211 protein-coding genes, 4 tRNA genes and 3 pseudogenes (2 of these 218 cut by a window edge) are annotated in these 230,686 nt (G+C 66.7%); 70 read left to right on the top strand and 148 right to left on the bottom strand.

From position 1 onward, the window contains the following. The 3 genes in view from idsB to OG874_RS19240 are tightly spaced (at most 16 nt apart) and all read right to left on the bottom strand, a layout consistent with a single transcriptional unit that may run on beyond the window. Positions 1 to 1,014: the 5' portion of a geranylgeranyl diphosphate synthase IdsB gene (idsB, locus tag OG874_RS19230; protein WP_442943412.1), read on the bottom strand. It extends 21 nt beyond the left edge of the window; 1,014 of the gene's 1,035 nt are visible here — the first part of the coding sequence; the start codon lies at positions 1,012 to 1,014; its stop codon lies beyond the left edge, outside the window. 14 nt (positions 1,015 to 1,028) lie between these two features. Continuing rightward, positions 1,029 to 2,396: a cytochrome P450 gene (locus OG874_RS19235; RefSeq protein WP_330256505.1), complete on the bottom strand. Its 1,368-nt coding sequence runs from the start codon at positions 2,394 to 2,396 to the stop codon at positions 1,029 to 1,031. Between the two features lie 16 nt (positions 2,397 to 2,412). Continuing rightward, positions 2,413 to 3,414 carry a terpene synthase family protein gene (locus tag OG874_RS19240; protein WP_330256506.1) on the bottom strand — a complete coding sequence of 334 codons (1,002 nt, stop codon included), beginning with the start codon at positions 3,412 to 3,414 and terminating at the stop codon, positions 2,413 to 2,415. A 927-nt stretch (positions 3,415 to 4,341) separates the two neighbouring features. Here OG874_RS19240 and OG874_RS19245 point away from each other — a divergent pair. Next, positions 4,342 to 5,133, top strand: coding sequence for an META domain-containing protein (locus tag OG874_RS19245; protein WP_330256507.1), 792 nt, complete (start codon positions 4,342 to 4,344; stop codon positions 5,131 to 5,133). Beyond that, complete coding sequence (locus OG874_RS19250) at positions 5,130 to 6,077, top strand: hypothetical protein (protein ID WP_330256508.1); 948 nt, start codon at positions 5,130 to 5,132, stop codon at positions 6,075 to 6,077. The genes OG874_RS19245 and OG874_RS19250 overlap by 4 nt, the downstream gene beginning before the upstream one ends. Before the next feature lie 5 nt (positions 6,078 to 6,082). On the opposite strand, the gene OG874_RS19255 is transcribed toward OG874_RS19250, so the two are convergent. The 9 genes from OG874_RS19255 to OG874_RS19295 all read right to left on the bottom strand — a co-directional run bounded on the left by OG874_RS19255 (position 6,083) and on the right by OG874_RS19295 (position 16,290). After that, positions 6,083 to 6,634 carry a DUF1579 family protein gene (locus OG874_RS19255; protein ID WP_330256509.1) on the bottom strand — a complete coding sequence of 184 codons (552 nt, stop codon included), beginning with the start codon at positions 6,632 to 6,634 and terminating at the stop codon, positions 6,083 to 6,085. A 190-nt stretch (positions 6,635 to 6,824) separates the two neighbouring features. After that, positions 6,825 to 7,610 carry a triose-phosphate isomerase gene (gene tpiA / locus OG874_RS19260; RefSeq protein ID WP_330256510.1) on the bottom strand — a complete coding sequence of 262 codons (786 nt, stop codon included), beginning with the start codon at positions 7,608 to 7,610 and terminating at the stop codon, positions 6,825 to 6,827. A 3-nt stretch (positions 7,611 to 7,613) separates the two neighbouring features. After that, positions 7,614 to 8,828, bottom strand: coding sequence for a phosphoglycerate kinase (locus tag OG874_RS19265; RefSeq protein ID WP_330256511.1), 1,215 nt, complete (start codon positions 8,826 to 8,828; stop codon positions 7,614 to 7,616). Between the two features lie 5 nt (positions 8,829 to 8,833). Continuing rightward, positions 8,834 to 9,853 (bottom strand): type I glyceraldehyde-3-phosphate dehydrogenase, encoded by a 1,020-nt coding sequence (gene gap / locus OG874_RS19270; protein WP_330256512.1) that lies wholly within the window; start codon positions 9,851 to 9,853, stop codon positions 8,834 to 8,836. Positions 9,854 to 10,175: 322 nt separating this feature from the next. Next, positions 10,176 to 11,159: a DNA-binding protein WhiA gene (gene whiA / locus OG874_RS19275; RefSeq protein WP_330256513.1), complete on the bottom strand. Its 984-nt coding sequence runs from the start codon at positions 11,157 to 11,159 to the stop codon at positions 10,176 to 10,178. Then, positions 11,150 to 12,196, bottom strand: coding sequence for a gluconeogenesis factor YvcK family protein (locus OG874_RS19280; protein WP_330256514.1), 1,047 nt, complete (start codon positions 12,194 to 12,196; stop codon positions 11,150 to 11,152). The genes whiA and OG874_RS19280 overlap by 10 nt, the downstream gene beginning before the upstream one ends. Further along, positions 12,193 to 13,215 carry an RNase adapter RapZ gene (rapZ, locus tag OG874_RS19285; protein WP_330256515.1) on the bottom strand — a complete coding sequence of 341 codons (1,023 nt, stop codon included), beginning with the start codon at positions 13,213 to 13,215 and terminating at the stop codon, positions 12,193 to 12,195. The genes OG874_RS19280 and rapZ overlap by 4 nt, the downstream gene beginning before the upstream one ends. Before the next feature lie 84 nt (positions 13,216 to 13,299). Next, positions 13,300 to 15,381: an excinuclease ABC subunit UvrC gene (uvrC, locus tag OG874_RS19290; RefSeq protein WP_330256516.1), complete on the bottom strand. Its 2,082-nt coding sequence runs from the start codon at positions 15,379 to 15,381 to the stop codon at positions 13,300 to 13,302. Positions 15,382 to 15,444: 63 nt separating this feature from the next. Further along, positions 15,445 to 16,290: a LysR family transcriptional regulator gene (locus tag OG874_RS19295; protein WP_330256517.1), complete on the bottom strand. Its 846-nt coding sequence runs from the start codon at positions 16,288 to 16,290 to the stop codon at positions 15,445 to 15,447. A gap of 83 nt (positions 16,291 to 16,373) precedes the next feature. On the opposite strand from OG874_RS19295, the gene OG874_RS19300 reads away from it, so the two are divergent. Beyond that, a complete protein-coding gene (locus OG874_RS19300) occupies positions 16,374 to 17,390 on the top strand; it encodes a bile acid:sodium symporter family protein (RefSeq protein ID WP_330256518.1) in 1,017 nt (338 codons plus the stop codon). 2 nt (positions 17,391 to 17,392) lie between these two features. On the opposite strand, the gene OG874_RS19305 is transcribed toward OG874_RS19300, so the two are convergent. Both OG874_RS19305 and OG874_RS19310 read right to left on the bottom strand, forming a co-directional pair. Further along, complete coding sequence (locus tag OG874_RS19305; protein ID WP_330256519.1) at positions 17,393 to 17,872, bottom strand: hypothetical protein; 480 nt, start codon at positions 17,870 to 17,872, stop codon at positions 17,393 to 17,395. A gap of 84 nt (positions 17,873 to 17,956) precedes the next feature. Beyond that, the gene (locus OG874_RS19310; RefSeq protein ID WP_330256520.1) at positions 17,957 to 18,640 is read right to left on the bottom strand and encodes an HAD family hydrolase; all 684 of its coding nucleotides are present in this window, start codon (positions 18,638 to 18,640) and stop codon (positions 17,957 to 17,959) included. 222 nt (positions 18,641 to 18,862) lie between these two features. Between OG874_RS19310 and OG874_RS19315 the strand changes: the two genes are divergently transcribed. Then, positions 18,863 to 20,809: a gamma-glutamyltransferase family protein gene (locus tag OG874_RS19315; protein WP_330256521.1), complete on the top strand. Its 1,947-nt coding sequence runs from the start codon at positions 18,863 to 18,865 to the stop codon at positions 20,807 to 20,809. 59 nt (positions 20,810 to 20,868) lie between these two features. Here the strand turns inward: OG874_RS19315 and OG874_RS19320 are convergent, their stop codons facing one another. The 4 genes from OG874_RS19320 to OG874_RS19335 form a co-directional block, all read right to left on the bottom strand. Next, positions 20,869 to 21,369 carry a PH domain-containing protein gene (locus tag OG874_RS19320; RefSeq protein ID WP_330256522.1) on the bottom strand — a complete coding sequence of 167 codons (501 nt, stop codon included), beginning with the start codon at positions 21,367 to 21,369 and terminating at the stop codon, positions 20,869 to 20,871. A gap of 3 nt (positions 21,370 to 21,372) precedes the next feature. Then, a complete protein-coding gene (gene ribH / locus OG874_RS19325) occupies positions 21,373 to 21,846 on the bottom strand; it encodes a 6,7-dimethyl-8-ribityllumazine synthase (RefSeq protein WP_330256523.1) in 474 nt (157 codons plus the stop codon). Positions 21,847 to 22,054: 208 nt separating this feature from the next. Further along, complete coding sequence (locus tag OG874_RS19330; RefSeq protein ID WP_330256524.1) at positions 22,055 to 23,299, bottom strand: bifunctional 3,4-dihydroxy-2-butanone-4-phosphate synthase/GTP cyclohydrolase II; 1,245 nt, start codon at positions 23,297 to 23,299, stop codon at positions 22,055 to 22,057. A gap of 77 nt (positions 23,300 to 23,376) precedes the next feature. Continuing rightward, complete coding sequence (locus OG874_RS19335; protein ID WP_330256525.1) at positions 23,377 to 24,000, bottom strand: riboflavin synthase; 624 nt, start codon at positions 23,998 to 24,000, stop codon at positions 23,377 to 23,379. A gap of 583 nt (positions 24,001 to 24,583) precedes the next feature. Here OG874_RS19335 and OG874_RS19340 point away from each other — a divergent pair. After that, the gene (locus OG874_RS19340) at positions 24,584 to 25,054 is read left to right on the top strand and encodes a hypothetical protein (RefSeq protein WP_330256526.1); all 471 of its coding nucleotides are present in this window, start codon (positions 24,584 to 24,586) and stop codon (positions 25,052 to 25,054) included. A gap of 15 nt (positions 25,055 to 25,069) precedes the next feature. Here OG874_RS19340 and rpe read toward each other — a convergent pair whose 3' ends face one another. Beyond that, positions 25,070 to 25,726, bottom strand: coding sequence for a ribulose-phosphate 3-epimerase (gene rpe / locus OG874_RS19345; protein ID WP_330257337.1), 657 nt, complete (start codon positions 25,724 to 25,726; stop codon positions 25,070 to 25,072). A 95-nt stretch (positions 25,727 to 25,821) separates the two neighbouring features. Here rpe and OG874_RS19350 point away from each other — a divergent pair, with 95 nt between their 5' ends. Both OG874_RS19350 and OG874_RS19355 read left to right on the top strand, forming a co-directional pair. Next, the gene (locus OG874_RS19350; RefSeq protein WP_330256527.1) at positions 25,822 to 26,244 is read left to right on the top strand and encodes an ATP-binding protein; all 423 of its coding nucleotides are present in this window, start codon (positions 25,822 to 25,824) and stop codon (positions 26,242 to 26,244) included. Then, positions 26,244 to 27,101: an RNA polymerase sigma factor SigF gene (locus OG874_RS19355; protein WP_442943361.1), complete on the top strand. Its 858-nt coding sequence runs from the start codon at positions 26,244 to 26,246 to the stop codon at positions 27,099 to 27,101. Before OG874_RS19350 ends, OG874_RS19355 begins: the two co-directional genes overlap by 1 nt. Positions 27,102 to 27,140: 39 nt before the next feature. Here the strand turns inward: OG874_RS19355 and OG874_RS19360 are convergent, their stop codons facing one another. The 7 genes and pseudogenes from OG874_RS19360 to OG874_RS19390 all read right to left on the bottom strand — a co-directional run bounded on the left by OG874_RS19360 (position 27,141) and on the right by OG874_RS19390 (position 34,595). After that, positions 27,141 to 28,463 carry an RsmB/NOP family class I SAM-dependent RNA methyltransferase gene (locus tag OG874_RS19360; protein WP_330256528.1) on the bottom strand — a complete coding sequence of 441 codons (1,323 nt, stop codon included), beginning with the start codon at positions 28,461 to 28,463 and terminating at the stop codon, positions 27,141 to 27,143. A gap of 782 nt (positions 28,464 to 29,245) precedes the next feature. Then, positions 29,246 to 30,169, bottom strand: coding sequence for a methionyl-tRNA formyltransferase (gene fmt / locus OG874_RS19365; RefSeq protein WP_330256529.1), 924 nt, complete (start codon positions 30,167 to 30,169; stop codon positions 29,246 to 29,248). After that, on the bottom strand, positions 30,169 to 30,732 hold the full coding sequence (def, locus tag OG874_RS19370; protein WP_330256530.1) for a peptide deformylase: 564 nt from the start codon (positions 30,730 to 30,732) through the stop codon (positions 30,169 to 30,171). The genes fmt and def overlap by 1 nt, the downstream gene beginning before the upstream one ends. A 158-nt stretch (positions 30,733 to 30,890) precedes the next feature. Continuing rightward, the gene (locus OG874_RS19375) at positions 30,891 to 31,940 is read right to left on the bottom strand and encodes an esterase/lipase family protein (RefSeq protein ID WP_330256531.1); all 1,050 of its coding nucleotides are present in this window, start codon (positions 31,938 to 31,940) and stop codon (positions 30,891 to 30,893) included. A 62-nt stretch (positions 31,941 to 32,002) separates the two neighbouring features. Next, entirely contained in the window at positions 32,003 to 32,659 is a 657-nt protein-coding gene (locus OG874_RS19380; protein ID WP_330256532.1) for a PadR family transcriptional regulator, read from the bottom strand. A 214-nt stretch (positions 32,660 to 32,873) separates the two neighbouring features. After that, positions 32,874 to 33,881, bottom strand: a pseudogene (locus OG874_RS19385) (carotenoid oxygenase family protein); the annotation flags it as partial. 126 nt (positions 33,882 to 34,007) lie between these two features. Then, a complete protein-coding gene (locus OG874_RS19390; protein WP_330256533.1) occupies positions 34,008 to 34,595 on the bottom strand; it encodes a TetR/AcrR family transcriptional regulator in 588 nt (195 codons plus the stop codon). 73 nt (positions 34,596 to 34,668) lie between these two features. On the opposite strand from OG874_RS19390, the gene OG874_RS19395 reads away from it, so the two are divergent. Further along, complete coding sequence (locus OG874_RS19395; protein WP_330256534.1) at positions 34,669 to 35,514, top strand: NAD(P)H-binding protein; 846 nt, start codon at positions 34,669 to 34,671, stop codon at positions 35,512 to 35,514. A gap of 90 nt (positions 35,515 to 35,604) precedes the next feature. Here OG874_RS19395 and OG874_RS44790 read toward each other — a convergent pair whose 3' ends face one another. From OG874_RS44790 to pyrR, 17 genes and pseudogenes are all read right to left on the bottom strand, one after another. Beyond that, complete coding sequence (locus OG874_RS44790; protein WP_442943362.1) at positions 35,605 to 35,844, bottom strand: CysS/YqeB C-terminal domain-containing protein; 240 nt, start codon at positions 35,842 to 35,844, stop codon at positions 35,605 to 35,607. Positions 35,845 to 35,986: 142 nt separating this feature from the next. Further along, entirely contained in the window at positions 35,987 to 36,397 is a 411-nt protein-coding gene (locus OG874_RS19400; RefSeq protein ID WP_330256535.1) for a subtilase-type protease inhibitor, read from the bottom strand. 256 nt (positions 36,398 to 36,653) lie between these two features. After that, positions 36,654 to 38,336, bottom strand: a complete 1,683-nt coding sequence (locus OG874_RS19405) for a primosomal protein N' (RefSeq protein ID WP_330257339.1) — start codon at positions 38,334 to 38,336, stop codon at positions 36,654 to 36,656. Continuing rightward, a complete protein-coding gene (locus OG874_RS19410) occupies positions 38,333 to 38,662 on the bottom strand; it encodes a hypothetical protein (RefSeq protein ID WP_330257716.1) in 330 nt (109 codons plus the stop codon). Before OG874_RS19410 ends, OG874_RS19405 begins: the two co-directional genes overlap by 4 nt. Positions 38,663 to 39,971: 1,309 nt before the next feature. Next, positions 39,972 to 40,334: pseudogene (locus OG874_RS19415) on the bottom strand (primosome assembly protein PriA); the annotation flags it as partial. 145 nt (positions 40,335 to 40,479) lie between these two features. Beyond that, complete coding sequence (gene metK, locus OG874_RS19420; protein ID WP_330256536.1) at positions 40,480 to 41,691, bottom strand: methionine adenosyltransferase; 1,212 nt, start codon at positions 41,689 to 41,691, stop codon at positions 40,480 to 40,482. A gap of 299 nt (positions 41,692 to 41,990) precedes the next feature. Next, positions 41,991 to 43,244: a bifunctional phosphopantothenoylcysteine decarboxylase/phosphopantothenate--cysteine ligase CoaBC gene (coaBC, locus tag OG874_RS19425; RefSeq protein ID WP_442943413.1), complete on the bottom strand. Its 1,254-nt coding sequence runs from the start codon at positions 43,242 to 43,244 to the stop codon at positions 41,991 to 41,993. A 100-nt stretch (positions 43,245 to 43,344) separates the two neighbouring features. Continuing rightward, a complete protein-coding gene (gene rpoZ, locus OG874_RS19430; RefSeq protein ID WP_442943363.1) occupies positions 43,345 to 43,626 on the bottom strand; it encodes a DNA-directed RNA polymerase subunit omega in 282 nt (93 codons plus the stop codon). A gap of 61 nt (positions 43,627 to 43,687) precedes the next feature. After that, positions 43,688 to 44,272 (bottom strand): guanylate kinase, encoded by a 585-nt coding sequence (gene gmk / locus OG874_RS19435; protein WP_330256538.1) that lies wholly within the window; start codon positions 44,270 to 44,272, stop codon positions 43,688 to 43,690. A gap of 8 nt (positions 44,273 to 44,280) precedes the next feature. Beyond that, positions 44,281 to 44,598 carry an integration host factor, actinobacterial type gene (gene mihF, locus OG874_RS19440; protein WP_040692163.1) on the bottom strand — a complete coding sequence of 106 codons (318 nt, stop codon included), beginning with the start codon at positions 44,596 to 44,598 and terminating at the stop codon, positions 44,281 to 44,283. A gap of 604 nt (positions 44,599 to 45,202) precedes the next feature. Beyond that, on the bottom strand, positions 45,203 to 46,048 hold the full coding sequence (pyrF, locus tag OG874_RS19445) for an orotidine-5'-phosphate decarboxylase (RefSeq protein WP_330256539.1): 846 nt from the start codon (positions 46,046 to 46,048) through the stop codon (positions 45,203 to 45,205). Positions 46,049 to 46,076: 28 nt separating this feature from the next. After that, positions 46,077 to 49,385 (bottom strand): carbamoyl-phosphate synthase large subunit, encoded by a 3,309-nt coding sequence (gene carB / locus OG874_RS19450; protein WP_330256540.1) that lies wholly within the window; start codon positions 49,383 to 49,385, stop codon positions 46,077 to 46,079. Next, the gene (gene carA, locus OG874_RS19455; protein WP_330257341.1) at positions 49,385 to 50,524 is read right to left on the bottom strand and encodes a glutamine-hydrolyzing carbamoyl-phosphate synthase small subunit; all 1,140 of its coding nucleotides are present in this window, start codon (positions 50,522 to 50,524) and stop codon (positions 49,385 to 49,387) included. Before carA ends, carB begins: the two co-directional genes overlap by 1 nt. A gap of 23 nt (positions 50,525 to 50,547) precedes the next feature. Then, a complete protein-coding gene (locus OG874_RS19460; RefSeq protein ID WP_330256541.1) occupies positions 50,548 to 51,042 on the bottom strand; it encodes a PH-like domain-containing protein in 495 nt (164 codons plus the stop codon). Next, a complete protein-coding gene (locus OG874_RS19465) occupies positions 51,043 to 52,344 on the bottom strand; it encodes a dihydroorotase (protein ID WP_330256542.1) in 1,302 nt (433 codons plus the stop codon). Continuing rightward, on the bottom strand, positions 52,341 to 53,297 hold the full coding sequence (locus tag OG874_RS19470) for an aspartate carbamoyltransferase catalytic subunit (protein WP_330256543.1): 957 nt from the start codon (positions 53,295 to 53,297) through the stop codon (positions 52,341 to 52,343). Before OG874_RS19470 ends, OG874_RS19465 begins: the two co-directional genes overlap by 4 nt. Before the next feature lie 150 nt (positions 53,298 to 53,447). Next, positions 53,448 to 54,083 (bottom strand): bifunctional pyr operon transcriptional regulator/uracil phosphoribosyltransferase PyrR, encoded by a 636-nt coding sequence (gene pyrR, locus OG874_RS19475; protein ID WP_330256544.1) that lies wholly within the window; start codon positions 54,081 to 54,083, stop codon positions 53,448 to 53,450. A 294-nt stretch (positions 54,084 to 54,377) separates the two neighbouring features. On the opposite strand from pyrR, the gene OG874_RS19480 reads away from it, so the two are divergent. Next, entirely contained in the window at positions 54,378 to 55,004 is a 627-nt protein-coding gene (locus OG874_RS19480) for an alpha-ketoglutarate-dependent dioxygenase AlkB (RefSeq protein ID WP_330256545.1), read from the top strand. Between the two features lie 78 nt (positions 55,005 to 55,082). Next, entirely contained in the window at positions 55,083 to 55,226 is a 144-nt protein-coding gene (locus OG874_RS19485) for a hypothetical protein (RefSeq protein ID WP_330256546.1), read from the top strand. A gap of 16 nt (positions 55,227 to 55,242) precedes the next feature. Here the strand turns inward: OG874_RS19485 and OG874_RS19490 are convergent, their stop codons facing one another. Further along, positions 55,243 to 56,091: a hypothetical protein gene (locus OG874_RS19490; protein ID WP_330256547.1), complete on the bottom strand. Its 849-nt coding sequence runs from the start codon at positions 56,089 to 56,091 to the stop codon at positions 55,243 to 55,245. 132 nt (positions 56,092 to 56,223) lie between these two features. Between OG874_RS19490 and OG874_RS19495 the strand changes: the two genes are divergently transcribed. Continuing rightward, the gene (locus tag OG874_RS19495) at positions 56,224 to 56,937 is read left to right on the top strand and encodes an HD domain-containing protein (RefSeq protein ID WP_330256548.1); all 714 of its coding nucleotides are present in this window, start codon (positions 56,224 to 56,226) and stop codon (positions 56,935 to 56,937) included. A gap of 7 nt (positions 56,938 to 56,944) precedes the next feature. Here OG874_RS19495 and OG874_RS19500 read toward each other — a convergent pair whose 3' ends face one another. Then, complete coding sequence (locus tag OG874_RS19500) at positions 56,945 to 57,532, bottom strand: TetR/AcrR family transcriptional regulator (protein WP_330256549.1); 588 nt, start codon at positions 57,530 to 57,532, stop codon at positions 56,945 to 56,947. 90 nt (positions 57,533 to 57,622) lie between these two features. Here OG874_RS19500 and OG874_RS19505 point away from each other — a divergent pair, with 90 nt between their 5' ends. Further along, positions 57,623 to 58,591 (top strand): quinone oxidoreductase family protein, encoded by a 969-nt coding sequence (locus OG874_RS19505; protein ID WP_330256550.1) that lies wholly within the window; start codon positions 57,623 to 57,625, stop codon positions 58,589 to 58,591. Between the two features lie 429 nt (positions 58,592 to 59,020). On the opposite strand, the gene OG874_RS19510 is transcribed toward OG874_RS19505, so the two are convergent. Together OG874_RS19510 and OG874_RS19515 are read right to left on the bottom strand one after the other, a co-directional pair. Next, positions 59,021 to 60,250, bottom strand: a complete 1,230-nt coding sequence (locus OG874_RS19510; RefSeq protein WP_330256551.1) for an FAD-dependent oxidoreductase — start codon at positions 60,248 to 60,250, stop codon at positions 59,021 to 59,023. 145 nt (positions 60,251 to 60,395) lie between these two features. Beyond that, positions 60,396 to 66,137: a TIR domain-containing protein gene (locus OG874_RS19515; protein ID WP_330256552.1), complete on the bottom strand. Its 5,742-nt coding sequence runs from the start codon at positions 66,135 to 66,137 to the stop codon at positions 60,396 to 60,398. A 100-nt stretch (positions 66,138 to 66,237) separates the two neighbouring features. Here OG874_RS19515 and OG874_RS19520 point away from each other — a divergent pair, with 100 nt between their 5' ends. Further along, on the top strand, positions 66,238 to 67,506 hold the full coding sequence (locus OG874_RS19520; RefSeq protein ID WP_330257342.1) for an SLC13 family permease: 1,269 nt from the start codon (positions 66,238 to 66,240) through the stop codon (positions 67,504 to 67,506). Between the two features lie 9 nt (positions 67,507 to 67,515). Here OG874_RS19520 and OG874_RS19525 read toward each other — a convergent pair whose 3' ends face one another. From OG874_RS19525 to OG874_RS19555, 7 genes are all read right to left on the bottom strand, one after another. Next, positions 67,516 to 68,454 carry an inositol monophosphatase family protein gene (locus OG874_RS19525; RefSeq protein ID WP_330256553.1) on the bottom strand — a complete coding sequence of 313 codons (939 nt, stop codon included), beginning with the start codon at positions 68,452 to 68,454 and terminating at the stop codon, positions 67,516 to 67,518. After that, complete coding sequence (locus tag OG874_RS19530) at positions 68,436 to 69,122, bottom strand: hypothetical protein (protein WP_330256554.1); 687 nt, start codon at positions 69,120 to 69,122, stop codon at positions 68,436 to 68,438. The genes OG874_RS19525 and OG874_RS19530 overlap by 19 nt, the downstream gene beginning before the upstream one ends. Continuing rightward, a complete protein-coding gene (locus OG874_RS19535; RefSeq protein WP_330256555.1) occupies positions 69,123 to 70,019 on the bottom strand; it encodes a hypothetical protein in 897 nt (298 codons plus the stop codon). It abuts the gene before it with no gap. A gap of 306 nt (positions 70,020 to 70,325) precedes the next feature. Then, complete coding sequence (locus OG874_RS19540; protein ID WP_330256556.1) at positions 70,326 to 70,592, bottom strand: YciI family protein; 267 nt, start codon at positions 70,590 to 70,592, stop codon at positions 70,326 to 70,328. Next, complete coding sequence (gene nusB / locus OG874_RS19545; protein ID WP_330256557.1) at positions 70,589 to 71,098, bottom strand: transcription antitermination factor NusB; 510 nt, start codon at positions 71,096 to 71,098, stop codon at positions 70,589 to 70,591. The genes OG874_RS19540 and nusB overlap by 4 nt, the downstream gene beginning before the upstream one ends. A gap of 32 nt (positions 71,099 to 71,130) precedes the next feature. Continuing rightward, the gene (gene efp / locus OG874_RS19550) at positions 71,131 to 71,694 is read right to left on the bottom strand and encodes an elongation factor P (RefSeq protein WP_330256558.1); all 564 of its coding nucleotides are present in this window, start codon (positions 71,692 to 71,694) and stop codon (positions 71,131 to 71,133) included. A gap of 43 nt (positions 71,695 to 71,737) precedes the next feature. After that, positions 71,738 to 72,865 (bottom strand): M24 family metallopeptidase, encoded by a 1,128-nt coding sequence (locus OG874_RS19555; protein ID WP_330256559.1) that lies wholly within the window; start codon positions 72,863 to 72,865, stop codon positions 71,738 to 71,740. A 190-nt stretch (positions 72,866 to 73,055) separates the two neighbouring features. Here OG874_RS19555 and OG874_RS19560 point away from each other — a divergent pair, with 190 nt between their 5' ends. The 4 genes and pseudogenes from OG874_RS19560 (at position 73,056) to aroB (ending at position 76,870) form a co-directional block, all read left to right on the top strand. Next, positions 73,056 to 73,511, top strand: coding sequence for an A24 family peptidase (locus tag OG874_RS19560; protein ID WP_330256560.1), 456 nt, complete (start codon positions 73,056 to 73,058; stop codon positions 73,509 to 73,511). A gap of 89 nt (positions 73,512 to 73,600) precedes the next feature. Beyond that, a complete protein-coding gene (gene aroC / locus OG874_RS19565; protein WP_330257343.1) occupies positions 73,601 to 74,794 on the top strand; it encodes a chorismate synthase in 1,194 nt (397 codons plus the stop codon). Further along, positions 74,791 to 75,309, top strand: a pseudogene (locus OG874_RS19570) (shikimate kinase); the annotation flags it as partial. The gene aroC and the pseudogene OG874_RS19570, both read left to right, overlap by 4 nt. A gap of 418 nt (positions 75,310 to 75,727) precedes the next feature. Next, on the top strand, positions 75,728 to 76,870 hold the full coding sequence (gene aroB / locus OG874_RS19575; protein ID WP_330256561.1) for a 3-dehydroquinate synthase: 1,143 nt from the start codon (positions 75,728 to 75,730) through the stop codon (positions 76,868 to 76,870). Positions 76,871 to 77,029: 159 nt separating this feature from the next. Here the strand turns inward: aroB and OG874_RS19580 are convergent, their stop codons facing one another. The 6 genes from OG874_RS19580 to OG874_RS19605 form a co-directional block, all read right to left on the bottom strand. Further along, the gene (locus OG874_RS19580) at positions 77,030 to 77,512 is read right to left on the bottom strand and encodes a B-4DMT family transporter (protein ID WP_330256562.1); all 483 of its coding nucleotides are present in this window, start codon (positions 77,510 to 77,512) and stop codon (positions 77,030 to 77,032) included. 46 nt (positions 77,513 to 77,558) lie between these two features. Continuing rightward, positions 77,559 to 78,380, bottom strand: coding sequence for a shikimate dehydrogenase (locus OG874_RS19585; RefSeq protein WP_442943414.1), 822 nt, complete (start codon positions 78,378 to 78,380; stop codon positions 77,559 to 77,561). After that, positions 78,367 to 79,989 (bottom strand): endolytic transglycosylase MltG, encoded by a 1,623-nt coding sequence (locus tag OG874_RS19590; RefSeq protein WP_330256564.1) that lies wholly within the window; start codon positions 79,987 to 79,989, stop codon positions 78,367 to 78,369. Before OG874_RS19590 ends, OG874_RS19585 begins: the two co-directional genes overlap by 14 nt. Continuing rightward, positions 79,986 to 80,549 (bottom strand): Holliday junction resolvase RuvX, encoded by a 564-nt coding sequence (gene ruvX / locus OG874_RS19595; RefSeq protein ID WP_330256565.1) that lies wholly within the window; start codon positions 80,547 to 80,549, stop codon positions 79,986 to 79,988. Before ruvX ends, OG874_RS19590 begins: the two co-directional genes overlap by 4 nt. Beyond that, positions 80,549 to 83,212 (bottom strand): alanine--tRNA ligase, encoded by a 2,664-nt coding sequence (gene alaS, locus OG874_RS19600; protein ID WP_330256566.1) that lies wholly within the window; start codon positions 83,210 to 83,212, stop codon positions 80,549 to 80,551. The genes ruvX and alaS overlap by 1 nt, the downstream gene beginning before the upstream one ends. A 94-nt stretch (positions 83,213 to 83,306) precedes the next feature. Then, a complete protein-coding gene (locus OG874_RS19605) occupies positions 83,307 to 83,483 on the bottom strand; it encodes a hypothetical protein (RefSeq protein ID WP_330256567.1) in 177 nt (58 codons plus the stop codon). A gap of 22 nt (positions 83,484 to 83,505) precedes the next feature. Here OG874_RS19605 and OG874_RS19610 point away from each other — a divergent pair, with 22 nt between their 5' ends. Continuing rightward, a complete protein-coding gene (locus OG874_RS19610) occupies positions 83,506 to 83,919 on the top strand; it encodes a barstar family protein (protein WP_330256568.1) in 414 nt (137 codons plus the stop codon). An 18-nt stretch (positions 83,920 to 83,937) separates the two neighbouring features. On the opposite strand, the gene OG874_RS19615 is transcribed toward OG874_RS19610, so the two are convergent. Further along, positions 83,938 to 85,290 (bottom strand): replication-associated recombination protein A, encoded by a 1,353-nt coding sequence (locus tag OG874_RS19615; protein WP_330256569.1) that lies wholly within the window; start codon positions 85,288 to 85,290, stop codon positions 83,938 to 83,940. 148 nt (positions 85,291 to 85,438) lie between these two features. Here OG874_RS19615 and OG874_RS19620 point away from each other — a divergent pair, with 148 nt between their 5' ends. The 3 genes from OG874_RS19620 to OG874_RS19630 all read left to right on the top strand — a co-directional run bounded on the left by OG874_RS19620 (position 85,439) and on the right by OG874_RS19630 (position 88,701). Further along, positions 85,439 to 86,797, top strand: coding sequence for an alkaline phosphatase D family protein (locus tag OG874_RS19620; RefSeq protein ID WP_330256570.1), 1,359 nt, complete (start codon positions 85,439 to 85,441; stop codon positions 86,795 to 86,797). A 277-nt stretch (positions 86,798 to 87,074) separates the two neighbouring features. Next, positions 87,075 to 87,422: a YciI family protein gene (locus tag OG874_RS19625; RefSeq protein WP_330256571.1), complete on the top strand. Its 348-nt coding sequence runs from the start codon at positions 87,075 to 87,077 to the stop codon at positions 87,420 to 87,422. A 4-nt stretch (positions 87,423 to 87,426) separates the two neighbouring features. Beyond that, on the top strand, positions 87,427 to 88,701 hold the full coding sequence (locus OG874_RS19630; protein ID WP_330256572.1) for an RNA polymerase sigma factor: 1,275 nt from the start codon (positions 87,427 to 87,429) through the stop codon (positions 88,699 to 88,701). Positions 88,702 to 88,903: 202 nt separating this feature from the next. On the opposite strand, the gene OG874_RS19635 is transcribed toward OG874_RS19630, so the two are convergent. Beyond that, positions 88,904 to 90,073 (bottom strand): phosphotransferase family protein, encoded by a 1,170-nt coding sequence (locus OG874_RS19635; RefSeq protein WP_330256573.1) that lies wholly within the window; start codon positions 90,071 to 90,073, stop codon positions 88,904 to 88,906. 193 nt (positions 90,074 to 90,266) lie between these two features. On the opposite strand from OG874_RS19635, the gene OG874_RS19640 reads away from it, so the two are divergent. Continuing rightward, positions 90,267 to 91,499, top strand: a complete 1,233-nt coding sequence (locus OG874_RS19640) for a hypothetical protein (RefSeq protein ID WP_330256574.1) — start codon at positions 90,267 to 90,269, stop codon at positions 91,497 to 91,499. Positions 91,500 to 91,538: 39 nt separating this feature from the next. Here OG874_RS19640 and OG874_RS19645 read toward each other — a convergent pair whose 3' ends face one another. Continuing rightward, entirely contained in the window at positions 91,539 to 92,507 is a 969-nt protein-coding gene (locus OG874_RS19645; protein ID WP_330256575.1) for a DUF389 domain-containing protein, read from the bottom strand. Between the two features lie 103 nt (positions 92,508 to 92,610). Then, on the bottom strand, positions 92,611 to 94,401 hold the full coding sequence (gene aspS / locus OG874_RS19650; protein WP_330256576.1) for an aspartate--tRNA ligase: 1,791 nt from the start codon (positions 94,399 to 94,401) through the stop codon (positions 92,611 to 92,613). Positions 94,402 to 94,562: 161 nt separating this feature from the next. On the opposite strand from aspS, the gene ypfJ reads away from it, so the two are divergent. Next, the gene (ypfJ, locus tag OG874_RS19655; protein ID WP_330256577.1) at positions 94,563 to 95,486 is read left to right on the top strand and encodes a KPN_02809 family neutral zinc metallopeptidase; all 924 of its coding nucleotides are present in this window, start codon (positions 94,563 to 94,565) and stop codon (positions 95,484 to 95,486) included. A 128-nt stretch (positions 95,487 to 95,614) separates the two neighbouring features. Next, positions 95,615 to 96,145 carry a hypothetical protein gene (locus OG874_RS19660; protein ID WP_330256578.1) on the top strand — a complete coding sequence of 177 codons (531 nt, stop codon included), beginning with the start codon at positions 95,615 to 95,617 and terminating at the stop codon, positions 96,143 to 96,145. 115 nt (positions 96,146 to 96,260) lie between these two features. Here OG874_RS19660 and OG874_RS19665 read toward each other — a convergent pair whose 3' ends face one another. Both OG874_RS19665 and OG874_RS19670 read right to left on the bottom strand, forming a co-directional pair. Further along, positions 96,261 to 97,856, bottom strand: coding sequence for a hypothetical protein (locus OG874_RS19665; protein WP_330256579.1), 1,596 nt, complete (start codon positions 97,854 to 97,856; stop codon positions 96,261 to 96,263). After that, the gene (locus tag OG874_RS19670; RefSeq protein ID WP_330256580.1) at positions 97,853 to 98,182 is read right to left on the bottom strand and encodes a type VII secretion target; all 330 of its coding nucleotides are present in this window, start codon (positions 98,180 to 98,182) and stop codon (positions 97,853 to 97,855) included. The genes OG874_RS19665 and OG874_RS19670 overlap by 4 nt, the downstream gene beginning before the upstream one ends. Before the next feature lie 280 nt (positions 98,183 to 98,462). On the opposite strand from OG874_RS19670, the gene OG874_RS19675 reads away from it, so the two are divergent. From OG874_RS19675 to OG874_RS19690, 4 genes are all read left to right on the top strand, one after another. After that, positions 98,463 to 99,467: an NAD-dependent epimerase/dehydratase family protein gene (locus OG874_RS19675; RefSeq protein ID WP_330256581.1), complete on the top strand. Its 1,005-nt coding sequence runs from the start codon at positions 98,463 to 98,465 to the stop codon at positions 99,465 to 99,467. A gap of 31 nt (positions 99,468 to 99,498) precedes the next feature. After that, complete coding sequence (locus OG874_RS19680) at positions 99,499 to 100,515, top strand: Rv2578c family radical SAM protein (protein ID WP_330256582.1); 1,017 nt, start codon at positions 99,499 to 99,501, stop codon at positions 100,513 to 100,515. A gap of 83 nt (positions 100,516 to 100,598) precedes the next feature. Continuing rightward, on the top strand, positions 100,599 to 102,542 hold the full coding sequence (locus OG874_RS19685; RefSeq protein ID WP_330256583.1) for a 2-oxoacid:acceptor oxidoreductase subunit alpha: 1,944 nt from the start codon (positions 100,599 to 100,601) through the stop codon (positions 102,540 to 102,542). Then, positions 102,542 to 103,621, top strand: a complete 1,080-nt coding sequence (locus OG874_RS19690) for a 2-oxoacid:ferredoxin oxidoreductase subunit beta (RefSeq protein ID WP_330256584.1) — start codon at positions 102,542 to 102,544, stop codon at positions 103,619 to 103,621. Before OG874_RS19685 ends, OG874_RS19690 begins: the two co-directional genes overlap by 1 nt. 6 nt (positions 103,622 to 103,627) lie before the next feature. Here the strand turns inward: OG874_RS19690 and OG874_RS19695 are convergent, their stop codons facing one another. After that, on the bottom strand, positions 103,628 to 104,074 hold the full coding sequence (locus OG874_RS19695) for a MarR family winged helix-turn-helix transcriptional regulator (RefSeq protein ID WP_330256585.1): 447 nt from the start codon (positions 104,072 to 104,074) through the stop codon (positions 103,628 to 103,630). A gap of 58 nt (positions 104,075 to 104,132) precedes the next feature. On the opposite strand from OG874_RS19695, the gene OG874_RS19700 reads away from it, so the two are divergent. After that, positions 104,133 to 104,528, top strand: coding sequence for a hypothetical protein (locus OG874_RS19700; RefSeq protein ID WP_330256586.1), 396 nt, complete (start codon positions 104,133 to 104,135; stop codon positions 104,526 to 104,528). A 196-nt stretch (positions 104,529 to 104,724) separates the two neighbouring features. Here the strand turns inward: OG874_RS19700 and OG874_RS19705 are convergent, their stop codons facing one another. The 3 genes from OG874_RS19705 to hisS all read right to left on the bottom strand — a co-directional run bounded on the left by OG874_RS19705 (position 104,725) and on the right by hisS (position 107,937). Beyond that, positions 104,725 to 105,732: a malate dehydrogenase gene (locus OG874_RS19705; protein ID WP_330256587.1), complete on the bottom strand. Its 1,008-nt coding sequence runs from the start codon at positions 105,730 to 105,732 to the stop codon at positions 104,725 to 104,727. A 228-nt stretch (positions 105,733 to 105,960) separates the two neighbouring features. Beyond that, a complete protein-coding gene (locus tag OG874_RS19710; RefSeq protein ID WP_330256588.1) occupies positions 105,961 to 106,617 on the bottom strand; it encodes a hypothetical protein in 657 nt (218 codons plus the stop codon). Between the two features lie 42 nt (positions 106,618 to 106,659). Then, the gene (gene hisS / locus OG874_RS19715; RefSeq protein ID WP_330256589.1) at positions 106,660 to 107,937 is read right to left on the bottom strand and encodes a histidine--tRNA ligase; all 1,278 of its coding nucleotides are present in this window, start codon (positions 107,935 to 107,937) and stop codon (positions 106,660 to 106,662) included. A 194-nt stretch (positions 107,938 to 108,131) separates the two neighbouring features. Here hisS and OG874_RS19720 point away from each other — a divergent pair, with 194 nt between their 5' ends. Next, complete coding sequence (locus tag OG874_RS19720) at positions 108,132 to 108,929, top strand: peptidylprolyl isomerase (protein WP_330256590.1); 798 nt, start codon at positions 108,132 to 108,134, stop codon at positions 108,927 to 108,929. A gap of 458 nt (positions 108,930 to 109,387) precedes the next feature. After that, positions 109,388 to 109,942 (top strand): hypothetical protein, encoded by a 555-nt coding sequence (locus tag OG874_RS19725; protein ID WP_330256591.1) that lies wholly within the window; start codon positions 109,388 to 109,390, stop codon positions 109,940 to 109,942. Positions 109,943 to 110,007: 65 nt separating this feature from the next. On the opposite strand, the gene OG874_RS19730 is transcribed toward OG874_RS19725, so the two are convergent. From OG874_RS19730 to OG874_RS19835, 22 genes are all read right to left on the bottom strand, one after another. Then, positions 110,008 to 110,394, bottom strand: coding sequence for a DUF4913 domain-containing protein (locus OG874_RS19730; RefSeq protein ID WP_330256592.1), 387 nt, complete (start codon positions 110,392 to 110,394; stop codon positions 110,008 to 110,010). Further along, the gene (locus OG874_RS19735; RefSeq protein ID WP_330256593.1) at positions 110,391 to 112,214 is read right to left on the bottom strand and encodes a type IV secretory system conjugative DNA transfer family protein; all 1,824 of its coding nucleotides are present in this window, start codon (positions 112,212 to 112,214) and stop codon (positions 110,391 to 110,393) included. Before OG874_RS19735 ends, OG874_RS19730 begins: the two co-directional genes overlap by 4 nt. Before the next feature lie 48 nt (positions 112,215 to 112,262). After that, the gene (locus OG874_RS19740; RefSeq protein ID WP_330256594.1) at positions 112,263 to 112,820 is read right to left on the bottom strand and encodes a hypothetical protein; all 558 of its coding nucleotides are present in this window, start codon (positions 112,818 to 112,820) and stop codon (positions 112,263 to 112,265) included. A gap of 83 nt (positions 112,821 to 112,903) precedes the next feature. Further along, positions 112,904 to 114,586, bottom strand: coding sequence for a peptidoglycan DD-metalloendopeptidase family protein (locus OG874_RS19745; protein ID WP_330256595.1), 1,683 nt, complete (start codon positions 114,584 to 114,586; stop codon positions 112,904 to 112,906). A 40-nt stretch (positions 114,587 to 114,626) separates the two neighbouring features. Beyond that, complete coding sequence (locus tag OG874_RS19750; RefSeq protein WP_330256596.1) at positions 114,627 to 114,935, bottom strand: transposase; 309 nt, start codon at positions 114,933 to 114,935, stop codon at positions 114,627 to 114,629. A 52-nt stretch (positions 114,936 to 114,987) separates the two neighbouring features. Next, entirely contained in the window at positions 114,988 to 117,312 is a 2,325-nt protein-coding gene (locus OG874_RS19755; protein WP_330256597.1) for a hypothetical protein, read from the bottom strand. 7 nt (positions 117,313 to 117,319) lie between these two features. Further along, positions 117,320 to 118,816 carry an SCO6880 family protein gene (locus OG874_RS19760; RefSeq protein WP_442943364.1) on the bottom strand — a complete coding sequence of 499 codons (1,497 nt, stop codon included), beginning with the start codon at positions 118,814 to 118,816 and terminating at the stop codon, positions 117,320 to 117,322. Further along, a complete protein-coding gene (locus OG874_RS19765) occupies positions 118,813 to 120,297 on the bottom strand; it encodes a hypothetical protein (protein WP_330256598.1) in 1,485 nt (494 codons plus the stop codon). Before OG874_RS19765 ends, OG874_RS19760 begins: the two co-directional genes overlap by 4 nt. After that, complete coding sequence (locus OG874_RS19770; RefSeq protein WP_330256599.1) at positions 120,291 to 121,142, bottom strand: hypothetical protein; 852 nt, start codon at positions 121,140 to 121,142, stop codon at positions 120,291 to 120,293. Before OG874_RS19770 ends, OG874_RS19765 begins: the two co-directional genes overlap by 7 nt. Further along, positions 121,136 to 121,951 carry a hypothetical protein gene (locus OG874_RS19775; RefSeq protein WP_330256600.1) on the bottom strand — a complete coding sequence of 272 codons (816 nt, stop codon included), beginning with the start codon at positions 121,949 to 121,951 and terminating at the stop codon, positions 121,136 to 121,138. Before OG874_RS19775 ends, OG874_RS19770 begins: the two co-directional genes overlap by 7 nt. Positions 121,952 to 122,024: 73 nt before the next feature. Then, the gene (locus OG874_RS19780) at positions 122,025 to 122,645 is read right to left on the bottom strand and encodes a hypothetical protein (RefSeq protein WP_330256601.1); all 621 of its coding nucleotides are present in this window, start codon (positions 122,643 to 122,645) and stop codon (positions 122,025 to 122,027) included. A gap of 23 nt (positions 122,646 to 122,668) precedes the next feature. Further along, on the bottom strand, positions 122,669 to 122,944 hold the full coding sequence (locus OG874_RS19785; RefSeq protein ID WP_330256602.1) for a hypothetical protein: 276 nt from the start codon (positions 122,942 to 122,944) through the stop codon (positions 122,669 to 122,671). Between the two features lie 8 nt (positions 122,945 to 122,952). Further along, on the bottom strand, positions 122,953 to 123,249 hold the full coding sequence (locus OG874_RS19790; protein ID WP_040692318.1) for a hypothetical protein: 297 nt from the start codon (positions 123,247 to 123,249) through the stop codon (positions 122,953 to 122,955). Positions 123,250 to 123,309: 60 nt separating this feature from the next. Next, positions 123,310 to 123,948: a DUF6668 family protein gene (locus tag OG874_RS19795; protein WP_330256603.1), complete on the bottom strand. Its 639-nt coding sequence runs from the start codon at positions 123,946 to 123,948 to the stop codon at positions 123,310 to 123,312. Further along, complete coding sequence (locus tag OG874_RS19800) at positions 123,945 to 124,823, bottom strand: MinD/ParA family ATP-binding protein (RefSeq protein WP_330256604.1); 879 nt, start codon at positions 124,821 to 124,823, stop codon at positions 123,945 to 123,947. The genes OG874_RS19795 and OG874_RS19800 overlap by 4 nt, the downstream gene beginning before the upstream one ends. Before the next feature lie 19 nt (positions 124,824 to 124,842). Beyond that, positions 124,843 to 125,781: a hypothetical protein gene (locus tag OG874_RS19805; protein ID WP_330256605.1), complete on the bottom strand. Its 939-nt coding sequence runs from the start codon at positions 125,779 to 125,781 to the stop codon at positions 124,843 to 124,845. A 57-nt stretch (positions 125,782 to 125,838) separates the two neighbouring features. Next, complete coding sequence (locus OG874_RS19810) at positions 125,839 to 127,488, bottom strand: cutinase family protein (protein ID WP_330256606.1); 1,650 nt, start codon at positions 127,486 to 127,488, stop codon at positions 125,839 to 125,841. Between the two features lie 346 nt (positions 127,489 to 127,834). Next, the gene (locus OG874_RS19815; RefSeq protein WP_330256607.1) at positions 127,835 to 130,243 is read right to left on the bottom strand and encodes a RelA/SpoT family protein; all 2,409 of its coding nucleotides are present in this window, start codon (positions 130,241 to 130,243) and stop codon (positions 127,835 to 127,837) included. A 155-nt stretch (positions 130,244 to 130,398) separates the two neighbouring features. Beyond that, positions 130,399 to 131,352 carry an alkaline phosphatase family protein gene (locus OG874_RS19820; RefSeq protein ID WP_330256608.1) on the bottom strand — a complete coding sequence of 318 codons (954 nt, stop codon included), beginning with the start codon at positions 131,350 to 131,352 and terminating at the stop codon, positions 130,399 to 130,401. Between the two features lie 511 nt (positions 131,353 to 131,863). Next, positions 131,864 to 132,490, bottom strand: a complete 627-nt coding sequence (locus tag OG874_RS19825) for an NUDIX hydrolase (protein ID WP_330256609.1) — start codon at positions 132,488 to 132,490, stop codon at positions 131,864 to 131,866. A 436-nt stretch (positions 132,491 to 132,926) separates the two neighbouring features. Next, positions 132,927 to 134,183, bottom strand: a complete 1,257-nt coding sequence (locus OG874_RS19830) for an adenylosuccinate synthetase (RefSeq protein WP_330256610.1) — start codon at positions 134,181 to 134,183, stop codon at positions 132,927 to 132,929. 146 nt (positions 134,184 to 134,329) lie between these two features. Further along, a complete protein-coding gene (locus OG874_RS19835; protein WP_330256611.1) occupies positions 134,330 to 135,280 on the bottom strand; it encodes a hypothetical protein in 951 nt (316 codons plus the stop codon). 100 nt (positions 135,281 to 135,380) lie between these two features. Here OG874_RS19835 and OG874_RS19840 point away from each other — a divergent pair, with 100 nt between their 5' ends. Beyond that, positions 135,381 to 135,767, top strand: a complete 387-nt coding sequence (locus OG874_RS19840) for a RidA family protein (protein WP_330256612.1) — start codon at positions 135,381 to 135,383, stop codon at positions 135,765 to 135,767. Between the two features lie 14 nt (positions 135,768 to 135,781). On the opposite strand, the gene OG874_RS19845 is transcribed toward OG874_RS19840, so the two are convergent. From OG874_RS19845 to OG874_RS19855, 3 genes are all read right to left on the bottom strand, one after another. Then, positions 135,782 to 136,741, bottom strand: a complete 960-nt coding sequence (locus OG874_RS19845; RefSeq protein WP_330256613.1) for an acyl-ACP desaturase — start codon at positions 136,739 to 136,741, stop codon at positions 135,782 to 135,784. A gap of 289 nt (positions 136,742 to 137,030) precedes the next feature. Next, positions 137,031 to 137,396, bottom strand: coding sequence for a DUF4345 family protein (locus OG874_RS19850; protein WP_330256614.1), 366 nt, complete (start codon positions 137,394 to 137,396; stop codon positions 137,031 to 137,033). Between the two features lie 79 nt (positions 137,397 to 137,475). Further along, positions 137,476 to 138,747, bottom strand: a complete 1,272-nt coding sequence (locus tag OG874_RS19855) for a hypothetical protein (protein ID WP_330256615.1) — start codon at positions 138,745 to 138,747, stop codon at positions 137,476 to 137,478. Between the two features lie 64 nt (positions 138,748 to 138,811). On the opposite strand from OG874_RS19855, the gene OG874_RS19860 reads away from it, so the two are divergent. Next, on the top strand, positions 138,812 to 139,165 hold the full coding sequence (locus tag OG874_RS19860; RefSeq protein ID WP_330256616.1) for an MmcQ/YjbR family DNA-binding protein: 354 nt from the start codon (positions 138,812 to 138,814) through the stop codon (positions 139,163 to 139,165). Here the strand turns inward: OG874_RS19860 and OG874_RS19865 are convergent. Both OG874_RS19865 and OG874_RS19870 read right to left on the bottom strand, forming a co-directional pair. Beyond that, on the bottom strand, positions 139,162 to 140,463 hold the full coding sequence (locus tag OG874_RS19865) for a hypothetical protein (RefSeq protein ID WP_330256617.1): 1,302 nt from the start codon (positions 140,461 to 140,463) through the stop codon (positions 139,162 to 139,164). The two genes, OG874_RS19860 and OG874_RS19865, sit on opposite strands and share 4 nt — an antisense overlap. Positions 140,464 to 140,474: 11 nt before the next feature. Next, complete coding sequence (locus OG874_RS19870) at positions 140,475 to 140,975, bottom strand: winged helix-turn-helix transcriptional regulator (RefSeq protein ID WP_330256618.1); 501 nt, start codon at positions 140,973 to 140,975, stop codon at positions 140,475 to 140,477. An 83-nt stretch (positions 140,976 to 141,058) separates the two neighbouring features. Between OG874_RS19870 and OG874_RS19875 the strand changes: the two genes are divergently transcribed. Continuing rightward, positions 141,059 to 141,469 (top strand): nuclear transport factor 2 family protein, encoded by a 411-nt coding sequence (locus OG874_RS19875; RefSeq protein ID WP_330256619.1) that lies wholly within the window; start codon positions 141,059 to 141,061, stop codon positions 141,467 to 141,469. Between the two features lie 18 nt (positions 141,470 to 141,487). Here the strand turns inward: OG874_RS19875 and OG874_RS19880 are convergent, their stop codons facing one another. The 7 genes from OG874_RS19880 to OG874_RS19910 form a co-directional block, all read right to left on the bottom strand. Continuing rightward, complete coding sequence (locus tag OG874_RS19880; protein WP_330256620.1) at positions 141,488 to 143,077, bottom strand: ABC-F family ATP-binding cassette domain-containing protein; 1,590 nt, start codon at positions 143,075 to 143,077, stop codon at positions 141,488 to 141,490. 363 nt (positions 143,078 to 143,440) lie between these two features. Continuing rightward, positions 143,441 to 144,013 (bottom strand): adenine phosphoribosyltransferase, encoded by a 573-nt coding sequence (locus OG874_RS19885; RefSeq protein WP_330256621.1) that lies wholly within the window; start codon positions 144,011 to 144,013, stop codon positions 143,441 to 143,443. 37 nt (positions 144,014 to 144,050) lie between these two features. Continuing rightward, on the bottom strand, positions 144,051 to 145,754 hold the full coding sequence (locus OG874_RS19890; protein WP_330256622.1) for an ABC transporter substrate-binding protein: 1,704 nt from the start codon (positions 145,752 to 145,754) through the stop codon (positions 144,051 to 144,053). A 25-nt stretch (positions 145,755 to 145,779) separates the two neighbouring features. Then, positions 145,780 to 146,973: a protein translocase subunit SecF gene (secF, locus tag OG874_RS19895; RefSeq protein ID WP_330256623.1), complete on the bottom strand. Its 1,194-nt coding sequence runs from the start codon at positions 146,971 to 146,973 to the stop codon at positions 145,780 to 145,782. Continuing rightward, complete coding sequence (secD, locus tag OG874_RS19900) at positions 146,970 to 148,718, bottom strand: protein translocase subunit SecD (protein WP_330256624.1); 1,749 nt, start codon at positions 148,716 to 148,718, stop codon at positions 146,970 to 146,972. Before secD ends, secF begins: the two co-directional genes overlap by 4 nt. A gap of 178 nt (positions 148,719 to 148,896) precedes the next feature. Further along, positions 148,897 to 149,253 carry a preprotein translocase subunit YajC gene (gene yajC, locus OG874_RS19905; RefSeq protein ID WP_330256625.1) on the bottom strand — a complete coding sequence of 119 codons (357 nt, stop codon included), beginning with the start codon at positions 149,251 to 149,253 and terminating at the stop codon, positions 148,897 to 148,899. A 205-nt stretch (positions 149,254 to 149,458) separates the two neighbouring features. Then, the gene (locus tag OG874_RS19910; RefSeq protein ID WP_330256626.1) at positions 149,459 to 150,952 is read right to left on the bottom strand and encodes a flavin-containing monooxygenase; all 1,494 of its coding nucleotides are present in this window, start codon (positions 150,950 to 150,952) and stop codon (positions 149,459 to 149,461) included. Positions 150,953 to 151,006: 54 nt separating this feature from the next. On the opposite strand from OG874_RS19910, the gene OG874_RS19915 reads away from it, so the two are divergent. Next, positions 151,007 to 151,672 (top strand): TetR/AcrR family transcriptional regulator, encoded by a 666-nt coding sequence (locus OG874_RS19915; protein WP_442943365.1) that lies wholly within the window; start codon positions 151,007 to 151,009, stop codon positions 151,670 to 151,672. A gap of 166 nt (positions 151,673 to 151,838) precedes the next feature. Beyond that, entirely contained in the window at positions 151,839 to 152,420 is a 582-nt protein-coding gene (locus OG874_RS19920; RefSeq protein ID WP_330256628.1) for a DivIVA domain-containing protein, read from the top strand. A gap of 24 nt (positions 152,421 to 152,444) precedes the next feature. Here OG874_RS19920 and ruvB read toward each other — a convergent pair whose 3' ends face one another. The 4 genes from ruvB to OG874_RS19940 all read right to left on the bottom strand — a co-directional run bounded on the left by ruvB (position 152,445) and on the right by OG874_RS19940 (position 155,279). Beyond that, positions 152,445 to 153,530 (bottom strand): Holliday junction branch migration DNA helicase RuvB, encoded by a 1,086-nt coding sequence (gene ruvB / locus OG874_RS19925; protein ID WP_330256629.1) that lies wholly within the window; start codon positions 153,528 to 153,530, stop codon positions 152,445 to 152,447. Between the two features lie 6 nt (positions 153,531 to 153,536). After that, a complete protein-coding gene (ruvA, locus tag OG874_RS19930; RefSeq protein ID WP_330256630.1) occupies positions 153,537 to 154,142 on the bottom strand; it encodes a Holliday junction branch migration protein RuvA in 606 nt (201 codons plus the stop codon). Continuing rightward, positions 154,139 to 154,708 carry a crossover junction endodeoxyribonuclease RuvC gene (gene ruvC, locus OG874_RS19935; RefSeq protein ID WP_330257345.1) on the bottom strand — a complete coding sequence of 190 codons (570 nt, stop codon included), beginning with the start codon at positions 154,706 to 154,708 and terminating at the stop codon, positions 154,139 to 154,141. Before ruvC ends, ruvA begins: the two co-directional genes overlap by 4 nt. A gap of 88 nt (positions 154,709 to 154,796) precedes the next feature. Further along, the gene (locus OG874_RS19940) at positions 154,797 to 155,279 is read right to left on the bottom strand and encodes an MmpS family transport accessory protein (RefSeq protein WP_330256631.1); all 483 of its coding nucleotides are present in this window, start codon (positions 155,277 to 155,279) and stop codon (positions 154,797 to 154,799) included. Positions 155,280 to 155,393: 114 nt separating this feature from the next. On the opposite strand from OG874_RS19940, the gene OG874_RS19945 reads away from it, so the two are divergent. Next, complete coding sequence (locus OG874_RS19945; RefSeq protein ID WP_442943366.1) at positions 155,394 to 156,860, top strand: alpha/beta hydrolase; 1,467 nt, start codon at positions 155,394 to 155,396, stop codon at positions 156,858 to 156,860. 41 nt (positions 156,861 to 156,901) lie between these two features. After that, entirely contained in the window at positions 156,902 to 157,039 is a 138-nt protein-coding gene (locus OG874_RS19950; RefSeq protein ID WP_330256632.1) for a hypothetical protein, read from the top strand. Positions 157,040 to 157,227: 188 nt separating this feature from the next. Here the strand turns inward: OG874_RS19950 and OG874_RS19955 are convergent, their stop codons facing one another. Then, entirely contained in the window at positions 157,228 to 158,211 is a 984-nt protein-coding gene (locus tag OG874_RS19955; protein ID WP_330256633.1) for a GlxA family transcriptional regulator, read from the bottom strand. A 19-nt stretch (positions 158,212 to 158,230) separates the two neighbouring features. Here OG874_RS19955 and OG874_RS19960 point away from each other — a divergent pair, with 19 nt between their 5' ends. After that, on the top strand, positions 158,231 to 158,947 hold the full coding sequence (locus OG874_RS19960) for an NADP-dependent oxidoreductase (protein ID WP_330256634.1): 717 nt from the start codon (positions 158,231 to 158,233) through the stop codon (positions 158,945 to 158,947). A 44-nt stretch (positions 158,948 to 158,991) separates the two neighbouring features. Here OG874_RS19960 and OG874_RS19965 read toward each other — a convergent pair whose 3' ends face one another. Then, positions 158,992 to 159,243 carry a hypothetical protein gene (locus OG874_RS19965; RefSeq protein WP_330256635.1) on the bottom strand — a complete coding sequence of 84 codons (252 nt, stop codon included), beginning with the start codon at positions 159,241 to 159,243 and terminating at the stop codon, positions 158,992 to 158,994. A gap of 356 nt (positions 159,244 to 159,599) precedes the next feature. Between OG874_RS19965 and OG874_RS19970 the strand changes: the two genes are divergently transcribed. Next, a complete protein-coding gene (locus OG874_RS19970; RefSeq protein ID WP_330256636.1) occupies positions 159,600 to 159,806 on the top strand; it encodes a DUF5988 family protein in 207 nt (68 codons plus the stop codon). Positions 159,807 to 159,863: 57 nt separating this feature from the next. Here OG874_RS19970 and OG874_RS19975 read toward each other — a convergent pair whose 3' ends face one another. Both OG874_RS19975 and pdxT read right to left on the bottom strand, forming a co-directional pair. Next, positions 159,864 to 160,616, bottom strand: a complete 753-nt coding sequence (locus OG874_RS19975) for a YebC/PmpR family DNA-binding transcriptional regulator (protein WP_330256637.1) — start codon at positions 160,614 to 160,616, stop codon at positions 159,864 to 159,866. A gap of 162 nt (positions 160,617 to 160,778) precedes the next feature. Then, positions 160,779 to 161,429, bottom strand: a complete 651-nt coding sequence (gene pdxT / locus OG874_RS19980) for a pyridoxal 5'-phosphate synthase glutaminase subunit PdxT (RefSeq protein WP_330256638.1) — start codon at positions 161,427 to 161,429, stop codon at positions 160,779 to 160,781. Positions 161,430 to 161,648: 219 nt separating this feature from the next. Here pdxT and OG874_RS19985 point away from each other — a divergent pair, with 219 nt between their 5' ends. After that, positions 161,649 to 163,340 (top strand): APC family permease, encoded by a 1,692-nt coding sequence (locus OG874_RS19985; RefSeq protein WP_330257347.1) that lies wholly within the window; start codon positions 161,649 to 161,651, stop codon positions 163,338 to 163,340. 21 nt (positions 163,341 to 163,361) lie between these two features. Here OG874_RS19985 and OG874_RS19990 read toward each other — a convergent pair whose 3' ends face one another. Both OG874_RS19990 and OG874_RS19995 read right to left on the bottom strand, forming a co-directional pair. Further along, positions 163,362 to 163,598 carry a hypothetical protein gene (locus OG874_RS19990; RefSeq protein WP_330256639.1) on the bottom strand — a complete coding sequence of 79 codons (237 nt, stop codon included), beginning with the start codon at positions 163,596 to 163,598 and terminating at the stop codon, positions 163,362 to 163,364. 136 nt (positions 163,599 to 163,734) lie between these two features. Beyond that, entirely contained in the window at positions 163,735 to 164,556 is an 822-nt protein-coding gene (locus OG874_RS19995; RefSeq protein ID WP_330256640.1) for an acyl-CoA thioesterase, read from the bottom strand. 132 nt (positions 164,557 to 164,688) lie between these two features. Between OG874_RS19995 and OG874_RS20000 the strand changes: the two genes are divergently transcribed. After that, on the top strand, positions 164,689 to 165,315 hold the full coding sequence (locus OG874_RS20000) for a hypothetical protein (protein ID WP_330256641.1): 627 nt from the start codon (positions 164,689 to 164,691) through the stop codon (positions 165,313 to 165,315). A gap of 271 nt (positions 165,316 to 165,586) precedes the next feature. Here the strand turns inward: OG874_RS20000 and OG874_RS20005 are convergent, their stop codons facing one another. From OG874_RS20005 to OG874_RS20075, 15 genes are all read right to left on the bottom strand, one after another. After that, the gene (locus OG874_RS20005) at positions 165,587 to 166,078 is read right to left on the bottom strand and encodes a hypothetical protein (protein ID WP_330256642.1); all 492 of its coding nucleotides are present in this window, start codon (positions 166,076 to 166,078) and stop codon (positions 165,587 to 165,589) included. A gap of 234 nt (positions 166,079 to 166,312) precedes the next feature. Beyond that, the gene (gene pdxS / locus OG874_RS20010) at positions 166,313 to 167,215 is read right to left on the bottom strand and encodes a pyridoxal 5'-phosphate synthase lyase subunit PdxS (protein WP_330256643.1); all 903 of its coding nucleotides are present in this window, start codon (positions 167,213 to 167,215) and stop codon (positions 166,313 to 166,315) included. Positions 167,216 to 167,472: 257 nt separating this feature from the next. After that, entirely contained in the window at positions 167,473 to 167,601 is a 129-nt protein-coding gene (locus OG874_RS20015) for a hypothetical protein (protein WP_330256644.1), read from the bottom strand. A 164-nt stretch (positions 167,602 to 167,765) separates the two neighbouring features. Then, positions 167,766 to 168,803, bottom strand: coding sequence for an NUDIX hydrolase (locus OG874_RS20020; protein WP_330257348.1), 1,038 nt, complete (start codon positions 168,801 to 168,803; stop codon positions 167,766 to 167,768). Between the two features lie 19 nt (positions 168,804 to 168,822). Continuing rightward, positions 168,823 to 169,947 (bottom strand): glycosyltransferase family 4 protein, encoded by a 1,125-nt coding sequence (locus OG874_RS20025; RefSeq protein ID WP_330256645.1) that lies wholly within the window; start codon positions 169,945 to 169,947, stop codon positions 168,823 to 168,825. Continuing rightward, a complete protein-coding gene (locus OG874_RS20030) occupies positions 169,944 to 170,942 on the bottom strand; it encodes a phosphatidylinositol mannoside acyltransferase (RefSeq protein WP_330256646.1) in 999 nt (332 codons plus the stop codon). Before OG874_RS20030 ends, OG874_RS20025 begins: the two co-directional genes overlap by 4 nt. Beyond that, positions 170,939 to 171,622 (bottom strand): phosphatidylinositol phosphate synthase, encoded by a 684-nt coding sequence (gene pgsA, locus OG874_RS20035; RefSeq protein WP_330256647.1) that lies wholly within the window; start codon positions 171,620 to 171,622, stop codon positions 170,939 to 170,941. The genes OG874_RS20030 and pgsA overlap by 4 nt, the downstream gene beginning before the upstream one ends. Position 171,623: 1 nt before the next feature. Then, positions 171,624 to 172,223 (bottom strand): HIT family protein, encoded by a 600-nt coding sequence (locus OG874_RS20040; RefSeq protein ID WP_330256648.1) that lies wholly within the window; start codon positions 172,221 to 172,223, stop codon positions 171,624 to 171,626. A gap of 71 nt (positions 172,224 to 172,294) precedes the next feature. Next, complete coding sequence (gene thrS / locus OG874_RS20045; RefSeq protein ID WP_330256649.1) at positions 172,295 to 174,346, bottom strand: threonine--tRNA ligase; 2,052 nt, start codon at positions 174,344 to 174,346, stop codon at positions 172,295 to 172,297. Between the two features lie 344 nt (positions 174,347 to 174,690). Further along, entirely contained in the window at positions 174,691 to 175,503 is an 813-nt protein-coding gene (locus OG874_RS20050) for a (2Fe-2S)-binding protein (protein ID WP_330256650.1), read from the bottom strand. A 4-nt stretch (positions 175,504 to 175,507) separates the two neighbouring features. After that, positions 175,508 to 175,930: a TIGR02611 family protein gene (locus OG874_RS20055; RefSeq protein WP_330256651.1), complete on the bottom strand. Its 423-nt coding sequence runs from the start codon at positions 175,928 to 175,930 to the stop codon at positions 175,508 to 175,510. A 119-nt stretch (positions 175,931 to 176,049) separates the two neighbouring features. After that, complete coding sequence (locus tag OG874_RS20060; protein WP_330256652.1) at positions 176,050 to 178,302, bottom strand: bifunctional SulP family inorganic anion transporter/carbonic anhydrase; 2,253 nt, start codon at positions 178,300 to 178,302, stop codon at positions 176,050 to 176,052. A 265-nt stretch (positions 178,303 to 178,567) separates the two neighbouring features. Continuing rightward, entirely contained in the window at positions 178,568 to 180,844 is a 2,277-nt protein-coding gene (locus OG874_RS20065; RefSeq protein ID WP_330256653.1) for a bifunctional SulP family inorganic anion transporter/carbonic anhydrase, read from the bottom strand. A gap of 502 nt (positions 180,845 to 181,346) precedes the next feature. Further along, positions 181,347 to 182,849: a sugar porter family MFS transporter gene (locus OG874_RS20070; protein WP_330256654.1), complete on the bottom strand. Its 1,503-nt coding sequence runs from the start codon at positions 182,847 to 182,849 to the stop codon at positions 181,347 to 181,349. A gap of 197 nt (positions 182,850 to 183,046) precedes the next feature. Then, positions 183,047 to 183,781, bottom strand: coding sequence for a GntR family transcriptional regulator (locus OG874_RS20075; RefSeq protein WP_330256655.1), 735 nt, complete (start codon positions 183,779 to 183,781; stop codon positions 183,047 to 183,049). Positions 183,782 to 183,970: 189 nt separating this feature from the next. Between OG874_RS20075 and iolC the strand changes: the two genes are divergently transcribed. Genes iolC through OG874_RS20120 form a run of 9 tightly spaced genes read left to right on the top strand, consistent with a single transcriptional unit; the run spans position 183,971 to position 194,514 of the window. Continuing rightward, positions 183,971 to 184,930, top strand: coding sequence for a 5-dehydro-2-deoxygluconokinase (iolC, locus tag OG874_RS20080; protein WP_330256656.1), 960 nt, complete (start codon positions 183,971 to 183,973; stop codon positions 184,928 to 184,930). 2 nt (positions 184,931 to 184,932) lie between these two features. After that, positions 184,933 to 185,856 (top strand): Cgl0159 family (beta/alpha)8-fold protein, encoded by a 924-nt coding sequence (locus OG874_RS20085; protein ID WP_330256657.1) that lies wholly within the window; start codon positions 184,933 to 184,935, stop codon positions 185,854 to 185,856. 5 nt (positions 185,857 to 185,861) lie between these two features. Continuing rightward, a complete protein-coding gene (gene iolB, locus OG874_RS20090) occupies positions 185,862 to 186,755 on the top strand; it encodes a 5-deoxy-glucuronate isomerase (protein WP_330257349.1) in 894 nt (297 codons plus the stop codon). After that, positions 186,752 to 188,737 carry a 3D-(3,5/4)-trihydroxycyclohexane-1,2-dione acylhydrolase (decyclizing) gene (gene iolD / locus OG874_RS20095; RefSeq protein WP_330256658.1) on the top strand — a complete coding sequence of 662 codons (1,986 nt, stop codon included), beginning with the start codon at positions 186,752 to 186,754 and terminating at the stop codon, positions 188,735 to 188,737. Before iolB ends, iolD begins: the two co-directional genes overlap by 4 nt. Then, complete coding sequence (locus OG874_RS20100) at positions 188,734 to 189,693, top strand: sugar phosphate isomerase/epimerase family protein (protein ID WP_330256659.1); 960 nt, start codon at positions 188,734 to 188,736, stop codon at positions 189,691 to 189,693. Before iolD ends, OG874_RS20100 begins: the two co-directional genes overlap by 4 nt. Before the next feature lie 18 nt (positions 189,694 to 189,711). Next, positions 189,712 to 190,782, top strand: coding sequence for a Gfo/Idh/MocA family protein (locus OG874_RS20105; RefSeq protein WP_330256660.1), 1,071 nt, complete (start codon positions 189,712 to 189,714; stop codon positions 190,780 to 190,782). Further along, the gene (locus tag OG874_RS20110; protein WP_330256661.1) at positions 190,779 to 191,651 is read left to right on the top strand and encodes a sugar phosphate isomerase/epimerase family protein; all 873 of its coding nucleotides are present in this window, start codon (positions 190,779 to 190,781) and stop codon (positions 191,649 to 191,651) included. Before OG874_RS20105 ends, OG874_RS20110 begins: the two co-directional genes overlap by 4 nt. Before the next feature lie 18 nt (positions 191,652 to 191,669). Further along, positions 191,670 to 193,184, top strand: a complete 1,515-nt coding sequence (locus OG874_RS20115; RefSeq protein ID WP_330256662.1) for a CoA-acylating methylmalonate-semialdehyde dehydrogenase — start codon at positions 191,670 to 191,672, stop codon at positions 193,182 to 193,184. Positions 193,185 to 193,227: 43 nt separating this feature from the next. Then, positions 193,228 to 194,514 (top strand): MFS transporter, encoded by a 1,287-nt coding sequence (locus OG874_RS20120; RefSeq protein WP_330257350.1) that lies wholly within the window; start codon positions 193,228 to 193,230, stop codon positions 194,512 to 194,514. Between the two features lie 271 nt (positions 194,515 to 194,785). Here OG874_RS20120 and OG874_RS20125 read toward each other — a convergent pair whose 3' ends face one another. Both OG874_RS20125 and OG874_RS20130 read right to left on the bottom strand, forming a co-directional pair. After that, on the bottom strand, positions 194,786 to 195,091 hold the full coding sequence (locus OG874_RS20125) for a Clp protease N-terminal domain-containing protein (RefSeq protein ID WP_330256663.1): 306 nt from the start codon (positions 195,089 to 195,091) through the stop codon (positions 194,786 to 194,788). 179 nt (positions 195,092 to 195,270) lie between these two features. Beyond that, a tRNA-Val gene (locus OG874_RS20130) sits at positions 195,271 to 195,342 on the bottom strand. A gap of 482 nt (positions 195,343 to 195,824) precedes the next feature. Between OG874_RS20130 and OG874_RS20135 the strand changes: the two genes are divergently transcribed. The 3 genes from OG874_RS20135 (at position 195,825) to OG874_RS20145 (ending at position 196,089) form a co-directional block, all read left to right on the top strand. Continuing rightward, positions 195,825 to 195,897, top strand: a tRNA-Gly gene (locus tag OG874_RS20135). Positions 195,898 to 195,942: 45 nt separating this feature from the next. Then, a tRNA-Cys gene (locus tag OG874_RS20140) sits at positions 195,943 to 196,013 on the top strand. Between the two features lies 1 nt (position 196,014). Continuing rightward, positions 196,015 to 196,089, top strand: a tRNA-Val gene (locus tag OG874_RS20145). Positions 196,090 to 196,217: 128 nt separating this feature from the next. On the opposite strand, the gene OG874_RS20150 is transcribed toward OG874_RS20145, so the two are convergent. Continuing rightward, positions 196,218 to 196,709 (bottom strand): site-specific integrase, encoded by a 492-nt coding sequence (locus OG874_RS20150; RefSeq protein WP_330256664.1) that lies wholly within the window; start codon positions 196,707 to 196,709, stop codon positions 196,218 to 196,220. Positions 196,710 to 196,911: 202 nt separating this feature from the next. Between OG874_RS20150 and OG874_RS20155 the strand changes: the two genes are divergently transcribed. Beyond that, on the top strand, positions 196,912 to 197,091 hold the full coding sequence (locus tag OG874_RS20155; RefSeq protein ID WP_330256665.1) for a helix-turn-helix transcriptional regulator: 180 nt from the start codon (positions 196,912 to 196,914) through the stop codon (positions 197,089 to 197,091). Positions 197,092 to 197,285: 194 nt separating this feature from the next. Here the strand turns inward: OG874_RS20155 and OG874_RS20160 are convergent, their stop codons facing one another. Beyond that, positions 197,286 to 197,579 (bottom strand): hypothetical protein, encoded by a 294-nt coding sequence (locus OG874_RS20160; protein ID WP_330256666.1) that lies wholly within the window; start codon positions 197,577 to 197,579, stop codon positions 197,286 to 197,288. Positions 197,580 to 197,734: 155 nt separating this feature from the next. On the opposite strand from OG874_RS20160, the gene OG874_RS20165 reads away from it, so the two are divergent. Beyond that, entirely contained in the window at positions 197,735 to 198,673 is a 939-nt protein-coding gene (locus OG874_RS20165; RefSeq protein WP_330256667.1) for a helix-turn-helix domain-containing protein, read from the top strand. Positions 198,674 to 198,773: 100 nt separating this feature from the next. Here the strand turns inward: OG874_RS20165 and OG874_RS20170 are convergent, their stop codons facing one another. Together OG874_RS20170 and OG874_RS20175 are read right to left on the bottom strand one after the other, a co-directional pair. Then, entirely contained in the window at positions 198,774 to 199,694 is a 921-nt protein-coding gene (locus OG874_RS20170; protein ID WP_330256668.1) for an alpha/beta hydrolase, read from the bottom strand. A gap of 6 nt (positions 199,695 to 199,700) precedes the next feature. Then, on the bottom strand, positions 199,701 to 200,540 hold the full coding sequence (locus OG874_RS20175; protein WP_330256669.1) for an SDR family oxidoreductase: 840 nt from the start codon (positions 200,538 to 200,540) through the stop codon (positions 199,701 to 199,703). A 136-nt stretch (positions 200,541 to 200,676) separates the two neighbouring features. On the opposite strand from OG874_RS20175, the gene OG874_RS20180 reads away from it, so the two are divergent. Then, a complete protein-coding gene (locus tag OG874_RS20180; protein ID WP_330256670.1) occupies positions 200,677 to 201,297 on the top strand; it encodes a TetR/AcrR family transcriptional regulator in 621 nt (206 codons plus the stop codon). Positions 201,298 to 201,431: 134 nt separating this feature from the next. On the opposite strand, the gene OG874_RS20185 is transcribed toward OG874_RS20180, so the two are convergent. Both OG874_RS20185 and OG874_RS20190 read right to left on the bottom strand, forming a co-directional pair. Beyond that, complete coding sequence (locus tag OG874_RS20185) at positions 201,432 to 202,304, bottom strand: 3-keto-5-aminohexanoate cleavage protein (protein WP_330256671.1); 873 nt, start codon at positions 202,302 to 202,304, stop codon at positions 201,432 to 201,434. A gap of 164 nt (positions 202,305 to 202,468) precedes the next feature. Next, positions 202,469 to 204,211: an N-acyl-D-amino-acid deacylase family protein gene (locus tag OG874_RS20190; protein WP_330256672.1), complete on the bottom strand. Its 1,743-nt coding sequence runs from the start codon at positions 204,209 to 204,211 to the stop codon at positions 202,469 to 202,471. A 125-nt stretch (positions 204,212 to 204,336) separates the two neighbouring features. Between OG874_RS20190 and OG874_RS20195 the strand changes: the two genes are divergently transcribed. After that, entirely contained in the window at positions 204,337 to 204,987 is a 651-nt protein-coding gene (locus OG874_RS20195) for a TetR/AcrR family transcriptional regulator (protein ID WP_330256673.1), read from the top strand. Positions 204,988 to 205,182: 195 nt separating this feature from the next. Here OG874_RS20195 and OG874_RS20200 read toward each other — a convergent pair whose 3' ends face one another. Then, complete coding sequence (locus OG874_RS20200) at positions 205,183 to 205,575, bottom strand: hypothetical protein (RefSeq protein WP_330256674.1); 393 nt, start codon at positions 205,573 to 205,575, stop codon at positions 205,183 to 205,185. A 385-nt stretch (positions 205,576 to 205,960) separates the two neighbouring features. Between OG874_RS20200 and OG874_RS20205 the strand changes: the two genes are divergently transcribed. Then, the gene (locus tag OG874_RS20205; RefSeq protein WP_330256675.1) at positions 205,961 to 207,172 is read left to right on the top strand and encodes a sigma factor-like helix-turn-helix DNA-binding protein; all 1,212 of its coding nucleotides are present in this window, start codon (positions 205,961 to 205,963) and stop codon (positions 207,170 to 207,172) included. Between the two features lie 315 nt (positions 207,173 to 207,487). Continuing rightward, positions 207,488 to 207,910: a PPOX class F420-dependent oxidoreductase gene (locus tag OG874_RS20210; protein WP_330256676.1), complete on the top strand. Its 423-nt coding sequence runs from the start codon at positions 207,488 to 207,490 to the stop codon at positions 207,908 to 207,910. A gap of 169 nt (positions 207,911 to 208,079) precedes the next feature. Here OG874_RS20210 and OG874_RS20215 read toward each other — a convergent pair whose 3' ends face one another. Continuing rightward, positions 208,080 to 209,066 carry a hypothetical protein gene (locus OG874_RS20215; RefSeq protein ID WP_330256677.1) on the bottom strand — a complete coding sequence of 329 codons (987 nt, stop codon included), beginning with the start codon at positions 209,064 to 209,066 and terminating at the stop codon, positions 208,080 to 208,082. A gap of 425 nt (positions 209,067 to 209,491) precedes the next feature. Here OG874_RS20215 and OG874_RS20220 point away from each other — a divergent pair, with 425 nt between their 5' ends. Beyond that, positions 209,492 to 210,658 (top strand): hypothetical protein, encoded by a 1,167-nt coding sequence (locus OG874_RS20220; protein WP_330256678.1) that lies wholly within the window; start codon positions 209,492 to 209,494, stop codon positions 210,656 to 210,658. A 365-nt stretch (positions 210,659 to 211,023) separates the two neighbouring features. Here OG874_RS20220 and OG874_RS20225 read toward each other — a convergent pair whose 3' ends face one another. The 4 genes from OG874_RS20225 to OG874_RS20240 all read right to left on the bottom strand — a co-directional run bounded on the left by OG874_RS20225 (position 211,024) and on the right by OG874_RS20240 (position 217,047). After that, on the bottom strand, positions 211,024 to 211,911 hold the full coding sequence (locus OG874_RS20225) for a LysR family transcriptional regulator (protein ID WP_330256679.1): 888 nt from the start codon (positions 211,909 to 211,911) through the stop codon (positions 211,024 to 211,026). A gap of 889 nt (positions 211,912 to 212,800) precedes the next feature. After that, positions 212,801 to 214,333, bottom strand: coding sequence for a flavin-containing monooxygenase (locus OG874_RS20230; protein WP_330256680.1), 1,533 nt, complete (start codon positions 214,331 to 214,333; stop codon positions 212,801 to 212,803). 51 nt (positions 214,334 to 214,384) lie between these two features. Next, positions 214,385 to 215,701: a cytochrome P450 gene (locus OG874_RS20235; protein ID WP_330256681.1), complete on the bottom strand. Its 1,317-nt coding sequence runs from the start codon at positions 215,699 to 215,701 to the stop codon at positions 214,385 to 214,387. Positions 215,702 to 215,817: 116 nt separating this feature from the next. Then, on the bottom strand, positions 215,818 to 217,047 hold the full coding sequence (locus tag OG874_RS20240; protein WP_330256682.1) for a cytochrome P450 family protein: 1,230 nt from the start codon (positions 217,045 to 217,047) through the stop codon (positions 215,818 to 215,820). A gap of 210 nt (positions 217,048 to 217,257) precedes the next feature. Here OG874_RS20240 and OG874_RS20245 point away from each other — a divergent pair, with 210 nt between their 5' ends. Together OG874_RS20245 and OG874_RS20250 are read left to right on the top strand one after the other, a co-directional pair. Further along, entirely contained in the window at positions 217,258 to 218,481 is a 1,224-nt protein-coding gene (locus OG874_RS20245; RefSeq protein ID WP_330256683.1) for an MFS transporter, read from the top strand. Between the two features lie 22 nt (positions 218,482 to 218,503). Beyond that, on the top strand, positions 218,504 to 219,043 hold the full coding sequence (locus tag OG874_RS20250) for a GNAT family N-acetyltransferase (RefSeq protein ID WP_442943367.1): 540 nt from the start codon (positions 218,504 to 218,506) through the stop codon (positions 219,041 to 219,043). A 70-nt stretch (positions 219,044 to 219,113) separates the two neighbouring features. On the opposite strand, the gene OG874_RS20255 is transcribed toward OG874_RS20250, so the two are convergent. After that, entirely contained in the window at positions 219,114 to 219,866 is a 753-nt protein-coding gene (locus OG874_RS20255; RefSeq protein WP_330256684.1) for an alpha/beta fold hydrolase, read from the bottom strand. 104 nt (positions 219,867 to 219,970) lie between these two features. On the opposite strand from OG874_RS20255, the gene OG874_RS20260 reads away from it, so the two are divergent. The 3 genes from OG874_RS20260 (at position 219,971) to OG874_RS20270 (ending at position 222,228) form a co-directional block, all read left to right on the top strand. Continuing rightward, entirely contained in the window at positions 219,971 to 220,858 is an 888-nt protein-coding gene (locus tag OG874_RS20260; RefSeq protein ID WP_330256685.1) for an ABC transporter ATP-binding protein, read from the top strand. A gap of 39 nt (positions 220,859 to 220,897) precedes the next feature. After that, positions 220,898 to 221,662 (top strand): ABC transporter permease subunit, encoded by a 765-nt coding sequence (locus OG874_RS20265; RefSeq protein WP_330256686.1) that lies wholly within the window; start codon positions 220,898 to 220,900, stop codon positions 221,660 to 221,662. A gap of 74 nt (positions 221,663 to 221,736) precedes the next feature. After that, positions 221,737 to 222,228 (top strand): GbsR/MarR family transcriptional regulator, encoded by a 492-nt coding sequence (locus OG874_RS20270; protein WP_330256687.1) that lies wholly within the window; start codon positions 221,737 to 221,739, stop codon positions 222,226 to 222,228. A 39-nt stretch (positions 222,229 to 222,267) separates the two neighbouring features. On the opposite strand, the gene OG874_RS20275 is transcribed toward OG874_RS20270, so the two are convergent. Together OG874_RS20275 and zapE are read right to left on the bottom strand one after the other, a co-directional pair. Continuing rightward, entirely contained in the window at positions 222,268 to 223,062 is a 795-nt protein-coding gene (locus tag OG874_RS20275; protein ID WP_330256688.1) for a tyrosine-protein phosphatase, read from the bottom strand. A gap of 152 nt (positions 223,063 to 223,214) precedes the next feature. Next, positions 223,215 to 224,231 (bottom strand): cell division protein ZapE, encoded by a 1,017-nt coding sequence (gene zapE / locus OG874_RS20280; RefSeq protein WP_330256689.1) that lies wholly within the window; start codon positions 224,229 to 224,231, stop codon positions 223,215 to 223,217. A gap of 35 nt (positions 224,232 to 224,266) precedes the next feature. On the opposite strand from zapE, the gene OG874_RS20285 reads away from it, so the two are divergent. The 4 genes from OG874_RS20285 to msrB all read left to right on the top strand — a co-directional run bounded on the left by OG874_RS20285 (position 224,267) and on the right by msrB (position 228,915). Then, positions 224,267 to 225,028, top strand: coding sequence for a pyrimidine reductase family protein (locus tag OG874_RS20285; protein ID WP_330256690.1), 762 nt, complete (start codon positions 224,267 to 224,269; stop codon positions 225,026 to 225,028). Positions 225,029 to 225,173: 145 nt separating this feature from the next. Then, complete coding sequence (locus OG874_RS20290; RefSeq protein WP_330256691.1) at positions 225,174 to 226,730, top strand: alpha/beta hydrolase; 1,557 nt, start codon at positions 225,174 to 225,176, stop codon at positions 226,728 to 226,730. A 168-nt stretch (positions 226,731 to 226,898) separates the two neighbouring features. After that, on the top strand, positions 226,899 to 228,254 hold the full coding sequence (locus OG874_RS20295; protein WP_330256692.1) for a glycosyltransferase family 87 protein: 1,356 nt from the start codon (positions 226,899 to 226,901) through the stop codon (positions 228,252 to 228,254). Between the two features lie 217 nt (positions 228,255 to 228,471). Further along, the gene (msrB, locus tag OG874_RS20300) at positions 228,472 to 228,915 is read left to right on the top strand and encodes a peptide-methionine (R)-S-oxide reductase MsrB (protein WP_330256693.1); all 444 of its coding nucleotides are present in this window, start codon (positions 228,472 to 228,474) and stop codon (positions 228,913 to 228,915) included. Positions 228,916 to 229,371: 456 nt separating this feature from the next. Here the strand turns inward: msrB and hemQ are convergent, their stop codons facing one another. Next, positions 229,372 to 230,067 carry a hydrogen peroxide-dependent heme synthase gene (gene hemQ / locus OG874_RS20305; RefSeq protein ID WP_330256694.1) on the bottom strand — a complete coding sequence of 232 codons (696 nt, stop codon included), beginning with the start codon at positions 230,065 to 230,067 and terminating at the stop codon, positions 229,372 to 229,374. A gap of 531 nt (positions 230,068 to 230,598) precedes the next feature. Then, positions 230,599 to 230,686: the final stretch of a protoporphyrinogen oxidase gene (locus tag OG874_RS20310; protein WP_330256695.1), read on the bottom strand. The gene runs 1,274 nt beyond the window's last position; the window shows 88 of its 1,362 coding nt (coding positions 1,275-1,362); its start codon lies off the right edge, out of view; the stop codon is at positions 230,599 to 230,601.

The following is a 230,686-nucleotide window of genomic DNA, read 5'->3' on the forward strand; positions in this document are numbered from 1 at the left end:
AGTACCGGCCAACGCGACCAAGTCCTCGACGTCCGATCGTCCATGTAGCGTCTCGATCGCGACCAACGTCCTGCGCTCGGCCTGTTGTTGCGCATATCGTCTGCCCCCGGCGGCCTCGACCAAGTTTGTGGCCCGAATGACATCGGCTGTGGTCATTGGTGTTTCGGATGCGTAGAGTGCCGCCAACTCGACAGCCGCATCGCATTCCGATGCCAGCGCGGACACCACGGGCAGGGAATGCTTGCGCCGGGCCAGATCATTGCCGACGGGTTTGCCCGTGACGGCGGGGTCGCCCCAGATTCCGATCAGGTCGTCCGCGAATTGGAAAGCCAATCCGAGTTCACGGCCGAATGTGTCCATCGCCGATACGGTCTGCGCGTCCGCGCCGGCGCAGAGGGCACCCAGCGCACAGGCAACGCCCATCAGTGCCGCGGTCTTACCGGTGGCCATCCGCGCATAGTCTTCGACGCTTACCTGTTTGCGGGTTTCGAATGCAGTGTCCTCGTGTTGGCCCGCACACATTTCGACCACGGCGCCGGCCAACCGAGTGACCGCCGCACCCGCCATCACCTTCGGCAGCGTTGATATCAGCACCGGCATCGCCAGGGCGTGCAGGGTCTCACCGAGCAGGATCGCGTCGGCAGTTCCCCAGACCTTCCACACGGTCGGTCGTCCCCGCCTGGTGGGGTCGGCATCCATGACATCGTCGTGGATCAAGGAAAAGTTGTGCACCAACTCGACTGCGGCAGCCACATGCACAGCACCGCCGAGGCGAAGGCCGTACGCCTCGGCCGCGCCGATCACCAAGGCTGCCCGGAACGACTTACCGGAGTCAGCGCAGGCTGCGATTCCGTCGGCATCCCACCATCCGAAGTGGTAGCCGGCCATCCGGCGCAAGGGCTCAGGCAGCGTCCCTACTGTCTCTCGCAGCACCGGCTCGCAGGCATCCCGAGCCCGAGCCAGGACCGTGCCGGCCCGACTGTGATCGGTCGCCGAGGAAATTGTCACCGACAGTGCACCGTATGTATTCAATGGCGGACGATGAGCCGCATGCGGAGATCCCGGGCGCGCAGCACTGTGCCTATCACCGGACGCGGGTCTATGCCGGGGATAGGACGCAGTCGCCAACGAGCAGCGATTGTCGCCAGCGCGAGAGTGGCTTCGGTGAGGCCGAAGGTGTCGCCGATGCATTTGCGGGCGCCTGAGCCGAAGGGGATATATGCCTCTCGTCGCACCGGCGTCTGATCGTCGCTCCATCGGTCGGGGTCGAAACGTTCCGGGTTTTGGTATTGGTCACTGCGATGGTGGATGAGGTATGGGCTGTAGATGACGGTGGTTCCGCGCGAAAGCGAATATCCGCCGAGCTCGGTGTCGGCGGTGACGGTACGGGTGAGCATCCATACCGGCGGATACAAGCGGAGAACCTCGGCGATGATCTGCCCAGTGAACGTCAGCTCAGGCAGCCGGTCCAGAGACGCGGTGCCACCATCTGGCAGGACACGGTCGACCTCGGCGTGCAGGCGTTCTTCGATGTCGGGATGGTCGGCCAGAAAGTGCAGAGCCCACGCCACGGCGTTTGCTGTCGTCTCGGAGCCAGCGATGAAGAAAATCACGACCTGGTCGCTGATTTCGGCGTCGCTCAATCCCCGGCCGTCGGTGTCCCGGGTGGTCACCAGGGTGGACAGCAGGTCACCGTGTTCGACGCCCTCTTCCGCACGGCGCTTCGCGACGTAGGTATCGAGCATCGCGCGCAGGCCGGTGCCCGCTTTGCGGTAGCGCCGGTTGCCGGGCGTCGGCACCCGGTCCAATACGGCTGGCCTGACCGTTCGCGCCAGAATTCCGTCGGCGATGATCGGGACGGCGTGCAGAGCCAGCTGCATGTCGGTCGGCCCGAGTTCTCCGGAGAACAGCGTCTTCATGACGACTCGCGTGGTGATCTCCGACATCTCCACCGGAACGTCGAGAATTTGTCCGTCGGTCCACCTGCCGACCACGGTCTCGACCTGATCGGACATGGCCTGTGCGTAGCTCGGCAGCCGATGGCGGTGAAAAGTTGGCTGCACCAAGCGCCGCTGCCGGCGATGCTGGCCGTGCGGACAGGTGACCAGATTATTGCCGATTACCCGTCGACCGCTGATGAACAGCGGTCCGCCTTTGTCGAAGGTGCGATCGTCACGCAGAACCTGATTGCTGAGGTCCGGATCGCAGACGACGACCACTGCCAGGGGGCCGAGGCGGACCTGCACCAATCCGTTGTCCAAGGCTGCCAGCGAATTCAGAAACGTGAATGGATCACGCAATACCGGCAGTGCGTGACCGAAGAGTGGCAGTCCCGCGGGCGCGCACGGAATCATGCGCTGATCAGTAGTTGTCTGTTGGCCCGCACGTAGCGTCATGATGCCAATTCCTCTATCAGTTGAGTGTGAAATTTTCCCACGCGTGCCAGTATCTGGGTGTCACGCGGTGCCATTCATAGCTTCCAGCCATCCATCTATCCACCCCGCGGATCAGCGCCTGGCAGGCAGGGCTGAGCTCCGGAATTGTTTCCTCCGCGAGCAGCCAGAAATCATCGTAGGCTCGTTGGGCGCGTTTGCCGGTTTCGGTGACCGCCGCTGACATGCTCATGCCTCGAGCTTGCAGCATCAAGGGATAATTCCAGAATACCAGTTGCTCTTCGAGTTCCATCGGCAGACTGAAGATGTCGTTGACCCACGATATAATATCGTTTGCCAGTTCGAGGAGGCGTTGGACGTCAGCCCGATACCATTCCTCATCCGATACGTATCTGCTCGAGCTGCACTCTACGAATATCAGCGCCATCGGCACTCCGGATATTCCGCGGCGCAGAACCTCGTACTGCTCGGTTTCCGGAACAGATCCGCTCGCACGCATCGCACTCTGCGCCGGCAACGCTTCCAGAAATCTTATGGTCGCCTGCTCGAATCGACCACCGGATCGTCTTCCGTGCTCCGCTTCCAGCCGTCGTACCAGGTCGATGCATGCCAGTTCCGGGCCGCTGGTAGGAGTCCTCGCACAGCGTGCCACGGCTACGAAGTGTTCTACGATCGGGGTGACGATCTCGGGTCCGTCTTCGGCCTTGTCGATGATGATGTCATCGATGAGCCATAACCAATGGAAAAAATCGGATATGAGCTGCATGGTTACCGAAGGGGTTTGCGGACCATGCGTCAACCCGCCGAATGCCCCGAATTGTGCGGCGACGACTTTCCGGCGAACGACTTCATCTGTGATCAGTTGAAACCCTTCGGCCCACAGCACCGAATTCGAAGTGAGATCGTCGGCCCCCGGATGCGGCTCGGCGGCGGTTCGATAGATATAGGTGATAGCGCCATACAGCGAGATACCTACAGCCAGGTAGGCCAACAGGGAACCAGGGCTCACAAATTCAGTCATCTTTCACATTCCTGACAGGCGTGTGTCTACTATGGAATGCCCCGGAGTTAATGGTTCAATCCGTAAGCGTCCATAGCGAAGGCAGGTCCGAATCGGCGGTGATAACCGGATCTCGCCTTTGCGCGAAACTTCAAATTGGAGCGATGTAGCAGTCGGCGCAAGACATGCCGTTATCGTGACATGACGACCTCGGCACCCACAATTCGGCGGGCACTACTTGACCATTACTTGACTTTGGGGCGCCGAGCGCTTGACGAGTGGGCGGTCGACCCACTGTCGAACCGCACGGCTCCACCGATCGTCATTCCGCTATTTATCGCGCCATTGTATGGCGGTACATCACAGCGGTTCATGTACCCGATCGTTGCCGTGCTGAGCACCGACAGGGCGGCTGCTACTGCCGCGTCAAGCAACCTTCGGTTGGTAATCGGGTTGCCGGATCTTGGCGTTGACGCGAACTCGCGTTTGGGCTGGGCGTGCTGGTTGTGCCAGCAGATGTAGGTGCCGATGGCGGCGTCCTGTTCGCCGTGGCTGCGGTGGTCGGTGACTCGACCGGCGCGCAATCAAACTCGGTCAAGGCTGGGTCGCGCCGGTGGAGTTGCCAGCGCAGCTAGCCGAGCACACGGCCGACGCCGAATTGTCTGCCGCCGACATCGAGCACTTCCGGTATCGCCCCGCCGACGATAGGTGCGAGTAGGTGTCTCTCGACGGGGTCCACCGTCGCATCGGCGGCATTACTCCTGGGCGCGTGGGGGTTTGGCGTAGACGCGCAGCATGTCTTCGATCGGCGGCGGCATGGTGGTGCCGAGGTCCGAGCGGGCCGGGGCCGCGCTCCTCCCGGGTCGGCGTGCTGGCGTCGCTCGGCATGCTGGTCTGATACGTCCGAGTTGAGTGGTTTCCGCCGGTGGCGGCCGTACGATCGGCTACATGTCGGCAACAACGGTGCGCGTCGGAATCTTCCTGGCCATGGTGGCCGGCCTGATCGCCGGTTGTTCGAGCGGCGATAAGGACGACAAGCCGGCGGCCACACCGATGGGACGCACCTTCGTCTCGACCGCGGTCGACGGCCCGCAGATTCCCGGCGGCGGTCCGCTGACGCTGACCTTCGCCGACGGCAGGATTTCGGCCAGTTCCGGTTGCAATACCGCCGATGGCACCGTCGACTTCACCGACGACACGCTGCATGTCGGCACCCTCGCGAGCACCCTGATGGCCTGCCCTGGCGACCGCGGCGAGGCCGACAGCTGGCAGGACAAGCTGCTCACCGCACTGCCGAAGTGGCAGCTCGACGATGGCACGCTGACGCTGACCGGTAAGGATGTGACAGTCACCTTGCTCGACAAGAAGCTCGCCCAGCCGGACAAACCGCTGATCGGCACCACCTGGATCATCAGCACCCTGATGACGCCCGACGCCCAGATCCGGTCACAGACCCTGGACTACGTCAAGCCGACACTTGCCATCGCGCCCGATGGCGCGGTGTCCGGCAGCGCCGGATGCAACCGCATGACCGGACACGCCACAGCCGAACCCACCGCCAACGGACCCGATGTCACCTTCCAGATCGGCACCACCAAGATGCTGTGCGCTCCCGAGATCATGGAGGTCGAGCAGTCGGTGCTGAAGGTCCTCGACGGCAAGACCACCGCCACCATCGACGCGGACACCCTTATCCTGCGCAATACCAACGGCTTCGGTCTTACGCTGCGTGCGCAATGACCGAGCGCACGCTGCCCGTGGACCGAAACGACTTCCCCGCACCGGATTTCAGCGCTCCGGCGCTCGAGTTACGCACCGTGATCGATGACGAGCTGGTGGGTGAACTGCACGCCGCGGCCGGTACCGATGACGACCTCGAGCAACTCCGCGAGCAGCTGAGCGGCCCGCATTTTCGCGGCGTGGTGATGGCCCGCCACCGAGATCGGGTCATCGGCTGGGTCACCCTCGTCGACCCCGGCGGTCCGGACAACTACCTGATCGCGATGCCGGTGGTCGAGCCCGGATACGTCGACCTGTACCGGACACTGCTCACCGCAGCGCTCGAGGCCGCCGACGCGGCGAGTCATGCTGGCATCCAATGGATCGCCCAACACCGTGACGGCGAACAAGTCGCCGCCGAACTGCGTGCGACCCGGCACCAAGATCTCGATCGCGCCTGGCACATCGAGATCGGCCCGTGGCCCGAACTCCCCTCCGCACACGTCGAGAAATTACCGGTACCGCCGTCACCGGTAACCCTGGTCCGATACGCCGAGCTCTACACCGCCGCCGGACTCACCCGCTGTGACGGCACTGACTGCACCGACCACTGGGATGCCTCCTCCGTCACGGCCCTGCTCGCCGACCGCGACGAATTCCTGCGCACCACTTTCTCTTTGGGTTACATCGACCCGGACGGCGCACTGCTCGCGGAGTGCTCGGTCGGCATCTCCGATGCGACGGCCAGGTTGTCCATCGTGCACGCCACCGAGCAACCCGCCGAGCTCGCCGCCCTACTCCGCGGCACTCTGTACCGATTACACGCGCACTACCCGGATGTGCGGACCGCCGAAGTCGCCATGAACCCGCACGACGAACCACTCGAACTGGCACTCACCGCCACCGGCTTCACCGTCTGCAAGCACACGGTCGAATACCGAATCCCGGTGCCCGACAAGCTATAAGCGCGTCACTTTCGCCGAGTCAAGACCACCCGGTCGGCGATCCGCTCCGGTTCACCGGGCGGCGCGAAGTAGATCTCCATGGTCGCCTGATCCGCCGATGCCAGCTTGATCACCGTCCGCATCGGAATCGTCTTGCCCACGAACTGCGGACCGAGCACACCGGGATCGGTGAACTCCCCGGCCGTCACGATATCGGCGTCGCCGCCACTACCTTTGGCGCCCTTGTACGACATCGTCATCGGCGTCACGCTGTCCACGGTCGACCATTCGTACCGATCGTCGGCGGGCGAATATCCGAGAATGCCGAGCCGGTAGTAGTGCTTGCCACCGAAGGTGCCCTCGGCCTCTTCCTGCATGAAATTGGCGCCGGTCTTGGTGATCCACTGCCAATGCGACACGATGTCGCTCTTGATCGGGTCATCGGCGGTGCCACCCGCGATGAAGGTGGACTTCTCGCCGTTCCACTCCCCCACGAGCTGATTCAGCTTACGATGCCCGCCATCCTGCGTCCCCGGATCGACCGCTGCCGCCCGTGGCACTCGAGGATGACCGCACATCGGATCCGGACGAATCGTCGGAGCACCCGACGCCGAACACCGCGGCGACGACGAGCACGATCGGCAACAGCGACTTACTTGTTCTCACGGGAAAGTCCTTGTCCAGCTGACTGATCGGAAGCCGGACCAGCATCGCATACGAAAAGCCGGACACCGTATCAACGATGTCCGGCTCTTCGTGGCACAGAAATCAGGGCAGCGGACCGCCCGCGGCGATCGCCGACAGGGTGGCGAATTCGTCGCCCTTCAGCGACGCCCCACCGACCAGGGCGCCGTCGATATCGGTCTGTGAGACCAACTCGCCGACGTTCTTGGCGTTCACCGAGCCACCGTAGAGCACCCGCACGCCCGCCGCGACCTCCGGGGAGGCCAGTTCGATGAGCTCCTTGCGAATCGCGCCGCAGACTTCCTGCGCGTCGGCGGGCGTGGCGACCTTACCGGTGCCGATGGCCCAGACCGGCTCGTAGGCGATGACGATCTTCGAAATCTCTTCGGCCGTCAGACCTTTGAGCGAACCGCGCAGCTGCTCGATGTTGTACTCGACGTGCGTCTTCGCCTCGCGGACGTTGAGCCCCTCGCCGATGCAGACGATCGGGGTGATCCCGTACTTCAGCGCCTGCTTGGCCTTGGCCAGTACCGTGGCGTCGTCCTCGGAGTGGTACTGCCGCCGCTCCGAATGCCCGACGACCGCGAAGGTACAGCCGAGCTTGGCCAGCATGGCGCCGTTGATCTCGCCGGTGTAGGCGCCCGCGTCATGTGTCGAAACATCCTGCGCACCATAGGTGAGCAGCAGCTTGTCGCCCTCGACGAGAGTCTGCACGCTGCGGATGTCGGTGAACGGCGGGATGACCGCCACATCGACCTTGGCGAAGTACTTCTCCGGTAGTGCGAACGCGATCTTCTGCACCAGGGCGATGGCCTCGAGGTGATTGAGGTTCATCTTCCAGTTGCCCGCGATGAGCGGTTTACGTGCCATGGTTCAGTCCTCCAGCACCGCGATGCCCGGAAGTTCCTTGCCTTCCAGGTATTCCAGCGACGCGCCGCCGCCGGTGGAGATGTGCGAGAAACCGTCATCCGGCAGTCCGAGCGCGCGCACGGCCGCAGCCGAATCGCCGCCGCCGACGACAGTGAAGGCACCCTTGCCCGTTGCGGTGACGATCGCCTCGGCCACACCGCGGGTACCGGCGGCGAAGTTATCGAATTCGAACACACCCATCGGGCCGTTCCAGAACACCGTCTTCGCCTCGGTCAGCAGCACCGCGAACCGGTCCACCGACTCCGGGCCGATGTCCAGGCCCAGCCAGCCGTCCGGAATCTCGTTGGCGGGCACCACCTTCGAGTCCGCGTCGGCCGCGAACTTATCCGCGACGACGATATCGCGCGGCAGGTGGATGACGTCCGCGTAGCGCTCGAGCAATCCCTTGCAGGTATCGATCATCTCCTCCTGCAGCAGCGAGCTGCCCACCGAAAGACCCTGTGCGGCAAGGAAGGTGAAGCACATGCCGCCGCCGATCACCAGGGTGTCGACCTTCGGCGCCAGCACCTCGATGACGGCCAGTTTGTCGGAGACCTTGGAGCCGCCGAGCACGACCGCGTACGGCCGCTCGGAATCCTCGGTCAGCTTGGCCAGCACCTCGACCTCGGCGGCGACCAGCGTGCCCGCGTAGTGCGGCAGCAGCTGGGCCACGTCGTACACCGAGGCCTGCTTGCGGTGCACCACACCGAAGCCGTCGGAGACGAACGCGCCGTCATCGCCGACCAGCTCGACCAGCGCCGCGGCCAGCTTGGCCCGCTCCGCCTCGTCCTTGCTGGTCTCGCGCGGATCGAAGCGCACATTCTCCAGCAGCAGCACGTCACCGTCGGTGAGGCCCTCCGAGCGCGAGAGCGCGTCGTAGCCGACGACGTCACCGGCCAGCTGGACATTGCGGCCGAGCAGCTCGGCCAACTTCACCGCGACCGGAGCCAGCGAGAACTTCGGATCCGGCTCGCCCTTCGGACGGCCCAGATGGGCCGTGACGACCACCTTCGCGCCGGCCTCGACCAGCGCCCGCAACGTGGGCACCGAGGCGATGATGCGGCCCGGGTCGGTGATCTGTCCGTTCTCGTCGAGGGGGACGTTCAGGTCGGAGCGCACGAGCACGCCCCGACCCTCGACACCCTCGTTCAGCAGATCCTGGAGTGTCTTGACTGCCATGCGCGTCAGAGCGACTTGCCGACGAGACCGATGAGGTCGGCCAGGCGGTTGGAGTAACCCCACTCGTTGTCGTACCAGGAGTACACCTTGACCTGGTCATCGATGACCTTGGTCAGCGGCGCGTCGAAGATCGACGAGTGCGGGTCGGTGACGATATCGCTGGACACGATCGGGTCGACGCTGTACTTCAGGATGCCCTTCAGCGGGCCCTCGGCGGCCGCCTTGAACGCGGCGTTGATCTCCTCGACCGTTGCCTTCTTGGCCAGATCCGCGGTCAGGTCGGTGATCGAGCCGGTGGGGATCGGGACGCGCAGCGAGTAGCCGTCCAGCTTGCCGTTGAGTTCGGGCAGCACCAGGCCGATGGCCTTGGCCGCACCGGTGCTGGTCGGCACGATGTTCAGCGCGGCGGCGCGGGCGCGGCGCAGATCCTTGTGCGGGCCGTCCTGCAGGTTCTGGTCCTGGGTGTACGCGTGGATGGTGGTCATCAGGCCCTTGACGATGCCGAATTCGTCGTTGAGGACCTTCGCCAGCGGACCGAGGCAGTTGGTGGTGCAGGACGCGTTGGAGATGATGTTCTGGCTGCCGTCGTACTTGTCGTCGTTGACGCCCATGACGATGGTCAGGTCCTCGCCCTTGGCGGGCGCGGAGATGATGACCTTCTTGGCGCCCGCGGCGATGTGGCCCTTGGCCTTGGTCGCGTCGGTGAAGATGCCGGTGGACTCGACGACCACGTCGACGCCCAGGTCACCCCACGGCAGCGCCGCCGGGCCCTCCTTGATGGCCAGCGCCTTGATCCGCTGCTCGCCGACCACGATGGTGTCGTCGCCGTCCAGCGAGACGTCCTGCGGCAAGCGGCCCAGGATCGAGTCGTACTTGAGCAGAGTGGCCAGCGTCGCGTTGTCGGTGAGGTCGTTGACCGCGACGATCTCGATGTCGGTGGTGCCGAGCGCCTTCTGCGCCTCCACCGCCCGGAAGAAGTTACGTCCGATACGACCGAAGCCGTTGATGCCTACCCGGACAGTCACGTTATCGCTCCTCAGCTTTCAAGCGGATTCATTCCGATGCACCGTCCACACTAATGCCCGGGCTGTGTTGAATTTGCAGCGCCTCCGGCGCTGCGTGTTCGCGGCCCCCCGATGTCTCGCGTCCGAGCCGTCGAGACTCGCGACTGCGTCGCATGCGCTTCGACGGCTCGGACGCGAGACGGGCCGCGAACGGTCGCTCGTAAGACTCGCTCCGTGGTGGTGACCGAGATCGGAATTCACGGAGCCATTCGACGCAAGACGCATTGAATGTGGCGTCCGGTCGAAACCAATCGCCGCCCCGATCTCGGGACGGCGATTCGGCTCACGCCTCGTCGAGCAATTCGGCGGTGACCGCCGATTCGGTGTCGGGAATGCCCAATTCCTTGGCCCGCCGGTCGGCCATCGACAGCAGCCGCCGAATCCGGCCCGCCACCGCGTCTTTCGTCATCGGCGGATCGGCCAGCTGGCCCAGTTCCTCCAGCGAGGCCTGGCGGTGCTGCACGCGCAATTTGCCCGCGGCGGCCAGATGGTCGGGCACATCCTCGCCGAGGATCTCCAGGGCGCGCTCCACCCGCGCGGCAGCGGCCACGGCCGCACGGGCCGAACGGCGCAGATTCGCGTCGTCGAAGTTGGCCAGGCGGTTGGCCGTTGCCCGCACCTCACGGCGCAGCCTGCGCTCCTCCCAGACGATCCTGGTGTCCTGCGCGCCCATCCGGGTCAGCAGTGCGCCGATCGCCTCGCCGTCGCGCACCACGACCCGATCGGTGCCGCGCACCTCGCGCGCCTTCGCGGTGATGCCGAGTCGCCGCGCCGCACCGACGAGGGCGAGCGCCGCCTCCGGACCGGGGCAGCTGACCTCGAGCGCCGACGAGCGACCGGGTTCGGTGAGCGAGCCGTGCGCGAGAAACGCGCCACGCCAAGCGGCTTCGGCATCGCCGATGCTGCCGCCGACCACCTGCGCGGGCAGACCGCGCACCGGACGACCGCGCACATCGAGCAGACCGGTCTGTCTGGCCAGCGCCTCGCCCTCTTTGGACACCCGCACCACATAGCGCGAGGTCTTACGCAGGCCGCCCGCGCCCAGCACGTGCACATCGGAGCCGTAGCCGTACAGCTCGAAAATCTCGCGCCGCAGTCGACGCGCGATGGAGCCCATATCGACCTCGGCCTCGACGATCACTCGCCCGCCGACGATGTGTAGGCCGCCCGCAAACCGCAGCAGCGCAGACAATTCCGCCTTGCGAGAACTCACTTGCGAGACCGTGAGCCTGCTCAGTTCGTCCTTCACTTCGGCTGTCATCGCCACGAGACGCGCTCCTTTCCACCCAACCCGGAACGCACATCCTGACCCATGTGCCGTCCCTCGACTCGAAGCCCTGCCATGTGTGGCCGAGGTTGCCGGATCAGCTGATCCAGTGCGGCGGCAAGCTTTCCGGGGTGATGCCGGTCGGTTCCCGCTTCGGCGACATCGGAGAAGGTTACTCGTGCCCGCAATTGTTCGGCAGCCCTGGCCACATGTTCTCTTTCGCGACCTTCCGGCACCGACCCGGAATCGACCAGTACCTCATCGACTACGAATTCCGGTGCGTGCTGGGACAATACATGCAGATGGCGCTCCGCGGAGAAACCCGCCGTTTCTCCGGGCTCCGCGGCCAGGTTCAGCACCAGAACCTTGCGCGCTCTGGTATATACGAGCGCGTCACGCAATTCGGGCACCAGCACATGCGGAATCACGCTGGTGAACCAGGAACCCGGGCCGAGCACGACGACATCGGCGTGTTCGATGGCCGAGGTGGCCTCCGGGCTGGCGGGCGGATCCGACGGAATCAGCCGCACCCGCCGCACCTTACCCGGTGTGGTCGCGATGGCGACCTGACCTCGAATACAGCGGCTCACACGCGGATCCGCTTCCAGCCCGGACACATCCGCTTCGATATCGAGCGCGATGGGCGACATCGGCAGCACCCGGCCGGTGATGCGCAACATCTTCGCGACCTCGTCCAGGGCCGCGACCGGATCGCCGAGCACCTCGGTCAGGCCGGCGAGGATCAGGTTGCCGACGGAATGTCCGGCCAGCGCACCGGTGCCGCCGAAGCGATGCTGCACGGTGCGGGTCCACACGTCGTCGCCATCCGCGGCCAGCGCGGCCAGGGCCATGCGCAGATCACCGGGCGGCGGCACGCCGAGTTCGGACCGTAGTCTGCCCGAGGAACCGCCGTCGTCCGCGACCGTCACCACCGCGCAGATCTTCCTGGTCAGCCGCCGCACCGCGGTGAGCGTCGCATACAGGCCGTGCCCGCCACCCAGCGCAACGATGGCGGGATCGGATTCCCACCCCGTCATTCGCGCCCCAGATCCCGATGCACGACCCGGACGACATCGGCGGGACCGGATTCTGCCCCCTGTAGTGAATTCAGCACAGCCGATCCGATCAGTTCGCCGAGCGCTTCGGCTATCGCCACGCTGCGGTGTTTGCCGCCGGTGCAGCCCACTGCCACCGTCATGTATCGCTTCCCCTCTTGGCGGTAACCATTCGTCGTCAGGTCGACCAGGTGGTGGCAGGTGCTCAGGTAATCGGCCGCGCCGGGGCGCGACAACACATACTCGCTGACCACGGTCTCCTGTCCCGAATGTTCCCGGAGTTCCGGTATCCAATGCGGATTGGGTAGAAAACGCACATCCAACACCATGTCCGCATCGAGGGGAACCCCATACTTGAAACCGAAACTCTGCACCGTCAACTGCAGCGCGGTCGGCGCGCCACCGCCGTAGGCCTCCTCCAACTTGCGGTGCAGTTGATGGATCGACAGCTCGGTGGTGTCGATGACCAGGTCGGCGGCGGTTTTCACGGATGAGAGGCGAATCCGCTCGGCGGCGATGCCCGCCGAGAGCGTCCCGTCGGCGCTCTCGCTCTGCAGCGGATGCCGCCGCCGCGCGAAGCCGAAGCGCCGGATCAGCACATCGTCGGAGGCCTCCAGGAACAGCAGTCTGGTGCGCACACCCGAGGACCGCAGCTGTTCGGTGACCACCGAGAGATCGCCGGTGAAGAACCGGCTGCGCACATCCATGACCAGCGCGAGCCGGCGGATCGGCGGATCGGCGGACGCGCCGAGTTCGACCATCCGCCCGATCAGCTCCGGCGGCAGGTTGTCGGTGACATACCAGCCCAGATCCTCGAGCACGCGGGCCGCCGTACCGCGCCCCGCGCCGGATAGGCCCGTCACGATGACCACTTCGACCCGCGGCGGGGGTGGACTGCCGTCGCCGCGTTCGACAGGTGCGCCGACGGTGCCCGCGGGGCCGGTCCGCCCAGCGGTCGACCGCGGGCTGCCCGCACTGTTGTTCGATTCGACGCGTGTCATGTCCTACCGGATCTGTGTCTAGGGTGCCTGTTGATCATCCCGCACCGGTTCCGGTATCGGGCGCAGACACACAACGTAGCTGTCTTATTCCTCCCGCAATGCGGCCAGCACCGCCTTCGCGGTAGCCACACCGATACCGGGCACCTCGGTGATCTGCTCGACGGTGGCCTCCTTCAGTTTGGCCACCGACCCGAAATGGGTGACCAGGGCGGTCCGGCGGGACTCACCGAGGCCGCGCACCGAATCCAGTGCGGACGCGGTCATCCGGCGGGAGCGTTTGCTGCGATGGAAGGTGATGGCGAAGCGGTGCGCCTCGTCGCGCACCCGTTGCAGCAGATAGAGCGACTCGCTGTTGCGCGGCATGATCACCGGATCGCTCTCCCCCGGCACCCATACCTCTTCGAGCCGCTTGGCCAAGCCGATCACCGCGACATCGGTGATACCGAGTTCGTCGAGGACCTCCGCGGCAGCCGCAACCTGGGGCGCGCCACCGTCAACGACATAGAGATTGGGCGGATAGGCGAATTTCCGCGGGCGGCCGGTGCGCGGGTCGATACCGGCGCGGGAGGTGAGTTCGAGGTCGTCGTCGATGGTCGCGATATCGGTACCGGGCGCGCTGGACTCGGGAACGGCATCTCCCAACGACGCCGCCTCGTGGCCGTTCTCCCGGCCGGACGCCATATCCTGTGCCGTCAACTCGTCCCGTTCACGGCGCAGACGATAGAACCGACGCCTGGTCACCTCGGCGATGCTGCCGACATCGTCGGAGCGGCCGTCGCCCGCGGCCTCCTTGATGGTGTAGTGGCGATACTCGGACTTGCGCGGCAGGCCGTCCTCGAACACCACCAGTGAGGCCACCACATCGGTGCCCTGCACGTGGCTGATATCCACACACTCGATTCGTAGCGGCGCGCTGTCCAGATCGAGCGCGTCTTGAATGTCTTGCAGCGCAGCCGATCTCGAGGTGAGATCGCCCGCGCGCTTGAGCTTGTGCTGGGCCAGCGCCTCCATCGCATTGCGCTGCACGGTTTCGGCGAGAGCCTTCTTGTCGCCGCGCTGCGGCACCCGCAAGCGCACCGCCGAGCCGCGCAGCTTGCTCAGCCACTCCTGGACCTGTTCGGCGTCGGCGGGCAGTTCCGGCACCAGCACCTCGCGCGGCACAACCGTGGCAGGCTGTTCCTCTTCACCCTGTTCGGCCAGCGCCGCCTGCTCGCCGTAGAACTGGGTGAGGAACTGCTCGACCAGGGCGGCCACCTCACTACCGGCCTCCGGCCCGTCGATGGCATCGCCGGATTTATCGACCACCCAGCCGCGCTGGCCGCGCACCCGGCCGTCGCGGACGTGGAAGATCTGCACCGCCACCTCCAGTTCGTCGACGGCGAAGGCGACCACATCGGCGTCGGTGCCGGTACCGAGCACCACGGCCTGCTTCTCCAATGCGCGCCGCAGCGCCTGGACGTCGTCGCGCAGCCGGGCGGCGGACTCGAAGTCCAGTTCCTCGGCGGCATCGTGCATGCGGCGCTCCAGATCGCGCACCATGCGATCGGTGCGCCCGGCCAGGAAGTCGCAGAAATCCTCGACGATCCGCCGGTGCTCCTCGGCGCTGACCCGGCCGATGCACGGCGCCGAGCATTTGTCGATGTAGCCGAGCAGACACGGCCGCCCGATCTGGTTGTGCCGCTTGAAGACTCCATTGGAGCAGGTGCGCGCGGGGAATACCCGCAGCAGCAGATCGAGGGTCTCCCGAATGGCCCAGGCGTGCGCGTACGGCCCGAAGTACCGCACGCCCTTCTTGCGCGCGCCCCGGTAGACGAACAGCCGCGGATACTCCTCGTTCAATGTGACGGCCAGTACCGGGTAAGACTTGTCGTCCCGATACCGCACGTTGAAACGCGGATCGAACTCCTTGATCCAGTTGTATTCCAGCTGAAGGGCTTCCACTTCGGTGGAGACCACGGTCCACTCGACACTCGCCGCCGTCGTGACCATCTGCCTGGTACGCGGATGCAGCGACACCACATCGGCGAAGTACGAATTCAACCTGCTGCGCAGGCTCTTCGCCTTGCCGACATAGATCACACGCCCGTGTGCGTCCCGGAATTTATAGACGCCGGGTTCAACGGGAATCGTGCCCGGCTTCGGCCGGTAGGTCGCGGGATCTGCCACGAATCCAAGCCTATCGACCGGCTCCGACACATCCGCACGGGCGCGGCTCTCGCCCGGTCGGGCTTAGGCGAAGCGCCGAGCGCTGGCGATGATGGCATCGCAGAGGGCCTGCTCCGGCGGCGATAGGCGGGTGCGACGGCGCATCAGGACGAACTCCAGCTTGCCGAGGTCCGGGAGGCGGGGATCGGACAGGACGACGAGGCCGTCCGGCAGCAGAGTTTCGGCGTGCACGATCACGCCGAGTCCGGCGAGAACGGCGGCGCGCAGGCCGAGTTGACTATCGCTGGTACAGGTTATGCGCCAGGTGCGGGCGTCACGTTCGAGGGCCTCGAGCGCGATGCGGCGGGTCAGGCTGGGTGTCGGGTAGGTGACGAGCGGGATCGGGTCGCCGAATTCGGTTGTGGCGCAACGGCCCGCCCAGACGAGCCGGTCGCGCCAGAGCAGTTCGCCGTGCCGTTCCCCGGGGAGGCGCTTGCCGACGACGAGGTCGAGTTCGCCTGTCGCCATGCGGGTTTTGAGGTTTTCGCTGAGGCCGACGGTGAGTTCCAGGTCGATACCGGGATGGGTGCGCTGGAATTCGAGGAGTACGTCGGGGAGTTCTCGGGCCATCACGTCATCGGATGCGCCCAGACGGATCAGGCCGGTGAGTGTTGAGCCGGAGAAGTAGCGCTCGGCCTGGCCTTGTACATCAAGGATGGTGCGGGCGAAACCGACCATCGCCGCACCGTCGGCGGTCAGCGCGAGGTTACGGGTGTCACGGCGGAACAGTTCACGGCCCGCTGCCTTCTCCAGGCGGGCGATGTGGCCGCTGATGGTGGACTGGCGCAGGCCGAGGATCCGACCGGCGGCGGTGAAGCCGCCCGCGCGTTCGACGGCCAGGAAGGTGCGCAGCAGTTCGGGTTCGAACACGCTTCAATTTATCACCGATCGCGTTTACAGATATCAATCCCAACGCCTACCGCGATCAGTAGTCCGAGCCATATTGTCGACGGGTGAAGTTCCTCGCCAAGCTCCGTATCGACGCGTTCATGCTCGGCATGCTGGCCAGCGTCGCGGTGGCCGCGCTGCTACCCGCGCGCGGCGGTGCGGCGGATGCGCTCGACTGGATCACCAAGATCGCGATCGGCGTACTCTTCCTGCTCTACGGCGCTCGACTCGAACCCCGCGAGGCGCTGGCCGGATTACGCCATTGGCGGCTGCACTCGTCGGTACTGGCCGTGACCTACCTGCTGTTCCCGCTGATCGGTCTGGCACTGCACGTGCTGGTGCCGTCGGTACTGACCGACGACCTCTACACCGGCGTGCTGTTCCTCTGCCTCGTGCCCTCGACCGTGCAGTCCTCGATCGCCTTCACCTCGATCGCCCGCGGCAATGTGGCGGGCGCGGTGGTCAGCGCGTCGCTCTCGAATCTGATCGGCGTCTTCGCGACCCCGCTGCTGGTGATGCTGCTGATGGACACCACCGGCAGCGCGACGGTCTCCCCCACCGCGATCCTCGCGATCGTGATCCAGTTGCTGCTGCCGTTCCTGGTGGGTCAGTTGCTGCGGCCCAGGATGACGTGGCTGCTCCGGCATACCGCGGTAACCAGGGCCGTCGATCGTGGCTCGGTCTATCTCATCGTCTACGCCGCCTTCAGCGCGGGCATGGTCGAGCACATCTGGAGCGGTATCGCACCGCGGGCGCTGCTGGCGACCGTCGCGGTGTGCGCAGGTATTCTCGCTGCCGTACTGACGATCACCACATTCGGCAGCCGACTACTCGGTTTCTCCCGCCCCGACCAGATCGTCGCCATCTTCTGCGGGTCGAAGAAGAGCCTGGCCACGGGGCTCCCGATGGCCTCGGTCCTGTTCGCCGGACACCCGGTGGGCCTGATCGTGCTGCCGCTCATGGTCTTCCATCAGATCCAGCTGATCACCTGCACGGTGCTCGCCCAGCGCTATGCGCGAGCCGCGACGCGCGAGGACCGGACCGATCTCGCTACCGCCGGGCAGTCCGCGCAACCGGCCTGATCTCACGCGGCGGCGGCGACTCGAATATCGAACCAGGCCTTGGCTTCCGGCCGCCGCAGGTGACAGACGATCGTTGCCGACGCACCCAGTGTGAACAGGACGACGATCAGTCCGACCACGCCGGGAACCGCCTGGACGTGAACCCGCAGCACCGCGACAACCTGCAGAATCGCCAAGCCGATCACTGCCCGCCGGATAAGCGGACCACGGCCGAGAGCGAATACGGCGACGCCCAATATCCAGCTGCAGCCGAATTGCAGGGCGGCCGACCTGGCCACCTCGTCACCCGCGATCAGCCCGATGAGCACCGGATAGGCGAGGCCGAAACCCGCCAGACCCGCTGCGGCCCCTCTGGCCTCGCGCACCGATTCGGGAAGGCTGATCGGGCGCGCACTGTGCACGGCCGGTGAATCGAAATATGCCTCGGGATCCATGGCCACTCCCCGGTCGAGCTCGAACGCCCGCGATGTGGTGGGCGTCACAGCAAGCTAATCCACTTCCGGGATCTCGACCCGCAGGACCGAGATAGTGTGTCGCAGGTCACATTTCGACTCGCGTGCGAGCGGCTATGCCAGTTCGTGCCGCCGAAGGATGTCGAGCAGCCCTTCGGCGCGATCCGCCGTCGGCAACGGATCGACCAGGGCGAACCCGCAGCCCGCGGCCACCGCGCCGCCATCGGCCTCGGCGCTGTCGCCGACCATGAGCGCCGATTCCGCGCCCACCCCGAGCCGATCCAGCGCGGTCAGGAAGATCCGCGGATCCGGCTTGACCGCGCCGACCTCGAACGACAGGATGTGGGCGGCGATGAGCCGATCCCAGCCATTGGCCGCGAATGCCGGGCGGATATCGAAGGCGATATTACTCACCACGGCAACCGGAATATCTTGTGCCGCCAGCGTTTTCAGCACGGCACCGGTATCGGGATACGGCGTCCATGCCAGCGGGTCGAGCATCCAGGCGTAGAGCCGCTCGATGAGCGCCCGCGTCGGCACCCCGGCCTGCCGCAGCACCTCCAGGTAAGCCGTGCGATGCATCGCCGGATCCAGATCCCGCTGCTGCCATGCGATCCGGCCCGCCGCGTCGAACTGCGCGCCGTGCCCGACCGGGGTCGTCATCCGATCCAGAATCGCGGCCTGTTGGACTCGGTCCAGTGGCTCGCCATCGGCACCGACCATGTCCGCCCAGGTCTCGTCGGGCTCCAGCCGGAACAACGTGCCGGAGAAATCGAATAACACCGCCTCGATAGCCACTCGGTCAGCCTACCGACCGTGCTGATCGGAGGGTCTTGTCCGCAGCGCTCGTTCCTGCGCCGATTCTGCGGAATTCGGTCGAGAGTGAGTGGTCTGTGCGATGACGCAGAGTGCTTGCCCGCGAGGCGTTTTCAGCGCACCCGAACCCGGTTCACCAGCACTGGGAACGTACAGTGCCGGAATTCACGCAAGGCGTCGGCGATCGGGGTTACAGTGCCGTCCATGAGTCGCACGCGTGGAACCTGGGTGAGTGCCGCGGCGGCGCTCACGCTCATCGTCGGACTTGCCAGCGGATGTTCATCCGACGACACCCCCGCGAACGAGGCGTGTGCGGCGGCGCCTAACGGGACACCCGTGGTCGCGACTTCGGCGGGCGCGACACCGGGAACCACGAAAGATCTCAGCACCAATCCCGAGATCGCGACCGGCTACCGGTCGGACATGACGGCGGTGCGCACCAAGACCTACGCGGTCTCCACGGCGAATCCGGTCTCCACCAAAGCCGCCTGCGAGGTGCTGAGCAACGGCGGCACCGCTGCCGACGCGCTGATCGCGGCGCAGATGGTGCTCGGGTTGGTGGAACCGCAGGCCTCCGGCATCGGCGGCGGATCGTTCATGCTCTATTACGACGCCGCGAGTAAGAGTGTGGAGGCCTACGACGGCCGCGAGACCGCCCCTGCGGCAGCGACCGAGAACTACCTGCGCTGGGTCAGCGATACCGATCGGACCGAGCCGAAGCCGAGTGCGCGAGCGAGCGGTCGCTCGATCGGCGTGCCCGGCGTCTTACGGATGCTGGAAATGGCACATCACGACCACGGCAAGACGGCGTGGCGGGAATTGTTCGGCCCGGCCATCGGACTCGCCGACAGCGGCTTTCCGATCAGTCCGCGCCTGGCGGGTCAGATCGCCGAGTCGGCGAAGGATCTCGCCGTGGACGAGAACGCCAAGGCGTACTTCCTCAATCCGGACGGCACGCCCAAGAAGGCCGACACCGTGCTGACCAACCCGGCGATGTCCAAGACCCTGAACGCCATCGCCGCCGACGGCGCGAACGCCTTCTACACCGGCGCCGTCGCCCATGACATCGTCGACGCGGCCGGCTCCGCCGCCGGCGGGCGCACCCCCAGCCTGATCACCACCGACGACCTCGCCGGATACCAGGCCAAAAAGCGCATCGCGCTCTGCACCACCTACCGCACGCACGAGATCTGCGGTATGCCAAGCCCGTCCTCGGGCGGCATCACTGTCGCCGCCACCCTCGGCATCCTGGAGAACTACGATCTGGCCGCGTTGCGCCCGGACAATGTCGACCGCAACGGCGGCAAGCCGAAAGCCGATGCGGTGCACCTCATCTCCGAGGCCGAGCGCCTGGCCTACGCGGACCGGAACAAGTACGTCGCGGATACGGATTTCATTCCGCTGCCCGGTAATTCGCCGCAGACCCTGCTGAACAAGGACTACCTGAAGCAGCGCGCGGGCCTCATCGACCCCGGCCACAGCATGGGCACCGCCCAGCCCGGCGATTTCGGCCCGGTCCCGCTCGGCGTCGGCCCGCAGCCGCCCGAGCACGGCACCAGCCACATCTCGATCGTCGACAAGTACGGTAATGCCGCCTCGATGACCACCACGGTCGAATCGGCCTTCGGCTCATTCCATCTCGTCGACGGATTCGTGCTGAACAACCAGCTCACCGACTTTTCCGCCGATCCGCTCGGCACCGACGGCGCCCCCGTCGCCAACCGGGTGCAGCCGGGCAAGCGCCCGCGCAGCTCGATGAGTCCGACCCTGGTCTTCGACCGCGCCGCCGACGGCCGCGGTAACCTGACCGACGTCATCGGCTCCCCCGGCGGTGCCGTGATCATCCAGTTCGTCGTGAAAACCCTGATCGGCGTGCTGGATTGGGGCCTGGACCCGCAGCAAGCGGTATCCGGGGTCGCCTTCGGCGCGGGCAACAGTCCGGCCACCGGTGTCGGCGGTGAGCATCCCGCGATCAACACCACCGACAACGGTGACCACGATCCACTGGTGCTGCGCCTACGTGCACTGGGCCATCAGGTCGCGGTCGCCCCGCAATCCAGCGGATTGAGCGCCCTGCAGCGCGACGGCGACGGCTGGATCGGCGGCGCGGACCCACGCCGCGAAGGTGCGGTGCTCGGCGACACCCGCTGACATCGTCGGGCCGCTCTATCCGGTCCGCGGCATCGGATAGCGCCGGTCGAACCGACGTCTCAGGGGTTGCCCGTATATTTCGCGCCCAGTTCCCGAAGCTTGTCCAGCGCCTCGGCCGCACGTTCCTTGTCATTGGAGCGGATCGCCATCAGCGGCACGTAATCGTCGTCGACCAATTCGAGGCGGGCCCAGGACTTCCGATCCGGGAACGAGACGCCGCGGATGTAATCCCAGGGAAATTCGGTGTCGCCCAGGATGTTCCGCACCGAAACGCCGCGCTTGCCGACGCGTACGCGCGGTCGGGTCAGCAGCAGTACCGCGGCCGCGCCGAGCAGGCCGATGCCGATCATCGCGAACTGATCGGCGAGGCGGAAGTTGACGCCGGTCGAACCGTGGCGCAACCAGATGCCGCCCGCGGTGAAGCCGGCGACGAGCAGTACCGCCACCGCCCAAGCCGTGCGGACCGCGCGATGCGGCCGCACCTCCAACTCCCAATCGCCGCGCCCCGATTCGGCGGCCCCGTCGCCGGGGCTCCTGCGCCAGATGCGAACTACCGGCATGGCCTAGGGCCGCAGCGCGCGCAGCGTCAACGCGGCGTCGAGCGCTGCCGCGGCGGCCTGTTCGCCCTTGTTCTCGGCGGAACCGGGCATCCCGGCCCTGTCCAGCGCCTCCTGCTCGTTATTGGTGGTCAGCACACCATTCGCGACGGGTGTGCCGGCATCCAGCGACACCCGGGTCAGTCCGGCGGTCACCGCGTCGCAGACGTATTCGAAATGCGGTGTGCCACCGCGGATCACCACACCGAGCGCGACCACCGCGTCATGCGAGCGGGCCAGCTCCTGGGCCACCACCGGCAGCTCCATCGCGCCCGCGCAGCGCACCACGGTGATGTGCTCGACGCCCGCGTCCTTGGCGACCTGCTCCGCGTTCGCGACCAGCGTGTCGCAGATCTGGGTGTGCCAGCGCGAGGCGACGATGCCCAGTTTCAGATCCTTGGCATCCGACAGCTCGAAGCTCGGTACGCCGGTGCCACTCATGCCTGCGCCTCGCTGGCGCTCGGCTCCGGCATGCGCGAAGCACGCTGTGACATGATTCGCTCACTTCGTTCGCTCATGCCTGCGCCTCGCTGGCGCTCGGCTCCGGCATGCGCGAAGCACGCTGTGACATGGCTCGCTCGCTGCGCTCGCTCATCGAATTCCTTTCGTGACTGCCTGAGGGTGCAAAATCACTGCGTCAAGGTGCGATTCACTGGGCCGTCTCGCCCAGATCGAGCTCGTCAAGTCCGATCAGGTCGTGTCCCATCCGGTCCCGCTTGGTGCGCAGGTATCGCAGGTTCTCCGCGTTCGCGCGCAACGGCATCGGCACCCGGTCGGTGATCTTCAGCCCGTAGCCGTCCAGCCCGACCCGCTTGGCCGGATTGTTGGTGAGCAGGCGCATGGACCGGATGCCGAGATCCACCAGAATCTGCGCGCCGGTGCCGTAGTCGCGAGCGTCGGCGGGCAGACCGAGCTCCAGGTTCGCATCGACGGTGTCGTGGCCGGAGTCCTGCAGCTGATAGGCCTGCAGCTTGTGCATCAGCCCGATGCCGCGCCCCTCGTGCCCGCGCATGTACAGCACCACGCCGCGCCCCTCCTGGGCCACCATCTCCAGCGCGGCATCCAGCTGCGGACCGCAGTCGCAGCGCAGCGAACCGAAGACGTCACCGGTGAGGCATTCGGAGTGCACCCGCACCAGCACATCGTCGCCGTCGACGAGATCGCCGCGCACCAGCGCGACATGTTCGACGTCGTCGTAGATGCTCTGATAGCCGACGGCCATGAATTCGCCGTGCGCGGTGGGGATCCGCGCCTCGGCGACCCGGATGACCTGCTTCTCGTGCTTGCGCCGCCAGGCGATCATTTCGGCGATGGAGATCAGTGCGAGGTGGTGCTCGTCGGCGAAGACGCGCAGTTCCTCGGTCCGGGCCATATGGCCCTCGTCCTTCTGGCTGACGATCTCGCAGATGACACCCGCCGGCTGCAGTCCGGCCATCCTGGCCAGATCGACCGCGGCCTCGGTGTGGCCGGGGCGACGCAGCACGCCGCCCTCCTTGGCGCGCAAGGGAACCACGTGACCGGGGCGGGTCAGATCGTCGGCCTTCGCCTTCGGGTCCGCGAGTAGTCGCATGGTGGTGGCCCGGTCCGCACCCGAGATACCGGTGGTGATGCCTTCCCTGGCATCGACCGAAACCGTGTAGGCGGTGCCGTGCTTGTCCTGGTTCTGCGCGTACATCGGCGGCAGGCCCAGCCGATCGCAGTCCTCGCCCATGAGCGGCACGCAGATGTAACCGGAGGTGTAGCGAATCATGAAGGCGACCAGCTCGGGGGTCGCCTTTTCCGCCGCGAAGATGAGGTCGCCCTCGTTCTCACGGTCCTCGTCGTCGACGACGACAACCGCCTTACCTGCGGCGATATCGGCGACTGCGCGCTCGATGGTGTCGAACCTGGTCACGTCTGCTGTGCTCCATCTCGAAATAGGTGCCTCACTACAGTACGGCGTCAGATGTCGGCTGCCGCCGCCCGGCCGGGTCAGCCCCGTTGTTGGAGGCGCTCGACGTATTTGGCGATGACGTCGACTTCCAGATTCACCGTGGTGCCCACGGTGGCCGTGCCGAGGTTGGTCATGGACAGGGTGGTCGGGATGAGGGAGACCTCGAACCAGTCCCGGTTGCCATCGGCGACGAGCGCGTCCGCGATGCCGAGGCCCGAGACGGTGAGCGAGATGCCGTCGACGGTGATCGAACCCTTCTCCACTACATAGCGGGCGATCGCGTCGGGCAGCGAGATCCGCACGATCTCCCAGTTCTCTGAGGGCGTGCGGGCGAGCACAGTGCCGGTGCCGTCGACATGTCCCTGCACCAGGTGGCCGCCGAGCCTGCTGTTCAGCGCCGCCGCGCGCTCGAGGTTGACCCGCGAGCCCGTGCCGAGCCCGCCGATGCTGGAGCGGTTCAGCGTCTCCTGCATCACGTCGACGGTGAACGAATCGCCGTCGAGCACGTCGACGACGGTCAGGCAGACGCCATTGACGGCGATCGAATCACCGTGTCCGGCATCAGAAGTCACCAGCTTGCCGCGGATCGTCAGCCGAGCGGCGTCGGCCAACTCTTCGGTGGCGACGATCTCGCCGAGCTCCTCGACAATGCCTGTGAACATGCCTTGACTCCCTGTCGCGTCGTTTCTACGGTTGCCGAACAGCCGGGATCCGGCGACTATTCCCGTCGGAACACCGATCCCTCCCCAGCCTAACGACGCCGAGTCGTAGACGACACCGTGGTTCCATTCAGCGGCCGGTCGAAACCGTGGCTCGGCAACTCGGGCGGGAAGCAGACCGCAGGGCGCTTCGGGGCAGCACTGAGTGGGCGACAACTATTTTTGGAAGCGAAATTCCATACACTCATGCGGAAATATCGCCGTTTACGCGCCGACGTAAATTGTTCATTCCTATTTATGGAGCTACGCGGCCCGGATTTCATCCGTGGCGCATAGTCTCGAACAGGACGTTGTACCCACTGCGAACACGCTTACACCGAAACCTTGCGCGGGCAAGAAAATGGTCGCAAGATTGTTATGTAGCTGATTCCTTTCGTTCAACTTAGACCCGAGCAGTTCAGTGCGGAACGGTTCGACCCGGGCCCCCGACGCGGCCTCGGCGAGTTCGACCAGGAAATCCACCACTCGAGGAAGCCGGAAACAGCATCGTGGGTCAAAACAAGCTCGACACCATTGGGGGTGTTGCGTGACCACTCTTCTCGATTCGACGCTGGAGGTTCGCTGCGTGCAATACCGGCGCGAATTTCATATGCCCGCATCAATCGACCCGACGTCGCGCCGCATCCTGCTCCATATAGGCACCCATTACGGCGCCATCACAATGCCGGCCGATCTCGGCGAACTGGTGCAACGTCAGCTCACCCAGGCGCAGATCGCGGCACCGGTGGTCCACCACCCACGCGCCAGACGCTGGACCTTCATCACCGGCCCGGCTCGCGCCGATACGCTCAGCGCGGCCGTCTCCGCCGAATTGTTCCGGCTCTACGCAACCGTCGCCTGCACCGGCAGCCAGGTCGTGCTGCCCTCACCCGATGACGAGCGCACCGGCTATCGCACCTGGATCCAGCCGCCGGAGAACGCAACGACACTGCCACCGCTCAGTGCGGTGATCGAGGTGACGCGAGCCCTCGGCAGCCGGAAAGTGCCTGTCCGGTAAAAGATTTCGGCCGACTCAAACCGCGCGCAGTGCCGCGGCACGCTGCCGCAATGTTTCCACGGTCCCCGCCGGATCGGCCGTGTTGTAGACCGCGGATCCGGCGACGAAACAATCGATACCCGCCTCCGCGGCCGCCTCGATCGTGTCGGCGTTGATACCGCCGTCGATCTCCACGATCAAACGCAGCTCACCCGCGTCCACCAGGCGCCGCACGATACGCGCCTTCTCCAGCACCTCCGGCATGAAAGACTGCCCGCCGAAACCGGGCTCCACACTCATCACCAACAGCGTGTCGAAATCGCGCAGGATCTCCAGATACGGCTCGATCGGCGTATTCGGCTTCACCGACAACCCCGCCTTGGCGCCGGCTGCGCGGATATCGCGCGCCACCGCGATCGGGTCATCGGTCGCTTCGGCGTGGAAGGTGACGTTGTGCGCACCCGCCTCCGCGTACGGCGGAGCCCAGCGGCCCGGGTCATCGATCATCAGGTGGCAGTCGAGCGGAATGTCGGTGGCCTTCAACAGGCTTTCGACCACCGGGAGCCCAAGAGTGAGATTCGGCACGAAGTGCGCGTCCATCACATCGACGTGCAACCAGTCGGCGCCATGCACCGCCTTTGCCTCATCGGCGAGGTGCGCGAAGTCGGCGGACAGGATGGATGGGGCGATCATCGGCGTGGTCGGGCGCCTGAACGTCGAGGAGAACACAGCGCGGAGTCTAACGGTACCTAGGGTTGCTCCGGCCGGGAGTGGGTAGCCTGCATAGGATGATCAACATTTCGGCGGAACAGGGGCTCTACAGCACCCCGGTGGAGATTCGGGTGGCAGCGTCGGTGACGCAGCTGCCGATCGTGCGCGGGCTCGCCGAAACGCTGGTGCTGCTCAGCGATTTCACCCTGGACGAGGTGGCCGATATCCGGCTAGCCGTCGACGAGGTGTGCTCGACGCTGATCGCGGTCGCGGCGCCGGAGACCAGCCTGCACTGCCGGTTCACCGTCGGTGACACCGAATTGCTCGTTCGCGTCACCGGGGTCGCCGCGACGGAGGGGTTGCCCGATCAACGCAGCTTCGGCTGGCATGTGCTGCGCACCCTCACCGATGCGGTGCAGGCGACACAAGACCCGTACGACTCGGCCGTTTCCGGATATCCGACGACGGTGCAGTTCCGTCGGGTCCGGGGGAAAGCGTAGTGGCGGACGAGAACACCGTGTCCGACGCCGAAAAGGAAGATGACGTCGAACCCGTGCTGACCGAAGAAGCCGCCGAGGAAGTCGAAACCCTCAAGGCATCCGGCGCGGGCTACGACGATGTCGGTGCGCTGTTCGAGCAGCTTTCCGCCAGCAAACCGGGCACGGCGCGGCATACCGCATTGCGCGCCGAGCTGATCGGCCGATGCATTCCGCTCGCCGATCACATCGCCCGCAAATTCAGCGGGCGCGGCGAGCCGTTCGACGACCTCACCCAGGTGGCGCGGGTCGGATTGGTGCACGCGGTCGACCGATTCGATATTTCCCGCGGCTCGAACTTCCTGTCGTTCGCGGTGCCGACGATCATGGGCGAGGTGCGTCGCTATTTCCGCGACAACACCTGGGCGATGCGAGTGCCGCGGCGGGTCAAGGAAACCCACCTGCGGATCGGCGCCGCCATCGACTCGCTCTCGCAATCGCTGGGCCGCTCCCCGACCGCGAAGGAAATCGCCGCCGAACTCGATGTGGATCCCGACGAGGTGACCCAAGCCGTCATCGCGGGCAACGCCTACCAGCCCAGTTCGATCGATGCCGCATCCCTCGGTCGCGATACCGAGGCATCGCTGCTGGACACCCTCGGCGAGGAGGAATCCCAATTCGACCGGGTGGAGGAATACGTCGCGATCCGTCCGCTGCTGGCCGGACTTCCGGAACGCGAACGCCGCATCCTCACCATGCGCTTCTTCGAATCGATGACCCAAACCCAGATCGCCCAGCGCATGGGCATCTCGCAGATGCACGTCTCCCGCATCCTCGCGAAAACCCTTGCCCGCCTGCGCGAGCAGTCGGCGCGCGATTGAGTTTTACGCGTCCTCCGGTCGAACTTCCGGCCGTATCGACTACTCGACCGGTTTGCGAAGGGCCGCGAGGAACATGGCGTCGGTGCCGTGGCGGTGCGGCCAGAGTTGGGCGCTGGGGCCATCGCCGATATCGGTGACGCCGGGGAGCAGGTCGCGAGTGTCGAGTTGGATGGCGCCGGTGCGGCGGGCCGCGTCGGCGACCACGGCGACGGTCTCCGGGAGGTGCGGCGAGCAGGTCGAGTAGACGACCACGCCGCCCGGCCGCAGGAGATCCCACGCGGCGGCAAGCAGTTCGCGTTGCAGGACGACCAGTTCGGCGACGTCGGCTGGGGTGCGCCGCCAGCGGGCCTCCGGACGGCGACGCAGCGCGCCGAGACCGGTGCAGGGGGCGTCGACCAGGATACGGTCGTAGCCGGGTGTGAGTCCGCTGTCGCGACCATCGGCGACGTGTACGTCGACGGGCAGGTCGTGCACCGCCTTGCGGACGAGTTCGGCGCGGTGTTCAGCCGGTTCGACCGCGTCGACGCGGTGGCCGTCGATCGCGGCGATGGCACCGAGTAGCACGGCCTTGCCGCCGGGTCCGGCGCACAGATCGAGCCAGCGGCCATTGTCCGGACCGTCCAGTTCCGCGCGGGTGAGGGCGAGTGCGACGAGCTGACTGCCCTCATCCTGCACGGCCGCCATACCTTCACGCACCGGTTCGAGCTTGCCGGGATCGCCGCCTTCGAGGTACACCGCGTAAGGGGACCATTTGCCTTCTTCGCCGCCGGCCACCAGAGCCAATTCCTCGGCGGTGATATCGCCTGGGCGCGCGACCAAGTGCACGATCGGGCGAGCATCGTCGGCTTCCAGGACATCGCGTAGCTCTCCGGCCCTGGCACCGAGCGCGTCCGCGAACGCCTGCGCGATCCACACCGGATGCGCGAACTCGAATGCCAACCGTCCAACGGGATCTCGCGGTGCGAGCTCGGCCACCCAGTCCTCGACCGACTTCTCCCCGGCCCGCCGCAGCACGGCGTTCACGAAACCCGCCTTGCCTGCGCCGAATTCCGCGCGAGCCAACGCCACCGAGGTATCCACCGCCGCATGCGCCCCGATCCGCGTGCGCAGCAACTGATACACCCCCAGCCGCAATACATCCAGCAGCGGCCCATCGATCTCCGCGACCGGCCGGCCCGCTCCCGCCGCGATCACCGCATCGAGTAGCCCGAGCGAACGGCAGGCCCCGTACGTCAACTCGGTCGCCAACGCCGCATCTCGCCCCGAGATCCGCCGTTCCCGCAGCAGTCCCGGCAGCACCAGGTTCGCGTAAGCGTCCCGTTCCCGCACCGCCCGCAACACATCCCGTGCGACCAGCCGCACCGGATCCCCCGCCCCAGCCGAACCCTTTTGCCGCCCGTGACCTTTCGGCGCATCCCCACGCGCACCGCCGACAGTCCGACCCGAACCACCTCCGGTGGATTTCCCACGGCCGCCGGCCGAACTCCCAGTGGTCGCACGATTCGACCGACGCTCATCACCCGTCGGGGCATCCTTGCCACGGCGACCTTCGCTCCACCCCGACGAACCGGAATTCGCCGTGCCCGAACGACTCCCCCGTCGGTCACTCTCGGCGTCACGATTGTCATGCCCACCCGGTGCGGACCCGGAATTCACGGACCCCGAAAGATTTTCACGTCGGTCATCGCTCGGGCCCTTGGTCCGCGGACTGTCGTTCCGGTCCGACGACCGTCGCGCCGTGTCGCCCCGCCCGGCCGTATTCCGCTGCCCGGCATCCGCGCGACTCCCGCCGCGCGGACCTTGACCGGAACGTGGGGCGTCGCCCTTCCACTCGCCGCGGGGCGAGCTCTTGCCGGCCGGTCGTCCTTTGCGTTGCGGCGAACCTTCCCCCGGTGATGCGGACTTGCGCTGCTCGGTCATGTTCCGCCGCTCTGGTCGGGTCCGTGGCGCGTCGCCGCGGATCTGGTCGGTGCGCCACGATCGGGGCGCGTCGTCACGCTCGCGGGCCACCGTCCGCCGAGCCGGGTTCCGATCGGATTCAAAGTGCGAGTTCTTCTGCTGTGCACCACTTTTCGATGACGTGGCCCGCGCCAGCCAACCGGAGTCGACGGACTTCCCGGTGGACTTGCGCCGATCCGGTGTCGTCACTCGACCACCGCGCCGGGCTGCAGGCGGGCGCCGCGGGCCCAGTCCAGGGCCGCCATCATGCGTTTGCCCTGCGGCTGCACCTGATCGAAGCGGACCGCGGTGGTGGCGGTGCCGACGAAGACGCCGGACTTGCGAACCTCGATCGTCCGTTCGGGCAGTACTTCCTCGACCATTTCGACGGGGCCGAGCTTGAGCCGGGTGCCGTTCACCTCGGTCCACGCGCCGGGAGCCGGAGTCACCGCCCGGATACGGCGGTTGATGGCCAGCGCGGGCTGGTCCCAGCGGATGTGCCCGGCCTCGACCGGCACCTTGGGTGCGTAGGAGATGCCGTCGTGGGACTGCGCAACCGCATGCAGTGTCCCGTCTTCCACGCCATCGACGGTCCGCTCCAGCAGCAGTGCGCCACTGTCGGAGAGTCGGTCGAGCAAAGCGCCCGCCGTATCGGTCACCGCGATCTTCTCGGTCACCACACCGAAGATCGGTCCGGTGTCCAGGCCCGCTTCGATCTGGAAGGTGGACGCACCGGTGATCTCGTCACCCGCGTCGATCGCCGCCTGCACCGGCGCCGCGCCGCGCCATGCGGGCAGCAGCGAGAAGTGCAGGTTGATCCAGCCGAAGCGTGGAATGTCGAGCAGCTGCTGCGGCAGCAGCGCACCGTAGGCGACCACCGGACAGCAGTCCGGGGCCAATGCGGTGAGCTGCTCGATGAACTCGGGCTCGGCGGGACGCTTGGGTGTCAGCACCGGAATCCCGTGTTCATCGGCCAGCTGCCCGACCGGCGAACGCTGCACCTTGCGCCCGCGCCCGGCGATGGCATCGGGCCTCGTCAGCACCGCGACCACCTCGTGCCGCGCCGAATCGATGAAGCGCCGCAGCGACGGCACCGCCGGTTCGGGTGTACCCGCGAACACGATGCGCATCAGCGACCCCGTCCGAACAGTCCAGCCTCACTCGACCCGAGCGCACGCGAACTGCGCACGGTGATACCCGCGCTGAACCAATCGGATTCGCGAATGGTGCGCATCGCCTCCTTGCGTTGCGCCGGATCCAGGCGATCGATGAACAACACGCCATCCAAATGGTCGGTCTCGTGCTGCACGCAACGGGCCAGCAGCCCCTCGGCCGCGAACTCGACCGGCTTGCCATCGAAATCGACACCGGAGGCCCGCACTCGCAGCGCCCGCCGCGTGTCGTAGCGCAAGCCGGGAATCGACAGGCAGCCCTCGGGCCCCACCTGCTCCTCCTCGCCCACCACGGTGTAGGTCGGATTGATCAAATGTCCCTTGGCGTCCTCGGTGTCATAGACGAAAACCCGCAGACCGACCCCGATCTGCGGCGCCGCCATACCGACCCCACCGTCGTCGTGCATGGTGTCGGTCAGGTCGGTGACCAGCTGCCGCAGCTCACGATCGAATGCGGTGACCTCCGCCGCACGCGAACGCAGAATAGGATCGCCGAACAGGCGAACGGGCTGAATGGTCACGGCGGCAGCTCCCGAAAACGATGAACACGGTCGATTCATTCTAGTGAGCGACACCGTTCACACCGATCTCCCCGACCGAAGGGCCCAAAACTGGTAGAACTCCAGTGCGGTCCGGGCGGGGTGTCGAAACCTCCGCCCGGCCGCCCGAGCCCCGGCGATCAGGAATGTCCGGCGATGATGACCTCGGGAATGCCGGTGCCGAGCGGCACCGCACGACACGTCGGCGTGGGAGCGTGCGCCGGATCAAGCGCCTGCAGCAGCAGTTCCTGGACCAACGGGTCGTAGACCATGTGGAAGTGACCGGTCTCATCGGCCGCGCAGACATCCTGCAGCGCGATGTTCTCCACACTCGGACCGTGCAATGCGATATTGCTGAACGGCTGGATCATCTCGTCGACCCGGCTGCCGATGGTCACGTAGTGCGGGCCCGGCACGGTGTCGCCGCCCGCGTTGAGCTCGACCATCACCGGCGAACCCTGCACCTGCTGCACCGCCGCGAGCGAGGTGACCATCGAGAAGGCCTGCAGTGCACCCGGAATAGCCTGCGCCACCGGCACCAGTCCGTACATCACCCCGCCGTAGCTCGGGGACGCCAGGCCGATCCACTGACCGATCTTCGGCGCGCCGCCGAGCTTGTTGACGTAGTAGCGAGTCACATTGGCGCCCTGGGAGAATCCGACGAGATCGACCTGGGTGGCGTTGGTCGCGGCCAGCACCTGGTCGACGAAAGCGCCGACCTGATAGGCGCTCATCACGATGTCCTCGGTGCCGTAGGTGTCCTTGCCCGGCGCGCCGCCGTAGTTGAGGGCGAAGACGCAGAAGCCGAGCGCCGTGATCTGCGGCCCGATGGCCGACCAGTCGGAATAGGCCGTGGAATCGGTGCCGTGCGCCAGGATGACCGGGCGGGGATGCGCCGCGGTCGGCTTGCAGTCGAAATTGTTGGCACCGATCGGAACCGCGTTCTTGTGCGTCCTCTGATAGGTCGCGGCGGCCAGGTGGTCCGGCTGGGCGGGGCCGGGCTGGGTGGGGATATCCGGTGGCCGGTATCCGGCGATTTCCGCGCTCACCGGCGCGGTTTCGACCGGTTCGGCGCTCGCTATCGGCGCCGCGCCGGAGCCGAAGAACACGGCTCCGGCCAAGACACCGGCGGACACCACCCGTCCGAACTGTGAACTACCCCAACCCCACGACCCGCTCGGCTGTTCCATATCACAATGATCTACCCGATCGGCGCGAAAACCGCACGCTCGGGCGGCGTTTCACAGTGCCCTTACTTTTCGGGGGCGTCATCCTCGGCGAGAATGCGGTAAAGCGCCTTGCGGGCCTCGGTGAGCACCTCGGCAGCGCGTGTCGCCTGCTGTGGTGTACCCGCCGCGGCGACCTGAGCGGCCGCACCCATCAGCTGTCCGATGAGCGCCCGCAGATCCATCGCCTGGGTGCCGACGTCTTCCTTGACCTCCGCCCAGGGATCGCCGAGTTCGTCACGATGCTCGCTGACGTAGGCCTCGCCCGCGTCGGTGAGCTTCGCGGTCTTGCGACCGGCGACCTTCTCGATGAGCAGCAGCCCCTCGTCCTCGAGCTGCGAGAGCGCGGGGTAGATCGATCCCGGGCTCGGGCGCCAGACATCGTCGCTGCGCTCCTTGATCTGCTGGATCAGCTCATAACCGTGCATCGGGCGCTCGGTGAGCAGCAACAGCACCGCGGCACGCACGTCACCGCGCCTGCCCCGGCCACCGCGGCCGCGCCCACGTCCGAAACCAGGACCGAAGCCGGGTCCGAAACCAGGACCGAAGCCCGGTCCGAACTCGGGTCCGAATCCGTGCCGCCCGCCGCGGCGATGCTGCCGACGACCCGCGTCACCCTCGTCATGCGCCGGCTTGTGCCAGCGGCCACGACCTCTGAATGCTCCGTATTCGATGTTTTCCATGTCAGCCTCCTTGGGCTCTCGTATGTTTCTCACGTTATCGACGATATATCGGCAATGCATCGAGCGCAAGGGTGGCGGCCATCACGAACCGACGAGTCGGACAAACGAATGGGCCGCACATCGGCTGATGTGCGGCCCATGGTGACGGCATCGGCTAGGAACTTGTCGTCGGTACCCAATTCCCGTGGAAGCCCGCCGGAACCCGGTGCGGCAGCGGACCTTCATAGGGCCCGCGGCGCTCGGTGTCGAACATCTTCGGATGTCGCACCACATCGAGGACGATGGTGTTGCCGTCGTCGTAGGCGTTCATCGGATGGAAGACGTAGCAGGGCTCGATATCGAACCAGCGCACGTCGGCATTGTCGCCGTCTCGGGGCATCACACCGATGCGCGCCTGGTACTTCGGGTTCCAGCTGAAGGGGAGCCGGCGGTCCCTCGACACCTTGGTCACTTCTTGCGCGCGCACCGGATCCGGTATCCGAATGCGCCCGATCAAGGCGGAGAGCAAGAGGCGTACCGGAAGTCGCAGTCCGCGCGGCACCATCATCTCCGCGCCCGCGCGCGCGTCGAAGGTGACCGGCAGATCGTAGAAGACCACATACTTCTCGGTCAGCGAGAAATCGTGCATCATCGTCACGCCCGCGACCTCGATATCGACCGAGCGCCGCGCCCGTCCGTCGACCCCGATCACCGAGTATTGGACCTTGTTGCCGCGGCCGAAGGAGTACGAGACCGCATGCAATTCACCGGTATCCGGGTCGCGCTGGGGATGGGCGGTGTAGCCGCCGGTAATGGTGCCGTCGAAGTCGCAGACTCCCACGGTGTCCAGTTCGTCGGTGAGCTCATAGCATTTGATGCCCGCCTCGACCAGTGCGAGGGTGCGGCCCGCATGTCCGATCACATTCGTATTCGCGCCGATCCCGGACGGGCCCCGATAGCCGAGAATCGGCGGTTCCCCCAGCGCCACAACGGTTTCCGGGCCACGCACCCAGCGGTTGCGATACCACTCGGCTTTACCGTCGCGGATCCGGATGCCGTGCACCATGCCGTCGCCGGAGAACCAATGGTAGAGGTCGGGATCGATCTCGCCGATCGGGTTGGGGCCATTGCGGAGATACCGGCCGTTCAGATGGTCCGGGATAGTCCCGGCGACCGGCAGTTCGGTGAGCGTGTATTCCTGCTGGAGCGGGGCGAATCCGCCCTCGAGATATCGGTTGCCCATGACGACCCCTCGTCTCATAACGCTGTTATGCCTTGTAGAATAGCCCCGGTGCCGTCGATCTCCTCGTTTGCATGGTTGACGACCGTACCCGCACCGATGCCTCGATGCGGCGGGCCATCGAAACCGCTATGACGCAAGCGAATCGATCCAGCGCACCAAACGACGCCCCTCGGTGACCATCAGTTCCGGATCACGGAAAGTGTTGGTGAGCAACGAGATTCCCTGATAGGCCGCGAACAGTGCCACGGCGAGTTCCCCCGCGTCGGCGCGGCCCATTGCCGTGAACTGCAGCTCGATCCAGTCGAGCAATGCGCGGATACCAGCCGCCGCCTGATCCAGCCCGTCCATACGTTTGCCCAGTTCCGAGGCTAAAGTCCCAGTGGGACAACCGAATTGCGCCGCGCGGTCACGCTGGTCGACCCAGCCGCGCACCAGCGCCTGCAGCCGCTGCCGCGGGTCATCGTATTGCTCCAGCGCCGCAATGAGTTCCCGCAGCGTCTGCGCGTGCGCGCCGAGCGCGGCCTCGACCAGCTGATCCTTGGTCTTGAAGTAGTAGTAGACATTGCCGACCGGGACCTCGGCGGCCCGCGCGATATCGGCGATCGTCGTCTTCTCGACGCCCTGCTCATGGAAGACCTGGGCGGCAGCGGCGGCGAGGCGTTCGCGCTTGCCCGCCTTGGGCGGCGTGCGCCGACCTTCGACTGAGTTAGTCACACAACTAACTATAGACAAGCCGTCGACTCTTCGGCTACGTTCATTTAGTCAGCCAACTAACTCAGGAGTGAACGTGATCGTAGTGACCGGAGCGACCGGCAATATCGGACGCACCCTTGTGCAGCATCTCGCCGCGGCGGGCGAGCAGGTGACCGCCGTATCCCGCGGCAACCAGGACGTCGCGCTACCGGATGGTGTTCGGCATGAGCGCGCGGATCTCGCCGACCCGGGCAGCCTCTCCCCCGCAGTCGAAAACGCCGACGCGCTCTTCCTGCTCCTCACCGGACCGCAGTTGGTTACCGGCCCGGACCCGGAACGTTTCCTCGATGTCGCCGCGGCGGGCGGGGTCAAAAGGCTGGTGTTGCTGTCGTCCCAGGCCACCGGTACGCGGCCCGGTCTGGCCTCACACGCCCGCTTGCATGCGTTCGAGACGGCCATCCAGCAGTCCGACCTGGACTGGACAATTCTGCGACCCACCGGATTCTTCTCCAACACCTTTGCCTGGATCGAGTCCATCCGTGCCGATGGGGTAATTGCCGCGCCGTTCGCGGATGTGGCGTTGCCTGCGATCGATCCTGTCGATATCGCCGAGGTCGCGGCGAATGTGCTGCGCACAGTAGGGCATTCCGGCACGACCTACGAGCTGACCGGACCCGCCGCGATCAGTCCACGCGAGCAAGCCGACATCATCGCGGCGGCCCTGGATACTTCGTTGCGTTTCGTCGAGTTGACTCGGGAGCAGGCCAGGACCGGAATGCTGCGATTCATGCCCGAGGACGTCGCCGACGGCACGCTGGACATCATCGGCACGCCGACACCCACTGAGCGGCAGGTCAGTTCGGATGTGGAGCGTGTTCTCGGGCGACCCGCGACATCATATGCCGAATGGGCGCAACGCAATCGCGCGATCTTCGGCTGATCGGCGTCGACGGGGAGCGCGGTCGGCAACGCCCGCCAGGCGATCGGGGCCAGCACCACGTGGCGGCGCTGGCCCCGATCGCCGATCTGGTCAGCTCGGGCGGCTACCGATCCGAATCTGCCACTCGCCCTTACGATCTCGCACATCAGCGCCGCGGGCGACCAGCTTTTCGTCCAGTTCATCCACTACGAGCGGTTTCTTTTCGGACACCGCGCGCCGGGGCCGCTTCAACGCATCGATGGCCTCGCCGGTTTCGGGCCGCCCGTCGGTCCGACGCCTGAATTCGGCGCCGTAAGGATCATTCTCGCCGCCCCATGGAGCCGTGCTCACGGAAGGCGGCCCGCTGGCTCGGACACCGTTCGATCACCGCGCACAGGTGTGCACAACCTATGCGCGGCGACCAGTGGATATGCGCCAGCGTGGGTACGGCGCGATCAGGGGCGCGCGGCTATCCCGGCCTTTGTTGCGTGTGTCAGCTGGTGACGAAGTCGAAGACCGGGGTGGTGGCGGCGCGCAACTCGCAGGTATTGCCGAAGGTTCTCTGCCACTGGAAGTTTTGGCCGCGCCATGTACCGGCGGCGGTCGCGGTGACCGGGTCGTAGATCTTCGTGCAGAAGACGCCGGGATCACCGGCGAGTTTGTCGAATGCGCCGCCCGAGGTCGCCAGCGCGGCGCACGCCTCGACCGACGCGGGGTGGCTACCGCCCGCTGGATCACACGTCAGCGTGACCTGCTCCGCCGTCGGACTCTGCGCCTCCCCTTTGCTGACGCTCAGCGATAGCTCGGACTGCCCAGGATCAGCACCTGCCGGTGCCGCACATACTCCAGCGGCGGCAACCGCAAGGCAGATGGTCGCGACGGTGCGAAGCGAGTTGCTCATCATTGTCCCACTCAACCACAGCGCGCACCGCACCACGCTCGGCCGCCACAAGTTGGCGCATCCGCCGCAAATCGCGCAGACAAACCTCACCGAGTCGCACAGCGTCTGCCTTGTGCACGGCAACTGCTGGACATCCATCGACGACCAACGGAACGATGCAACATGACGCTGCCAAGATCAGTCGGCACGTCCGCCGGGAGTGTCGCGCAGTCAGGGCCGCGAGCGGATCTAGTGGTTTGCGGCGTGGCCTGAGGTGGGGTCAGCCGATGTCGACGGGGTCGATTTGGACGCGGAGGGGGGCGTCGGAGCGGTGGGTGCTGCGGATGGCTTGGGCGGCGGTGAGGGCGCGGGCGAGGGCGGCGCCGGAGGTGCGGTTGACGCGCAGGAGCATGCGTTCGACTTCGGCGGGGGAATCGCCGCCGTCGAAGGGTTTGCGGGCGCCGGGCGGCAGTGGGACCGGGCCGAGGAGGTCGACACTATCCGGAAGCTTTGCGGCGGAGAGCAATTCGGCGATGGACGCCGAGGTGCCGTCGATGGCGGCCATGCGAACGGCGGGCGGGAAGCCGACCTCGGCTCGACTCGCCACCTCGGCGCGGGCGTGTCCGAGCGGATCCCACCGCAACAGCGCCTGAACCGTGGGCAGCGAAGGTTCAGCCATGACGATGACCTGGCCGTGGTTGCGGACCAGAGTGGCGGCCGACATCCAGCGGCGCAGTGTGTCCTCGGCGGCGCGCAGGTCCGCGCGGCTGAGCAACGCCCAGCCGTCGAGCAGCAGCGCGACACCGTAGCCACCGGGCAGCACCGGTTCGGCGCCGACGGTCGCGACGATCACCTGCGGGCCCGGTTCCACCGAATCGAGCACCGCGCCGCCGCTGGACCCTCGGATCGGCACGCCGGGAAACGCGCGACCGAGTTCCTCAGCGGTGCGGGTCGCCCCGATCACCACCGCGCGCAGCGCACGGGAAGCACAGGCCGGACAACGGAATGCGGCCTCGGTGATGCCGCACCAGCGGCACGCGGGACTGTGCGCGGTTTCGCCGCGATGTCCGGCCCGCCCGTCCGGCAGGGCAAGTGGGCCGTTGCAGTGCCGACATCGTGCGGGCGTACGACATTTCGCACAGGCGAGCGCCGGGATGTAGCCGCGCCGCGGCACCTGCACCAGCACCGCCGCGCCTTCCGTCAACGCCGAACGCGCCGCCGCGTATCCGACGGCGGGAATGCGAACGGCCCGCGCGACGGGATCACGCTCCATCGCGATATCGGAGTCGCCCGGCGCACTGATCCGCGGCGAAAACTTGCGCACCACAGCACGGTCGGCGACCAGATCGTGCGCCCATCCCGAATCGACCACCGCCTGAATCTCCGCCGTCCGCGCAAATCCCCCCGCCACGAATGCCGCCCCGGTCTCGTGCGCCCGCAGCATCGCGACTTCCCGCGCGTGCGGATAAGGTGCACGCGGCTCGGCATAGGTGTCGTCCCCGTCGTCCCAGATCGCGATCAACCCGAGATCACGCGCGGGCGCGAACACCGCACTCCGCGTTCCGACGATCACCCGCGCGGTCCCCCGCAACGCCGCGAGCCACCGCCGATACCGTGCCGCGGGCCCCAACCCCGCCGCCAACCCCACCGCCGAATCCCCCACCAGCTGAACACATTCCGCCAACACCCGATCCAGATCACGCTGATCCGGCACCATCAGAATCGCACTCTGCCCCCGCCCGGCAACCACCGCCGCCAACTCCGCCAACCGCCGCGCCCACTCCTCCCCCGGCACCGCCTGCCAACCCGCCCGCACACCCTTCCCCTCCCCCAACGCCCCCACAAACGCCCCCCCATGCACATACCGCTCCCACGCCCCCAACTCCACCCCGGCCCGACCACCAGATTCGCCAGCGACTTTTGCCCCCTGGGCTGTACCGCTGGCGCCAACACCCGCCGTCATGGCAGCACGCGAATCCCCCACTGCCGCACCGGATCCACCCACCGATGCGCCACCAGCCCCCTCACCGAGACCGACCGAATGCACCGCCACAACGCCGCCCGAACCATCGGCGCCGCCCGCAGCATCACTCGAGCCCGCAGCCTCACCCACACCGCCAACAAAACCAGCCGGACCGCCCACAGCATCGCCCGACCCGGCCGCATCACCGGAAGCACCACCCGAACCAGCCGACCCGCCCACACCGCCAACAAAACCAGCCATGCCACCCGCGACGCGGCCCGATCCAGCCGCGCCGCCCGCAGCACCACTCGAACCCGCAGCCTCACCTACAACCCCGACGGAATCAGCCGCGTCGTCCACGGCATCGTCCGATCCAGCCACACCGCCCTCAGCACCAACCGAACCAGCCAGTGCCGCGTAATAGGAAGTCGACGACACCACCGAAGACGTCGATGAAACAGGCAAGGCCGCAGCGGATGTCGCGGTTCCGGTCACCGAGGCACCGCCACCCGTCCCGGGCCGCCGCACGACACTCACATCCTCGGGCGAATGCACTTGTGCGCTGTCCGTATCGCCACCCGAACCGGGCGCGCCATCCGCAGCACCACCCGAACCACCCAGCACAACTGCGGGATCGACGGCCAACGGCGCCGCCGGAGACGGCACTGAAACAGGCTGGTTCGCAGCGGATGTCGCGCTCTCGGTCATTGAAGCGCCGCCGCACGACCCGAGCTGCCGCCGCACGACGTCCGCGTCCTCGGGCAAATGCCATTGTGCGCTGTCCGTATCACTACCCGAAACGGTCGCGCCATCCGCACCAGCCAGCGCGACTGAGGGACCGGCCGCTATCAGTGGTACCGCCGAAATGGGCGCGGCCGCGACGGAAGTCGCGCCTCTGGTCGCCGAAGCACCGCTGCTGGACCCGAGCTGCCGCGAGTCGATGCCCGCAGCGGCCCCGGGCGGATGCACTTGCGCGCCATCCGCGTCGGCACGCACAACCGGAGCGACGGATGACGATTCCGAGGAGCACGGTGCGGCCACGACGGCCGCCGTTTCTCCGGAGCCGGCTAGTGCCGAATCGATCGAGGAACGGCCGCTCGATACGCCATGTTGAAGTGCCGCGGCGGTGTTGACGGTCGGTTCAGACGAATGCGCCTCTGCGTCTGCCTGCACAGTCGCGTTGCCAGCGGATGATCCCGACGACCGCGACGCAGCCTCAGCCACCCCAACACCCACAGCCCCGCCCGAACCGGCCGGTGCCAGATCGCCCGATCCACCACGCTCAGCCGCCTCGGCAATGGTGGCCGGATTGGGCAAATGCGCTTGGGTATCAGCCGTGTCGGCTTGCGCCGCTGTCTCGTCGGCAACAAATTCCGCGGAATATGTTGCCACTGCGGGGGCCCCGGACTCGGCGGCCGCGTGAGTACGATTCGGCGGTGCAGCGCGCGACTTTGCGGAACTGGCGGCGCGGATGTTCGAGGTCGAGGCGCGGGCAGTATCCGATTCAGCCGAGGATGTCGACGCCGTATCGGCACGCTCTGCCGCAGCTTGGGCAGAATCGGCACGCCGTGTCGACACTTCGGCCGTATCATCTTCTGCCCCTGCAGATTTCATCGCCTTCTTCGCGTCCGCACTCTCCGTGCGGGCGTGGCGGGGTGGGATGGCCAGGCGCAGGACGTCGGAGCGGGTGCCCGCGTAGCGGGTGGCGACGGTGGTGGCGAGGCGGAGGATTTCTGGAGTGAGGACTCGTTCGGGGGACACCACGCGTTCGAGTTTCACCAGTTTGCCGGTGTGGTCGCTGTGCGCGAGGCGGGCGAGGAGATAGCCGTCGACCAGGCGGCCCGCGAAACGGACACGCACTCGAACACCGGGCTGGGCGATAGCGTCCAACTCCGGGGGGACCAGGTAGTCGAAGTCGCGGTCGAGGTGCGCGGGTGAGAGCAGCGGGAGCACCCGTGCGATGGGGTGTCCCGCTGCTGTCGCCGCTCCCGCGGACAGGTCCGCGGGAGCGGCGGTGAGGTCCGCTGTGGATTCGTGCACGCGGGCCCGAATTACCTACCGGCCGACGGCCGCGCGCAGCTTATCCGCACGCATCAGGCAGAGCCTCCCACGGCAGGTCGACGTATCCATAGCCAGCTATCTCCTACAGTCCGACGGCCGCGCGCAGCTTATCCGCGCGGTCGGTGTGCTCCCACGGCAGGTCGACGTCGGTGCGGCCGAAGTGGCCGTATGCGGCGGTCGGCGCGTAGATCGGGCGCAGCAGGTCGAGATCGCGGATGATCGCGCCGGGGCGCAGGTCGAAGACCTCGGTGATGGCCGTGGCGATGCGCGCCGGGTCGACCTTCTCCGTGCCGAAGGTCTCGACGAACAGACCGACCGGCGCGGCCTTGCCGATGGCGTAGGCGACCTGCACCTCGACACGGTCGGAGAGTCCGGCCGCGACGACATTCTTGGCGACCCAGCGCATGGCGTAGGCGGCCGAGCGGTCGACCTTCGACGGATCCTTACCGGAGAACGCGCCGCCGCCGTGGCGGGCCATGCCGCCGTAGGTGTCGACGATGATCTTGCGGCCGGTCAGGCCCGCATCGCCCATCGGACCGCCGAGCACGAACTTGCCGGTCGGGTTGACCAGCAGCCGGATATCGGAAACGTCCAGCGTGGGCAGATCGAGATCGGCGAGCACCGCGTCGACGACCTTCTCGCGGATATCGGGGGCGAGCAGGTTGTCCAGGTCGATATCGGCCGCGTGCTGGGTGGAGATGACGATCGTATCGAGGCGAACCGGACGGTCACCGTCGTACTCGATGGTGACCTGGGTCTTGCCGTCCGGGCGCAGGTACGGCAGCACGCCCGACTTGCGCACCTCGGTCAGGCGGCGGGAGAGCCGGTGCGCCAACGAGATCGGCAACGGCATCAACTCGGGGGTTTCGGTGGTCGCGTAGCCGAACATCAGGCCCTGGTCACCCGCGCCCTGCCGCTCGATCTCGTCATCGGATCCGGCGGTGCGCGCCTCGTGCGAGGTGTCCACGCCCTGTGCGATATCCGGCGACTGCGCGCCGATCGCGATGTTCACACCGCAGGAGTTTCCGTCGAAACCCTTTGCGGACGAGTCGTATCCGATCTCCAGGACCTTCTCGCGAACGATCTTCGGGATATCCGCATACGCCGAGGTGGTCACCTCGCCGGCGACATGGACCTGACCGGTGGTGACGAGGGTTTCCACCGCCACTCGGCTGCGCGGGTCTTCCGCCAGCAGTGCGTCGAGGATGGAATCGCTGATGGCGTCACAGATCTTGTCCGGATGACCTTCGGTCACGGACTCACTGGTGAATAGGCGGCTGCCGGACGTGGGCACAGTTCTTCCCTCTCCCTCAACGGGTTACTCGTGTCGGGTTGCGACAGTAACGCGATGTCGCCACCGCACAACCCTTCATCTCAGACTATTCCAAACCACTGACGCGATGGGTGTTGCAGCACGCAACTGTCTCAGACTATTCGAATCATCGGCGTGTCGGGCCGGGGCTCCAGCCTCCAACACATCCAACCAGTCTGGCGCGATCAATCGACCAGCGTAGTCATCGCCTCAGCAGTGTTTTCGCATCGACGCCCAATAATGGACGCGATGCCCTACCAATCCAATCGCCACAAGGGGTCTCAGCGCAACAGCGGACCGAGCGCGTCCAGCACTCGACTCGCCAGCAACGCCTTCGACCCGTGGTCGAGCGCCTGCTCGGTGCCGTCGGCACCGAGTAGCCAGCCGTCGTTGGTATCGACCTCGAACGCCTTGCCTTCGCCGACCGCGTTCACGACCAGCAGGTCACAGCCCTTGCGCGCCAATTTGGCGCGCGCGTGCGCGAGCACATCACCTTGCTCGTCACCGGTCTCGGCGGCGAAGCCGACGATCGCGGTGCCGGGTAGCTGACCGTCGCGCCGCAACTGGACCAGTCCGGCGAGGATGTCGTCGGTCTTGGTGAGCGGGATCACGTCGGGCTCGTTTGCGCCCTTCTTGATCTTGGCGGCGGCCACCGTGGTCGGCCGGAAGTCGGCGACGGCCGCGGCCATGATCACCGCGTCCGCGCCGAGCGCGTGCTTCTCGACGGCGGTCTTGAGCTGTTCGGCGGTGGTGATGTGCACCAGGTCGACGGCGGCCGGTGCGGCCATCTCGATGGTGTTGCCCGCGATCAACGTCACATGCGCGCCGCGCTGCGCGGCGACCCGTGCGAGCGCGTAGCCCTGCTTGCCGGAGCTGCGATTGCCGAGGAAACGCACCGGATCCAGCGGTTCCCTGGTGCCGCCCGCGGTGATCACCACGCGACGGCCTGCCAGATCACGCGGAATGGCGTCGGCGCGCTCCAGCAGCAGCGTCGCGAGCCCGAAGATCTCCTCGGGCTCGGGCAACCGGCCGGGACCGGTATCGGCGCCGGTCAACCGGCCCGACGCGGGTTCCATGACGATTGCACCGTGCGCGCGCAGCGTCGCGACATTGGCGATGGTCGCCGGATGCTCCCACATCTCGGTATGCATCGCGGGCGCGAACAACACCGGACATCGGGCCGTCAGCAGCGTGGCGGTGAGTAGATCGTCGGCGCGGCCCTGTGCCGCACGCGCCATCAGATCGGCGGTCGCCGGGGCGATGACCACGAGGTCCGCCTCCTGGCCCAACCGCACATGCGGCACCTCGGGCACGTCGGTGAACACATCGGTGTGCACCGGATTACCGGACAGTGCCTCGAAAGTTGCCTTGCCGACGAACTGCAGCGCCGACTCGGTGGGGATCACCCGAACCTGGTGCCCGGTCTCGGTGAACCGGCGCACGATCGAGCAGGCCTTATACGCGGCGATCCCTCCGCCGACGCCGACGACGATCCGTGTGCTCACTACGCCTCCGGCTCGCTGATCCCCGCATATACGGGGAGAATGACGACCATCCGGGTGGTTACTACGCCTCCGGCTGGATCGTCCCCGCTGGCGCGGGGACCTCGGACTGCGACGAACACGAGCGGGTTTCCTACTCGCCTTCGGAATGCTCGAGCAGGTCGGAGTGGATCTCACGCATCGCGACCGATAGCGGCTTCTCCTGCAGACCCGGTTCGACCAGCGGGCCGACGTACTCGAGGATGCCGTCGCCGAGCTGGTTGTAGTAGTCGTTGATCTGACGCGCCCGCTTGGCCGCGTAGATGACCAGCGCGTACTTGGACGAGGTGCGCTCCAGCAGCTCGTCGATCGGCGGGTTGGTCAGGCCGATCGGAGTGTCGTATGCGGGAACGGGCTTGATGTCCGAACTGCTCACTGAGAAGGCTCCTGCGTGGCTCGGGTTCTTCAGGACTGGGGCCGAATTCGGGATCGCGGGGTCACGAACTCGAATTTGTGCTAACGAACAACGATACCAACTGCTCACAGGCGCTGGTCACCTCGTCGTTCACTATGACGATGTCGAACTCGTCACAGGCCGCCAATTCGGTCCTGGCGGTTTCCAACCTGCGGGCGATCACTTCGGGTGATTCGGTGCCGCGCGAGGTCAGCCGGGATACCAATTCCTCCCAGCTGGGCGGGGCGAGGAATACCAGCAGTGCCTCCGGGATCGCCTTGCGTACCGACCGCGCGCCCTCGAGGTCGACCTCGACGAGCACCGGTAGGCCGGCGGCGAGCCCGTCACGCACCGGTTGGGCCGGGGTGCCGGAGCGCTGTAGTCCCCCATGAATGTCAGCCCACTCGAGGAGCTCGCCCGCCGTGATCATGGCGTCGAACTCCTCCCGGGACACGAACCGGTAGTCGCGGCCGTCGATCTCTCCGGGCCGGGGGGCCCGAGTAGTCGCCGACACGCTGAAGACCAGTTGGGGAAGTCGCTCGCGGACGCAACGGACCACGGTCGACTTACCCACGGCCGAGGGGCCGACCAGTACAACCAGTCGACCCTTCCGCGTGTGTTCGACCACCTTGGTGGTCAGGCGAAGTCGAATCGGGCGAGCAGCGCCTTGCGCTGCCGATCACCCAGTCCGCGCAGACGCCGGGTGGGGGCGATCTCCAGCTCGCTCATGATCTCCGCCGCCTTGACCTTGCCCACCTTGGGCAGGGCCTCCAGCAGCGCCGACACCTTCATCTTGCCGAGAATCTCGTCGGATTCGGCATCGGTGAGGACCTGCTTCAGGTCGGTGCCGCCACGCTTCAGGCGCTCCTTGAGCTCCGCCCGAGCACGGCGAGCGGCAGCCGCCTTCTCCAAAGCAGCGGCGCGCTGCTCGTCAGTCAGCTGGGGAAGGGCCACGGTTCCTCCGTCTCATCGTTCATTGCATCAACTCCTGCCGGTAACCCAGCAGTCTCAGCGACCGTACCCACGACGTTGCTCGATTGCGAACCCACCCCCCAGGTCAGCGCATGATTCGCCGATGTCGTAGGGGCGTTCCCGGCGGGATGCGCACAGCGCGTCGATCGCTGCGGTGATCCTACCGCCGATATCGCGAAATGCCCCGCTAGCAGGGCGTTTTCATGGATTCCGCACGTTAGCGGAATGGTTGCCGCAACCAGCCGCATCGCGCCAGCAACCGGTCACTTGTCCGACCTGGAAGTTTCTAGGAATTTTCCGCGTGTCGCGTCGTCCTTGCGCGTGTCGGGGCAGGTTTCGACGGATTCCGGCCCGATTCGGGGCATCGACCGGCGGGCTCACACGACCGCGGCACCGTGTGCCGTTCAGCGTCCTCCTGGGCCGTTCCGAACCGCACGACGCAACCGGGAACGCCCCAGCGCCGCGAAATCGACGCAGCAGGGCACACAGCCACCAGACATGGGCGTCTGCGCCACGCTCAATGGAACTCCCCGCCCCGAAACGCGAAATGGACCGACGCCGAAGCGCCGGTCCATCGCAACCCGCGTCATCGCCGCAGGAAGGCGAACTCCTCCTGCAGCGCACTCAACTTGGCACGCAGTGCCGAGACCGACGGTCCGGCACCCAGCACCTCGCGGGACGCGGCCGGTACCACGGCGTGCAGCATCTGCTCGCAGACCAGGCCACGGATGGTTTCCCCCCCGCCGCCCTGGGCCCCGACGCCGGGCATCAGGATCGGCCCGTTCAGGGCGGAAAGGTCGGGGACCTGCGTGAGGGTGGCGCCGACGACGACACCCACCGAACCGAACTCCTGCCCCGCATTACACTGCGCCGCCGCGTCGACCATGGTCTGGGCGATCGTGCGACCGTCGCCGCCGTGTGCGAGTTGTACCTGCGCCCCTTCGGGATTCGAGGTGGCGGCGAGTACGAACACACCGCGGCCGTTGGCCTCGGCCAGCGTCAAAGCCGGTGCGAGGGAACCGAATCCAAGGTACGGCGATGCGGTCACGGCATCCGATCCGAGCGGACCGTCACCGAGCCAGGCACGCGCGTAAGCATCCATGGTGGAGCCGATATCGCCCCGCTTGGCATCGGCCAGCACCAGGGTGCCCGAGGCCCGCAGCACCTCGATCGTGCGCTCCAGCACCGCGATCCCACCGGAACCGTACGGCTCGAAGAAGGCGACCTGCGGCTTGATCAGCGCGACTCGGCCGTCGAAGGCCTCGACGCAGATCTCGGCGAACTTCTCGACGCCGTCGACATCGTCGGTGAGACCCCACGATTCGAGCAGGCCGGGATGCGGATCGATACCGACGCACAGGGGGCCGAAATGCCGCATGGCGTGCTGCAATCGGCTCCCGAACGCCTTCTTGTGCCCGATTCGATGCAGCATATCGGCTCCTTCGTCGGTCATCGCCGCCTCAGCCACGCAGCACCGAATGCAGTTCCTGCAGGGAACGCACCCCGATCCCGCCGGTGATGGTCGCCTCGATGCCCTGCACGGCGGCAGCCGCACCCTGCACCGTGGTGATACACGGGATGTTCACCCCGACCGCCGCAGTGCGGATTTCGTAGCCGTCGATGCGCGGCCCCGAATTGCCGTACGGGGTGTTGAACACCATGTCGACCTCGCCGTCACGGATCTGCTCGACGATGGTCGGCTGGTCGGCCGGACCCTCCTCCGAGTGCTTGCGCACCTGTTCGCAGGGAATTCCGTTGCGGCGCAGCATTTCCGCGGTGCCCTCGGTGGCCAGGATGCGGAAGCCGAGGTCGTGGAGGCGCTTGACCGGGAAGACCATGGCCCGCTTGTCCCGGTTGGCGATCGAGACGAATACGGTGCCCTCGGTCGGCAGCGAGCCGTAGGCGGCGGCCTGGCTCTTGGCGAACGCGGTGCCGAAATCGGCGTCGATGCCCATCACCTCACCGGTGGACTTCATCTCCGGCGAGAGCAGTGAATCCACGCCGCTGCCGTCGGCCTTGCGGAACCGATGGAACGGCAGGACCGCTTCCTTCACCGCGACCGGGGCGTCGAGCGGCACATGACCGCCGTCGCCCTCGCTGGGCAGCATGCCCTCCTTGCGCAGTTCGGCGATGGTCGCGCCCATGGTGATCCGCGCTGCCGCCTTCGCCAGCGGCACCGCCGTGGCCTTGGAGACGAACGGAACCGTCCGGCTCGCCCTGGGATTCGCCTCGAGCACGTAGAGCACATCGTCCTTGAGCGCATACTGCACATTGAGCAGGCCCTTGACGCCGATACCCTTGGCCAGCGCGATGGTGGACCGGCGCACCGCCTCGATATCGCTGCGGCCCAGGGTGATCGGCGGCAGCGCGCAGGCCGAGTCGCCGGAGTGGATGCCCGCCTCTTCGATGTGCTCCATCACACCGCCGAGGTAGACCTCGTCACCGTCGCAGAGCGCGTCCACGTCGATCTCGATGGCGTCTTCCAGGAACCGGTCGACCAGCACCGGATGTTCGGGGCTGAGCTCGGTGGCCCGGGAGATGTAGCCCTCCAGCGAGCCCTCGTCGTAGACGATTTCCATGCCGCGCCCGCCGAGCACGTAGGACGGGCGCACCAGCACCGGGTAGCCGATGCCCGCGGCGATCTTCTTGGCCTGGGCGAAGGTGGTCGCAGTGCCGTACTTCGGCGCGGGCAGGCCGGCGGCGACCAGCACGTCACCGAATTCGCCGCGGTCCTCGGCCAGGTCGATGGCGGCGGCGCTGGTGCCGACCACCGGGACACCGGCGTCGGTGAGGCGCTGTGCCAGCCCCAGCGGGGTCTGTCCGCCGAGCTGCACGATCACGCCGGCGACGGTGCCGGATTCGGTCTCGGCGTGGTAGACCTCGAGCACATCCTCGAAGGTCAGCGGCTCGAAGTAGAGCCGGTCGGCGGTGTCGTAGTCGGTGGAGACGGTCTCCGGGTTGCAGTTGACCATGACGGTCTCATACCCGGCCTGCGACAGCGTCTGTGCCGCGTGCACACAGGAGTAGTCGAACTCGATGCCCTGGCCGATCCGGTTCGGGCCCGAACCCAGGATGATCACCTTGTCGCGCTCGCGCTGCGGCGCGACCTCGGATTCGGCGGCGGGGTCGAGCTCGTAGGTCGAATAGTGGTACGGGGTCTTGGCCTCGAACTCAGCCGCGCAGGTGTCGACCGTCTTGAAGACCGGACGAATGTCCAGCCGGTGCCGCAGTACGCGCACGCCGGTCTCACCCGCCAATTCCGGTCGCAGCGCCGCGATCTGACGGTCGGACAGGCCGTAGTGCTTGGCTCGACGCAGCAGCGGCTCGTCGAGCACGGGTGCGTCGATGACCGACTGGCGCAGCTCGACCAGGCCGGCCACCTCGGCGACGAACCAGGGGTCGATGCCGGAGGCCTGCGCCACATCCTCGATGCTCGCGCCGAGCCGCAGTGCGCGCTCGACCTGATAGATGCGCCCCTCGGTTGGGGTGCGCAGATCCGCCAGGATGGCTTCGGCATCGGACCACTTGCCGTCGTCCTGGGTCCAGAAACCTGCGGCCTTGGTCTCCAGCGAGCGCAGCACCTTACCGAGGGCCTCGGCGAAGTTGCGGCCCAACGACATCGCCTCGCCGACCGACTTCATGGTGGTGGTCAGGGTGGGGTCCGCGCCGGGGAACTTCTCGAACGCGAACCGCGGTGCCTTGACCACTACATAGTCCAGCGTCGGCTCGAAACAGGCCGGGGTTTCCTTGGTGATGTCGTTGACGATCTCGTCCAAGGTGTAGCCGATGGCCAGCTTGGCGGCGATCTTGGCGATCGGGAAACCCGTCGCCTTGGAGGCCAATGCGGACGAACGCGAGACTCGCGGGTTCATCTCGATGACGATCAGACGGCCGTCGGCCGGGTCCACCGCGAACTGGATATTGCAGCCGCCGGTATCGACACCGACCTCGCGCAGGATGTCGATGCCGAGGTCGCGCAGCTTCTGGTACTCGCGGTCGGTCAGCGTCATGGCGGGCGCGACGGTGACCGAATCACCGGTGTGCACGCCCATCGGGTCCACGTTCTCGATCGAGCAGACCACCACGACGTTGTCGCGGCTGTCACGCATCAGCTCGAGTTCGTATTCCTTCCAGCCCAGGATCGATTCCTCGATGAGCACGTTCGCGGTGGGCGAGGCGGCCAGGCCGCCGCCCGCGATGCGATCGAGATCCTGGTCGTTGTAGGCCATGCCGGAGCCGAGGCCGCCCATGGTGAACGACGGCCGCACGACCACCGGAAAGCCCAGTTCCGCAACGGTGTCGCGGACCTCGGCCATGGTGTGGCAGACCCGGGAGCGGGCGCTCTCGCCGCCGACCTTCGCGACGATGTCCTTGAACTTCTGCCGGTCCTCACCACGCTGGATGGCCTCGAAGTCGGCGCCGATCAGCTCGACGTTGTACTTCTGCAGCACACCGCGCTCGTGCAGGGCGACAGCGGTATTGAGCGCGGTCTGCCCGCCAAGAGTCGCGAGAATGGCATCGGGGCGCTCCTTTTCGATGACCTTCTCGACGAACTCCGGGGTAATCGGCTCCACATAGGTGGAATCGGCGAACTCCGGGTCGGTCATGATGGTCGCCGGGTTGGAGTTCACCAGCGATACCCGCAGGCCCTCGGCCCGCAGCACCCGGCACGCCTGGGTGCCGGAGTAGTCGAATTCGCAGGCCTGGCCGATGACGATCGGGCCCGAGCCGATCACCAGGATATGTTTGAGATCCTCGCGGCGAGGCATCAGGCTCCTTCCATGAGACCGGCGAAACGGTCGAAGAGATAAGCGGCGTCATGGGGTCCGGCGGCGGCCTCCGGGTGGTACTGCACCGAGAACGCGCGGCCGTCGACGAGACGCACACCCTCGACGGTGCCGTCGTTCGCACAGACATGGCTGACCTCGGCCTTACCGAACGGGGTGTCGAACTGCTCCCCCATCTCGCCTTCCAGCGCGAAGCCGTGGTTCTGCGCGGTGATCGAGATGCGGCCGGTCTCGTGCTCGACGACCGGGATATTGATGCCGCGGTGACCGAACTTCATCTTGTAGGTCTTGCGGCCGAAGGCCCGGCCGAGGATCTGATTGCCGAAGCAGATGCCGAACAACGGCAGACCCTTTTCCAGCACACTCTGGGTGATCGCGACCGCGCCGTCCTGGGTGGCCGGGTCGCCGGGACCGTTGGACAGAAAGACCCCGTCGGGCTTCAGTTCCAGGATCTGGTCCAGCGAAACGGACGAGGGCACCACGTGCACCCGCATGCCGCGCTGGGCGAACATGCGCGGGGTGTTGGTCTTGATGCCGAGGTCGACCGCGACGACGGTGAAGCGCGGTTCACCGGTGGGCTCGATGGTGTACAGCGATTCGGTGCTGACCTCTTCGGCCAGGTCCGCGCCGAGCATCGAGGGCTGCCCGTTGACCCGGGCGAGCAGTTCGTCGGCGTCGGCCAGTGCGGAACCGGAGAAGATGCCCGCCTTCATCGAACCGCGAGTGCGCAGATGACGCACTAGCGCACGGGTGTCGATGCCCGCGATGCCGACCACGTGCTGGCGGTCCAGTTGATCCTGCAGAGTGCCGGTCGAGCGCCAGTTCGACGCGACGCGCGAGGCGTCGCGGACCGCGTATCCGGCGACCCAGATCTTGCCGGATTCGTCATCCTCGTCGTTCCAGCCCGTATTGCCGATCTGCGGGGCCGTGGCCACTACGATCTGGCGGTGATAGCTGGGGTCGGTGAGGGTCTCCTGGTACCCGGTCATCGCGGTGCAGAACACCGCCTCACCGAGCGTTTCGCCGACCGCGCCGAAGGCCGTGCCGCGGAATACCCGGCCGTCCTCCAGTACTAGAGCCGCTTCTTTCGGCCCTCCCGTCGCCCGACCACCGCCCCTCATCGCATCGCTGCGCGATCCTGCGTTCATTCGTCGTCTCCCGTCATCGCCCTGGCCCACGCCGGGTACACCGTCTTGTCGTCACCTCGGAAACCGGTATCTACCTCGGTTCCGGTCGGCAGCTTCCAGCGAATTACCAGCACACCATCTTCCGTCATCACCTTGCCCGCATGTCCGCGTTCGGTCCGCACGGCCGTGATGGATTCCTGCGGAATCCAGATCACCGTCGCACCGTCGCGTTCGAGCAGAATCCCCCGTTCGAACCGCGTGAGTTCCGCTGTGGCCCGGAAACCCAAGTCACCCACCGCGATCCGGTCCTGCCAGCTGGGCGCGATGGTGCTGCCGAGATAGAGTCCCGTGGTCGGTTCGAGCACCTGAGCGCCGAGATCACCCGGCACATCCGGTAGTTCGCCGATGCGGGCTGCCTGGCGCGCGGAACGATTCTGCCAGCCTCGGTACATCAGCCAGACGCACAGCGCGAACAGCGCGAGCAGACCGACCACCCACAGCGTTCTTTCCACTTACCGACCTCCCACCGCCTTGCCCTCACGGGCGGTTACCCGGCCTCGCAGCAACGTCGTCGTCACTCGAGCCGGGAACGTCATGTCCTCGAACGGCGTATTTTTCGAAATGCTGGCGAGCTCGGCGGCGCGCACCGTCCAGGTCGCATCCGGATCGACCAGCGTGAGGTTGGCCGGTTCGCCGACCTCGATCGGACGGCCGTGGCCGTCGAGTCCGACGATCTCGGCCGGACGCTCGCTCATCACCCTGGCGACACCGCGCCAATCCAGCAGGCCGGGTTCGACCATGGTCTGCACGATGATCGACAGCGCGGTCTCCAGGCCGAGCATGCCGGGGCGGGCGGCGGCGAATTCGCAGCACTTGTCCTGTTCGGCGTGCGGGGCGTGGTCGGTGGCGACGCAGTCGAGGATGCCCTCGGCCAGTGCCTGCCGCAGGGCGACGGTATCGGAGACCTCGCGCAGCGGCGGGTTCACCTTGTTGACCGCGTCGTAGGTCTCCAGGCGCGAATCGTCGAGCAGCAGGTGGTGCGGGGTGACCTCGGCGGTGATCGAAATGCCCTGCGCCTTGGCCCATTTCACCAGGTCGACGGTGCCGGCGGTGGAGGCGTGGCAGATGTGCACGCGGGCACCGGCGTCGCGGGCCAGCAGTGCGTCGCGAGCGACGATCGACTCTTCCGCGGCGCGCGGCCAACCGGCCAGGCCGAGGCGGGCGGCGGTCGGACCCTCGTGCGCGACCGCGCCCTTGGTGAGGCGCGGCTCCTCCGCATGCTGGGCGATCAGCACGCCGAGCGAGTTCGAGTACTCCAGCGCGCGGCGCATGAGCAGCGGGTCGTAGACGCAGTGGCCGTCATCGGAGAACATGCGCACCGCGCCGACTCCGGCAGCCATGGTGCCCATTTCGGCGAGTTGCTTACCTTCGAGGCCGACGGTGACCGCACCCACCGGGTAGACATCGACCAAACCGATTTCCTGACCGCGCCGCCAAACATGGTCGGTGACGACCACCGAGTCGGCGACCGGGTTGGTGTTGGCCATGGCGAAAACCGCGGTGTAGCCGCCGAGTGCCGCTGCGGCGGAACCGGTTTCGATGGTCTCGGTGTCCTCGCGGCCGGGTTCGCGCAGATGCGTGTGCAGATCGACGAAGCCAGGCAGCAGGATCTCGCCCCGCGCCTCGATCACCTCGGCGTCGGCGCCGACGTCCAGACCCGTTCCGATGGCGGCGATTACGCCGTCACGCACCAGTACGTCGACCGGCTCCCCCTCGCCGTACGGGCGAACACCCTTCAGCAGCAGCTCGCTCATGCCACCGCCTCCTGGGTGCCGACCAGCAGCCGGAACAGCACGGCCATCCGCATATGCACTCCGTTCGTCACCTGTTGCAGGATCGCCGCCTGCGGGGAATCCGCCACGGGCGAGGCGATTTCCATGCCGCGCAGCATCGGACCCGGATGCAGGACGACCGCGTGCTCCTCCAGCAGTGCGAGCCTGCGCTCGGAAAGCCCGTAGCTGACCGAATATTCGCGGACCGACGGGAAGAAGCCGCCGTTCATCCGCTCCTGCTGCACCCGCAGCATGAGAACCGCGTCCGCGCCCGGCAATTCGGCGTCCAAGCTGTGCGAGATCCGGGCGGGCCAGGTCTGCGCGCCGACCGGCAGCAGCGTGCGCGGCGCGACCAGCACCACCTCGGCGCCAAGAGTATTGAGCAGGAAGACATTCGAGCGCGCGACCCGGCTGTGCAGGATATCGCCGACGATGACGATCCGCTTGCCCTCGATCTCGCCGAGCCGCTGACGCAGCGTCAAGGCGTCGAGCAGGGCCTGAGTCGGGTGCTGATGGGTGCCGTCGCCCGCGTTGATGATCGCCGGGCCCGAGCGGCCCTCGGCCAGTGCCCAAGTATCCATCCAGCGCGCGATCTGATGGGCCGCACCGGAAGCCGGATGCCGAACGATGAGCGCGTCGGCGCCCGCCGCGTGCAGGGTCAGCGCGGTATCACGCAGCGATTCGCCCTTGGACACCGAGGAGCTGCTGGCGCTGACGTTGATCACATCAGCGCTCATCCACTTGCCCGCGACCTCGAAGGACACGCGCGTGCGGGTCGAGTTCTCATAGAACACCGTCATCACGGTGCGCCCGCGCAGCGTCGGCAGCTTCTTGACCTCGCGGCCGAGCAGCGCCTGCTCGAAACGTTGGGCCTCGTCGAGCAGTTCCGTGGCAGCTGCGCGGTCCAAGTCGGTCACCGTCAGCAGATGTCTCACGACTGCGCCTCGCTGACGCTCGGCTCCGTCGTTCGGCATGCGGCCGCTGTGTTCATGGTTCGCTCGCTCCGCTCCCTCACGACTGCGTCCCCCGAACCACGCGACCGGCACGGTCGACGCTGTAGTCCGGGTCGGGTCCGGCGAGCCGGTTCACTGCGCTTCCTCCTGATGCAAGTAGACGCCGTCGCGGCCGTCGTGTTCGGTGAGCAGAACGGAGATGTCCTCGCTGCGGGAGGTCGGCACGTTCTTGCCGACGAAATCCGCGCGGATGGGGAGTTCGCGGTGGCCGCGGTCGATGAGCACCGCGAGCTGGACGGCGCGCGGGCGGCCGAGGTCGCGCAGTCCGTCGAGCGCGGAGCGGACGGTGCGGCCGGAGAAGAGCACATCGTCGACGAGCACCACGAGCGCGTCCTCGATGCCGCCCTCGGGCACCGAGGTCCGCTCGAGCGGGCGGTGCGGGCGGCTGCGCAGATCGTCGCGGTAGAGGGTGATGTCCAGCGAGCCGAGGGCCGGGCGCACGCCGGAGAATTCCTCGATCTTGTCGGTGAGCCGCGCGGCGAGGGTGGTGCCGCGGGTGGGAATGCCGATCAGCACCACGCGCGGTGCGTCCGGCTCGCCCGAATCCAGGGCAGTCTTCTCGATGATCTGATGCGCGATGCGCGCGATGGTCCGGCCGACGTCAGAGGGAGACAACAGTTCACGTCCCGCGTCCACCCACTCCGGGGTGTGTCGCTGCGACGTTTCGGCAGCGCCGGACTTGGCGGCCCGTTCCTCGGGCACGGCCATGCCGACCTCCTTCCCCGCCTCACCGGACGGTCCGTTAAAGGATGTCTTACGGCAAGCAGCCTAGCAGCGCCGATTACACCGCTTTAACCAGCCATATCCGTTGTGAGCAGGACCACCGACCGGCGGTTGGCCGGGCCAGGCGGCGAATTCCGGTCAGGTCGGGCATTCCGGACAGCAGACTTTCGGCGGTGTCGATTTACAGCCGGGTCGCCGACGACTCATCGGATGCTTCCGGGCGTGCTCGGGACCGTTTTTCGCTAGCACATACGTTCGATAGGGCGTAGATTCGGCGGCATGTCGACACCGCTGCAGGGATCACTGCTCGACGGGTTCGGGGAGATCGAGGTCGGAGGACTCGCGCGCATACAACGAACGATGTTGAGCCATGGGGCGTGGGTGGATGTGCTGCCCGGATGGCTGTGCGGGGCGGATGTGCTGTTCGAGCGATTGGTGGATGGGGTGCCGTGGCAGGCGGAGCGGCGGCCGATGTACGACCGGGTGGTAGACGTACCGAGGTTGCTCTGTTTCTACGAGGAAGGAGCAGCGCTGCCCGATCCGGCGTTGAACGAGGCGCGGGAGGCGTTGAGTGCGCACTATCGCGAGGAACTCGGGGAGCCGTTGCGCACCGCGGGGTTGTGCTATTACCGCGACGGGCGCGACAGCGTGGCCTGGCACGGCGATACCTTCGGGCGCGGCGCGACCGATGACACCATGGTGGCCATCGTCTCGATCGGTGCGCCTCGGGCATTGCTGCTGCGGCCGCGCGGCGGTGGCGCGAGCATTCGATATCAGGTCGGGCACGGAGATCTGCTGGTGATGGGCGGCTCGTGCCAGCGCACCTGGGAGCATGCGGTGCCGAAGACGCGCAGGCCCGCGGGCCCGCGGATCAGTATTCAATTCCGGCCGCGCGGCGTCCGCTAGATCCGGCGCACGCGACTTGACCTGAACCTCGGTTGAGATAAGAAGCTGATCTCCATCAGCGCAACGACAATTCAGCCCGTGGTCGAGGACAGCACGACCGATCACACCGCCGACATTGCCGCGATCGAACAGATCGTCACCAATGTGGACCGCGGCCCGGCAGAACACGTTGGTCCCGAAGGCTCAGTGAACGACCGCAGGCGCCGCAGCAGCATCCACTGATGCGGCGCCCGCGTGATCAGTTCGGCGCAAGTGGTTCGGATGCCTCGAGCGCCGGAAGACGACGGCGACGAACGGTCGCGCCGTGCGACCAGATCGCTCGCTGTACTTCTTCGGCCGGCCCATGCCCATCGCATCGGGCGAGCACTTCGGCGCGAGCCTGACGCGCGATACTCACCTTCCGGCGGTACTGCCGGAAGATCTGCACCTCGCCGTTCCTTTCCTCGTCCAGGAACTCGTAGTCCATGCCGTAGCAGGCGTAGGTGCCGAGCGTCGCGAGCGAGGTCCCCCAGGAACGCAACTGATCGGGCGCCCCGAAGATCGTGACCAGCCCGCCGATCCGATCGACCCGCTCCCACCCGGTCGGCACATCGACGAAATGCCAGCTCCGCTCCCCCGGACCCTGCGCACGCCACTCCCGCAGCCGCGCGACCGCGGCATCCAGACCGAAGGTCTGCCAGCGCACCGTGCCCTGCGAACGATCGCGCAACGGCAGCCGCCTGCGCAGCGCCGCGGCCGCGGCACGGGTGAAGACGGTCAGCTCCGAGGGCACCAGCACAATCGGATCGGACGGCGCGGCGTCGAACGGATTCGGATCCAGATGCACCGGATCGATCACCACGAGCGTGCCCGGCCGGCGCTGATAAGCCAGACCCCACAGCAGCCGAGCCAGGACCCGAGCACCGCGCCAGTCGGAGAGCACATGCCAGGTGTCGTGAAACCGGTTGGTCGCGAATCGGACATCGTTGCCGGGCCGCAGGCTCAGCACCGTGTACACCCGGCCATCGAGCACCATCGTGCGTCGATGCAGTTTCACCATATCGTCGGCGGCCGAACCGCGGCGCGGCCGTTTGTTCTGCGCGGCCACGTTCACCTCCAGTTCTGCCTCGCGTGTATTCCAGGAGAACACGCGCGACCAGCGGCGGCAACGGATTATTTGCGCGCGACGCAGTGGCCCAGAGCACAGCGCCGAGCGACATCGCCCCGATAGATTGGCCATATGAGTAATCCCGGGGCGGGAGTTTTGGCCGTGATGCCGCTGCATACGATCAGCGAGGTCTACGGCGAATCCGGACTGCGCGAACGACTACTTCTCGAAATCGCCGAACTACCCGATACCGACCGTCTCACCGAAGCACTCGAACTGGCCACCGAACTGCACCGCGACGATCGCTACGGCCGCGAACCGTATCTGAATCACGTACTGCGGGTGGCGATTCGGATCATCAGTCATTACGAGGTGCACGATCCGGACGTCGTCGCGGCCGGACTGCTGCACGATTCCGTCGAAGATCACCCCGCCGAACTGGCGGGCACCCGTCCCGGCTCACAGACCGATGCCGCACTGGCCGAACTCGGCGATCGCTTCGGCACGCGCGTCGCCGAACTCGTCGCGGCCGTGACCAATCCCGAACCGGATCCGGCCATCGATCGGCTCGCGCAATACCGCGAACACGTGGCGGCCAACCTCGATCGCGCGCCATGGGCCCGCATCGTCAAACTGTCCGACTTCACCGATAACGGTGTCGGCATCCTGTACGCCGACGGTCCGGCGATGCGTAAGCTCGCCATCAAATATCGCCCGCTCACCGAGGTCTACCGCGAACTCGTCACCCGTCCGGACACCCCGCTGGCCGAGCACGTCAAGCGGCACATCCTGCATCAGCTCGACAGTGCCGACGAACGTTTCGACGCGATTCTGGCCCGGGACTGACTGCCGGTTACGGCGCGCGCAAGACCGATTCGACGAGTTCGCGCATGGCGGCCAGCAGTCGCTCGCCCTGCCCCTCGCGGATCATTTGCGGCACCAGTTCGCCGCCCAACGGCGCGAGCAGCAGACTGCCGACGGCCTCCGCGTCGATATCCGGCCGGGCCGCGCGCAGCATCGAGGTGATATGCGCGGCCCAGAAGGCGTGGACCTCATCCCTTCTCGGATGCGGCGGGATGGTGTTGTAGGCAATGATCAGCTCGACGTTATCGATCACCAGGCGGGTCATGGCGTCGAAGTAGGCGATTAGTCGTTCTGCGGGCGGCGCGCCGGGGCCGAGCGGCGGCGGACCGTTGGAAATATCGTCCATCAGGGTGAAGGCCCGCTCACCGAGCAACTCCCGCAGCAGACCAGCGCGGTTGCCGAAGCGGTGGAAGATGGTGCCCTTGCCGACGCCCGCCGCCGCGGCGACGCGGTCCATGGTGATCGACGCCGCGCCGTGCTCGGCGAGCAAGGTGGCGGTCGCATCGAGGATCGCGCGCCGGTTGCGCGCGGCATCCGCCCGTTCCCTCGGCCGATCGCTCGAAACACCGTCGGTCATCACACCCGCCTTCTGCACAGCATTGACAACTTGACCGGCGGTCCATATCGTCCGAATAACTGGACCGACAGTCAATTTATGGAGTTCTCGATGAAGGCAATCGTAATGACGGGCATCGGCGCACCCGAGGTCCTGGTCGTTCAGGACGTCGCGGCGCCACAGCCGGGCCCGGGCGAGCTGGTGATCCGGACCGAGGCGATCCCGGTACTGTTCCCGGAGACCAAACTGCGCTCGGGCGAGTTCCCGGTGCCAGTCGAGCCACCGCTGGTCTTCGGTTTCCAGGCCGCCGGAGTGGTCACCGAGGTCGGGGCCGACGTGGACGCGACGTGGGTCGGCCGACGAGTCGCCGTGGACACTGCGGGCTTCGGCTCGTACGCCGAATTCGTTTCCGCGCCTGCAGCTTCCGCCACTCCGCTTCCAACTGGCCTGTCGTCGGTCGACGCGGCCGCGGTGCTGATGAACGGATCGGTGGCACTACCGCTACTGGAGACGGCGGCCCTGGCCGGGAACGAGACGGTGCTGATCGAAGCCGCCGCCACGGGTGTCGGCAGCTCGCTCACCCAGCTCGCGAAGGAATTCGGCGCGGCGCGGGTGATCGCGACCGCGGGTGGGCCCGAGAAGTGCGCTCGCGCACTGGAATTGGGTGCGGATGAGGTGATCGATCACAATGCACAGGACTGGCCGATCCGGTTGCGCGAAATCCTCGACGGCGCAACGGTCGACGTGGTCTTCGATTCGATCGGCGGCACCAGCGCCCTCGACCTGCTCGACGCCATAACGCCGTTGCGGGGCCGGATGCTCAGCTACGGATGGCTTTCCGGCGCACCGGCGCAGGTGTCGGCGATGGACCTGATCACCCGCGGGCTCACCCTCGTCGGGTGCGCCGGGCCGGATTGGCTCGCCGGTGTCGCGCGGTCGCGGGCCGCGGTGCTGGACCGGGCCGCCGCGGGAACTCTCGCTCCCCTGGTCGATTCCGTGCTGCCGCTCGAGGAGGCCGCCACGGCGCATCGGCGCATCGAGGAGCGCTCCCCGCTGGGCAAGATCGTGTTGCGCCCGTAATTTGCGGGCCGAGCCGCGCTTCCAACAGCACCGCACAACTGTCCCAGACAAATTGCGCAACCTCGGCGGCCAGATCTACGCCGCGAGATCGGCTTGCGGCGACTTCGGGCATAGCAACCAAGTCCGCCATCGTCGACCGACTGCGAATCCCTCTGCCTCCATTGATGTTTCCCGTGAATCAGCGGAAATACTCTGTTTCAGAATCCGTGTCAGCAAACCGCGTGCGCGGCGGGACGGAGCCCGGCGCGACAGCACGTCGTCACGAAGATCGCCGTAACCCTAGATCGCCGGTTCGCCTTCCTCGCGGTCCATCGGCCGACCAGCCTCGACGTCACCGCGGGCTGGGGCGCCGCCCAACCTGAAGATCCGCACCATTTGTCCGCCTTCGCACCCTGTAGGGGCGCCAGGGCCGACAAAGCTGCGGGGGGGTTAGGGGCGGCGGGCGTAGTGGGGGGCGTGTTCGGGGCGGATGCCGCGGGCTAGCAGGTATGCGGGGATGCTGCGGATGATGGGGATTCGGCGGAAGACGCGAATCGGTAGCGGGGCCTGCGGGGCGGCGGTGAGGTCCAGGTCGCCGGAAAGGGTGGGGCGCAGGACGCGGGCATGAAGGAAGCGCTGCATACCTTGGGTGACGGCGGTTGGCAGGGTGCGGCGGCGTTGCACGCGGCGCAGGTCGGCGGTGCCGACGGTGCCCGAACGCAGTGGTGCGGCAAGGATTTCGGCGGTGGCGACGGCATCCTGGACGGCGAGGTTGATGCCGACTCCGCCGACCGGTGACATCGCGTGGGCGGCGTCGCCGATGCAGAGCAGGCCCTCGGTGTACCACTTGTCCAGGCGGTCCAATTTCACATCGAGCAGTTTCACCTCGTCCCAGCTGGTCAACGCGTCGACGCGATCGAGCAGCCAGGGCACGGCATCGGCCATCGTCCGCATGATCTCGCCGACGGGGCCGCGGCGCGCCGTTTCGTCGGCGCCCTTGGCGATGAGCGTCGCGCATTGCCAATAGTCGCCGCGATCGAGCAGGACCGCGCCGCGCTTGTTGCTGACGATCGGAATCGCGCCCGCGGGGTCGGTGTCGTTGCGGGGCAGGCGGAACCACCACACATCCATTGGCGTCGGCCAGCTGTGCGAGGACAGCCCCGCCGCCGCCCGCAGCAGCGAATCGCGGCCGTCGCACGCGACAGTGAGGTCGGCGCGGAGTTCGCCGGTGGCACCGTCAGTGGTGCGGTAGGCGGTGCCGACGACCTTGCCGTCGAACCGAACCAGGCCGGTCGCTTCGGTATTCATGCGCAGATGGAAGCTCGGCTCTCGCTCGGCAGCGCGGGCCAGCAAGTCCAGCAGGTCCCACTGCGGCACCATAGCGATGTACTTGTGCTTGCCGGGCAGATTCTTCAGGGTGGCCAGGGTCTGCACCGAGCCGCCGATCGGCAGTTGGATCGAATCGAGTTTGCGCGCGTGCAGTGTCGCGAACTCCGCCCCCAGCCCCAATTCGTCGAGTAGGTCCAGGGTCGTGGGATGCACTGTGTCGCCACGGAAGTCGCGCAGGAAGTCCTTGTGTTTCTCCAACACGGTCACATCGATACCGGCGCGTGCCAGCAGCAGTCCGAGCACCATACCGGCCGGTCCACCACCGACCACCAGACACGTGGTGCGTTCCATCGACCGGCCTCCCTCCGTGCGCCGGCGGGACGTCGCCCGGGCGCGGATGAATCAGTGTTCCCTGGGCCCACCTCAATCGTATGCCGCACAGGCGAGCGCCGAACCGCAACCACGCCAAGCGGTCACCGGGATTCGCCCCGCAGAACTAGAACGGCACGTCCGCGGACAACTGCGCCACCTCCGCAAGGTAGGGATCGAGTTCCCCGGATTCGAACCGGGACATGCCGATGACGTGCCAGAACTGTCCCGCGATATTGCCCTCGAATTTGTAGCGGCCGTCCGGGGCCAATGCCGCCCAGCCTTCGGGCAGGCCGAGCAGGATGGCGCGGATCGCGGGCGCGGCGTCGGGCGGCTCGGTCTCCGGGCGCGACCAGAGGATGATGTTGCCGTCGTCGCCGCCGCTGGCCAGCAGGTGGCCGGAGGGATCGAAGCTCAGCGACCAGACGCGGCGCTTGTGGCCTTCCAAGGTGTGCAGATGACGTCCGGAGGCCATATCCCACAGGCGAACCACCAGGTCGTCGCCCGCGGTCGCCAGAGTGCCGGTGTTCGGGTCGACCGCGGCGGTCCACAGTCGGCCGGTGTGCCTGGTCAGCTCGTGCAGTTCGGCCCCGGATTCGACATCCCAGATGCGGATGGTGGTGTCCCAGGAGACACTGGCCAGGCGGTCGCCATGGAAGGCGACCGCGTACACCCGATCGCGGTGACCGCGCAGCGCACGCAGGAATCGGCCCGACTGCACATCCCACAACCGGACCACGGAGTCGTCGCAGCCGGTGGCCATCAGCGTGCCGTCGGCATTGAAGGCGATGGACCGCACCCGGCCGCGATGTTCCGCGCAGACCGCGTGCAGCGCGCCGGTGGTGCGCACCCAGACGATGACGGTGTCGTCGTCGTTCGCCGTAGCCACGAATGCTCCGGTGGAGTCGAAGGCGATGGCCCAGATCGGGGCGGATTCGACGTTGATATGGCGCTCGTAGCTGTTGGTATCGAGATTGAACAGGCTCAACCGCCCGTCGTTGCCGACCGCGGCGAGCTGACTCGGCCGCACCGCGCTGAACACCGCCGATTCGAAGGTGAGCAGCCGATCCTCGCTGCCGATCAGTCGGCGCGTCAGGCGTCCGGTCACCGGATCCCACAGCCGCACCACGCCGTCGTTACCGCAGCCCGCGAGCAGGGTGCCGTCCGCGTTGAAGGTCACCGTGCGGACCTGACGGCCGTGGCCGGTCAGCGTGTGTTTACACACGCCGGTGGCGGGATCCCAGAGCCGCGTGGTGAATTGGTCGTCGGTAATGGCGAGTTGGCCGCCGTCGGGCCGGAAGACGAACGGCCAGATCGAACCGGTGTGGGCCGTGAACCGGTGTCGCACTTCCCCGGACGTGCTGTCGAACAGGCAGACCAGTCCGGCGCTGTCGCCGGAGGCGAGCCGATCACCGGCGGGATCGAAGCTCAGCCAGTAGAGGGCCGCGTTGTGTTCGGTGAGTACATTGCGCACTTCGCCGGTGTCGGTATCCCAGATGCGCAGTCCACCATCGGTATCCCCGCTGGCCACAATGGGCGAATCGGGATGGAACGCGACGGTGTACACCCGGCCGGTATGACCCGACAGATCGCGGATCTTGCGGCAGCGCAACGGATCCCACAGCGACAGCGTGCCGTCGACACCGCCGACCGCGAGCAGATCACCGGACGGGCTGAACGCGACACGGAACACCGATCCGTCCGCGCCCCTGAACTGTCCTGTCTCCCTGCCGGTTTCGGTATCCCACAACCGCACGGATCCGTCCCGATAGGATGCCGCTACCAGCGGACCGTGAACGGCCAAGCTGTAGATCAGTTCCCGGCTGCCGTCGGGCGGACGGCATTCGTGCCGCAACTCACCGCTGGGCAGGGCCCACAACCGCAATACGCCATCGGCATCGCCGGTCGCCAACACATCACCGGCTGGGCCGAGCACCACCGGCCACGGCCAGTTCTTGTGCCCCGACAGGATTCGGCGCAGCTCGCCGGTGGCCGCGTCCCAGATACCGACGGTACCGTCCCCGGATCCAGTGATCAGCACGGTCTCGGTGAAGGCCACGGCGAAGGTGCGGGCCCGGTGCGACTGCAGGGTGCGCAGCGGCCGTCCGGTCTCGGCATCGCAGATAAGCACACCGCCGTCATCGCTGCCGATGGCGAGGGTACCGCCGTCCGGGTTGTAGGCGACGGGCTGCGGAAGACGGCCGTGCCTGGCATGGAAGCCGTGCCGAACACCTATTGCGGCGGGTGCGAATTCGGTCTGCGCCGGCGTTCCGGGGACCCAGGCCGCACCGCGCAGGTCGGTACCGGTCGGCGTGCCGGTGACATCGATCAACGCGGCGCGGGCCCAGCGGCTGCCATTGGCCCTCGCACCGGTGAGATCGGTGTGCAGTAGTCGCGCGCGGGTGAGATCGGCCTCGCTCAGGTCCGCGCCGACCAGACTGGCCTCGTCCAGACGCGCGCCGACCAACCGTGCGCTGTGCAGGATCGCGCGATCGAGGTTGGTTCCGACCAAGCGGGCCCCGGTGAGATCCGCACCGGTGAGGTCGACATCGCGCAGATCCCGATACGACAGATCCTCACCGGCCAGCGTCGCACCACGCAGGTCCGCGGTCGGCGCGGTCCGCAGGCGCGTCGTGACCCGAATGGCGTTGGTACGCGGTACATCATCGACGGCCGGGTCGGCGAGCACACCCTCGGCCCAACCGCGCAGCGCCCGGTGATCGGCCAGATCGCAGAGGAAGTCGATCGACAGTTGCGACAGCGGCGCGTGCTCGAGTTGCGGCGGAGCCGTGGTGCCCGCCGCGAATTGCTCGGCAATGTGGTTGGCCACCAACCATTCCGTCACCGAGGCATGGATGAAACCGAACAGGTTGCCCTCGGTGCGCACCAGCAAACTGCCCGAGCCGATGGCGTGTGCCGACTGCTGTACCGACATCCGATTGGATCCGGTCATCTCGACCAAACCCTGTGCCACATCGGTCAACTCGGCCATCCGCAGATACGGCTCCCCCGTTTCCCAGATGCGCAGCGCGAATGCCGTAACCGCCAACCACAATTCGTGCAGCCGCAGCCCGGGCAGCGCACCCGCGCTGGCGGCGGTGCGATCCGCTTCGAAGGACAGCCAGGACTCCAGGATCTCCCGATACAGCCCCGCCGGACCGACCGCCTGTTTGGCGCCCGCCGCGGCTCGCAGCCGCCGCTCGTCGAGGTCGGCGATGAAACCGAGCATACGCGGATTATGGGCCAGTCCGAGCAGATCCTCGATACCGGTGATCAACCGCATCCGCGCGTCGGCGCGGCGCACATCGCCGCCGTAGCGGTTGGTCAGGAAGGCGTGGATCTGCGCGGGCGCGAAGTCCTCGATGCTCACGATGCGCCGATCCGGCAGCAGCCCAACCCGTTCGCCCAGTGCCGTCAGTACCTGGGCGCGGGATTCGAAATGCTGGGTGCGGCTGGCCACGATGATCTTCGCCTTGCCGACGGCGGCCTGCAGCAGCGTCTCCAGATGATCGGCGGCGAAGTCGTAGCTGATGCGGGTGACGAGTTCGTCGAAGCCGTCGAACAGCAGCACGACGCGTCCCTCGCGCAGCATGTAGCGCAACGCTTTCAGGTCGATTCGCTCCTCGCCGTGATTGGCCAGATGCGCCGCGACCAGACCGTCCACCGAATGTGTTTTGTCCAGCGCGCGCAACTCGATGAGGATCGGGATGAGCGCGGGCATGGTTTCGGTGATGCGGCGGGCCAACTCGCGCAACGCGAAGGTCTTGCCGCGCCCGAAATCACCGAGGATCAGGATGAATCGGCCATGATCGGCGCCGACCACCCGCAGCAGCTCGCCGACGAGATCGTCACGGATCAGCTGGTCGCCGTGTTCGAGCACGCGGAAACGTTGCGGCACATACAGATCCGGCGGATAGCGGCGATCGGCGCGCAACCACGCGTCCTGCTGGGCGAGATAGTCGTCGAGGTCGAGCAGACCCTGGAACTCGGTGAAGCTGCGGACCCGCAGCCCGTGGCTGGCCGCCTCCTCACGCAGCGAACGGGCCGGTGCCGCACCGCGATAGACGAGTTCGGAGCCGTATTCCGGGTCGTGGCCGAGGAAGTCCTCGATCACATCCCTGGTCATATCGCCGACATGCACCCCGATGCGCCACTGCGCGATCACCTCGTCGTATTCATTGGTGATCAGCAGATGCGGTGGCTCCACCTCGACCCGGCGGATTTTCGCGCCGGGATAACGGGTTTCGCACACCTCGGCGACACGTTCCAACAGTCGTCCGTGCGGGTCGACGATCGACGGCGTTTCGGCGGCCGGTTCGGGGATATCGGATTCGTCGGCGGCGGGAAGTTCGACCTTGGCTCCCGACGGCAACGCCGAGATCACCTTCGACCAAAGGTGTTCCAACTGTGCGAAAGGCTCGCCCGGACGCGGATCGTGGCTGGTGTAGCGGGACAGTCCCGCCGCGGTGAGGTGGATGATCTCGTTCTGCCCCGGCCCGGCGGCCGGTAGCACGGGCAGCGTGCCGCCCAGCCGATCCAGATGCAGCCCACCGGGGCCTGGGCCGTGTACCAGCAGATTCAGTCGGCTGCCGAGCAGCCGCGACAGCGTATCGGCATCGCGCAGCAGGGCCGGATCATTCGGCGCGCCACCGGGCCCCGGGAGCGGGTCGTGCCGGAGCACGCCGATGCGCAGCCACCCGTTCTCCTCGAAGGGCCGCAGCCGCTCGGCGAACCAGGCGGCCTGCGGTTCGCCGATGCGGCCGTAGTCGTCCTCGGGCAGGTGGGTCGCGGCCATGGTCGAGTTCAATCCGGCCACCACGACCCGTAATTCGGGGATCGGGAACAATGTCCACGGCTGGCCGACGTCGAAGACGAGATGGTCCAGGCCCTGATACAGCTCGCTGAACATGCGCGCGTACTGCTCGAGCTTGGGAAAGTACGGCGGCTGAGGTTTGCGGTCGCGCGCCTCGCAGCCGAGGAAGTACGCGTGGCAGGCCACCTTCGAGACATCATGATTGCCCGGCACCACGATCAGCCGATGCGGCTCCAAACCGAGCAGCACCCGCAGTCCGGCCAGGAACGACAGCGCCTCGTCGACCTCGCGCGGGCGGCCGGATTCGGTCATATCACCGGAGACCACGATCAGATCCGGCTTCGGCACCCCCTGACCGACGAGCTGGGTGACATCGGCGTAGATCCGGGCCTGCAGTTCGCGCGCGGTGCTCGGCTCGTCCTGGCCCAGCAGACCGCGGCCGAAACGCGGTCCGGCCACATGCAATACGGAGACTCCGGTGCGATGCTCATCCTGCTGTGTGCTGCCGGGAAAGGCCGGAGCGGAAACCGGAGTTCGCCGACTCAGCGCGGATTCGACAGCGCCGGAGGGGGTTTCGTCGACATACCGGTCCGGCTGCGCACCAGCGCCGTCGTGCGGGAAACCCGGCTCGGCGCGGGGTTTCGCCCGTCCGACGAGTAAGTGCCCCACCCGTTCCAGCAGCACACGGCGCGCTTGCTCCGCCGTCGGCACGTTGACCAAATCCAGGTAGGTGATGGTGGCGAGTAGACCCTCCAGCGCACATTCCGCGATCCGGACCGGCAGCAGCTTGCCCGGATCGGTGCGAAATGCCGCCTGCCACTCCATGGTCCCGTAGTACGAGCCGAGGTAGTTCTCCGAGAGCACGACCAGCACCACCGCCGACTCACGCACACCGCGATCCATGAAGTCGATGAAATTGGTGCCGGGTACGAAATCCCAGGCTTGGATCAGGGTCCGGTAACCCGCCGTTTCCAACTGCCAGGCCAGCCAGGTGGCCCATCGCTCGTCAGCCGGGGAGTAACTGATGAAAAAGTCTCGTCGCCCGCCCTGAGTCACGCCCCCAGTATGGCCTATCCGAATAGACAAGGGAGCGAGACGAATTCCGGCCGCACGATGCGGGCGGGTGAACCGGTCCTGGCGCGCGTGCCGTGTCATGATGGCTGGTGTGCCCGGACCGGTCGATTCCTCCGCGCGGAACCCGCCGTCGAACGCCATGACGCCGACACCACCGCCCAGATGGGGGCTGAGCACGCTCGACTGGGTCCGGATCGGGCTCTTGGTGGCCGGACTGCTGTGTGTGGCGACCGGGCTGCTGCCCCGCGACGAGGCCGCCGACAATATGCGGCGCATCGGACCGCTGCTGCTGTTTCTCGGCAGCGTGATCGTATTGGCGGAACTCACCCGTCAGGCCAAAGTCTTCGACGTCATCGCGCATCGACTGGCCATTCTGGGCCGTGGCTACTATCCGGCATTGTTCCTACTGTGCGTGGCATTCGCGTCCGCGACCACGATCCTGCTCAACCTGGACACCACCGCGGTCCTGCTCACTCCGGTGATGCTGGCATTGGCGGTACCGGCGCGAATCCCGCCGCTGCCCCTGGCCATGACCACGCTGTGGCTGGCGAATACCGCGAGCCTGCTGCTGCCGGTCTCGAATCTCACCAACCTGCTCGCCGCGGACCGGGTCGCATTGCATGCCACCGAATTCGCGGCGCGCATGTGGGCGCCACAGTTGGTCTCGATCGCGGCGACCATGGTGTGCCTGTGGATCTGGTATTGGCGGCGCGGCCGACGAGAAACCGATCGGTACGTACCACCGGAGCCGATTCGGCCGGAAAACGCGAAGGAACGCACCCTGCTGTACACGACGGCGGGCGCGTGTCTGCTGTTCATCCTGGCGATCCCGGTCGTCGGCGACCGCATCGGCATCGCCGCGACCATCGCCGCCGCCATCGCGGTGCTCGCCTTCGCGATCTTCGACCGTTCCTCGCTGCGACCATCGCTGATCCCGTGGCAGCTGCTGGTTTTCGTGGTGGGGTTGTTCCTGGTGGTGCCGACCCTGAGCAGGTTCGGGCTCGCCGATCTGATGCATGCGCTGATCGGGAACGATTCCGGAGCGGTCGGGGCCTATCGCGCGGCAGGTGCGGGTGCCGGATTATCGAATGTGGCCAATAACCTTCCGGCGTACACCGCGGGCGAGGCGGTGGTGCCCGAGGAGAATCGAAACCAATTGCTGGCCTTGCTGATCGGCACCAATGTGGGGCCGATCGTGACGCCGTGGGCGTCGCTGGCCACCTTGCTGTGCCTGGAGTTCTGCCGCACCCATGGCGTACGGGTGCCGATGCTGCGGTTCGTGCTGACCGGACTCGGACTCGCGCTCGTCGCTACGACCGGTGCGGTCGCGGCGCTCTTGGCCACGGGATAGCCGACCGCCTCAGTGCTGAGGTCCGGGCAGGCCCGTGACGGTCACCTCGGCGGCGGCCTTGACCAGCACGGCGAGATCGGGCAGCATTTCGGGACTCGCGGCGATGAAATCGACCTCACCGCCGGGCAGGTCGAGGTGATCGTCGAGCGGTGCGCCGTCGAAATCGGTGATGTGGATACCGGATCCGCGAGCGAGCAGGGTTCCGGCGGGCAGGTCGACCAGGCCCGCGCGGTAACCGACGAAACCGTCGATATCGCCGCGGCTCAGCATGACCCAGCACAGCAGGGGCGACCACAGTTGGATCAGGCGGCGCGAGCCGGATTCCAGCGCGAGGCGCAGGGCGCGGGCGGTGGCGTCGGTGCGGGTGACCGGGTAGCCCTGGAGCCAGGCCAGTGTCGGGGCGGATTCGGTGGGACGGTGTGGCGGCCGCCAGAGCGGGCCGTCGGGGCCGGTGGCGCCCGCGCCGCGGATGGCGGACCAGGTCCGGTCGGCGAGTGGTTCATGGATTACGCCGAGCATCGGGATTCCGTTGTGGCACAGGGCGATACCGATGGTGCACACGGGCAGGCCGATGGCGATGTTGTTGGTGCCGTCCAAGGGGTCGACGACCCAGCACCAGGAGTCGTCGACGCCGTGCAGTCCGGATTCCTCGGCCAGGATGCGGTGGTGTGGGAAAGCGCGACGGATGTGGGTGACGATGATGTGCTCGGCGCGCAGATCCAGGTCGGTGACCAGATCGCCGCTGGCGTCCTTGGTTCGGACGGTCAGCGATCCGGCCAGCCCCGCGCGGATGGCCTGCCCCGCCTCGGTCGCCGCCGCGGTCGCGACGTCCGCCGCGGCCGTCAAGACAGTCTCGAATCGGTCGAATGGGCTCGGGATCGGGCCGGGATCGTCCGGCGGCCGAACATCCAGTGGGAGCGCCAGGTTCACTACGTCGCCTGTTCGCATCGGTCCTCCAGTTGTTCGGGCAGGGTGTGTTCCCGCAGGCGCGCCAGCACGGTCTGCGCGACGCGCCGAGTTTCGGCGGGGGTGCAACCAGTTCGGTGCACCCGATGGTCGGTGGTGGCGAGGGTGCCGAGGGAACGGTCCGGTCGGCCGTGCCGAACTTCGCCGAGCGCGACGGTCGCCGCCTCTCCTTGGACATCGGAAACATGAAAGGCGCCGTGCGGCAGGGTGTATACCTCGCCCGCGCGGAAGTGTTCGCTGGATCGAACGCGGTAGGCGACCAGTTGCGCGGTCGCGCGCACCACGTCACCGTCCGCGGCACTGTGGATTTCGAATACGCGATGGGTCGGGCGCTCCGGCGTGCTGTCCACCTCGAGGATCTTGTTGCCCACCTTCCCGTACAGCACCACGCTGAGCAGATCCCAGCTGTGCGCGTGCATGGGCGAGGTGGTCGGGTAGGCCCGCAGCCCCTCGGTCCAGACGTGCACGCAGACGCCGAATCCGTCGCCGCGCCACGCGGGAAAACACAAGAATCCCAATGGATGTCGCACCGCGATGACCTCGGCGCTGCCGTCGAGCACAGCGGTCATGAAGTCACGAGTCCAGCGACGCACCGCGGGGCCCGCCGCATCGGAGCCGATCAGCGTTCGTAGGCGGGCGTAGTCGTTCATTCAGTACGGATTCCTCGGCTGCAGTGCGCGCCGCACGACATCGGCGACGTCACGATCGGTATAGGAGGCCGGTAACGCCAGACCGAGCAGATCGAACAGCGCGCGGGCCTGGTCGACCGACGGCTCGTCGGCGAGTGCGAGCTCCTCGCTTCGGCTCAGCGGCACCTGCCTGGCCTGCTTGAAACTGGCCACCAGTTCGCGGTTGAAGTCCCGGTAATAGGGCTTGTCGCGCTCGAACATCAGCGCCGGGGTATTCGGATTGTCCTGGGTGACAATGACGCAACTCGACGAGAGGTCCCAGCGGAAGGTCGTCATCACCGCCGAGAGCCCCACATCGATGGTCAGGAAGGTGAACCGCTGCCGGTACCAGCAGGCCGCGAGCACCGTCGCGAAGGCCTCCTTGCGGGTCCGCTCGGTGGTCCACAACTCCCCGGTGCGGTCGGCCTCGGGCACCAGCGACGAGCGGAACTGCGCGTAGGTCTTGCACACCAGTTCATTGGTCGGATCCAGCACCTCCACCTGAATCCGCAGCGGGCGCTGTTCGCGGCGCGCGTTCTCCACGCATTCCCGCAGCGTGACCGCCCGCAGATAGGTTCCGGTGCCACCCTTGAAAAGCCACTGTTCGGTACCGCGACGGGCCAGCGTATGCGCGTGCCCGATCTCGGGACCGTAGAGCAGGTGCACGAAGTTCGAGTCGCGAATGGCCTTGGCCGACAAGTGCCGATCGCGCAGCAAGGTGGTCGCGAGCAGGCCGAGCACCAGCAGAATGACCGCGTTGATCAAGTCTGAATCGAATAACCCGATGTCGATCAGCGAGATCACACCGAAAATGACCGCGAGCACCAACGCGACGAGACCGTCGATGTTGTTGCGCAGCCAGATCAGTACCCGTCCCATATGTTTCGGCCTCCCCGGGGTTTTCACCCAGGATAGGTGCACCGGGCTACGGTGGCGTATCGATTCGCGGGGCCGGCTCCGTTTCGTACCGCCGCAACCGATCTCGGTGCCGCGGCGACAGCGTCGCGCACGCGGTGGTCCGGGTCACATCGCTTGACCTCGAGTGCGGTTGAGGAACCAAGATCGGAGCCGTGCTCCGGCCCGAGACACCACTGGGCCGCACACCCGAGTCCGAGAACCGTCAGTGTCGACGGCTCACGGTTCGCTCCCGCTGGGTCCGTACACCCACCAGCGGGAGCGCTGGGCTCAGGCGGAGACTGCGATCTCCCACTCGTACACGGTGAGTTCCGACGACCCGGTGGTGTGCACCGGGTCGGTGAACGCGATTTCCCTGGCGGCTTCGAGACTTTCGGCGTGGATCACGTAGGCACCACCGGTCCCGTCGGTGAATCGACCGCTCTCCACCAACTGCCCACGATCGAGCAACTCGTTGAGGAATTGCCGGTGCGGTTCGATCACGTCCGGGTCGAATGACGGCTTGCGCATCGCCATGACCAGGTACTTGTTGGTCACGCTTCCGGCTCCGGACGCGGCGCCCTGGTCGCGGCCGCGGCGGCACGCACCTGCGGAGCCACCAGCACGACCTGGCCGAGTACACCGTTCACGAACGACGGCGAATCATCGGTGGACAGCTCCTTGGCCAACTCCACCGCCTCATCGACCGCGACCACCGGCGGAACATCGTTGGCGTGGAACAACTCCCACACCGCGATCCGCAGGATGGCGCGGTCGACGGCGGGCAGCCGGGACAACTCCCAGTCCTTGAGGTAGGACTCGATGGTGCCGTCCACCCGGTCGAGATCGTCGGCGACGCCCTCGACCAACGTATGGGTGTAGGCGTGCACCGGCGCGACCGCCTGGTCCTGGGTGGCCAGCTCGACCCGCTCGGTGAGCAGGTCGGCCACGTCCACGTCGCGGGCCTCCGCCTCGAACAGCAGATCGACCGCCCGGCGGCGGGCCTTGTGGCGCGCGCCGAGCTTCTTGAAGGTGGACTTCTTGTCTACGGGCTGTTCCGCCACAGCAGTCATTATCCCTGTTCGCCGCGCGGCGATCAGGCGTTCACGCGGCCGAGGTAGCTGCCATCGCGCGAGTCGATACGCAGCTTGTCGCCGGTGTTGATGAACAGCGGCACCTGCACCTCGGCACCGGTCTCCAAGGTGGCGGGCTTGGTACCGCCGGTGGAGCGGTCACCCTGCAGGCCGATATCGGTGTGCTGCACCTCGAGCTCGACCGTGACCGGGAGCTCGACGTAGAGCGGCGCGCCCTCGTGGGTGGCGACCTGCACGGTCATGTTCTCCAGCAGGAAGCGCGCGCCGGGGCCGATGGTCTCTTCGGCGATCGAGATCTGGTCGAAGGTGTCGCCGTCCATGAAGACGTAATCCGTGCCGTCGTGGTACAGGTAGGTCATATCGCGACGGTCGACGGTGGCGGTCTCCACCTTGACGCCCGCGTTGAAGGTCTTGTCGACGACCTTGCCGGACAGCACGTTCTTCAGCTTGGTCCGCACGAATGCGGGGCCCTTACCCGGCTTGACGTGCTGGAATTCGATGATCTGCTGGAGCTGACCGTCGATCTTCAGCACGAGGCCGTTCTTGAAGTCGCTGGTGTCCGCCACTGTTCTCGGATCTCCTAGTTCATGAATGTTCGGGCAACCGGCATCAGTCGACGACGGTCAGGTCTTTGCTGGTGTTGGTGAGCAGATCCGGGCCCCCCTCGCGCACCACGAGCGTGTCCTCGATCCGGACGCCGCCGCGGCCGGGGAAGTACACACCTGGTTCGACGGTCACCGCCACGCCAGACAGAAGTGTACCGGTTCCGGTTTTGGCGATCCCCGGCGCTTCGTGGATCTGCAGTCCGACGCCGTGCCCGAGTCCGTGCACGAACAGCGTGCCGTGCCCGGCCGCCTCGATCACCGCGCGCGCCGCCGCGTCCACCTCGGCGACCTGCGCGCCCGGCTTCAGCGCCTCGCGTCCGGCCCGCTGCGACGCCTCGACCAGCGCGTACACCTCGCGGTGCCAGTCAGAGGCGGCACCGAGCACGAAGGTGCGGGTCATATCGGAGTGGTAGCCGCCGATCACGGCGCCGAAGTCGATCTTGACGAAGTCGCCGGTTGCGAGCACCGCTTCGGTGGGCCGGTGATGCGGGATCGCCGAATTCGCGCCCGTCGCCACGATGGTCTCGAAGGCGATCGCCTCACCGCCGTGTTCGAACATCGCCCACTCCAGATCCCTGGCGACCTGACGTTCCGTGCGACCGGGGCGCAGACCACCGCGTTCCAGCAGAGTCGCCAGTCCGGCGTCCCCGGCCGCGCAGGCGGCACGCAGCTGTTCGACCTCGTAAGGGTCCTTGACCATGCGCAGCTGTTCGACCAGGCTCGGCGTGGCGACGAACTCCAAACCGGTCTTCTGCTCGATGAATGCGCGATGCTGATCGACCGTGACGACATGGCTCTCGTAGCCGATCCGGCCGAGTTGCCACTCTCCCGCGAGCTCGACGATTCTTCGGGCGGTGGCCCTGGCGATCTCCGCGCGCAGGTCCGGCACCTGCTCGGCGACCTGGCTCAGATAGCGCCCGTCGGTGCCGATCACCGTGCGCTCCTCGGCATTACGCATATCCCAGGAGGTCACCAGCAGCGTGGCATTGGACCCGGTGAAGCCGGTCAGGTACCTGATGTTCACCAGATCAGTGACCAACAGCGCGTCGACCTCGTTCTCCACCAGCAGACTTCGCAGCGCGCCACGCCGCGCCGCGTAGTCGGGCCCACGGCCCGCGTGATCAGCAGACATAAGTCAAAGCTACCGCCGACACGCCGTAGTCTCCGTATAAAACACCGGCATCGACCGTGCCGTACCTGTCGTGTTCGGCACGGATAGCACTCGGCTCGAGCGAGGCGAGTGCTGTTCACATATCGATCGGTTATCCCCAATTCGGAAATCGGGGCTGAATCCGGCACCGCGGCGGACGAGGCTTGAAGCCATGTCCCCCATCGCCTTTTTCCTGCTGGTGGCCTGGTGCGCCGCACTTACCGCATTCGATATCCGGCACTGCCGCCTGCCGAATTCACTCACCGCGGCCGGTGCCGTGATCATCTTCGGATATGCGCTTTTCACAACACAATTCACCGCCGCGTCCGTCGGTGCGATGCTGCTCGCGCTGCCGTATCTGGTGGTGCATCTCGCCGCTCCGGATGCGTTCGGCGCAGGGGATGTGAAGCTCGCCGTCGGACTCGGTGCGGTGGCCGCGCTCGGCGGCGCGCAGTCCTGGGTGGCGGCGGCACTCGCGGCCCCGGTACTCACCGCGACCGCAGGCGTCGCCGTACTGACCGTGCGGCGGATTCGCGCGGGTGACGATCGCGCCGGACCGCACCCGCTGCCGCACGGACCCGCGATGTGCTTCGCGACGGTGCTGAGCCTTGCCGCGGTGCACGCCTAGTCGACCATGGTGCGGGCGCGGCGACCGTGCCCGTCATCACGGCGGGCCGTGTGCCGGAGCACCCGCGCCGACATGGGAAGATGGACAGCGTGCTGCGCTGGATAACTGCCGGAGAATCCCATGGTCCCGCTCTCGTCACCATCCTCGAGGGGATGGTGGCCGGTGTCGAGGTGACATCGGACGAGATCTCCGCACAGTTGGCGCGCCGTCGGCTCGGGTACGGGCGCGGCGCCCGGATGAAGTTCGAGGCCGACAAGGTCACCGTGATCGGCGGGGTACGCCACGGTCGCACCATGGGCGGACCAGTGGCCATCGAGATCGCGAACTCCGAATGGCCGAAATGGACGACGGTCATGTCCGCGGATCCGGTGGACGAGGCCGAACTGGCCGAACTGGCCCGCAACGCACCGCTGACCCGGCCCCGGCCGGGCCATGCCGACTACTCCGGCATGCTCAAGTACAACTTCGACGATGCCCGCAATGTGTTGGAACGGGCCAGCGCCCGGGAGACCGCCGCGCGGGTCGCGGCGGGCACGGTCGCGAGGAACTTCCTGCGGCAAGCCTTCGGTGTGGAGGTCGTTTCGCACGTCGTCTCGATCGGCACCGCAGCCAACACCACTGGCCTCGTGCCGACCGCGACGGATCTGGCCGCGATCGACGAGAGTCCGGTGCGCGCGTTCGGTAAGGACGCCGAGGCCGCGATGATCGCCGAGATCGAGGCCGCCAAGAAGGACGGCGACACCCTCGGCGGTGTAGTCGAGGTGGTCGTGGAGGGTTTGCCCGTCGGGCTCGGCTCCTTCATCAGTGGTGCGGACCGGCTCGATTCACGACTCGCGGGCGCGCTCATGGGCATTCAGGCCATCAAGGGCGTCGAGGTCGGCGACGGTTTCGAGACCGCGCGCCGCCGCGGCAGCCAGGCGCACGATGAGATGAAGCCGGGCCCGGACGGCGTGCTGCGCTCGACGAACCGCGCGGGTGGTCTCGAGGGCGGTATGACCAACGGCGAACCGCTGCGCGTGCGCGCCGCGATGAAGCCCATCTCGACTGTGCCGCGCGCGCTGTCGACGGTCGATATGACCACCGGCGAAGAGGCGGTCGCCATCCACCAGCGCTCGGACGTCTGTGCCGTGCCCGCGGCGGGTGTGGTGGCCGAGTCCATGGTCGCGCTGGTCGTCGCGCAGGCCGCGCTGGAGAAGTTCGGCGGCGATTCGCTGGTCGAGACCCTCGACAACATCACCAGCTACGTCAAGCGCGTCGGCGCCCGCCCACACGTGCCGCAATGATCGTGCAGACCGATCCGCGCGCACCGCGCGTGGTGCTGGTCGGACCGCCCGGAGCGGGGAAATCGACGATCGGCCGCAAGCTCGCCAGGGAACTCGGTGTCGAGCTCTACGACACCGACGCAGGCATCGAGCGCGAGACCGGACGCACCATCCCGGAGATCTTCACCGAGGACGGCGAGCCCGAGTTCCGCAAGATCGAGGAGCGGGTGGTGCGCCGCGCCATCCTCGCCGAGCGCGGCGTCGTCTCGCTCGGCGGCGGGGCCGTGCTGTCACCGGACACCAGGGCGCTACTGCGCAATCGCACCGTGGTGTACCTGGAAATCAGTGTGGCCGAAGGACTTCGGCGGACCGGCGCGACTACCCAGCGACCGCTGCTCAACGGCGCGGATCCGGGTGCGAAGTATCGCGAACTGATGCGTAAGCGCAGGGCGCTGTACCGGGAGGTCGCCACGGTGCGGGTGCGCACCGATGGCCGCAGCCCGGGCCGGGTGGTGCGGATGATCATGGCGAAGCTGGGCATGGATTCGGTCCTGCCGCAAGACGCGGAGCCCGATTCGACCGGCACCACGACCGACGACGCCGCGACACCGCAACCCCGGGCAGCAACAGTCCAGGCCCCAAAAGTCCAGGGCAGCAACAGGTCCCGAGCCCGGCGCGCCGCCCGCGCACGCGCGGCCGCCCGCCGACGGGCCGCCGCACAGGCCGAGAACGCCGAATCCGCGGCCACCGAACCGACGAAACCCACCGGCAAGGTCGCCAACGCGGCGGCCGAGCGGACCAAGCCCACCGGCAAAATCTCCAACGGGCCCGCTGGTTCCGAAGGAACCGGCGACACGCCGACCCCGGGCAGCCGGTCCCGGCGCACCCGGGCCCGTCGCGCCCGCGCGCGAGCGCTCAAACAAACAGCACGCACAGAATCGGAGCCAAGTACACGTGAGTGAGCGAAGCGAAACGCCGGCCGAGCCGAGTCGCATCGAAGTCCGCACCGGCAGCCCGTATCCGGTGATCATCGGCCGCGGCCTGCTCGGCGAGCTGGTCGAATCGGTCGCGGGCGCGACCAAGGGCGTACGCACGGTCGCGATCTTCTATCAGCCGCCGCTGGCCGAGACCGCCGAGGCGGTACGCAAAGCACTGGCCGACCAGGGTCTCGACGCGCACCGGGTCGAGATCCCGGACGCCGAGGCGGGTAAGGATCTGGCCGTCGCGGGCTTCTGCTGGGAGGTGCTCGGCCGCATCGGCCTGACCCGCAACGACGTGGTGGTGAGCCTCGGTGGCGGTGCGGCGACCGACCTGGCCGGATTCGTCGCCGCCACCTGGATGCGCGGGGTGCAGATCGTGCACGTGCCGACCACGCTGCTGGCCATGGTCGACGCGGCCGTCGGCGGCAAGACCGGCATCAATACCGAGGCGGGCAAGAACCTCGTCGGCAGCTTCCACGAACCCGCGGCGGTGCTGGTGGATCTGGCGACGCTGGAGACGGTGCCACGCAACGAGATCGTCGCGGGCATGGCCGAGATCATCAAGGCCGGTTTCATCGCCGACCCGATCATCCTGGACCTGGTGGAACGGGATCCCGCGGCCGCACTCGACCCCACCGGCGATGTGCTGCCGGAGCTGATCCGCCGGGCGATCCAGGTCAAGGCCGACGTCGTCGCCGCCGATCTCAAGGAATCCAGCCTGCGCGAGATCCTCAACTATGGCCACACCCTCGGCCACGCCATCGAGCGGCGCGAGCGCTACCGCTGGCGGCACGGCGCGGCCGTCTCGGTCGGACTGGTCTTCGCCGCCGAACTCGGCCGCCTCGCCGGTCGCCTCGACGATGCGACCGCCGATCGGCACCGCACCATCCTGGCCGCCGTCGGCCTGCCGACCGGCTACGACGCCGATGCCCTCCCCCAGCTCCTGGACACCATGCAGACCGACAAGAAGACCCGTTCGGGTGTCCTGCGCTTCGTCGTCCTCGACGGCCTCGCCAAACCGGGCCGTCTCGAAGGCCCCGACCCCGCCCTCCTCGCCGCCGCCTACTCCGCGATCGCCCGCGAGGACAGCCCCAACAGCGGCGCCATCCTCCTCTAGTCGACAACAATGAAGCGGCGCACCCGTCGGGTGCGCCGTTGCCTCCGACACGAATCTCGACAGATCCGCAGCGCGTCGCCCGACCGCCGTAAATGAGCGAAGGCGACCTTCCGGCCAGGATGGCCGATGAAGGTCGCCTCCAGTCGATTTCGCGAAAGGCTAGACGGGAGTCGCGGCCGCTTCCGGCTGCTGTGCAACGGGTGGGTTCGCGGACTTGGTGATCCGGCGGTCGGCGATGATGCGGCCGATGCCGACGCCGATGAGGCCGGGGATGAAGACCAGCAGGACGATGAAGGAGGCGGACGCGGTCAGCTCGAAGAGCAGGCCGTTGTCACCGAGATCGAACTTCGGCAGAAAGTCCAGCAGCCAGGAGATCGCGCCGCTGCCGAGACCAGCGCCGATGGCGGTCTTCAGCCACCGGATGGTCAGGTCGGAGCCGTGCTCCGGATCCGGATGGACCTGACGGTCCTTGCGGCCGTCCAGCACACCCCAGAAGACGATCGCCGCGACCAGTACGACCAGGCACAGCGGCCGCATCCAGCTGCCCTGGGTCGGCCAGTACACCATCGCGAATCCCAGCGCGGCACGCAGGACGACAACCAGCGCACCAAGAGCTGTGGCCCGCAACACCCAACCATTCATGGTCAACACCATAGCCTCGAGTCGGCCGGATCCAAATGAGAACCGGTTACAGTTTTATCGCCGCGGCCATTTCCGCGCGCGGAGCCGGTCGGCCGGTGAACTGCTCGACCTGCCCGTAGGCCTGGTTCAGCAGCATCTCCAGCCCGCTCACCACGGTGTGGCCAGCCCGCGCGACCGCCTGGGCCAGCGGCGTCGGCCACGGGTTGTAGATCGCGTCGAGCACCACCGGTGCCATCGCCACCGCTTGCGCGACGACCGCGGCCGCCTCCGCCGGAACGGTGCTCACCACCGCGCCGGCGTTCGCGCACACCACGCCGACCGCGTCCGCGTCGAAGCCGACCACGGCGGCGCTCATACCGAGTCGTTCCGCGAGATCGACTGCGCCGTGCGCCCTTCCGGCATCCCGGGCGACGACGGTAACCGCCTTCGCACCGAGCTCGGACAGCGCGAGCAGCGCCGGGCGCGCCGTCCCACCCGCACCGAGCACAACGGCCTCGGTGAGTTCGCTGACACCCCCACCGCGCAGCGCGCCGAGGACCCCGTCCACATCGGTGCAGTCGGCACGCCAACCGGCATCGATCCGAACCAGCGTGTTTGCCGAGCCGACCAGCACGGCACGTTCGGTGCGCTCGCTCGCGTACGCCAGCGCGGCCTCTTTACCCGGCATGGTCACCGACAGTCCGACCCACTCGGGGCCGAGCCCGTCGACCAACCCGGGCAGTTCCTCGGCCGAGCACTCGATCCGCTCATAGGTCCAGTCCAGCCCGAGCGCGCGATAGGCGGCCAGATGCAGCTGCGGCGACCGCGAATGCGCGATCGGTTTACCGAGCACCGCCGCCCTGCGCGACCCTGCCCTACCGTCCACTATCGAGAATCCCGCTCTGCCTGGCCTTTTCGATATTGCGCAGATGCTCGCTGTAACTCTCGGTGAACAAGGTGGTCCCCTGTTTGTCGACCGTCACGAAGTACAGCCAGGTCCCCGCCTCCGGATTCTCCATGGCACGCAACGCGTTCAACGACGGCGCGGAGATCGGCGTGGCGGGCAGGCCCGGCATGGCGTAGGTATTCCACGGCGTCCGCTTGGCTCGGTCGGTGTCGGTGGTCGCAACCTCGGTGCGATCCAGCGCGTAGTTCACCGTCGAGTCGAACTGCAGCGGCTGATTGACGTCCAGCCGGTTCACGATCACCCGTGCGACCTTGCCCATATCCTGCGGCAGTGCTTCGCGTTCCACCAGCGATGCGGCGATCAGGGTCTGATACGGATTCAGCTTCGTCTCGGTGCCGGACTGCAGCAGCCCGGTCGATTCGTAGCTGCGCGCGCTGGCGCTCACCACTTGCTTGAGGATCTGCTCCGGCGTCCCGCTCGGATCGAAGTCCCAAGTGCCGGCGGCGATCAAGCCCTCCAGCTGCCTGCTGCGATCGGGCACATCACGCACCCGCTGCTCGGCCCAGCTCGGCACACCGAGCGCGGGCAGATCCATGCCCGCACCGGCCGCGTCGAGCTGGTCGTAGGTGACGCACTTCTTATTGGTGCCGGTGCCGACGCAACTGGCGTCGGCGATCTTGCGGTAGATGCCGTCCTTGCGCGAGCCGGTGTTCACGTCCTGCTGGTCGTGCAGCTGTCGTCCCTCGGAGACGACCAGATTGCCGACCCGCGATTCCTTGCTGAGCAGCGCCGTCACCGCCTGTGCGGCCGGACTGTGACTCGGGATCGCGTAGTACCCCGGCTGCACCGAGTTCATATTCGAATTGCGCACGGCCGCTTGGAAGAAGGCCTCGCTGCTCGCGACGATCCCCTTCTGCTGCATCGCGTCCGCGATCTGGTTCGAGGTGTCACCGGGCTGCACCTGCACCACCACGAGCGGCCCGACCGGGCCCGCGTAATCCTCGGGCGCGCCGAACATCTTCGCGATCTTCATGCCCGCGAACGCCGCCGCGCCGATGAACAGCAATACGAACATCGCGCCGATGAGCCACAGATGCCGGCGGCGCTTCTTGCGCTCGGCGGCCTTGCGGGAGGCCATCCGCGAACGTCGGCCGCGCGAGGATCCGCCGCGCTGGCGCTCCGACCGGGATTCCGAACGCTCCTCGGCACTGCCCTCGCCGCGCTCGGGCCGGTTCCGACCGGGCCGCCCGGTCCGCGCGGCCCCGGCCCCGGCTCCGGACCGCCCGCCGCCCAACCCGTCACCGCGGGAGCGCCGGGGCTGCGAACCCTCGCCGCGTTGGGCACTCTCGCCACGTTGCGCGTTCGGCCCGCGTCCGCGCCGCGGAGCCGCATCCGCGTGCTCGGCCCGCTGCGGTGCCGCGCGACGCGAACGCCCGGCCGCGAGCGACTCGTCCTGATCATCGTCGGTGTAGCGCGGTATGACGTTGGTGTCGTCCTCGTACTGTTCCCACGCTTGATCGTTTCGCCGGTAACGCCGATCAGCCTCACGCTGTCGGAACCGTTCCTCGGCTCGCGCCCATCGATCCGTCATGCGTCGTCTCCGGACTCAGACGCCGCTTCGGCCGACCTCAACACCGCACTCCGTTCGTCCAACCATCCTTGCAGGATCGATACGGCCGCCGCCTGATCGATCACCTGCCGCTGGCCACGCGCGCGAACTCCACTGTCCCGCAATGCACGTGCAGCTGACACCGTAGTCAAACGTTCGTCGGAAAGTCGGATAGGCACCGGCGCTATGACTGCGCGCAAATTCTCCGCGAATGCGATCGCCAACCCCGCTGCGGTGCCCTTTTCCCCGCGCAAGGTCCTGGGAAGCCCGACGATGACCTCGACGGCATCGTACTCCCGCACAATTTCAGCAATTCTGAAAATATCGCTTGCCGAACCGGGCGTGCGCTTATTCGGCTTTGCGCGCGGCACCGTCTCCACGGGCGTGGCGAGGACGCCGTCCGGGTCGCTGGAGGCGACCCCGATCCGGACGCTGCCGACATCGATGCCGATCCGCCTGCCGCGACCGGGATCGGTCACGGGTGAGGGGCGGTCGGCGCCGCAGCGCTGGTCCGACGAATGGTGACTCTCTGGGTCGCCCATCACCCGGCCAGTTCGGCCACCCGGGCACGGACCGCGGTCAGGCCGACTTCGATACCCGAGGGATCCGAACCGGCGCCCTGCGCCATCTCCGGCTTGCCGCCGCCGCGACCGGCGATGCTCGGCCCGAAGCTGGCAACCAGATCGCCGGCCTTGAAGCCGAGGTCCTGCGCACTCTTGTTGACCGACACCACGAACGGCACCTTGCCATCGGCGTTGCCGAGCAGCACCACCACGGCCGGGTTGCTGCCGAAACGGCCACGAATATCGGTGGCCAGGGTGCGCAGATCACCGGCGGCGACACCCTCGGGCGCGGCGGCGGCCACCAGCAGCACGCTGCCGACCCGCTCGGCCTCGTCCACGAACTTGGCCGCCGAGGCGAGCACGGCGGCGATCTTGGTGCGCTCGAGCTCCTTCTCGGCCACCTTCAACCGCTCCACGAGCTGCTCGACACGCGCGGGCACGTCCTCCGAGGGCACCTTGAGCGAGGACGCGACACCGGCCAGCAGCGCGCGCTCCTTGGCCAGGTACTTATAGGAGTCCAGACCGACGAAGGCCTCGACGCGACGCACACCGGAACCGACCGACGCCTCGCCGAGCACGGTGATCGGGCCGATCTGCGAGGAATGCTGTACGTGCGTCCCACCGCACAACTCCATCGAGAACGGGCCGCCGATCTCCACGACACGCACCTCGTCGCCGTAGTTCTCGCCGAACAGTGCCAGCGCGCCCATCTGCTTGGCCTTGGGCAGATCGGTGACGAAGGTGTTCACCGGGAAGTCCGCACCGACCGCGTCATTGGACACGGCCTCGATATCGGCCCGCTGCTGTTCGGAGAGCTGGCCCTGCCAGTTGAAGTCGAAGCGCAGGTAGCCGGGCTTGTTCAGCGAACCGGCCTGCACGGCGTTCGGGCCGAGCACCTGCCGCAGCGCGGCGTGCACCATATGCGTGCCGGAGTGGCCCTGGGTGGCGCCACGCCGCCAAGCCGGATCGGCCTGCGCGAGTACGACATCGCCCTCGGTGATCTGGCCCTGTTCGACGGTGGTCTTGTGCACCCACAGCTTCTTGGCGATCTTCTGCACATCGTTGACGCGCAGCTTGAGGCCCTGCGCCGTGATGGAGCCGCGGTCGGCGATCTGACCGCCGGACTCCGCGTACAGCGGGCTGCGGTCCAGGATCACCTCGACGTCCTTACCGGCGGTGGCGGTCGGGACGCGGACACCATCGGCGATCAGCGCGAGGACATGAGCCTCGGAGGTGAGCTCGTCGAAACCGGTGAATTCGGTGGCGCCGCGATCGACCAGTTCCTTGTAGATGGACAGGTCGGCATGCGCGTGCTTGCGGGCCTGCGCATCGTCCTTGGCGCGCTTACGCTGCTCGGCCATCAGCGACCGGAAACCGTCCTCGTCCACCGAAAGGCCCGCCTCGGCGGCCATCTCCAGGGTGAGGTCGATCGGGAAGCCGTAGGTGTCGTGCAGGGTGAAGGCGTCCGAGCCGGCAATTGTCTTGCCGCCCTTGGCCTTTACCGATTCAGCGGTGTTGTCGAACAGGACGGAGCCGGTGTTGAGTGTCTTGAGGAACGCTGTCTCCTCACCGACCGCGACCGTCTCGATGCGCCGGAAGTCGGTGGCCAACTCCGGGTAGGACGGCGACATCAGATCGCTGACGACCTTCATGAACTCGCCCATGACCGGCTTCTCCGCACCCAGCAGGCGGGCCGAGCGCACGATCCGGCGCAGCAGGCGGCGCAGCACGTAGCCGCGGCCGTCATTGCCCGGGTTGACACCGTCGGCGATCAGCATCGCACCGGTGCGGGCATGGTCGGCGATCACGCGGAACCGGACATCGTCCTCGTGCGTGACGCCATAGGACCGGCCGGTCAACTCCTCGGCCTTATCGATGATCGGGCGCAGCAGATCGGTCTCGTAGACGTTGTCGACGCCCTGCAGCAGGAATGCGACGCGCTCGACACCCATGCCGGTGTCGATATTCTTCTTCGGCAGCGGGCCGAGGATCTCGAAGTCGTCCTTGCCGGTGCCCGCGCCCCGCTCGTTCTGCATGAACACGAGGTTCCAGATTTCGAGGTAGCGGTCCTCATCGGCCTCGGGGCCGCCCTCGACGCCGTAGGCGGGGCCCCGGTCGAAGTAGATCTCCGAACACGGGCCGCACGGGCCCGGAATGCCCATCGACCAGTAGTTGTCGGCCATGCCGCGGCGCTGGATGCGCTCGGCGGGCACGCCGACCTCGAGCCAGATCCGCTCGGCCTCGTCGTCGTCGAGGTAGACGGTGGCCCACAGCCGTTCCGGATCGAAGCCGTAGCCGCCGTCCTCGACGCTGCCGGTCAGCAGCGACCAGGCGAAGGTGATCGCCTCGCGCTTGAAGTAGTCGCCGAAGCTGAAGTTGCCCGCCATCTGGAAGAAGGTGTTGTGGCGGGTGGTGACGCCGACATTCTCGATATCGCCGGTGCGCACGCACTTCTGCACGCTGGTCGCGGTCGAGTAGGGCGGGGTCTGCTGACCGAGGAAGAACGGAACGAACTGCACCATGCCTGCGTTGACGAACAGCAGGTTCGGGTCGGCCAGGATCAGCGAGGCACTCGGCACCTCGGTATGGCCGGCACGGACGAAATGGTCCAGGAAGCGCCGTCGAATCTCGTGGGTCTGCACAGGTATCCAGCCTACCGGTGGGCCGCATCCGTTTTTTCAGCGACCGGGGTGCTGCCCGCCACCGTCCGGCCAACCCGACGAACTGGTCATCCGCTCACTGTCCCGTCATCCCGGAATGCCCTTCACCCACCAAATCGGCCAGCGAGTCGGTGACCGGCTCCTGATCCGCAATAATGCCACCCGAGACCGTCGAATCGGCCGGGCGACGCAGGGCTGCTCGAAATCGGCGGCGGGACCGTGTCGTCGTCGCTCGCAATAGCAGTGTAGTCACGGGCGCATGGTAGACCTGCCGGGTGGCGTCTATCGAGAAGCCGGTGCTCGTGATCGACGGATCCGCGTTCGATGACTTCGCCGGGTTCGCGCGCGAGTTCTCGAAACTGCTCGACGATTATCGCTGGCGGGGAAATCTCGACGCGTTCAACGACATCCTGCGCGGCGGATTCGGCACCCCCGAGGACGGGTTCGTGCTGCGGTGGCTGGATTCCGATCGCTCCCGCATCACCCTCGGCAAATCCGCGACGATCGAGTACCTCGAAGGCATCCTCGCGCGCTGTCATCCATCGAACCGCGAGCACGTCGGGGCGCGACTGGCCGCAGCGCGGCGCGGCGCGGGACCCACACTGTTCGACCTCGTCGTCGAGATAATCCTGGACCACGGACGCGACGGGAAGCAGTCCGCTGACGGGGTCGACCTGGAGTTGGTCTGACCCGGCGGCAAGCAGTCGCTAGCGGCCCCGGACGATCTTGCGCAGCTTCTCGACTCGGCGTTGGATATCGCGTTCGACGCCGTGGTCGGTGGGGGTGTAATAGTCGCGGCCGACGATTTCATCCGGTGGATACTGTTGCGCCAGAACGCCATCCGGGTCGTCGTGGGGGTATTTGTAGCCTTGGGCGTTGCCCAGCTTCGCCGCCCCGGCGTAATGGCCGTCGCGCAGGTGTGGCGGGACGAGGCCCGCTTTACCCGCGGAGATATCGGCCATGGCGGCGCCGAGGGCGGCCGGAACCGCACCGGATTTGGGGGCCGTGGCCAGGTGAATTGTCGCGTGGGTCAAGGTGAGCTGGGCCTCGGGCATGCCGATGAGTTGCACGACGTGCGCGGCGGCGACCGCGGTCTGCAGCGCCATCGGATCGGCCATGCCGATGTCCTCGCTGGCCGAGATCACCAGGCGGCGGGCGATGAAGCGGGGGTCCTCGCCCGCGCTGAGCATCCGGGCCAAATAGTGCAGGGCCGCATCGACATCCGAACCGCGGATGGATTTGATGAAAGCGCTCACCACGTCGTAGTGCTGATCGCCCGCGCGGTCGTAGCGCACGGCCGCCTTGTCCACGCTGGCCTCGACAAGATCCACATCCACGGTGCCGTCGAGCGAGGATTCCGCCGACGCCTCCAGCGCGGTCAGCGCCCGGCGCGCGTCACCGCCCGCGATCCGCACGATATGGTCCAGCGCGGCATCGGTCACCGTGTATTCACCGCCGAAACCGCGCGGATCCTCGATCGCGCGCCGCAGCACCTGCCGGATATCGGCGTCGGTCAGCGACTGCAGTTGCAGCACCAGCGAGCGTGACAGCAACGGTGACACCACCGAAAACGACGGGTTCTCGGTCGTCGCGCCGACCAGCAGCACGATCCGGTTCTCCACCGCGGCGAGCAGCGCGTCCTGCTGGGTTTTGGAGAAGCGGTGCACCTCATCGATGAACAGCACGGTCTGCTCGCCCGCGGTCAGGCGCCGCCGCGCCACATCGATGACCGCGCGCACTTCCTTCACGCCGGCCGACAACGCCGACAGCGCCTCGAAGCGGCGACCGGTGGCCTGCGAGATCAGCGACGCCAGCGTCGTTTTCCCGGTTCCCGGCGGTCCGTACAACAGCACCGACGCCGCACCCGAGCCCTCGATCAACCGCCGCAGCGGTGATCCCGGACCGAGCAGATGCTGCTGACCGACCACTTCGTCGAGTGATGCGGGCCGCATCCGCACTGCCAGCGGAGCACCGGCCCCGGTGCCGCGGAATTCGATCGCACCGCGCGAATCCGGCTCGACCGTCGGGTGACCCGGCATATCGAACAGCCCGTCGCTCATCGCCGACGCTCCGCCGCCCACACGTCGGGCCCGCGCGCCGCGCTGTGCCACGATCCGCTGCGCTCGCTCATAATTGCGACCGTACCGGCCGCCTCCGACACCGATGCAGTCCGGACGCGCGGGCAGGTCGATCCGAGTACCCAATTCTTTGCCGAACCTCGCGGAATCCGATCACACCGTCAAGGTCGACGTCACCGACCTGCCGCCCGGGAGCGGGTACTTCTACCGCTTCACCGCGTTCGGCGTGCACTCATCCATCGGGCGCACCCGCACAGCCCCGGCCGCGTCCGAGGAGGTCCAGCGGCTGCGTTTCGGCGTGGTGTCCTGCGCGAATTGGGAGGCCGGATACTTCGGCGCCTACCGGCATCTGGCCAACCGCACCGACCTCGACGCGATCGTGCATCTCGGCGACTACCTCTACGAATTCGGCCGCGGCAAATACGGTGTGCGCAGCGGCGCGGTGCGCTCGCACGAACCCGCCGACGAGATCGTCACACTCGCCGACTATCGAATTCGGCACGCGCAGTACAAGACCGATCCGGATCTGCTGGCGCTGCACGCGCGGGTGCCGTTCATCTGCACCTGGGACGACCACGAATTCGCCGACAACGCCTGGTCCGGCGGTGCGAACAACCACAATCCGGCCACCCAGGGCGACTGGCAGCCCCGCCGCGCCGCCTCGGCCCGCGCCTATCTCGAATGGATGCCGGTCCGCGCGACCAGTTCGGGCGCCGAGGTCCAGATCTATCGGCGGCTGCGCTTCGGCACCCTCGCCGAGCTGTCGATGCTCGACCTACGCAGCTACCGTGATCAGGAAGTCAAGCCGGTCGCAGGCTGGCGCGAGGTCGACAATCCGGCGCGCACCATCACCGGCAAGACCCAAATGGATTGGCTCACCGCCGGTTTGGCGTCCGCGCCGGTGCAGTGGAAGCTGATCGGCAATTCGGTGATGATCGCCCCCTTGGTGTTCCCGCCGCTGGAACCGGCCACCACCGAGGCCATCACGACCTTGCTGGGCGTGCCCCGATCCGGCGTACCCGCCAACGCCGATCAGTGGGACGGCTACACCGCCGACCGCCGCACACTGTTCCAGTCGATCGCCGACCAACCGGTCAGCGACGTCATCTTCCTCACCGGCGACATCCACTCCTCCTGGGCCGCCGACCTCCCCATCGACCCCGTGGACTATCCCGGCGGCCCCACCGTCGGCACCGAATTCGTCGTCCCGTCGGTCACCTCGTCCAGCCTCGGCGAACTCCTGAAGGCACCCCCGCGCACCGTCGCCGTCCCCATCGAGGAATCCATCAAGGCCGTCAACCGCCACCTGCGCTACGTCGAAATGGAATCCCACGGCTACGGCGTCCTGGAAATCACCCCTGCCCAAGCCCAAATGGACTGGTTCTACCTGACCGACGTCACCGACCCCGATACCCCCGTCCACCACGGCACCTCACTCGCCGTCCACCCGGGCGGCCGCCTCGAACCCCGCCCGGGCCCGGTGGCCTGACTCCCACTTCGGTCTCGTCCACCTCGGCGGCACCATCGAGCTGAGATCGGGCGGACTGAAGGACCACGTTCCCTGGTGTCGGCCGGATGGAGTCCGGCGGGTGCGTCGGGCCTTGCCACCATGGGTCACGATCGAGCCGGGATGGGGACTTCCGGGACTCCGGGCGAATCCAGGAGCAGAATTTCTCGCGAAAGGTTGTCGATTTCCGACGGGGTCGCTCGTCGGAACGAATACGACGGCCCGATCGGCGGGTCGAAGGAACCGAAGGAGCGAGATCATGAGCCAGTATTTGGTACTGATCTACGAGGACGAGAGTGCGTACGCGGCCGCATCGGAGCAGGTCATGGGCGAGGTCTACCAGGCGCACACGACCTTCCAGGAGATCGCGGGCAATGCGCTGCAGGGCGGCAACGCACTGCAGCCGACACCGACCGCCACCTCGATCCGCCAGCAGGACAGCGGCGAGTTCACCGTGACCGACGCGCCGTTCGCCGAGGCCAAGGAGGCGCTCGGCGGCTACTACCTGATCGAGGCCGCCGATCTCGACGCCGCGATCGCACTCGCCAAGCAGGTGCCCGCCCGGTTCGGCGGCGTCGAGGTGCGGCCGATCATGACGTTCGACTAGATCGATGTCGATCGACACCGATGCGGCCGACCGTGCCGCCGCGGCCGTCGAGCAGGCGCACCGTCGCGAATGGGCCTTCGTGCTCGCCGCGACGGTGCGGCTCGTCCGCGACTTCGACCTCGCGGAGGAGTGCGTGCAGGACGCCTACGCGCGAGCGCTCACCGAGTGGTCGCAGCACGGCGTCCCCGCCAAGCCCGGCGCCTGGCTCACCACCGTCGCCCGACGCCGCGGCCTCGATCTGCTGCGCCGCAACTCCACCATGCGACGCACACTCCCCAGCCTGATCACCGACCGGACCGACGACGACACCGCCGATCTCGCACTTGCGGAACTGGATTCGGCAGCCGCGATCCCCGACGACCGGTTGCGCTTGATCAGCACCTGCTGCCACCCCGCCCTCGCCCGCGAGGCCCAGGTGGCGCTCACCCTGCGCCTGGTCTGCGGCGTCACCACCGCCGAGGTCGCCCGCGCGTTCCTCACCAGCGAATCGGCCATGGCGGCCCGAATCACCCGCGCCAAGAAGAAGATCGCCGTGGCGCGCATCCCCTACCGGGTGCCCTCGGTCCGCGAACTCCCCGAACGACTCGACGCCATCTGCGCGGTCATCCATCTCCTGTTCACCACCGGGCACACGGCTCCCTCCGGCGATGCGCTGGTCCGTCCCGATCTCGTCGAGCGAGCACTTCAGGTCGCCCGCATGATGCACACGCTCGTCCCCGACGACCCATCCGTGACCGGCCTGCTCGCACTGATCCTGCTCACCGACGCCCGCCGTGCCGCCCGCGTGGATGCCGAGGGCCGCCTCTGTGTCCTCGAGCACCAAGACCGCACCCGCTGGGATCGAGCGGCCATCGCCGAGGGCATCGCCCTGGTGAAAACCGCTCTCCCCCACACCGATCGATATACGCTGCAGGCCGCGATCGCCGCCGTCCACGACGAGGCCCCATCGTGGGAACACACCGACTGGCGCGAAATCACCGGCCTGTATGTACTTTTGCTCCGCATCTGGCCATCCCCGGTAGTGCGCCTCAATTACGCAGTAGCAGTGGGCCTTTCCGGTAGCCCCGCCCGCGGCCTGGCCCTGCTCGACGCCCTCGCGAACGAACCCGCCCTGGCGACCTACGGCTATCTGGAAGCCTCCCGTGCCGCATTCCTGGCCCAACTCGGCCGCACCGCCGAAGCCGCCCTGGCCTACGAATCCGCCCTGCTCCTAACCGAAAACACCATAGAGCGAACCCATCTCGAATCCCGCCTAGCCGCCCTCACCCCGGAAACCTGAACCCCCGCCCCTCCCTCGGCGTCCCCCCGCACACCCTTGTCGTACCCGCACGGCGCGTATACCGCGTGTGCAGCCACCACGAAGGGTGTGGGGACGACCGACGGGCAGCGAACTCGGGCCGCGCGTACTCGGGGCTGGCACAGGCGATATACCTACTCCTCCCCCAATCCTCAGGCCCCCGGAACCCGGCCCCGGGCGAAACCTACTCCCCCCAGCGCTCTTCCAGCATCGCCGACACATCCTCGGCAAAATCCCCGACCGCGTCGTCGCCGGTGCACCGCGCATCCTCGGCGAGTGCCGCCCAGCGGTTGATCAGGGCTTCCGAACGCGGCACCGACAGACCGTGTTCGCGTGCGGAGGCGATGCGGGTGTGGTCGGCGGGCAGGAACCAGTAGGTGGTCAGCCATACCCAGATGAGGCGGGCCTCGAGGATCCGCTCGGCGAGCACTGTGTCATCGGCGAGTGCGGGCCACACGCCCACGACCTCCGAGCGCCACGCCTCCACCATCTGCTGTGCGCGTTCGCGGGACAGTTCGAAGTCACACAGGCAGCCGGGGAAGGACACCAGTGCGTAGGCGATGTCGAGGGTCGCGTCGCGGAAGCCACCCCATTCGTAGTCGAGGAAGCGCGCGCCTTCCTCATTGAGGATCACGTTGTCGGGGCAGAGATCCGACGGGCTGAACGCGCGGGAGCGCCCGGCGGAGAACAGTCGATTCCCTCGGACGATGCGTTCGGCGATCTCGCCGGGCACCTCGATACCGAGCTCACGCTGCAGCATGCCCGGCACCTCGGAGATCGCGGCCTCGGCCTGTTGCGCGATGCCGTCGACCCGGTGCACCACATCCACCCGGCGAAGCAGGGCGACGAAATCCGCCTCCCGCCCAACGGTCGCCGCGTGCATCCGGCCAAGCGCCTGCGCGAAGGCCATCAGCCCGTTGCGGGTCACCGGTTCCGCCCCGGATTGCAGCACCTGCGTCATCCGGGAGATGTCACCGAGATCGCTCAGGACCAGCAACCGGTCGGGCAGGCTGTGTGCGATCAGGTAAGCGCCGGGCCGGTGTTCGCGACTCAACGCGGTGGTGAACTGATACGACACCGCCTCGCGAAGAAACGCCGAATCAATGCTGGCGACGCCGGGCGCGAGACCACCCGTCGTGCGGTCCGCCGCAGATCCGCGGACCTGCTTGACGATGAGCGTCCGGGGTAGGGAGAAGGCGTTCTCTGAAACGCGCACGCGTAGGACCGTCGTCCTACCACTACCGCTGAGTTCCATCGGATCGCTCAGCTTTACCGGAGCACCCATTCGCTTTGTGAGCAACTGCTGTGCTGCGGACACGACTTCGGCGGCGCGTTCGGCCAATAGTGCGGTCATCGCTAATCAAGCTACTCGCACCGGGTCACTTCTAGCGAGCGGTTACACAACCTTTCCGCGTCGCTCGGCGTGTCTGCATCAAGGTTGCGGAACAGGCGCTGCTCGCTTGACACCATTGCACCCGTCCGGTTTTCTCATCGTCAACTGCCGTGCGCCACACCGCAAACCAGTTGCGTCGAAAGGTCTGCAGACAATGACCGACACACCGTCGCCCAAGCCGAACGAACCAGCTGGCTTGCCCGAACAAACCGGCGGCGCGCCCGAACAAACCGGCGGCGCGCCCGAACAAACCGGCGGCGCGCCCGAACAAACCGGCGGCGCGCCCGAACGAACCGGCGGCGCGCCCGAGGAGGGCGGTGGCGAACAGTTCGCGGCGCGTCCCGGCCAGCACGAAAGTCCAGACCCGCAGCCGAAGGAACCGGGTGTCGGACCGGGCAGGCACGAGATGGCCGGAACCGCCGGCTACCCACAGTTCGAGGGGCCCGGTGCGGCGCAGTACGGCAGTGAACCCGTGGAGCCGCCACCGCCGGTCGGCACCCCGTCGCCCGCGGCAACCGGTCAGCCGAGCTACGGTCCGCCGGGAACCGGGCCGATGGCGCCACCGCTCGGGTACGCGCCACCGCCCGGTGCGATGGCACCGCACCCGGGAGCGATGCAACCCGGGACGCCTCCCGGCGCGGCACCGCCCGGCGCGATGCAACCCGGGGCAGTACCCCCCGGCGGCATGCCTCCCCCCGGAGCGGTGCCCCCACCCGGCTACCAACCCGGCCAACCGACCTATGGGTACCAGTCCGCCCCCGGCGTCCCGATGAGCCTGGACGTCGGCAACGCACTGAGCTACGGCTGGGAGAAGTTCCGCGCGAACATCGGCCCGTGGCTGGCCGTCACCGCGGTCGGGGTGATCATCTATCTCGGCTTCGTGCTCGTCATCCGGGTCGTCGAACCGAATTCGCTGTTCAGCCTGCTGCTGATCTTCCTGGCGGTGATGGTCGCGATCTGGCTGCTGCAGGCCGCCATGATCCGCGGCGCGCTGTATGAAACCGACGGCAACAAACCGACTTTCGCGTCCTACTTCCACTTCGTGAACGCGGGCAATGTCCTGTTGACCGCCCTGCTCGCTTTCGCGCTCACCTGGATCGGCGCGGCGCTGTGCTTCATCCCCGGCCTCATCGCCGGATTCCTGTGCATGTTCGCACTGCATTTCGTCGTCGATCAGGAACAAGGCCCGTTCACCGCGATCAAGTCCAGCGCGACGCTGGTCATCGGCAATATCGGGCAAGTGCTGCTGCTCGCCCTCGCGGTGCTGGTGATCACTTTCGTCGGCGCACTGCTGTGCGGCTTCGGACTACTGGTCGCCGGACCGGTGTGCACGATCGCGGTAACCTACGCCTACCGGGCACTGACCGGCGGCACCGTATCCGTCTAGCACCACCCCGGAAACCCGGCCCCGCAACAGAATTCGCGGTCACTTCGATGGCAGTGACCGGATCCACATCCACTTCTTGAAACGTGCGATCGGCCCGCCCTCGCTCCCGGCGCGAGGGCGCAACGCCAACACGAGCAGCCCCGCCACCACGATGCCCGCCAGATTCACCGCGAGCTGTCCGGCCGACTTGAACGCGATATCCCACTCCCCCAAAGTCGCCGCGATAACCGCGAATCCAGCCGCGGGCACGGTCGTCACCGAGATGAACACCCCGACCAGAGCGGCGGACTTCGCGGTGACCACCGCCAGCATGCCCGCCGCACCCGCCAGCAGCGCGACCACCAGTGAGAACGGCCCAACCTCGTAGATGAAGTCGACATTCTGAACGGTTTCCACATCGGTCACCGTGATCCACCCGAACTGCTTCCACAGCAGCGTCGCCAACAGCGTGACGATCATCGCCACCGGAAACGCCACCACCAACGCAATCGCCGACCTGCGGGCGAGCTGGAAATCGCGCCGCCACAGACCCACCGAAAAGGCTGCCAGCGGTCCGAATTCCGGCCCGACCACCATCGCGCCGACGATCGTCACCGGCGAGTCGGTGGCCACCCCGACGGCGGCGAGCAGGCAGGCGATGGTGAGGAAGGCAACGAAGGTCAGGGTGAGCGAGGACTCCTCGTGCGTCTGTGCGAGCAACTCCTCCCACACCACCGCGTCCGTCGGGTCGCCGGGCGCCTCTTCGATCGCCCGCTCGCCCGCATCGGAGAGCACCGTCTCGACCGGCCCGAGAGTGATGCCACCGGTGTGCTTGATACCGAGCGAGGTCAGGTCGGCAAGCACATCGTTGGCGGCCTCACGCGCGACATCGGCCTGGATCAGGTCCCCGGCGGGCTCGACGGCCACACCTCGCGCCAAGGTCACATGGGTGACCCCGGGGTCGGCGCTCAGTACCGTCATGACCTTGTCGGTCGTTTCGGCCGGGCTGATCATGCGCAAATGCAGCAACGGATCCCCTCGTGGTCAGCGTCGGTGAGACTGACCAGAAAGTACCGTTCGAGCGGTCGCGCCGCTATTCCGCAATATGGCGCGCGCCGTGGTCGGCGAAAAGCTACTCCGCGGAGCCCTCGCCGTCCTTCTTCTTCTCCGGCTTGAAGTCCAACCCGGCTTCCTTGCGCTGCTGCGCGGTGATCGGCGCGGGCGCGTCGGTCAGCGGGTCGACGCCGCCACCGGTCTTCGGGAACGCGATGACCTCGCGGATCGAATCCATCCCGGCCAGCAGCGCGGTGATCCGGTCCCAGCCGAACGCGATACCGCCGTGCGGCGGCGCGCCGTAGGAGAACGCGTCGAGCAGAAAGCCGAACTTCTCCTGGGCCTCGTCGTGTCCGATGCCCATCACCTTGAAGACGCGCTCCTGCACATCGCGGCGATGGATACGGATGCTGCCGCCGCCGATCTCGTTGCCGTTGCAGACGATGTCGTAGGCGTAGGCCAGGGCCGAACCCGGGTCGGTGTCGAAGGTGTCCAGCGATTCCGGCTTGGGCGAGGTGAACGCGTGGTGCACCGCCGTCCACGCCGAATAACCAAGTGCCACATCACCACTCGCGGTCGCATCGGCGGTGGGCTCGAACATCGGCGCGTCCACGATCCATACGAACGCCCACGCGTTCTCATCGATCAGACCGCATTTGCGCGCGATCTCACCGCGCGCCGCGCCGAGCAGGGCGCGTTGCGCCTTGGCGGGACCGGCGGCGAAGAACACACAGTCACCGGGCTCCGCGCCGACATGCTTGGCCAGGCCCTCGCGCTCGGAGTCGCTGAGGTTCTTGGCGACCGGACCGCCGAGCGTGCCGTCCTCTTGCACCAGCACATAGGCCAGGCCCTTGGCGCCGCGCTGCTTGGCCCATTCCTGCCAGGCGTCGAGCTGACGCCGCGGCTGGCTCGCGCCGCCCGGCATCACGACCGCACCCACGTACTCCGCCTGGAAAACCCGGAACGGGGTATCCACGAAGTACTCGGCGCATTCGGTGATCTCGACACCGAAGCGCAGGTCCGGCTTATCGCTACCGAAGCGACGCATCGCCTCGGCGTAGGTCATATGCGGGATCGGGAACGGGATCTCGTGACCGACCAGCTTCCACAGCGCCTCGAGGATCTCCTCGGCGACCAGGATCACGTCCTCCTGGCGCACGAAGCTCATCTCCAGGTCGAGCTGGGTGAATTCGGGCTGGCGGTCGGCGCGGAAATCCTCGTCGCGGTAGCAGCGCGCGATCTGGTAGTAGCGCTCGACTCCGGCGACCATCAGCAACTGCTTGAACAGCTGGGGGCTCTGCGGCAGTGCGTAGAAACTGCCCGGCTGCAGGCGCGCGGGCACCAGGAAGTCGCGGGCGCCCTCCGGCGTCGAGCGGGTCATCGTCGGGGTCTCGACCTCGACGAACTCGTGATTCGCCAGCACCGCGCGGGCGGCCGCGTTGACCTTGGACCGCAGCCGGATCGCCTTACCCGGTGCTTCGCGGCGCAGGTCGAGATAGCGGTACTTCAGACGCGCCTCGTCGCCGGGCTGCTCATCGAGCTGGAACGGCAGCGGGGCGCTCTCGTTGAGCACCTCGAGGTGGGTGACGTTGACCTCGATGGTGCCGGTCGGCAGTTCCGGGTTCTCGTTGCCGTCCGGCCGCAGCTCGACCACACCGGTGACCAGCACGCAGTATTCGGCGCGCAGCTTGTGCGCCTGCTCGGCGGGCTCGCCCTCGCGGAACACCGCCTGCGCCACACCCGACGCATCGCGCAGATCGATGAAGATCACGCCACCGTGGTCACGACGCCGGGCCACCCAGCCGGTGAGGGTGACGGTCTGACCGGCGTGCTCGCTTCGCAGCGAACCAGCCAAGTGGGTGCGCAGCACGGGATTCCTTTCGACGAATGTGACACCGGAAGGGCGACCCGGTGCGCATCCATCGTAGTGAGACACATTCCCCAAGTGGAAACCGATATCGCCGCCACCCGTGCGAAGCTGTATCAGCAGGGTATGACCGAGGCGTTCGGACCACGAGAAAGCGACGACGAATGACCTTCAACGAAGGGCTCCAGATCGACCCGGATCGAGCTTCTTCCGGTGGTGGACCAGGGATGGGCGGCAAGCTGGCCCTCGGCGGTGGCGCGGGTGGTCTGATCCTGCTGGTGCTCGGGTTGTTGTTCGGTGGCGATCCCGGGTCACTGCTCGGTCAGTTGAACGGTACCGAGAACAGCCAGGTGCAGCCGGGTACCGCGGGCACCCCCGCGCACTGTAAGACCAGTGCGGACGCCAACAAGTATGTCGACTGCCGGGTAGTGCTCACAGCACAGAGCCTCGACGCGGTCTGGGCGACGCAGCTGCCGGATCAGACCGGCAAGAAATATGCGAAGCCGAAGCTGGTGCTGTTCTCCGGCGCGGTCTCGACCGGCTGCGGCAACGCGACCACCGCGGTCGGCCCGTTCTACTGCCCAGCCGACCGGACCGCCTACTTCGACACCAGCTTCTTCCAGGAACTGGTGGACCGCTTCGGTTCCAGCGGCGGCCCGCTCGCCCAGGAGTATGTGGTGGCACACGAGATCGGCCACCACATCCAGAACCTGCTCGGCGATATCGGCCGGGCCCAGCGTGATCCGCGCGGTCCCGAATCCGGCGCGGTCCGTACCGAGCTGCAGGCCGACTGCTACGCGGGCATCTGGGCCCACTTCGCCGATAACCAGAACGCCCCCGGCAGCACCCAGCCCTTCCTGAGGCCCCTGTCCGACAACGACATCCGCGACGCCCTCTCCGCCGCCTCCGCCGTCGGCGACGACCGCATCCAGCGCGCCGCCCAAGGCCGGGTCAACCCTGAGGCCTGGACACACGGCTCCTCGGACCAACGCCAGAAATGGTTCCTCACCGGCTACAAGACCGGCCAGGTGCAGGCATGCGACACATATTCCGCCACCGACCTGAACAACCCGTCGGGACTGCGCTGATCGATAAGATATCGGGCGACACCACGGCGTGCGGACCGCGATTCGGGTCCGCGCGCTGCGATGATCAAGAGCACTCGATTCGGTTATCGAGAGCAGTTGGCCTGTGACACACCATAGATGGGGATTTCATGCGCAGAACGAAGTCGGCGTTATTGTTGCTCGTCGTGGCCCTCGCTGGTAGCTGGGGCATCGCCTCGGCCCAACCGGCCACCGACGCACCACCACCCGCACCCCTGCCCGCCACCGCGCTGCTGACGCTGACCACCATCCCGGGCGGCTGGTCCGAACGAGTCGACCTGCGCCCGATGCTCCAGATCTACGCCGACGGCCACGCGATCAAGCAGCCCGACGCCGCCGCGACCACCCGCGCCGCAGACGTTCCACCGCAACGCCTCAGCGGCACCATCCCCACCGATGTCCTGAATACCGCACTGGCAGAAACCAAATCACTCGCCGCCCTCGATCTCGGCATGCCCACCGACACCGATAAAGGCACCCAGATCATCGATCTCATGCCCGCCCCACCCGACCAGGACGTACACGTACTCATGTACGCCCCGGACGCCACCGACGGCCTGACCCCCGACCAACAGGCCAACCGCAATCGCTTCACCGACCTCTACCGCAAACTCCTCGACGCCTTCGTCCAGGACCACTGAATCCTCAGCTCCACAACGCCAGTACCCCTTGGGCGAGGGTCGCTGGCGTTCGATTCCGCGAAATGACAGTGTCCCCACCCAGCAGGAACCGGGCGGGGACACTGTGGCGGTTCGGTTAGAACTGGTCCTGTTCGTAGTCCGAGCTGACCAGTTCATCGGGGTGGGTCGCGCCGATGACGTCCGGGGTGGATTCGCCGAGCGGGCCGGTGAGGTCGTCGTTGCCGGTGCGGCTCTGGTACGGCTCTACGTTGCGCGAGTGTTCGTCGTCGCCGCCGCCGCGTTGGCCGGTGGCACCGGGGCTGCCGCCCATGAAGGAGTTGCCGGCGGCGCTGGTCGACGTACCGGTGCCGAAGGATGTGCCGGACATGCCCGTGATTCGGCTGATGGGCGACACTGAGCTGCCCGGCGTGCCGGTCACCTTCTGCGTCGACGGTGAACCGGTGCTGCCCAGCGAACCGGAACCGCCCGACATGCCCGTGATGCCGGGGGATCCCGTGCTGGTGTGTCCGGAGTTCATCGATGCCGTGGTGGTGGATGTGCTCGGCGAACCGGAGGTGCTCGATCCGTCCAACAGGCCGGCGGCGTTGGTCGAGGCATCCGACGCGGCCGACTGCGCCTGCTCGAGGATCGGCTCGCCGATATTCTGCATGACCGCCTGCGCGACCTCCTGCGGCGCGGGCAGTCCACTGGTCCCGAGCAGTTGGTTCACCAAACCGGTCAGCTCGGCCGTCTTTCCGGCCAGATCACCGCGGGTGGCATTGGCGACCGTCACGGCTTGGCCCAGATGCTCGGTGGCCGACGCGATCAGCACGGCCTGTCCGGGCGGGGTGAGCGCGACCGGCACCATGGCGGTGGCCTGCGTGGCGAAGGAGCTGGCGATCCCGAGCAGCTGCGCGTTGCCCTGCTGCACCACCGCGGCGGCGCGCTGGGTGAGTTCGGAGATGTCGATACCGCGCTGGCTGGTGTCCTGCCCCTGGGTCTCGGCCGTCTTGCTCGCGGCCTGCGCTTCGCGGGAAGACTGGCCCTCCCAGAGTTGCTCGACGGTCTGCAGGCCACCCTTGCCGACGCTCACCGCGGCCTCGATGACCTTGGACGACTGGCTGAGAATCGCGGTCGGGTCGAAGGCGCCGATGACGCCGGTACCGAAGCTGCTGAGCAGCTGCAGGATCGGCTGGAACAGCGTGTCGATGCCCGGAATGCCAGGAATCGACAGGCCCTGCATCAGTGCCGAGACCGGATCGGTGGTCACATCCGGCACCGCCGCCGCGGTCTGGGTGCTCGATCCGCCGAGCGCACCGCTCAACGCACTCTGCGCGTGCTGCGCCACACTCTGCGCCGCCTGCGCCACCGGTGCCGCCGCATGGCTGATCGCGGTATTGGCGTCGGTGAGCATCTGCGACACGTCCTGCGGCACCGCACCGGAGAGAATGGCACCGGCATCGGGCGTCGAATTGCCGTTCAGCCCGGGCATCCCCCCGGGCATCGTGCCCAGTTGCGGCGACTCCTCGGTGATCTTGCGCGCCAATACGAACTCCGGCGCCTCGATAGGCGGCAGATCCGCGGGCAACTGCGGCAGGGACAAATCGGACAGACCCTGATTCGCCACGTTCTGCAGCGCGTCGACCGCGGTGTTCTGCGCCGCGATGACGGCCTCTTCGATCGCCACACTCTGGCCGTCGGGTGCGATCACGCCGGTATCCATCGGCTTCATGCCCCGCCTCCGACCTGGTCGGTGATCGCGCTCAGCACGCCGGCGTTGCTGGAGTCGGTGGTGTCGAACGCACCGGCCGCGGTGAACGCGGACTTCGACAGCTTGTCGTACTTGGCCGAGAGATCGTTGATGTCCTTGGCCTGCAATACTTGGGCCGCGGCGAAGGCCACCAGATAGTCGACGCCGATCAAACCGAATACCGGCGTGAGCGCGGCAACGTTCTGTATCGCATCGAAATTGCCCGCGCCCGCGATCTCACTCGCGACAGCGCCATTCGTCGTCGCGAACGCCCGGACCGCATCGGTCTCCACCGAGAGATCAGCCATCGAGTTGCACCCCCCAAATCATCGTGAACTGCAGTTCAGTACTCATAGCGTCGATCAACATCTACTCCCTGCCCACAACGGCAGCTCGGCTGCGATCGGGCCCCTGCGCAACTGTCGATTCCTTTCGAGCGACCTGCGAACAGTCGCTACGGCTGGTACCAGCGCCGCTGCGGTTGCGCCCAATATAGCCGACCCCACCGGCAACTTTCGAGCCCAACGCGGCCCAGGAAAGGAACTGGAACGTGTTGCAAATTAGAACAAGTTCTATATTCTCGATCACATGAAGGTCGCAGTGACCGGCGCAGCCGGGTACCTTGGCACGAATCTGCTCCGCCTGCTGGTCAAAGGAGGACACGAGGTCGTCGCAATCGACCGCGTTGTTCCGGACGAGCAGACCGACCCGAACATCACCTGGGTCACCGGCAACGTGCTCGATCCCGAATCCATGCGCGCCGCGCTCGCCGGAGCGGAGGTCATCTACCACCTGGTCGCCGTGATCACCCTGGCCGACCAGCACGACCTCGCCTGGAAGGTCAATACCGAGGGCGTCCGGGTCGTCGCCGAGGCCGCGCTCGATCTCGGCGTGCGCCGGATGGTGCACGCCAGCTCCATCCACGCCTTCAACCAGTACACCTGCGGCGGCCGCATCGATGAGGCCTCGGCGCGCTCGACCGATCCGAGCCTGCCCGTCTACGACCGCTCCAAATGGGCGGGCGAGCTCGAACTGCGCAAGGTGATCGAAAAGGGCCTGGACGCGGTGATCTGCAATCCCACCGGCGTCTTCGGCCCGCTCGACTACAGCACCCCGCTGTCCAGGATCAACCGCACACTCAAGGACGCAGCCCGCGGCCGGGTGCCCGCGATGATCGGCGGCGGCTTCGATCTGGTCGACGTACGCGATGTCGCCAAGGGCCTGATCCTGGCCTCGGAGCGCGGCCGGACCGGCGAGAACTACCTGCTCGGCGGTTCGATGATCTCCATGCTCGATCTCTGTCGCACGGCGGCGGCGCACGGCGGCAAGAAGGGGCCGAAGTTCTCGATCTCCCCCAAGGTCGTCCACGGCCTGATTCCGGTGCTGGAGCCGATCGGCAAACTCTTCAAGACCGATATCGTCTCGAAGGCCGCGCTCGGCGCGCTGGTCTCCGCGCCCGTCGTGGATCACGGCAAGGCCGAACGCGAAATCGGCTACCAGCCACGGCCGATCGACGACACCGTGCGCGATCTGGTGACCTTCTTCACCGACCCGAAACAGCTCACCGCCCCCGACGCCCGACAGATCGCTTGACACCGATTAGAACACATGTTCGACTGATGGGGTGCGGTGGCAAAGCCAAACCCTGGATGCCGATGACGGCGCCCTCCCCGGCCTCGGCCGGGCGGGTTTCGTGCGCACCGTACAAACCCCCGAGTTCGAGGGCATCACGTTCCACGAGGTGTTGTGCAAGAGCGCGCTGAACAAGATGCCGGAGGCCTCGAACCTGCCGTTCCATTGGACGATCAATCCGATGCGCGGTTGTTCGCACGCCTGCCGCTACTGTTTCGCGCGCCCCACCCACGAGTATCTGGATCTGGACGCGGGCCGGGATTTCGATTCGCAGATCGTGGTGAAGACCAATATCGCCGCGGTGCTGCGCAAAGAACTCGGCCGGCGTTCCTGGCATCGGGAACCGGTCGCACTCGGCACCAATACCGATCCGTATCAACGGGCCGAGGGCCGATATCGGTTGATGCCCGGCATCATTCGCGCGCTGACCGATGCCGGCACGCCATTCTCCATTCTCACCAAGGGCACGCTGCTGCACCGGGATCTGCCACTGCTGACGGCGGCGGCCCGCGAGGTCCGGGTCAGCATCGCCGTCTCGATCGCGATCCTGGACCTGGATCTGCACCACGGCCTGGAATCGGGTACCCCATCGCCGAAGGCGCGGCTGGAGCTGGTGCGCGCGCTGTCCGATGCCGGGTTCGACGTGAATGTCATGGTCGCGCCGGTGATTCCGTATCTCACCGACGGTCGTGCCCACCTCAACGCACTCTTCGGCGCGATCGCCGAGGCGGGGGCGGTCTCCGTGGTCGCCTTCCCGATGCATCTGCGCGGCGCCACTCGCGGCTGGTTCCTCAGTTGGCTGGCCGCGACGCATCCGGCGCTGGTGCGCCGCTACCGCCAGCTATACGGTCGCGGCGCATATGTGACGCCGGAATACGCGTCCTGGTTACGCGAGCGGGTGCAGCCACTGCTCCAGCAGCACGGCCTCACCCGCGAGCACACCCCCGAGCCCGAGACCGCGGTCTCGACACCGCTGCCGAACGACACGCAGCTGACGCTCTTCGCGTAGAGCATTTCACAAGCGATTCCCGCACACGGCGGAGTAGGTTGGCCAATGGCACCTCCCATCGGACGAGGAAGTGAAGCAGGCAGATGCCTCCACAATCGATCGACGCGGCGCACCAAAGTGATGTCGGCGCAGCGAAATTGGAAAAGGTCGTAATTCGGTTCGCCGGGGACTCCGGGGACGGGATGCAGCTCACCGGTGACCGCTTCACCCACGAGGCGGCGGCATTCGGCAACGACCTCGCCACCCAGCCCAACTTCCCGGCCGAGATCCGGGCGCCCCAGGGCACGCTACCGGGCGTCTCGTCGTTCCAGATCCAAATCGCCGACTACGACATCCTCACCGCGGGCGATCAGCCCGACGTGCTGGTGGCGATGAATCCGGCCGCGCTGAAGTCGAATGTGGAGGATCTGCCGCGCGGGGCCACCCTCATCGTGAACACCGACGAGTTCACCAAACGCAATCTCGGCAAGGTCGGCTACGCCACGAATCCGCTCGACGACGAAACATTGAGCGATTTCGTGGTCCACCGAGTGCCGATGACCTCGCTCACCCTCGGCGCCACCGAACCCACCGGCGTCGGCAAGAAAGACGGCCAGCGCGCGAAGAATATGTTCGCCCTCGGCCTGCTGTCCTGGATGTACGGGCGCCCGATCGGGGGCACCGAGCGCTTCCTGCGCGAGAAATTCGCCGCCAAACCCGATATCGCCGAGGCGAATCTGCTCGCCTTCCGCGCGGGCTGGAACTACGGCGAGACCACCGAGAGCTTCGCCACCACCTTCGAGGTGGCCCCGGCCAAGCTGCCGCCGGGCACGTATCGCCAGATCACCGGCAATACCGCGCTCGCCTACGGCCTGGTCACCGCGGGACAGCTGGCGGGGCTGCCGGTCTTCCTCGGCACCTATCCGATCACGCCCGCCTCGGACATCCTGCACGAACTGAGCAAGCACAAGAACTTCGACGTCACCACCTTCCAGGCCGAGGACGAGATCGCCGGAATCGGCGCGGCACTCGGCGCTTCGCTCGGCGGCGCACTCGGCGTCACCAGCACATCCGGTCCCGGGCTCGCGCTCAAGAGCGAGACCATCGGGCTCGCGGTGATGACGGAACTGCCGCTGGTGGTCGTCGACGTGCAGCGCGGCGGCCCATCCACCGGACTTCCGACCAAGACCGAACAAGCCGATCTGCTGCAGGCGCTGTACGGGCGCAACGGAGAATCACCGGTCGCCGTGCTCGCGCCGCGCTCCCCCGCCGACTGCTTCGCCACCGCCGTCGAGGCCGCCCGCATCGCACTCACCTATCGCACGCCGGTGCTGCTGCTCTCCGACGGCGCGATCGCCAACGGTTCCGAACCGTGGTCGATTCCGCAGGTCGCCGACCTGGAGCCGATCGATCCGGGCTTCGAACCCGACGCCGAGGAGGGCACGGCGTTCGAGCCCTACGCCCGTGATCCCGATACCCTCGCCAGGCCGCTGGCGGTGCCGGGCACCGCGGGTCGCGCGCATCGGATCGGTGGCCTGGAGAAGGCCGACGGCAGCGGCAATATCTCCTACGAGCCCGCCAACCACGAGCTGATGGTGCGGCTGCGGCAGGCCAAGATCGACGGCATCGCCGTCCCCGAGCTCGAGATCGACGATCCGGACGGGCGTGCCGAGCTGCTGCTGATCGGCTGGGGTAGCTCCTACGGGCCGATCGGCGAGGCCTGTCGCCGGGCGCGCCGCCGCGGTGTCCCGGTCGCGCAGGCGCACCTGCGCCATCTCAATCCGTTGCCCGCCAACCTCGGTGCCGTGCTGCGGCGCTATCGCACGGTGGTCGCGCCGGAGATGAACGGCGGTCAAATGGCCATGCTGCTGCGCGCGAAGTACCTGGTGGATGTGCAGCCGTGGACGAAGATCGCGGGTACGGCATTCTCCGCGCAGGAACTCGTCGGAGTGATCGATGCGGCGCTCGACGGGTCGATCGAAGAGATGGAAAACGACAAGGCCTTCGCGGCGCGGTCGCGGGCCACGTATTTGTCTGGGGGTAACTGATGACCATCGTCGAAACCTCGCTCGTCGGAACCGATCTCGGCCTCACCGGACTCTCGGGGGTGCCGGCGGCCGACGGGCCGCAGAAGGTCAAGGACTTCACCTCCGATCAGGAGGTGCGCTGGTGCCCGGGCTGCGGTGACTACGTAATCCTGGCGACCGTGCGCGGGTTCCTCGCCGAACTCGGATTGCGCAGGGAGAACCTGATGTTCGTCTCCGGGATCGGCTGCTCGAGCCGGTTCCCGTACTACCTCGAGGCCTACGGCATCCACTCGATCCACGGTCGCGCGCCCGCCATCGCGACCGGGATCGCGGTGACCCGGCCGGATCTGTCGGTCTGGGTGGTCACCGGTGACGGCGACGCGCTGTCCATCGGCGGCAACCACCTGATCCACGCGCTGCGCCGCAATGTGAATATGACGATCCTGTTGTTCAACAACCGGATCTATGGACTCACCAAGGGCCAGTACTCCCCCACTTCGGAACCGGGCAAGATCACCAAGTCGACGCCGATGGGCTCGGTCGACCACCCGTTCAACACCCTGTCGGTCGCACTCGGCGCCGAGGCCAGCTTCGCCGCCCGCGCACTGGACTCCGATCGCGCAGGCCTCACCGAGGTGCTGCGCGCTGCCGCCGAACACCGTGGCACCGCATTCGTGGAGATTCTGCAGGACTGCCCGATCTTCAACGACGGCTCCTTCGACGTGCTGCGCAAAGGCGACGCCGAATCCCGCCTCATCCCGCTGCACGACGGCCAACCGATCCGCTTCGGCGCCGATGGTGAATTCGCCGTGGTCCGAGACGGTTTCGGGCTCGCGGTGGTGCGCGCCGACGAGGTCGAGGAGTCCGAGATCATCGTGCACGACGCCTACGCCGACAACCCGGAGTACGCGTACGCCCTGTCCCGCCTCTCCGACCAGGACCTGGGCCATGTGGTGACCGGCATCTTCCGCAATGTCACCCGGCCCACCTATGACGACGCGGTCCGCGCCCAGACCGCTGTGGCGCGGGAACGCAAACCGGTACAGGAGGATTCGCTGCAAGCCCTGCTCAATGGCCCAGAAACCTGGACCATCGCTTAGCGGCGACTAGTTCGGCAATCCCAGCCGATCCGCGAGCGCGCCGAGGATGCGATGCAAGGCGGCGCGCTCGGCGGCGGTGAGGTCCGCGGTCGTCTCGGCATCGATCGCACGTGCCGCTTCGAGGCATTTGCGCAGTAGCGTGCGGCCTTGGGCGGTCAGGCTCAGAATCTGTCGGCGGCGATCCTCCGGGTCGCGCAGTCGATCGATGGCGCCGAGGGACTCCAAGTGGTCGGCCAGCGCGACGACCAGGCTCGGCGCGACTCGCAATATCTGCGCCATCTCCATCTGCGACGCGGGACCATTGGCCGCCAGGACATTCAGCATTCCGGCATGCTTCGGCTTGAGCCCGAGATCCGCCACGCCGACACTGAAGCGGTCGGTCAGGAACGCACCGAGCAGCCCGAGCCGGAAGGTGACGGTCTCCGGCAGATTCTCCGCCTTGACGTTCTTCATGGACCGCATAATACTGATCTGAAATCATTCAGTCTTTGAACGATTCTAGGAGTGAAAGATGCAGACCGAGATGCTCAGCAAGTCCGCGATCATCGTCAACGCAATCGGCGCGGGTGTCGCCATGGCATTCAGCGCCGCGGCTCTCGTCGACCCCGCCCTCGCCATAACCGGCAGCGCGGACTCCCCGGGTGTCGATCTGTACGCGCAGGCCTACGCCGCCCGCGCCATCCCGCTGGGCGCCGCCCTACTGTCCAGCCTGACCAGCCGCCGCAAGCGGGGCCTGCTTCCGCTGCTGACCGTTTCCGGGGCGGTCCAACTCGGCGATGTCGCTATCGGCGCCACCCAGGGGATCCCCGGCATGATGGTCGGCGGCACCGCGCTCGCGCTCATTCATCTCGCCACTGCCTGCCAGTTGGCCATCGGCAGGAGTCGCGACGCCGCGGTGATCGCCTGAGCCATGGATGGGCGCGATCGAACCGTCCAGTAGCTGCGCCGCGGTGATCGCGCCGCAATCCCCCATCATGTGCCGCATCCCGGACGAACCGGGAATCCGTACCTGTCAAGACAATACGAGGTCGAACCGGGTCGCTCGATCACGCGGAAACCAGGTCACCCTGTTGCGAGCAATCGTCCCAACCGGTGGCCGACGATCAGCCGCGCTTGGCGAACCCCAGGTCGATGACCGCGTCACGTTCTTGTTCGAGCTCGGCGACGCTGGCGTCGATGCGGATGCGGGAGAACTCGTCGATGTCCAGGCCCTGGACGATCGAGTATTCGCCGCTCGTGCAGGTGACCGGGAAGGAGGTGATGAGGCCTTCGGGGATCCCGTAGGAGCCGTCGGAGGGGACGGCCATCGAGGTCCAGTCGTCGGCATGGGTGCCGAGGGACCAGTCGTGGATGTGGTCGATAGCGGCGCTGGCCGCGCTGGCGGCCGAGGAGGCGCCGCGGGCCTGGATGATGGCGGTGCCGCGCTGCTGGACGGTGGGGATGAAGTCCTCGCGCAGCCAGGTCCGGTCGACGAGTTCGCGGGCGGGGCGGCCCGCGATGGTGGCGTGGGTGATGTCCGGGTACTGGGTGGCGGAGTGGTTGCCCCAGATGGCGACACGGGCGATATCGGCGGCAGGGGCGCCGGTCTTCTTGGCGAGCTGGGCGATGGCGCGGTTGTGGTCCAAGCGGGTCATCGCGGTGAAGCGCTCGTCGGGGACGTCGGGGGCGTTGCTCATGGCGATGAAGGCGTTGGTGTTGGCCGGATTACCGACCACGAGCACCTTCACATCATCGGCGGCGCTGGCATTGATCGCGTGCCCCTGCTCGGTGAAGATCGGGCCGTTGGCGGCCAGCAGATCCGAGCGTTCCATCCCCGCGGTACGCGGCCGCGCGCCGACCAGCAGCGCGACATTCGCTCCGTCGAATCCGACCCACGGATCGTCACTGATATCGATCGATTCCAGCAGCGGGAAGGCGCCGTCCTCGAGCTCCATCGCCACGCCCTCGAGCGACGCGACCGCGGCCGGAATCTCGAGCAGCCGCAACCGCACCGGTGTCTCGGACCCGAGCATCGCCCCGGACGCGATCCGGAACAGCAGGCCGTAGGCGATCTGCCCCGCACCCCCGGTCACGGCGACGGTCACGGGCGCGGTCCGAGCGGCGGTGCTCACGACGAACTCCTTGCGGTAGGCGGACACTCGATCCCCACCCTAACGACTCTCACCGCCCGCGAACCCGAGTGGTGAGCTACGTGACACTCGTCTCCACCAACCCATCCAACGCGCCCAGCAAACAATGAGCAAGAGCCGGAACAGCCGCGCGCACCGTATTCGGCATCTCCCGCGATATCGCATCGCATTCTCGCGCGCCGCGCCAATTCGCGCCCAGCCCGACACAACTCAGCCGAGTGCCGCGACTTCCTGATCGGTCAGCACGATCGGCGATACGTAATCCTTCGCCCTGGCCAGTTGCACGGCGCGATACAACGGCCGCTCCTCGAGTCCCGCGTCGCGCGCCTCCGCGCGCAACTGATGCACCAGCATGGTCGAAACCGATACCGCCGCGGCGAGTTCGCTGGTGGCCAGTGCGTCGGCGAGCTTGCGCAGACCGAGCAGGTGGAGTTCGCGCCCGCTGCCCGCGTCGGTGTACATCGCCAACGGGACGACCTGTGATTCCACGCCCGCGGTCACGCGCAGGACGATGCGGCTCAAACGGTCCGGGAAGATGAGTATCTCGACCCCGTTCGCGGCCGCGATATCCACCTGCCGCTCCCTGAACACCCGGCGCGCGTGAATCGTGGTCCCGGCCAACCACATCCGTCGCCGCCGCAGGGCGACGGCGTACGCGACGGTCGGTGCGCCGACGGCGAGTCCGATCGCGAGCGCGATCGGCCACGGCACCAAAAGCGCCGCGAGCAGCGCCGCGCCGAAACCCACTCCCACCGCGGCGAGGGCGAGTCGGCGCAGCATGGGGGCGTAGGTCTCGGGCGCGACGAGGTCGAGCCCGACCGTCGGAACCGGTTGGGCTGACCCGGGATTCGGGGGTTCTACAGGCACGGCTGCGCATTCGTCCGGGTGCGAGTGTCTCCCGGCACCGTACTATCCGACCGGACGCAGCGCGGCCGCGACGGCGGCGACCGTCTCGTCCAGTGGGATCTGGCGCTGGTCACCGGTGGCCATATCCTTCAGGCCGATGGTGTTCTCGGCGAGGTCACGATCACCGAGGACCAGGGTGAACTTCGCACCGGACTTGTCGGCGGCCTTCAAGGAACCCTTGACGCCGCGACCACCGTAGGCCAGATCGACCCGAATGCCCGCCGCCCGCAGCTGCGCGGCCAGTACGACCAGGCGCTGCTTGGCGGCATCGCCCAGTGACACCCCGTAGACCTCACAGCGGGCCGGATCGCCCGCCGACTTGCCCTCGGCCTGCAACGCGAGCATGGTGCGGTCCACACCGAGCCCGAAACCGATGCCGGACAACGGTTGTCCGCCCAGCTCGGCCATCAGCCCGTCGTAGCGACCGCCCCCGCCGATACCCGACTGCGCTCCGAGACCGTCGTGCACGAATTCGAAGGTCGTCTTCGTGTAGTAGTCCAGGCCGCGCACCATGCGCGGATTCACCACATACGGCACGCCGAGCGCGTCCAGGTAACCGAGCACCTGCTCGAAGTGCGTCTTCGCCGACTCCGACAGGTGATCGATCATCAGCGGCGCGTTCGCGGTCATCTCGCGCACCTCGGGCCGCTTGTCATCGAGCACGCGCAGCGGATTCAGCTGCGCCCTCCGCTTGGTCTCCTCGTCCAACGGCAGCTCGAACAGGAACTCCTGCAACAACTCTCGATACTGCGGACGGCAGGTCTCGTCACCCAGCGAGGTGATCTCGAGCCGGAATCCGTCCAGACCGAGCCCGCGATATCCGGCGTCGGCGATCGCGATCACCTCGGCGTCCAGCGCCGGATCATCGACGCCGATGGCCTCGACGCCGACCTGCTGCAGCTGCCGGTACCGACCGGCCTGCGGACGCTCGTAGCGGAAGAACGGCCCCGAGTACACCAACTTCACCGGCAGCTGACCACGATCGAGCCCGTTTTCGATAACCGCCCGCATGACACCCGCGGTGCCCTCCGGCCGCAGCGTGACGCTGCGCTCGCCGCGGTCGGCGAAGGTGTACATCTCCTTGGTCACCACATCGGTGGACTCGCCGACGCCCCGCGCGAACAGCCCGGTGTCCTCGAAGATCGGCAGCTCCACATGCCCGTACCCGGCGAGTCGGGCGGCGCCGATCAGGCCGTCGCGCACCGCGACGAACTCGGCCGAACCGGGTGGCACGTAATCCGGAACCCCCTTCGGGGCGGAGAAGCTGCTGGTCTTGGTCACGATGGTCCAGTTTCCACCACCACCGCCCGTCAAGTCCAACCGGTTTGTCGTCGCCATCGGATCGCTGGAAAACACAGCCGGTTTCGGACCGCCGAGGACCGCGCGCAGCGCAGCCGAATCGACCTGCTGAGCAGTCTCAGGAATAGATGGCACAATCCAGTGCCGTACGTAACGGATACGGGAGGAACATGGTAGTGCCGAGCAATGAACAGCGACGGGCAGCGGCGAAACGCAAGCTGGAGCGCCAGCTGGCCAACCGGGCCGATCGGGCGCGCAAGCGCAGGACACTCATGATCGCCGGGTCCGCGCTCGGCGTGGTCGTCGTGGCAGCGGCGGCCGTCGGTGTGTACTTCCTGACCAAGGGTGATGACAAGCCCGCCGCCATCAGCTGCGACTACCGCGACGGTCAGAAGCCCGCGGACAAACCGGTGAACAAGCCGCGCACCAGTGGCATCGAGAACACCGGCGACAATGCCTCGCTCAGCATGAGCGTGGAGACCACTCAGGGCCCCATCGGCCTGACCCTGGACAACGCCAAGGCGCCGTGCACGGTGAACAGCTTCGCCAGCCTGGCCGGTCAGGGCTACTTCGACAACACCGTCTGCCACCGCATGACCGCGGACGAGGGCCTGAAGGTGCTGCAGTGCGGCGACCCGACGGGCACCGGTATGGGCGGACCGGGCTACGAGTTCGACAACGAGTACCCGACCAACCGGTATAGCCCGGCCGACCCGGCGCTGCAGCAGCCGATGGACTACAAACGCGGCGTGCTCGCCATGGCCAACGCCGGCCCCGGCACCAATGGCAGCCAGTTCTTCATCGTCTACGGCGATTCGCAGCTGCCGCCGAACTACACCATCTTCGGCACGGTCGATCCGGACAGCATGGCCACTCTGGACAAGATCGCCGCTGGCGGCCAGGACAACTCCAACGGCCAGGGCGACGGCAAGCCGAACCTGCCGGTGACCATCCAGTCGGTTCGCATCGACTAGCCGGCCCTTTCGAGCGACCTGCGAGCAGTCGCCAGCGACACGCACGTTCCCGGTGCTCGCTTCGTTCGGGCCCGCTGCGCAGAATGGGCGGCGGGCCCGAACTGTCTCCCTGGAACCCAGTCAGGATAGGCGAGCCTAATCGTTCGGTAAGGATGCACTAATACCGGAGATCCTACGGAGGTTTCACCTACCCGCCGGAATTGTGCGATATATGCTGTTAAGCGGCACACCCATACGGTTGGTGCCGAGCTTTCTCGGGTAATCTCGAACAAGGAGACGCGTAGCGTAGTCATCCCCTTAACTGGGCGATCCCCGTCCGGGAATGCCACGCCACGAGTCCTCTGGGTGTCCACGTTTGCAGGCGGGGCGTCGCTCGGCGGATTACAGTTCGGCGTGGCGGTGTCCGTGACGAAGCACCACAACATCCATAGTGATCACTGCAGCATCGGGGAGCAGCCATGTCCGAGGAACTGGACGACATCGGCCGGGAAACCGCGGCCATGATGAGGACTATGTTGCAGCTTGCGACCCTGGTCGCGCTGCGGACCCGGGAGCGTGGTCAGAAAGAAGCCGAGGCTCGCGTCAAGGTCACCGAGGCCCGTATCAAGGAGGCCAGGGAGCTCCAGATCCGTGAGGCCCGAGACGCCAAGGCGAAGGACCCACGCAACCTCGAACTCGCACGCATGGTCGAGAAAACGGTTCCGGCCAAGGGTATTTCGTTGGAGAAGGATCGTTTCTCCGCACAGGCCGAAGCCAGCCGGATGGCCGCCACGGCCTCCGCCCAGGCCAAACCGCTCATCCGTTACGACTCCGCGGAACGCCGGATGGCCATCGCGGCACATCTGGCCCGCATCGGTATCGCACCGGAGTTGGCGGCGGTGCGGATGCTCATCGAAGTAGGCCAGGCCCAACCGCCCGAAGAAGCGGTTCGCATCCGTGACGAAGCGACCCGCGCCGCCGCGGCACGAGGCCGGGAACAGGAAGCACGCGGCTTGGAACGCGTGCGGCAGTAGCCGATCCGGCAGCAGAAATCGAAAACGCCCGCTGATTCCAGCGGGCGTTTCGACTTTTCAGGGTCTCACATACGGAAGTCACCGATGGTCGGATCGCCGAACAGCCCCTGTGCCGGGGACTTCAGCGGCAGCGGGCTCAGCATGTCCTTGTGGCCGTTGCGCACACTGCAGTACTTGAACGGCCCGCGCGGATCGAACAGCTTGGCCATATGCGGATCCGCGTGGTCCAGGAACCAGACACTCAACCCGGTGCTCGGATCCAGCCGGTAGTGTTCCCATGCCCGCCAGAGCGCGTCCAGCCGGGCCACCGCCTCGGCATGCTTCCACCACTCCGGGCACCACACCGTTTCACTGATGTCGGTGACCTGGCGCCGGTACACCAGACTGAGGTAGTTCTCGACGAACTCCACCACGTTGGTGTAGATCATGGGCTGTTGCTGCTGTTCGGTCACAGCGGCCGGACCTCCTCGACTTGGCCGTATTCAGGTGGCGGAGCAGCCTTGGTCAGATTGGTTGCGGGGAACAGATCGGCGATCTCGGTCTTGCGCCCAGGAAGATGATGCGAGATCGACTTCTTCACGTCGTCAGCGTAGTCACTCTCCCACCATGGCTGAGTTCGGATGAGCACTGCGGGCTGGCCGGAGGTGAAGACGATCGCGCGGCCCTGCGGGAGTGTGGTCAACGCGTTGACGGTGAAGGTCTTCGATGAACCGAGCGAGCGCGAATAGCTCTTGCCACCTTTGGATTCCGATACCGAGGCGGAGATGGCGTCGTATTCGCCGATCGCCTCGGAGCGGTCACGCAGGAAGTTCATATCGTCGACGCCGGGGCCGAGGACTTTGACATTGGCCGCCGACCACAAGGCGAGCATGCCCGCGTCACCCCAGCAGCGCGCACCCTGTGCCCAGGACTGCAACACCGTCATCACCACGATGCCGCGCGAACCCAGGTGGCTGTACTGCTTGGGAAGATCCTTCCAGCGCACCACGTTCGCCGCTTCGTCGAGCACGGCGAGCAAGGGAATGGGGAGGCGGCCGCCCGGCGAGCGAGACGCCTTGCGCATGGCCACATCGATGACCGCCTCGGTCAGTGCGCTCACCAGCGGCCCCGCCGAGCCGCGACCTTCCAGCGAAAGGCTGTAGAGAGTGCCGTTGTTCTCGATGAAATCCAGTTCGTCGAACGGCACCCGGTTGTCGCCGGGCAGGACCCACGAGTGCACGTACGGCATCTGCAAGCAGCGGATCATTTTCTTCGCGGTGCCGTAGATACCGCTCTTGGTCCTGGGGTCGGAGTTGTACTGCATCGCCAAACCGGCAGCGGTGTAGTGCTTGCTGGCACCGCGCAGCAACTCGATGGGCTCAGCGTCACCGGGATTGGTCACCCAGTCCCACACCTGGACGATCGGGCGACCACCGACCGCGGCGGCCAGGAACAGCGCGGCGAGTAGATCCTCGGCTTCCGGGTCGAAGAACACATCCTGCTTGTTGTCCGAACCGTCATCCGCGTCGGCGAAGTGCCCGGCCAGCCGCGCGGCCCGCCCCTCGGCACCCTCGTGGTAGGGGTCCACCCAAGCCAGCGGATCCCAGTACCAGGTGGGCTCTTCACCGGCGACACCCTGCGGATCGAAGACGAAGGTGGGACTTCCCTTCTGCTGCCGCACATCTCGGGTCGCGTCCACCACGTCCCGCTTGTTCGAGGTGGACAGCACCGGCCCGATCGCGGTCAGGATCGCCGGAATCACCCGAGAGGTCGACTTGCCCTGCCGAGGACCCCAGATGTCCAGGTGCAGATCCTCATAGGAGCCGTACAGCATGACGCCATCGGCGACGCCGACGCCGATCGGCACGCCGGGACTGTCGTTGTAACCGAGTTGTACGCCGAGCATTTCGGCCTTCGCCCGCACACCCGCCTCGGTGAGCGAGGCGATGGCACTGCCGTTGCCCATCACATCGGCCTTGTCGTCCACCGCGAGACGCCCTTTGGACCCGCGGGCCTTCAGCTTCTTTCGGATGACCAGGTAGGCGATGACGGCCGCGATCACGAGCAGCACGATCACCGTCGATGTCCGCGGCCAATGCAGTTTGCCCTTGGCGAGATCGGCGATGATCGCGATCGGGTTGAGCGGAACGTTCTGCGGTGTGACCGCCATCGCATTGCCGAGATGCAGGGCCAGCCACAGGGTTCCGAGCACGGCGAAACCGGCGTAGATCGCGTACAGGGTGAGGTCGGGTCCGACCGCGGCCGGATCCTGCACCTTCTTGTTTTTCGCCATGTCTGCCTCCTGTTAGGACCTGGCTATGCGGTTATCGCTGATGCGGGTTCACCGGAATGCGTCGAGCCGCCAACCCTCCGGTGTGCGCACGACGGTCGCGATGACCGTCGCGGGCGGCAGGGATTCCTTGCGCCCGTTCGGGTAGACGACCGTCTGCTCGATCCCGATCTTGAACTGCTGGACGTTCGGGTCGGCATTCGTGGGCGGCCGCTCCCCCGACGCGAAGGCGAAGGCCTCGATATGCGCCTGCGCCTTGGCCCAGTCCGCCCACTGCAGCGTCGCTTTCGGTGTCTCCACCGCGGTCGGCGTGCTGTCGAGCATGCGGATCAGGCTGGGACCCAACCATTTCCGCGCGCGCGACAGCGACGCGCCCTGGGCCTCGGTGGCGGGCTGCCAGGAGTAGATCTCCTTCAGCGCGGCCACCGCGACGCCGTCGGGCGTCACCGGATCGGGTGCGGGCACCCCCTCCAGCAATCGGGTCGTGGACGTGGGCGGATGCGGCGCACCGGAACCGGTTTCCCCGTCCTTGCCACCGCACCCCGCAACCAGCGTCGCAACGCTCACCACCAGCATCACCACCAGTTTCGCGCGTGCATTGTTATTCAAGGCTAGCCGCCGCGACCGACACTTGTGCGGTCCAATTGCTGCCCGCGCGTCGGCGTGTCCGCTCGGCGTGGTCGCCGTTGTCGTCACAGCACCCTCCTCCCGCGGCCGTCACCCGGCACCGCGACCTCGGTCACGCCACTGGAATGCCCGTACGCGGCGGGCACGGATTGGATCATTCGTCCATTGCCGGAATAGATTCCGACCTCGGCGGGGCCGCGCGGGCCGAACGAACTGAAGACCAGATCGCCGGGTTGCAGTTTGCTCATCGGCACCTCGGCGCCGGACTCCCACTGCTGTTCGGCGGTGCGCGGCAGCGTCACCGTGCCCGAGGAGGCCGCGAACACCGCGGCCGAGGTGAGACCGGGGCCATCGAGACCGCCACCACTCGGGCCCTGCGGACCGCCACCGCCCCAGACATAGGGCATGCCGAGCCATTCATGTGCCGCCTGGACGATCTGAGGTCCGCTCGCACCGTCCTGCGGGGTGAACCTGCCGTTCGAGCCCTGCGCGCGGTACTGCGGTTCCATCGCAAGGATATTCGCGACGTACGGCTGGGTCTCGGCGTAGTGCGCGGCCACCTGATTCGGCATGCCGCCGGAGGCGAGCACGGCGCCCTCACCGGCGTTGTAGGCGGCCAGGGTCAGCGCGACGATATCGCCCCGCACCCGGCCCTGGGACTGCCAGCCGAGGATCTTGTGCGCGATGGCGCACATATAGCGGCCCTGGCCGATGATCGCGTCGCCGTCGTCCCATACGCTCGCTACGCCGTTGCCGTCGGCATCGATGACATAGGGCCGACCGTCGTCGGGATCGATACTCGACGCCGTGCCGGGCAGGAACTGGGCCAGACCCTGTGCGCCCGCGGGCGAGGATGCGCCGCGGCGGAAACCGGATTCCTGCCTGCCCTGCGCGGCCAACAGCGACGGGGTGATCTGCGGGCAGATGGAACCCGCCCGGCGATACCAGATTTCGAGTTCCGGCGGCACCTTGCCCGCGGCCAGCGCACCGCCCGCGGTGCCGAAGCCACGGTTGCAGCGCGGATCCGCCGAGTAGGCCTGCGCGCCACCGACATCCGGGGTCGGCGCGCCGTCGAGCCAAGGCAGCGGGTCGATCTGGCGGCCGCCGGTGAAGCGCCCGCCGGGGACGATCTCGAAATGCAGGTGCGGTCCACTGGATTCGCCCGCCGAACCGACCTGGGCGATGGGCTGTCCGGCGACGACATTATCGCCGACGCGCACGTGCACGCCGCTGTCCCACATATGCCCATACACTGCCGAATAGGCGCGGCCGTTGGTGTCGACGGAGTCCACGACGACCCAGTTGCCGAAACCCGAAGCGGGACCGGCCGCGACGACGCGTCCGTCGGAGACCGAATAGATGGTGGTGCCGGCGGAGGCGGCGAAATCGACGCCCAGATGGGTGCCACCGCGCGCGCCGAAAACGTCCGAGATGGTGAAGGTGCCGGCGGCCATCGGCAATGTCCGACGGATCGGGCCGATCCCAGCGGCCAGTGACGGTGCGCCGGTGGCGGTCGGATTGGCTTGGGTGGCAGTGGGATTGCCGGTTGTACTCGCGGCGGTGGTGGTGCCGGCGACCCGGGTGTCACCCGGTGCGTAACCACCGAGTGGCGGCAGCACACTCGACGAGCCGAGCACCGAGGAGCCCTCGCACGGGTCGTCCACGGCGGGCATCACGATCACGACCACCAGGGTCATCAACCCGAGCACGCTCGCCAGCGCCAGGTACAGGACGGTCCGCCCGGTCACCGCGTCCCCGGCGGCGCCGTTCGACCATGGGCCGAGTAATTCACGTGCGACGCCGAGATTCGTTGAGGGTGTCGGCGAGGGTGCGGTTCATCTCCGCGGCGGCGGCCAATTGTTGTTGCAGCAGCGCCACTTTGCGGCGCAGCGCCGTCGCATCCAAGCGCTCCAGACTCGGTCCCTCGGCGGCGCGCACCCAGTTGCGCACCGAATTGGTGTGCACGCCGATCTGCTCGGCCACCAGCCGGCACGCCTCCGATTCGCTGCGTAATTTACCGGTAAGTGCGATGACCTGCTCGACCGCGGCCTTGCGCACCTCCGGCGACACTCTCCGATAGGACCGGTGCGGCATCATGCGCCCCACCTCCCACAGACAACCACCGGTCTCCATCTCGGCGCGAACCCCATCATGCGGCGCTCCCACTCGGGGAATCGCCACCGCGCGAAGTAGATTCGGTGAACTCGGAGAAGCGCTGATTGGTTTCGTGGATCCCACTCTCCTTCTCGGACAACGTGAATTCCATGTGGAACGGGATGCCGGGGCGGCGATCCTCACCGATCTTCAATAGGAACTTGCCGGTGCCCGGCGGTGACGGACGTTGCTGGCCGGGCTTGAGCGCCTCACCCGTCAACGCTTGCGGTGCGGACCATCCGGTCACCATCTCCTCCTCGGCGGATGTGAACGGAACCACGCTGTCGAGTCGCTTGATCTCCTCGCCGGGTAGCGCGCCGAATATCTTGGCGCGCGCTCGTTCGAGGAAGCCGAGCGCCTTGGCGATGGCGGCTTCCGATCCCAATGCTTGCAGGTCCTTGATGGTGTGGCTGATCATGATCAGCGCGGTGGCGATGGTGCGCTGCAGGCGGGTCAGCTCGTCGACCCGGTCGACCATGAAGTCACCGAGGCCGAGCACCTGCCACAGCTCGTCCATCACCACCTGGAAATACCGCTGCGGGCCCATATCCGCGTCGGCCAGCACATGCGCGGCCTCCACCGAGGCGAAGCCGTCGGCCCAGCAGGCCAGCATCACGGCGGCCTTGAGCTTCTTGTCACCGGTGGGGATGTGCGAGACGTCGATGCAGACCGCGACGGCGCCGGTATCGATCGGAACGGTGGTCTGCCCGTTGAAGATCGCGCCGAACGGGCCCTGGGTGAGTGCGCGCAGCGAACGGCGCAGACCCTTGATGGCGACCTGGAATTCGTTCGGGTCGTCGGCGCCCGCGTCGAGCATCAATTCCTCACCGCCGCCGACGATGACCTCGAGCAAATTCTCCATGATCGGCGGCTGGTCCGGAGTGTAGCCGCTGCCCGGCCGGTAGAGGATGCGCAGCGCGGTGGCGATCAGCGTCTCCTCGTAGTCGCGCACCCGCGCGCCGCGGACCAGTTCGACCAGACCGGCGATGAGGGTCACCTGGCGGGCGCGCATATCCTGCAGCACCTGAAGTTGCAGTGCGGGTAGCTCATCCAGCATCGGCACCACGGAACCGAGCACACCGGCGGCGAGCGGGTTGAGCTTGCCGTGACCGTAGCCCAGGTCGATCACCTGGCCGCCGACCAACTCGACCATCTTGCGGTAATCGGGCTTCACATCGGCCAGGATCAGCGGGGTGATGCCCTGCGCGATGCCGCCGAGCACGATCCGGCGCACCAGCGAGGACTTACCGAAACCATTGAGTCCCAAGACGAAAAGGCTAGGCGCGGTGATGAAGCTGCCGCGCAGGAACCAGTTCATCGGGTCGAAGCAGACCGGAGCGCCGGTGTGCAGATGCGAGCCGAGCGGGGTCCCGATCAACGGCGCGCCCGCGCCGACCGACCACGGCCACAGGCCCGCCACTTGCGCTGTGGTAGCACGGTATTCGACCGGGCGGCCGACGACGTTCATCCGCCCGCCGCCCGCGCCCATATAGCCGCGATCGGTGAGTTGGGCTGTGCTGCGGTCGAATCCGTCCTCGAAGACCTGTTCGGCGCGGGCCGCGTAGTTGCGACGGCGGATGTCGTCGGTGCGGATGCGGAAGGTCGCGAAGGCCGCGCGCAGACCGGTGCCTTCGCGGCTGATCTGCTCCAGCTTGGACCGGGTCACATCGTCGAGCAGGGGCGGACCGGACTGTTTACGCTTGTCCGACCTGGCCTTCGCGCGGCGGGCCGCCTTATCCATCTGGGGGGTGCCCATCGCGCGATCAGCGGTGTAGTCGACCTTGGCCGCGCGCTGTGCCTCGCGGCTCGTTCTGCCGCCATTGCGTTCCGGTCGTGCCACGCGTTCCCCCCGTACCGATCGTTGCGGTGTGCCCTCGCGCGGCGGGCGGGCGGCCCTTGCCGCGTCCGGACGGGGCCGATCGGCCGAAGTCCGCTCACCGCGAGCGTTTTCGGGCCTGGGTCGCTGCGCGCGATCGGAGCCCGACTGCGGCCGATCGGCACGGCCACCGTCGGCGTATCCGGCACCGGGACGCGCCCGTCGCTCGGCCGCCTCGCGCGACGGTCGCCGCTCCCGATCGGACGTCTCGTCCACGCCGGTCCGGTCGCCGCCGCTCACTCGCCCCGCGCCCCGCCCGGACCGCCGATCCCGGTCCGGCATCTCCTCGATGCCCGATCGTTCGACGCGGCCGCGTTCCCCCGCCGGGCGGGGCGGCCGACCCTCACCGGTAGGCCGGCCCCACGGCTCGTCTTCGGGCCGCCTCTTGCGGCCCACCGGCACCTCGTCCCGTTCGCGCACGGGTGGCTCGTAGTCACGTGCCATGTATCGCTCACCCCGCCAAGGCTTTCGGAATTGTCGCGTGTTCCGGCAGGATCACACCGCAGCCGAGCGAGGCCGCGAAGGCCGCCGACTGGTAGCGGTAGCACCGCCGGATCTTCAACCGCGCCTGCGTCGACAGGTCGCGGGTAATGGCTTCGATACGCGGCAGATCGCCACGCAGGGGCTCGGTGATGGTCACCAACGCCCCGAAGCGGGTCACACCGTGACCCCGGGCTTGTTCCTCACGGGCCTGCTGGGTCGCGCCGACCCGCAGGGTCGCCGCCGCCGAGACGACGCCGCGTTCACTCTGTTGTGCGACAAGGGCATTCTTGAAATCGTCATCGACGATCTCGGCCGCGTCGGCGGCCGAATGCGGACGGTACACGATGGCGATGCGCTTGCGCGGCACCTCCGGATTCGGCGCGAGCAACCGCTGTAGCACCCGCTCGTCCACCGCGCCCTCGGGTGCGGCGTCCATCTCCCAGGTGACCGAGCGGCCGCCGTCGTGCACCAAGTGATCCCACTTCTCGTCGTAGGAGACCGGGCCGGCATCGGCCCAATCCAGACCGTGCCCCTCGGGTTCACCCGCCGCGACCTCGAGATCGGCCTGCGAAGCAGGATCGTAGCTGCGCCGGATGAAGGAGATGACCTCATCGGCCGACATCGGCTGGGCCCGCACGCCCGCCTCGGCCAGCGCCGCGCAGATGCCGGGCAGCCTGCGGCCGATCTCGACGGCCTCCTCGGCCGGATTCTTGCGGCGTTCGGCGGTGGTCGCCTTGAAGGTGATCGCCACGCGCGGCAGCAGTTGCACGCGCTCCTGCGGCAGTTCGGTGGCGAGTTCGTACATCACCTGCTGCGCCAGTTCCGGCGCTTCCGGCCGGGTGATGGTGGCGACCTCGGTGAGCAGCCGGTTGCCGGTCTCGGGCACGGTATCGATCACCGGGACGACCGCGACGATGTCACTGGTCTGGCCGACCGAGGCGAGGAAGGTGCCCCACGCCGAGACCCAGCGATCGATGACCGGCTGGTCGACGGCCTCGTGGCCTTGCGGCCACGCCCGCAAAACTACTGTGTACTGGGCGAATTGGGGTAGGTGGATCATCCCGAAGCTGTAGCCGCCCGCGTCGATGCCCTCGTAGAGCTTGGACGGCGCCAGCAGACCCGGCAGCCGGGTGACACCGCCCGGAATGCGCGAGAACCGGCCGCCTCGGTACACATGCTCGCCGCGATTGCGCGAACGCATCCAGTTGAACATCATCAATCCGTTCTCGTATCCCGAGCGGCCCCCCGTCCGCCACACCAGTGGAACCATCACGACGACGCCGGTGCCGCCCACGATCAGACCCCACTGGAACCCGCCGACCATGGCGCAGATCAGGGCCGTGATCACGACGACGAAGCCGATGACGGTCTCTTCCCAGCGCAGACCGAAAAGGCCCGCGCTGCGCGGCTTCTGCCACAACCCGTACGAGCGGCGCTCGTAGGTATCGCCTGTCGTCATCGTCATCGCGGAATGGTGCTCCTCCCGAGGTCGGGCGAACGATTCGCCCAGCGATCGCCTGCCACGTCACCCATTGCTTGATCGGCCCGAGTCAGCGGCGCGGTCGCGGCGCGGGCCGCGCCGATCGCACCCGCCGCCCTGGACGCTCCGGACGGTACTCCCGAGCCGCCCTGTGGGACGGAGGCGCGCGGAGGTCCGCCCGCCGGGGCTCCGCCACCACCACCGCCGCCACGCGGCGGGACCGGACGCGGCGCACCACCACCGCCGCGCGCACCACCCGCGCCACCCGGCGGCCGCGGACCGGTGGAGGAGCCGCTGACATAGCCGGCTGAACCCGGCGCGGCGGTCTTCGTCGCAACGGCCTTGGTACCCATCGCGCCCAAAGCGCCCACCGCGAGCAAGGTTCCACCGGTCGCGGTGAGACCGGAACCACCGCTGCCCACGGTCGCGACCGCGGGCGTGACCAGACGCATCAGTGCGGGCAGCACGAACGCGACACTGCACAGCAGCACGATGGCGACCAGCATCCGTTGTGCCTGTTCACCTTCGGGCAGTCCACCGGTATCGGTGAGCGAATCCACATGGCCCGCGGTGGTGAACGCGATCATGTAGACGATGGCGGCCACCGGTTTCCACAGCATGAACGCGATGATCCAGCTGATCAGCTTCTGATACGACTGCTTGCCGACATTCATCCCGGAGGCGGCCGCCGCCAACGGCAGCACACCCGCCGCGATGATCAGCAGCCCCTGACGGACGATGGCGAGGATGATCTGCGCGAGCGCGCCCAGCAAACCGACGATCGCGATGATCAGCACCAGACCCGGCGAAAACGCCTGCAGCTTACTGGTTTTCACCATCAGCTCGGCCAGGTCCTTGGCGTTGCCATTGGTCGAGTCGTTGATGATCCACTCGGAGAAGCGATCCGAGGCCTGGGAGCCCGCGACGATAACCGCGCCGAGCATCCAGGAGCTGAACACGACACGGGCGAACATGCGGAACGATTCGGCCGCCTCGTTCATCGCGGCACCCCGTCTGGCCTCGGCCAATCTGGCGCCCGACAGGATCACCGAGGCTATCAAGAGCAATATCTGCGCTTGATAGGTGTAATCGTTGATCTTCACGAACAACGAGCCCGAATCGCTGGTCGCCTCGTTGGGGACCTTCATCCAGAAGGTCAGCGCGAGGATGATGGCCTCACCGAGGCCGTTCATCAGCGAATCGACGACCTTGCCGAAGGTCGAGTCCCAGGCCTTGTCCTTGACCGCGGTCGCGGCGCTGCCCGGGTGCGAGGCGGCGTTGCCCGCCTTGCATACCGCCGACGCGGCGTCGCCGAGGGATACCCCCGGCAGACCGACATTGTCGAGGGTGTCGTGCAGTTCGTTGCATGTCTCGTCGAAACCGTACGTCTGGCCGTAGGCCACCGTCGGTGTCGCGATCATCACCGTGAAGATGACCGCGAGAATCGTGACTACACGCCTCACCATTGTGTCCACCCCTCGATGCTGCGCAGGGAATCGATCTGGACTTGCTGTTGTCCGCTCACCGCGGTGAGCTTCCAATCGCCTTCGCGCCATACGACTGCCAGGCGCATGCCGACCCATGTTGGTTGGCCATCAGCTGTTTCTCGGGCCTTTCTCGCAAACTGGACGATCGCGGAATCTTCGGTGTAGCTCTCGATCCGGAAGGCATCCGAAGCGAACAGCAGTGGTCTCAACTTGTCCGGCAGCCGATCCGAGACCTTGCCCTCGGCCACCAGTCGGTCATAGTCAGCCAGGTACTGCGCCGTGACCTCGACCAGCCGCAGCAGCAGATCCCGGTCGCGCGGGTTGGCATTGGTGCGCCAGTAGATCTGTTCGGCCGCGAGCGCCGCGCCCTGTGGCGTGTGAGCGAATCCGACCGCGGCCTTGCCGTCGATGCGCGCGGGGCCCTCGGAAGTGGAGAACCGCACCACCGGTCCACCGAATACGCGCTGCCATACGCCTTCTCCGCTGGCGGGCTGCGGCGCGGCGGTCTGCCAGGTCGGTGCGCCCGGCTGCTGTTGCAGCGCCGGATTCTGTTGCAGCGCAACGCCGGTGCCGTTGTTCGGGATGTCGATCCGGCGGCCGAACATATCGGCCTCCGGATTGCCGAAACCCGCCGCACCGGCATCGGGCGCGTTCTCCGAACTCGTCCCGGTCTTCGATACCTGGTCGCCCCCGGCGGCGTTATCGCGCATCGCGATAACGGTCACGACGACCGCGACCACCACGGCGAGCACCGCGCTGATGCCGAGCACGGCGAGCGGCGAACGTTTCTGTGCCGGACCCGATCCGGGCCCCAGGCTCACCATTTCGTCCACCCGTTCATGGATTCGATGTACTCGGTCTGGGTGTTGTTGGAGGTGGCGGGCTTCAGCCGCCAGTCACCCGCGTCCCACACCATGACCAGTCGCAGCGCCGCCCACAGTTGCTTGCCATCGACCACCGGGCCGCGGGCGGCGAGTTGGATGATCGCCAGATCGTCCGCGTAGTTCTCGACCTTGAACGCATCCGAGGCGACGAAATAGCGAGTTACCTTCTCCGGCTGCTGTTCCGGCAGTTTGTCCTGGGACAGCGCCTTGTCGTAGGCGGCGATCTGCTGGGCCGAGACACGCACCTGGCGGACGTAGAGGTCGCGGTCGGCGGGGCGGGCGTTGAGACGGTAGGTGATCTGGGCGGCGGCGAGCACCGCGCCCTGGGGAGTGTGCGAATAGCCCACGGCCAGACCGTCTTCGATGTGGGTGGGGCCGTCCGAGGTGGAGAACGGGACCGAGGCGCCGTAGACCCGCTGCCAGCCCTGCGGTGCGGTGGTGCCCTCCGGAGCCGCGGTCAGCCAGTCCGGATCGGTCGGCTTGCGCTGGCGCGTCGGATCCTGCGGAAGTGGTTGTCCGGCAGGGTTGTTCGGGATGTCGACGCGCCTGCCGAGGATGTCGACCTCGGGCGTCCCGAAGCCCTCCCCGGCGGCGCCGACGGTGGCGGGGGCACCGTCGCCGCCGGATGTCGCGTCGTCCCGACCGAAGTACACGAACAGACCCACGACCACGATGAGCACCACCACGGCCGCGGACGCGATGACACCGAAGGAGACGCGATCCCGCGCGTACGGCTCCTTCACACTCATGACTCCGCCTCGCTGACGCTCGGCTCCGTCATGAGCGAAGCACGCTGCGACATGATTCGCTCGCTGCGCTCCCTCATGCCGGTGCCTCCAATTTCACTATGTTCGTAGGTAATTCATCGATCGCCTCGATAGGCCGTGCGGTCGAATCGGGGTCGGGCAGCCGTAACCTCCAGTCGTTGCCGAACCACTCGACGGTGGTGTGGTTCACCGCCTTGGAGTTGTCCGAATACTCGGTATAGACGTCCACGGCGGATCTCTGGTCGGTGTAGCCGGTGATCCTGTAGCCGAGCAGTCTCGGCGCGTATTCGGTCGCGGCCGGGCCGGTGATCGACAGCTGCAGCCGGTTGACCGACCACTCGTCTCTGGCCTTGTCCGGCACGATCTCGTTGCGCACGATCTCGGGCCACTGACTGTCGGCGGCCACCGACAGGCGCACCGTGTGCACGATCGCGGCGAGGGCCGCGCCGGCCGGTGAGTGCTCGAAACCCGTTGCGGCGCCGTCGGCCAGCTTCTTGGGCCCCTGATCGGCGCTGGGGAGCGCGACGCCCTGGAACGGCTGCCACCGCACATGCGTCGGCGCGGCCGACAGATTCGGGCCGGAGTCGCCGCCACCGCCGCCACAGCCGACCGCCGCCAGCAATAGCGCGGCACCGACCGCACCAGCCGCGGGCTTGCGGATTAGTGTCGAGTTCATCCCAGGGCCGTCCCCATCCCGGTTCACGTCGGCAGGAACGCCAACGCGATCCCCGAGGCCGTGCTCGCCACCGCCGCCCCGAGCAGACTCATCAGTACGCCGTGCGAGGCGTCGTTCATCGCCAGATCGCTCCGGAACGCCATCCACAGGCGGCCGGCGGAGACGATCATCCACGCCAGGCACACCAGCAGCACGAACCAGAGCAGCCAGTTCAGCAGCTGCATCAGCGGTTGCAGCACTTCGGCGGGCATCTGCTTGTAGGCGAGCAGTTCCGCGGCCGACATTCGCACGGTAGACATCGCCGACATCAGGTCCCGATGACGGCGTTCATGATGGTGCCCGCGCTGGTCGCGACGACGCCGCCGATCATGGCTCCGGCCACCATCTTCGGCGATTCGAGCCCACCGCCGGTCCACTTCTCCCATGCGAACTTGCCGCCCGCATAGGTGATCCCGCAGATACCGGACAGCAAGACGAACCAGGTGAGGTACCGGACCAGCTGCAGGATCTTCTCCGAGCCGGGAGGCGCCTCCGGTGTCGGGTTACCGACTTGAGCGAGGACAGTGCCGTACGTGTCCTGCACGGCGAGGAGAATCATGCTCATCGGGTGCCTTTCTCGAGTAGGAGTGGTCTCAACGGTCCGGTACGTCGGTCATGGTGTGCATCATCGTTCCTCCTCGAAAGACGAACCGCTGTCCAGGTTTTCGCGTACGACCGCAACGATATCGGCGCCCAGTTCCCGAACCTCCAGCGGAACCTCGTCGAGCGGGTCGATCTTGCGCTTCTTCGGCGGTATCGCGTCGCCGGGAGTCCAGACGGGGAGCTTCTCGGGTTCGACGAGGGTCCATTCCTCGTACCACGGGATCTGCCAGAGCTGGCCCGCCAGGGAGCCGACCACGTCGCGGTAGCGGCGGATTTCGGCGGGCAGACGGCCGGGCCGCGCGGCCACGGTGACGAGGCCGAGGACTTCGCAGGAGCCCGCGAAACCCGAATGGTGTTGGCGCAGAAGATCATGGGCACGCGTGAGCCCGGCGATGGTTTCCCTGGCCACGAGAACGACGAAGGGGGACTCGCGGTCGAAGACGCCGGGCCAGCGGCGGCCCGAATCCGCCGCGGGCGCAAGCACATGCGCGAGGGTACTGGCTCCGGCACCGCCGTGCACACCTAGCAGCCACCACAGCGGCGCCCGGCCGACGCCGGGTACGGGACGGTCCCAGATGGGCGCGCGACGAGACTCCGGTGGGGCGACCACACCGGCCTGGGCGGCTTCGGATCGACGAGGAAGATTCATGGCGGCCGTCATGATGCCACTCCGGCGAGCAGCCGCCCATAGGCCCGGCGCGTCTCGGGAGCCAGCGACGCGTGGCGAACGAGTTCACCGCGCGCCAGATGCGGATCGTACGGAATCTCCCTGATATCACGCACCCAGCCGGACAGATGCTCACGCAAATGGTCGGCAACCTGCGAATCCACGCCCGACAACTGGTGCGAGACAACGATTGTGGTATCGCCGACGATGCCGCCGCCCGGCCCCTCGGCCGAATCGCCGAACTGGTCGTCGAGCCATTCGAGGGTGACCCGCAGCCGGTTCGCGGCATCGGGGCGCGCCGGAATGGCAAGTACCAGAGCGACATCCGCGTCATCGAGCAATGGCCGCAGCTGCCGTCCGGCAATCGGGTTGCCGCCGTCGTAGACCGCGGTGTACCCGGCGTCATTCACCGCGCGCGCGACTGTGAGATACGTGGCACGCCGACGCAGCGGCGCGGCATCGCGCCACAGCAGTCCGATGCCCGAACTCGCCTGCGACAGGCACTCCTTCAATGGCGCGGGTTCGTCGTCGCCGCGCCCGTACAACCACGACTGCAGGCTGATCGGATGCAGGTGCTCATCGGCCCCGCGCAACGCCAGATCGCTGCCCGCAGCCGTCGCGTCCACCGCCACGGTCGAGGTACCCGCCATGCCCAACTCCCCCGCGATACCCAAGACCGTGGTGGTGGTCCCCGCGCCACCGCAGCCGCCGACCACCAGAATCGAGCGCTGCGCCGGTTCGAGGGATTCCGTCGAACCGCCCTTGCCACGCCGCAGCCGCACCACCGGAGCCTTCGAAGGCGCAGGCCGGTTCGACGAATCACCCTCATCGGGCGCCTCGTCGAGCCAGCGGCTCCAGTCGTCTCCCATCGCTATCAGCTCTCCCTATTCATCCGGCCGCGACGCCCGTGACGAGCGTGCGACCGCCGACCACCGCCGTGGTGACGGTCTGCTTGTTGTACGTGGCGGGCGCGCCGCCGGGCCGGTACTCGGTGACCTCGACCGAATACCGGTTCTCGGTGATCGTCTGGATCCGCACACAGTGCGTGGTGCCCACCGGAATGGTGTCGATGCCGTGCTGGATCGTCGCGGCGGGCGAGATATTCGAATCCGGCGCCACCACCGCCCGAACCCGCTCGCCGGAGCGCTCCACGTAATAGGCGTATTGAAACGCCAAGATCGCATCCGGCCCGGAGTCGGTGCCACCGGGTTCGGCGCTGCGCACGATGCGGTCGCCGCGCTCGGTAGGGCAGTCCGCGATGCCGCGGGATTGGACGCTGGCCGCGGTGAACCGCATCGAGGGCACGACCGGCGCGGCGGCACCGCGATCACCGGAGGACCGTAGTAGGAAGATCGCGACAGCAGCGGCCCCGGCCAGCAGCAGTACGGCCACGATGAGCACCGCGACGACACGGGCCCGACGCGTACTCGGGTGATTGCGCGCCTCGTGACGTAAAGCGCGCGAGGCGCGGGCCGATCGCTCGGCCGGGCCGTCGTCGTAGTCGTCCTCGGGCCACGGAAACTGTACGAGTTCGCCGGCGCGCGGCGCGATGTAGTCGTCATCGGGGCCGGGGGCACGCCCGGCCACCCAATCCGACCACCCGCCAGTGAATTCGCTCTGATGGGACGCCAGATCGGCCGGAACCTCGTTGCGTGCGCGCACCTCTTCGGGATCCTCTTCGCGAATGTAGTGCGGGAAGCGGGCCGGACCGTCGTCGTCCTCCGGCACCCGCAAGCCCGATTCCCTGTGTGGTGACGGGGTCGGTGCACCGGCCTCCGGCTCCAGCGCGCCATACCAGCGTGACAGCTGTTTGTACGACTTCAACATTCCCCCCTTCCCGCAGAGCGAGGCACGTGGTGTCGCATCGTCGGACCCTCTCGGCGATCAGTTCGTGGAGAACGGGTAGGTGTTGTCGGCGGTGCCGGGTACCACGGTGGGCGGAGTCGACGTCGCGCCGCCGGATGAGGCGCCACCGGCTCCTGTCCCGAACGGAAATTGTCCCGTACCGGACGAATTCGGCGTAGCCGACGCGCCGGAACTCTCTCCGAAGAATCCAGTGGTCGGCATGGTTGTACCAGCTCCTGGGGGTGCAGCAGGTCCCTGGGGCGCGCCGCCGCCGCCGAACTTGTCGGCCAGATCATGTGCCACCGCGGCGAACCAATCGGCGACGAATCGGGTGGGCGCGTCGCCATTGGCGGTGACCGCCGCGGTGCCGTACGCGCCGTGGCGTTGCACGGTGTCCCAGTACCGCACCCAGGTCGTCACATTGAGCAGTTCGCTGTTGTCGGTGATGTTCTGCACGACCGCGTCGAAGGCTTGGGTGACCAGTCGAACGCCCGTCGTCGGCGGCACCAACTGGGTCACCGCGCCCAGCAATTTCGTGCCGAGCAGCAGGATTCCGCCGACCGGATCGGACAGACCCGCGGTGGCCAGCTGAGTGATGGTCGCGGGGTTGATGACCGCCTTGACCACCGTGGCGACCGCGTTCAGGCCGATCATGCCGACCTTCAGCAGCGCCCGCAGCGCCGCGGGGGCATCGACCGGGGTGCGCGGGTCGGCGGCGTCGGCCAGGCGCTGGGAGATCGACTTCTTCGGCGAGATCGCCAGATTCGTCAGCGAGTTGCCCTGGACATCCTCGTTGACGACCTTGGTCGCGGTCTTGATCGAGGTGTACGCCAGCGCCTGGGAGATCGAGACCAGCGAGGCGATCGGGTCGCCGCCGCTGAGCTCGGCCTGGCCCGCGACAGTGGCCACCGCCTTGAGGATCGGTGCGCCCTCCGGCGCGTCGCAGGCGAGATCGCCTGCGGCACAGAAACTGGCGACCCGGCCGGTCAGCGCGGCGAAGTTGGCGGCCCTGTCACGGTCGGGGCCGATGCCCCCACCGCTGGCGGGCTCCTGCGGCAGTGCCGCGACGGACGCGATCTGATCGCCCGAGGTGCCCGGCGCGGGATCGGGTGTCGCCTTACCCGGCGAACCCGGGAACAGCGGCGCACCGGGATTGCGGGTCGGATCGGCGAACAACGCGACCGCGGCGACCTTCTCGGGCGCGATCACACCATGCCCCTGGCCGACCTCCTGGGCGAAGATCGAGGCCACGTGCGCACCTTGTGAGTAGCCGACGATCGCCAATCTGGTCTCGGCGCAGCGGTCCGCGACATCCTTGGCCATCGAACGCAGGCGCTCGAGTCCGCCCATCACCGACTGCGCGTACGACACCGTGCCACCGGCGGTGGCGCCGCCGAAGCCGGATTCGTAAGGGACGTATGCGCGGTCGACGAGCCCGCGCTCGGGAGCCGCGGCCAGCATCGGCATGAAGACCGTCGATAGCATGCCGGTATCAGTTGTCGGCGCGGCATCCGGTGACGATTCCCCGGTGCCCTGAATTCCCAACGCGTACAGTGCCGGACAGTTACCGATGGCGAGATTCGTTGTCGGGCCAGCGGAATTCGGTTCCGCTACGGCGGTTCCGGCGGTCGCCACGACAACGGCGAATGCCACCAGCATCCCCGAGATCCGTGCCGTGTACTTCGTCATAGCGATCCGCAATCAATCCGTGTTGCCGCAGCTGAACTTAACGCCATGAAATCCAATAGACCGTAACAGATTCCGACTATTGCCGCTGTGGGCACGAAAACATTACGCGAACCGCCGAGGGACGCACGATGCTTCCCGGCGTGCCACGTGGGATCATCCGACAAGTTTCCGATCATAGAAACCGGTCGGCAACCGGTCGGCGACCCTTCGGCGTTTCGAATCACCAACCCGGACTTCGTATTCCAGCGAACGCACGCGACGCGCGCAAGCAGCTACAGGCGGGCCGCGCCTGCGCTCAGCGGGTGGCGATGAACGGCACGGCTGTTCAGCCAGCTCGACGTGCCGATCAGGTGGCCGAGGTGACGCGGTAGACGTCGTAGACGCCCTCCACGTTACGCACCACATTCAGCAAGTGGCCCAGGTGTTTCGGATCGCCCATCTCAAAGGTGAACTTGCTGATCGCGACCCGGTCGCCGTGCGTGGCCACCGAGGCGGACAGGATGTTCACCTTCTCGTCGGCGAGCACCTTGGTCACATCCGAAAGCAGTCGGGTGCGATCCAGCGCCTCGATCTGAATGGCCACCAGGAACACCGAGGACGGCGACGGCGCCCACTCCACGTCGATGATGCGCTCGGCCTGTTCGCGCAGCGAGCCGGCATTGGTGCAGTCGGTGCGGTGCACGCTGACCGCGCCGCCACGGGTCACGAAGCCCATGATCTCGTCGCCCGGCACCGGGGTGCAGCACTTGGCCAGCTTCGCGACCGTGCCCGGCGCCCCCGGAATCAGCACGCCCGCATCGCCGGTGACGCGCTGGCGGGCCGGGGTGGTCGACGGGGTGGAACGCTCGGCGAGCTCGTTCTCCACATCGCCGATGCCGCCGAGCTGTGCCATCAACCGCTGCACGACATGGTGCGCGGAGACCTGGTGCTCGCCGACGGCGGTGTAGAGCGTGGAGATGTCGGTGTAGTGCAGTTCGTGCGCGACCGCGGTCATCGCGTCCACGCTCATCAACCGTTGCAGTGGCAGCCCGACGCGGCGGACTTCCTTGCTGATCTGATCCTTACCGCTCTCCAGGGCCTCTTCGCGGCGTTCCTTGGCGAACCACTGCCGGATCTTGGCCTTGGCGCGCGGGGACACCACGAAGTTCTGCCAGTCGCGGCTGGGTCCGGCGTTCTGCGCCTTCGAGGTGAATACCTCGATGACCTCACCGTTTTCGAGCTGACGTTCCAGCGCGACCAGGCGACCGTTGACTCGCGCGCCGATGCAGCGGTGCCCGACCTCGGTATGCACCGCGTAGGCGAAGTCGACCGGAGTCGACTTCTGCGGCAACGTGATCACGTCACCCTTCGGGGTGAACACGAAGATCTCCGGCGACTTCAGGTCGAAGCGCAGCGACTCCAGGAACTCCGCAGGGTCGGCGGCCTCACGCTGCCAGTCGAGGAGTTGGCGCATCCACGCCATATCGTCGACTTCGGTGGAGTCATTGGAGTGCTTGCCGCGAGTCTCCTTGTAGCGCCAGTGCGCGGCGATGCCGAATTCGGCCGTGCGGTGCATGTCCTGGGTACGGATCTGCACCTCCAGCGGCTTGCCGTCCGGACCGACCACAGTGGTGTGCAGTGACTGGTAGACGCCGTAGCGCGGCTGGGCAATGTAGTCCTTGAACCGGCCCGCCATCGGCTGCCACAGCGAATGCACCACGCCGACCGCGGCGTAGCAGTCGCGGACCTCGTCGCACAGAATGCGGATGCCGACCAGGTCGTGGATGTCGTCGAAGTCCTTACCCTTGACGATCATCTTCTGGTAAATCGACCAGTAGTGCTTGGGGCGGCCCTCGACGATCGCGTTGATCCTGGATGCGGCCAGGGTGTTGACGATCTCCGCACGCACCCGCGCCAGATAGGTATCGCGCGAGGGCGCCCGGTCGGCGACCAGGCGCACGATCTCGTCGTATTTCTTCGGATGCAGGATGGCGAACGCGAGGTCCTCGAGCTCCCATTTGACGGTGGCCATACCCAGGCGGTGCGCCAGCGGCGCGATCACCTCGAGGGTTTCCTTGGCCTTCTTCGCCTGCTTCTCCGGCGGCAGGAAGCGCATGGTGCGCATGTTGTGCAGGCGGTCGGCGACCTTGATGACCAGCACGCGCGGGTCGCGGGCCATGGCGATGATCATCTTGCGGATGGTCTCGGCCTCGGCGGCAGCGCCCAGGTTGACCTTGTCCAACTTTGTGACGCCGTCGACCAGATGCGCCACCTCGGCGCCGAAGTCTTGGGTCAGCTGCTCGAGCGAGTAGCCGGTGTCCTCCACGGTGTCGTGCAGGAGCGCCGCGACCAGCGTGGTGGTGTCCATGCCGAGTTCGGCCAGGATATTGGCGACCGCGAGCGGGTGGGTGATGTAGGGATCACCGGACTTGCGGAACTGGTGGGCGTGGCGCTCATCGGCGACATCGAACGCCCGTTGCAGCAGGTTGAGGTTCGCCTTCGGATACAGCTCGCGATGCACGCTGGCCAGCGGCTCGAGCACCGGCTTGACCGCGGCGATACCACGCTGACCGGTCATGCGCCTGGCCAGGCGGGCGCGCACCCGCCGGGATGCGGAGGTCGGGACCGCGGCCGAGGTCCCCGGCTGGCGCGCCGGCGCGGAATTGCCGCCCGCGGGCGGCTTCGGGGTACCCGATGGCTGCGGGGTGGCCGCACCATTCGACTGCGGGGCACCTGCCGATTGCTCGACATTCGCCTCGCCAAGATGCTGAGTCATGCCACCACCTCTCCACGCCGCGGTCGGATCACCCTATCCGACCGCTGCCGCCTCACCTCCAACTCTAGTCGCGGCTGTGCCGGTACGTCCGATTCGAGGTAGCCAGACGAGATGGACAACGCAGAGAGCACAGGATCAGTGCCCGAATGCCGGGACTACCGGCTGGCGAAGAGGTCGATTGGTTGGGCAATGCGGGATGCACCATCGAAGACCGGGTCCAGTGGGGCATTGAGGAGGTCCAAGACGGTGGGGGTGATGTCTACCAGGGAGAAGCTGGAACTGGTGGTGCCCGGGGTAAAGCTGGGACCGCGGGCTATCACGAAATTGGTTGTCTCGTCGGGAGTTTGACCGCCGTGGCCGCCTTCGGGGCGGTGGCCGTGGTCGGCGGTGACGAGGATGGTCCAGCGTTCGTCCGGATTCGCGGTGGCTCGGGCGTCGACCGCCGCCACGATGCGGCCGACCAGACCGTCGATACGGGTGACGGCGTCGAGATATTGCCTGGAGCCGCCGCCGTGGAGATGGCCCGCGCGGTCGACCTGATCGAGGTGGGTGAACAGGAAATCGGGAGCGAATCTGGTGATGGCGGTGACGACCTCGGCCGCGGTGGCGGCATCGGTCTCGAACTCCTCCGGGTCGCCGGGGACCGGCGGGACGGAGACGACGACGCTGGCGCGCGGACTGCCGCTGCCCGCCATGATGGCGATCTGATCCCAGGTGGCGATCGAATGCGTCTTCAGGGCCGGGTTGGCGCGGTGCAGGCGGGTGAATACGGTCGGGTATTTCGCGAACGGGGCGGCGTCGAAGTTGTTGTCCTTGATGCCGTGCTTGGTTCCCCAGACGCCGGTCAGCACTGTCGCCCAGGACGGGCCGGAGATGGTGACGTGCGGTGCGATAGAGGTGCGGCCGAGCGCGCCATCCGCGCTGAGTCGCAACAGGTTCGGGGCCTGTACCTGTTGAATCCTGGAGTACATGAGGCCGTCGAGTCCCACGAGGACGACCTTGTCGAGCGACGTGGCGGCGGCATGCGCACGGGCGGTGGCGAGGCTGAGCGGTAGGGTCGAAACCGCCGCGACGGCAAGCGCGTTGGTGAGCAGTTGTCTGCGGTTCATGCTCTGGTGGCGCCGACAGTCATCTGCGTCGCATCGGAGCGACGTCGGGCCTGCGATTCGCTCGCTCATATCCCGAACGATCCAGTACGCCTGTGCCTTTCGATAGATCACCCAGGCAGAGTTCATGGATGTTTCATCGGTCTCGCCATCGCTGGTCGCCTCGCTGAACAACCATTGAACAGACGATAGCGAGTGGCTATACGAGCAGTTCACCGCTGGGTGTCGGTGGGGTGAACAACAGAATCCGGTTGATCCATGGCCGAACGTGTGACTGTCTGACCGCCATGTCCACCGCCGGCGAGGCCGCCCGCAACACCACGCTTCCCACTTCGGCCGGTACAGCCCACGCCACACACAACTTATGGGCACGTCACGGACCTTCGCGAAAACCGCCGGACTGTCGACGGGCAAGTCCCTCTGTGAGCTGTCAACGGGGTATGCGAGGCTGCCCCGATGCATTCCAGCTCGGCGTCGGGTGCGACGGGTGCGTGGAAAGCGTTGTGGTGCTGGGTTATTCGTTGGGGGTGAAGGCCCAGATGGCGGCGGGGCGGCCGGTGGCCTTGACGCGGCGGCGTTCGGTGGTGCGCGCGAGGCCGGGGATCGTGGCCAGGGTGCGGTTCAGGTTGGCCGGGTCGGGGCGGGCGCCCTGCAGGGCGGCGCTGAGTTCGACCGCGCGGGTGGCGGGGAATTCGTCGCCGGTCAGCGCTCGGGTGAAGGCCATGTCCTTCCAGAGCAATCGGGCGAGCAGACCGCGGGCGGCATCGATGATGCGGTTGTGGTCGAAGGCCAGCGCGGGGACCTCGTCGAACGACACCCACTGCGCCGCTCCCTCGTGCGGCCCGACCACCGCCCACATCGCGATCGATAGCGTCGGCCCGCGCGGGTCGCGATTCGGCTCGTCGAAGGTGACCAACTGCCCGACCGCACCGATCGCCGCCTCCGGCACGCCGAGCTTGGTGTGCACAGCCCGGCGCGCGGCGGCGACCAGCCGCTCCCCCCGCCCAAGCAGCACCCCCGGCAACGCCAACCGTCCGGTGAACGGCTCCATCTCCCGCACCGCGATACCCACGCTCACCCCGGCGTCATCGGCCCAGAACCGCAACGCCACCACATCAACCGACACAACGGATTGCTCCACGCCACCCGATCCTGCCCCACGCCCGAGTCCACCCGCCCAGCGGTCCAGACCGTTGGCGGTCGAAACAACCGAGAAGCCGAGTCAGCATGCCAGCCAGCCCACCAAATCTGTGACGACAAAAGCAGCGGCGACTCCCGCCTCACCAGACAACTGCGGCCACGCACCGAGCCGAGGCGCGGTCGCAGCGGTCCGGACCGTTGGCGGTCGAGACGACCGGGACGCCGAGTCGGCGTGCCAGCTGGTCCACCGAATCTGGGCCATGAAAATCGACGATGTCCCGGGCCTCGAGCTAGGGAACGGCGGCCACGCACCGGGCCGGGGTACGGTCGCAGCGCTCCGGACCATTGGTGGTCGAGACAACCGGCACGTCGAGTCGGCGCTCCAGCTGGTCCACCGGATCTGCGGCGACGAAAGATCGGCGGTGTCCCCAGCCCCACTAGGCGACTGCGGCCACGCGCTTGGCTGGGGTGCGGTCGCGGCGGTCCGGGCCGTTAGCGGTCAGGACTACTGGAGTGCCGAGTTGCTGTTCGAGCCAGGACGTCGGGTCTGTGGGGAGGGCGGTCAGGATCGGGGATGCGGTGGCCAGTAGGTCGGTGAGGCGCTGTTGGTGGTCGAGGTCTTGCCAGGGGCCTGGGTCGAGGCGGTCGATGATGCCGGTGGGGGTGGTGTATCCCGTTGCGGCGTAGTCGGTTCCGGGGTGGTCCAGGTGAGTGAGGGCCAGGCCGTCGATGCCGCCGGAGACGTCGATGGCGTAGCGCAGCAGGATCGGGTCGAGGTGGCCACTGCGGAAGGGGCCCTGGTAGGGGCCGGTGGTGTTGTGGGGTTCGGGGAAGGTCAGGGCGCGATCCTCGGTGGGGAACGGGCCCGCCCCGTGGCGGGTCATGTAGGTGCGGGTGACGCCGAGTGTGTATGCGGGAGCATCGATTTCGGCGAGTAGGGCGCGGGCGTTGTGCGGTTCGACGGTGGACCAGGTGGTGTGCGGATGGAAGCCGCGCCATTCGTCGAGCAGAACGCCTTGCGCACCTTCGAAAATCAGGCGGCCGCGGTGTGCGAACCGGGCGAGTTCGTCGCCGTCGACGATGCGTACGGCGGTGGCGAATTCGCGGTACATGTCGACCAGATCGCGAATCGGTTCGTAGCGGTGCCTGCTCGGCGCGATCAGCGGGCCGTAGTGCGCTGCCATCGCCTGCAATTTGGCGTGCAGAACGTTGGGGTGCAGGCAATCCGACACCTTCGGCGCATCGTGGTCGAGTGCGTACCGAGCCGTTTCGCCGATACCGCGGCCGCACGAACCGTGCCGCGCGGAACCCCTCGCGTCCTCGCGGGCACGGTTGGCGGCAATGTGGATCGGGGTGGTGAGCAACGCTCGCCCGTCGATGCGCAGCAGCGACAGCGGGTCCGGTACACCGAGGGTTGTCAGCCGCAGCGATTCACTCGCCAGTGCGATCGGCTCGACCAGCATATGCCGCGAGAGCAGCGTGGGGACGCCGGAGAAGGTGCCGGATCCGAACTGCGCGAAGGTGTGATGGCGTCCATCGGCGATCACATTGTGCGCGGCCTGCGCGCCGCCGTTGAATCGCACGACCGCCGATACGTCCAGGCCCGCTTCCGACGAGCACAGCCAATCGACGGTCGCTCCCTTCCCTGCGTCACCGAACCCGAGATCGAGCACGATGATGTTCGACCGAATCACCTTGCACCCCTATCTATTCCGAATTCATCACCCGACGTGTTCAGCCATGCGCAGGAACCCGCCACGGGAAGCAGCGCATGCCGGATGCACCGAGGCCCCTGCGCGGAGCTACCGCACCTAGAAGCAGCCCTACCCGACGGACCAGATCAGCCGCGACCGCGCGACAGTGCGCGAATACTCGGTCCGGCCTTGACCCCCAACGCTTTTCCCACCGACGCGGCCTCGGCCGCCGACCCCACATCGCGCAGATCCGCGAGCCCGGTGTGCATGTCGACGCGGTCTTCCTCGAGCCCGATGGTGAGCGCGATGAGTTCACACACCGCGGCCGGATCGTCGAGCTTCATGAAGTGCTGCCCCAGCAATGCGCCCCAGTGCTCGGCGATCTCCGGGTCGCCGAAGTAGCTGGACTGGTTCGGCAGGATGTAGTACACATGCCACCGCTCGGCCAGTTCCCGATAGATCGAGGCCACCTCGATATCGGTGCGCACGTGGTCGCCGATGACGCCGCGGATATGCCTGCCCGCCAGCTTCGCCTTGTTCAGTTCATCGCCGATGATGAACAGATAGCCGCGCTTGCCGCGCTTGTCCCAGGCATCGGTCGAGACATGACTGGCCATGAAATACGCTGCCAGTTCATAACTTTCGGACTTCTGTCCGCCGCCTCCGCCTTCCAGCAGGATATTGCGCAACTGCTCGTCCATCCGGTTGTCGGATTCGAACTGCCCGACCTGCAACGGCACCCGATCGGTATCCGCATCACCTATCGCACCGAACATGATCTGCGGATCCTCCGCATATCCCTTGCGCTGCAACAGTCCGTGCAGTTTGCCGAGCTTGTCCTGCATGATCCGGGGCACCCGGCCCATCGATCCGGTCACGTCGAACAGCACCGCGATCGGCAGCGAGTTCCCGTGCTCATCCGAATCCCGGCATTCCCGCACGGCGACTCCGAGCGGCTCCAGCGCCGGGTGCGCCTGCCAGCTCGCATACGGCTGCCCCTGCATCTCGGCGGTGTATCCGAAGTCGTCCACACCCCGGCTGGCGCGGAAGGTCTTGGCCGCACGGTAGGCGGTGTCGTCCCAATGTCCATATCCCATGTCGTCATTTCCTCTCGTGAATCTAGTTTTAGTGTATGAGACTAAAACTAGGCTCGTCAAGGGTCGACGGCCGGAACACCCACCGAGGCAAGATCATTGCGTGAAGCTCGTACCGCGCAACCCGGCCGAAGGCATCTACCCCGCCACCGAGGATTACGTGCACGCCATGGAGATGCGCGACGCCGAGCGAATGCTGTTCGTTTCGGGCACCGTGGGGCTGGCTCCCCAGGGCAGGCCGGGTGCGACACTGGCCGAACAACTCGACCTCATCTGGGCCAATCTGCGCACCATCCTGGCCGCCGCCGATATGACGGTCGACAATATCGTCCGGCTCACCAGCTACCTACGCGACGCGTCCTACGCCGAGGCCAATGCCGCCGCCCGCGTCGAGGCATTGGGCGGGCACGTGGTGCCGACCACCGCGATCGTCGCCGGAACCCTGGTCAGCGACTGGCTGGTCGAGATCGAGAGCATCGCCGCGGGCTGAGCCCCGCCGCGACCTCAGACATCCAGCCGCTCGCGCTTGCGCGCCTCACGCAGCAGGGCTCGATCGCGCTGTTCTTCGAACTTGACCACATCCCTGCTCAACTGCTCCAGGAACAGCCCCAGTTCCTCGCGGACCTGCTCACCACGAGCGGTGAAGTCGTCGCGCTCGAAGATATTCCATTTGCGCAGCACGGGCGAGATGACGTCTTCGAGGTGCTGGCGCAGATCGTAGATGCCGTGCTTGGCCATCAGCACGCTGTTGCGACGCCAGTTCGGCATACCCGCACCCGGCATCTGAAAATTGCGGATGACCGCCGAAATCGCTGCCAGCGCTTGGTCGGGAGCCAGATCGATGGCAGCGCCGCACAGGTTGCGATAGAAGACCATGTGCAGGTTCTCGTCGGCGGCGATGCGCTGCAGCATGCGGTCGGCGACGGCGTCGTCGCAGACGCGGCCGGTGTTGCGGTGGCTGACCCGGGTGGCCAGTTCTTGGAAGGTCACGTAGGCGACGCCCGGGAGGAATCCGTCGTCGTCCACCCCGGTCGGGTGCTGTACCCCGGTCGTCATACAGACCATCCGCGCCTGTTCCAGCGCCACCGGGTCGACGCCGCGGGTGACGACGAGATAGTCGCGCATGACGATGCCGTGCCGGTTCTCCTCGGCCGTCCAGCGCCCGACCCAGGTACCCCACGCACCGTCCTGGGAGAAGGATTCGGCGATCAGCCGGTGATAGGACGGCAGATTGTCCTCGGTCAGCAGATTCGTGACCATCGCGGCCTTCGCCAGCTCACTCAGTTGGGACTGCCCCGGTTCCCAATCGATTCCGCCCATCTCGGCGAAATTGCGCCCCTCGGCCCATGGCACGTAATCGTGCGGATGCCAGTCCTTGGCCATCGATAGGTGGCGGTCGAGGTTTTGTTCGGCAACGGGTTCGAGTTCGGTCAGCAACTCCAACTGAGTCAAGGTACGTGTCACGATCGTGTTCCTGTCATCGGATCAGGGGTACTCCTCCAGAGTGCCCCGGTCGACGCGCCGCCGAAATGCCTGACGCGGAATTCGTCCGGCCGGATCTAGGCGGCTCATCACTAGCTAATCGCGCGGCCCGGCCGACACGTATCGCCGGACACCGAATTGCCCACCCACGTGTCGCGGTTGCAAGTAGCCGTCGGCGCCGAAGGTGCTGACAACGGCGTCGACCGGCAAATTTCCAGCGAAGTCGGGTGGTTCCGTCAAGCGCAACTCACCTCGGCGGCCTGCTCGCGGCTCATGCGGTAGCGATGAGGGACGCGGCGGCCACAGCCTCGATCACGCAGTAGAACCAGTTGGGGTAGAAGGAGATTCGATCATCCAGGACGGCGGATACGATGCGCCCGAAGGCCATTCCGCCCAGTGCGACACCGATCGTCACCATGATTCCGGTGCGCAGGGGGCCATCGTGGGTCGCCGCGATCGCCAGCATCGCGGCCATCGCCAGGCCGAATCCGCCGTAGACGGCGCGCACCTCGTACCGCGCGGCGGGTTGCTCGAGACGAATCCCGAAGGGACGGATCAGCGCGGCGGGCGCCGCCAGCGCGTAGCTGCCCATCGCGAGGAAGAACACACCGACGACGACGGTGACAACTGTGGCCACGGGAGCCTCCTGTTCGAATCGAGTCAGGTCAGCATGATCGGCGCGGCAGTGCGTCCGCTTCCGTAAACGTGCGGTCCGGCTACTCCCCGCCGTAACGCAATGACCGCCAGGCCTCGATCGCCCAATCCAATTGCGCGCTGGGAACACTGATCGTCACCAGGAGCAACTCACCATTGCGGCGACTGGCGATCCCCTGCACGCCGACCTCGTCGCCGTCCTCGGAGGGCAGCCACCACCCGTCACCTGGGCCGCCAGTCACCGGCTCACCGCGGTGCCCCTCGGTCGCGTTGGCACCGTACTGCAGCATCGCCGCCGGTGGCGGACCGCTCTGCTCGTCGCCGACCCGCAGTATGGTGATTTCGATCTGCCGGATACCGTCCCAGGCCCACCAGCGATCGCCGTCCCACCCGTAGGTGAAGTCGCCGGGGATCCGCAGGCTCCAACCGGATACCGGCGCGGTCAGGACCGGGCGGCGGCGGTAGCCCAGTGGCGCGGGAAGATCCGCGCCGGCGCGCGCGGGAAGATCCGCGGGTGCGCCGTCAGCAGTTGGCGCCGACTCCGCCAGCAGCAGCCGCAATTCGTGCCAGGCCGCCCACGGCAATTCCAGGGCCGCGTCGAGGCGGTGCGCCTCGGCGAGCAGGGCGTCGGCCTGGTGCAGCGCGGGGGTGTCGTCGGCGTCCGAGGGCGGACGCCACCGCACGTCGTTCCAGATGATGCCGACCGCGGTATTACGAATCGTCGGCGCGGTCCAGCCGTCCTCCCACCACGGGAAGAACGCGCGCGCGGCCGCCTCGTCACCATCGGAGACGGCCTGGAACCAGTCGCGGGTGCGCGGTCCGAGCCAACTCGCGGCCAGCCCCTCGTAATCGAAACGGTCACTGCCCAGCGACAATCCGATCGACACCCAGTTGCCCTCGGCGGGCACCTGGGTCAGCACCGTCTCCGCAAGGGTGCGGATCCACCGCAGGTAGTCGCGTTCGACTTCCGCGCGGTCATCGGCCAGCCCGAGCGGATCCTCGGTGCCCTCGTCCCACTCGATGTCGAAACGCCTGCCCATTTCGTGCAGCATGGCGGCGACATGCCGGTGATAGCCGGGCCCGGCCGGAGCGCAACCCGCGCTCACCACCACCTGACCGTGCGCGGCGCGCAGATCGACCGGCTCGGCTGCTGGATGCAGCACGGCCAGCAGGCGGTCACCGGAGACCTCCACCGATTTCCGGAACGGCGCCGACGTCGTGGTCCAGCCGACCCGCGCACCGGCGGGACCGGTCCGTAACCACGACCCGACCTGATCGAGGAAGTCTTCGGTGGGCGCACGGCACACCCCCGCCACGTTCAACTCGATTCCCATGGATACATCCTTGTGTCCGCGGTCCGGCGGCGAAAGTCGGGACCCTACCTCCTACACTTCGGATGTGGACCCGTTGCCGCGGATCCGGGCGATATGCCTGGTCCTGCCCGAAAGCAGCGAGCGGCTGAGCCACGGCTGCCCGAATTTCTTCGTCCGGGCCAAGACCGCGTTCACGATGTACCTCGAAGACCGGCACCGGGAACCGGGAGCGACGATCTGGTGTCCGGCGCCCGAGGGGGCGCAGGCCGAACTCGTCGATGCCGAGCCCGAACGGTTCTTCGTGCCACCGTATGTCGGACATCGGGGGTGGATCGGCGTGCGGCTCGAGGTGGATCCCGATTGGGACGAGATCACCGAGATCATTCACGACGCCTACCGTAGGGTGGCACCGAAAAGGCTTGTGGCCCTGCTGGACTAATGCTCGACGAGCCTACGACAGCTCTCCCGGCCGCCGGGCAATCCCGCCGCTTCGAACCATAGGTCGAGTTGGCCGAACAGCCACAGGTCTTCGATCTCCACCAGGACCGCGAGGAACGACAGTTGGGCGGCGGACAGGTCCGAACCGGGGTAAATCGGATCAGGAAAGGCTTTGCGCAGGAACGAAATACAGTCGTCGTTCACGGTGCTCCGGTTCGCGGCCCATGCCACTTCGATCGCGGCGGGCAGCAGCGTCTCGAAATCATCGACGCGGCTGACGAGTTCGCGAATGACGTCGTGGCGCAGCCACCCGTCCTGCCCGGGGAGGTGCCGGTTGAACCACTCGTCGATGGCCTCCGGTCGCTCCAGCGCGGCCAGGAGTTCGTCGGTAGCGCACTGATCGGCGGCGAATGCGGGTGCCAATGCGGCGCAGGCGCGGACACCGGGATGGATGTCGGCGAGCAGCTGTTCCGGACGGCCGCCATGGATGCCAGAAATCCTTGCGGCAGTGGCGCGTTCGGTCGGGTCGGGCATGGTCGGCGCGATCGCGTCCAGCTGGTTGAGCAGCGCGATGCGCTTGTCGGTACAGTCCGGATGTGCGGTGAGCTCGATCATCGCGCGCAGCGCCGCGATGCGCACCGACGCGTCCGCGTCGTCGAGCAAGGGCACGATCGCCTTGATCACGCCGGGAATCACCGCGCGGCAGGCGATTTCGTCGCGTGCCCGCATCGCCGTGCGGAATTCGTTGTCGTCGATGGCGGCCAGTAGTCCCGGTGGTGTCGGAACATGCTCTACCAGCAGGGCATTCGCGGGATCGGGGCCCAGTTGCAGCAGCCCCGCGCGCCGATTCGCCTTGACCCGCTGTAGATCCTCCTCGGTGCGCCCGGCCGGGTAGGCCTCGGCGTACAGCTCCTCATCGGAGATCCCCGAACAACAGCCCTGCGCGAACACCTCCAGGTAATCCAGCAGTGCGACGCGCAATGGTCGCGGCTCCGGATCCCACGGCAGGATGTCCTCGACCGTCATCGCGGTGTGCGGACGCGGCAGCAGTTCGGCGACGATCGCGACGAACGGCGCGGTCGCGGAGTACACACTGCCCTGATGCAGCAGGGCGGCGTCAAGATAGCCGACCGCGTCCGCGCAGGCCTCGGCATCACCGTCGATCAGGGCACGCAGGTGCGCTGGAGCATCCGTCGCAGGGCCGTAAGCATGTTCCAGCTCGGCCCAATCGACGTCGGCTATCGCTTGCAACACCAAGTCCATCGCATTGATCATGCTGCAGCCGAGCACGTCGCTCAACTCGAGCAGTCCTACGGCGCCGGTTCCAGATAGTCGCCGATGAGCATCGTCCCCGGCCCCCGCCGCGCACCGGGTCCGTGCCGCCAGTACACATTGTCCGCGGTGAGCGGCGCTGCGCAGTCGCGGCAGACGACCACACCGGAGGTCGGCTGCCCGCAATCGCGATGCACCACGACCGCGGGCGGGCCCGCGGGTCCGGCGAGCCACTTATCGCCCCACGAAATGAGCATCGTCAGCACCGGATACAGATCGCGCCCCTGTTCGGTGAGCACGTATTCGTGGCGCGCCGGATTCGATTGATACATCCTGGCCTCGACAATCCCATATTGCCGCAACGCATCCAGGCGTGCGGTGAGGACATTCGAGGCGATCCCGAGATCGCGGCGGATGTCCTCGAATCGGTTCACCCCGACGAACAGGTCACGCAGGATCAGCGGCGTCCACCGCTCCCCGACCACGTCGAGCGTTCGCGCGATCGAGCACACAATGTCGGACATGGCAGCTTTGGGCACCCACCCAGCGTAGTCCATTGCTTTTTGCAAGTGACTCCGATACGTTTCGATGCGACCGAAAACCGAACGTCAAGGGGTATTTCATGTCGGACGTTGTGGCAAAGTTCCGCGAGGCGACCGAGGCCGCCGATATCGACGCGCTGATGACCACCCTCGCCCCCGATGCCGAGCTGACCTCACCGGTCTCCGGCCGCCTGATCTTCCGCGGTCACGACGATCTGCGTATCCTGCTGACCGCCGCCTACGGCAGCCTCTCCCACCTGCGCTGGACCGAACACATCGGCGACGGCACCCGCCGAGTCCTGCTGGCCGAAGCCACCATCGGAGGATTCCGAATGACCGAAGCCATGATTCTCGAACTCGCCGCCGACGGTCGCATCCGCCGCCTCAACCCATATCTGCGCCCCTGGCTCCCCCTCAGCCTCCTCGCGGTGAAGCTGGGCCCGCGCCTACTGCGCCACCCAGGCGTGATGCGGCGAGCCGCGCGCGGATAGCGAAGGCCACGCAGCGCACTACCGGACCAGGGTTTCGATCAGTCCGTCGGCGGTCAGCTCCGCTCGGCGGGTGATGCCGATGTCGTCGAGGAAGCGGGGATCGTGGCTGACGACGATCAGTGCGCCCTCGTAGCCGGCCAGGGCCTGGGTCAGGTGGTCGAGGCTGGGGAGGTCGAGATTGTTGGTTGGCTCGTCGAGGAGGAGGAGTTTCGGGGCCGGATCGGCAAGCAGGAGCATGGCGAGGGCGGCGCGCAGACGTTCGCCGCCGGACAAGGCCGCGGCCGGGACGTCGGCGTCGCTGCCGCGGAACAGGAACCGGGCCAGTTGGGCTCGGATCTGTTCGGCACGGGCATGCGGTGCGGTCGAGGCGACGTTGTCGAAGACCGTCCGTTGTTCGTCGAAGATGTCGAGGCGTTGCGGCAGTATGCGCCACGGAACTTTCGGCTGTTGCGCGGCGATACGGTGCAGCAGTGTGGATTTACCCACGCCGTTGCGTCCGGTCAGTGCGATTCGCTCGGGCCCGCAGACCCGCAATGTCACGGTCGGCCCGCAGGGCAGCTCGAGCCGATCGAGATCGATGACCTCCTGTCCCGGGTAGAGCCGGGTGTCGGGCAGGTCGACCCGGATCTGACGGTCGTCGCGTAACAGCTCCTCGGCCTGCTGGAGCTGATCCTTTGCGGTGTCCAGCTTTTCGATGTGGTTGTTGCGCAGTTTGCCCGCCGACACCTGAGCCGCCCGCTTGCGTGCGCCCATCACGATCTTCGGTTCGCGCTTGTTCTCGAACATCTTCTGCCCGTAGCGCGCTCTGCGATCCAGTTTGATCCGGGTCTCGACCAGTTCGCGCGCCTGCTTGCGAACGTCGCTGCGCGCGTCCCGGATCGCGGCCCGCGCCACCTCCTGCTCGGCTTCGATGATCCGTTCGTACTCACTGAAATTGCCGCCGAACAACCGTAATTCGCCCTGGCGCAGTTCGGCGATCGTGGTCATTCGCTCCAGCAGTTCCCGGTCGTGGCTGACGGTGAGGACGGTGCCGGAGAATTGGGCGACGACCTCGTAGAGGCGCTGTCTGGCAACGTGATCCAGGTTGTTCGTCGGCTCGTCGAGCAACAGCACATCCGGATCGCGCAGTAACTCCGCGACCAAGCCGAGCAGCACGGTTTCGCCGCCGGAGAGGGTCGCCAAGCGGCGGTCCAGTTGTTCGGTGGAGTCGGCGAGGTAGTGCAGGCCGAGTCGACCGAGCAGCGCGATCGCGCTCTCCTCGACGTCCCACTGTCCGCCGACGGTGTCGAAGTCCGATTCTTCGCCGATACCGGATTCGATGCGGTGCAACGCCTTCCGCGTCTCGGCGATACCGAGCACCGCATCGACGCGCTGACCGTCGCCGAGGCCGAGATCCTGGCGCAGGTAGCCGAGCCGCCCGGTGACCGTGATCGAACCGCGTGCGGGCGTCAGCTCACCCGCGATCAACCGCAGCAAGGTTGACTTGCCCGCACCGTTGCCGCCGACCAGGCCGAGGTGACCGGGTCCGAGCACGGCGTCGAGCCCGTCGAATACGGGCGTGCCATCGGGCCAGGAGAAAGTGAGATCGGAAAGAGACAGATTGGTCATGCGGACCCCAGAGGTTGCACGGAAACGCGGCGCGCGGGATGCGGGCCGCCCGAGTGGCTACCTCATGAGAGCAACGACATGACTCCGATCAACGGGGGTAAGACTTCTCTAGATTAAACACATCCGCGGATGTTGCGCCAGTGATATTCGGATCACACACATCACCAACGGATTAGTCCACGGCATTCCCACCTGACCCACCGCCGACTTGCTCCCCACCCACAGCGATACGTCATCCACCGGGCATAAGCAACTACCCAGCGACCCTCGCAGCCCGAACCACCACCGGCAATCCGGATTCCAGGAGCCATCAGCGAGTCGAATCAGGCGACAGCCGTGAACCCCCGCGGCCCACGTCGAAATCTAGACGCGGACCACTGAGGTCAAGGGGTAGTCGCCCTGACGATCCCGCCCATTGAGGAAGCCCAACTCCAGCACAACCGCGGCCGCGACGACTTCGGCGCCAGCGGTCCGGAAAAGATCGGCGGCGGCGGCCAACGTACCGCCGGTCGCCAGGACATCATCGAGCAGCAGAACGCGACAGCCCTTCAGCTCGACACCGTCAGCGGGAATCTCCAGCGCCGCGGTGCCGTACTCGAGGCTGTACTCACGCGAGATGACCGGCGGCGGTAACTTGCCCGCCTTCCGCACCGCCAGCACGCCGGTACCCAGCGTCGCGGCGACACCGGCACCGATGAGGAAACCGCGCGCGTCGACCCCCGCCACCAGGTCGGCATCGGGTGCGCAGGCCGCGAGGCAGTCGAGGACGGCCCGAAAGCCCTCCGGATCGGCGAAGACCGGTGTGAGATCGGCGAACCGGACTCCGGGAGACGGGAAGTCGTCGCGCCAGCGGGTGAGGCGCGCGACCGCTTCGGCGGCCTTGCCGGTTCGCTCGGCTAGAACGTCGTCTGATTCCACCGCCGCGTGCTTGCTCATCGACACCTCTCCATGATTACTCACCCACCAACACCTGTCACCGCTTCAACACCCAGCGGTCCATGTTCCAGCCGGTGCCCGCCTGCGTGGGACCGGCTATGCCGTTCTGCAAACCGTTGCCGAACGCGATGGTGCGGGGCGTGACGAACAACGGGATGCTCGGCATATCCGCCCACAGCAGGTTCTCGGCCTCGGTGCGCAGATTCAGCGTTGTGGTCGAGTTGTCGTCGCCCGCAAGCTGATCGGTGATCGAATCGTAGCGGCCATTACCGTAGCGACCGAAATTGAGCCCGCTACCTGTGCGCAACGCGCTGCTCGCCGCCACACCGGTCTGGGATCCGGCCGGACCCGGCGCCGATGCGGTGCTGCCGAGCACGGCGTCGACTTTGCCTTCGGTGAGCTGGGACGGTGTGAAATCGGCGGATCCGGCGTCCACCACATTGATACCGGCCGATTTGCACGCCTCCGCGATCAGCTGCACGGTCTGGGTACGCCGCTCGTCCGGACGCACATATCCGACCCGAATGGTGGTATTCGACCCACCCGAGGCCGCGGCGGCGGTCGTGTCGCCGCCGCGATATTTGTCGGCCGCCCCGATGACGGCCGGATAGAACAGCGAATCCTGCTGTGTGATACGAGAATTCAGTGGCGCGGTACCGAGCCCGGTCTTCGGCGCGTCCTTGGCCTTGCCGAGCTTGTCGAACAGTGCCTGCCGCGGCACACACAACGCGAAGGCGCGCCGAGCGTCGGCCGAACCGAAGACGCCTCCGGTCCCGAGCACCAACTGCTCGGCACCGCGCCCCGGCACCGACCGCACCGAAAACCCGTCCAGATTGATATCTTTCACCGATCCGGCACCGATATCGACGACCCCGACCGCATTGTCGCCGACCTTCGCCTTCAGATCCGCGGTCTTCGGATACACCACGATCCGCCCGGTCTCGGGCTTATTGCCCCACCAGCGTTCGTTGGCGACCAGGACCAGCCCGTCCTTATCGGAGAACGAATCGATCCGGTACGGCCCCGATGACGGGAACCGGCTCAGATCCACCTTGCCAGAGCCGATGGTCCACCCGTTGTTCCAGAAGTCGGCGATCCGCTGCAGCGAGGCCTGGTCACCGGACTGCACGGCGGTCACCACATTCGGCACATTCGCCACCCGCGCGGCCACATGCGCGGGCATCAACTCACCCGCGGTGAACAGGTTGCGCCACGGCAGGTAGTGCCGGTCCCCGCGGAACACCACGGTGGCGTCCTTGGAACCGGTCTGGCAATCCACCCGCTCGATATCGGCGTATCCGGCGGTGCTCGCGGCGTCGAACAACGGCACCTGCCCGCGGTCGCCGGGCTTGGTGTACCGCCCGCTATGCGCGGCCCAGGCCAGCACCAGATCATCGCACGAGGTCGGCACGCCGTCGGAGTACACACCGTCCGCGCTGAGCCGGTACTGGATCGTCTGCGCCTCGCCGGGCACCTCTTTCGCGGTGCCCACATCGGTGTCGGCGACCTGTTGACCATCCGGTCCGGTGTAGAAGAACCCGGTCAGCACCCGCGCGAACACCGCGTTCGAGCCGGTGCTCGCGCCGAGCGTGCTCCCCCCGTTGTAACTGGCGATCACCGCGTCGACGGCGTAACCGATGGAGGGCACTTGGTTCTGACTCGAGCATCCGGCCACCACCGTGGCGGCCACGGTGCCCGCAGCCACCGCTCCGATCAGACGTGCCGCTAGCGACTGCTTCATCAACGAAAACCCCTGCCGTCGGGTGTCAGTTCCGCCGCTTGGTCCGTTTCCCGCTCGGCCGCGCACCCGGACGCGGCGCCTGTCCCGGTTCGCGCACGGGGCGCGCACCCAACTCGCGCCCGGTCGCCGCGACCGCCCGGCGTTCCGCCTCGGCGCCGGCCCGCGCCGAAGCCAGCCCGGCCCGCTTGTTGAGCACCTTCCTGGTGTGCGCCGCCACCGGACCCCACCGCTCCTTGATCGACACCAGCAGCGGCACGGCGAAGAAGATCGACGAGTATGCGCCGACGATCATGCCGACCAACTGCACCAGCGCCAGATCCTTCAGCGTGCCGACGCCGAGCAGCCATACCGCGATCACGAGCATGCCGACGATCGGCAGAATGCCGATGACCGTGGTGTTGATCGAGCGCATCAGCGTCTGGTTGGCCGCGAGGTTCGCCTGTTCGGCATAGGTGCGTCTGGTCGTATTGACCACGCCACGCGTGTTCTCCTCGACCTTGTCGAAGACCACGACGTTGTCGTAGAGCACGTACCCGAGGATGGTCAACAGACCGATCACCGCGGCGGGTGTCACCTCGAAGCCGACCAGCGAATAGATACCCGCCGTCACGATCATGTTGAAGAACAGCGAGCCGATCGCCGCGATCGACATATCCCGTTCGAAGCGGATGGCGATGTAGACCATGGTCAACGCGATGAACACCACCAGCGCGATCAGCGCCTTCTTGGTGATCTGGCTACCCCAGGTCTCGCTGATCTCGGCGATGCTGATCGCGTTACGAGAAACGTTGCCGTCCTTGTCCTTCGGCTGGAAGGAGTTGAACAGGGCGGTCTGCAGCGCATCGGTCTGCGTGGCGCTCAGTGTGTCGGAGCGGACCTGAATGGTCTCCGCCGCACCGGATCCCACCTTCTGCACCGTCACCGGGGCATGGCCGATGGTCTGGGAGTAGACGTCCTCGACCTTCTGTGTGGTGGCCGTTCCCGCCGCGGGCAGCTGGATGCGCGAACCGCCCGCGAAGTCGATGCCGAGGGTGAATCCGCGAATCCCGATGCTCAGCAACGAGATCAGCAGGAAGGCCGCGGTCAGCCCGTAGTAGAAGCGGCGGCGATTGACGATCTTGAAACCGCCGGTGCCGGTGTAGAGCCGCTCGAAGATGCTGTGCTTGGGCGCGTCGACATCGTTCAGCTCGTCCGAGAACTCCAGAGTCGAGTTTGTCATCGTGACGTCTCCTTCAGCAGCGCCTCGCCGGCCCTGCGTTCCCTGGCCACTTCCTGAATCGCGCCGAGCCCGTTGACCGACGGCTTCGCCCAGAACGACGAGCGCGAGGCCAGCATCATCAGCGGCGCGGTCACCAGGTAGAGCACGATCACGTCGAGGACGGTGGTGATACCGAGGGTGAATGCGAAGCCCCGCACCTGACCGGCGGCCAGGATGTAGAGCACCACCGAGGCGATGAGGCTGACGGTCTTACCGGAGAGGTTGGTGCGCTGGGCCCGCTGCCAACCGCGCGGCACCGCCGACCGGAAGCTGCGGCCCTCACGCATTTCGTCCTTGATGCGTTCGAAGAACACCACGAAGGAGTCGGCCGTCAGACCGATACCGATGATCAGACCGGCGATACCTGCCAGGTCCAGCGTGAACCCGATCCACCGACCGAGCAGCACGATGATGCCGTACACCGCGACACCGGACGCGATCAGCGAGAAACCGGCCAGGAAGCCGAGCATCCGGTAGTAGAGCAGGCAGTACAGCAGCACGACCGCGAGACCGATCGCACCGGCGAGCAGACCCGCGCGCAGCGAGGACAGACCCAATGTCGCCGAAACCGTCTCGGCCTCGGAGGTCTGGAACGACAGCGGCAGCGAACCGTACTTCAGGGTGTTCGCCAGTTCCTTGGCGCTGGCCGCGGTGAAGTTACCGGAGATCGTGGTGCGACCGCCCTGCTGCGGACCCGACTGCACGACCGGTGCGCTGACCACCTTCGAGTCGAGCACGAACGCGACCCGCTTGTTGATGTACTCACCGGTCAGCGTGGCCCAGGCGTCGCTACCACCGGACTTGAACTCGAGGTTCACCTCGTGGCGCGCCTGCTGCTGGTTCAGGCCCGAGGTGGCGTTCTTGATCTCTTGGCCGTCGATCCGGCTCTTGTCGAGCAGCAAGATTTCCTTGCCATCGGTGGCGCAGGCGACCAGCGGCAGGTTCGGATCGTCGTTACCGGCCAGCGGGTCGGACTTGGTGCAGTCCAGTGCCGCGATCGCGGCCTGCTGCACCGTGGGATCGGTGCTCTGCCTGGTCGCCTTGGCGTCCGCGATCTCCTTCTTGGCCTGTTCCTGCGGCGTCAGACCGCCCGGCGTAGGCGTCGGTGAGGGCGGGGCCTGCGCCGGGAACACCCGCTGCTGCGGGGCCGACTCGGCCGCTGGCGTGGCCTCGGTGGGCGGCGTGGCCTCCGAGGTGGGCGCGGCCTCGGTGGTCGGCGTGGGCTGGGTCGGCACCGTCCCGTCCGGATTCAGCTGCGTGACGTCGGGAACCGTGCCCGGTGTCCCGGTGGTGCCCGGCGTCTGCGGCGTGCTCTTGCCGCCGACGGCGGGCACCGCCGTCAGCACCGGACGGATGTACAGCTTGGCGGTCGTCGCCAGCGCCTTGGCCTGGCCACCGTCGTCACCCGGAACCGTGATCACCAGGTTGTCGCCGTCGATGACGACCTCGGAACCCGAGACACCGAGGCCGTTGACCCGGTTCTCGATGATCGTCTGCGCCTGGCGCAGGCTGTCCTGGCTGGGCTTGCTGCCGTCGGGGGTGCGGGCGGTCAACGTGACCCGGGTACCACCCTGCAGGTCGATGCCCAGTTTGGGGGTGGGGGAATGATCACCGGCGAAGAACACCAGCGCATAGATCACGGCCAGCAGCACGGCGTAGACGCCGAGCAACCGGAGCGGATGCGCCGATCCCTGGGAAGGTGGCACAGTTCGTCATCTCCTAGGCGGAAGTCGAGGATGGAACAGGCGGGCACGCGCAGCCGAGGGTTGGCCCGCGGCGATTTCCGGCACGCGGGCCGGCTCTTCCGAGCGACCTGCAGGCAGTCGCCACGATAGCCGGGCCGGCCCTTCGAGCGACCTACGAGCAGTCGCCGGGGGAAGCAGGTCAGTCCTTCGTCAGCCGGGTCTCGGTCTGCTGCGCGGACTCTTCGACGGGACCGGCATCGGTCTCGTCGGTCTCGTCGGTCACGGTCTCATCCGTGACCTCGTCCGCGGTGCGCACGTCGCGGACGGCCGCGCGCAACCACGTGGTGACGACGTCCTCGGCGATCTCGAGATCGACCGTGGCGTCGTCGAGATCGACCACGGTGCCGTACAGCCCCGACGTGGTGGTGACCTGATCGCCGACCTTCAGGCTTTCCTGCATCGTGGTGACCTTCTCGGCCTCGCGCTTCTGGCGGCGCACACCGAGGAACATGGGCACGAGCAGGGCTACCAGCAGCAGCGGAAACAGAAGTTCCATCGTCGAAGTCAGTCCCTAGTCTGTGGGTGGGATGGACAAGTACCCCAACAGTCTGCCAGTTCGTGTCATAACCACCACACCGGCACACCCTTGACGTCCCTGGTGGACGCCGCGGCCGCGCACATGTGGACAACGCAAGATCGCCGAGTAGCCCACGAAAAGCAAGCCCCGCGGCCGAGACCGCGGGGCTTGCGCAACGGGGCGGCTATGCGGACTTGGTCCCGTAGTCGTAATCGTCCAGCCGGAAGTTCACCGCTTCGCGGTGCGCGTTGATGGTGCTGGTCGGGCGCAGCAACGCGGCCTCACCGTGCGGGTTGAAGTAGTAGCTGCGCGCCGTCGAGCAGTCGCCGCCATAGAACACCGACGAGCCGAGTTTGTCGGTGACGCGGTCGAGGAAGTGCGCGTTGGCCTGCTCGGTCACCTCGAAGGTGGTCTCGCCGCGGCGGAAGGTCTCCCGCAGCAACCGGCCCATATGCTTCATCTGGGCTTCGATGGTGGTGAAGTACGACAGACCGCTGTAGGAGTACGGGCTGTTGAGGCTGAGGAAGTTCGGGAACTTGGGCACGGTGATGCCCTCATAGGCCTGGAAACGGTTGTCGCGCCAGAACTTTCCGAGGTTCACGCCCTCGCGACCGATGATCTCGATGGCCGGGAAGTTGACATCCCAGAGGTTGAAGCCGGTGGCCAGGATCAAGGTATCGATCTCGGTCTTGTGGCCGTCGGCGGTGACGATGCCATCCGGTTCGATCCGCTCGATGGAATTGGTCTCCAAGCGCACATGCGCCTCGTTGAACGTCTTGAAATACTGGTTGGAGAAGGTGGGGCGCTTACAGCCGAAGTCGTAGTGCGGGGTGAGCTGTTCGCGAGTCCGCTTGTCGCGCACCTGGGTCCGCAGATGCGCCTTGGCCAGCACGCCCGCGGCCTTGTTCAGCGGCTTGGCCTGCTTGAAATGCAGCACGCCGACCACCATCAGGGCCTCCAGGAGGCCGGTGTTCACTAGTCGCGCAACCTTCTGGGTGGCGGGCACCCTGGCGAAGATCTTCTGCACCGGGGCCGGGATCGCGGTGTCGACCTTGGGCACCACCCAGATCGGGGTGCGTTGGAAGACGGTGAGCGCCGCGGCCTTCTTGGCCACCTCCGGCACCAACTGCACGGCGGTGGCGCCGGTGCCGATGATGGCGGCCTTGCGGTCGGTGAGGTCGAAATCGTCCTCCCACGCGGTCGTGTGAATGATCTTGCCCGCGAAGGTATCGATGCCGGGGAACGGCGGAGTGTAGGGCTGGGAGAGGAAGCCGGTCGCGGTCAAAAGGTAGCGGCCGGTAATGGTTTCACCACCAGCGATGGACACGATCCACTGCTCGTGCTCCTCGTCCCAGCGCGCGCCGTCGACCACCGTGCCGAAACGCATCCGGCGGCGCAGGCCGTACTTGCCGGCGATGTGCTCGGCGTACTTCTTGAGCTCCCTGCCCGGCGCGAACAGCCGCGTCCAATACGGGTTGGGCTCGAAGGAATACGAGTAGGTCACCGAGGCGATATCGACCGCGAGGCCCGGATAGTGATTGACATGCCAAGTGCCGCCGAGGTCGTCCTCGCGCTCCAGGATCACGAAATTACGCAGACCGATCCGGTCGAGCTCGATGCCCGCGCCCATCCCGCCGAATCCCGCACCGACAACAACCGCATCGAACTGAGGCGCCACGCCGAACCTCCTGCTGAGAACATTCTTCAATCAATGTGAATCGCTTTTCACGGAATGACACCTCATTCCGTTTGTGAACACAGTATCATTGTGCCCGTGACGAAGCCATCCACGCGTGCCGAGCGACGTAAAGCCGAACTCCGGCAAGAGATCATCGACACCGCGTTCGTCTGCTTCGCCGAAAAGGGCTATCACGCCACCGGCATCGCCGATATCGCCAATGAGCTCGGCATCGGCCACGGCACGTTCTACCGGTACTTCAGCAATAAACGCGAGATCATCGACGTGGTCGTCGACGATCTGGCCGGTCGGATCATCGAGGCGCTCGGCACCGACAACGCGCCGGACGCCGCCACCTCTCTTGACGAATACCGCGCCCAGATCGATCGCATCGGCGCCGCGCTCACCCGCATCCTCGTCGACGACCGCCGGGTCGCGCAGTTGCTGCTGTTCCACGCCACCGGCATCGATGACGAACTCACCGCGCGGCTCTACGGCCTGCTCGATATGGCCGACGCGCTCACGGCCGGCTACCTCTCGCACGGCGTCGAGCTCGGCTACCTGCGCGCGGACCTCGATACCAAGAACACCGCGAAGGCGGTGACCGGCATGCTGATCGCCGGCGTCGTGCAGGGGATGCGCAATCCGGACGAGAACGCCGTCAATGGACTCAACGAGGCGATCCGGCGGCTGTTGATCGATGGCGTGCGCAAGGACTGAACCCGCGCCGGGTGAATCCGGCAAATCTGCAGCGGATGCCCGCCGCTGCGGGGACTAAGGTGTGACCCAGATCGACTGTGGCCAACGGGGGCAACACGTGTTCGGCAGAGACCGCCTAGTTCGAAAAAAGCGTATTCGACTTGAGCAGGGCAGCGCCCCTGGAACAATGTCGCAGGTGACCCCTGACGACGTGCGCCGAATCCACTTCGCCATGCCACCTGTGGGACACCGCGGCTACCACGCCGATGAGGTCGACGCCTTCCTGGAACTGATCTCGGCGACACTGGACGGCCAAGGCGTACTGACCGCCGACGACATCCGCCACGTCGCATTCGACGCGCCGCGCTTCGGCGGCCGCGGCTACCAGGCCGACCAGGTCGACGAATTTCTCGACCGAGTGCGCGTCGAACTGGAATTCCGGCAGCGCGGCACCCGCCCGGTGCCCGCGGGCGGCAACGGTTCCGGCCCCGCTCCGCTGCTCACCCCCGACGATGTCCACCGCATGCAGTTCACCCAGGCCCCGGTGGGGCGCCGCGGCTACGACACCGAAGAGGTGGACGCTTTCCTGGACCTGGTCGCCGCCACCCTCGCCCACGGCGGCCCCAGCAGCCTCACCATTCCCGACGTCCGCGCCGTGCGCTTCACCGAAGCCCGCCTCAGCACTCGCGGCTACCAGCGCGACGAGGTCGACGCATTCCTGGACCTGGTCGTCACCGCCCTGGAACGCACAGCCCAACACCACCGCTAGACCGGCCGCACGGCGCGCGCTGAATCAGTCGAAGAGGTCCAGCGTCGGATGGGGCTCGCGGCCGCGCACTTCGATCGAGCCGAACACCAGATCTGGCGGTGGCACGAGGCCGAGGTGCTCCCACGCGGCGGCCGTCGCGACGCGGCCACGTGGCGTGCGGGCGACCATGCCCGCACGGACCAGGAAGGGCTCGCAGACCTCCTCGACGGTCGCGGCCTCCTCCCCCACGGCGACCGCGAGGGTGGAGACGCCGACGGGACCGCCGCCGAAGCTGCGGACCAAAGCGCCCAGGACGGCACGGTCGAGGCGATCCAGGCCGAGGACGTCGACGTCGTAGACCTCGAGCGCGGCTTGGGCGATGGGGCGGGTGATCACACCGTCGGCGCGGACCTCGGCGTAGTCGCGCACGCGCCGGAGTAGGCGGTTGGCGATGCGCGGGGTGCCACGGGAGCGGCCCGCGATTTCGGCGGCGGCGTCGCGATCGATGGTGACGCCGAGGATATGCGCCGAGCGCAGCAGGATGCGCAGTAGTTCGTCGGGATCGTAGAAGTCCATATGGCCGGTGAAGCCGAAACGGTCGCGCAGCGGGCCGGTGAGCGCGCCGGAGCGGGTGGTCGCGCCGACCAGGGTGAACGGGGCGATATCGAGCGGAATCGATGTTGCCCCAGGGCCTTTGCCGACGACCACGTCGACGCGGAAGTCCTCCATCGCGAGATAGAGCATCTCCTCGGCGGGCCGGGCGATGCGGTGGATCTCATCGATGAACAGCACATCGCCCTCGACCAGATTGCTCAACATCGCCGCCAGATCGCCCGCGCGTTCCAGCGCGGGCCCCGACGTAATGCGCAGTGCCGTACCGAGTTCCGCGGCGATGATCATCGCCATACTGGTCTTGCCGAGGCCGGGTGGTCCGGACAGCAGCACATGGTCCGGGGTACCGCCGCGCTGTTTGGCGCCGCGCAGCACCAGCGCGAGCTGTTCGCGCACCCGCGGCTGGCCGATGAAGTCCTCCAGCGATTTCGGGCGCAGGTTGGCCTCGATCTCGCCGTCGGATTTCAGATAACTTGCGGTGACCTGGGACTCGGCGTCCGGTTCGAGATCATCTGACATAACGGACTAACGATTCTTGCCGAGTGAGCCGAGGGCTGCCCGCAACGCGGTCGAGGTATCGGCGGCGGGCTGTTCGGCGAGCACCGCGTCGACCGCGGGCTCGGCCTGTTTGGCCGGGAACCCGAGTCCGATCAACGCCTCGACGACCTGCTCGCGGACCGGTGTGATCACCGGCGTCGGCGCACTTCCGGGCGGTCCCGCCTGCACCGGAACGAGATTCACCTTGTCCCGTAGTTCGACCACCATGCGCTCGGCCCCACGCTTGCCGATGCCGGGCACCCGGGTCAGCGCCGCCACATTGCTCTCCGCGAGTGCCTTGCGCAACGCCTCGGGCTCGAGTACCGCGAGCACCGCCATGGCCAGCCGCGGGCCGACACCGGAGACCGTCTGCAGCAACCCGAACAGATCGCGCGCCTCGGTATCGGCGAAGCCGTACAGCGTCATCGAGTCCTCGCGCACGATCATCGCCGTGTACAGCCGGGTATCTTCGCCGCGGGTGAGCGTGGCCAGTGTCGACGGGGTCGCATTGAGCCGGTAGCCGACACCGGCGGCCTCGAGCACCGTGTGGTCGAGCGCGATCTCCAGCACCTCACCACGCACCGACGCGATCACGGGCGCACCACCTTCCGTTGTTCGGCAAGCCGCCGCGTATACCGCTGCCGCGCCTCGGCCGCCTGTGCCTCGGCCTTGGCCATGCGATCCAGCAGCGGTGCCCGCCAACAATGACAGATCGCCAACGCCAGCGCATCCGCCGCGTCCGCGGGTTTCGGTGCGACCCGCAGGCCGAGGATCCTGGTCACCATCGCCGTCACCTGGGCCTTGTCCGCGGCGCCGTTGCCGGTGACGGCGGCCTTCACCTCACTGGGCGTGTGGAACGCCACCGGTATCCCCCGGCGCGCCGCGGCCAGCGCGATCACGCCGCCCGCCTGCGCGGTGCCCATCGCGGTGCGCACATTATGCTGGGCGAAGACCCGCTCGATCGCGACGGCCCCCGGTTCATGGGTGTCCATCCAGTACTCGGCGGCGTCGGCGACCTGCAGCAGCCGCTGCGCGAGGTCCATATCCGCAGGGGTGCGCACCACATCGACGTCGATCGCGGTCACCTTCCGCCCCAGCCCGCCTTCGACGATGCTGAGGCCGCACCGGGTGAGCCCCGGATCGACGCCCATCACCCGCACACGATCCCCTCTCGAAGACACGAACAACTGTTCGAGAGTCTAGTGGACGGGGCGGGCGCCGTTCGCCAGCGACACGGTGTCACTCGCGTCAGTCGAAGGTGTGGTAGCAGCTCACATACGCGTACGAGCCGGAGTCCGAATCCTCGACAATCACCTTGCCGTCACGCAGAATTCGGCAGCTCACCGTGCCCCCGGTGGTCCCGCTCATGGTGGCCGACACCCGACCCGAACGAACGAATCCGGTCAGCGTCACCGCCTTCGTCCACGGCAGCGGCGCGTCGTTATCGCTGGTGGTGTCGAAATCGCCACTGGTGTAGGAGATGTCGGCGGACCCGGTGCCGGAGATCTCGTAGGTCACCGAGATCTCCTTCTTCGACTCCTTGTCGATCCGGTAGGCGATGGAGCCGAACACCGCGACGCATCCGCCGACGGTGAGCACGATCGCAAGGAATACGCCGCCCAGCACCCACGGCCAGACGGGTTTGCCCTTGGGTGGCTGCGGTGGGTATCCCGGGTACCCGGGATACCCCTGGCCATAGCCCGGGTACTGCGGCGGCGGCTGATAGGTCATGTGCACCCCTCCTGAATCCTGCACGACCGACCCTTGGACCTTACCGGAGCACACCCAGGTTCGCTGAAGCCAATTCACAGGCTTTCTCGAGGAACGGTCTCGACAATGCCGTAGGTGCCCGTTGCCCGTGCTCTGCTCGCCGCGCCCGCGGCTCCCGTGACACCGCCACCACCGCCGCGGCTGCCGTCGGCGAATCTGAACCCGAACTATCAGAACACCTTTCACCATGGCATTTCGCTGCTGCACGGCTGGTTCCCGCTGACGGTGGAGCTGGTGGCGGTGGCCGCGCTGATACTGGCGATCGGCTGGCGGACCAAGCGCTGGCGGCTGGTGCTACTGCCGGTCTGCGCGCTGCTCGGTGCCGCGGGCGCGGTGGCCGCGTGGGCGTATGTGAACGATCAGGGGCTGGCGTCGGATCCGGCGCCGCTCGAGTTGTGGGCCTGTGTCGGTATCGCGGTCGCGGCGATCGCGGTGGCCGCGCTCGGCTGGCGCAGTGCCCGATGGTGGCGGCGCGGTCTCTCGGTCCTCGCTGTGCCGCTCGCGTTGCTGAGCACCGGCATCGTGCTCAACCAATGGGTCGGCTACTACCCCACGGTGCAGTCCGCGTGGAACGCCCTCACCGCCGGGCCGCTGCCCAACCAAACAGATATCGATGCGCTGGCGGCACTGCGCAATACGAACGTCACCGCGGGCAAGATTGTCCCGGTCCAAATCCCCGACGCGGGCAGCGGTTTTCCGCATCGGACCGAGTATGTGTACCTGCCACCGGCCTGGTTCGCCGGTCCGACACCGCCCACGCTGCCGGTCGTCATGATGATCGGCGGCGAATTCAACACCCCCGCCGACTGGATCCGCAGCGGCCAGATCATGCCCGAGGTGGACAAGTTCACCGCCGCCAACGGCGGCCGCGCCCCGATCCTCGTCTTCGTCGATTCCAGCGGCAGTTTCAACAACGACACCGAATGCGTGAACGGTCCGCGCGGCGACGCCGCCGACCATCTGACCCGAGATGTGCCCGGCTACCTCGAATCTCGCTTCGGAGCCTCGGCGGATCCGGCGAACTGGGCGGTGGTCGGCTGGTCCATGGGCGGCACCTGCGCGGTCGACCTGGCCGTCATGCACCCGGAATTGCTGCACACCTTCGTCGATATCGCGGGCGATATCGGCCCGGTCTCGGGCACCAAAGAACAAACGATCCAACGCCTCTTCGGCGGCGACGCCGACCGCTGGGCCGCCTTCGACCCGCTGACGGTGATGGCGAAACACGGTCCCTACACCGGTACGGCCGGCCTGTTCGACGACCTCACCCCACCCAAATCCGGCCCGGGATCCCATGGCGGACGCCAGTCTTCGGCGACCGATGACGACGCCGTCGGATTCGGCGGCCACGACGGAGTCGTCGATACCGGTGAGGTCGGCGCGGCCGAAAAGCTGTGTACCCAAGGCCGTGAGGTCGGCATCGACTGCACCATCCACACCACCCAGGGCGGCCACACCTGGCAATTCGCCTCGGCCGCGTTCACCTCGTCGTTCCCCTGGATCGTCGCCCGCCTCGGGCTCCCCGTACCCGAGGCGACCTGAGCGGACTACTGGGCCCGCAAACCGATTGCGGGGTAAATGAATTGGTTGGTGACGAGGTCCGCGGCGACGACGCCTTCGGGCACCTGCTGACCGCGACCACGCAGCACACCGGTCACGGCCGTGATGGCCCGATCGACCCGGTCGGTAAGGAGGCATCGGCCTGTTCGGGCCGCACGTAGCCCTTGGCGATCACCCGAGCGCACCGGTATGCGAGGCCGAGTTGCGTTGGGCCACATGACTTCCCTCGCCGGACAGCCACCGGGCCGGATAGTCGCGCGTACCACCCGAACCCACGAACTGCTACCCGCCGCCGATCCACCGGTACGGCAACCACTGGCCAGCTGACCAACGTGCGCCGAACAGCGACTCAGCCCAGCGAATCCGCTTCCGCACGAAATGTCCGGCGATAGGCCAGCGGCGAGACACCGATCGAATCGTGCAGGTGCTGACGCAGGGAACTGCCGGTGGCGAAACCGACCTCGCCCGCGATGCGATCCACCGTCATATCGGTCAACTCCAGGAGTTGGCGGGCGCGGAAGATGCGCTGCTGAATCAGCCAGCGCCCCGGACTCATACCGACCTCATCGCGGAAGCGACGGGCGAAGGTGCGCTTGCTCATTCGGGCCCGTACGGCGAGATCGTCCATGGTCAACGGCAATTGGAGGTTCTCCAGTGCCCAGTGTCTGGCGACGGCGGTGCCGGCCGAGGTCGACGGCGGCACCGGTTGCTCGATGAATTGGGCCTGACCACCGTCGCGCCACGGCGGCACCACACAGCGACGAGCCACCGCATTGGCGGCCGCGCTCCCATGATCGCGGCGCACCAGGTGCAAGCACAGATCGATGCCCGCCGCGGCTCCCGCCGAGGTGAGCACATCATTATCGTCGACGTAGAGAACATCGGTATCCAGTCGCACCCGAGGAAAGGTGCGCCGGAACAGATCGGCCACATTCCAGTGCGTCGTGGCCGCCCGGCCGTCGAGCAGCCCGGCCGCGGCGATCACGAACGCTCCGGTGCAGATCGCCACGATACGAGCACCCGGCCGGATCCGCGCGAGCGCCGCCGCGACCGGCAGCGGAAGCGTCCCGCCGCGCGTCATATCGATATCGCAGGCCGGGACGACCACCGTGTCGGCTGTTTCCAGCGCCCGGCTGTCCTGCTGGACGGCGATCGCGAAATCGGACCGGCTGGGCACCGGTGCGCCATCGATCGAGCAGGTGCTCACTTCGTAAAGGTCTGCGGCGGTACCGAATACCCGGCTCGGCGTGCCGAGCTCGAACGGATACACCCCCGGTAACGCGAGTACGACCACCCGATGTCGCGCCGACTGTCCATCCGAAGCACCGACCATGGCACGATCATATCGAATAATGGCAATCGTGCCATTTCCCTGGACTGCCGCCGACGGCAAGCTCGACGATATGAACGACACCACCATGCGCGCGATCAGCCAGAACGTCATCGGCGGCCCCGAAGTCCTCACCGAGGTCGAGCTGCCGATCCCGACCCAGGCCGCGGCGATCCCCCTTGCCGCTCTCACCGCCTGGCAGGCCCTCATCGACACCGCGAAACTACAAGCCGGGCAGCGCATTCTGATCCACGCGGCCGCGGGCGGAGTCGGACACTTCGCCGTCCAGATCGCCAAGGCGCGCGGCGCCCACGTCATCGGCACGGCGAGCGCGGCCAATCACGAACTCCTGCGCGAACTCGGCGCCGACGAGGTGATCGACTACCACACAACCGATTTCGCCGAGGCGGTCCGCGATATCGATGTGGCGCTCGATTCGATCGACGACGAGAACAGTCTGCGGTCCATGCGCACCCTGCGCCCCGGTGGCCTGCTGGTCTCGCTGCGCGGGTTCAGCACGGTTGATCTGGTCGCTGAGGCAGAAAAACTGGGCGTCCGGGCCATCCGCATGCTGGTGGAGCACGACCATGCCGGGATCACCGCGCTCGCGGAACTCGTCGAATCCGGAGCGCTGCGCCCCACCATCGCCGGCGTCTTCCCGCTCACGGATGCCGCGAAGGCGCATACGCTCGGCGAAACCGGCCGCACCGTTGGCAAATTGGTGCTCACCGTGCTGTGAGCGATCGGCCGCACCCCTCGGACAGCCGATCGCGGCAACAGCGGTCAGCGCTTCATGGCGTGACCTATCAGAATGTCGCCACCCCACCAGGTGAGTCGCCCGGCGATCGCCAGGTACAAGAAGATCGCGAGGTACACCAGGGTGGCGCCGTAGTCATCGGCCCAGCCCGGCATCCGGTTCACCGTCGCGCACGCGGCGATGAGCAGGATCAGTCCCGTCGCGACCGCGAGCGGGGCCAGGGTGATATTCAGGTCGGCGGAGTGGCCGGAACGCTCATCGGCAAGGGATCGACTCATGATGGCGGGTCTCTTTCCGGGTGGGCAAGTGCTCGTGAACCATGTATCAGCAATCCGGCCGCAATCGTTACGGCGAGCCGATTTGCGATTGCGACCAGCTGCGCCATATCTGCGAAAACGACGGATTTCACATAAGGTCCTGCGGCTTCAACTCGAAGCTATGAGGTCGCAGGATCTGCACTGCCCCAGAAAATACGAATAGCAAACTTTTGGCAACCACTAATCCGTCACGCCGGACATCGCCATCGAGAGACACGCCGATCCATGGCAGGGTTTCCGCAGTACAGACCGGTCGGATGGATTGTTATTGATCGAGATTGTGGCATGCGTCACACCGGACACCTACCATCCGAAGCATGAGCAATGTGGTGAAGGCAGTCCTCGAAGGTGGGCCGAAAGACCTGCCCGCTCGCATCGTGCCGATCACTCCACCGGGAATCGAGCTCAAGGTCGAATACCGGGGCGGCTATGAGCACTTCAAGATCACCAACCGGGAGGAGGACACCCCCGAAGGGCGGCTGCCGGTGTACGAGTGGAGCGATCGCACCAGAATCGCGGAGTAGCCATATGCGATCGGGGCGGCCCGCACATATGCGGACCGCCCCGAGACACCTACGAGTTCAGTCCTCCAGCTGGGCCAGGATCTCGTCGGAGATATCGACGTTGGTGTAAACGTTCTGCACGTCGTCGCTGTCCTCGAGCGCATCGACCAGCTTGATCACCTTGCGCGCGCCATCACCGTCGACCGCGACCGACATCGACGGCTGGAAGCCGGATTCGGCCGAATCGTAGTCGATTCCGGCGGCCTGCAGCGCGGTGCGCACCGCGATCAGATCACTCGGGTCGCTGATGATCTCGAACGCCTCGCCGAGGTCGTTGACCTCCTCGGCGCCCGCGTCGAGCACGGCCATCAGCACGTCGTCCTCGGACAGCCCGTTCTTCTCCAGGGTCACCACACCCTTGCGGTGGAACAGGTAGGCGACCGAACCCGGATCGGCCATATTGCCGCCGTTGCGGGTCATCGCGACGCGCACCTCGCCCGCGGCGCGGTTGCGGTTATCGGTGAGGCACTCGATCAGCACCGCGACACCATTGGGGCCGTAGCCCTCGTACATGATGGTCTGCCAGTCGGCGCCACCGGCCTCTTCACCGCCGCCGCGCTTGCGGGCGCGCTCGATGTTGTCGTTGGGAACCGACGACTTCTTCGCCTTCTGGATGGCGTCATAGAGCGTGGGGTTCCCCCCAGGGTCACTGCCACCAGTGCGGGCCGCCACCTCGATGTTCTTGATCAACTTGGCGAAGAGCTTGCCGCGCTTCGCGTCGATCCCCGCCTTCTTGTGCTTGGTGGTGGCCCATTTGGAGTGGCCGCTCATTCCCTACTTCCTCCAGTCGACAGCACGTCTGATCGTGCGCACGGTACCCGCACCGGCCGGGTAGACAACTTCCCCAGCCTACTCGTCGGGCCGCGACGACTTTCCGAGGGCACATGCGCTCGCCCCTACGACGAACCTGGCCACATACCGCGCCCGATCGGCCTATCCGGCGTCGCGAACCAGATCGACGAACATCTTGTGCACCCGCAGATCCCCCGTGACCTCCGGATGGAACGACGTAGCGACCACGTTGGCCTGCCGCACCGCGACGATCCGCCCGGCGAACGGCCCGCTCGGCACCGTGGCCAGCACCTCGACACCCGCGCCCGCGCGCTCCACCCACGGCGCCCGGATGAATACCGCGCGCATCGGGCCCCCGGTCAGGCCTGCGAATTCCAGATCGGTCTCGAACGAGTCGACCTGACGGCCGAAAGCATTGCGCCGCACCGTCATATCGATGCCGGACAAGTGCTGGGCGTCCGGGCGGGTATCGAGCACCTCAGAGGCCAGCAGGATCATCCCGGCGCAGGAACCGAAGGCGGGCATGCCATCCCGCAGCCGCGCACGCAGCGGTTCGAGCAGTTCGAAGACCTCGAGCAGCTTGCTGATGGCGGTTGACTCCCCGCCGGGCAGCACCAGCGCATCGACCGCGGCCAGCTCCGAGGCGCGCCGCACCAGCATCGGTTCGGCGCCGCACTCCGCGAGCGCCGCGACATGTTCACGCACGTCACCCTGCAGGGCCAGCACGCCGATGGTCGGCCGGTCCGAAGTCTGCTTGGCGCCCGGTACGGGCGAGGCGACCGATGCGTTCACGCCGTCGAGCTTACGAGGCGCGGCGCTGTGGTCCTGCTCACGGTCGCCGTCAACGTTGCATCAAGACGCGGTGCATTCCGGAAAAATCGGTCGACACTCGCAGATGTGATTGCTGTGTTGCCACGCAAGACGCCGGAGCCGCGTGGAGAAGCGAATACTGTGTCGTCGCGCCGGGGGTTGACGGTTTCCACCGGATTGGCGGGGCTGTCCCTCGATGCCATGGCATCGGTCTCCTACGGTCCGGAAGCGATCGTGCTGGTGCTGGCCACCGCCGGTGGCGTCGGACTCGGCATGACCCTGCCGGTGACGCTGGCGATCGCCGCCCTGCTCGCCGTGCTGGTCGCCTCCTACCGACAGGTGATCGCGGCCTTCCCCGATGGCGGCGGCGCGTACGCGGTGGCGAAGCGGCATCTCGGCCATCGCACCAGCCTGGTCGCCGCGGCCTCGCTGATCGTCGACTACATCCTCAATGTCGCCGTCTCCATCGCCGCGGGCGTGGCGGCACTGACCTCGGCGTTCCCGGTCTTGCACGGGTACACGGTGTGGATCTGCCTGGCAATCCTGGTCGGGGTCACCGCGCTGAATCTGCTCGGCATCCGTGAAAGTGCGCGCGCCTTCATGATTCCGACCGTCGTTTTCGTAGCCGGCATCTTCGCCGTGATCATCGGCGGACTGGTGCGCTCGGAACCGGCCGCCGTCACCACCGGGGTCGCGGCCGTCAGCGATATCCACACCATCGGAGTGCTGTTGCTGCTCAAGGCATTCTCCAGCGGCTGCGCGGCGCTCACCGGCGTCGAGGCGATCGCGAATGCGGTACCCAGCTTCGACACACCGCAGGTCAAGCGCGCGCAGCGGGCGGAAGTGGCGCTCGGCGCGCTGCTCGGCGTCATGCTCATCGGGCTTGCTGTCCTCATCGAGAAGTTCTCGCTGCGGCCGATCGAGGGCACAACGGTACTGTCCCAGCTGACCGAGGCCGCGCTCGGACACGGAATCGGTTACTACGTTGTGCAATTCGCGACCGTCGTACTACTTGCCCTGGCCGCCAACACTTCCTACGGCGGACTGCCCACACTCACCCGGATCCTGGCCGACGACAACTGTCTACCGCACCGGTTCGCGGTCAGCTCACCCCGTCAGGTGTACCGCTACGGAGTGCTGACCCTCGGCATGACCGCCGGCGTGTTGTTGATCGCGGCGCGCGGCGAGATGAATGCGCTCGTGCCGCTGTTCGCGATCGGGGTCTTCGTCGGTTTCACCATCGCGCAGATCGGCATGGTCCGGCACTGGTGGCAGACGCGCGTCGATGGCTGGCGCTGGCGGACCGCGCTCAACGGCTTCGGCGCGCTGCTCACCTGCGTCGCCGCGATCGTCACCACGGCAATGAAATTCACCGAGGGTGCCTGGCTGATCGTGCTGGTGCTGCCCGCGCTGGTGCTCGGCATGGAACGCATCCGCGGCGCATACACCAGGATCGGCGGCCGCCGCGGCAATGGCACGATTCCGGACCAGCCGCAGGCCAGCGGCACCGCGATCGTGGTGCCGGTCTCCGAGGTCTCCGATTTGAGCCGCGAGGCACTCTCGGCCGCCATGTCCATCGGCAAAGACGTTGTCGCCGTGCATGTCTGCCTGCCCGGCGAATCGGTGCGGGCCTTCACCAAGGCGTGGGAGGCATGGCATCCCGAGGTCAGGCTGGTGCTGCTCGAGGACAGCGACGCCACAGTGGGCGGACCCGTCGCACGCTATGTCCGGGAGAACTTCGCCGGACGGCGCAAGGTCGTTGTCATCGCCGAGATCGATCCACCGCTCGGCTGGGACCGCGTGCTACCCAGCCATCGCAGCGACGAACTCGAACGCGAACTACGTCGGATGACCGACACCGTGGTCTGCCACCTGCGCGTTCAGGTGGTGTGAGCCGCATGAGCGGCCACTCGGTCAGCGGGTGAATTTACAGCTCTGGTAGCCGCTGCTCGCATAGGTGCTGCGACCGGGGTCCAAGTAGTCCGAATCGCCCTGACCGTCGGGGCGGGAGTACAGCCAGACCGTCGCATTGGTCTGGTTGTCCAGCCCGCCCTTCCCGATGGCTATGTTGTAGGTCCGGTACTCGTCCGGGTTGTCGATCCGGTCCGAATAGCCGGATCCGTTCTGATAGGTGAAGCTTCCGACAGCCACATTCCTGCCTCCATTCTTGACGTTATGAAACCGTCGTTCCTGGTCGGCGACTTCTGCGCGGCAGTCTACGAGCGTCGTGAGACAAAACCGACCGATCGGCATTTTCCATCAATGGGAATAGCGGGCCGTTATGCCGTCAGTCCTCGCGCAATGTGCGAATCAAGCCCTCTTGCACAACCGCCGCGACCAACTGACCCTGGCGGCTGAAAATCTTGCCGCCGGTCAGTGCGCGGCCGAAGCCCGCGGACGGGGAGGACTGGTCGTAGAGCAGCCACTCGTCGGCGCGGAACGGGCGCAGGAACCACATGGCGTGGTCCAGGGAGGCGTTCTGTGTGGGCTCGTCGGGGTGGTTGACCTTCGAGGAGCCGAGCAGGGTCATATCGCTCATGTACGCCAAGGTGCACACATGCACTACCGGATCGTCGGGCAGCGGGTGCCGGTAGCGGAACCACACCTGCTGCTGCGAGACGACGCCATCGCGGGGGATCACGACCTCTTGCGGCACGGTGCGAATATCCCAGTGCTCCCACTCGCGCATCAGCCACAGCCGCTCCGTACTCAGCGTGGTGCTGGCATCGGGCAGTTCGTCCGGCCCCTGCACCGACGGCATCTCATCCTGATGCTCCGGGCCTTCGTCACCGATATGGAACGACGCCGACATGGTGAAGATCGCGGCGCCGTCCTGCACGCCGGTCACCCGACGAGTACAGAAGGATCGGCCATCACGGATCCGCTCCACCAGGTACACGGTCCGCTCTTCCGGATTGCCCGGCCGCAGGAAGTACCCGTGCAGCGAATGCACTTGGAACCGCGGCTCCACCGTCCGTACCGCCGAAACCAGCGCCTGGCCGGCAACCTGTCCGCCGAATGTGCGCGGGAGCTGGGTCTTGGTGGACGCGCCACGGAAGATGTCCCGCTCGAGCCGCTCGATTTCCAGCGCCTCTTCGATTGTCGCCATGGGGCTGAGATTATCCCGCGAGCCCACACGGGCACCGCGCGGATGGCCGGTGATCCTTCGGCAACGAACGCACCCACCGCCTAGAACGGGGTGCCGGCAGTGGACGACGACTCCGTTTGATGGGATGGTTCGGTGCCGCATTTCGATCCGATCACCCGTGACGGTCTTGTCGAACTCGTCGCGGGCCGCATCCTCGAACTCGGCGGGCGCGTGCTGATCGCGATCGACGGAGCCGACGCGGCCGAGCCCGTGGCCATCGCGGACCGCATCGCCACGGCGCTGCGTGACACCGGGCGGGCGGCCGAGGCGGTCTCGCTGCACGACTACATCCGTCCTGCCTCGCTTCGAATGGAATTCGGGCGTACCGACGAGATGTCCTATCGCACTGCGTGGTTCGATTACGCCGCGCTCGACCGCGAAGTCATCCGGGCGCTGCGTGACGACGCCCGCTGGCTGCCCGCGCTATGGGACGAGGAGCGCGACCGTTCGGCCCGCTCCCCCATCCGTGCCGCGGCTCCCGACACCGTTCTGCTGGTCGCGGGCCCCATGCTCTTCGGGCGCGGTCTGCACTTCGATTTGACCGTACGGCTCGATATGTCCCAATCCGCGCTGCGCCGCCGCACCCCGGCCGAGGAGCGGTGGACCATTCCCGCGCTCTTGCGCCACGACAGCGACAATCCGTACACCCCAACGTTTTTCATCCGCTGGGAACATCCGAATCGCCCCGCACTTCGTATCGACGACACCGCTCGTCGGTAACGTCGCTCGTAGGCAAGGTCACGATTTCCGGGAACGATCCGCCTCATCCTGAAATCCCCTCCCCTCCTTGCAATTGTTTTGCGGTGTAATCGCTTTCACGTTTGACGTAAGGCAATACATAGTTAGATGCGCATATCATAGTAACCAGATGTTTTGTGGCACTCCCCCACTGCCGAATTCAGCGAACACGACAAAGGTGGTGAGCGTATGCGCTCACCACCTTCGAATGTCGCTGCGGCCCGGCCGAACCCACAGCGGCCGGGAGCAGAGACTAACCGCAGGCCGGGGACTGCTGTCCGAGGTTGGTCAGCATGGTGCAGGCCCAACCCTTTTCGATCTTCCACTTGCCGTTTTCGGCGACGAAGGGCACATCGACGATGTTCTCCTGACCGTTGATGGTGAACTTCGCCTTGGCGTTGAGCGCGTCGCCGAAGGCGTTCACCTCGGTGACCTCGGCCTTCGCGCCCGCCTGCTGGTAGGCCTGGGCCAGCCGGCCGGGCAGCTCCGGATCCGCCTGCGCGCCCTGGACCAGATCCAGCTTCTCCGCGTTCGGTACCGACGGGTCGAGCGCGCGGAGCAACTGGGCATTGAGTTCGGCGACGGTCGGAGTCGGCGGGAGGTTCGCGTTCGACTTCGTGGTCGAGCTGGTCGCGGTCGGTGTAGTCGGTGTCTTCGAATCATCGCCGCCACACGCCGACAGGCTCAGTGCCGCCACGACAGCCAGGCCGGAAATCGCGATACGTCCGGTCTTACGAAGCTTCAACTGCTCGTCCTTTGCGTTCGAATGGGTTGCGCTGTCCCGACGGCGCTCCCACCCGGACTGCCGCCGGCACGCACCGAATCCCGAAGCTACCCAGGAACTCTGTGGCGGCAATAAGGCAACGATGAGGGCCGTGACAGCTTCTGCTACGCGACCAACGCCGAACCCCGACATTGCCGTCCTACGCACACGAGCGGGGACTCCGCTGAGTCCCCGCTCGTCACGACAATCCGCAGCTCACCAACCGCGCTCGGCCAGCCGGTGATCGACCGGTAGCTCCTCGACATTGATGCCGACCATGGCCTCGCCCAGCCCGCGCGAGACCTTCGCCAGCACATCCGGGTCGTCGTAGAAGGTGGTCGCCTTGACGATGGCGGCGGCGCGCTCGGCCGGGTTGCCGGACTTGAAGATGCCCGACCCGACGAACACACCTTCGGCACCGAGCTGCATCATCATCGCGGCGTCGGCGGGGGTGGCGATGCCGCCTGCGGTGAACAGCACGACGGGCAGCTTGCCGGTCTGGGCGACCTCCTTGACCAGCTCGTAGGGGGCCTGCAGCTCCTTGGCCGCGACGAACAGTTCGTCCTCGGGCAGCGATGACAGCTTGCGGATCTCACCGCGGATCTTGCGCATGTGGGTGGTGGCGTTGGAGACGTCACCGGTGCCCGCCTCACCCTTGGAGCGGATCATGGCCGCGCCCTCGGTGATCCGGCGCAGCGCCTCGCCCAGGTTGGTCGCACCACAGACGAAGGGAATGGTGAAGTTCCACTTGTCGATGTGGTTGGCGTAGTCGGCCGGGGTCAGCACCTCGGACTCGTCGATGTAGTCGACGCCGAGACTCTGCAGGATCTGCGCCTCCACGAAGTGGCCGATGCGGGCCTTGGCCATGACCGGGATGGAGACGGCGGCGATGATGCCGTCGATCATGTCCGGGTCGCTCATCCGGGAGACGCCGCCCTGCGCGCGGATATCGGCCGGAACACGCTCCAGCGCCATCACCGCGACGGCACCGGCGTCCTCGGCGATCTTGGCCTGCTCGGGGGTGACGACATCCATGATCACCCCGCCCTTGAGCATCTCGGCCATCCCGCGCTTCACGCGGGCGGTGCCGATGGTGTTGGTGGTCTCGGGCGTGGTCACGGCAAACTCCTGAGTCATATGCGCCAATCGGGTCGCTCGGAACTGACGACACTGATTCTAGGCGGGCCGATCAGGCCACTTGATAGCCAGTTGGACAGCACTGGCCTTGCTCCGACCAGCGGGTCTGCACGCGATCGGTATCGACTGGACCGATCGAGGGGTGCTCGGGAGGTGGCGGGCACGCGGATCCGGTGCGGAACTGGATTCGCCGGGCCGGCGCATTATTCCGCCGCCCCGGCGAACACCGGGTTTTCGTACTAGAGCGGGCCGATGACCAGCAACTGCGACCAATATTCCGCAGCGCCGGGACCCAACAACGGCAACAGGAAATCGAACAACAGGTAGGACATGTACTGCTTACCTCCACGCACCAACGGATATCTCACTGCAGTGGAATCACCACCGGAATCCCCGGTAGCGCTTCCCCATGAGCACTACCCAGGCGGCATCAATCCAGTCGCGACGCTATCACGATCGTGAAACACATCACAGGTGAAAGATCCAGGCGCGCAGGTGGATCGCAGGGGTAGTTGATGCCAAGGCACCGCGCTCAGCGGATGGAGCGCACCTCGGGGTCTGTGTCTCCGGATGCGGCCGCGGCGGCCTCGGGGAGCAGTTGGTCCAGGTGGTAGGGGTAGACGGTTTCACCGGTGTGATCCAACGCGACGATGTCCGAACCGGTGCACCACTTGTTGGCGGTGATGCTGCGACGCTCGACGGCGGTCAGATTGCCCGCCTTGGGGTCGTAGGCCGGTACCCGCAGCGCGAAGAACAGTTCCTCGGCGCGAATGAGCTCGCCGTCGAAGGGGAACACCGCGACCCGCCGCCAGATCGGCCCGCGCAGGTTCGCCGGGTCAGCGGTGTAGCCGGTCTCCTCCCACAGTTCCCGCACCGCGGCGCTGCGCAAGGTCTCCCCCGGTTCGACGCCGCCGCCGATGGTGAACCAGAAGGAGACGTCCGGAGTCTTGGGGTCGTTACCGCGCATCAGCAGCACCCGATCCTGTTCGTCGAGCAGTACGACCCGCGCGGACGTGCGGACGGTGTCGACAGCCAGACCGGTCGAAGCCGCGGGGGTGGCGCGCTCACTGATCTCGAAGTAGGTCGGCAGCGGCGCGGTACCCCCGAGGTGCAGGATGCGGACCGGACGACGGGTGCGCAGGGCGAGGGTGTCACGGACGGCGTCGTTGTGAAAGCGACGCGCGATCAAGACGCGGGCCTCGGCGTCGGCGAGTTCGGCGACCTGTTGCGGACGTAGCCGGGCGATATCGATCGCGGAAAGCGCTGCCGAGAGCTGGTTTTCGACGGTCTCACGATCGGCGCGACCCGCTCGCTCCGCGCGATCCGCCAGCGCGGCTAGACGTTTGGCCTGCTCGGACGGTGCCGAATCGGGACCCGCGATGGCGACGGCGACGGACCTGGCCACCACCGCGCGCCGGGCCAGCGCCGAGTCCAATGCCAGCCACGACTGGTCCGAACGCACGTGCAGCCGGTCGAGCCGGTTGGCGGTCGAGGCCGCCCATAGACCGATCGCGACGATCACCGCCGCGATCAGCGCGAGAACGAGAACCGCTGTCGCGGAGAAAGTAATCATCTGGAAGCCCTCACCCTCATCCGGCAGCCCGGACCCGGGTGTCCCCGACGGTCACCGTCTCGTACACGCGCAGGATCTGTTCGGCGACCACGGGCCAGTCGTATTCGCCGACCACCTGGTTGGCGGTGTGGACCAGTGCTCCGCGGCGGACGTCGTCGGTGAGCAAGGTGTCCAAGGCCGCGGCGAGGCGGGCCGAATCTCCCACCGGGACCAGCATGCCCGCCGTTCCGTCGCGCAGCACGCGCCGGAACGCGTCCAAATCGCTTGCCACCACGGCGGTTCCGGCGGCCATCGCCTCGATCAGGATGATGCCGAAGCTCTCGCCGCCGAGATTGGGCGCGACATAGACATCCGCACTGCGCATCGCCGAGGCCTTCTCCGCATCCGAGACCTGCCCGAGGAAGCGCAGATGCCGGGCGAGCGGTCCGGCCTCGCGACGCAGCCGGTCCTCCTCACCGCGCCCGACGATGAGGATCTCGACATCCGGATGCCTGCGCACCAATTGGGGCAGCGCGCCGAGTAGCACCTCTATCCCCTTGCGGGGTTCGTCGTAGCGACCGAGGAACAGCACCGTCCTGCCCACCCGCGGATAGCCCGGCAGCATCGGCGCGCGTGCGAAGGCGGGCACGTCGACGCCGTTGGGAATCTCCACCGCGTCGGAGCCGAGCGCCTCCACCTGCCAGCGCCGTGCCAGCTCCGAGACGGCGATCCGGCCGCTGATCTTCTCGTGATACGGCCGCAGCACGCCCTGAAAGGTGCTCAGCACCAACGATTTCGTGGTCGAGGTGTGGAAGGTCGCGACAATCGGCCCTTCGGCGATCTTCAGCGCGAGCATGGACAGGCTGGGCGCGTTCGGCTCATGGATGTGCAGCACATCGAAGTCGTTGCCGTCGATCCAGCGGCGAATTCTGGTGTAGGCCATGGGACCGAAGGACAGCCGCGCGACCGAGCCGTTGTACGGAATCGCCACCGCGCGACCGGCCGACACCACGAACTCCGGCAGCGGTGTGTCCTCGGACGCGGGCGCCAGCACGCTCACCCGATGGCCGCGCTCGATGAAGACCCGCGCCAGTTCCACGACATGGGCCTGCACCCCACCGGGAACATCGAACGAATAGGGGCAGACCATGCCGATTTTCATGGCTTCTTCTCCCCTTGGGCACTGTCGATCCCGGCCTGCGCCGCGGCGATCCTGGCTCGCCGCTGCGCCGAAAGGTCGTCCTCCCATTGTGGCTGCAACATGTGCCAATCGGCCGGATACTCGGCGATATTGGCCGCGAACCGATCGGCCAGGGCCTGGGTCGCCGCCGCCACGCCGCCCGAAACATCCAGCGGCGCTTCGGTCTTCATACCCCAGCCCTCGCGGCCCTCGGCATCGACGGTGAACCAGACGTGCACCGGGATCAGCGCCGCGCCGGTTTCGATCGCCAACTTGGCCGCGCCGGCCGGCAACCAGGTGCGCTCGCCGTACATGGTCACCGGCACGCCCTTACCGGTCAGGTCGCGCTCCCCCATCAGGCATACGACCTTGTTCTCGCGCAGGCGGGCCGCCAGGATGGGGAACGGCGGCTGCTCACCGCCGGTCAGCGGGAACACCTCGAAACCCAGGCTCTCCCGGTAGGCGACGAACCGCTCGAACAGCGACTCGGGCTGCAGCCGTTCCGCGACGGTCGCGAGCCCGCCGTGATTGGCGACCAGCCAGACACCGGCGGCATCCCAGTTTCCGGAGTGCGGCAGCGCCAACACCGCACCGTGCCCCTGCGCGAGCGCCGCCTCTAGGTTCTCCACCCCGTCCAAGGGGGAACTGGTCAGCGCCGCATGGTCCATCGTCGGCAGCCGGAAGGCTTCGCGCCAGTAGCGCGCGTAGGAGCGCATGCTCGCCCGGATCAGTTCATCGGGGACCTGCTCGGGCGTCACACCGGTGACGCGAGCCAGGTTGCGCCGCAACTGATTCGGCGCACCACCCGTGCGGAACGCGCGATTCGCCTTGTCCGCGGCCCGACTACCGCCCCAGTCGAACGCCCGGCGCGCCGTCGATTCCGGCAAGATCCGCACCAGGCGCCAGCCGGCCGCGTAGGCCCAGTCCGTCAGTCCGGACTTGATCCGCGAGCCGAAACCGTGGGGCTGGGAACTCACGAGGGCGACTCCGTCGCGTCCGCGGGGTTCTGCGGTTGCGCGGGCGGGATCACATCCCGTGCGCCCGGCGAGTTCCGGACCGCGAGCACCCGCTGGAACACCGTGACGATACTCAGCACCGCCAGCGTCCACATCGCCACGTGCACGGCCCAGGTCAGCCATTCGATCCCCCAATAACCGCCGATACCGGTCAATCCGGCGCCGACCAACACAATGATCAGCCGATCCGGCCGCTCGATCAGCCCGCCGTCCGCGGACAGTCCGCTCGCCTCGGCGCGCGCCTTGGCGTATGAAATCACCTGGGAGGTAACCAACACCACCAGCGTCGCGAGGAACAGCGGCTTACTGTTCTCGTGATACACCGCCCACCAGGCCAACCCGGCGAAGATGGCGCCGTCGGCGACCCGGTCGCAGGTGGCGTCCAGGACCGCACCGAATTTCGTACCGCCGCCGCGGGCCCGGGCCATCGCGCCGTCGAGCATGTCGAACATGACGAACAGCCAGATCACCATGGTTCCCCAGAACAGGTGTCCGGTCGGGAACAAGGTTGCCGCGGCCGTGACCGAGGCGACGGTACCGATCACCGTTATCGCATCAGGGGTCAGCCCGGTCTTGACGAGCGCTTTGCCCAGCGGCGCAGTCGCTTTGGAGAACGTCTCGCGGCCGAAGAAGCTCAGCACCCTACTCGACTTCCTTCCACGCCGCCGAGAGCAGAGCCCGAGTTTCGCGCAGCAACTGCGGCATGACCTTCACGCCGCCGACAACGGTGATGAAATTCGCGTCCCCGCCCCAGCGCGGCACGATGTGCTGATGCAGGTGGTCGGCCAGCGAACCGCCCGCCACCCCACCGAGATTCAGGCCGACGTTGAAACCGGCGGGCCGCGAGACCCGCTTCATCACCCGAATCGCCTGCTGGGTGAAGGCCATCAGCTCGGCACTTTCCGCAGGCGTGAGGTCCTCGAGGTTGGCGACCTTGCGGTAGGGCACCACCATCATGTGACCGGGGTTGTACGGGTACAGATTCAGTACGGCGTAGACCTGCTCACCGCGCGCGATGACCAGACCGTCCTCATCCGACATCTTCGGGATATCGGTAAAGGGATGTCCGGTCGCATCTTTCGGTGTGGCGGTGGCCGCCTCGGCGATATATGACATCCGGTACGGAGTCCACAATCGCTGCAACCGATCCGGCTCGCCCGCCCCGGTATCCACGATGCTCCCCTGCTCGGCCGAGTCCGCGTTCAATTCCGCGAGCCCGTCCGGCACCGTGCGCTCACTCATGCTCTGTCCGATCTGGTATGAGTGGGGACCCTGCGTGGTTACGCAAGCTTCCTCCTCCGGGCCCTGACCACTCATACCGTGCCCTTCACCACAAAACCCTCAGCAGTCGGTGAGGCGTTCTCCCGGTTCGCGATCCACGCCGCGATGGTGGCCACCGCCGCGGCGACCGGCACGCCGTTGACCTGGGTGCCGTCCCGGAAGCGGAAGCTCACCGCGCCCGCGTTCACGTCTCGCTCACCGGCGAGCAGCATGAACGGGATCTTCTGCGCGGTGTTGTTGAAGATCTTCTTCTGCATCCGGTCGTCACTGCGGTCGACCTGCGCGCGGATACCCGCGTCCCGCAGCTGCTCGATCACCGAATCCAGATGCGGCGCAAAGGCTTCCGCGACCGGGATGCCGACAACCTGAACCGGCGAGAGCCAGGCCGGAAAGGCGCCCGCATAGTGCTCGGTGAGCACGCCGAAGAAGCGTTCGATCGAGCCGAACAGCGCGCGATGGATCATCACCGGGCGCTGCTTGGTGCCGTCGGAGGCGGTGTACTCCAGGTCGAAGCGCTCGGGCAGGTTGAAGTCGAGCTGGATGGTCGACATCTGCCAGGTGCGGCCGAGCGCGTCCTTGGTCTGCACCGAGATCTTCGGGCCGTAGAACGCGGCCCCGCCCGGATCCGGCACCAGCTCCAGTCCGGAATCGGTGGCCACCGTGCGCAGGGTCTCGGTGGCTTCCTCCCACATCTCGTCGGAGCCGACGAACTTCTGCGGATCCTTGGTCGAGAGCTCGAGGTAGAAGTCGTCGAGGCCGTAGTCGGCGAGCAGACCGAGCACGAACTGCAGCGTGCTGGTCAACTCCGCGTGCATCTGCTCCTTGGTGCAGTAGATGTGCGCATCGTCCTGAGTCATGCCGCGCACCCGGGTCAGGCCGTGTACGACACCGGACTTCTCGTAGCGGTAGACCGAGCCGAATTCGAACATCCGCAGCGGCAGTTCCCGGTACGACCGGCCGCGGGACCGGAAGATCAGGTTGTGCATCGGGCAGTTCATCGGCTTGACGTAGTAGTCCTGGCCGGGCTTGCGGACGGTGCCGTCCTCGTTGAGTTCGGCGTCCAGGTGCATGGCCGGGAACATGCCGTCCTTGTACCAGTCCAGGTGACCGGAGACCTCGAACAGATGACCCTTGGTGATGTGCGGGGTGTTGACGAATTCGTAGCCCGCGGCCACATGGCGACGACGCGAGTACTCCTCGAGCTCCTTGCGGATGATGCCGCCCTTCGGGTGGAACACCGGCAGGCCGGAACCGAGCTCGTCGGGGAAGCTGAACAGGTCCAGCTCCAGGCCGAGCTTGCGGTGGTCGCGGCGCTCGGCCTCCTCGAGCAGGTGCAGGTGCTCGTCGAGGGCCTCCTGCGACTCCCACGCGGTGCCGTAGATGCGCTGCAGATCCTCACGGTTCTGGTCGCCGCGCCAGTAGGCGGCGGAGCTGCGGGTCAGCTTGAACGCGGGGATGAACTTGGTGGTCGGGATGTGCGGGCCGCGACACAGATCGCCCCAGACCTTCTCGCCGGTGCGCGGGTCCAGGTTGTCGTAGATGGTCAGCTCTTTGCCGCCGACCTCCATGACCTCCGGATCGTCGATGCCGGACTTATCGCTGATCAGCTCGAGCTTGAACGGCTCCTTGGCCAGCTCGACGCGCGCGTCCTCGACCTCGACCACCCGGCGCGAGAACCGCTGCGCGCCTTTGACGATCTTCTTCATCCGGGACTCCAGCTTGGCCAGATCCTCGGGGGTGAAGGGCTTGCCGACCTGGAAGTCGTAGTAGAAGCCGTCCTTGACGGGCGGCCCGATGCCGAGCTTGGCCTCGGGGAACTCCTGCTGCACGGCCTGGGCAAGCACGTGGGCGGCCGAGTGCCGGATCACGCTGCGGCCGTCCTCGGTATTCGCGGCGACTGCCTCGACCTCGACCTCGGTCTCCGGGATCCAGGACAGGTCCTTGAGTCCCTCCGCGTCGCGCACCACGACAATGGTGTCGGGCCCCTTCGTCGGCAAGCCCGCCTCGCGCACCGCGGCACCCGCCGTCGTCCCGCCCGGCACCCGGATGAGGGCGACAGGGCTGATAGGTGCTGAGGTGGTCACGGCGAGAGACTCCTTGGCGTTCTCTGGCGGGCGTGTTCCCGCACTGCTGCAGGCGGTTGCCCACGGGTCATCGGCGGAGGCGATTTTGCTCCGGCGCGACCATGCTATCGGCACCCCACCGGCCCCGCGCCGATGGACTCGCCTCCCCACCCCGCGCATCCTCCCCCACACTCACGCGAAACCCACCCCACCGCCCCACCCGCCGTTCTGGCCCCTTGATTGATCACCATGCACTCGTGCAGGCAAACATCGAGAGCGCCCGCTGATGGGTTGCGATGCCTGCGCTCCGGCACGGCAGTGGCTGTTGGCGAGTTGTGATGTCCGTGATGCGCCGTTGCGGGCATTCAGCTTTCGGCGGCGAGGTTCGCCAACAGCGCCTTGCGTTCGGCGGCGGGTCGTTTCGGGCAGCTGGTGCACATTTCGCACCGGGGCACTTCGAAGACCAGGCAGCACGAGATCCGGCGTACAAAGGTGCGGCCGCCGACGTTGACGAATCGCGGCACCGGCAGCTTGCCGCCCACCTCCTCGGCCAGTCGTGCCCCCGCCTCCGGCGCACCCGCATCGAGGGCCCTGTTGCCGATCGCGTCAGCGGCAATCGCCCACAGCGACGGCACACCCGCACCCGACACCGCCGCGACCGGGGCGATCACCGTGGCAAGAGTCTCCCGCAACGCCCGCACGCAAGCCGGCCCCAGCGGATCGCTACTGCCACCCGGCGCCCCGATACCGACCGCGCGCGACTCGTCCGCACCACCTTCGCTCGCATCAGCATGAACGCCATCGGACTCGCGGGCGACCGAGACACCGGATTCACACGGTGCGGCGGTGGATTCGGACACCGACGCCGCGGCAGGCTTCAGCGGCAGGGCGGCAACGTCGTCTGGCGCGGATTCGTCGACGAGCGGGAGGATGTGGACGCGTTCTATGCCGCCGTCGGGGCGGACTTCGCAGTCGAGGCGGTCCAGGAACGCTTCGGGGGCCGGTTCGCCGTGAGCGTAGGCGCGGGCGATTTGTTCGACCAGAGCCGAGGCCACCATGCACCACCACAGGGTGCCTGCGATGCGGGGCTGGGTGGTGCCCCAAGAGTGGCCCATCTCCGCGATGCGTGCGGCCAGCCAGTCCGGCTCGGTGAGGGTCCGGCCGGGAACGGTGTTCACTACTTCAGGGGACTGTGCAACCACTGCCATTCCACTCCGATCCAGCCGCCGAGCATCCCGAATGTTCCCAATATCCACAGTGTCGCGACGACAACCGCAAAAGTAACCACCACCGCGGCACGCGCATGGCCGGTCCCCGCGCGGAGTACCACGCCATACCCTGCCGGTACTTGCCCTGTAGCCAGCGCAATGTGCGGCGTGCCGGGGCGAATTCCGTGGCAAGGATGCCGAGTCCGGCGAACACGATCGCCCAGCCGGGTCCGGGATAGGGAATCGCCAGGATTCCGACCAACAGCACCGCGGTGCCGAGCACCGCGACCCCGATCCGATAGGCGATGTCGAGCGTAGGACGTTCCGCCACCCACGCGCGCAAGGCGCGCCATCTGCTCGGCGTGCCGAGCAACCTCAGTTGCGTCTCCGGGCTCACAGGTACCAGCCTACGAATCCCGCCATTGTCCTTCTCGCCTGGACGGACCGCGATTCGTCGCGGTCGGGCGCGAATCCGACACGAACCCGCCCGAACAAAGTCGGGCGGGTTCGGATCGCTCAGACAAGTTCCGGCGCCGTCCGCTGCCCGGTGTCATCGATGTGGGCGAGCCCGTCGACAGTGATCTCGATGACGCGCGCGCTGCCGATATCGAAGAACAACCCCGACACCGTCACGCCGCGCTCGGCGATGGCCGCACGCACCTCGGGATGCCGTTGCAGCGTCTCCAACTGCACCGCCACATTGACCATGCTCAGCTGGTCCACCTCGCCGAAACCGGCGTCCCGGGCCGCCAGCGCCACCGGGTGCCCGAGCCGGAAACGCTCCAAACTCGGATGGGCATGGGCGAGCCAGGGGCCGATCCCGGGACCGTTGTCGGTACCGGAGTACAGCGCCTTCATGGCGCCGCATGACGAATGCCCGCAGACCACCACGGACCGCACGTTCAGCTCGTTGAGCGCGAAGACGAGCGCGGCCTCCACCGAGGCATCGCCGATGACCGGCACCAGATTGCCGACGTTGCGCACGGTGAACATGTCACCGGGACCGCTGTTGGTGATGATGTTCGGCACGATCCGCGAGTCCGCGCAGGCCAGGAAGAAGGTGTCCGGATCCTGCCGATCACGCAGATCATCGAGGTGCGGCCGCACCACCTGCGCGTGCCGACGGTGGTAGGCCGCGATGCCGGAGGCCACCGGATCCGGATGATCGGTACGCCGCCATGAGCCAAGGATTTCCTCGGCCACCACCCGGCCGAAGCCGCGCGTGGGCGGACCCGCCGTCGCATGCGCCATCCGGGCGCTGCCGACCTCCACGAAATCGACTGTGCCGCCGGTGCTTTCCTGCTGCCGCACCCAGTCCTCGATGGCCTCGAAGGCGGCGTGGTCGAGGAAGTCGACGGTCATCTCGACGGTGACACCCACACCCGCGGGCACCTTCGCGAACTCCGCGGACAGTTTCGGCAACGCGAGGAAGGTGCAGGACCCGTCGATGGTGAGCAGCCACCGGTCTGATCCGGGAATCCGGTTGGCCGCCACCGCAACTCGCACTACTCGCCAGAGCAGCAGACCGAAAGCCAGTGCGAGGCCGATGATCACGCCCTCCAGCAAGTTGAGGAAAACCACACCGAGCACGGTCACCGCATAGATGAGCAGATCGCCGGTGCGCCTTGCCAATTTGATGTGCGCCAACTTCACCAGTTGGATGCCGATCACGATCAGCAGACCGGCCAGCGCGGACTTCGGGATCTGCTGCACCAGCCCGGCCAGCACCACCGCGAAGACCAGAATCCAGCCTCCGTGCAGAATCGCCGATGCCCGACTCCGCGCACCCGCTTGGACATTCGTGGCGCTGCGGACGATGACACCGGTGATCGGCAGACCGCCGAGCAGACCCGACACGACGTTGGCCGTGCCCTGTCCGATGAGTTCACGGTCGAAATTCGTGCGCGCACCGGTGTGCATCTTGTCGACGGCCACCGCGGACAGCAGGCTCTCGACACTGGCGATCAGCGCGATGGTGAGCACCATGATCGCGACCGCCGACCAGTTCCCGCTCGGCAGCTGCGGCAGGCCGATCGCGTCGAACAGCGAGCCGTTCAACACAATTCGCTCGGCTTCGAATGGCAGCACCAGCGAAAGCACCGTGCCCGTGAGCACCGCGACCAGCGGTCCCGGAATCGCACGTAGCTTTTCCGGCACGCGGCGCCAGCCCAGCATGATCGCGATCACCACCGCGCCGATGATCGCGTCATCGCCGTGCAGCGACATCAGCTGCGACGGCAGCTGGGTGATGTTGTTCCACGCCGAACTGTGCGATGCCCCGCCGAGCAGCACGTGAATCTGTTGCAGCGCAATAGTTATGCCGATGCCAGCGAGCATCGCGTGCACTACCACCGGCGCGACGGCGAGCGCCGCCCGCGCAATGCGGCTGAGCCCGAACAGGATCTGCAGCACTCCGGCTGCGACGACGATGAAAGTGGTGGTCCGCCAACCGAATTGGTTGATGGACTCGGCGACCACCACGGTCAGACCCGCGGCCGGGCCGCTCACCTGCAGCGGCGAACCACCGAGCGAGCCGGCCAGGATGCCGCCGATGACGGCGGCGATGAGTCCGGCGGCGACCGGCGCCCCGGAGGCGACCGCGATGCCGAGGGACAGCGGCAACGCGACCAGGAAGACCACGATCGATGCGGGTAGATCGTGACGTAAGAGGGAAGTCAGACGATCTGACAATGGTCCGGAACTGCGATGGCCCGTGCCCGTGTCAGCGGGCGGTCTCGGTGGTGCGGCTACAGCATTATCAATAGCCATAGTCTTCTCCTTCGCCGACTCGGCGCGAACGCCGAGGTCGGTTGACGATCAACATGTCCAGCAGGGCAAGGACCGCGAACCGGCATCTCGCGGTGAAGCAGTTCCCGACACAACAGTGTGTCGAGATGTAAATCGCTTCAAGGCTATTAGTAAAGACTTAGCAAAGCCTGAGAATTCGCCGGAAAGTGCCTGGATCGATGCCGATGCCCTCCTATGACCTGCCTCACACCACTGCGCGCGAGCTGTCGACCAGTTCGAGCCGGACTTACCGCGACGAAACCCGTTCCGCCGCCACACGATTGCCCACTTCATCGAATTCAGCGATCCCGTCGATCGTCACCTCGATCACCCGTGCGGTCGCGAGATCGAAGAACAACCCCGACACCGCGACACCTCGATCCTCGACCCCACGCCGCACCACCGGATGCTCGTGCAGCCGCTCCAACTGCAGCGCCACGTTCACCATGCCGAGCTGGTCGACCGGTCCGAATCCGGCGCGGGCCGCGGCATCGGCCACTGGATGTCCGAGCCGAAACCGGTCCAGGCTCGGCCGCGCGTGGGCCAGCCAGTCACCGAGTTCCGGCCTGGTCCGGACCCCGCGGTGCAGCGCCTCCATCGCCCCACAGCCCGAATGCCCGCACACCACCACCGCGCGCACGTCCAGCTTCTCCAGCGCATAGATCAGCGCAGCCTCCACCGACACGTCGCTGCCACCGGTCGGAACCAGGTTGCCCACATTGCGCACGGTGAACAGATCGCCGGGGCCGCTGTTGGTGATCACATTGGGCACCACCCGGGCATCGGCACAGGTCAGGAAGAACGAGTCGGCGTCGGGCCGGTTGCGCAGACCGTCCAGGTGCGGCCGCATCAGATGCGCGTGACCGCGATGGTACGCGGCGATGCCGGCCACGATGGGATCCTCCCGGATGCCGGTGCGCCGCCACGGTCCGATCACCTCATCGATGACGTTCCTGGAGCGTCCGCGCTCCGGTGGACCCGCCACCGCGGTGGCCATGCGCGCACTGCCGATCTCGACGAATTCGACTGTGCCACCAGCGGATTCGCATCGTCTGGCCCAGTCTGTGATCAGCTCATAGGAGGCATGGTCGAGGAAGTCGACCGTCATCTCGACCGTCACCTCCGCGCCGACGGGCACCTTCGACAGCTCGGCGGTCAGCTTCGGCAGCGCCAGGAAGGTACAGGTGCCATCGATGGTCACCACCCAGCGCCGCGCACTGGCCACCGGTTCGGCGACGATCGTCACCCGAACCACCCGCCACAGCAGCAGCGCGAACGACAGCACCAGGCCGATCACCATGCCCACCAACAGATTCAGGAATACGACACCGAACACGGTGGCCAGGTACACGTAGATGTCGCCGGTACGCCGAGCGAGCCTGATGTGCGCCAGCTTCACCAGCTGCACGCCGATCAGGACCAGCAAACCGGCCAGCGCCGCCTTCGGAATCTGCTGGACGAGCCCGGCCAGCGCCACCGCGAACAGCAGGATCCACACCCCGTGCAGGACCGCCGACGCCCTGGTCCGCGCGCCCGCATGGGCATTGGTGATGCTCCGGACGATCACGGCCGCGATCGGCAGGCCACCGAGCAGGCCCGACACGATATTCGCCGACCCCTGCCCGATCAGCTCACGATCGAAATTGGTGCGCGCACCCGGCCGCGATTTGTCCACGGCGACAGCCGAGAGCAGGCTCTCCACACTCGCGATCAGGGCAACCGTCACCATCGCCAGCGCCACCGCGAACCAACTGCCGGACGGAATCGCGGGCAGGCCGATCGAATCCACCAGCGATCCGTTCAGCACGATGCGCTCGACGTGGGTCGGCAGTACCAGCGACAGGAGTGTCGCGGTGACCACCGCGACCAGCGGCCCCGGTACGACGCGCACCGGACGCGGGACGAACTTCCACGCGATGAGGATGACGATGACGACAACGCCGATGAGTAGGTCACCGCGGTGCACCGACATCAATTGATGCGGCAACTGCGTGAGACTCACGAACGACGAGCTCAGCGAATTACCGCCGAGCAGCACGTGCACCTGTTGCAGCGCGATCATGACGCCGATACCGGCCAGCATGGCGTGCACGACCACCGGCGCGATGGCCAGCGCGCCGCGCGCCACCCGACTGAGCCCGAACAGTATCTGCAGCACACCCGCTCCGACGGTGATGAAACATGTTGCTGCCCAGCCGAATTGATGCACACTCTCGGCGACGATCACCGTGAGACTCGCCGTTGGTCCGCTGACCTGCACCACCGAGCCACCTAGCAGTCCGGCGACGACACCGCCGACGACAGCCGCGATCAGGCCCGCCGCGACGGGCGCGCCGGAGGCCACCGCGATACCGAGCGAAAGCGGCAGTGCGACAAGGAAAACGACGACCGAAGCGGGCACATCGTGACGCAGGACCGCTAGCAGATCATCGGAACGACGTTGGGAGGGAACGCCGGGAATCGGGTCGACGGAAGCGCTGGCGCGTGGCGACGTCCGTGGTGCGGGATCGGTGTCGGTGGACATATTTCTCCTTCGCCGAACCGGTAATCCGGTCGGTTCATCGGTCGAACATGTACTGGCATCGAAAGCGAGCGGCGGGCGAAGCTGGTCGAGCGCGAACGCTTCATGTGCTCTGCACAAAGCGACTTCGTGGAGCAGCGACCCAATGGCGCGAAGGTCAGGCGCAATAGTAAAGACTTCGCAAAGCACATGGAAAGCCCTACGGTGCCAATGGGGCCAACCGCTACCAAACTGTGACCCAAGTCACAGTAAGAAAAGGGTGATTTCCGGTCGGGGAAGGTCGATTACGGCGGGCTGTCCTGCGCCGATATGAAAGAAGGCCGGGCACTCGCAGGTGCGCCGACCTCGCTCAGTGGGTGGTCCCCGAAGGTCAGCATGCCACCGAAGACGGCCGAACCGCACGCGCCTCGCCGCGCGTGCGGTCGGATTCGAAATCTCCGCTCGGGACGATGGCAGGCCGGGCATACCCGGCCCGGACGCCCTGTTGGATCCTTCTCTACGCCCTCTACGCCGTCGCGGCCGTGCCGCTGTATCGCTGGGAGAACTCGTGCTCCAGTGATTCGAGGGTGCGCCCCTTCGTCTCTGGCAGGCACCGGCGCACGAACACCAGGGCTGCGCAGCCGAAGGCGAAGAAGATGAAGAACGTCGGCGAGATGCCGAACCAGTTGACCAGCTGCAGGAAGAAGAAGCCGACCAGGAAGTTCACCATCCACAGCAGGAAACCTGCCGCGCCGAAGGCGAATCCGCGAATCTTGGCCGGGAAGATCTCCGAGAGCATGAGCCAGGTCACCGGGGAGGTGGCGCCCTGCTGGAAGGCCAGGAAGGTAACCGTCAGTGAGAGCACGATGCAGGCGCGGCCCAGCCCCGGCGGCAGCGCCATCGAGACGACGCCGATCAGCAGTAGCGCGACGGCGGTTCCAGCAACGCCCGCGGTGAGCATCGGCCTGCGGCCGATCTTGCCGAGCAGCCAGATACCGACGAAGGTAGCGGCGACCGAGATCACGCCGTTGGCGATATTCGCGGTCAACGCCGCCTGCTTATCGAAGCCGGATTCCTCGAGAATCTGGGTGCCGTAATACATGATCGTGTTGACGCCGCTGATCTGCTGCACGATGGCGATACCACAGCCGAGCAGGAACACTCGTCGAATCCAAGGCATATCGCGCAGCACACGCCAGGTCACCTTGGTGCTGCGGCGGTCCTCGGCGACAGCCTGCGTGATCTCCTCGGCCTCGGCCTCGGCGTCGGCCGGTTCCCGGACGTCATAGAGCACCTGCAGCATTTCGGCGGTGCGGTGGTGTCTGGCCAGCCAGCGCGGACTTTCCGGCATCACCAGCATCCCGAACCACAACACCACCGCGGGCAGCGTGGCGATCACCAGCATGTAGCGCCAAATGTGGTGGTCATCGGACAGATTCGCGATGATCGCGTTGAAGGTGAAGGCCAGCAACTGACCGGACACGATCATTAGCTCGTTCTGCGTGACCAACCGACCTCGGCGCGCGGCGGGCGACATCTCCGCCAGATAAGTCGGCACCGTCACCGACGCCCCGCCGACCGCCAGGCCGAGCAGGAACCGGAAGCCGACCATGACCGCAGTGCTGGGCGCGAAGACACAGCCGAGGGTGGCGACGAAGAAGATCACCGCGAGCAGCAGGATCGTCCGGCGGCGCCCCTGCCGGTCCGACAACCGACCACCCGCGATCGCACCCATCGCGGCGCCGAAGATCAGCGAACTGGCGACCAGCGACTCGGTGAACGGGGTGAGATTGAGCTGATCGGGTTCGGCCATATACGGCAGCGCGCCGTTGATCACGCCGGTGTCGTACCCGAACAGCAGGCCACCGAAGGTCGAGATGATGGTGACCAGCCGCAGGTTGACCCGTGGTGGTCGGCGCGAGGCCCGCCGCTTGAGCGCGGCGATGGATGGGCGTGTGGTCGGCGGTGCCGGATCGGACGAATCGTCCGAGTTCGGACCCTGTGAATTCTGATAAGACGTGCTAGTCATGCCGGGGCCTTTCCCCACCCGGGCTGCACAGACCGGCGTGGTACTGACCATACGGCGCCATCATTGTGACGCAGCTCTCAGTGATTGATGCCGACGAAATTAGCATGCCTTGAATATGTATGTCCATATGTTCGGACAAATAAGTCGAAAGATCCAATAGGCCGAGCGTAGACAGATTCAGGTCAGCGCAGACGGAGTCACTGCCGAACCGTGGTATCGAAGAAGTGCCGCGAAGCCCGATACACATGCCGCCCCAGCTCGACAGGCCGCCCGGAGTCGTCGAAGGCGACGCGCTGCATGGTCAGCAACGGCGCGTTGGGGCGCTCGTCGAGCAACTGCGCCTCGGCCCTGGTGGCGCTCCGCGCACCGATTCGCTGGCGGGCGAGCGCGATGTGAACCCCCTTGGCGCGCAGGCATTCATAGAATCCTCGAGCCTCGAGCTGATCGGGCGCGGGCGCGAACTCGGCGGGCACGTAGTTGGTCATGATCGCCAACGGCTCACTGCCCGCGCGCCGCAACCGACGGAAAGTCACGAACCGGGAGTCGGCGGGCACCCCGAGCTCGGCGGCGATATCGGCGTCGGGGGATCCGAGCTGGTAGTCGAGCAGTTCGGTGGTCGGTTCCTGTCCGGCGCTGATCAGGTCGTCGTAGAGGCTGGTGAGCTCGACCGGGCGATGCACCTGGTTCTGCACCACCTGAGTTCCGACTCCGCGCCGACGTGTCAGCAGGCCCTTGTCGACCAAAGCCTGAATCGCCTGACGTGCGGTCGGCCGCGAGAGGTTGAGGCGTTTGGCGAGATCCAACTCGTTCTCGATGCGGTCACCGGGCGTGAGCCGACCTTCCAGGATGGAGTTCTCGATCGCTTGTGCCAGTTGGAAATACAGCGGCACAGGGCTGGACCGATCGATGGCGATATCCAACAGTGCGGGCATCGAAGCTCCTCGAGGCGGACAAGGCGACAGTGACGCGCCACTGCTCTCACTGTAGTACAGCCGACCATTTGCTAGTCCTACTGTCATTAAGTCAGAATGTCCTGACAAAGTATTGACAAATGTGTATGACCCAGAGCACAGTCGGAGCAGGCGGCAACGCTGACTCCCCACACCCGTCTGGAGTGAACCGTGACAGATCAGTTCGAGGTGGTGTCGACCGGCCGAATCGGCGTCGACATCTATCCTCTCCAATCCGGCCTAGGCCTGGAGGACGTCGAGACCTTCGGCAAATTCCTCGGCGGCAGCGCCGCCAATGTCGCGGTCGCGGCCGCGCGGCTGGGTCGGCGCACGGCATTGTGGTCGGCCGTCGGCGAGGATCCCTTCGGCCGGTTCGCTCGCCGCGAACTGGCTCGGCTCGGCGTCGCGGATGACCTGGTGGCGACCAACGATCGCTACCCGACTCCGGTGACATTCTGTGAGATATTCCCGCCTGATCACTTCCCGCTCTACTTCTATCGTGAGCCGAGCGCGCCCGACCTACAGATCACCCCGGGCCAGGTCGACCCCGACATCATCGGCAGTGCGCGAGTCTGGTGGGCCACCGTCACCGGGCTGTCCCAAGAACCTTCGCGCGCAGCACATTTCGCGGCATGGGAGGTCCGGGCTCGCAGGCCGCTGACGGTCCTCGACCTCGACTACCGGCCGATGTTCTGGGCCGATGAGAACTCCGCGAGCGAGCAGGTGCGACGGGCGTTGACCCAGGTCACCGTGGCGGTCGGCAACCAAGAGGAATGCCGCATCGCCGTCGGCGAGACCGACCCGCATCGCGCCGCCGACGCGCTGCTCGACCTCGGCGTCGAGCTGGCCATCGTCAAACAGGGGCCCGACGGGGTGCTGGGCAAGACCCGTTCCGAATCGGTGCTGGTCCCGCCCGTCCCGGTCGAGGTGCGCAACGGCCTCGGCGCGGGCGACGCGTTCGGCGGCAGTCTGTGCGACGGACTGCTCGCCGGCGCAGACCTGGAGACGATCCTGCGTCGGGCGAACGCTGCCGGCGCCATCGTCGCATCCCGGCTCGAATGCTCCACCGCCATGCCCATCCGCGACGAGATCGATGCCGCGCTCGCGCTGTCACTCACCGGAAAGGCTTGACCATGACCGAAACCATTGCGATCACCCCGCGATCGACGTCTCTGGCCGTCGGGTCCTACACCGAGCTGACCGAGTTGCGTGCGGCCGATCCCGGCGCCATCGCCCGTGCGTTCGCGACCCGGACCCGGCGCGAACTGGTGCGTGGCGACGGCAGGCTGATGATCGTCGCCGCCGATCACCCGGCGCGCGGTGCGCTGTCGGCCTCGGGCGACCCCTTCGCTATGAACAGTCGCAAGGATCTGCTGGACCGGCTCGTCACAGCACTGCACCGGCCGGGTGTGGACGGTGTACTCGGCACCGCCGACATCATCGAGGATCTGCTGCTGCTCGGAGCACTCGAGGACAAGGTGGTCTTCAGCTCGCTGAACCGCGGCGGCCTCGCGGGCGCGGACTTCGAAATCGACGACCGGATGACCGCGTACACACCGCGGGCCACCGCGGCGGCAGGTCTCAACGGCGCGAAGATGCTCAACCGGTTCGATCTCACCGACCATGGCACGCTATCGATGATGACCGCCAGCGCTGCGGCCATCGATGAACTGGCCGGGCTCGGGCTGATCGCGATGCTGGAGCCGTTCATGTCGCATCGCCCGGATGGTCCGGGCACCAGGGTCGTCAACGACCTGTCACCGGACGCGGTGATCAAGAGCATCCATATCGCCCAGGGTCTGGGTTCCACCTCTGCCTACACCTGGCTGAAGCTGCCGGTGGTCGAGGAGATGGAACGCGTCATGGACGCCACTACCCTGCCCACGCTGCTGCTCGGCGGCGATCCGCAAACCGCGCCCGAGGAAACCTATGCGCGCTGGGCGAAAGCCCTTGCGCTGCCTGGAGTCCGGGGGCTCATTGTCGGCCGGACACTGCTCTATCCGCCCGACGGTGATATCGCCGGGGCCGTCGACACCGCCGTGTCGTTGGTGCGGTGACCACTGTGCACAGCAAGCACTACATCCCCGCGGGCAGCGCCCATCCGCCCTATTCCGTCGCGCTCACCCCGGAGTCGGCGGGCTGGGATCACTGCAGCCTGCACGTCATCGAACTGGCCCCGGGGCAGTCGCACCGCACGCACAGCGGCCTCGACGAGCTCGTGATCGTCCCGCTGTCCGGTTCGGCCACCGTGGCCAGCGGTGGCGAATCGTGCGAATTATCCGGGCGGGACAGCGTTTTCGATGGCCCCACCGACTTCGCCTATGTCGGGCGTGACAGCTCGCTCACCGTGACGACCGCGACCGGTGGACGCTTCGCTCTGGGTGGTGCGCGCGCCGAACGGAAACTGCCCTTCCGCTATGTGCCCGCCGCCGATATCGCGCTGGAGCTGCGCGGCGCGGGCAACTGCAGCAGGCAGGTGCACAACTTCGCGACCGCCGACACCTTCGAGGCCGATTCGATCATCGCCTGCGAGGTGATCACTCCGGGCGGGAACTGGTCGTCGTATCCGGCGCACAAGCACGACGAACTCTCCGAAACCGAAACCCCGCTCGAGGAGATCTACTACTTCGAATTCGCCTGCGGTGCAGATGATCCCGACACTCAAGCACCAGCGGGATTCGGCTACCACCGGGTGTACGGGACCACGGAGCGGCCCATCGACGTGCTCGAGGAGGTCCGCGGCGGCGATGTGGTGCTGGTGCCGCACGGTTACCACGGCCCGTCCATCGCCGCGCCCGGTTACCACATGTATTACCTGAACATCATGGCGGGCCCGGGACCGGAGCGGGCCTGGCGGATCTGCGACGACCCGGCCCACACCTGGGTGCGCGGCACCTGGGCCGAGATGCCGATCGATCCGCGACTTCCCATGGGCACGAAGGAGACTCGACGATGAGTCCGATCAATACCACCGGGGGACGCGCCCCGAACACCGAGGACACGGCGCGGCTCACGGTATCCCAGGCCGTCGTGCGGTTCCTGGCCAACCAGTACGTCGAACGCGACGGCGTGCGGCACAAGTTCTTCGCGGGCTGCTTCGGCATCTTCGGACACGGTAATGTCGCGGGCCTCGGCCAGGCCCTGCTGCAGGACGAGGTGAGCGCCCTCGAGTCGGGCCACGAGCCGACGCTGCCCTACGTGCTGGGGCGCAACGAACAGGCAATGGTGCACACCGCCGTCGGCTACGCGCGCATGACCGACCGGCTGCGCGCCTGGGCCGTCACCGCGAGCGTCGGTCCCGGATCGACGAATATGCTCACCGGCGCCGCGCTGGCCACCATCAACCGACTGCCGGTACTGCTGCTGCCCTCGGACACCTTCGCGACTCGGGTCAGTGCACCGGTGCTGCAGGAGCTGGAGCTGCCGTGCGCCGGTGATGTCACCGTCAACGACGCGTTCAAACCACTCTCACGCTACTTCGACCGGGTGTGGCGACCCGAACAACTCGCCTCGGCGCTACTCGGGGCGATGCGGGTGCTCACCGATCCGGCGGAAACCGGTGCCGCGACGGTCGCTATCCCCCAGGATGTCCAGGCCGAGGCATACGATTTCCCGGAATCGCTATTCGCACCGCGCACTTGGCATGTGGCACGCCCCGTGCCGGAACGCTCGGTCATCGAGCGGGCAGCCCGGATCATCGCCTCGGCGCGGCGCCCGCTGATCATCGCGGGCGGCGGCGTGATCTATTCCGATGCCTCGGCCGCGCTCGCGGAATTCTGTGCGACCACCGGTATTCCGGTGGGACAGAGCCAGGCGGGCAAGGGCGCGCTGGCCTTCGACCATCCGCAGTCGGTCGGCGCGATCGGGTCCACCGGCACCACCGCCGCGAACGCGCTCGCCGCCGACGCCGACGTGGTGATCGGCATCGGCACCCGCTACAGCGATTTCACCACCGCCTCGCGCACCGCGTTCAACAATCCGGACCTGCGCTTCGTCAATATCAATGTGGCAGTACTGGATTCGGTGAAGATGTCCGGACTTTCGGTCGTCGCCGACGCGCGCGAGGCGCTGACCGCGCTCACCAGCGAGCTCGCGACATACCGGGTTTCGGCAGAGTACGCCACGCGGATCACCGAACTGCGAACCGAGTGGGAAGCCACCACAGACGCGGCCTTCGCCGAATCGATGTCAGGAGTCAACATCGCCGACGGCGCACCGGCGCTCACCCAGAACGCGGTGATCGGGTTGGTGAATTCGCTGTCGGAGCCACGGGACGTGGTGGTCTGCGCGGCCGGTTCGATGCCCGGTGACCTGCACAAGCTATGGCGCACCCGCGACCGCAAGGGCTATCACGTCGAGTACGGCTACTCGTGCATGGGCTACGAGATCGCGGGCGGTGTCGGCGCGGCCATGGCCTGCCCGGACCGCGATGTCATCGTGATGGTCGGCGACGGCAGCTACTTGATGATGGCCACCGAACTGGTCACCGCCGTCCAGGAGAACCTGAAACTGATCGTGGTCCTGGTGCAGAACCACGGCTTCGCGTCCATCGGCTCGCTGTCGCAGGCACTGGGCTCGCAGCGATTCGGGACGAACTACCGCTTCCGCGACGACACAGGGCGACTCGCCGGTGACGTACTTCCGGTCGATCTCGCCGCGAATGCCGCCAGTCTCGGCGTGGACGTATTGCGCGCCCGCACGGCCGACGAGTTCGCCACCGCACTGAAGACCGCCAAGGCCGCCGACCACACGACCGTGATCCACGTCGAGACCGACCCGAAAATAGCTGCGCCCGATAGCAATTCGTGGTGGGACGTGCCCGTCGCAGAAACCTCCACCCTGGACTCCACCCGCGCCGCGCGGGCCGTCTACGACGGCTGGAAACAGATTCAGCGCCCCCTCATCCGACCGACCGAAATCGAAGGAGACCCCAAATGAATTCAGCTTCGGACAGCGATTCGACGAGGGGCGGTGACCGGGTGACGGGCGGGCCCGTTATCCGCGTCGGGTCCGCACCCGATTCCTGGGGCGTGTGGTTCCCAGACGACCCCAACCAGGTCAGCCCGACCCAGTTCCTCGATGAGGTGAGCGCGGCAGGGTATCAGTGGATCGAACTGGGGCCCTATGGCTTTCTGCCCACTGATCCGGCGGAGCTGCGCGATGCGCTCGACGCGCGCGGGCTCTCGCTGTCGGCGGGCACCGTCTTCGAACACCTCCATCGACCAAATTCCTGGACCGATGTGTGGGACCAGGTCGCCGATGTCGCCGCGTTGACCGCCGCGGTCGGCGGCCGCCACGTGGTGGTCATTCCGGAGATGTGGCGCGATCCCACCACCGGTGCGGTGCTCGAGGATCGTGAGCTGAATCTCGAAGCGTGGCAACGCAAAACAAGCGAAGTCGACCGGCTCGGCAAGGCCATGTTCGAGCAGTACGGGGTGAAACTGCAGTACCACCCCCATGCCGACAGCCACGTCGGCACCCAGACCGAGGTCTTGCGGTTCCTCGCCGACACCGATCCTGAACACGTCACCCTGTGTCTGGACACCGGTCACATCGCCTACTGCGGCGGCGACAATATCGCGATCATCTGCGCCCATCCGGAGCGGATCGGCTATCTGCACCTCAAGCAGGTCGACCCGACGGTGATCGCCAAGGTCGAGGCCGAGGACCTGCCGTTCGGCGAGGCCGTCAAGCTCGGCGCGATGATCGAACCACCGCTGGGTATTCCAGAACTGCCGAGCCTGCTGGCCGAGATCCAGAACCTCAACGTGGACATCTACGCGATCGTCGAGCAGGACCTCTACCCCTGCGCCACCGACGTCCCGCTCCCCATCGCCCAGCGCACCCGGAGCTACCTGGGCGGCTGCGGTATTCCTTCCGTCCGATTCCGCTGAAGCGCAAAGGAACTCGTCATGGCTACTTCGAAGAATGCTGAGCTGCGCGTCGCGGTGATCGGTGTCGGGTTGATGGGCGCCGATCATGTCGCCCGGTTGACCGACCGGATCAGCGGCGCGCAGGTCACCGTCATCAGCGACTACTCCCCCGCCCGGGCCGCCGAGGTCGCCGCCGGTGCGCCCGGTGCCCGCGTGGTGGACAACGCGCTGGACGCCATCGCCGACCCCGACGTCGACGCCGTCCTGCTGGCCACTCCCGGGCCCGCCCACGCCGAGCAATTACACGCCTGTCTCGACGTGGCCAAGCCGGTGTTGTGCGAGAAACCGATGACCACCGATGTGCATTCGTCGCTGGAGTTGGTGCGACGCGAACAGTCGTTGGGCCGCAAGCTGATCCAGGTCGGCTTCATGCGCCGGTTCGATCCGGAGTACCGGCAGTTGAAGCAGGCCATCGACGCCGGTGACTTCGGCGCACCGCTGCTGCTGCACTGCGCACACCGCAATCCGGCCGTGCCCGTGGGCTTCGACAGCGCCATGATGGTGCGCGATTCCCTGGTGCACGAGGTCGATTCGGCCCGATTCCTACTCGGCGAGGAGATCACCGCCATCACGGTGCACACGCCGACCTCGAACAGCCAGGCCCCGGCGGGGCTGCGGGATCCGCAACTGACCCTGTTCGAGACCGAGAGCGGCAGGCTGGTCACGGCGGAGGTCTTCGTCACCACCGGTGTCGGCTACGAGGTACGCACCGAACTGGTCGGCGAAAAAGGCAGTGCCACTATCGGATCGGACGTCGGCCTGGTCCGCAAGAACTCGAATGGAACGTGGGGAGGGCGGATCACCGCCAACTTCAAGGAGCGTTTCGCCGAGGCGTACGACGAGGAGCTGCGCGCCTGGGTCGCGGCCGTTCGGCGCGGCTTCGCCGACGGCGGCGACGTTTTCATAGCCGGTCCCGGCAGCTGGGACGGCTATGCGGCGACCGCCGTCTGCGAGGCGGGCGTGCGCGCATTGGAGTCCGGTCAGCGGGTGGCGGTGGAGCTCGCCGACCAGGCCGCCCCGGTACACGACGACATGGAGGCGCGGCTGTGAAGATCGCGCTGGATCCGACCCCGTTCCACAGCACGCACTCGCTGCTGGAGTTCCCGCGGGTGGTGGCCGAATGTGGTTATGAATACCTGCAATTGACTCCGCACAAGGACTTCATCCCATTCTTCAATCACCCCAAGGCCGATGACGATCTGGTGCGTAAGTTCCGCAAGGCGTGCTCGGACGCCGGCGTCGGCATCGCATCCGTGCTGCCGGTACTGCGCTGGTCCAGCCCGGACCCCGACGCCCGCGAGGCCGCGATCCGGTACTGGAAGCGCGTCATCCAGATCACTGTCGACCTCGGCGTGCAGCGCATCAACACCGAATTCTCCGGCCGCCCCGAAAAGGCCGAGGAATCCGAACGCGCCTTCTACCGGTCGATGGAGGAGTTGGTGCCGATCGTCGAGCATGAGGGGCTCGATGTTCTCATCGACCCACACCCCGATGATTTCGTCGAGGACGGCCTCGACGCGATCCGGATGATCCGCGGCATAAACAGCCGCAACTTCGGCCTGGTCTACGTCGCCTGCCACACCTATCACATGGGCGGCAATATGACCGAGATCATCCGCACCGCAGGCGACGTGCTGCGCCTGGTCCACGTCGCCGACACCATGGACCATCACCGCAGCAACGGATTGCGCTACATCACCAACCCGCCGGGCAATCCAGTACGCGTGCATCAGCACCTCAAGATCGGCGACGGAGATCTGGACTGGGACGAATTCTTCGGCACGCTCGGCGAAATCGGCTTCTACGACCGCGACACCGTCATGGTTTCGAGCGTGTTCGCCGAGAACGAGCGCGCCGAGGACGTGTCCCGCTACCAGCACAAGACCATGACCGACTACATCGCGCGCCACCGCGCCTGACGCCCACCACGAGGAATCATGACTGTCACCACCGAAATCGGCCACTGGGTCGACGGAAAACCCTTCGCCGGAACATCTTCGGTCACCGCGCCGGTCACCAATCCCGCCACCGGACAGGTCACGGGAGCGGTGCGCATGGCCGATGTCGCCGACGTTCGCACCGCCATCGACGCCGCCACCGCGGCGTTCCCCGACTGGCGCGACACCTCGCTGGCCAAGCGCACCGCGATCCTGTTCCGATTCCGCGAACTGCTCAACGCCCGCAAGCCAGAATTGGCCGCGATCATCACCGCCGAACACGGCAAGGTGCTCTCCGATGCCCTCGGTGAGGTCACCCGCGGCCAGGAAGTGGTCGAATTCGCTTGCGGCATACCACATCTACTCAAGGGCGGGTTCACCGAAAACGCGTCCACCCGCGTCGATGTCTACTCGCTGCGCGCTCCGCTGGGCCCGGTCGCGATCATCTCGCCGTTCAACTTTCCGGCCATGGTGCCGATGTGGTTCTTCCCCCTCGCCATCGCCGCCGGGAACACCGTCGTCCTGAAGCCGAGCGAGAAGGATCCCTCGGCAGCGCTGTGGATCGCCCAGCTGTGGGCCGAAGCGGGCCTTCCCCCAGGCATTTTCAATGTCGTGCAGGGCGATAAGACCGCCGTCGACGAACTGCTCACCAACCCGGCGATCAAGGCGGTGTCCTTCGTCGGCTCCACCCCGATCGCCCAGTACGTCTACTCGACCGGCACTGCGGCGGGTAAGCGAGTGCAGGCGCTCGGCGGGGCCAAGAACCACGCCGTCATCCTGCCCGACGCCGATCTGGACCTGGCCGCCGACGCCATGGTCAACGCCGGTTTCGGCTCGGCGGGCGAGCGCTGCATGGCGATCTCGGTCGCCGTCGCCGTCGGTGACATCGCCGACGATCTCGTCGTGAAGATCGCCGAACGCACCAGGACCCTGCGCACCGGCGACGGCCGCACCGAAGCCGATATGGGTCCGCTGGTCACCGCCGCCCACCGTGACCGCGTCAGTGGCTACATCGATGCCGCCGACGCCGACGGCGCCACTATCGTCGTCGACGGACGCGGAGCCACCGGCGACGGCGGGACCGAGATCGATGTGTCCCAAGGCTTCTGGCTCGGCCCCACCCTCGTCGACCATGTCACACCCGATATGAGCGCCTACCGCGACGAGATCTTCGGGCCGGTGCTCTCGGTCGTCCGGGTCGACAGCTACGACCGAGCCCTCGATCTGATCAACAGCAACCCCTACGGCAACGGCACCGCCATTTTCACCAACGACGGTGGCGCGGCTCGCCGTTTCCAGAACGAGGTCGAGGTCGGCATGGTCGGCATCAACGTGCCCATCCCGGTCCCCATGGCCTACTACAGCTTCGGCGGGTGGAAGAACTCACTGTTCGGCGACACCCACGCCCACGGCACCGAAGGAGTCCAGTTCTTCACCCGCGCCAAGGCGATCACCAGCCGCTGGCTCGATCCCAGCCACGGCGGGCTGAATCTCGGCTTCCCCCAGAACGCCTGAGCTCGGCCCTGGATCGGGCGGCGCCTACGCTGCGCTGGTGAACATGCGACGCGCGTACCTGATCTGGGGCTGTGGCGTCGCCGCCTACCTGATCGCGGTGCTGCAGCGCACCTCATTCGGGGTATCCGGCCTGGCCGCGGCCGATCGTTTCCAAGTCGGCCCCGCAACCCTGTCCGGATTCGTCGTACTCCAGGTGGTCGTCTACGCCGCCATGCAGATCCCGGCCGGGTTACTGCTGGACCGCCTCGGAGCCAGGGCCATGATCGGCACGGGTGCCGCGATCATGGCCCTGGGCCAGACTCTGCTGGCATCCGCGGAGCTGCTTCCGCTCGCGATCGCGGGCCGGATCCTGGTCGGCACCGGCGACGCGTTGACCTTCATCTCGGTGCTACGCCTGGTCCCGCAATGGTTCCCGGCCCGGCGGGTCCCGCTCATTTCGCAATTGACCGGCCAGCTCGGGCAACTCGGCCAGATACTGTCCGCCATCCCATTCCTCGCGCTCCTGCACTCGGCCGGATGGACCCCCGCGTACCTGTCCGCGGCCGCTGTCGGGATGCTGTTCGCGGTGCTGGCCACCGCCGTCATCCGCAACGCACCACCGGGTCAGGATATCCGGGTCGTACCCGCCGGGCTGCGCGAGATCGGTGCCCAGATCCGGAAGGTGTGGCTGCATCCGGGCACCCGGCTCGGGTTCTTCAGCCATATGGGGACCCAGTTCTCCATCACCACCTTCGCCCTCATGTGGGGCATTCCGTATCTGGTATCCGCACAAGGCCTGTCGCAGCCGGTCGCCGGGGTCTTGCTGACCGTGTCGGTCTGCGCGGCAATGGTCGCCGGACCGGTATTGGGTGTCCTCAGCGCCCGCTATCCGCTTCGCCGGTCCTGGCTGGTGCTGACGATCATGAGCGCCAACGCCACGGTGTGGACGGTGGTGCTCGCCCTCGATGACCCGGCACCGGTCTGGCTGCTCGCCTTGCTGGTGGTCGTCATCTCGGTCGGCGGTCCTGGCTCGATGATCGGATTCGACGTCGCCCGCATGTTCGCCCCGAACACCAGCCTCGGCACCGCCCAGGGGATGGTCAACATCGGCGGGTTCCTCGCCACCCTCACCCTCATCGAAGCCATCGGGCTCGTACTCGAGCACGCCGGCGGCTACGGCTTCGACGCCTTCCGCTCGGCGTGGCTGCTCCAATACCCGATCTGGGTCATCGCCGGCATCGGGGTCCTCGTCACCCGCGCAAAGACGCGCCGCCACCTAGCCACCCAGGGCATCCACCTCACCCCGCTGCGCATGGTCATCGCGCGGATCCGAACCAGAAGTCGAGACTGAGGCAGCCGCCTGAACTTCCCTCGCTAGCCGAGAGCGCGGACAGTGAGAACCAACTCGCGATGTGTTCGGGGGCGAGCAAGAACTGGTGCGCTGACCTCGCATCATCGTCGTACCCCCAGTTCTCGCAAGCGATTTCGTCGTTATGGACTAGATCTCCCGCACTGATCGCTACGAGCGCAGACTAACCGGTCTGTCTGACAGAAAAGCGCCCCGCCTTCGTCCTTGTGGCTTGGGTCCACTCGGAGGCGGGGCGCTCTCGGCATTTCAGGACTCAGCTCGGCGGCTCATGGTGCTCGGTGACTGTGCCGTCTGGATGTTCGGTGACGACCCGCCCGTCCGGGAAATGTTCGACCACCCGGCCATCGAGAAACCGGGCACGGCTCCGCACTTCCTTGAAGCGATCGCTGTCCATCGTCGCGGTCAGAACTGCTGTGATCTGGTCCGGGGCGATGCCCATGAATCGAAGTTTCTGAGTTGGGACCGAGTCCGCGTCGTCGAGGATGGCGAGCATCAGATGTTCCACCCCGACATAGCCGTCGCCACGCTCGCGGGCGATCGACTCCGCAGACCTGATCACGTCCGCGTACCTCGGGGTGAAAACAAGCCCGTCGTGGGGTCGATCACCATCGACCCCGTGCCCCGAGTGTGCCCCAACGCGCGGATATCGGCAGACAATGGCGGTCGAACACGGCGACATGTCCCCAGGTCAATGGGATGAAAATCCCCTCGACCAGGTGATATGGCGAGGGGATGGAGTGGTCCCAGCTGGTTTCGAACCAGCGACCTTCCGCGTGTGAGGCGGACGCTCTCCCGCTGAGCTATGGGACCAAAGTTGGTGTCCGACCGGCGCGGAGCGCTCGTTCGAACGAGATGGAACCTTAGCACGCACCACCGGCGTCCCACCAAATCGCCACCCCGCAGGTGCTGGGCTCCGGATTTCTCGGGTTGATTTCGCTGGCGCGCTCGGCGAATTGCCATGGTTCCCAGCGGGTCCGGTGTGCTGCACGAACCGCACATGGACGCGACCGCCGTGAGCGCGGGGAGTCGCGCACCCATGGCGCACGCAGTGACAGCCGCACCTTCATCGGGCCGTATCGGGTGCGGATTTCCGACGTCGGATGGGCGGCGTCGGGCCAACTGGCCACGATCCAGGGCCGGCGACAACCGAGCGGACCTGATCGAGGCTTCCGAACGACACCCGTGTAATTCAACTTCAGGCCGTTCTACCAGCGGATTTGTAGGTTGCGCCGAACGTCGGCTAATGTTCTGTCTCGCACCACGGAGGGCAGCGAGCCCCCGGAGATGCAAATGCGGATGTAGCGCAGCTGGTAGCGCATCACCTTGCCAAGGTGAGGGTCGCGGGTTCGAATCCCGTCATCCGCTCGAGGAGTAGGGCCAGGCAGTAATTCCAGCCTTCCCCCTTCGCACGGTGGAGTGGCCGAGTGGTGAGGCAACGGCCTGCAAAGCCGTGCACACGGGTTCGATTCCCGTCTCCACCTCGCGCGATTAGCTCAGCGGGAGAGCGCTTCCCTGACACGGAAGAGGTCACTGGTTCAATCCCAGTATCGCGCACCACCGTAGTACCAGGTTAGAGGCACTTTCTGAGGAAACTCAGAGGGTGCCTCTTCTGTTTTTCAGCCTCCGAACACACGCTCAGCACACACAAGGTTGAGTAACTCCGGGCTAGCGGGAACAACTCCGAGCTACTTCGAGCCATTCGACATGGCCGCACCGAGTAGCGCAGCGTGCGCCTCGAGGTCCTTCGGGAACAGGTCGATGTAGACCGATTCCGTGATCGCCGTGGATGCGTGGCCCATCCACTCAGCGATGTACCGCGATGAGATACCCGCCGACGCGCACAGACTCGCGAACGTGTGCCGCAAGTCGTGCACGGTGAGTTCGGTTTCGCCGTCGTCGTCGAGATACAGCCCGGCCAGCTTCCCGGCGGGGTGCGACACCCGCTTGTTCCAGTTGGTCTGCCGGATCGTTCCGCCAGTCGCGGCGGTGAACACCAGCGCGGCGGCGGGCTTGCCCTCGACGTGCACGCGGAGTTCATCGACCAAGACGGGTACGAGATCGAGAGTTCGCTTCTTGTCCCCCTTGGGCAGACCCAATACCAACTTGCCGTTGACATCGGTGTACGCCTCGAACACCCGCACGTGCAGGGCATCGAGATCGAAAGGAAGTCCGGGCATACTGCGTCCGCTCGTCCCGCCACAAGCGTTTGGGGGTTCTCCGATGTATTGCGGGTAGCCGACACGCGAGAACTGTTAGAGGCAGTCATGCAAAAGCACTGCGCTGCAACACAACACAAGACATCGTGCCGATTGCCGCAATCCCGCATCTGGGGCTTTGTCCAGCCAACCAACCAACCTTCAACCCAACGGAGCACACGAGATGTCAGCTCTACTGACCCCCGCCGAGACCGCCGCCCGCCTGCGCGTGCACCCGCAGACGCTGATCAATTGGCGGGGAGAAGGACGCGGCCCGCGCTCGTTCAAGATCGGCCGCCGCCGGTTCTACGACGAACACGACATCGACGCCTGGATTCTCGAACAGAAGCTCGCCAGCGCGTAAGGGTTCCGTTCATCCCGTCCAAAGGACCTCAGAGATTCGCTAACACGGCCGGAGCCGGATGCGCGCACACCGCACGCGAAACCTGTTGCCGCCGTGTCTACTTCATTCGTCGTAGTCGGATGGCCAGAAGATCATTGCGACGACGACGGCCAGCGGTAGCGCTATCACGAACACAAGACCGGCTTGCGTCGCGCTCATCGGCGCACCCCGCCGAGTGCCGACCAGCGGCCGAACGACGCACGCGGCGTGGCACATTCGACGTCGGCAACCGACATCAACCGATGCAGCGTCAGCGCGTCCACGTGCGCTGAGGACGGCAGCAAGACCACCTCGGCCCCCGAGGACTCGACCTGCTCGACCAGACCGAGCACGGAAGTCGGATCGGCAAACCGCAGTGGGTATCCCAACCGCCGCGCCAAACGGCGTACCTGTGCCGTGTCCCAATCCGGTGTCGGTGAACACGGGTCTATCCATCCGAGCGCGTCCATTCCCCTGCCTTCTGTCCCCTGTCGCTGGTAGGCACCCGCCGCCGAGGACCAGCGTCGACCCGGCGGCGGTGCTGAAATTGACGCTATGTGTGGACAGTTGGCGCTCCTACGGTTTCGCCGTCCACATGCGTCTACAGCCCCGTTACGCTGGAGTGGTGGAAACCGGGGCACTCATGCGTGCCGCCCGCGAGGCGGCGGGCATTTCCCTGCGCGGGATGGCGGAACGGACCTTCTACAGCAAGGCGTACCTGTCCCTGATCGAGACCGGACAACGCCCGGTGCCCGCTGGGGTGACCGCCGCCTACGAGAGGGTGCTGGGGACAACGGACCTGGGCCGCCTCACTGCCGCAACGAGATCGGCCGCGAGCGTGGACGCCAGCGCCCTGGCGGACGTCGCCACGATGCTCTCGTCTACTCGGCGGATCGAGGACGCGGCCGGTGCGCGGGCGGTACTTCCGGCCGTGCGCGGCATGTCCGCCATGACCGTGCAGTTCGCCCGTGAGGCGCGAACGGCGCGAACGGAGGCGGCGGCGCTCGCCTCCGAGATCACGCAGTACCGGGGTTGGCTCGAACACGCGGTAGGGGCGGACACCGCTGCGCGGCGAAGCCTGTCCACGGCAGTGGACCTGGCGGCGGAGTCCCGCGACCCGGACCGGCTCGTCCATAGCCTCGGTTTCGCCGGATACGTGGCTTGGAGTGCGACAGGGGACTACGGCGAAGTGATCGCCCTCTCGGACGCCGCGCTGGCCGTCCGTGGCGCGCATCCCGTCCTGATCGCCTACGCAAGGATGCGGCGGGCGGAGCTGCTGGCCGCGCGCGGGGAGACGCAGAAAGCCCGGGTGGCCCTGGCCGACGCGGACTCGGCGACCGAAGCGGCGCACGGCGTCGAACCGCCGGAAGCAATGTACTGGTGGACTCCCGGATTCGGTGCGGTGCAACGCGGTGGTGTTCTGTCCTTGTTGGGGGACACGGCCCATGCGATCGAGGAAGCCACGGACGGCCTGGCGGCGATGCCTGTAGAGCACCGCCGGACTGAATGGCTGGCATCCGCGCTACGCCGCGTCGACCCGGACATGAGCGCGGTCAGCGGGTAGGCGCGGTGCCCGCGTGAGTACAGTAGTCGGGAGTTTTCGTGCATGCATTGGCATGAGTGGTCCAGTGACCAACCTCTTTACGCGCGTACGGCTTCACTGCTCATTCTGCGGGACCGCGTCCCGCATCGAATGCTGTTAACAGGCTCTCGCATTGACGTGCGAAGAACGACCGGGATATGGGAGCGGAAGGTGCGATCAGGTCGAAGGCGTGGAAGGCGCCTGCGACGACCTCGACATCGCACTCGACACCGGCCGCGCGCAGTCGTTGGGCATAGGTGAGGACTTCGTCGTGAAACAGGTCGTAGGTGCCGACGCCGATCCAGGCGGGGGCGACGCCGGTCAGATCGTCGTTCCGCGCGGGGACTGCGAGGGCGGGGTCTGCGTCGCCCAGGTAGGACGCCCATCCCCAGCGGTTGCTTCGCGCGTTCCACAGTCGGTAGCGGTCGGCGACTTCGGCGCGAGCGACTGTCCGATCATCGAGCATCGGATAGAGCAGCAATTGCAGTGCAGGGGTGATCGGTCCGCGGTCGCGAACCAGCAGCGCGAGCGCGGCGGCCAACCCACCTCCTGCGCTGGCCCCGCCGATCGCCAGCCGCGTCGGGTCGATCTCGTGATGGCCGGCCAGCCAGTTCAGCGCGCTGTAACAGTCTTCCAGTGGTTCCGGGAAGGGGTGCTCCGGGGCAAGTCGATAGTCGACGGCGGCCACCAGGATCCCGAGTTTGTTCGCGAACCGACTGCACAGAGCATCGTCCTGCTGTGCACGACCGATCACAAACCCGCCACCATGAATCCACAGCAACCCAGGTACAGGACCCGTCGAGCGCGCCGGGCGATGCACCCTGACCCGAACCTCGCGGCTGATCGACACCACTTCTACACCGCTAGGGCGTCGCCAGCCTGACAACGCGTGCAGTCGGCGGACAATCGGCAAAGTTGCCTCCGACACAGCCTGCCGTGGCACGAATCGTGCTCGCCTGCGCAGGTTTGGATGAAACCCTTCACCCGAGAAGAACTCGCTCATGATGGATCAACCCACCTCGCTGACTGCATTGATGTTGCCGGTCATGGCTGCGGCGATCACGCCGCCGTCGACCAGCAAGTCGATCCCTGAGATGAAGGAGGCAGCCGGGCCGAGCAGGAACTCGGCGGCCGCCGCGATGTCGGCGGCAGTTCCTACGGATTTAGCATTCGAGCTCTCGATCATCGTTCGCATAATGGCACCGTGCTCACCGTCGAGTTCGGCTTGTCCCATCGCAGTGGCGATCACACCAGGGCTGATGGAGTTGATCCGCGCGTCCTTCGCGCCCCAGCTGGTGCTCGCCGACTGCACTCGTAGCTGGTTGGCGCGCTTCGCGAACGCGTAGGCGAGCGCCGGTGCCGGGAAGTTATCAGCGTTGGCGATCTCGAGCGCCAGCAACTGGTCGGCCGGCGTTGTCGCCAGCTGAAGCGCCTCGGCGGAAGAAAGGCCGGGGTACCCGTAACCAGCCATACTCGAGATCACGACACCCGCCCCGCCCGGAGCAACAACCCCCGCGAACTCCTCTAGAACTAGGGCCACTCCTAGAAGGTCCACCCTGAGAATCGCCTCGATCGGTGCCTGCACAGGCGATAGCCCCGCGGTGTGCACCACTGAGCGCACCGTGCCCAGCTCCATGGCCCGTCGAGCGAGGGCCGCAACGGATTCACGCGAAGACACATCCACGGGCTGAGCGGTCACCTGATACCCGTCACTCTCGAGTTGGCGGGTAGCCGACTCCAAGACTTCCGCACTGAAGTCGGCGATCAGGACATGTCTGCCGGGGCCGATGCGGCGGGCGATCTCCCGCCCCATGCCGCCGACTCCGATGACCACCACGACCTGCTGCATCTTCATCTCCACTTCGACTACGTCCCACCTATGAGCATTCGCGCCCGACAGAAACGTCCGGTCGCCATCGCTGGTCGACCAGTTATCCAACACTTGTTGTTTAACCATCGAGTGTCTCGCACACTACACTGCACCCATGGGTGCTCAACAGGTTTTCGACCGACGCTCGCGCCGAACGCGTGCAGCCTTGGAGGCCGCGCTGCTGTCCCTGATCTCCGAGCACCACCTGGCTCAGATCTCCGTATCCGACATCACCGCGCGTGCCGATGTGAACCGCTCGACCTTCTATGAGCACTACAGCGACGTTCACAACCTGGCCGACGCAGCGTGTACACAGATGTTCGACGAGTTGATCGCCGCCACACCGGTATTCGCGCTGAACCGTGCGGCGACCGCGACAGAGGAGCGCCGAGCGCGCGAATCTTTGGTCGACGTATTCGCTCATGTCGCGGCCAACGCCCGCCTCTACCACGCACTGCTCGGCACCGAAGGCAGCGCTCGAATGATCAACCGGTTGCATCAGAGGCTTGTGGTGGCAATCCATGTCAACGTTGCTGGTAGCAGCGCGGATACCCACGCGGACGACCCATCCGAGGTCCCCTATGACCCCGCGTCGGCGTTCCTTGCCGGAGCCTTGCTCGGCACCATCATCGACTGGCTGCAGCACGGGTGCCCAGGCACGCCCGAGTACCTGGGCGACGCCATTTGGCCCCAATTGGCTGGCGCCGCGATTGCGGTAGCACAATTGCCGCGATAGACGCAGCGAGGACGTGATGGGCGAACCATGTCATCGCTCGATAACCACCACGGTGTGACTCCCGCGCATCAGAGCTTCGAAGACAACGCCGGCAATGGTTGCCTGTCGGGCACCGTGGACTAGGACGAACCTGCTCACGGGCATCCTTTAGGAAGGCCGAGGATCCCGGCCGCTTGATCTGGGGTTGCCACCGTACGGCCCATCTCCCTACAAAGGGCTGCCGCTTCGGCGACCAGGACGGGATTGCTCGGCGTGCGGTCACCACCATAAAACTCGAGTCCAACATGGAGATGGCCGCCCTGTGCGAGCGCGGCGCGCGCAATATCGCTCGAGACCAGATCGCCGCCGACCACGGACACCGCCCACGGGATGTGGCAGCCCTCGAGCAACTCGAGGTAGACATCAAGGGCCCGAACTGTGGGCGGAAGCCCGAATGGCGCACCCAGATAACCGCGCTCAGTGGAGAAATACAGTTTGACCATCGCCCCCGGGGGAAGCTGGCCACTGCGCCACCACGCCAGCGTGGCGCGTAGGAAGCCCGGCTCGTAGATAGCCAAGCTGGGGCCGAGCTGCTCGTTACGACAGATCTCGAACGCTCGACCAATCGATGCGAAGGTATTGCTGTAGACGAAATCCCCCTGGGGTATGCCGTCGGCGTCGGCTCCACCAAGATTCACAGAGCCCGGGTCGGTAAGCCCTACCCGCATTCCTGCGGCGGCGAGTGGGACGAGGTGTTCGTAGTTGATCGACGCCCCGAAGTGGACGGTCGGGTAGATCAGCGCGTCGGGGCGAGCTTCCCACACCGGCCGCCAGCCCTCGAGGTAACGCTGCGCCGCTTCCTCCTCGCTGACGCCATAACGATCGATGTGGTTGTGGATGATGGCCGCTCCGGCCTCGATGCAGGCCAAGGCATCAGCCGCAATCTCCGCCGGCTCCGTAGGGACGTGTGGATTGACTGCCTTGGACGCGGTGCCGTTTATCGCACACTCGATGATGACAGGATCCATCGGGCGGATTCCTCTCTTGAAACTTGTTGGTCGGCAACGGAAACCAGCCGTCAGCGACGTGAGTGGCAGTTAGGCAGCACTGCCGCGATGGCAATCGCCATCCACTGGGACAGCTGTCTCGGTGATGACGTCGGCTTCAGCTCCGAGTCGCTGACTCGCTGGATTCATCGCGCGCGCAGGAACGTCCCGGCGTGCACGGTTCGACCGAAGCCGTCGGCAAACGTGCCGTACTCGTAGACCACGTGTCCGTTCACGATCGTCGCCGCGACAGCCCCGTCGTTGCGGTTCACCATGCGCGACATCCCCCCGAACTCGGGCATCGGAGTCTCGGAATAGTCGTCACCGGCCTCGACGAGCCCTGCGGGATCGATCACCGCGATGTCGGCTCGGGACCCGATCCGAAGTGCGCCCGCATCGATGCCATACCACTCCCCCAGCTCTGCGGTCAGCCGGTGTACCACTTGCGCCGTCGTCATGAAGGGCCGCCCGTTCCGCTGCGCGTCCCAGGCGCGGGCGAGCATCCGCAAACCAGAGTTGTAGAACGCCATGTTGCGCAGGTGCGCTCCAGAGTCGTTGAACCCCATCTGGATCGAAGGTGAATTCGCCACTCTGTTGAGCACCTCGGGACGATCGTTCCCGACGACGGTCCGCCAGCGCAGTTGCGAGCCGTGCTCGACCACAAGGTCGAGGAACGCATCGGCCGGGTGTACACGTCGCGTCTCAGCGATGGCGGCGAACGAAAGCCCCACAAGACTCGTATCGGGGCATTCGGTGATGTGCGCGCGACTCAGGTCCCGGTGCCAGACACGGGGGCTGAAGCGCTTGGTCATGTCCTTGCGGAAACGTCTGCGGAAGTCCTCGTCCACAAGCAGTGCTCCACGTCCGATTTCGTCGCGGATGTTGAGCGCCGCCTCTCCGGACCCGAACTCCTCGAAGACTACGAGGTCAATTCCGTCGCCATACATCAGGAACGGAACCGGCAGATGCTGGAAGCGGAAGTCCGCACCGAGAGTCCGATTCGCCATCCAAGCGCTGGCAAGTGCCGCCCAGATGGTCTTTCGGTCCGCCGAAATATCAAGAGCGGCGATGAGAGTCGTCTTCAAGGGTTTGCGGTGCAGCCGCCCCGAACTCTGAGCAAAGAACCGCGCGACCTCGGCGCGCCTAGTCAGGTTCGGTGTGCATTGGTGGATGCGACCCCACGCGCGCAGCAGGTCGTTCAGCGCCCGGTACTCCCGCCAGTCCGCGTACGTCGAGGGGAGCTGCCGCGCCGGGTGCCGGGCACCCGCCACCTTTGAGAATGAGCTACGAATAGTAGAAAGGCCGAGGAAACCGGCGTCCAAGGCTTCCCTGAGCATGGCAATCATCTGGCTGAGCTCGCGATCGGTCGGTTTCGACCCATCGACCGAGCGGGCCAGTCCCATCGCAGCGACGCGGATGTCCGAGTGGCCGATCAGCGCGGCCACGTTCAGGCCGAGTGGCCGCGACTCGATAGCCTTGATGTAGGAACGCGGATCGTCCCAGCTGCGGTGTTTCTGCACGGCACCGTGGACGGCGTCCCAGGGCAGCGCCTCGACCCGGGCGAAAATGTCGGCGCAGTCCTCTGCGTCGGCGTACACCGTCGACAACGAGCAGTTACCGATGATGACTGTGGTTACCCCGTGACGGACCGACTCCCCAATGCCCGGGCTCACCAGCACCTCGGCGTCGTAGTGCGTGTGCACATCGACCAGACCAGGAGTGACCCACTTCCCGCAAGCGTCGATCACCCTGGCCGACCCCGACACAAGGGGCGCCGCGCTGATCGCTACGACCCGTCCGTCTCGCACACCGACATCAGCCAGAGTCGGCTCATCGACCGTCCCGTCGAAGACCATGCCGCCCTTGACGACGAGCTCGTACGGCTCCATTGGCTCTCCGACTGATCGCGATCGTGAGTATCGAGAAGCATCTCGATACTGATGAGTATCGAGATTAGGTACCCCTCGTCACCCTGTCAACGGTTCAGGCGATTTCCCCTCGGTAAACTCAGCCGATGATGACGCAGGCAGACGACGCGGGGCTGCCACCTCGGCGAAGAACTCCGCGAGCTGAGGTACGCGAACGCGTACTGCGGGCTGCGGCAACCGTCTTCGCCGAACGCGGTTTCGCCGTGGCCACTATCGATGACGTCGCGCAGGCGGCCGGCTTCACCAAGGGCGCCGTCTACTCGAACTTCGCGAGCAAGGACGAGCTCTTCTTCGCGCTGATGGACCAGCAGGTCGCCGAGCGTGTGGCGATTTTCAAAGGGCTCGTATCCGAACTCGACGAGGCCCGCGATGTCGCTGACCTGATAGCCCAACATCTTCTCGACTCGGTCCCTGACAACCGCGACTGGCAGCTGCTGTTCCTAGAGTTCTGGCAACGCGCCATGCGCGATCCGGACACGCACGCGAGATTCTTGGTACGTCGCCGGGAACTGCATCAAGCCGTCGCCGACGAGCTCCAACGGGCTTTGAACTCCGGGAGCATTCGCTCTGCCGCATCCGCGCGTTCGCTCGCCTTCATCGTCCTGGGAGTGGCGAACGGCTTGGCGATCGAAGAGATGCTCGACCCGGGGACAGCGCCTCGGGAACTGGCACGTCACCTGTTGGCGGCTCTCATCGCGGACGAGCCGGCGCGCTCGAGCCTTGAACCACCCTGTTGAATTCCTGAGCGGTGTTCTCGGACTCCTTCCGCTGGATAGCAGTCGTTCGTCGGTGGACGTTTCAGCGCCGCTTCACTGGCACCCCACGCCGTGTCCTGGCCGATCAACTGGCGCGGCGCCTGCTCCGGCGGCACCGCGGCGGATCACCGAATCCTGCGCCGGTCGAATGGCGCAGGATTCGGGTCACGGTACGGCTTATTCCTCGCGGGGGGCGCCGCTACCCGAGCCGGCGTCGGTGGCCGCGGTGACTTCTACTTGTTCGTTGAGAACCTCGACGGCGGGGGTGTTGACGGTGTTGTCGGGGCCTTCGCCGATGTAGAGGTAGATCGCTACCTGGTGGTTTCCCGGGGTGATGCCGGTGAGTTCGGCCGACGGTTTGTCGGGGGTGAGGATCGCGGGCTGCAAATTTCCGTCGACCAACACGGTTCCGGACCAGTTACTTTCGTCCTTTTGCACCGATACGGCGATCTTCTCCGGGCCGCCGGTGGCGGCGGCGGAGGTGGCGGCGGCCGCGGTTCCCGGTCCGGTCAGCGCGATCACCGCGGCGGCGATTCCGGTTGCGGCGGTGGCAAGACTGAAGGTACGCATGGTTCCTTTCATCGAGGGGGCGGACGTTCGCCCCGGGCGATCACAGTACGGGCTAGATGATCTTGTCGTCCCACCAATTGTGGTAAAACGTCACCTGCAAAACGATCTTGACGTGGCGTGAGATCTTCGTGAAGGCTCCGTGAGATGTCTGATCGGCAGCATCGGGTTCGTGCCGTTCGGAGCACTCGAAACTTGGTCAACGAGGGGTGGAACGACTACGAATGCGGCGGCGCCGAGCCGTCGTGGTTCCTGCACCGCCCGGTAGGTGGTGGACGCGCCCGCCCGGAAACCTGGTGGGCGGGCGTGATTCGGGGTTGGTGTCGGTGGGCGGGGTTAGGCTTTGGCGCACAGGGTTGTGGAGCCGAGTCGGGGTCAGGGGTGCAGTGTGACAACCAGTGCGGCCAGCGGCGAAGAGCGGCCCGAGGTGGATCCCGAGCTACTCGATGACATCGAGGGGGATGTGTCGTTCGGGATCGAGGAGATCAATGAGTTGTTGGGGGAATTGATCGAGATGCGGGGGGATCGGAAGCGGCGGGATGCCGAGATCGTGGGGTTTCGGCTGGGGGTGAGCGGGGAGGCGCCGGAGACATTGGCGCGAATTGGGGCGCGATACGACGTGTCGCGGGATCGAGTTCGGCAGTTGCACACCCGGGCGGTGGCGCAGATTCTGCGGGAAGCACAGTTGAGTGGACATCGGGCGGCGGGGGTATTCGCGGCGCGGTATCCGGTGGGGGCGCGCGATCAACAGTTGGTGCGGGCGTTGCTGGTCGAGACGTATGCGACGGATACCGATCTGGCGGCCAATGAGTTGTCGTATGTGAAGCTGCGGTTGGCGGGGCACGCGGGTGCGGATGCGAAGCGGGTCGCGGGCTTCGTCATGCAACGGATCATGGCGTGGCAGAAGAAGACGAATCGGCGGTTGGCGAAGCTGCACAATGCGGAGCCGTTGGCGACCGGCGAGGTGAATTCGTGGTTGGGACAGGTTGATTGGCCGAACGATGGAAAAGCGCCCGCTCCCCTGCCGATCGAATCGGCGCGCACGCTGGACGGTGATGACGAAGGGCGCGGGCGGTTCTATCTGGACAAGGTCGGGCGTGATGTCGGGTTCGACTCCGGACTGGAGGCTCGGCTGCTGCGGACGTTGAATGCGAGTGGTCTGGTCGAGACGTTCCAGGAGCAACCGAATGCCGTTGCCTACGAGATGGATGACTCGGAACGGATCTTCTACCCGAGCATCGTCGCGCGGCTGACGGATCGCCGGGTGGTGCTGATCGATGTCCAGCCGCTGGGACATGTCGGCTTCCATATCAATCGGGTCAAGTCCGCGGCCGGCCGCGCACAGGCGCATGCCAACGGGTGGGGCTGGCTCGTGTGGACCGGCAGTCGGATCGGGATTCCGGACCTGTTGCGGTGCAAGGTGAATGGGCAAGTCGAGAACCGACTGCGGGAGCTGGTCGAGCGGGGGCCGGTGTATTGGCCCGCCGTGCAGCAGCTGCGCGCGGAGGTCGAGATGGACCTGCTCGACTTCGTCGCGGTGGTCCTGCGCAACGAATGGCGTTGGGACCGTGCGCCGTTCCGATTGATCGAGGGTCGGTGAGTTTGCGCGGAGCGGGTTGTCGCGGATAGCCCACTTCGGCACGCTCGGCGGCATATCGGCCCTGCGCCTCGGCCAGGTCATGCATTTGACCGCCATTCGCGTTTGTCGCGTGATCGGTACGCCGCACGCCGCTTGTCGCACGATCGACACACCACGCGCCGAGTGAGGTCAGCGCCGCGTACAGCGCGATCGCCTGTTCGACATCGCTGCAGGCGGCGCGGCCGAATTGCGGCTCGCTGGAAGCCGTACCTGCGGTGAGCGCGATCAGCGACGGTCATCGGGAATGAAAGCCTCGATCAGGGGTTGCAACAACACATGAAACTCGACGACGACGCTCGCGCACTCATCGGCTCCGGCGCCGATGCCACGCTTGTTACGGTCAACCCCGACGGCAGCCCGCAGGTTTCCGTGGTCTGGGTGGCGCTGCAGTCCACGCCGGACGGCGACGAACTCGTCACCGCGCACCTCGCCGAATACAAGAAGGTCCGCAACGTCCGCCGTGATCCGCGCGTCTCGGTGACGATCCTGTCCCCCGAACGCGGCGAGGTGATGCGACCGTACCTAGCGGTGACCGGGACCGCCCGCATCGTCGAGGGCGGCGCGCCCGAACTCCTCACCGAACTCGCCAAGACCATGGTCGGCCCGGGCGTGAAGTTCCCGCCGGACAACGCACCGCCCGGACTCCTCACCCGCATCCGCATCGACAAGGTCGGCGGCATCGGCCCCTGGGCATCCTGACACCCAACTGCCCGCGGCAGACGACGGCGGTCCTACAAGCGGCCCGCCGTCGCACACGCACCCCAACGTCGCGCCATGCGCGTGACGAATCCGGCCCTGCCCACGGGTCGCGCGCACCGCAGTGGATTCGTGTGCTCGGCCCACCGTGGTTTGTTCGCTGCACCGAGGTCTAGCGGACGAATATCGCCGCCGCCACGAATGTGACGATCAGCATCATCGCGCAGCAGGTGATCAGCTGCCAGTGGCCGATCGCCTGCTGCAGGCTGACGATATTGGCGCGCAGGCTGGTGTCGATGCGGTGGTGGTCGTCGAGCTTGCGTTTGACCTCAGCCAAGGAGTCGGCACGTTCCTGTGCGGATTCCTCGGTGCGTTCCAGGCGGGCGGTGAGCTTCATGATCTGCTTCTGCTTGTCCCGCACGGTTTTCCGGGACATGGCCAGGGTGGTGCGCTGATTGACCAACTCCTGGCGCTGACGGGCGATGACGCTGGCTTGCGTCTTCGTGTGGTGTTCCCAGTCGGTCACGGTGGCCCATCCTCCTGTCATCACATCGCGGTAGCCCCACGCGATCTCGCCTTGTACCCAGCCGCGCAGGAACTCGCGCAGTTCGTAGGGTTCGCGGCGCGGCACCGCGACCGCGCTGCTCGTGGCGTCCAACATGCCCAAATCGCTCCGGTAGTCGCAGGCGGGCGGCGCGAAGTCCGCGATCCCGAGGGCGGGCAGGTGCTGCACCCAGTAGCCCGAGGAGCACAGCCACAGCACGCCGTCGCAGCCGGTCGAGCGCAACCGGGCGGTATGGTACTGCGCCGACTCGCGATCCAGCGGTCCGGTACGCACCTCGATGGCGTACTGCTGCTCGCCGCTGCGCCAGAGCACATCGACCGGGATATCGCCTACTCGACGGTCCACCTCGGCGGAGTCCGCGCCGTACGCGGCGAGTCGGCCGCAGAGCCAATACTTCAGCCGCTGGCTATCCCATTGCGCGGCAGCACATTCCGGACATGTGCAGCCGTATCCCACGTTCGCCGCCGATGGACGGACCGGCGCTTCTCCAGTATCCGGCACTCGGGTGTCGGTGACGCGACTATCCGCCAATCCCAACTCGGCGAGCATCGCCCGACGCCCACACGTCCGCTCGACGCGCTGCTTCGTTCTCACGCGACCACACCCCTGCCCACAACCACCGCAGATCAGGCGACCTACGCCATAGATCAAGAGTGCGCTAGCTTTCGCGCGCCCGCTAGCCCCCTATACCCCGCGCTCGGGTGCGCCACAACCCCGGAACCACCCTCGACCAGCCGATGTGCGCTGCCTCACAAGCGATTTCGTTGCGACACGCGAGAGCATTGCCACAGTTATTCCGGTCGATTGATAGTTGCGGCCATTCCTTAGGACACGGTCGGACACCCCCGCGGAAGCGGACTTATGCCGCACATCCAACCGGACGAAAGGCCCGGTGCAATCGGACCAAAGCCGCACCGAACGGGGTGCAGGCGGTACTCGAACCGTCGCGTCTACCGATCGACGGATAGAATTTGGCGGCCACGGACGGAGTTCGGGCAATACGGGGAAGAAGGTATGGGATGGACCACGACGAGCAGGGCGGCGATTCGATCGGCGCAATCTTGTCGAGTCTCGCGACGACCCTGCGCGAGGTGAGCGACAAGCTCGACGCGGTCGCCGCCCACGTGGACGACGACCGTAACCTGGCCGGTCGCTTGGCCAAGTTGGAGGCGTGGGCATTCCGTACCGGGGAGGACGTTTCCAAGATCGGGACGCGTTTGGAGCAGGTCGAGACCGGGGCACCGGGCGACGAGCAGGCGGAGATCGCATCGGAGAGCCCGGTTGTACCCGCGACCCGGGAACGGCGCGAACCGATTCCGTCGCGTCGAGACCGCCTCGAGAACGTCAATGGGCGCGGAGCGCACGTCGATACCACCGGGCGCAATGCCACCACTGGACGCAATGACGAGGCCTCGACAGCACACGCGACCGGACGCAACGACCGCCTCAGTCCCGCGACCACGCGCAATGAAACCGCGACTGGGCGCAGCGAAACCACCACCGGACACAACGAGCGCCTGGACCCCGCGCACCGCAACGACCGCTTGAAACCCGTGACCGGACACAACGGGCGCCTCGAAACCCCCGTCGACACCGACAGCACCCCGCCCCGCCCGGCACGGACCGAGTTCACCGCGCCGATCGCCCGCACCGAACATCTCGAACCCTTCGGCCCCGCAACCCCGAACGAGCCCGTCTCCCTCCCCTCTCGCACCCCGCAGCCGGTGCCACCGGCCGTTCCCGCGACCTATCACGGCGACCCCCTCGCCGCCTCGAGCCCCCGCAGCGAATGGCTCGACTCGGCCACCCCTGCCACGCCTACCTACACCAACCGCCTCGAGCCCCAGCCCGCGACAACCGGCGACCGGCTCGACTACGGCACCCCCGGATCGAGCAACGGCCGCCTCGAACCACTCACCTCCCCACCACGCAACGGCTACGAATCCCCCGCGCCCCGCCCCGATTCCGGCATGACCTCCCCTCGCACCGACGACAACGGCGCACTCCCGCCGGGCGCGCACCGCGCCACCACCGGCGAGGACACCTCCCACGTCGACAAGCTCCAAGCCATGCTCGATGAACTCAAGCGCAACCCCAACGGCCCCTTCGGCCGCCCCGAACCCACCACATCAGCCAACGAACTACCCGGCGTAGACCCGACATTCGCCATCCGCACCGAAGGCTGACCACCCCACCCATCGGCGCACGAGTAACCACGCACACCGCGAGCGGGGATGTGCACACCCGCTGCCGCGCACTCGCCACTCGCCGAGTGGGCTATTTGGCCACCGCATGTGATGTCACCATCGCCCTTTTGGCGCATTCTGAAACAGTTTCAGATCCGCTCCTTGGCCATCCGGACCAGGTCCTGGGCCGCCAACTCCTCCGCCGAAGCCTCCACCGGCTTCTTCTTCCTCGTCACGGCATCAAGTGTCGTCATCACGGCACCTTCCCGCTGAGCATCGCTCAGCGAATCAGGCCGGAAACACCCTTAAATCCACAGTCCCCCCCGGATCGGCGCGGGTGTGGGCGGGGAGGCCGATGGCGTGGACTAGTCGGACAGCGGCAGGTCGGTGAGTGTGGTGCGGATCAGTTCGCGCAACCAGCGGTGTCCGGTGTCGGCGGTGTTGCGTGGGTGCCAGGCCATGGCGATGGTGATTTCCGGTAGTGGGACGGGGATTTCGAAGGCGCGCAGGCCGAGGGCGGTGCGTGTGGTCGCGGTGAGGGCGGCGGGGGCGGGGCAGATCAGGGTGCCGGAGCGGACCGCTAGGAGTGCGGTGGTGAGGTTGGGGACGGTGGCGACGACGCGGCGGGTGCGGCCGTGCAGGGCCAGGCGATCATCGATGGGGCCGCGGCCGCGGCGGGAGATGCTGAGGTGGGCGGCCGCGGCGAACCGCGCCACTGTGACGCGGTCGGTGATCAGTGGATGTTCCGGTGCGGCAACGCCGATCATGCGGTCGCGCAGCACGCGCTGCACGGTGGTCTCCGGATCGGTGTGGTCGATGACGCCGACCTCGATATCGACTCGGCCGTCGCGGAGCGCGGCGGTGCCCTCGCGGCTGTCCGGGAGAAAGTGCAGCGTCACGCCGGGGGCCTGCGCGCGGACGGCGGCCAACAGTGGTGTGGCCAACTCGCCGAGCACGATATCGCCCGCCTGCACCGCGAAGCTACGCTTCAGCGTGGTCGGGTCGAGCCCTCCGCGCGGGGTGAGCAGTGTTCGGCCCTGTGCAACCAAAACGCTGACCTCGTAACGCAATTCGAGGGCGCGCGGCGTCGGCACCAGGTTGCGGCCCGCGCGTACCAGCAGTGGATCGCCGAGTACCCGACGCAGCCGCGCCAAGGTCCGGCTCATCGCGGGTGCCGAAGTGTGCAGCCGCTCGGCAGCCTGAGTGACGCTGTTGGTCTCCAGCAGCGCATCCAGAGCAACCAATAGATTCATATCGAGGGCGTCCACTCCTGGATTATCTAGAATGGAAAGCCAAGTAACCAACATTGTGCTGGTGATAATCCGGCGCGGCTCCTGCCGCTGGTATGGACGGCGCCGTCCCGCCCGATCCTCGGCTCCACATCGGTACGGACGACACAGCCATGCCGAACTCGCCGGTACTGAGCCGGACCGGTTACCCCCTGAGCTTCTGCGACCTCGAAACTTACACTCGCACTTTGCAAATCAGCGCACTGCACAAGCTGTCCCGCGTCCCGGCCGCTGCGTGCCAGCCGCACCTATTACTCGTGCCAGTGGCCAGCCCACGAGACCGAGAGCCGAGATCACCATCGACGTCCACACCATCGTCGACGTCATCGATTTCACACCTGAATACGCGTCATACGCACTACGGCTCGACGCCACGGCCGAACTACGGTATGTCAGCGTCGAGGAAGCTCCGACCGATCCTGGCGCATTGCTGGCAATCGGCACGGGCCCCGGTGATCGGTCCCGGCGCATCACCAGGCGATCGCCCCGCAGCCACGGCGACCGGTCCCGCCGGATCTCGACCGACGCCGCGGTCCCCCATTGGGCCGCAATCACTCCCGACGAAAAGAATGCCTACACCACGAACAAGCGGCCGGTGTTCGTGTCATCGCTCAACCTCGCGGCCGGCACAACGAGTGTCCCAGTCCAGGGCAGCGAAGGCTGGGACATATCACGACACAGCACCATGCTGTCCGTGGCGACACAACCCATCGCCGTCCCACCGGATCCCGGCGCACAGAACGCGGTGTCCGTCGTTGCTATCGGCACCGACGCGGTCACTCTGGACGACGAGCGGCGAATGCGATCGGTCGATCCCCAACCAAGGCGCACATGGTCGACCAGACCCCTGAACTCAGGGTGTCCGCTGCTCCTCAGGGGCCGGAGCATGATCCCGCGCAGGTGCCACCGTCGCCCCCTTCGACCGCTCCGTAAGCCCGCGATACGACGACGGCCGAATCGTCCGGAACCATTGCGCCGCACGGGTTCTGCGCGGCAGCCGGAACTTCATATCGGCGAGCATCTCGTCGATATTGTGGATGGAGAAGGGCGTGATGGCGGTGCCGTGCGCGTGGTGGCCATGGGTGCGCTCATCCATCCAGCGCAGCCGCTCGTCGACTTGGGCAGCCATCTCCTCCTGCGTCGGCAGCGCGAGGCGACCCTGCAGCAGTGCGGCGGTCCAATGCGCGGCGACCTCGGCGTTCAACGCGCTGATGACCGAGGAGTTGTAGCCGACGAAACTCAGATTCGGCACGCCGATGGGCAGGATCTGGCGGTGCAGCCGGAAATTGCCGTTCTCGTCAGTGAGCTGACGCTGCACATACGGGGTGAGGAAGGGCACCCGCTGCTGAAATCCGGTGGCGCACACCACGATATCGGCCTGCAGCAGCGTGCCGTCGGCGAGCCGCGCGCCCGGGCCGTGCTGACCGGCGAACAACTCGGCGATGGTGTTGTCACGGTGCACCGTGATCAGCCCCATTCCCACCCGCTCGAAGAAGTCTTCGGTGACGGTGCCGACGGTGCTCTCGGCGATCTCCTCGAACCGCCCCTCGGGCACCAGACCGAGCTCACGCAGATGCGACCTCTTGATCGCCAGTTCTTGGATGACGTCGAGGTTGCTCTCGCGGACCGTATGCGCGGACCCGTGCAGGAACCGCTCGACCCGATTGAGCTCCTGATAGCGGAAGTGCGCCTCCCCCATCCGGGTCAGCATCAGCCGCTCGTAGTCGATCAGCCCCCGCGCCAGCTTGCGCGGCATCTTCCACAACAGCCGGCGCGCGACCACATTCGTCGAGGCCGCCACATGGCTGATCGCCTCGGCGATATCGCACGCCGATTTGCCATAGCCGACGACCACGACCGACTTGCCGCGTGCCCATTCGACATCGAGGAACTCCGAGGCATGGCCGATCTGCCCGCCAGCCTGACGGAACAGCTCGACGCCGCGGAAGTCGGGCACCGCGGGATCGCTGAACACGCCGTTGGCGATGATCAGGTGATCGCAGGAGGTCCGGTGAATGCCGACCTGATCGCGGATCTCGAGCAGCCAGCCGCTATCCACCGGATCGGCCGCGACCACTTCGGTGCCGAGGCGCAGTGTCCCGCCGAAGCCGTGGTGGCGCACATACCCGTCGAGGTACTCCTGCATCTGCTGCCCGTCGGGCACGCGCGGATAGTCCGCGGGCATCGGGAAGTCGGAGAAGTGATAGGTGTGTTTGCTGTTCTGTGCGCGCAGCCCGGGATACCGGCGCGTCGCGCTCCACACTCCGCCGAGGTCCGGCGTCCGATCGAATACCTCGACCGGAAACCCCTCCTGTCGCAATACCTTCGCGCAGGCGAGGCCTGCGATGCCCGCACCTACGATCGCGATGCGGTTCCCGCTCGTCATGGGACGGAGATTACGTCGCTTACGCGAATGCGGCAAAGCCTCGGTGCGATTTCACGAAGCTGAACGGGGGGTGACTACAATCCTCGCCTTGCCGCGCGGGACGGTAGTGATGTTGCGCACCGCCGCGCGTTCGGGTTTCGCACCCGCGGGCGGGGCCAGGGTGTATCGGGACAGGATCTCGCGCAGCACCGTGGTCCCCTCCATCAGCGAAAATCCGGCGCCGATGCAGCGGCGCGCCCCGCCCCCGAACGGCAGCCAGGTGTTCGGTTCGACCTCGCCGTCGAGGAAGCGCGACGGGCGGAAGGTCCAGGTGTCGGGATAGTTGCGCGGGCTGCGGTGCGCGAGCAGGATCGAGCAGCTGACCACGGTGCCCGCGGGCAGGTCCCAGCCGCCGATGGTCATATCCCTGGTGAGTTTGCGGACCGCGCCCGGAATCACCGTGCGCATCCGCATGGCCTCCTTCATGACGGCCTCGAGTGCCTTGTCGTCATCGATGCGGACCGCCTCGTGGGCGTCGCGCTGTACGCCGGGGTTGACGGACAGTTCGTGCAGTGCCCAGGACAGCGCGGCGGCGGTGGTCTCGTGACCGGCCAGCAGCAGCGTGATGAGCTGGTCGCGCAGTTCGGCGTCGGTGAGCGGTGGTTCGGAGTCGATGTCGCCACCCGCCTGGAGCAGCCGCGACAGGACGTCGGTACGTTCGGCGAGGTCGGACGCGGCGCGCCGGGCCGCGATCTCGCTGTACAGCACGCTATCGATGGCGGCCATATTGTCGTGGAAGGATTTCCACGGTGGGTACTTCTGCAGCACGGGCTTCATGAGGCCGAGGTACTGCAGCGGGCCGATGGTGACGATGCGGCCGAGGCGCGGGGCGAGCGCGGCCCTGGTGCGTTCGTCGGTGACGCCGAAGACCACCCGCATGATCACCTCGAGCGTGAGCGCGTTCATCCGGTCGAGGGTTATCACGGTCGAGCCGGGTCGCCAGCGTTCGACTTCGGCGACCGCGATCTGCGAGACCAGGTCGCGGTAGCCGCGCAGGGCGGCACCGTTGAAGGCGGGCATGAGCAACCGGCGGGCCCTGGCGTGTTCGGCCTCGTCGGTCATCAGCACCGAATGCTCGCCCATGATCGGGCCGAGGATCTGGTTGCCCTCACCGGCGTGCAGGTCGCGCGGGTCGCCCGCGAAGATCTCCTTGATGTGTTCGGGGCGAGTAAAGACCACCAGGTTCTGCGCGAACGGCGGCACGTGTACCGAGAAGACGTCCCCGTAGCGGCGACGCAGCGGCGGCAGAATCTGCGCCCGGTGGCGCATATACAGGAAGCCCTGCAGAAACGCCGGCACCGGTGGGCCGGGTGGATACGTCACTGCCATCGTTTCCTCCGCGTCCGGCGCCGGGCGCACCGTTACACCCGATTCTATGCAATGTTCCATAGTTTCCGGTCGGTGCGGAAGCCCCTGGGCCGCAATGCCTGCTCGGCGGGGCCGGATCAGCGCAGGGCGGGCGCACCCGCCAAGTCGACCGGCAGATCCTGCAGCCCGCGGATGAGAATGCTCTCCCGCCAGCGCATTTCCGCATCGTCGACGGCCAGCGTCAGGTCCGGGAAGCGTTCGACGAGCCGCGTGAGGGCGATGCGCGCCTCGAGTCGGGCGAGCCCCGCGCCGAGGCAGTAGTGGACGCCGTGGCCGAAGGCCAAATGACCGGAGGTGGACCGCTCGGGATCGAAACGAGCGGCGTCGATGAAATGCCGTTCGTCATGGTTGGCCGAACCGAGGGCGACCAGCACCACTTCATTCGCGGGAATCTCGGTGTCACCCAAGGTGATCGGGGCCGTCGAGTAGCGCAGGGTCGCGACGTTCACCGGGCCGTTGTAGCGCAGCATCTCCTCGATCAGCGCGGGCACAGCCGCCGGATTTCCGTGCAGCGCACGATAGCGCGCCGGATCCAACAGCAGGGTGAGCACGGTATTGCCGATCAGATTCACCGTGGTCTCGTGACCCGCGACCATGATGAGGAACACCATCGAGATCAGCTCGTCGTCGGTGAGGCGCTCACCGTCGGAGTTGGCGGCGATCAGGTCCGAGACGAGGTCGTCGCCGAGCCCCTCGGCGCGCCGCCGCGCGATCAGCCGCTCGAAGTAGTCGGTGATGGCGTCGGTCGCGTGCCGGATCTCCGTGGGCGTCGCGGTCGACACCTCGACGACGACGCGCGACCACTCGCGGAAGTCCTCGCGATCGGCCACCGGCATGCCGAGCAGCTCACAGATGACCGTGATGGGCAGTGGAAACGCGTACTCCGACAACAGATCCACCCGCCCCGCATCGTCCGCGGCGATCCGATCCAGGAGCTCGTCGGCGATCGCGAGCACCCGCGGCGCGAGCGCGTCGATCCGGACCGGCGCGAACGCGGGCGTGACCAGTCGGCGCAGTCGGGCGTGCTCCGGCGGATCGGTGTTCAACAGGTGATAGCTGATCCGCGTATTCACCGCGCCGACGCCGGTATCGTCGGCGGGCAGACCACGCGCCTCGCGGCTCGCGTCGGTGTGCGGGTCCTTGCGGATGGCCGGATGGCGCAGCACCTCGCGGGCGGCGTCCAGGTCGACCACCAGCCAGGCGCGGACACCGGTATTCAGCTGGATGGCGTGTACGGGGCCTTCGGCGCGCAGCTCTTCATAGAAGGCATACGGGCTACGAAAGAAATCCTGCGGCAGCTGTCTCATACGATCGGCCCTTCCCCGTTGGCGAGTTGTCTTGCGCCCCTTCGATAGTGGCACGCGGCACCGATCTCGACCACTCGCGCGCCGTCGGCAGCGGCCGAATCCGACCAAAGGATGACCGCAGTCGGTCTGTCGCGCACCCCGCGTCCGACGATCGGAGGACCACGCCCGTTTCGCTCGGCACGAGGGTCGCCCGGCCGATAGTCTCCGCAGATGGGACCGATTTCTCCGGCCCTGCGCGGTGCCCGGATCGCGAATTCGTTCGCGTTCGGGCTGCAGGGCTTTTTCTTCGCCGTCGTACTCACCGAACTGCCCCAGCAGAAGGATCGGTTCGAACTGTCCGACGGGTTGATCGCCGGGTCGGTGGTGCTGGTGTCGATCCTGGCAGGCGTCGGCAGTGTGGTGGCAGAACAGTTGGCGACGCGCTGGTCCAGCCGGGCCACGGTGCGCATCGGCCTGTTGGCGATCACGATTACCGGCTGTGCGGCCGCCATGGCCCCGAATATGCCGGTGCTGCTGGCCACGCTCGGGCTGTACGGGATCGCGGTCGGCATGGTCGACGCCAGCACCAATATGCAGGCGGTGTTCATCCAGCACGGATACGGCACGGTCATCCTGTCGTCGTTCTATGCCGCGTGGAGCGGCGGCTCGATCGTCGGCGCGCTGTTCGTCGCCGCGTGCGAGGCACTGGACATCACGCTGCGAGAGTCGCTGTTGGCGGCGGCGGGCGTGGTGCTGGTGGTCGGGCTCGTGTTCGGCCCGCGCCTACTCGGCCCGCGGGAGGCGGAGGCGCGCCCGGCGCAAGCGCACGACGAATCCGAAGCATCGGGCGGGGTCGCGCTGCGTTTGTATCTGGCGTTCGGTATCGCGGCGTCGCTGGTGTTCGCGATCGACCTCGCGGTCAGCAATTGGTCGGCCATCTATCTCAAAGAGGATCTGCTGGCCAGTTCGTCCACCGCGGCCCTGGCACTGGCCGTCTACCAGGGGGCATCGCTGATCGCTCGGTTCACCGGCGATATGTGGGTGCGACGGTTCGGGCCACGGCAGGTGGTGCGGATCGCGGGTGCGATCGGCGTCATCGGCCTGGCCATCGCCGTGGTCTCGCCGGGAGTGGTGCCGGTGATCATCGGCTTCCTCGTCGCCGGTTTCGGGACCGGCGTGGTCGCGCCGCTGTGCTTCAGCGAGGCTGGTCAGCTGGCCAGCGGCCGTGAACTCGACGCGCTCATCGCCCGGCTCAATCTGTTCAACTATGCGGGCACGCTGGTCGGCGGCGGTCTGGTCGGTGCGGTCGCCGCGGGCTTCGGGCATCGGATCGGCTTCGTGATCCCGCTAGTGTTCATGGCGATCGTGATCATGCTGGCTCGTGTATTCCATTCCCGTTCCGAAGCGAACACGGCACCCACGTCGAGCGATGGTCATGCTGTACTGGACACGTGAGTGAGCGGAACGAGGCGTAGGCATGAGCAACATCCCAGTCACCGTCGACCGGGCCGGATTATGGGACGCCGAGGCCCTCAGTGACGTTGCGGCCGCGACGTTTCCACTCGCGTGTCCGCCGCACGCCACCCCCGACGATATCGAGATCTTCATTACCGAGGTGCTCTCCGGCGAACGCTTCGGCGAATACCTGACCGACCCCGCCCGGATCGTGCTCAAGGCGGTCGCGGACGGCGATATCGTCGGCTACGCGATGTTGCACTACGGCGATCCCGCCGATCCCGAGGTCGCAAACGCGGTCGACCTGCGGCCGGTCGCCGAGATCAGCAAAATGTACGTGCTGCCCGGCCACCACGGCGCCGGCATCTCGAAGGCACTGATGAACGCCTCACTCGAGCGGGCCCGCGAGGACGATTTCGCCGGAGTATGGCTCGGCGTCAACCAGCACAACGAACGCGCCCAGCGTTTCTACCTCAAACACGGATTCGAACGAGTCGGCACCAAAACCTTCACCGTAGGCACCCAACAACACCACGACTTCGTCATGCGCCTGGCATTCTGAACACAACTGGACCGGCAATCACCATGCGCTGGTGCAGGCAAACGTCGAGCGATCCTGCATGAGCGCTGGGTTATGCGGTGAAGGCCACGAGGGCGGCGTGGTACTCGGGTGATATGACGGCCATCAGGTGGTCGCCTGGGACGGTTGTCAGGGTGGCGCTGGGGAGGGCTTCGGCGAGGCGGGCGGGTTCGGCGGCGAATGGGTCGTTGTCCCCTGCCAGGACGAGGGTGGGTATCTGCACATCGGCGAGGGTTTTGATCGGTTCCTCGTCCAGACCTGTCGCGACCGCCTCGATGGCCTCGCGATCGGCACGCACGGCATCGGCGAGGATGCGGAACATCATCGCGGTCGGCGACGCACCGGCACCGTCGCCGCGCATGGCCTTGTGCAGGTCCTCGGGATCGATGACGCGGCGATCGACGCCGCCGCAGTCCAGCACCCCGGAGCCGATGCCGCCGACGGCCAGCTTCGTGATTCGCTCATCCGCGCCCGCCACCAGCAGCGAGATGATCGCGCCCATCGAATAACCCACCTGCACAACACGATCGAACCCGAGCTCGTCGTAGAGCGCGCTGATATCGCGCGCCATCCCCGCCCACGTGTACCGGGCCGGGTCGTGCGGTTTCTCGGAGCGTCCGTGCCCGCGCGCATCCAGCGAGACGACGGTGCGCCCGGCGGCCTGCAGTGCGCCGACCACCCCGGTACCCATCCAGTTGGCATTCGTATCGGCCACTACCCCGTGCTGCAGCACGACCGGGGTGCCTTCGCCCTCCCACACGCGGTAGTTGAGCTCCAGTCCGTCCCAGGTCTTGAACTTCGTCATGACCGGATCGTAGCGGCCCCACAGGTTGACATGTTCTATCTGTTCAGTCTTTACTGAACCAATCAGTCTTTACGGAACATGTCGGACCTTCTCGAAGGAGCATCATGACCACCGCCGCGATCCGCACCGAGGGCCTGACCAAGCACTACGGCAAGCATGTCGCACTCACCGAGCTGAATCTCGAGGTCGGCCAGGGCGAGGTGTTCGGATTCCTCGGGCCCAACGGTGCGGGCAAGTCCACCACCATCCGCATCCTGCTGGATCTGATCCGACCCACCAGCGGCCACGTAGAGGTGCTCGGTGTGGATCCCCGCAAGGGCGGTGCGCGACTGCGCGAGCGAATCGGCTATCTGCCCGGCGAACTGGCGATCGAGGGCCGCAATACCGCCCGCGAGCTGCTCGCCTTCCTGGCCGATCTGCGCGGCACGGTTCCCGCCCAGCGCATCACCGAGCTCGCCGAGCTGCTGGATCTCGATCTGTCCAGGAAGGTCGGCGCGATGTCCAAGGGCAATAAGCAGAAGGTCGGCATCATCGCGGCGTTCATGCACAATCCGGATCTGCTCATCCTCGACGAGCCGACCTCCGGGCTGGATCCCCTACTCCAGCAACGCTTCCTGGACCTCGTGACCGAGGCCAAGCACAACGGGCAGACGGTCTTCATGTCTTCGCACATCCTCAGCGAGGTGCAGCAGACCGCGGATCGGGCCGTCATCATGCGCGCGGGTCAACTACTCGGCACCGAGAACGTCGAAGATCTGCGGCGGCGCTCGCCCCGCTCGGTCGAATTGGTGTTCGGCCAGGATGTTTTCGTCGACGACTTCGCGAAACTGCCCGGTGTGCGGGATCTGACCATCGACCGAAATACCGTGCGCTGCACCACCGAGGGCGAGGTCGACGGCCTGTTCAAGATGGCCGCCAAGTATCCGCTGGTGAGTGTGCTGTCCACCGAACCCGACCTCGAGCAGGTCTTCTTCAGCCTCTACGACCGCTGATCTCACGCCCGAATCACTTATTGCACAGGAGAATTCGTCATGACTCGCTCGGTCTTCACCCAGACGTTGAAGGAACAGCGGCGCGGCCTGATCAGCTGGTCCATCGGCTTCGTCGTCGTCCCGATGATGTACCTGCCGTCCTACCAGTCGCTGAAGGAGCAGGGGTCGCTCGATATCAAGCAGAACACAATGTACGAGGCCATGGGCGTCAGTAATTTCGCCAGCGCCAGCGGCTATCTGAACGCCACGGTGTACTCGCTGATGGGCCTGCTGCTGATGCTGATCTTCGCCGTCACCTTCGCCGGCCGGTCGGTGGCGCAGGAGGAGAACGGGACGCTGGATCTGTTGCTGGCCCAGCCGGTCGACCGAATCACCCTGCTACTGCAGCGGTTCGCGGCGCTGACGGTGCAGATCACTGTCGCCACAGCGGTTCTCACCTCGGGTGTCCTGATCGGCGCGGACCAGGGTGGGCTGGACGTGCCCACCGGCAACATCCTGGCCGCGAGCGCCGGGCTGGGACTGCTGTCGCTGGTTGTCGGCACCATCACGCTGCTGGTCGGCGCGGGCACCGGAAAGCGTTCGCTGACACTGGGATCGGCCTCGCTGGTCGCGGTGGCCGGGTATCTGGCCAACAACCTGGGCGGTGATCTGGTCCGCAAGCTGTCGCCCTTCTATTGGGCCAACGGCGGCGCACCGCTCGTGACCGGCTGGAACGGCATGCATTTGGTGGTGCTGGCCGCGGTGGCCGCCGCTGCCCTGGCACTGGCGCTGGGTGCCTTCGACCGCAGGGATCTAGCGGTCTGAGCCAACCGCACGGGGCGGGCCGACACGGTCCGCCCCGTTTACCGCTATCCGCACCGTGAAGGGATACTCGTCCGATGGGCACCACCGAAAACGGCCAGGACACCGCGCCGAACGCGGACCAGTTGGCATTCGTGGAGGATTTCGCGCTCATACTCGAACGGATGGGGCTGGTCCGGATGACGGGCCGGGCCGCGGGGTGGCTGCTGGTCTGCGATCCGCCGGAGCAGACGTTCGGTCAGATCGCCGATGCGCTACAGGCGTCGAAGGGGTCCATCTCCACCGCGTTGAAGACGTTGGTCACGATGCGGTGGGTGGACAAGATCTCCAAGCCGGGCGATCGCAAGGACTACTACTCGATCCGGCCCGGAATCCTGCCGGAGCTGACCCGTCAGCAGAGCGGGATGTACACCGATCTGACCAATATGACCTCGCGCGGACTCGCACTGTTCGACGACCCGAACGGGCCGGACGCCGCACGGGTTCGGGATATGCACGACTTCTTCGTGTGGATGGGCAAGGAGCTGCCCGCCTTGATCGATCGGTGGTACGCGGAGCACGGTTCCTGACCGGCCCAGTTTGGGCACCACCGCTGCGTGAACGCCGAATCAGGCGAGCATCTTCGCCTTCAGCGCGGCAACATCATCGGCCGATAGCTGCAGACCGTCGCGGACGTAGTTGTCGAAGCTGCCGTAGGTCTGGTTCGCCTGATCGAACGCGGCATCCAGCCACGCCGTCGAAACGCCGTTGAGCGGATCGTTCGGGTTGGCGTTGCGGTACTGGTTGGACAGCAGGTAGTCCTGCGTCACGGTGTCGCGGTCCACGCCGAGGATGGTCAGCAGGACCGCGGAGGTCCAGCCGGTGCGGTCCTTGCCCGCGGTGCAGTGATAAAGCACCGCACCGTCTTTCGTGTCGATGATGTCGCGCAGCACCGAGGTGAATGCCTCGTTCGCGCCGGGCGCGGTGATGAACGCACGATAGAGGTCGTTGCCGCCGGTGAGGGTGGTGATCAGGGTCTGTGGCGGCGCCTGGCCGATCACATCGTCCACCTGCGCAGTGGCGCCCGGCGGAATCCGGTCCGGGCCGAGCGTGCGCTCGTAGACCGTGCGCAGGTCGTCGACGAAGCGGATGTCGCGCCGGCTCAGCTCGGCGAGGTCGGCCAGGGTCGCGTTGTTGAGCTGACCGGTGCGATACACGAGTCCGGTGCGGATCCAGCGCCCGTCGGTGGTGCGGTAGCCGCCCGCGTCCCGACCGTTCTGGACGCCCTGCAGGTTCAGCGAACGATCGACGGTGGTGTCGGCGACGCTCACCGGGTCGGCGAGGGCGACGCCCGCGACCGGCGCGAAGGCCACGGTGAGCCCGGCGGCCAGTGCCACCGGAACACGCATCGAACGATGAACCATGACAGTGCTCCAATCAACGGTCTGCACAACTAGCCCCGGTCTCACACCACCAAGTGAAACATAAATGGGTCAACCGACCATGTCGCCTACCGGTACGGATGGGGAACGAGACCTCCGTCGGGTTGGCGGCACGCGAGCTCCGTCGTCGAGCTCTACGCCGGAACCTCGAACCGCGACAGCGCCAGCAGACGCGAAATCGCGCGCAGGTACTTCTTCCGATACCCGCCACCGAGCATCTCCTGCGAGAAGATCTCGTCCAGCTTGGCGCCGGATACGGTGACCGGAACACTCGCGTCGTACAGGCGGTCGGCGAGCACGACGATCCGCAGTGCCACCGCCTGATCGGTCACCGTGTGCACATTCGAGATGAACACCGACGACACTCCGGAGATCAGCGCACCGTACTTGGACGGATGCAGCGTGCTCAGATGCTTCAGCAGCGCGTCGAACTCGTCGAGCGCGGAACCCGGTGTGGCGGCGGCCCGTTCGGTGAGCAGCTCCGGTGAGGTCGGCTCCGGCGCGGGCGGCAGATCGCGGTGCCGGTAGTCGGGACCGTCGACGCGCACGGCCTCGAAGATCGAGCCGAGCTTCTTGATCTCGCGCATGAAGTCCTGTGCGGCGAAGCGGCCCTCACCGAGCTGACCGGGCAGCGTATTCGAGGTCGCCGCGATGGACACCCCGCGCGCGGAGAGCTCGGTCAACAGGCGCGACACCAGCATCGTGTCGCCCGGATCGTCGAGCTCGAATTCGTCGATGCACAGCACGCTGTTCGCGGACAGCCGCTCGACCGCGTTGTTGAAGCCGAGTGCGCCGACGAGATTGGTGACCTCACCGAAGGTGCCGAAGGACTTCGGCGCGGGCGAACTGTGGAAGATCGAAGCGAGCAGGTGGGTCTTGCCGACGCCGAACCCGCCGTCGAGGTAGAGCCCGGCGCCGCTGATCGACTTCTTCTTGCCGAACAGGCCCTTCTTGTTGACCGCGTGGTTGATCTTGGCGACCTGCCCCGCGAAATCCTCGGCCTTGCCGACCGCGGCCGCCTGGCTCGGCTCCTTCGGGTCCGGGATATAGGAGGCGAAACTGACCTCGTCGAACATGGGCGGGGGCACCATCTGGGCGACCAATCGGTCCGCCGGAACCTCCGGATGGCGATCGACAAGGCGTTCTTGCATGGACGCAGCCTAGTGACGTGGTGTGATCTTCCTTTATGCAGCGTATCCACAATGCGATCCAGCTCACAGGACTGAACCGCGAGGACCTCGCCGAGTTGTACGCCTACCCCACCCAACTCCAGGCGCCTTGGGTCCGCGCCAATTTCGTGTCCAGCATCGATGGGTCGGCCACCAGCGGCGATGTCTCCGAAGGACTCGGCACACCCGCCGACAAGACCGTTTTCATGATGTTGCGCGAGTTGGCCGACGTGATCGTGATCGGCGCGGGCACCGCGCGCGCGGAGAACTACGGCGGCGCTCGGACCGATCCACGACTGCGGCGCGCGTTGTACGACCGCGGCATCGGCGGTCATCGCGATGGTGCCCCGCCGCCGATCGCGGTGGTCACCGCGAGCGCCGCGCTCGAGCCCGGCGCGCGGCTGTTCACCGATACCGAGGTCGCGCCGCTGGTCATCACGACCGCGACCGCGCCGCAGGATCGCAAACAGCAACTCGCCGATGCGGGCGCGCAGGTGATCGCGGCGGGCGGCGTCGCGGTCACGCCGGAGGGATTGCTGCGCGCACTGGCCGATCTCGGATTGCATCGGGTGCTGTGCGAGGGCGGGCCGCATCTGTTCGGTGAGCTGCTCGAGGCCGACGCGGTCGACGAGCTGTGCGTCACCACCGCGCCGGTGCTCGTCGGGGGTACGGCACGACGAATTTCGCTGTCCGCGCACGAGTTTCGGACGTCTATGATGCGCGCACACATCCTGCTGGATGACGACGGGACCGTCCTCACCCGTTGGACCCGCCGGTGACTCGTGCGGCACGGTCCGCTGGGCACGATGCTCGGTGACGGCTGTGGCCGGCTCGGCCCCGCGGCACACCTGTTCGGGGCGGCTTCGCCGGGCAACGTACGCCTGCTTTGTGAAACCGGCGTCCGAACCTGGCAGGCTGTAACGCATGCGCTGGACTCGGGCCGTCGTGCTGGCCTCGACACTCTCGATCATGATCGCCGGATGCGGTGCGGGACCCTCCGATCGCCCCGGCGTCGCCGTCGAGCGCGCGCCGCAGGGCGGGGCGCGCCCGAATCCGACCACGGTCACCACGCCGCCGCCCGACGCGGGTGTCCCCAAAACCGATCTGACCTGGCACGATTGCACGGCGCCGACCCTGGACCTACTCGGCCTCGGACCGGCACCGTCCGGACTGGTCCTGGACTGCGCCGAATACACGACGCCGATCGATTCGACCGGTGGTGTGCTCGGCAACTTCCGCACCGGCGCGATGCGGGCCAGGCTGGCGCAGACCCCGACCGATGTCGCGCCGCTGGTCATCACCTCCGGCGCGGACCGGTCCTCCAGCGCGACGCTGGCCGGGCTCGCCGTCGGCGCGGGCAACGGACTACTGGCCAGCCGCCCGATCGTCGCGGTGGACCGGCGCGGCCTGGGCACCTCACAGCCGATCGACTGCCTGCCCATCGACGTGCGCCGCAACCTGGCCGACAACGGCCAATTCGGGCCGGGAGCAAGCGATCCCGTCGAAGCGGTGACCGGGTACAGCCAGGACGGCACCATCGCCTGCCGCGATTTCCTGCAGCCCTACGAGGGCACCTTCGACGCGCCGCACGCCGCCGACGACATCGAGCAGTTGCGCAAGCAGTGGCAGGTCGACCGGATCGACCTGCTCGGTTCGGGCAACGGCGCGAAGGTCGCGCTCAGTTACGCGCGCAAGTTCGGCGACCACCTGGCGCGACTGGTCCTGGATTCGCCGGAGGCCGTCGGCACCGACGCGGTGACCCGCACCGAGCAGCGCGTCCAGGGCGCGGAAGCGGCGGTGACCGCATTCGCTCAGCGCTGCACCGGAATCGGCTGCTCACTCGGTGCGGACCCGCGCGCCGCGATCATCGCTCTGGTGCAGAAGGCGGGCAGCGGCGGACTCGGCGACATCTCCGCGAACGCACTGCTGACCGCGCTGTCGGGCTTCCTCGCCAGTCCGCGCGACCAGTCCGCGCACATCGCCGAACTCGCCGACGCGCTGTCGGCGGCCGGGCGCGGTGATCGCGGCCCGCTCGGGAATCTGATCCTGCGTGAATCCGCCGCCACCGCGGCCGATGGTCAGTTCGTCAATCGATGCACCGATAATCAGCTGCCGCCGAGCCCGACCAAGGCCAAGGAGCTCGCGGACACCTGGGGCCAGAAGTATCCGGTATTCGGCAGGTCCGCCGCGATCGGCATGATGGCATGCGTCGCGTGGCCGGTCAGTGCCGCGCCGCCGCTGCCGGACAAGCTGGACCTGCCGGTTCTCGTCCTCGGCGCGGCCGCGGATCCGCTGGTCGGCGACGGCGGCCAGGCCTCGGTCACCGGTTCGCTCGGCGCCGCGGGCGCGCGCAAGGCATCGATCGCCTGGCAGGGGTGGGGGCATCCGGTTTTCGCCCATTCCGGTTGTGCGCAACAGGCTCTCGTCGATTATCTGAAGGAGGCCAAGCTTCCCGCCGACGGCACCGCGTGCCCGGCCTGAGCGAGCGAAGCGAGCGCACAAAGAAACAGCCACTTAGGGGAAATGGCGAAGCCGAGCGACAGCGAGGCGCAGTCATGATCCCCTAGATGTGTGGAGTGATCCCCTAACCTCGGCGCGCCGGGTAGGTCCCGGCAACCGTCGCGAACGGATCCGGTGTACCGTGCCCCAGTGTTACTTCGACAGCTCGAGCCTCGCACTGCTCGCACCACCGCCGAGGTGATCAAGTTCGCACTCTGGCCGCTCGCGGTCATGACTGTGCTCAACCGGGTCTTCATCAAGGCCGTCAACGGGTTCATCACCGATGACTTCAAACCGGTCTACAACGCGTCACTGGCCTTCCTCAACCACCGGCCGGTGTACACCGCGAACTACGACCTGGTCGACCCGCACTACTTGTACCCACCGAGCGGCACCCTGCTGATCGCACCACTGGCGCTGATCGACCCGGAGAAATCGCGCTGGTGCTTCATCCTGCTGAATGCCGCCGCCATCATCCTGGCCTGGTATCTGCTGCTCAAGCTGTTCAAGTTCACGGTGTCCTCGGTGGCCGCGCCGATCGTGCTGTTCGCCATGTTCAGCTCGGAAACCGTCATCAACACACTGGTGTTCACCAATGTGAACGGATGCGTGCTGCTGGCCGAAGTGGCGTTCATCATGCTGCTGCTCGCGCGGCGCGATCTCTGGGCCGGTGCGGTATTGGGTTTGAGCATTGCGGTGAAACCGACGCTCGCGCCACTGGTGCTGATCGCGGCGGCGCGCGGGCAGTGGAAGGTCTTCTACACCGCGCTCGGCGTTCCGCTGGCGCTGATCGCCATCGCCTGGCCTATGTCGGCCGATCCGGACAAGTTCTTCACCAGGACCGCGCGCTACCTGGCCGACCCGCGCGACTACTTCAACAGCGCGATCGTCGGCAACGCCGCCTACTACGGGCTGCCGCTGTGGTTGACCTGGGGCATTCGCATCGTGATGGGCGTGCTGGTCGCCATCTCGCTGTGGCTGCTGTACCGCTACTACCGTCACGATGACCTGTTCTTCGTGACGACCGCCTGCGGCGTGTTGATGACCGCCGAATTCCTGCTCAACTCGCTCGGACAGATGTACTACTCGATGATGCTGTTCCCGCTGCTGATGTCGGTGGTGCTGCGCAATTCGGTCATGCGCAACTGGCCGGCCTGGCTGGCGGTGTTCGGGTTCATGTCCTACGACAAGTGGCTCTCCGACCGCTGGCAGGGGCTCGGCCGGAACCTGGAGTACCTGCGCATCACCTTCGGCTGGGGGCTGCTGCTCATCGTCATCGCATGCGTGCTCGTCGACCGGTATCTGGCGGCGCGGCGCGAAGGTCGGCTGCCGTTCGGACTCGATCCGGAGTGGATGCGGTCCGCGCCGGATTCGCGGGGTGCGGCCGAGGAAGCGCTCGCGGTCGAAACGGTCTCCACTGCGTTGGAGAGCGATACCGATGACCTGGGCGTGAACGGCAGGGCGGCCGAATTGCGGGGCGAACCGCAGGCGAGCGCGCTCAAGTAGCGACTGGTGCGCCGGAATCGGAGTTCCGGCACCAGATCGAGTAGACGCGGACGGGGCGATCCGAGGGCAGTTCCGACCGCTGGAGGGCGCGCCAGCAGCAACTCGGCGAGCGGGCCGAGCCAAGCTGTAGGTCCAGCCGGGCAGCCGAACCACGGGTAGACGCGGCGGAGGGGCAGGGTGTGCGGCGCCGACGCCGAAAACCTATTAGCGTGGAGCAATGAGTTCCGACGCCGACACGTCCCTACCCGCGCCGCGGATCCAGCTCACCCCACAGGAGTGGAAGGCCAAGCTGAATCCGGAAGAGTACGCGGTGCTGCGACAGGCCGCGACCGAACGTCCGTTCACCGGTGAGTACACCGACACCAAGACCGAAGGCGTCTATGTGTGTCGCGCGTGCGGCGCCGAGTTGTTCCGCAGCACCGAGAAATTCGACTCGCATTGCGGTTGGCCGTCGTTCTTCGATCCGGCGGAGTCCGCGGCGGTGATCCTGCGCGACGATGACAGCCTCGGCAGCCATCGGGTCGAAGTGCTGTGCACGAATTGCCACAGCCACCTCGGCCACGTCTTCGAGGGCGAGGGATACAACACGCCCACTGATAAGCGCTATTGCATCAACTCCATCGCCCTGCAGCTGCACCCCTCGGGCAGTGCAGCGGAATAATCGACTGCGGCGCTGAGCGAAAGATACAGACCGACCGGCCCGTTGCGCATGCCCCGAAATGCTGGGGCATGCGCAAACGGTCAGTAATTGCAGTGCTGACTGCACAGCGGCAGGTCGACGAAGACGCGGCAGATCAGGGCGTGACCGTTCCGCCACGCCGAGCCCACCCCCAACCCTTTATCGGCCTTCGCACCCCTGTAGGCCCTATTGGGGGCGGATTCAGGCAGTGGTTGCCCCCGAATCTGCCCGGGTGCCCCGATCGAGGGTACGAGTGCATCCATCAGCCCTACCGGACAAGCTGCCGGAACCGACATACCCACCAGCCCCATCAGGGGTGCGAATGATCCGGCGTGCCGCCGGAGTCGAGGTGAGCGCTACTGCGGCCGAGTGTTGGTGCGGCAAGTACCGGGGCTGGGCCCGAGCGCGAGGGCAGCACCAGGGCGGGCCTTGTTCGGGTCAGGGCAGAGCGGCGATGAGGTTTTCGATCTCGACGCGGGGGCCGGTGAAGAACGGAATCTCTTCGCGGACGTGCAGTCGGGCTTCGGTGGCGCGCAGGTCGCGCATCAGGTCGACGATGCGGTGCAGTTCCGGGGCCTCGAAGGCGAGGATCCACTCGTAGTCGCCGAGCGCGAAGGAGCTGACCGTATTGGCGCGCACGTCCGGGTAGCCGCGCGCGGCCTTACCGTGGTCGGCGAGCATCTTGCGACGCTCCTCGTCGGGCAGCAGGTACCACTCGTAGGAGCGCACGAACGGGTAGACGCAGATGTAGTTACCCGGATCCTCGCCGGCCAGGAACGCCGGAATGTGGCTCTTGTTGAATTCGGCGGGCCGATGCAGCGCCACATTGCTCCAGACCGGGGCGCTGGCCCGGCCGAGTTCGGTGGTGCGCCGGAAGTCCGCGTACGCCGCCTGCAGATCCTCGACCCGCTCGGCATGCGACCAGATCATGAAGTCGGCGTCGGCGCGCATCCCCGCCACGTCGTAGATGCCGCGCACCACGATGTCGCGCTCGGCCAGCCCGTCGAAGAACGCGCGCGCCTCCTTGATCGCGGCCTCGCGGTCGTCCCCCAGCACACCCGGTTGCACCTGGAACACCGAGAACATCAGATAGCGGATGGTGGAATTGAGTGCTTGATAGTCGAGTCGCGCCATGATTCCTATCGTGCCACTGCAGTGCGTCGAAGTATCCGCGTGGGCCGGTCCCGCCGCAGGCACCGGTCGAAGTGCACGCAGCAGTCTCCCGCGCGCAACATGGCTGATGCCTCGTCATCGTCCGAACATGTCTGCTACACCGCAGTCCCGACGCACCCAGGCGGTTGACGCGCTATCGGAACCGCATGGGCAGATCCGCCGCAGGCACCGGTCCGAGCACCCGCAACCCCTCCGGCGTGCAATTGGCTGGTGCCTCATCGTCGCCCGAACATGTCTGCTGCGCCGCAGTCCCGACGCGTCAATATGGCTAGCGTGTCGTCACACCGAGCAGTCGCACAGCCGCCAGTCGGTCAGGCGAACCGCCGGATGCACTGCTCGCGCACGCGGCATACAGTCGGGTGTGCACCGGATTCGGCTGCCGGCGCCATGGATACCGGCGGCGGGCACGTCGACGTTCGACAGGTCGAGCCCGCCGCAGCTGGCTCGCTTTTGCGTTCCCGACGACAACTTACGTCGCGGCACAGAGGGGAATCAGCGGGTGGTGGTTCGGGTCAGAGCGGTGGCGATGCGGTGGGCGGCGGTGGTGCCGGAGGCGATGCAGGCGGGGACGCCGACGCCG

Origin of the sequence: Nocardia sp. NBC_00565 (assembly GCF_036345915.1) — a bacterium.
Taxonomy (GTDB): Bacteria; Actinomycetota; Actinomycetes; order Mycobacteriales; family Mycobacteriaceae; genus Nocardia.

Coding starts and splice junctions, on each gene's coding strand:
- OG874_RS19235 (WP_330256505.1), bottom strand. CDS start 2,396: ATGACGCTACGTGCGGGCCAACAGACAACTACTGATCAGCGCATGATT.
- OG874_RS19240 (WP_330256506.1), bottom strand. CDS start 3,414: ATGACTGAATTTGTGAGCCCTGGTTCCCTGTTGGCCTACCTGGCTGTA.
- OG874_RS19245 (WP_330256507.1), top strand. CDS start 4,342: ATGTCGGCAACAACGGTGCGCGTCGGAATCTTCCTGGCCATGGTGGCC.
- OG874_RS19250 (WP_330256508.1), top strand. CDS start 5,130: ATGACCGAGCGCACGCTGCCCGTGGACCGAAACGACTTCCCCGCACCG.
- OG874_RS19255 (WP_330256509.1), bottom strand. CDS start 6,634: ATGTGCGGTCATCCTCGAGTGCCACGGGCGGCAGCGGTCGATCCGGGG.
- tpiA (WP_330256510.1), bottom strand. CDS start 7,610: ATGGCACGTAAACCGCTCATCGCGGGCAACTGGAAGATGAACCTCAAT.
- OG874_RS19265 (WP_330256511.1), bottom strand. CDS start 8,828: ATGGCAGTCAAGACACTCCAGGATCTGCTGAACGAGGGTGTCGAGGGT.
- OG874_RS19280 (WP_330256514.1), bottom strand. CDS start 12,196: ATGACGGGGTGGGAATCCGATCCCGCCATCGTTGCGCTGGGTGGCGGG.
- rapZ (WP_330256515.1), bottom strand. CDS start 13,215: ATGACACGCGTCGAATCGAACAACAGTGCGGGCAGCCCGCGGTCGACC.
- OG874_RS19315 (WP_330256521.1), top strand. CDS start 18,863: ATGAGTCGCACGCGTGGAACCTGGGTGAGTGCCGCGGCGGCGCTCACG.
- OG874_RS19320 (WP_330256522.1), bottom strand. CDS start 21,369: ATGCCGGTAGTTCGCATCTGGCGCAGGAGCCCCGGCGACGGGGCCGCC.
- ribH (WP_330256523.1), bottom strand. CDS start 21,846: ATGAGTGGCACCGGCGTACCGAGCTTCGAGCTGTCGGATGCCAAGGAT.
- OG874_RS19335 (WP_330256525.1), bottom strand. CDS start 24,000: ATGTTCACAGGCATTGTCGAGGAGCTCGGCGAGATCGTCGCCACCGAA.
- rpe (WP_330257337.1), bottom strand. CDS start 25,726: ATGATCGCCCCATCCATCCTGTCCGCCGACTTCGCGCACCTCGCCGAT.
- OG874_RS19350 (WP_330256527.1), top strand. CDS start 25,822: ATGATCAACATTTCGGCGGAACAGGGGCTCTACAGCACCCCGGTGGAG.
- fmt (WP_330256529.1), bottom strand. CDS start 30,169: ATGCGCATCGTGTTCGCGGGTACACCCGAACCGGCGGTGCCGTCGCTG.
- OG874_RS19375 (WP_330256531.1), bottom strand. CDS start 31,940: ATGGAACAGCCGAGCGGGTCGTGGGGTTGGGGTAGTTCACAGTTCGGA.
- OG874_RS19380 (WP_330256532.1), bottom strand. CDS start 32,659: ATGGAAAACATCGAATACGGAGCATTCAGAGGTCGTGGCCGCTGGCAC.
- OG874_RS19400 (WP_330256535.1), bottom strand. CDS start 36,397: ATGATGAGCAACTCGCTTCGCACCGTCGCGACCATCTGCCTTGCGGTT.
- OG874_RS19405 (WP_330257339.1), bottom strand. CDS start 38,336: ATGACGGCGGGTGTTGGCGCCAGCGGTACAGCCCAGGGGGCAAAAGTC.
- pyrF (WP_330256539.1), bottom strand. CDS start 46,048: ATGCTGCATCGAATCGGGCACAAGAAGGCGTTCGGGAGCCGATTGCAG.
- carB (WP_330256540.1), bottom strand. CDS start 49,385: ATGCCTCGCCGCGAGGATCTCAAACATATCCTGGTGATCGGCTCGGGC.
- carA (WP_330257341.1), bottom strand. CDS start 50,524: ATGAGGGGCGGTGGTCGGGCGACGGGAGGGCCGAAAGAAGCGGCTCTA.
- OG874_RS19465 (WP_330256542.1), bottom strand. CDS start 52,344: ATGAGCGAGCTGCTGCTGAAGGGTGTTCGCCCGTACGGCGAGGGGGAG.
- pyrR (WP_330256544.1), bottom strand. CDS start 54,083: ATGGCCGTGCCCGAGGAACGGGCCGCCAAGTCCGGCGCTGCCGAAACG.
- OG874_RS19480 (WP_330256545.1), top strand. CDS start 54,378: ATGTCGACACCGCTGCAGGGATCACTGCTCGACGGGTTCGGGGAGATC.
- OG874_RS19495 (WP_330256548.1), top strand. CDS start 56,224: ATGAGTAATCCCGGGGCGGGAGTTTTGGCCGTGATGCCGCTGCATACG.
- OG874_RS19500 (WP_330256549.1), bottom strand. CDS start 57,532: ATGACCGACGGTGTTTCGAGCGATCGGCCGAGGGAACGGGCGGATGCC.
- OG874_RS19505 (WP_330256550.1), top strand. CDS start 57,623: ATGAAGGCAATCGTAATGACGGGCATCGGCGCACCCGAGGTCCTGGTC.
- OG874_RS19510 (WP_330256551.1), bottom strand. CDS start 60,250: ATGGAACGCACCACGTGTCTGGTGGTCGGTGGTGGACCGGCCGGTATG.
- OG874_RS19520 (WP_330257342.1), top strand. CDS start 66,238: ATGGCTGGTGTGCCCGGACCGGTCGATTCCTCCGCGCGGAACCCGCCG.
- OG874_RS19525 (WP_330256553.1), bottom strand. CDS start 68,454: ATGCGAACAGGCGACGTAGTGAACCTGGCGCTCCCACTGGATGTTCGG.
- OG874_RS19530 (WP_330256554.1), bottom strand. CDS start 69,122: ATGAACGACTACGCCCGCCTACGAACGCTGATCGGCTCCGATGCGGCG.
- OG874_RS19535 (WP_330256555.1), bottom strand. CDS start 70,019: ATGGGACGGGTACTGATCTGGCTGCGCAACAACATCGACGGTCTCGTC.
- OG874_RS19555 (WP_330256559.1), bottom strand. CDS start 72,865: ATGTCTGCTGATCACGCGGGCCGTGGGCCCGACTACGCGGCGCGGCGT.
- OG874_RS19560 (WP_330256560.1), top strand. CDS start 73,056: ATGTCCCCCATCGCCTTTTTCCTGCTGGTGGCCTGGTGCGCCGCACTT.
- OG874_RS19580 (WP_330256562.1), bottom strand. CDS start 77,512: ATGAATGGTTGGGTGTTGCGGGCCACAGCTCTTGGTGCGCTGGTTGTC.
- OG874_RS19590 (WP_330256564.1), bottom strand. CDS start 79,989: ATGACGGATCGATGGGCGCGAGCCGAGGAACGGTTCCGACAGCGTGAG.
- ruvX (WP_330256565.1), bottom strand. CDS start 80,549: ATGGGCGACCCAGAGAGTCACCATTCGTCGGACCAGCGCTGCGGCGCC.
- OG874_RS19615 (WP_330256569.1), bottom strand. CDS start 85,290: ATGAGCGACGGGCTGTTCGATATGCCGGGTCACCCGACGGTCGAGCCG.
- OG874_RS19625 (WP_330256571.1), top strand. CDS start 87,075: ATGAGCCAGTATTTGGTACTGATCTACGAGGACGAGAGTGCGTACGCG.
- OG874_RS19630 (WP_330256572.1), top strand. CDS start 87,427: ATGTCGATCGACACCGATGCGGCCGACCGTGCCGCCGCGGCCGTCGAG.
- OG874_RS19635 (WP_330256573.1), bottom strand. CDS start 90,073: ATGACCGCACTATTGGCCGAACGCGCCGCCGAAGTCGTGTCCGCAGCA.
- OG874_RS19640 (WP_330256574.1), top strand. CDS start 90,267: ATGACCGACACACCGTCGCCCAAGCCGAACGAACCAGCTGGCTTGCCC.
- ypfJ (WP_330256577.1), top strand. CDS start 94,563: ATGACCTTCAACGAAGGGCTCCAGATCGACCCGGATCGAGCTTCTTCC.
- OG874_RS19660 (WP_330256578.1), top strand. CDS start 95,615: ATGCGCAGAACGAAGTCGGCGTTATTGTTGCTCGTCGTGGCCCTCGCT.
- OG874_RS19665 (WP_330256579.1), bottom strand. CDS start 97,856: ATGAAGCCGATGGATACCGGCGTGATCGCACCCGACGGCCAGAGTGTG.
- OG874_RS19670 (WP_330256580.1), bottom strand. CDS start 98,182: ATGGCTGATCTCTCGGTGGAGACCGATGCGGTCCGGGCGTTCGCGACG.
- OG874_RS19675 (WP_330256581.1), top strand. CDS start 98,463: ATGAAGGTCGCAGTGACCGGCGCAGCCGGGTACCTTGGCACGAATCTG.
- OG874_RS19685 (WP_330256583.1), top strand. CDS start 100,599: ATGCCTCCACAATCGATCGACGCGGCGCACCAAAGTGATGTCGGCGCA.
- OG874_RS19690 (WP_330256584.1), top strand. CDS start 102,542: ATGACCATCGTCGAAACCTCGCTCGTCGGAACCGATCTCGGCCTCACC.
- OG874_RS19695 (WP_330256585.1), bottom strand. CDS start 104,074: ATGAAGAACGTCAAGGCGGAGAATCTGCCGGAGACCGTCACCTTCCGG.
- OG874_RS19700 (WP_330256586.1), top strand. CDS start 104,133: ATGCAGACCGAGATGCTCAGCAAGTCCGCGATCATCGTCAACGCAATC.
- OG874_RS19725 (WP_330256591.1), top strand. CDS start 109,388: ATGTCCGAGGAACTGGACGACATCGGCCGGGAAACCGCGGCCATGATG.
- OG874_RS19735 (WP_330256593.1), bottom strand. CDS start 112,214: ATGGCGAAAAACAAGAAGGTGCAGGATCCGGCCGCGGTCGGACCCGAC.
- OG874_RS19750 (WP_330256596.1), bottom strand. CDS start 114,935: ATGATGCCGCACCGGTCCTATCGGAGAGTGTCGCCGGAGGTGCGCAAG.
- OG874_RS19755 (WP_330256597.1), bottom strand. CDS start 117,312: ATGGCACGTGACTACGAGCCACCCGTGCGCGAACGGGACGAGGTGCCG.
- OG874_RS19760 (WP_442943364.1), bottom strand. CDS start 118,816: ATGACGATGACGACAGGCGATACCTACGAGCGCCGCTCGTACGGGTTG.
- OG874_RS19765 (WP_330256598.1), bottom strand. CDS start 120,297: ATGGTGAGGCGTGTAGTCACGATTCTCGCGGTCATCTTCACGGTGATG.
- OG874_RS19770 (WP_330256599.1), bottom strand. CDS start 121,142: ATGGTGAGCCTGGGGCCCGGATCGGGTCCGGCACAGAAACGTTCGCCG.
- OG874_RS19775 (WP_330256600.1), bottom strand. CDS start 121,951: ATGAGTGTGAAGGAGCCGTACGCGCGGGATCGCGTCTCCTTCGGTGTC.
- OG874_RS19780 (WP_330256601.1), bottom strand. CDS start 122,645: ATGAACTCGACACTAATCCGCAAGCCCGCGGCTGGTGCGGTCGGTGCC.
- OG874_RS19785 (WP_330256602.1), bottom strand. CDS start 122,944: ATGTCTACCGTGCGAATGTCGGCCGCGGAACTGCTCGCCTACAAGCAG.
- OG874_RS19790 (WP_040692318.1), bottom strand. CDS start 123,249: ATGAGCATGATTCTCCTCGCCGTGCAGGACACGTACGGCACTGTCCTC.
- OG874_RS19795 (WP_330256603.1), bottom strand. CDS start 123,948: ATGACGGCCGCCATGAATCTTCCTCGTCGATCCGAAGCCGCCCAGGCC.
- OG874_RS19800 (WP_330256604.1), bottom strand. CDS start 124,823: ATGGGAGACGACTGGAGCCGCTGGCTCGACGAGGCGCCCGATGAGGGT.
- OG874_RS19805 (WP_330256605.1), bottom strand. CDS start 125,781: ATGTTGAAGTCGTACAAACAGCTGTCACGCTGGTATGGCGCGCTGGAG.
- OG874_RS19810 (WP_330256606.1), bottom strand. CDS start 127,488: ATGACGAAGTACACGGCACGGATCTCGGGGATGCTGGTGGCATTCGCC.
- OG874_RS19815 (WP_330256607.1), bottom strand. CDS start 130,243: ATGACTCAGCATCTTGGCGAGGCGAATGTCGAGCAATCGGCAGGTGCC.
- OG874_RS19820 (WP_330256608.1), bottom strand. CDS start 131,352: ATGAACCGCAGACAACTGCTCACCAACGCGCTTGCCGTCGCGGCGGTT.
- OG874_RS19835 (WP_330256611.1), bottom strand. CDS start 135,280: ATGGGATATGGACATTGGGACGACACCGCCTACCGTGCGGCCAAGACC.
- OG874_RS19855 (WP_330256615.1), bottom strand. CDS start 138,747: ATGGGAATCGAGTTGAACGTGGCGGGGGTGTGCCGTGCGCCCACCGAA.
- OG874_RS19875 (WP_330256619.1), top strand. CDS start 141,059: ATGTCGGACGTTGTGGCAAAGTTCCGCGAGGCGACCGAGGCCGCCGAT.
- OG874_RS19880 (WP_330256620.1), bottom strand. CDS start 143,077: ATGACCAATCTGTCTCTTTCCGATCTCACTTTCTCCTGGCCCGATGGC.
- OG874_RS19885 (WP_330256621.1), bottom strand. CDS start 144,013: ATGAGCAAGCACGCGGCGGTGGAATCAGACGACGTTCTAGCCGAGCGA.
- OG874_RS19890 (WP_330256622.1), bottom strand. CDS start 145,754: ATGAAGCAGTCGCTAGCGGCACGTCTGATCGGAGCGGTGGCTGCGGGC.
- secF (WP_330256623.1), bottom strand. CDS start 146,973: ATGACAAACTCGACTCTGGAGTTCTCGGACGAGCTGAACGATGTCGAC.
- yajC (WP_330256625.1), bottom strand. CDS start 149,253: ATGGAACTTCTGTTTCCGCTGCTGCTGGTAGCCCTGCTCGTGCCCATG.
- OG874_RS19915 (WP_442943365.1), top strand. CDS start 151,007: ATGACACCTCATTCCGTTTGTGAACACAGTATCATTGTGCCCGTGACG.
- OG874_RS19920 (WP_330256628.1), top strand. CDS start 151,839: ATGTCGCAGGTGACCCCTGACGACGTGCGCCGAATCCACTTCGCCATG.
- ruvB (WP_330256629.1), bottom strand. CDS start 153,530: ATGTCAGATGATCTCGAACCGGACGCCGAGTCCCAGGTCACCGCAAGT.
- OG874_RS19940 (WP_330256631.1), bottom strand. CDS start 155,279: ATGACCTATCAGCCGCCGCCGCAGTACCCGGGCTATGGCCAGGGGTAT.
- OG874_RS19955 (WP_330256633.1), bottom strand. CDS start 158,211: ATGGTCGGTGCTTCGGATGGACAGTCGGCGCGACATCGGGTGGTCGTA.
- OG874_RS19960 (WP_330256634.1), top strand. CDS start 158,231: ATGGCAATCGTGCCATTTCCCTGGACTGCCGCCGACGGCAAGCTCGAC.
- OG874_RS19965 (WP_330256635.1), bottom strand. CDS start 159,243: ATGAGTCGATCCCTTGCCGATGAGCGTTCCGGCCACTCCGCCGACCTG.
- OG874_RS19970 (WP_330256636.1), top strand. CDS start 159,600: ATGAGCAATGTGGTGAAGGCAGTCCTCGAAGGTGGGCCGAAAGACCTG.
- OG874_RS19975 (WP_330256637.1), bottom strand. CDS start 160,616: ATGAGCGGCCACTCCAAATGGGCCACCACCAAGCACAAGAAGGCGGGG.
- OG874_RS19985 (WP_330257347.1), top strand. CDS start 161,649: ATGGCATCGGTCTCCTACGGTCCGGAAGCGATCGTGCTGGTGCTGGCC.
- OG874_RS19995 (WP_330256640.1), bottom strand. CDS start 164,556: ATGGCGACAATCGAAGAGGCGCTGGAAATCGAGCGGCTCGAGCGGGAC.
- OG874_RS20025 (WP_330256645.1), bottom strand. CDS start 169,947: ATGAAAATCGGCATGGTCTGCCCCTATTCGTTCGATGTTCCCGGTGGG.
- OG874_RS20040 (WP_330256648.1), bottom strand. CDS start 172,223: ATGAGTGAGCGCACGGTGCCGGACGGGCTCGCGGAATTGAACGCGGAC.
- OG874_RS20060 (WP_330256652.1), bottom strand. CDS start 178,302: ATGGCTATTGATAATGCTGTAGCCGCACCACCGAGACCGCCCGCTGAC.
- OG874_RS20065 (WP_330256653.1), bottom strand. CDS start 180,844: ATGTCCACCGACACCGATCCCGCACCACGGACGTCGCCACGCGCCAGC.
- OG874_RS20070 (WP_330256654.1), bottom strand. CDS start 182,849: ATGACTAGCACGTCTTATCAGAATTCACAGGGTCCGAACTCGGACGAT.
- OG874_RS20075 (WP_330256655.1), bottom strand. CDS start 183,781: ATGCCCGCACTGTTGGATATCGCCATCGATCGGTCCAGCCCTGTGCCG.
- OG874_RS20085 (WP_330256657.1), top strand. CDS start 184,933: ATGACCGAAACCATTGCGATCACCCCGCGATCGACGTCTCTGGCCGTC.
- iolD (WP_330256658.1), top strand. CDS start 186,752: ATGAGTCCGATCAATACCACCGGGGGACGCGCCCCGAACACCGAGGAC.
- OG874_RS20100 (WP_330256659.1), top strand. CDS start 188,734: ATGAATTCAGCTTCGGACAGCGATTCGACGAGGGGCGGTGACCGGGTG.
- OG874_RS20105 (WP_330256660.1), top strand. CDS start 189,712: ATGGCTACTTCGAAGAATGCTGAGCTGCGCGTCGCGGTGATCGGTGTC.
- OG874_RS20115 (WP_330256662.1), top strand. CDS start 191,670: ATGACTGTCACCACCGAAATCGGCCACTGGGTCGACGGAAAACCCTTC.
- OG874_RS20120 (WP_330257350.1), top strand. CDS start 193,228: ATGCGACGCGCGTACCTGATCTGGGGCTGTGGCGTCGCCGCCTACCTG.
- OG874_RS20150 (WP_330256664.1), bottom strand. CDS start 196,709: ATGCCCGGACTTCCTTTCGATCTCGATGCCCTGCACGTGCGGGTGTTC.
- OG874_RS20155 (WP_330256665.1), top strand. CDS start 196,912: ATGTCAGCTCTACTGACCCCCGCCGAGACCGCCGCCCGCCTGCGCGTG.
- OG874_RS20160 (WP_330256666.1), bottom strand. CDS start 197,579: ATGGACGCGCTCGGATGGATAGACCCGTGTTCACCGACACCGGATTGG.
- OG874_RS20170 (WP_330256668.1), bottom strand. CDS start 199,694: ATGAGCGAGTTCTTCTCGGGTGAAGGGTTTCATCCAAACCTGCGCAGG.
- OG874_RS20175 (WP_330256669.1), bottom strand. CDS start 200,540: ATGCAGCAGGTCGTGGTGGTCATCGGAGTCGGCGGCATGGGGCGGGAG.
- OG874_RS20180 (WP_330256670.1), top strand. CDS start 200,677: ATGGGTGCTCAACAGGTTTTCGACCGACGCTCGCGCCGAACGCGTGCA.
- OG874_RS20185 (WP_330256671.1), bottom strand. CDS start 202,304: ATGGATCCTGTCATCATCGAGTGTGCGATAAACGGCACCGCGTCCAAG.
- OG874_RS20190 (WP_330256672.1), bottom strand. CDS start 204,211: ATGGAGCCGTACGAGCTCGTCGTCAAGGGCGGCATGGTCTTCGACGGG.
- OG874_RS20195 (WP_330256673.1), top strand. CDS start 204,337: ATGATGACGCAGGCAGACGACGCGGGGCTGCCACCTCGGCGAAGAACT.
- OG874_RS20200 (WP_330256674.1), bottom strand. CDS start 205,575: ATGCGTACCTTCAGTCTTGCCACCGCCGCAACCGGAATCGCCGCCGCG.
- OG874_RS20210 (WP_330256676.1), top strand. CDS start 207,488: ATGAAACTCGACGACGACGCTCGCGCACTCATCGGCTCCGGCGCCGAT.
- OG874_RS20220 (WP_330256678.1), top strand. CDS start 209,492: ATGGACCACGACGAGCAGGGCGGCGATTCGATCGGCGCAATCTTGTCG.
- OG874_RS20225 (WP_330256679.1), bottom strand. CDS start 211,911: ATGAATCTATTGGTTGCTCTGGATGCGCTGCTGGAGACCAACAGCGTC.
- OG874_RS20230 (WP_330256680.1), bottom strand. CDS start 214,333: ATGACGAGCGGGAACCGCATCGCGATCGTAGGTGCGGGCATCGCAGGC.
- OG874_RS20235 (WP_330256681.1), bottom strand. CDS start 215,701: ATGGCAGTGACGTATCCACCCGGCCCACCGGTGCCGGCGTTTCTGCAG.
- OG874_RS20240 (WP_330256682.1), bottom strand. CDS start 217,047: ATGAGACAGCTGCCGCAGGATTTCTTTCGTAGCCCGTATGCCTTCTAT.
- OG874_RS20245 (WP_330256683.1), top strand. CDS start 217,258: ATGGGACCGATTTCTCCGGCCCTGCGCGGTGCCCGGATCGCGAATTCG.
- OG874_RS20250 (WP_442943367.1), top strand. CDS start 218,504: ATGAGCAACATCCCAGTCACCGTCGACCGGGCCGGATTATGGGACGCC.
- OG874_RS20255 (WP_330256684.1), bottom strand. CDS start 219,866: ATGACGAAGTTCAAGACCTGGGACGGACTGGAGCTCAACTACCGCGTG.
- OG874_RS20260 (WP_330256685.1), top strand. CDS start 219,971: ATGACCACCGCCGCGATCCGCACCGAGGGCCTGACCAAGCACTACGGC.
- OG874_RS20265 (WP_330256686.1), top strand. CDS start 220,898: ATGACTCGCTCGGTCTTCACCCAGACGTTGAAGGAACAGCGGCGCGGC.
- OG874_RS20270 (WP_330256687.1), top strand. CDS start 221,737: ATGGGCACCACCGAAAACGGCCAGGACACCGCGCCGAACGCGGACCAG.
- OG874_RS20275 (WP_330256688.1), bottom strand. CDS start 223,062: ATGGTTCATCGTTCGATGCGTGTTCCGGTGGCACTGGCCGCCGGGCTC.
- zapE (WP_330256689.1), bottom strand. CDS start 224,231: ATGCAAGAACGCCTTGTCGATCGCCATCCGGAGGTTCCGGCGGACCGA.
- OG874_RS20285 (WP_330256690.1), top strand. CDS start 224,267: ATGCAGCGTATCCACAATGCGATCCAGCTCACAGGACTGAACCGCGAG.
- OG874_RS20290 (WP_330256691.1), top strand. CDS start 225,174: ATGCGCTGGACTCGGGCCGTCGTGCTGGCCTCGACACTCTCGATCATG.
- msrB (WP_330256693.1), top strand. CDS start 228,472: ATGAGTTCCGACGCCGACACGTCCCTACCCGCGCCGCGGATCCAGCTC.
- hemQ (WP_330256694.1), bottom strand. CDS start 230,067: ATGGCGCGACTCGACTATCAAGCACTCAATTCCACCATCCGCTATCTG.